Raw genomic sequence first — 230,686 nt, forward strand, 5'->3', positions numbered from 1 at the left:
GGTTTTGGACGAGCACAGCGATGGACAAATACCGGAATCTCAAGGGTTCTATTTAGGCTTCAATTTGGTGTTTTCGATCTTCCTTCTTGCCTATCCTTCGACATGGCAGTCTGCGACCGCCTGCTTAGGATGACAATCGACACGGCTGTCTTTCAACCTGTCATGGTGAGCCTGTCGAAATACATGACGCTAAGAACCTGCCTCACCGCAGCACATCGAAGCGCTTCATCAGGATGTCTTTATAGGTATGGCTCACCGGAAGTGCTCTTTCATCGCTTAAAATGACCTGATTGTCGGTCAGGTGAATTTGCCTGATCTCATTTAGATTGATAATGTAATTTCGATGGATTCTCAAGAAGTAATGCGCGGGCAACTTCTCTTCCATTTTCACCAAAGAAAGCTGAACTAAAAAGCTTCCTTCCCGGGCATTGATTTTACAGTACTTGCCATCCACCTCTACATACTCAATATTGGAAACGGGAATTTTGATCAGTGACTGTTTGTGCTTCACAAAGAGACTCTCCTCCATGAAAAGGGCATTCTCTTTGACACTCAGCCCCCCCGGTTGCACAGCAAATTTCTCTATGGCCAGCTCTATCGCATACTGTAGCTCCAGTGGATTAAAGGGCTTCAGCAGGTAACTATAAGGGGACACCAGTTTGGCTTGACTGAATGTCTCAAAATCGGCATGCTGAGTAAGGAAAATCAGTGGCCTGGCGGTATTCATGTTCTCCCCCATCCTTTCGGCAAACAGAATACCCTCCGGCTTTCCCTTCAAATAGATGTCCGCCACTATCAGATCTGGCTTCAGCGCATAAAAGAGGCCCAGGCCCTCCGTTAAATTATCGGCAATCCCACAAACAGTATACCCTCCCTTTTCCAGAAACAGCTTCAGTTCGTCGGCCTGATCGGCCTCATCTTCTATCACTAAAACTCTTAACTTTTCCATCTCTTATGCCTCCTTTGCCCGGGGTAATTTTAAAGTTACGATAGTTTTCTGCCCAACCTGACTTTCCACCTCAATGCTTCCCCCATTTCGTGAGACAAAAGCCCGGCAAAGGATCATTCCCAGCCCGGTCCCGGTGGTGCCGTCCGTGCCGGCCTGAATTTTCTCCTGACTGACTTCAAATAGTTGGCTCAGCACCTCCGGCCCCATCCCGCAGCCATTGTCCTCCAGCGCTATGATGACCTCATCTTCCTGCATGGCTGTGGAAATACTTACCCGCCCGCCCGGGGGCGTAAATTTGAGTGCGTTGTCCAAAAGGTTTCTCAACACAATCTTCATGCTCTGGATATCCACGGACACCACAGCGTCGGCTGAAAAATCAGTAACCAGCTCAATGCCCCGCTCCCGGAACATGGGCTCATAATCATACAATACCTGCCCGATCAATCGCCCGGCCACTATGGATTCCCGCACCAGGTGAACCTGATTGGTTTGGTCAAGTGACCACTGCAGGAGGTTGTTCAGTAAGTTCTGAGTGGCATTGAGTAGCGTTCCGTTTTCTGTGGCCAGCGCAAACAAAGTCTCTTTGTCCCTGGCACTGGCGGCTGCAGCCATTTTCTGCTGAGAGCGCTGCAGCGATCTCACAGGGGCTTTAAGGTCATGAGCTACGATGGAAAACAATCGGTTCTTAGCCGTGTCCATCTGCTCCAGCACCCGCTTCTGCGCTGCCATTTGCTTATTGGATCTGCTGACCATGCGGTAGCCAGCAGCCACCACACCGACAAGGATCAACAGCAGCACCGAAGCCAGCAAGTACGCTTTGATTTGCCATCGCTGCCTGGAGAGTTCCGCATTTTTCACCTGCTCCTGCTGCTCCAATATCGTGATTTCACGTTCTCTGATGCCAACTTCATAGGCTTTCTCCTTTTCGGCCATTTCCCATACTTTGTCACGACTCCAGAGGGTGGCCTGCACCTGTTCATACTCCTTGCGATAGCCAAGCGCTTTTTTCAGGTCTCCACGGTTCTCTTCCACTACCGCCATATTCAGGTAAGCATTTCGCAGTACTGCAGGATCCTGAGCAAGAAGCGCATAGTCCAGGCCTTTCTGAAAATACGGGATGGCCTGATCATCCAGGTACTGCTCATAGTACAAGTTGGCCATGTCCATATAGGAAATAGCCAGACCCAACGTATCGCTCATCTCCATTTCAATCCCGATACTTTTCTCAAAATAAAAGGCCGAGCTGTCAAACTTCTTCAGGTGCAAATAGGCAATTCCAAGGTTGTGGTAATAATCACCCCCATTGTTTTCCGAATACCGCTCCACCCAGGGTCTCAGGTAATGAATGGCGGTGGAAAAGGCTTCCTCTTCCAGCAACAAACTGGCCAGCACCGGCTCGATAGCAAAAGCTCCGTAATATGGAGGCCCCAGCTCATCCCTGAGGGTTAATGCCACTTTATACTCCTCAATGGCTCGTCTGATCAAAGATTTCTCATAGAAGATCTTTGCCCTCAGCAGGGACAGCAACAGGCACTTCTCACCTTTGCATTGATCATACTCCGGAACCAGAATCTCGTGAGCCTTGTCGAAATCTCCCGTCTGAAACAAGGCAGTTAGTTCCTCTACCTGATGGCAAGTGGATTCATCCTCACAGGACTCAGCCAAATAAGCCAGGGCTTTCCGATGAAGGCTTGTTGAAGACTCCTGATCAGTTGTGAACAAAAGCATCAAAAAAAACACAAGTGTAACCACTGTCCTGAGCTTAAGTGCCGGGATCCTTCACCGTGGTGACGGTGCCGCGAGAGGTCTCCGGATCGGTATCCACGAGCACCACGTCTTCTACACCCACCGGATGTTTGCTCTCATAGGTGAACCCAATTTGCCATAGAAAATAGCTTCCGGTTCCCTTTTGAGATTTATAGGTGATGGTGATCAACGTGCCCATCAGAGGTCCTTTGTTCAGCTGACGCTCTACCTCGGTGTGTTTGATCTGTTGTTCGTCATGAATGCCAATGGAGATCTTGTCTTCTACCAGCGTAGGCAGGTAGGCATTGATGTAAGCTTTCTTTCGGCCCCCTCCGATATCCTCAAAGTGGACCATTGCATTGTCGCAAAATGGGTAAAGGGGACCTGCAATCTTCTGATAATAAAGTTCTTTAGCTGTAGTGTTGGTTTTTTTCATGGTCAGGAGTTAGCTGTTAGTTGCGGAATTATACAACCCGGGGGCCGTTGGTTCTTATTCCGTGAATATAACATCTCATACCCATTCTCACCCCACTTGTGCCATTTTTTCTAAAGTGGATTTCCGCTAATCATACTTTAGGACTTACAATTCGACAGCAAGAGCAGTCGCGTTGCCATGGCGGACACTGAAAAGCCTTCAAAAGAGTAAGTAAAAAAACAATCTAACTGTAATATTATGCCAACGACAATTCCATACGATCCTTCACTGGTGTTGGGTAACATCGTGACACTGGAAAAGCTCACCAACATTGAGCAAATAAGCCAAGCCGAAGCACCTGTGAATGCGGCTGAGGATGAACTCAACTCACTCATCGCCATGAAGAGAAGTCTGGATATGACCATTCAGGACATGCTCAACATGAATATCGATGCAGATGAGCTGGTACAGGAGTCTGTAAAAGTAGGTCAGAGTATCCAGCAGTCTGCCATCAACTATGCCAAGATAAAACTGGCCGCTGAGCAAAAGATCCAGCCGCTGAGAGCTAAGATAGCGATGATCAACAGCAGCGTGGAAAGCCCGATGGACTACAATAAGTCCCAGATCAAAAAAATGCCACTGGCAGCGGATTCATTGAAGATGAACTGTCAGTATTTTGGGTTCGACAAAAACGAGCAGTCTTCCGATGCCCACGCCTCCACCATCGCCGGATTTGTCAGTGACTCCCTCAGCCTGTTTGGTGGGTATGAGTCGGGTACTGGCACTGTGAAGTCTTCGGTACAGCAGCAGGTTAGCAGTCAGCACCAAAACCACAGCATCGCCGGAACACTCGTGATCAGCATCAACTGTACACACAAAGATGCTTTGCTCCTGGCTCCATACATATTGGACATAGACAAGGCCATCAGGGTCTGGAATCAGGAATTCCCCAAGGATCAACTCAACGTCCTGAGTATTGCCAGCATCATCGAAACCATGATGACCAAGGACTCTCAGGGTGAAAACAAACTGCAGCTGCTCTCAGGCGCCACATTTGGGTCCTGCTTTGTAGGCATGGTGCATGTCCTCAATACCACGGAGACTGACTCCTCCCAGCGCATGTATTCCGTAGCTGAGTCCATTCAGGGCCAGTTTGAAGTTGGAGGCTGGTGGGCCCATGAGACCGGTGGTTTTGGGGTTGACAGTAGCTTTTCCAATGACGCCAAAAACCTGCTGAGCACCCAGAATGTAACCTCCCACTGCACACTCACCGTCATGGGTTCTATCCCCTCCATCAAGGCCAACTCGGTGGACATGTTCGTGAAGGAATTCAACATGAACGACGATCCCCTGAAAGGTGTGCAGACCCTGCAAGGTGCCACAACGGACGAAATGAACACCATCAGCTCCTCGGCTGAGGCCGCCCGTACCGGTCAGCAGATGATCGCCATGAAAAGCGCCGGGATCACAAGCGCACTCAGTGCATTAAGCGATTCTGATAAGAAGAGCAATCAGATCCTCGACACCAACTCCATGATGGATGCCATGCAGGACTACATCAATAAGTGTTTGGCCGGAAACATCGGGGTACCTATCAACTACTACCTGAAGCCCATCACCAAGAGTGAGCTGGCCGGTGCCTGGCTGAAGAAGTACCACCCCAGCAAAATGAATAACGCCCTGGGCAGTGGCGATGACAGTGGTGACAGCAGCAGCTCTTCCGGATCTGGTGCCGGTGACTCCTCGTCTGACGCTTCGTCATCTGCCTCATAAGCCTATCCATGGGAGGTGGAAAAGCATTTCCACCTCCTGATAGCACTCCACCAGGGAAGCCGAAAACTGGAAAATAGAGTAGGCTCTATCAATAATTCTAAAATCATGGCTTTACCACTCATAGCACCCACAGCAGAGCCTGTGGCTTCACAAGTACCTACAACGGCTCAGCGAACGCTGATTGCCGGAACAAGCATTATGATTGGCGGGGTGAGCACTCCCGGCTTCTTCTCATCCCTCCAGGAAGACCCAAACCTGGCCATTATCGGCGACCAGAACGTAGCCTATAATTGTATCTCATGGTCTCATGGAGTCACCAACGCCTGGAACAACCCACCTGCCAACCCTATTGCCTATTACCAGGCACTGGGTTTGAAGACTTGCACGGCAGGTGATGTCAATAAAAAAGTGGCCGTCTGGTTTGATGCAAATGGTGTGACCACCCATGCAGCGATACGGAAACTCGTGACCATAAACGGTCAAAAAGTGTACTCATGGACCTCCAAACTAGGCCAATCCTATTGCATTGCGCATTCTATTGACAGACTAAACGGGAACACCTATGGCAACCCGGCGATGTACTTCAAATAGCCTACAGGCCAATCAAACAACCAGGGTTGCCGAAAACTGGAAATAGAGTAGGCAAAAAACTAAACTAATCATATCATGCCAACTAAAAACTTAATCATTGACGGACATGGAGCGCAATTGACCTCCAGCTTCAATTTCCAACGGGCTCAGGGAAATGAATGCACCCTGTACTCCTACGTGAGAAATGGAATTCCAATTCCCGCTAATCAGTCTGACAACATCATTGCGAAGATTATTAGCGGAAATTTTAGTTCCGAAATAGCCACGCCAACTGCTTCCAGAATTGGAGGCACTCAGGTAGCAGACAGGGTGCTCCATGCCATCGGGGTAAACTCCGGAACACCTGAATGGGACAATGACGGATTGTTTCCCGGGGCCACCAAATCCACAATAGTGGTAAATGGAGTAAATGTGGATGAGCTTTCATCAGGCAACAACGTGTACGTTCGACTACCATTTGGCGCCACCCAAACGGTGAATCTATCAAGCCTTATCAGTCACTACAGCACAGGCCAGTATAATATTTTCTGGACCGTATGTAGATAACAGACAGAAAAATGCCAACCTCTATCCCTTACGACCATCCCTCACTGACGCTAGGCGCTGTGGTGGATACCCAGGTGCTCGATTCATTGGATCAGGTAGCCAGTCTGAATCAGGCCATTGATGCCGCTCAGGACAAAATGAACTCTCTGATCACCATGAAACGCAGTTTGTCCATGACACTCAATGAGCTGCTGGACATGAACGTTGACGTTTCAAACCTGAAGAGTGAAATGAAAGCGCTTGATCCACAGATCTCCCAGGCCGCAACGGGATACCTGAATACTCGCCTCAAAAATGAGGCGAGTATTCAGAAGGTGAGGGAACAGTTGGCAGAACTGAAACAAAACCACATAGAAAGTCCGGTAGACTTTCTCAAATCGAACATCACGCAACGACCGCTGGCTTATGAGTCCATGAAAATGGATGCCCAATACTTCTCTTTTGGGGGCAACCTGGAAGACGATACTTTATCCAATATTGAAACCTATGTGAAAGAAGCCAATAGCGAGCTGGGAAAGGGCGCCGGAGATTTGGCCAAACAAGCCACCGGCCAGATACAGCAGCAGCACCGAAATCACAGCATCTCCGGTACACTCATCATCACGGCCTGCTGCATGCATCGCAATGTATCCCTGATAGAGCCCATGGTGCTGGACCTGCAAAAGGCCATAACTATATGGAATACTACCGTGGGCAAGGGGGATCTCATTGATACCAGTAACCTGGCATCCATGCCACCCGGTAGTACAGCGCCGGCTTCCGGAAGTAAATCCGCAGGGCTGTCCATCATATCCGGGGCGGCCTATGGGTCAAGCTTCGTAGGGATGGTGCATATCCTCAACACGGATTCGGAAGGGCCGGCAGACGGCAAAATAGCCTCCCTGCAAGAGAAATTACAACTGGGCGGCTGGCTGGAAAACCTCACCGGTGGTTTTGGGGTGAATGAAAGTACCCTCAGCGAAGTGAAGAAAACACTGAGCACGCAGCAGGTGTCCTCGCATGTCAGCCTGATCGCGATGGGCGCCATTCCCAGCATTTCATCAAGCAAAATTGACATGGGGGTGAATAGAATCATGCAACCTGACCCGGAGGCCATCAATGCCGTATTGCAAGCCGCCAATAAAGAGGCCGACACGCCCACCGTTTCCACCGGGGCAGATGATGCGCGCCAGGGTAATCAGCTATTGTCCATCCAAAATGCCAAAATAAACACAGTGATGAAAGGGCTGGAGAAAATAGACCATGGCAGCAATCAGGTGATGGACATCAACTCACTCATGAACGCCTTTGATAATTACATCCAATCAATCACCAACGGAGCTACCATTGTGGGCTCGCCAGTACATTTTTACCTCAAGAACATCACGAAATCAGACCTGATCAAAATGTGGCAAAAAAGACATCTGGCAGAGAAAACCTCCGCGGCTGCTCCGCAAAATGATGACACCAATAACCCCTCTAACCCATAAAGCTTTGAAGCCATGAGCAAACCAACCAAACCAGTCATTGAATCAGGAGGGCCAATGAGCGACATTTTCAACGGCTCCATTGCCCTGACCGGGATTTGTCTTTTGATTCTGACCCTTTTTCAGGTCACCGACAAAAGCGCCCTCTATTGGGTGGATGAATGCTTTTACCTCACAGCAGCAGGCTACCTGCTCACCACGGTATCCGCCTATTTGTGCCTGAGAAAACCCGACCAGGACTACCTCAGGCCATTGACAGATCGGCTTTTCCTCTTTAGCCTGGGCAGCACGGTGCTCTCCATTGGGATCCTCATCTATGAATTTCAAGCGCATGCGTAAACTAACTGACCTGGAAAAATCGTGGGTAAAGAGCCTTTCAGAGCTACCCCCAAGCGCGAATCAACCGATAGCAGCCTGGTTAGAAACCGTTTTTTTTAAAGAGGCGGATGGCCGTGCCCTGATCATTCAGGCCAGTGAGGGCTTTGCCGTGCTCTTTTTGACCAATGAGCTGTTCAATGACGAAACCAAAAAAGCGGCGCAAGTCAGTCAGTTTTCTGAATTGGTCTCGTTTCTCCAATACCTGCACCGCGAGGGTTACCTCTCCATCAACCGGGGGAAGGCCACCCGTGACAAGTCTATGTTCTTTATTCAGGATGACTTCATTGACCCCAAAACACAGAACGGGCCGATTGTGCTAAATGCCAAAGGCGAGTACACTGATAATCCGCATAAAATCCTGGACACCAAAAAGAACACCATTTATCAGGGGGTGAGGTTCGATCATGACCAGTTTGATGCCGTCTTATCCACCTGTACGGGCTCAGTGCTCGTATCGGGCGCCATCCGCCAGCTCCTGGAAGATGACCAGGACGCTCCGCACAAAACCAGGGATTCGGGCACGGTCCATTGGAACGAGATCTCCGTCTGGGTAGCGATCCTGGCGGCCATCCTTTGCCTGTTTATCTACCTGCATTACCGGTCTACCCACCACATGCGGGCTCTCTCGCTGGTGGACTACAAGCAAGATCAGCTCAGCAGCAGGTTAGACTCAATGAATGGGCACCTGGAGCAGTTAGCCTCCCAACCGTATGCAGCGACCGTGCAGACCAAGCCAGCCACCCATCGTGGCATTGACATCTCCCGGTGGAATGGTGACATCCTGCAAGCGGTTGACCAGCAAGACCGGCTCTCTTTCGTGATCTGCAAAGCCACACAAGGGAAGTCCTATGTAGACCCGGATTTCCATACCAACTGGAAGTTGATCACGGAAAAAGGCCTGATCAGAGGAGCCTATCACTTTTATGATGCGTCTCAGGACCCCATGGATCAGGCGGAGCATTTTGCGAAAACCCTGGGTGAACTGACGAGTACTGACATAGGGCCCATCCTGGACATAGAGCCGGAGAGCATCCCCGCTGATTTTGAAGTGGACCCTTTACAGCTGCAGGTGGACCTCTACATTTTCCTGCGTCATGTGGAACGCCTGTCGGGCAGAAAACCCATTATCTACACAGACCCAAGCTTCGGTGACCAGTACCTCACCAATGATAAATTCGGGCAGTACGCCCTATGGGTAGCCGACTACACGGAGGCCGCTCAGCCCACCATTCCCAGGATATGGAGTGGAAAAGGGTACAAATTCTGGCAAAAATCTGCCAGCTATGACCTGGACTCCCACCCAACAGACCTGGACTTGTTTAAGGGAGAAAGGGCTGAGATTTATCGGGATTGAGATTTCTGGTGTGGTTTTGCCAAGTTATGGATTTGTTCTAAAATCCTAACACACTTAATGCAACACACTCAAGATTCCGGTATTCTTCGTGCCTCAGAAACCGGAATGACGTTCTTTTCCCGGCCCGTCATTCCGGTTTTGGACGAGCGCAGCGATGGACAAAGACCGGAATCTCAAGGGTTATCGTTAGGCTTTAATCTTATGTTTTCGATCTTCCTTATTGTCTATCCTTCGACACGGCGGTCAACGACCGCCTGCTCAGGATGACAAACGACATGGCAGTATGCAACTGCCTGGCCAGGGGGACCAATCGACACGGCAGTCCTTCAACCTGTCATGGTGAGCCCGTCGAACCATAAGGCAGGTGGATAGTTTTTCCCAGCAAACACACCTTAATTCGACCAAAAAACACTCTGAAAGCTACCCACCCAAGGAAGAGATTCCGGTATTCTTCGTGCCTCAGAAACCGGAATGACGTTCTTTTCCCGTCCCGTCATTCCGGTTTTGGACGAGCGCAGCGATGGACAAAGACCGGAATCTTTAGGGTTCTATTAGGCTTTAATCTCTTGGATTTCGATCTTCCTTCTTGTCTATCCTTCGACACGGCTGTCTGCGACCGCCTGCTCAGGATGACAAACGACACGGCAGTCTTTCAACCTGTCATGGTGAGCTTGTCGAATCCAACAGACAGGTGGTTAGTCTTTCTCATAAAACACTCCTTGATTCGGCCAGAACACACTCTGAAAGCTACCTATCAATGAACAGATTCCGGTATTCTTCGTGCCTCAGAAACCGGAATGACGTTCTTTTCCCGGCCCGTCATTCCGGTTTTGGACGAGCACAGCGATGGACAAAGACCGGAATCTTTAGGGGTTATCATTAGGCTTTAATCTGTTGGATTTCGATCTTCCTTCTTGTCTATCCTTCGACACGGCAGTCTGCGACCGCCTGCTCAGGATGACAAACGGCACGGCTGTCTTTCAACCTGTCATGGTGAGCTTGTCGAACCTATATGGTGAGCTTGTCGAATCCAACAGACAGGTGGATAGTCTTTATCATAAAACACTCCTTATTCGACCAAAACACACTCTGAAAGCCACCCATCCAATGAACAGATTCCGGTATTCTTCGTGCCTCAGAAACCGGAATGACATTCTTTTCCCGGCCCGTCATTCCGAATACGAAGTGTGATCTATGTAACAATCGTCCATTTCTATGTAATGATTTTACCTGCTCCTGCCCCGATCTTTATTCAAAATTAACATTCACGTTTCACAGCGTTCAATCACGCACAAAAACTGATCTATGAAAAATCTATTCAAGCCTATGATTACACTACTGCTGGCTTTAACCCTTTCAGGGGTGAGTTATGCCGCTAAAGAACCCGCAAAAAGCCCAATCCCCATTACTCATCCGATCTCCGCAGAAGAATCAAACCTTCTGCTACTCAGATTAGATGAAATCAAAGCAATGGATAAGGGTGAGATGAGCTCAATGGAAAAGAAAGCACTGCGAAAAGAAGTCAAATCTATTCAAGGGAGACTGGCCACTGGCGGAGTTTATGTTTCTGTTGGAGCACTTATCATCATCATTTTATTGCTTATCATCCTGCTGTAGATAAAAAATTGATGATATCGCAGGGTCCAAACAGATCCTGATAGCAAACAAAATTGTGGAGTTGAGAGACTCCTTTTTTTTGAAGAGATCAAATTACCTTTAATGGCAACCCTTAAAAATCTAAAAAGAAAAGACCTTCATTGTTTTTGAATCATAGAATACGTCCCAAATTCTGTGGTGATTCCTCGGTCATCAAAAGTGGATACGAGGACGTTTAGCTTATTTGATCCGCAAACAACAACTATCACAAACACTTATCAAATGAATACTTATATGAAAAAACAAATACTGCTTTTAATCATGACCCTATCCTTGTCATCTGTAGGCTTTGCACAGGATTATACCACCGGAATCGGTATTCGCGGCGGCTACTTTAATGGTCTCACCATCAAGCATTTCGTTGGTGATAAGGCCGCATTCGAAGGTATCCTCACCAGCAGGTGGAGGGGATTTCAGGTAACAGGACTATATGAGATCCATAACCAGGCTTTCCATACACCCAGACTCAACTGGTACTATGGCTTTGGAGCTCACATAGGATTCTGGGACGGAAACGAAACCAATTGGGGGAATCGTGGAGATACCTATACTGTGTTAGGAATAGATGGTATTTTGGGTATAGAATACAATTTTTCTGAAATACCAATCAATATTGGGATCGACTGGAAACCCAGCCTGAACCTGGTCGGTTATTCCGGGTTTTGGGGTGACGGGGGAGCCCTTTCCATCCGATATATTTTCTAAGCACAGCAAGGGCAAGCCAACTTTAGAGGCTTGCACTTGTTCTGGCGAATCTGTGAATGATGTAATAATACGAACGATAGATATAACAACCAGCTCAGATTATCTATCGACTTTTACTTGAATCATGACATCAATCTCATTTTTAAACAAACTCCAAAATGTCCAAAACAAAGGGTAAAGAAGGAAAGGCCAAGTCTGATAAGACTGCCCCGGCTAAGAATTTGATGGAAAAGCGTGCGGCCAAGGAAGCCAAGCGAGAAGCTAAGAAGAATTCCTAAAATCAACCATTTCCAGGCTGGTAATAAAGTGGGGCAGGTGTAACATCCTGCCCCTTTATCAATGCCCCTTTCCTGAGCGGATAGGGATAAAACCACACGAAGTGCCTCCCCTCTTATTAGGTCATCTACTTCCTCATATGTATGCCCCGAAGCAGCACCCCTGTCACCTCTCCACGCCTGTCGGACTTGCCCAAACCTACCCTGTCACCTCTAAGTCAGGGATGTGATAGATCAGAAGGCAGAAATGTCCCTGAAGATCGTTTAACCATAATTCTTAGCTTACCTTACAGGTTATGGATATTATACGAAGTTGGAGAGAGCAAAAAGTAATGCTAAAATGGAGGTATCCTATTCTGCAAGACCTGGACTTTGCCTTTGAAGAAGGAGAAAGAGAAAAAATGTGCTCAAAACTGGCCGAAAAACTCAATAAGACCCGATCTGAGTTGGAAGCGCTTTTTGCAGACCTGCAGCTGCATTAGTGCGGGGATGCCTGTATGGGGACCCCTGACAGTATGCTCCAAAACACCCCGTCCATTCCTGGTACGGGGTACTCACTATACGGTGGCCACAAAGCTGACCTTCACTAACTTAAACCTCAATTCTTTCCAATTTTCGCATTCTCATCGGTAGTCAAGGCTTCAAAACCAATGTTGACCCCCAGGCCCAGCCAGGTTTTTCCATCATAAATCCAGTCGGCAGACCGATCCTTAAGACCAAGCTTGTCCCACCCCACAAATGCGCCAATATTGATTTGTTCATTAGGCCAGTAAACTAATCCCAATGAGATGGTCAACGCCGAAGCAGTGCGATTTTCTGGTACGTCGCTATTGAGAGAATCAAGTGCTATACTGGTCAGCCCCAGACCTAGCGAACCATCCACCATAGAATGCTTTTCTTTCCTTGAACCTACCCCAAATACCAGATTGGCAGTAAGCGAAAGGCTGGACTCAAAGTCGAAAGGTTCACCCTTGCCACCTACTCCCCTCAGGCGAAATGGCACCGTATAGACTCCTACTTTGGCTCCTTTGTATCGGCTATAAAGCGGTCTGGTAATCTCTTTAAACTCCTTTTTCGACATCACCCAGGTGACCGGCGTGTTGTAGGTTTTATACAGACCTTGATCATTGAAATTAAGATAGCTGTAATAAACACTGTCATCACTCAAATGATCGATAATTACCTTATAACCCGAGGAAACATCATAAGAAGTCCGCTTATTGGTTGTATCCACATATTTTTGATCTGTATTTGCTGCTACTTTTGAAGCAGTAAACTGATACAACTGCCCCACCTGAAGTGATTCTTCAGTGGCTGACTGACCCGATACACCCAGGAATAAGGTCAGGAATGAAAGTGATAGTAAGTATCTCATAATGATGAAATTAAGTTCATTCGAATCTCATCATTCCCATAAGGATCCACAATCGCCATTAATGGGTATTTTAACCAACGGTACCGTCTCTCCCGTGACATTTTCATTCACGCCTTTCTGAAACCCAGCCTTTTTATTGACCGTATCAACGGCATTGATCAACTGTTTTCAAAAATGAACCAACCAACTACCCACCCGGGCCCGGCGCTCATACTCATAGACATCCAAAGTGCCTTCGACGACCTGGCCTACTGGGGCGGAGAGCGCAATCATCCCGAGGCTGAACAGCGGGCTTCCGAACTCCTGAATCTTTGGAGGGCCCAACGTTTTCCGATCTTTCACATTAAACACTGCTCCACCACACCGGGATCACCCCTGCACCCTTCGCACCCGGGCAATGCCATTCATCCGCTGGTGGCGCCCCTGCCAGGCGAAACCGTCATCGAAAAAAACGTCAACAGTGCTTTCATTGGCACTGACCTGAAAGCGCAATTGGATCAGGCCCACATCACGGAGCTGGTCATAGCAGGCCTCACCACAGACCACTGTGTATCCACCACCACCCGCATGGCTGGAAACCTGGGCTTTGAAACCTCGCTGGTGGATGATGCCACGGCTACTTTTTGCAAGCAAGGGAAAGACGGCCAGCTCTTTAGTGCGCAGCTCATCCACGACACGGCCATTGCGAGCCTGAGCGGAGAGTTTGCCCAAATAGTCACTACCCGGGACCTCCTGGAGCGATGGAAAGACCAGGAGGTATTAAGCTGATGGCCTGATGATGTTCGCCAGTCAATTTCCGGCTCAGACGACCATCTCCAGGTTGCGAAACCATCCTGCACCGGATGGCCAGGACCTGGCATGGCCGGATGTACTGGTGCAATCACGATACCGGGCCATTGAGAAATCCGTACCGGAAAGCTCCTTTGCCCTTTTCACCCTCCAATCTCCCGGAGAGGCCACCCTAAGGGTAGGCGGAAAGACACTCCAAATCTGCCACCAGACACTTTGCCTCGTCAACCCCTATCAGTCCTTCGAATACCGCATCGAAGCGAAGGAGGCCGTGGAAGTTCAGAACCTTCACCTGAGCCTGCACACCTATCAGCAACTGATGAGTCTGATGGCGCCCAACCAGGATCGGTTGCTGGAATCCCCGCATGAAAGCATGGAAACCCCCGAATGGTCGCATCACCTGTACTATATGGAAAACCCCCTGCGGGATCAGCTCAACCGATACAATCAACTGAATCCCGAGGATTTTCTGGTCGGCATAGGCGCACTGCTGCAAGACCTTTACCGGGAAAATGAGTATTCCTCCAGGCGTATCCCTTCACAGAAAAGATCCACTCAGAGAGAGCTTGCCCGGAGAGTGGCCATCGGACGCGACCTCATCTTCAGCCAGTATCACGACCCCCGGCTCACGCTGGACCGGATCTGTGCCGAGGTATTCATGTCCAAATTCCATTTCATTCGGATATTTAAGCAAGCCTATGGGCTCACACCCCATCAGCTCATCCGGCATATCAGGATCATCAAAGCGCAGGAATACCTGAAAGCCGGCAACATGACCCTGGAGCACATTGCCTACAAGGTGGGCCTGCAGGAACCCAATTCCCTCTACCCACTTCTGCGCAATGCCGGAGTTAATTAGCAATTTTGAATAGGTACCCCACTCCTCTTCGCGCCTAGCTTTGGCATAAAAAAAGCTTATGGAACTTCTACACATCAGAAACGCCACCCTCAAAATCAACTACGGAGGCCACACTTTCCTCATCGATCCTTACTTTGCGGAAGCCGGCTCACAACCTTCCTTTGCAGGAAAAGCCAGCAACCCCACGGTGCCACTCCCCATGAACACGGATGAGATTCTCATGGGGGTAGACTGTGTCCTGGTCTCCCACCTTCACCCGGACCATTTTGATGAAGCGGCACAGGCGACCATCCCCAGGAACCTGCCCATCTACTGTCAACCTGAAGACGTGGACACCATCCGAAGTGCGGGCTTTCTGGCGGTACATCCCCTGCAGGATCAGGTGCAACTAGGTGAGATCACCCTGACCAGAACACCGGGTCAGCACGGTACCGGGAGTATTCTCCCCCTGATGGGTGTGGTTTCCGGATTTGTGTTTCAACATCCGGGTGAAAGGACCGTCTACTGGTGTGGAGATACGGTCTGGTATGAAGGCGTGCAGCAAAACATCGACAGGTACCAACCTTCATTGATTGTCTGTCACGCGGGCGCTAACAAATTTTTCAAAGAACACAACGTATTCGGTCCGGCATACACCGGAGACAGTGATGTGCTCATCATGGATGTCGCGCAGGTATCCCGTCTTTGTGACTATGCTCCGGACAGCCAGGTGGTAGCCACCCATGTGGGAGCCCTGGATCACGAAACCGTCACGAGAGCGGAATTGAGGGCAGCACTGAAAAAAAGTGTGGACTCAGACCAACTATTTATCCCCGAAGATGGTCAGACTTTGGTATTTGATCAACCATTAAAAACATCTCAACCATGATTAAAAACAAACTGGGACAACTGGGACTGGAATTACCCAGCCCTTCAGTTCCGGGAGGGAATTACACCTCATTCCACATCAGAGGCCATATCGCCTATGTGGCCATTCAGTTTCCCATTCAGAGTGGCGAGTACCTTTTTCAGGGAAGATTGGGACAAGACCTTAACACCGAAGATGGGTACCAGGCCATGCAGCTATGTGCACTCAATGTGCTGGCGCAAATCAACAAGCACACCTCTCCCAATCAGTTGGAAGGGCTTAATCACATTGATGCCTACTACCAAAGCACTGAAAGCTGGGACGAAGCTCCGCTCATCGTCAACGGCGCTTCGGATCTGTTTGTGAATGTACTCGGCGACAAAGGCATCCATACGCGCTCCATCGTTGGGGTTCACACCCTTCCGAGGGGGTTCAGCGTGGGGCTTTCGGCATCACTGACCCTGCGCAAACCAGCTCGCGGCTGGGTGTGGCTTTAATCGTCCTGTTAGCGGAGGTGGTCCAAATCTTCCCGGGTGTCTATGTCGATTTCGCCTTTTTCCAGGTGCCGTAAGATCGGCCGGTCGGCATGGGCTGTAAGGATTTTTTTAGCTCCGGATTGATCACCGATGGACAACAGGTCCTGAAAGTAGCGCTTAGGGAAAATGGCCGGCACACCCTGTACACCCTGATATTCGGATGCCACGATGGACTGGCTGTTGTATGTAAAAAGATCCAGCAGCCCATTGAGGTGTGTGGTGGTCAGAAAAGGCTGGTCACAGACGGCTATCAATACCCCATCTAAGGTGGGCTGAGTTTCCAGCAGTCGGAGCATTCCAAATTTCAGGGAGTGACCCATCCCCTTTTCCCAGGCTTCATTGACACAGGTACTGGTGGCCAGGTGCTCAATGACGGGCAAATGTTCCTGGAACCGCGCGCCCAGCACCGTTAGGGTGTGATCCAGTCGCGAGCTGAGCAAGGTTTCCAGGGTGTGGCTGAGGAGGGGCTGATGGTTAAATTCTACCAGCTGCTTTGACTGTCCCAAACGGGAAGAAGACCCCGCAGCCAACAGCAAGCCACCGACTACCGGCTTATCCAATTTGCTGCTGATCATCCTCGGAGTGGAGATACACCTGCTTGAAGACCTGATCGTCTATGCCCTGTCGCTTATGAATAGGCCCCTTGTGGTACTTCAGAAATCCGCCAGATCGTCCGGCAAATTTCGCCAGCACTTCAGATAAAATGGACAGTGCAATCTCATCGGCAGTTTCGGCTCCAATATCCAACCCTATCGGACTATGAATCCTTTGATGGTCTTGTTCCGTGAGGTTGATTTTGGCTTCCGCCAGGGCTGCAAACAGTTTGTCAGCACGCTTCTTAGGGCCGAGGATGCCTATGTACGGAGCTTCAGATTTCACCACCTGCTTCAGCACTTCCAGGTCATAGTCATAATTATGTGACATCAGTACAATGGCCGTGTAGGGAGTCACCCGAATCTCCCGGGTCACGAAACCCCGTTGACAGGAAACCAACTGATCGGCCATCGGAAAGTGCACCGGCGCCAAATGGGCGATGCACTCATCACTGATGGTCACCCGCCAACCGAGGCCTTTCGCCAGGTTAACCACAGGCTGAGCATCGGCACCTGCTCCGAATATCAGCACTTCTATGGAGGGCTCTACCACCTCAAAGAGTACCTCTAAAGTGCCTCCAGCTACGGGATAAGTCCTGGTCTCCGATTTTCTGGATGTCAGGATCGCTGCCAAATCCGCTCCAATTTTGGCCGTAAGGGCATCTGAACAATAGTCAGCATTTAAACCCTCGTCATTCAAAAGCAACAGCCTTTCACCCGCAATGATTTTTGGATCATCCGAATGATAAACCAGCGCGGCCACCCCGATCTTACTGAGGGTCAATAACCCCCGAAGGTGATCGAGTGCATCCAACTCACCCGTGCCGGCTACAGGCTCCAGCAGCACATCCACCACGCCATTGCATCCCAGACCAATGCGCAATTCATTGTGATCATCATCCATGGTGTCATAGGTGACCAGCATGGGCTGCTGGCTCCGCATCACTTGTCTGGCTTTGCGCATGGCATCCCCCTCCAGGCACCCGCCGCTGATGCTTCCTACCCATTGTCCATTGTCGAGAATGAGCATTCTGGCACCCGGATTTCGGTAAGACGATCCCGACACCCGTACTACTGTGGCTAAAACCACTTTCCGGGCCGAAAAATCAATCTTATCGTAGGACTCAATGATGTTTTTAACTTCTTTCATATCAAATCATTTCCAATGAACGCTCCGTCTGCGCCGCAGTGCTAAAGGGCTGATTGTAATAACGCTGTTTGGTTGCCCGATACATGGCATTGGCCAGTGCCCCAATGGCGGGCGGCAGGGAGGGTTCGCCCAGACCTGTGGGGCTAATGTCGTTTTCCACAAAGAAGGTCTCTATTTCCAGAGGAGCTTCGGCATGTCGTATCAGGCGATAGTTATGAAAATTGCTCTGCTCTGGCGCACCGTTTACAAAGCTCAGCTCACTGTACATCGCATGCCCGATCCCGTCAATGATTCCACCTTCTATCTGGTTCAGTGCACCCTCCAGATTCACTACGATTCCGCAATCTACGGCGCACCACACTTTCTTGATTTTGATCTGATCTTCTACTTTGATCAGATCTATCACCTGAGCTACGTAAGAGTTGTGACAAAAGTAAGCCGCCACCCCCCTGGAAACACCAGGCATATCGGCTCCCCAGTTGGCCTTTTCCTTTACCAGCTTCAACACTCCGGCATAGCGCGCCGGTTCATAATCATTCTTTTCTCCCACAGGCGAGCTAATCGCCCGTTCGAACAGCTGCAAACGGAAGTCTATCGGGTCCTGGCCGGCAGCCTCGGCTACCTCATCCAAAAACGCCTGCTCAGCTCCGGCCGTGAAATTGGAATTGGGCGCACGCCATGCTCCGGTGGAGATATTGGAGGTGACTGCAGTACCCACTGCCCGGTAGTTGTCAACCGTCCCTGCCGGGAAACGATTCGCAAAAATGGGGTTACTGTCAATGCCCACCCCTTTTACTTCATAGGCCATCAGCTCATTCTCCGCATTCAGCCCAGCCTTGAAAGTCATCCTGTAAGCCGGGCGGTAAGTACCCTGTGAGATGTCATCTTCCCGGGTATAAACAAGCTTCACGGGAGCCTTCATGCGTTGAGAAATGGCCGCTGCTTCCAGTCCGAAGTGCCCGTATAGCCGGCGACCAAAGCCACCACCCATGCGGGTCATTTTCACCTCTATGTTTTCCAAAGGCATTCCCAGTAAACTCGAAATGGATTTTTCCATGTATTCGGGTGTTTGGATGGGACCTACCAATTCGGCTTTGTTTTCTGTCACATCCGCAAAGAAGTTCATGGGCTCCATGGTGTTGTGGGCCAGAAAAGGCGCTGTAAAAGTCCTTTCGATCACCTTAGCCGCCTTTGCAAAGGCCTGATCCGGCTGACCATCAATACGCCGAACGTCGGCTTCAGCAGTGTTTTCCAGCGCTCGTGCCAGTTGATCCTGATGATCTTCCGTATTCTCCAAGGGGGTCACCTGCTCCCACTCGGCCACAATGGCCTTCTTGGCTTTCATCACCTGCCAGGTAGAAGTGCCTACCACAGCAATCAGCTCAGGAAAAGCATTCGTGTCTGACCATTGGCGCTCCTCGGGAGCAGTGTTGATGGTGAACACATCCCTGATCCCGGGCATCGCTCGGGCCTTTTGATCATCCATTGATTTGAGCTTCATCCCAAACGCAGGAGGATGTACAATCATGGCAATGAGCATGCCCTCACGATGATAGTCCAGACCGAAAAGCGGCTGTCCGGTGATGATTTTCTTCGCATCTACATTGCGCACCCGGCTACCCACCAATTTGAAATCCGTGGGATTCTTGAGTTCGACTTCCGACGGTACAGGAATGGAAACGGCTGCACCTGCTACGGCACCATAGGTAGTGGACTTGCCACTGCGCTTGTGGGTAATCACACCCTTTTCTGTGGTGAGCTCGTTCACATCCACTTTCCATTCATTGGCTGCTGCTTCCATGAGCATCCTCCTGGCCGTGGCGCCTGCCATGCGCAGGGGTTCCCACCCGCGCCTGATGGACTGGCTGCCTCCGGCTAGCTGGCCCTGATAAAGATCGGTGTTGAGCTTGGCCTGCTCCACCACCACGTTTTTCCAGTCTACGTCCAGCTCCTCTGCCACGATCATCGGCATGGAGGTCTTTACGTTCTGACCAATTTCGGGATTGGGAGAGAATATGGTCACCAACCCGGTATCGCCAATTTTGATAAAGCCATTCATATCAAACCACTCCTCCGGAATGGCCAGGGCCGTTTCGGTTTTTGGCATGCATCCGGACAACCAGCTAAAACCCAGTACCATGCCGCCGCCTGCGGCAGCTGATACTTTCAGAAAAGACCTTCGATTGAATTGTGTTGTTATAAGTGTCATGGTAATGCCTTTAAAGATCAGTTGGTTTGCGCTGCTATTTTGATGGCCGCCTTGATTCGGGTGTAGGTACCACAGCGGCAGATGTTGCCATTCATGGCTGCATCAATTTCTTCGTCCGTAGGACTTGAGTTTTGACTCAGCAAGGCGGCAGCATTCATGATCTGACCAGCCTGACAATATCCGCACTGAGGGACATCCTTCTCTTCCCAGGCTAACTGGAGGGGGTGATCACCTTTTTCTGACAGTCCTTCAATGGTAGTAAGCGCTTTATCCCCTACTGAACTCACGGGGATTGAGCATGATCTCACCGCATATCCATCCATCAATACTGTGCAAGCACCACACTGTGCCATGCCACATCCGTATTTTGTACCTACCAGCCGCAGATGATCCCGGAGCACCCAGAGCACCGGGGTATCAGCATCTACCTCCACAGATTGACGACTGCCATTAATTTTCAGAACGTATGAAGCCATTGATATTAAGTTTGATTTTATAGAAAACTTTCCCTCCGGAATGCGCTCAAAATAAGCCACTCCAGTTGCAAAGGAATTTATAAATTTTTTGGCAGACTTCACTACACTGAACGACGGGATGTCGATGTAATACATTACTCAGTCCTCGTGTACTCGGTCAGCTCGGTGCTGGGCGCAATCACCGTGCGGTTGTCCCACAAATCAGGAGCATTGGAATACTCCTTTCTGAAAAGCACCACCGGAGGCTGTTTCACCAGGTTAAAATCGTTCGCTTTCAGGGGTTTCCGATCCAGAATGAGCAGTTCCCAATCACTGTGTATCTCAAAGGTAAGCGAAGCACTCAGCTTGATTTCATTCAGCTCTTTGTCGATCAGAAAGCGCTTTTGCTTTTTCATGATGGTAAAATCGCGCTCCAGCGAGGCTGTTTCATGCTGCTGTGCATGGATGTATTTCACAAAATACCCGTCTGACCCCTTCTCGAATATTACACGTCCTTTCTTGGAGTTCATAGAATGACCAAATCCCAGTAAGTGGAAGTTTTCGTTACGTTTACCCGGAGCATAAGCAAAGTCTAATTGCAGGATGGCAAAGGATTCTGTGGAGACATACAATGTTCCTTCAAACAAGCCTCTTTCGCGCGGAGCAAATGATAGTGCATAAACCAGTTCTCCGTTGAACACGGTTATTTCATTCACGTGATAATCATACCGATTGGTTTTGGTGATGAATTCCCAATTATCACTCTTCAGGCTGCCATAGTCTTTGAGGAGGAAGGACACCTCTTTACTGAGCTGGTGTGTGGATACCCTGTAGTGCAGTGAGTCTGCCTCAGCTTCCACCGCCGCTGAGTCGGGATGGGTATCGGCCTTCATGGCAAAAATTCCCGAGCGGAATTTATAATAGACCTCTTCGTTGCTTTTACTCTTTTCAATGTCCTCAAAAAATGCCCCCAGCTTCTTTTCAATAGTGGCGGTAAGGTCCTGCATCGCTCCTTCCTCCAAAGAAATAGCTTCCTCTGGCACCAGCTTATGCTCATCGCCGTGTTGATAAAAGGATACGATGGCATCCTGATACTCTGTGAATTCATCAGGCAGCATCTCTATAAACCCCTCCAGTGATTCCTTATCCATTCCTACAAAGTCTGAGTGCCTGACCCGGATCTGATTGCTTTCAGGAAAGGGTGTCCGCTCAAATTTGTGATAAAACATGCGGCGCACCTCTGACCGGTTGGGATGATTTACAGGGTAGTGCTCTCGCACCCTGGCGATGATGTCAAGACCCGTGAGTTGTCTGGAGTAAACTGTAATGGCATTCAGATTGATCTCGGCCTGTCGCAGATAAACCGGTGTGCTTTTTCTGAAATCCCGGGCCGCTAACTTCAGCGTCTCATACCCCATGTAGCTGAATAGCAGCGTGTCTGTGGGCAGAATGGATTCACTGCTCAAAACGAAATGCCCATCTGCATTAGAGATGGTTCCCAATTGGCTGCCCATCACTGCTATGCTGGCAAATGGAAGCGGCATGTGCGTTTCGGCATCCAACACCTGACCGGATATCACATTTCCCAGTGCCCTCACGGCAAAAACACACAGGATCAACCAAAGGCAATATCGCTTCATTGTGGCAGTAAACATAAGCAAGGCCCTCGTCAAATGGTGATCACCAATATGAAATGAATCGTCTGCTCATCGTAACCCTTCTTTACCATTACATTTTGCTTCATCATTGGTTTCTATTCAGGTAAATCTTTGCAGTAAAGTCCAAAAGGCCTGAGCAGTGCATCAATGTCTGCGTCCGTTAGCGCACTGTGATACTCTATCCTCAGCACATGGTCCACATCCTCCCTATCCACAGTCCATCGTTCAATAGACGGATGATGGTTTAAAACCCTGGCCACCAGTCGCTCTTTTTTCCTTGTACGGATGTTCGATTTAAGAATAAGGAGGTTCATGTTTTGTCCTTTTAGGTCTGTAAATCCTATTTCAGCTACCGGGCAGCCAAAAAATAATGGTCGCCATGAAAATGCCTCCGGCCATCAGGGCTGTCAGCAAAACGAGCCCCAACGTCATGGCTTTCCTGAAGATCGGTTTGCCCTTATCTTTCACCCTCAGGTAAAGCTCAAGGATCGCTATAGGAATAAGTGTATGCCCAAAAGCCAGAAAAATATCGAATGGCCCGTCAAATGCATCGGTATGCCCCGGCGCACCCTGATGGATAAGTATCCAGAGTCCGAAACCAACCCTGAAAAACCACACCCCGCTGACTGCCAGAAAAAGGCGGAGTGCCCAGCGGCGGTGTACATCGAGCCGGCGATTCATGGCAAAATACATAGTCATCACTGCACACACGATGATCATCAGCGCGTTGAGGGTATTGCCTGCACCCATAAATGGGCCAACGACAGCACCTCTTGCGAAAATGATATACAGCCCTGACAAGCTGATGATTATTGCCGTGACCACATACACCCGGCCATTCCACCGGTGAAATTGGCGCATGTTCTTCTGAATCCACGGCATCAACTGAATGGGGCCGCCCAAAGTGATCACCGCAGCGAGTAACAAATGAATACCCAGGGCCACATTGCCCATGGTATCCCCGCTGATGATTCCATGATAAAGCACCTCATTCCAGGCTGCAAAATCTCCCCGAATCGTGCTGCCTCCGTAGAAATACAGAATGTGAAAAACAAACATCAATTGGCCAGCTACGGCAGTGAAGAACCATGCTTTTGCTGATCCATTCAGTAGCCTTAGTGAGTGATCCTGTGCTGCCGGGGTTTTGGTGACGACACTCACAACCCCAGTTGCTTAAACCCCTCAAAAACGAAAAATGCCGGCCAAACAGAGGCCTTAAGCACCCCCAATACGCCCATCCAGAAGCCTGTGGCCTCCGAGACAAAATAAATAGCTGCCCCCACGAAGCCCAGCCCGTACAGGCAGCTGGGTGCTCCGTGACTTTTTTGTATTTTATGATTCATGGTACTCATGATGCGAATAGTTTTAGTGAATAAATATTGAAAATTATTGACCAGCATGCTGGTCTACTTTGCTGAACTCGTTTTATCAAACTCAATGATGTTGGCACTCACGGTGACGGTGCGCTTGTAAAAGAATGGTGGCACTCCACCCAGGTGTTCTTCCGTCACCATATTCACCAGTGCCCTGGAGCCCGTGCTCAGGTCTGCCTGGTCCATCATATTGGCGTAGGCATTGGCAAAGAGTTGTTTCTTCTTCATTCCTCCGAAAATCAGTACGTAAGACACGTCCGCACTACCTCGAACTTTGTCCACCACCCGGTAATTACCACTGGCCAGGTGGACCTGCGTGGCATTTTGATTCTGGTTGAGCATGAAGGCGTTGCTCGCTCCACAGGAGCTGAGGATCACCAAAAGAATTACCACAACGGAAAGATTCAATAACTTTTTCATAGTCGTTTATTTTAAAATTTGATTTGATGTTTATTGATTTAGTTTTCTTCCAATGCTGCATTCGCCAGTTCTTCGGAGAGTTTTAAACCCCGGCTGCTGACGGCTGACGTATTGAAAAAGCCGGTTACCGGAGTGTCTTCATCGCCCACCGAAAAGATGTTGGTGGAAGTATTCGCCAGAGGCATTGAAAACAACTCTGCAAAACCACCGGGTCTGGCAATCTGAAAGTAGAGGCCGTAGAGAAAATCAAAGGCCAGGTGATCCAGCGAATGAATCTCAACGGACAGAGAATCTCCCACCTCGTAGGGTGGCAGGAACTCATTGGTCTTATCAGGATGGGGATCGTATGGGTTCATAAAATCCCGGCGAAGCGGAATGATAAACTCCTGACCATCTACAGGCTGACCAGCGGAAAATCCCGCATCATAAGCCATATTGAGTTCTCCGGGATTGCCCAGAAAGACCCCGTTTCTCCATGCTTTGATCCAATAGGTATCCCCTGCTCCCGCAGGATCTGAAGCCACAAACTCCGCGGTGTAGTAATCCTGCTTCACGATCATATCCTTGGGATTATAATGGAAAATAATGGAGTCTATGGGTGGCACCCTGCCCATCTTCGAAAAGGCCTCAAACTCCTGACCATCCACAGTTACCGTCAGCCTATACTGATGCCCTACCTGACCGAACGGCTGATCTGTGGGGTACCAAAAGTATGATTCAGCTTCCTCCTGAAACTCGTAGGTTTCACCGGAATTCAGATCTTCGATCATTACATGTGCTCCCGGAACTTTTTTAGGTATGGATTGCTCAAAATAGGGCTGAGACCTGGTGATCCTTATTTTCTGAGGTTCCATTTTTTGATTGACCCATGCATCCACGACCAGGATTTCAGCCGGAGCGTTGAGCTTCGGGGTGATTTCGGTTTCGCAGGCAAAAGCGAAGACCGAGAGAAGAATTAGAAGTATATTTTTCATAATCATTTATGGTTTTATCAAAATTTGAAATTGTAAGAGATGGCAGGAATGAAAGTGCCAAGCATGGAAAACTGGTTGGCGGAAGTAGCAATAGGTGCCTCCGCCGATTGGCGCTCACGGCCCTGAGAAAAATAGATGCTAAATGGATTCTTTCGTGCATAGACATTGTACACCGAAACCACCAGATTATCCTCACCAGAACGGCCCTTCTTGCCCCGCCACACATTGTTGATGGTGACGGCCAGGTCCAGCCGGTGATAGGCCGGAATACGGAAGTTGTTACGCTTGTTGCCATCGATGTACGGAATCACATACTCCTGAATCATGATCCTGTCCGTAGGGAACGTGGTTGGCGTGCCTGAAACGAAACTGAAGTTTGCGGAGAATGATACTTTCTTACTCAAATCATAAAAAGCTGCCACTTTCAGGTTATGTCGCTGATCAAATTTGGTCGGATACCAGCTTCCCACCCGGTCTTTGCGGTAACCATAATTGATGCCATCCACCTTCAACTCCGACTTGCCAAGTGTGTAGCTCACCCAGCCTGTGAGCTTGCCGGTATTCTTTTTGGCATATAGCTCCAGCCCGTAAGCTCTGCCCCTGCCGGAGAGCAACTGTGATTCCAGAAACTCATTGATGAAAAGATCGGCCCCATCGATGTAGTCTATCTGGTTGCTACTCCACTTATAATAGACCTCTGCGGAGGTTTCATAGGCATTGGACTGAAAATTTCTGAAGTATCCAAGGGCTACCTGATCACCCTGCTGAGGCCGGGTATTATTGCTGGATGGCTGCCAGATATCTATGGGCGTAGCTGCCGTAGTATTCGAAATCAGGTGTATGTATTGGTTCATCCTGTTGTAGCTACCCTTGACGGAGGTCACTTTAGAAAGCTGGTACCTGAATGAAGCCCGGGGCTCGAGGTTACCAAATGATTGGATGCTTTCCCAATTTCCCTTTTCTTCCACAGCAATCAGGGGCTTTTCCATTCCTGGCAGGGTATCGCCATATTGATAAGCTGTACCGCCCATATAGTCAAATCTGCTGAAACGCAGTCCGTACTGCAGGGTCAGGCGATCCGTGAGCTGCTGGTCATTGCCCAAATAAAGTGAGGTCTCCAGGGCCTTGCGGTGATCCAGGCTGATGTCAGCAGTCACTCCATCACTCACGGTAATGGCATTGGCAGGCTCAAACAGATAAAGGATGCCTTCCCCCCCGAAAGTGATTTCATTCGATGCATTCACAAACCAGGTAAATTCCGGTTTGAAATTAAGGGTACTGATCTCTGATTTCCAGTCGTACTTATCCTGTTCGCTGTCTCCCAGCTGAAACCCATAGTCATAGTTGCTATAAAACGCTGTGATGTTTGAAAAAAGCTTGCGCCCATAGAGGTGATTCCATCGGACTGTGGCCGTCCGGTTTCCCCAGTCAAACCCCTGGAATTCATCCAAACGGAATACATCTCTGCCAAAGTACCCTGACAGGTAAACCCTGTTTTTCTCATTGATATTGAAGTTAGTCTTCGCCGTGAGGTCATAAAAATACAATCCGGTATCGTCCTCCAGGGCATCAGTAAAGGTTCTGGCCAGCACATCTGCATACGAACGCCGGGCAGCTATGATGAAAGAAGACTTATCCTTCTTGAGCGGCCCTTCTACTGCCAGGCGACTGAAAACAGTGCCGATACCACCAGTCACGTCATAGGTCTTGTTGTTGCCTTCCTTCATGCGAATATCCAGAATGGATGAAAGCCGACCTCCATATTTGGCGGGGATACCTCCCTTGTACAGCTTCACATCTTTGACTGCATCGGGATTGAATACTGAGAAAAAACCAAACATATGTGATGACTGATACACCGGAGCTTCATCCAGCAGCACCAGGTTTTGGCCCACGCTGCCTCCTCTTACATTGAATCCAGATGCTCCCTCGCCGACCGTACTCACTCCGGGAAGCAGCTGAATGCTTTTGATGACATCCACTTCTCCCGCAAATGCAGGCATCCTTTCTATGGATTTGATGTCCATGGTAGCGGTACTCATTTCAATGCTTTGGACATTTTCATCTACGGCCTCACCAGTCACAACGACAGCCTCCAGCTGTGCTTCACCAGCAAAGAGCTCCAGGTTCAGACGGAGATCCCCGGTCAGTGCTATCTCTTTGTGTATATCCGTATAGCCCATGTATCTGAAACTGACATGGTAGGTTCCTTTAGGTAATGTTAGAGCGTAGAATCCGTAGGCATTGGAAACCGTACCATTAGCAATTTCACTAACGTATGCAGTAGCGCCTATTAATGCCTCGCCATTGCTGGCATCTTTGATATAGCCGCTGACAGTATACTGTTGCTGAGCTGAGCCGATTACGCTACTGACAAGACATAGTAATCCCAGTATCGCCCTGAGTCGATTTTTTTTCATTTTGTTAATTGTTTAGAACGCACCGGGCAAACCCCTCCTGATCAGTAGTATGTATCCTACCGTGAAGCAAGCCCAGTGGCATGGTGGTGTTTAAATGGTTAGTTTACTTTTTTCCTTTTGTTATATGGTTTACTATTCAATCATTTTGAAAGTCTGATCTGGCTGTCCCCGGAAACCTCAAAAGAGGTGTAGTCGAATACGTTTTCCGTTCCTGAGAAGGTACTTCTACCTTCCAAAACAACCTCCAGGCTGTCAGAGTCAAAATCTGAGTAATCAATCAGAACAACGCCGGATGCGCTGATTTTTCGTAGGTTAGGTACTGTAATTTTCACCCTGATCGTGTCCTGAAATAACGTATCGCTTATGGCATTCACGCTGAATCGAAGGGTACCCTCTACATTCTCTAAAACAGATGCCCGAAAAGCAGAATCCTCTACGTCCAGTCGTACTTGAGGTTCTACACCCCACGCGACCCTTACCACCCAGTTGCCCGTAAATTCCAGCGCATCGAAATACCCTGTCTCAACTGTTCGATAAGGGCTTTTCGCCTGAATCTCTGCTACCACCATCATGGTCTGCTTTCGAAAAGCAATCAGGCTGATGATCAAGAGGATACTGAATATCCCGGCCACTGTCAGAAGTATTTTATTACTTGCTTTCATGTCTTTTATCTTTGAGTTTCAATCACTCATTTATTCAAACCCAGAGATCGCTCCGCGCGCTTTTTATAATCCTGGTAATACTCATGAATGTCTTCAAATGTCAATTGAAGCAGGTCCATGGCCTTAAAAAGTTCTGGCAACTCCTGGGTCACAAAATCGGACTTGCGTAATGCTTTGGTCTTTTCAAACCCATCGTCAGCCACAAAATAGCCGATGCCCCGCTTGTTATAAATGATGCCCTTTTCCTGTAAATAATTATAGGTTCTCATGACTGTATTGGGATTCACTTCGGTGTTTACCGCCATCTCACGTACAGAAGGTATCCGGTCACCGGCATTCCATTTAGCCAGTAGGATATTCTCACAAAACAAGTCTGCTATCTGTAGATATATCGCCTGATTGTCCTTGAAATCCATGCTACGCCTCCTGCTCCTTTAACCCCAGATAAGTAATCAACCAGCTCATGGGTGCCAACACCCACCAAAAGAGCCATTTGATAACAGCCCAGACGGGCTGATCTCCGATGACATCCACCAACTCACAGTGCATGCCCACACACTCATGCTCAGAAAGAAAAGGCTCCCGCAACATGAAGTAAACCATGGTACCACAGACCAATGCCAGCACAATGAGCACGCTCACCGTTTTCGGAAAAACATAGCCCCTGAAATGTGCAGCTCCCACCAGAAAGATTCCCTGAAGCACGAAATAGTACTTCATGGTAGTGATAGCAATTTCGCTCAGCGGGTCGAATGCATGAAAAGTAACCCGGCTGAACAGGAGTTGCCCGATATAATTGGCCACCCAGGTGTACACCGTGTAGGTAAGCGTAAATGCCACAATCCAAACAATTGACGTCAAAATCCACATGGAGAGAAATCGCTCAAAAGTAGAAACCGGAAGGTTCAGAAAGGTGTATCTCCTGAGGGTGCTGCCAAGATCACTATAGGCAAGGCTGCTCAAAATAAATCCACCCAATAGCAGGGCGTAAGTATAGCTTTCAGTATGATCGAATGATTTCAAATCCGGCTCAGTCACAATGCCGAGCAACATGCCCATAAAAAACAGCAGGCCAAAAGTGATCAAAAAGGTCATGAACACACCCTTTCTGCTCTTGAACAGCTCCAGCTTCAGCAGCAACCAAAATCTTGAAAAATCAAAAAAGTTCTTTGTCGTCATGGTATCAGTTCTGGAATATGGCACGAATTTTATCCTGGCTACTCACTACAGCGTTGAACAGAAGTTCCAGGTTCAAATGGCTCTCTTCCTCAAATCCCCGCTCCCGCACCACTATATGTCCCCCAAAATTGGATTCGCTGTAAATCAAGCCTTTTTCGTCAGGTGCATCAGACTGTCTGGTAAAAGTCAGCTTCTCCGCCACACTGACGTAATCCTGGAAGAAAACCACCTGGCCTTCATCCAGGATGATAATCGGATCAATGAGGTTTTCCATATCCCGCACCTGATGGGTGGATATAATGAAGGTGCGATCCTCATGGATGGCATTGGCCACGACTTTCCTAAACTGACTTTTTGAGGGAATGTCCAATCCATTAGTTGGTTCATCCAGAATCAGCAGTTTACAGTCAGTAGCCAGGCCAAAGGAGAGCAAAAACTTCTTCTTCTGACCATAAGACAACGCCGAGAGCTTCTGGTCACCTGCCAGCTTAAATTCAGACAGATACCCTGCAAACCTTTCGTGATCAAAACGCGGATAGAACGGGCTGTACATCCTCACAAACCGGTCAATCCGAATAGACGGCAGGTGGAACTCCTCCGCCACCAGATAGATTTCCTGTAAAAATTCAGGATACCGATCTTTGGGTTGCATACCCGCCACCTCAATTTGTCCGTGGGTTGGATACAGTAACCCGGCAATCATTTTAATCAAAGTGGACTTGCCAGCCCCGTTTTTGCCCAGTAATCCATAAATATTGCCCGGCGGCAACAGGAGGTTTATCTGCTCAAAAAGCGGCTTTTTCTTAGAATAACCAAATGAAAGTTGATCGATCTGTATCATAACTCTGCATGAATCTAGTGTACTATGTAACTAATACACTGCAACAGTAATGACAAACGGGAATAAAAACAAATGGTTCTGAAACTTTATTAATTTTTAGATAAAGGAGCCCCAGGCACCTGAAACGCTTATTTTCCCTCGGAAGCAGCTGCGCTGATCCTTTGTTTGATGAAGTAAGCCAATACCCCCAACAGTGCGAAAAGGAAGCCACCCAGGACCATTTGATACCCTGTGGATGCCAGTATCACACACCACATGGCAATGGCGATATACACCGGCCACGGGAAAAAAGGCATCTTGAAAGGAAAGGTTTTGCGTTTTTGCCGTAGCATGAGTAGCCCCACCGCCTGACCGATGAATTGCACCAGGATGCGCATGGCCAGAATGGCACTGATCACCTCACTCAATTTGAAGATGAGGCTGAATACAAAAGCAATCCCGCCTAAAAAAAGCACCGACACATAGGGGAAATTACCCTTCGGGTGCAGTTTGGCAAACGGTTTGAAAAAAGCCCCGTCAACCGCTGCGGCATAAGGGATGCGGCTGTACCCAAGTGTAGCGGAGAATACGGAGGAGAACGCCACAAGCAGAATGAGCACTGTCACGATTTTACCCGCCATAGGCCCCATCAGCTGTTCCATAAATAAGCTGATCACAAACTCACTCTCTTTGGCTATGTCCCATGGAATCACACTCACCACACTCACATTCATGAGCATGTACAGAATGAAAATGCCTCCAATGGAAAGAAACATACTCCTGGGGATGTTCCTGGTAGGGTTCACAATTTCCCCGCCCAGATGACAAACATTGTAGTAGCCCAGGTAACTGTACACACTCTTCACCGAGGCAAAACCTATAGAAGCGACAAAGGCATAATTGAAGTTGAGGTCTTTGTTGATATCTATCAAAGGTTGTAAAAAGTTTCCGTGAGCCACACCCCCACCGATGATCCAGAGGATAGTACCCAGCACAGCTACCCACAACACCACACTGATTTTGCCAATGACTTCAATCCTGCGGAAAAGCATAATCACAATGCAGATAACCAACCCTCCACTGACCACTTTGGAACCTACTGGCCCCAGAGGCATCAGGTAGGAAAAATAGGAGGCAAAACCGATGGCTGCTGACGCAATAACCAGTGGTGCCTGAATCATGGTTTGCCAAACAAACAGAAAGCTCATCAATCCTCCGGATTTGCTTTTTCCAAAGGTCTCTTTGAGAAAATTATAAGATCCCCCGGCCCTGGGATAGGCCGCTCCCAGCTCGCTCCACACCATGGCATCTATAAAAGACAGTGCTGCGCCCGCCATCCACGCATATAAGAAATAAGGGCCATTCATGAGGCTGATGACCATCGGAAGGGTAATAAACGGGCCAATACCCACCATATCGATCATATTGATGGCAGTGGCTTGCAGCAGACTCAGGCGCCTTTCCTGTACGGGTTCAGACATTTGTATTCTGTGAGAGGTTGATCATTCGATTAGCACTCGTACGAGTTGAATGCCCTATTTAATCAAATTATCCTTTAATAGGAAGTACTCCTACCTCACTTCAATGTCAGCGCCCACTATTTTCCGATTGACCAGACCATTTGTCAACCAGCCTACCCATGATTACTATTCTTTGATGACCCTGACCACAGATCGGCTATCCCGCTGCTCCACTACCACCAGGTATATCCCACTTTTCAGCGATGCCAAATGAAGGGTAGTCCCTTCACCAGTGCATCTTTCTTCCATCACAAGTCGCCCCTCCTGGCTGTAAACACTGGTATGTACTCCAAAGGTGCTGTCCTGATTTTTGAACCTGACCTTCAGAATGTCAGACGTAGGTGAAGGAAACACAGAAACCGTAGCGACCTCCGATCCCGCTGCCAATACACCTCTTATCACCACATCATCTATCACATGAAAAGTTTGTGTGGTAATGGCTCCGCATGCATTGGTAAAAGTGGCGGTAGCTGTACCCAATCCATTGAATGGAACTGTGCGCTCGGTTTCAGACCCGTCGGCGGCACCTGCCGTGCCATACCCACTCCAGCTCCAGGTACCTTCTTCATCCGTATCCACTCTAAAGGTGATGTTTCCACTGCCATCATCTACCCCGATTTTATTCGTTTCATACCAGTCGGCTGATTCACCTGGCCGTATGGAGGCCGTAATAGTGGCGGGTGTACATTCTGCAGCCCATCCATAGTCATTTTTGATATCCGGAAGTTCGTCCAGCGTAAGCACCAGGTGGCTCTGATAGGTGTTTCGCAGGTAGTTCTCATCCACTCCTGTGAGCCAGTCGGTGTGCCAGATCATCCACCACGACCACATGGCTCCTGTTCGGATACAATCTTCGGGATCTGGTGGGTTGCCTGTTTCATGAAAAGTCACCGGATAGCTATTGCCACCCACGGATTCCAGCACATCGTTGAACATGGTCAGGTGCGCATCGGTCGTATTGTCGTAGGTATCTGCCCCGGCAATATCCACATACTCATCCCCGGGAAACCAGGCGCCATTCGGATCACCAGTATAGCAGAGCACCCATATGAGGTTATTGAGTTCCCGCTCGTGCACCAGATAATCATACATGGTAATCCATAATCGTTTGAACTGTGCAGAGCCACCTTTGCTCCACCAGAACCAGTTACCATTCAGCTCGTGAAGCGGCCTCCAAAGCACTGGAACATTCGCATCCTCCAGCTTCTGCAACCAGTCTCCAATACGCTTCAGATCCCCCCAGAAATCTTCGTATTCCGGAGTGCCTTCTATGAAGCACTGATCAATGTCTATGGTCGCTTTGCTATTCTCATACCCTTCTCCTACGCCCGGTGCGCCCCAGTGCCACATCATGGTAGAAATACCTCCATCATTCCAATAATCGATGGCTCTTTGGTTCTCCAGGGAATTGGACGGCTCATTGATGTAGTCAAATCCTGCAATGGCTGGCTTCAGTCCTGTGGCATTTCGTACATAATCAATTTCATTGATCCCCCAGGGTGCCCACATCTGGCCAGACAACGTCTTCTTACCGAACATATCCTGTATGTACCGATAAAGGGCAACCGCCTCAGGGGAGGGATTGGGAGTGCTGAGTTCACCTGACACATCAAAACCAGTGAGATCCACCACGCGATTGAGTCGGGCAGATCCGTTTTTTTCAATCTGATTTCGCTGCACCTCTACCTCTGATACAGATAAATCTGGATGGTTCTGAGCAAAAGCCCCTGCGATCAGGATGAGAGACAGGAAGGTCAGTAGGTATTTCATGCTTCGGAGTTTAATGGTGAAAGTATATGGAACAGAACAATTTTTCCATTTTCCGAACCACCTTCCTGCCGTCAATAGACATTTGCGACACCATAAATACTCAAAGCATACTCACTCCCTAAGCTTATCAAATAAATTACCAGTTGATCGTCTGCCCAAGTTCATTCGGCGGGAGACAAGGACCATTCGCCGAGAAGCAGGCAATAAATTATCCCTGATTCATCAATTTTAATGAAGGTATTGGAAAAGAGCGGGAAGTCTGGGTCACTTATTGCAGGCAATCCCGATTACCTTAAAATGAATGAATCTTAAATAGAGTCAAATGCTACAGATTTCAACACAAACAAGTGCCGCCCGACTTCAGCTCGAACTGAGGTATCTACAAATGGAAATGTTAAAAAAGCGCCAGGAAGGACGGTTTGACGAAATAGAGAAATTGGAAACCAAAGTGGATAGGATCCATGGTGAACTCATACAGCTCAGAGAGCAATGGTAGCTGTTTTCCTTAACCCTGCAAGCGACTGGCAGCGGCAAGAAGAATGGTGTCTTCTATTTCCCGTGCGTCAAAAGGCTTGGTGAAGCACTTCAGAATCAGGTTTTCCTCCAGCGCCTGTTCAATGTCATCATCGTGGCCATATCCGGTGAGGATACAATAAAAGATCTTGCTGTAACGGGCTTTGGCGATCTTGATGAACTCCAGGCCATTCATCACGGGCATTCTCATGTCACTGATCACCACAATGATCTGATTGTGATGAACCTTCAGCTCATCCAACGCCTCCATGGGAGAAATGGAAGTAATCACCTCAAACTTTCTGTTAAAGTTGGCCTTGAAGACAAAGAGGTTATCTTTTTCATCATCTACATATAAGACTGTTATGTTTTTATGATCTGCCATCCTTATGTAAATCTAAGAATTTGGAAATGTGATTGTGAATTTTGACCCTTTTTTTAACACGGACTCCACTTCCACCTGTCCATTTAACTCTTTAATGAGGGTATAGGTTATAAACAGCCCCAGGCCTGTTCCGGCCCCGGGAGCCTTGGTGGTGAAAAACGGGTCGCCTATTCTGGAGAGGTTCTCCTCAGCAATCCCCTCGCCATCATCCTGAAAGCTCACTGTGATCCCGTGTGCATTCCGGGTCGTTTGAATCACTATTTTTCCCTGCTCCCGGATGGCCTGTTCGGCATTAACCAAAATATTCAGAAAGGCCTGATGTAACTTGCCCTCGTTGCCAATGACCACCAGTTCTTCAGATGCGTAGTCTTTTACTATTTCTACTTTATGCTTCAGGGTTGACATGAGCATCACCACGCAATGATCGATGATGTGATGAATCACACAACGTTCCTCCATACTCTTCACCTGTCGGCTAAAGTGAGTGAGGCTTTTCACGATTTCACTTGCTCTGTTTACCCCGTCATCGATGATTTCCAAAAACGGTGTTAGCAGATTTTCATCATATTCAGGATGCTCTCTCAGCTCCTGAATCAGCCCTGAGCAACCATTTTTAATAAAGTTCAGGGGGTTATTGATCTCATGGCCAATGCCCGCGGCCAGTATCCCCAATGAGGCCATTTTCTCAGACTGAACAAGCTGAGATTGTGTGGACTTCAGCTTACTGAGGGCTTGCTCTAATTCGCTGTTCCCTCTGAGCAAAGCCTCATTCTTCACCTTCAGTTCACGGGTTCTTTCAGCCACTACCTGCTCCAGATTTTCCATATAGCGCTCCAGCTGATACTCTACAAGCTTTCGCTCGGTAATGTCAAGTAGTACCCCTTCGATCAACCTCAGTTCGTCACCTTCATAGATTCCCTGCCCATACTCATCTACCCATACCCACTCTTCAGAATGCTTCTTTCTCAGTCGGTAAGTAATGTGGAAAGGCTCCTTATGCTCCAGTGCCTCATCCACCTTGGCAAAAATCTCTTCCTTGTCGTCCGGATGATACAAGGCTACAAAACTGATCTGGTTTTGAATGAATTCATCAGGGGTATACCCCGTCAGGTTCAGCACTTCCAGATTGAGGTATAGCATGCTATAGGTCTCATCATTTCTGCACAGGTACACCACCCCTGGAATATTGTTCGCTATGGCCCGGAACCGCTGATCACTCTCCCTCAGCCGGATTTCGGATTCCTTTAGGTCATTAATGTCTCTGGAAACCGTAATCAGGGAGCTTATCGCTCCCATGTCATTTTTGATAACCTCAGTATAAGTATCCAGCCAAATGTAGGTACCATTTTTATGTAGAAAACGATACTGAACGTGGTGAGGCTGAAGTCCTTTCAATGCCAGGTCATGGGATGTTCTCACCACATGGGCTATATCGTCCGGGTGAAAAAAAGCATAAGGATCTTTTCCTATCAATTCCTCAGGATGGTAACCCAGAAGTTTGTACACGGAAGGAGACACATACTTATAAGTGCCCCCCGGTTCGTGGGTACAGATCAGTTCACGGCTTACTTCCATGAGGTATCTCTTTCGAGCCGCGTTTTCTTCGAGTGTTAAATCTCCGCTTCCGGATTGAACTCCTCCTTTAGGGGGAAAGTCAGGTGCATCACTGCGCCCTATGCTCCTACCATCCATAAAAAATGGAACATTCTGCGGAACCAAAAAAACATCTCCCGTTCCGATCATTCGCCTCTCCCCGACAGTTCTAGCCGTCAAAAACTGGAGCGAATCAATGAAATGCTCAAATGATCGAAGCTCCTCTTTTTTTATTTCATAAATAACAAACGACTGATCTGGTTGATGATTAGATAGGAGATCAAAAACCCTGGCTAATGGCTGCAACTCAGCATTAATCAAAGAAATATTCATGTGGCCTGGTTGGTTTGGCTGATAAATTACCCATTAATTATCAAAAGGCACTTCCATTATGCCATGAGTTAAAGAAACTTCGACAACCAGTAACCAACTGTCTCTAAACGACACGAAAACACAGATGAATGGCCTAACCTTAAATTTCATATCAAGAGTAAAAAGGCTCAAAAACTAACAAAAAACCGCATCCATGAGGTAAAAAGCAACAAAGATAACCGCCGGTTCGCCTCAATTAATTACGATAAAATTTTGTAATATGCATATCAGACAACACTTTTTTGACCAGCAGGATATAAGTGGTGAACCGACGACTATGGATTTTTTTATGGTGGCTCATCTGTAGCCAGATAGCCTATGGTCAGATAGGAAATAAGGGTGTACCCGACATCCGCAATTTCACTTATGATCAATACCATGCCGGCGCTCAAAACTGGAGTATCCTCCAGGATGATCAGGGAAAAATGCTCTTCGGTAATAACTATGGCCTGCTGGAGTATAATGGCAATGACTGGAGCCTGATCACACAACCCACCAACAAGACTGTGGTGTGGTCTATCTACAAAGGAAGGGATAGCATTATCTATGTAGGCGCACAAAACGAATTTGGCTACCTCAAAACCAACAATGCCGGCCAGAAACGATACATATCCCTACTTCCCAAGGTACCGGAAGGCTCAAGGCAATTCAGTGACATCTGGTCCATTCTGGAGACATCCTCCGGCATTCACTTTCACGCAAGAGATGCCATTTATATCTATGATGATGATACCATCCAGGTTATAAACACCCCAATGATTGATGGGTTCTCAAAAATTGGTGATTCTATTTTGGTGCAGGATCGCTTGTTTAACATCTATGTAGTGAAGCCCGATGGACTCCGGAAGGTCATGAATGGAACAGACGTCCGGCATACCGTACTCAGAATTTTTGACAATCATCATGGAGGGCTGCACCTGGTAACCCAGCACCATGGCATTCTCACCTGCGAAAATGGTGAAATAGTACCTGAAAAACACATCAGTAGCTCTTTTATGCAAACACATAAAATACAATGTTTGTATAAGCTACGAAATGATTACCTGGCCGTAGGCACGGTGGGCGCCGGACTACTCATATTAGACGATGCCTTCAGGCCCATCCAATGGCTTAGCAAAAGCAATGGCCTGCAGAGCAACACCATTCTGGCCATTGGTTCGGATCACATCGGGAATTTGTGGGTGGCTACTGAGACGGGAATAGATTACGTACAAACCGCTATTCCGCTCTATAAGATTGCTGACAATTACGAGTTGGAGGGGACTGTTTCTTCTACGCTGATTCACAATGAACGACTTTATGTAGGCACCAATTCCGGAGTTTTCTACACGGCATGGAACGATCAGGAAAACCCGCTGGCCCCCACCCTGCAATTCAAACAGATCACCGGGCTGTCCGGTCAGGTGTGGAACCTCCACCAGATCGATGATCAGATTTACGTGTGTCAGCATGAAGGGCTGTACCGGATTGAGAATAACTCAGCGGTAAGGATTTTCGAAGCTACAGGGGTATGGAATCTTAAACCCATCCGGGAGAACACCCCGCAATACTATCTCCAGGGTGCCTATGACGGCATCCACTTGTTTGAACGCTCCGGTGGTGATTTGAAATACATCCGTAAAATAGAAGGGTTTAATGAAACCAGCAGAATCATAGAACTGGATGACAAAAATAACATCTGGATGGCCCATGGGTATAAGGGCATCTATAAGCTCCGGTTGGATCAGGAGATGAAACGCTTCACTGAAGTAAAGCTCTACAAAAAGGAACAGGGATTTCCCACCAGTCTTTTTGTCAATCTTTTTAAGGTAAGAAACAAGATTCTTTTTGGCACTGAGCGTGGTACCTACCAATATGACTATGCGCTGGACTCCATGGTAGCAGACCCGCTCTTCATGAGCATCCTGGGCAATACCCAACACATTCGCTTATTAAAGGAGGATGATGGGAATGTCTGGTACATCAAAGGCCAGGATATGCATGACGAAATGGGAATTATTGACTTTTACGACAATGAAAAGTATGAGATCACCAAAGCCCCCTTACAGCACTTGCAGGGCCGCTTCAATCCGGGATTTGAAAACATAAACATCCTCAGTAAGGATGCTGTGCTCTTTGGAACCAAAAATGGCATAGTTCTTTTCGATCGGACCGGGAACAGAAATTACACCAAACCCTACCTTGCCTCCATCACTGAAGTACGCTGTGTAGCCAATGATTCATTGCTTTACGGCCAGCTACCCATCGATCAGCAAAAACCCATTTCAGACCATGTTGGCACTGTAGTACTCCCATATGATCAAAACTCCATCCGTTTTTACTACTCCAGTGATTATTTCGAATCGCCCGATCAAACCACCTTCAACTACTATCTGGAAGGTTTTGACAAAAGCTGGTTTACCGGGGAGCATGAACTTTCAAAAACCTATACCAATCTCCCTCCGGGTGATTATACGTTTAGAGTCAAGGCCATCAATGTCTATGGGTTTGAAAGTAAGGAGGGTCATTATTCTTTCAAAATATTGCCTCCCTGGTACCTGACCCCCATAGCCAAAGTGGCGTATGTAGTCGTTCTTTTGCTGCTGGGAGCTGGCATGATGAAACTATACAGGATGAGGATTGAGAGTGCCCAAAAAAAGGAAAGACTGGCACAAATGGATGTACTCCAGAAAAATCGTGAAGAATATCACGCTGAAAAACTCCTCACCGAACAGGAACTCATCACGCTCAAAAATGAAAAGCTGGAGGCCGAAATCGCCATTTCAAGATCGAAAATGGACGTGCTGAATGCAGAAATGGCAGCATCCATCATGATGATTACTCAGAAAAACGGGGTGCTGATCAAAGTGCGCGAAGACCTGGAAAGCCTGCTCAAGAAGGCAAAAGACTCCAATAAAGAGCTGATTCAGCGGGTGATCAAACACATCAATCAGGACATAGACACCGATCTGGATTGGCGCCAGTTTAAAATTCACTTTGACAAAGTACATGAGGACTTTCTGGAGCGACTCAAGTGCCAGTATCCTGACATCACCCCAAAAGACCTTCAATTGGCCGCCTATCTCCGGCTGAACCTTTCCTCAAAGGAAATCGCATCGATGATGAACATCACAATCCGCAGCATTGAAGGCTGCAGATATCGGCTCAGAAAGCACCTCAACCTGAGCAGCGAGACCAACCTTAGTGAATTCATCCTCAAATTCTAAGGAACTAACATACCGGATTGTTCACTCAACCTCTTTGATCCAAGTAGGATTAATAAATCACAATAACCTGATAATCAGTAATTTAAATCTTTCAATAATCCGGGGTACGTAATTTTTGCGTAGTGTCTGGCATTTGTGTGAGTTTTTTGAGTGGTCGGTATTTTGGGATCAATCGAAAGTCCCGCTAAACTGCATTACCCTTAACCAAAACGTATCCCACAATGATGAAAACCCTACTCTCTCTTTTATCCAGGAGCAAAGCGTCAGCGCTCCTTATTCTGTACCCATATTTCTTAACACCCAGATCTGCTGTGGTTCTGGTTTGCATTGCCCGGCCAGTCAGTCGCATCAGACCTTAGCCTTTTGTAGCGGCGCACCTTATCCGGGTGTTGCCACAAACAGACCACCGCCAATGGTTAATTGAAATCGCTGCGAAAGTCGCAGCTGAGATCTAAAACCATTATCAACCAACCAAATTCAAACCTATGAAATCCAACTCAACCACATGGGGAGACCAACCCTCCCCACACCAATCCATTGCATGGAAACATGTGAAGCATGTACTTCTGCTCATCACCATGATGTCATTGTTAACCGTGAACGCCCAAAAAATAGTGGGCTACACACCATCCTGGCTTGGGAGCGCCAATGACATTGATTATGATCGCCTCACCCACATCAACTATGCCTTTGCCCTACCTACCGCCTCAGGAGGAATTCAGCCGATTGAAAACCCGGGTAAACTCCAGAGCCTTGTAAGTCAGGGACACGCCAAAGGTGTGAAAGTCCTCATAGCCATAGGTGGCTGGGACCTGGGTGACGGAGGGGGCAATGACAGCCGGTTTAATACCCTGGCAGCTTCAGCTTCCACCAGAAACAATTTCGTGAACAGTGTGCTCAGTGTCATCAGTCAGTACAACCTGGATGGCGCAGACATTGACTGGGAATTTCCGGAACCTGTCAACGGGGCACCTGATAACAATTTCACCCTCCTCATGGGCCAGCTGTCAACCGCTCTTCATAACCAGGGCAAACTACTAACCGCTGCAGTCAATGGATCAGCCTGGGCCGCAGATGGCATTGCTAGTCAGGTATTTGGGTATGTAGATTTTCTCAACATCATGGCTTATGATGGAGATGCCGGGGCAGGACACTCCCCATACAGCTATGCAGAGAGTGCCCTCAATTACTACAAAGACCGGGGCTTGCCCGCAGGAAAAGCCGTCATAGGTGTCCCTTTTTATGCCCGACCCAGCTGGAAAGGATACAACACCCTCATTGCAGAGGGGGCCGATCCCTACTCAGACTATTACAACGGGGACTATTACAATGGAATCAACACCATCAAGGCCAAAACAGCACTGGCTAAATCGCAGGGGGGCGGCATTATGATCTGGACCCTGGACCATGACGTATCAGGTCAGCTCTCCCTGCTCAAAGCCATCAAAGATGAAATGGGTACAACCACCGGAGGATCGGGGGTCGCCACCCTATTCCAGCACTGTGATTATGGAGGCTACTCCGCATCATTGAATGTGGGCAACTATACCCTTGGCCAACTACAGGCCCTGGGTGTGGCCAATGATGACATCTCTTCCCTGCAAGTGCAAAGTGGCTATCAGATCACTATGTATCAGCACGACAACTTCACCGGGAATGTGCTGGTAAAAACAACCAATGACAACTGCCTGGTCAATGAAGGCTTCAATGACGATATCAGCTCAGTGATCGTAGCTCAGGCTTCTTCCGGCTGGTCTGCCACCATAGAAGCAGAAAACTGGACCGTACAATCCGGCACGCAGACCGAAGCATGTTCAGAAGGAGGCCAGAATGTAGGCTGGATAGATACCAATGACTGGATGGTTTGGGACATTAACCCTCCGGTGAGCGGTGCTTATACGGTGGAATACAGAGTGGCCAGCCCCAATGGCAGCGGCATGATCCAACTTGAAAAAGCTGGTGGAAGTCCGGTTTACGGCACAAGGTCCGTTCCAAATACCGGAGGTTGGCAAAACTGGACCACCATATCACACACCATCAACCTCTCCGGAGGCCAGCAACAGATTGCCATCAAAGCCGCAGTTGGTGGCTGGAACATCAACTGGCTCAGGCTAACCAGCGCCAGCGGATCCCGAACCATACAGGAGAACCAAAAAGCTCAAATTGATCACCTGGACCTGAAGCTTTTCCCCAACCCCACTTCTGACTATCTGGAAGTGCAGGGATCAACAGAAATCGGGCACTTTACCATATATGATATCAATGGAAAAACCATTTCCAGCAATCATTACAACCTCTCAGAGGATCATACAAAAATTGATGTCAGACAATTGAAAGCAGGGGCCTACTTCATCGGCCACTCCAACTCCAAAAAGGTCTTGCGATTTATCAAACAATAAACCAATCACTATGAAAACCCTACACAACCAATCAATTAAGAACATCATGATGCTGGTCTTCGGGCTGTGCACCTCCACCCTTCTCCAGGGGCAAAGCTGGAACCTGGTCTGGTCAGATGAATTTACCAATGGTATCGGGCCCGACTGGGTCTTTGAGACCGGTACCGGATCCGGGGGCTGGGGCAACAATGAACTCCAGTATTACCGACAGGAGAATGCAACCGTTGAAAACGGGCAACTCGTCATCACGGCCAGGAATGAAAGTTTCGGCGGGATGAACTACACCTCTGCACGAATGAAAACACAGGGCAGGAAGTCATGGAAATATGGAAAAATTGAAGCGCGCATTGCCATGCCTTCTTTTCAGGGTGTTTGGCCCGCCTTCTGGATGCTTGGCGATAACATTACTTCAGTAGGCTGGCCAGCATGTGGTGAAATAGATGTGATGGAGCATGTAAATACTGAAGCAGCCACCCATGGAACCATCCACTGGCAGGACCACAATAACAACTACGCCAACTATAGCGGAAGCACCAGCACAAACGTAACTGCATACCACACCTACTCTGTGGAGTGGGATGCCAACGCCATCAAGTGGTTTCTGGATGGAAACTTATACCATGAAGCAAGCATTGCCGGTGGGGTAAATGGCACCTCAGAGTTTCAAAACAACTTCTTTATCCTCCTTAATATGGCCATTGGTGGAAACTGGCCCGGATTTAACGTGGACAATGGAGCACTTCCAGCCAAAATGTATGTGGACTATGTAAGAGTGTACCAAAGTGGCGGTGGTACCCCCAGCGGTGTGGTCACCCTCTTCCAGCACTGCGATTATGGTGGCTACTCTGCTTCCCTGAATCCTGGTAGTTACACCCTGGGACAATTACAGGCACTCGGCGTGGCCAATGATGACATCTCATCCATCCAGGTTCAGTCCGGGTATCAGTTAACCATGTATCAGCACGACAACTTCACTGGGAATGTGCTGGTAAAAACCTCCAACGACAACTGCCTGGTCAACGAAGGCTTCAATGACGATATCAGCTCAGTGATCGTAGCTCAGGCTTCTTCGGGCTGGTCTGCCTCCATAGAAGCAGAAAACTGGACCGTACAATCCGGCACGCAGACCGAAGCATGTTCAGAAGGAGGCCAGAATGTAGGCTGGATAGATACCAATGACTGGATGGTTTGGGACGTTAACCCTCCGGCGAGCGGTGCTTATACGGTGGAATACCGAGTGTCCAGCCCCAATGGCAGCGGCATGATCCAACTTGAAAAAGCTGGTGGAAGCCCGGTATATGGCACGAGATCCGTCCCAAATACAGGCGGCTGGCAAAACTGGACCACAGTGTCCCACACCATCAGTTTGAGTGGTGGGCAGCAACAGATCGCCATCAAGGCTCTGGTTGGTGGATGGAACATTAATTGGCTCAAAATCACCAGTGCTGGCGGTGGCAGAGTAGCCACAGAAACCGCTAAACCTGAACCTAATGAAAAAATTACCCTGAGTCTTTTTCCCAACCCCACTTCAAGCCTCCTGAATATCAGGGGACTTCAGGGATCGGGCAGCTATCAGATATATGATCTCAGCGGCAGGGTTGTGCTGCAAGGCTCCCTAAGTAATGAAGAAGGTCTCTCTGTTGTGGATGTAAGCGCTTTGAAAGCCGGCTCATACTTTCTGGTAGAGTCATTGAGTCACACCAAAATGAGATTCATTAAGAAGTAATCAATTCCAACCATGGGCCGGAGAATTCCGGCCCACACTTAACCATAAACCTTAAATGTCACAATCATGAAAACCAAATTTTACCAATCACACTGGATTATCAAATTCTTTGTCGCCACCACGGTGATGCTCCTGTGCAGCCTCTCCACCTGGTCACAAACGCTCCCATATCTTGTGGAAAATAATTCGGCCTATCCGGACAATCAGGTATTTGTTGCCATCGTAGGAATCACTGATGGCCATGTATGGGTAGATCCTGCCACTGGACAGGTTCATCCCATGAGTCAATCTGACAACACAGTGCAGGGGCCTGTGAACGGAGGAAACCAGGGTCCTGGGGGAGATGGTAAGTATGCCAATTGCTTTCGTCGGCTGAGCGAAATCCCCAACCACACCATCAACATCCCGAAAATTGCAGGTTGTAGGATTATGATTTCCTTCGAAAGCCAGCTTTTCCTCTATTTCTTTGGCCACTCAGGAAATCCCAGCGGCTACGCTGCCCCCAACCTGGCCAACCCTACTGACCCCAATCAGGGGATTAAATTTGAGCTGGTTGAACTGACCTTTAACGACTTTGGCCTTTGGTGCAACACTTCAAGAGTGGATTCTTACCAGTACCCTATGGGACTGGAAGTATGGGGCAATGGCTTTTACAAAAAAGTAGGTGAGCAGAAAACCCACGCACAGATCATTTCCCAATGGCAAAGTACCGCCCCCTCTGAGTTCCAGAGTCTTCTCAATGCTTCCGAAGGAACCATTCATTTCCCAACCAAGACAAGTACCTTTCCTACCAACTTCTTTCAATCCTACATAGACGCCATCTGGTCCAAATACTCCAGCCAGCAGCTTGTGTTCAACTCGGGACAGGCAGGTGTTTGGAGAGGTAGCGTGCAGGGAAACCAGTTCGTATTCACTCGTGATGGAGATGGCCAGGTAGCCACCATTCCGGGTAAACCGACCACTATTGAAGCTATGGAAGGCAGTGGGGTCATGGCCTCCGGGGCTCAATGGGACCTGGTGGTTCAGGCTCAATTTGTAGCGGCCATCACCCGGCACACGATAGACCTGAATGTGGGATCAGGCGTGCTACAGGACTTTGGCAATACCTCTTCGTACTACCAAACCTGGCCTTATAACTGGTATGCCAAATTCTGGCATCAAACCGACATTAGTGTGGATGGGCAAACCTATGCTTTTGCCTACGATGATGTATTTGATCAATCCGCTACCATACACACACCTAGTCCTACCAATATCAAGATTACCGTGGGGGGCTTCTACGGAACCACCGGTGGAGGTGGCGGAGTGGTCACCCTTTATCAGCACTGTGATTATGGTGGTTACTCTGCCTCCCTGAATGTGGGCAGTTACACCCTGGGTCAATTACAGGCCCTGGGAGTGGCCAATGATGACATCTCATCTTTACAACTGCAAAGTGGCTACCAGATTACCATGTACCAGCACGATAATTTTGGTGGAAATGTACTGGTGAAAACCGCCAGTGACAACTGCCTGGTCAACGAGGGTTTCAATGATGACATTAGCTCTGTGGTAGTAGCACAGGTCTCTTCGGGATGGTCTACAACCATAGAAGCAGAAAATACCGCTGTGCAGTCCGGCACCCAGACCGAAGCATGTTCTGAAGGGGGGCTTAATGTCGGGTGGATAGATGCCAATGACTGGATGGTTTGGGATGTAAACATCCCTTCCAATGGCCCATATACAGTAGAATATCGGGTATCCAGTCCCAACAGCAACGGCATGATACAGTTGGAAAATGCAGGGGGCAGTCCTGTATATGGTACCAGGTCTGTTCCCAACACTGGCGGCTGGCAAAACTGGACATCAGTATCACACACTGTGAGCCTTAGTGCCGGTCAGCAGCAGATCGCCATCAAAGCCATCACAGGGGGCTGGAACATTAATTGGCTGAAGATCACCAGCAGCGGAGGAGCCAGAACGGCTGCAGACGAGGCTGTCAAAACAGAGGTAAATGCTGAAGAAAAACTGATCGTATTCCCCAACCCGGTACAGGATCTGCTGAGCGTCAAAGTACCAGGAAACGAAATGATTCAAACAGCAGTGATTCATGACCTGTCCGGACGACAAATGATCCGATGGACTGAATACAAAGAAGGGCCCATGGATATTGCTCAATTGAAGGCAGGACATTACCTCCTGAGCATCAAAACAACCAAAGGGTCCTACACCACAAGAATCATTAAAAAGTAAAGGCTGAACCAAAACAAAAAAGCCACGAGTATAAACACTCGTGGCTTTTTTGTTTGTATTCAATATGTTTATCTCCTGATATCCTGAGCATAGGTCTGAGGCAAGATGCGACCCCAGTCTCCCACAATCCCGATAACTGACAAAGTACCAGAGGGCAATACTACTCCGCTAAAGTCTGCACCCGGATAGGTAGTCACTATGGCCCCGCTGCTGTCATTGGAGAGTGCCCAGCTTCCCTCGAAAGTACGGGTACCATTGGCTTGTGGAAAGAAAACGTGGTCTATTCTTACCTTTTTACCCTGATAAAGGCCACTGTGCAAATCTTCAAAGGTGATGGTTTCCGGTTGTACATACACCTTTTCAGCTATTTTAATCCCCACAAGATCATTCACATCCAGCATACCTTTTTGTCCATTGACCAAAGCGCCTGTGGCTCCTTTGAGATTTAGCTGTACATGATCGCCCAAGGACACCATCCGGTCCGATCCAAACCTCAGGAAGATTCCGGCCGTGCTATCCTGAATGTAGGCAACATTATCACCCTGAACATTAGTACCAGAAGTAATCACACCTTTGATGAAGTAATCGTCGCCCAGCCAGAACTGATCATTGTGTTCCTCAAACATCGCTCGCAGTTCAGCAATTGAATGAAGCTCGTTGGATAGAACATCATCCTCTTCTATTCTCACTGTGAGAAAGGAGTTAGTCCCCATTACCAGGTCATCATGGAGGTCAATAATTTTGAACAAAACCTCAAAAGTGCCGAGTTTCAGCCGATCATTGATGGAATGAAAAGAAAAAGAAACTGACTCCATTCCAGGAAGCACCTCCAAATCAATTTCACCCAAAACTGTCACAGGAGAAGTGGTGAAATGAGTGCCATAGGCACGCCCAGCAGTCGCCTCCAGGCTGACAGTTAAAGGAACAGTGTGTGCTACACTACCTTCAATGGTTAGTTCTATCAGATAGTCCTCTCCTTCGGTCAGGTGTATAAAGGAATCGGCGAAGTTAACCACAGCGACCTCAGGGTGATTAGGCTCTCCCGATACTGATTTCATCAGGTGCATAGTGGATACCGTCTCGGTACCTAGTTGGAACGCCTCGGATGGGTTTAGTAAAGTGAGATTTACGAGTCTTTCGGTAGTATCAAGGGTAGATAAGCGGTGAATGTTAACCTCATAAAATTGCTGGCCCTTTAGAATGCCAAGTTGAATAATTCCATCCATTGCAGACGGGGTGGTGGTATAATCCACTCCATATTGGGCGGTACCGCTAAGTTGAATGCTTACCTGGCCACTGGTGACAGGTGCCTGATCCAGTGAAATGCCCATAGACAGAGAATCACCAGCACTTTCGATAAAGAGATCTTTATCAACGAAATCAATTGATGTTTTTGAATCTGGTTCGAGACTTGGCTCGAATTCATTTTCATCAACACATCCTATGACCCCCATCCCCAGGACAAGAGTAAGGAAAGTAGAAATTTTTGAAAACATGATGTTTGAGTAATTGACCTTGTGCGCCTCCGGTCTTCGACCCCCTATCCCTGTTTCAGGTAAAAATGTATGGCCTGATGTGGGACTAAAAAAACTCTCGGTATTAATACCATGAGTGCCTGGGTGAAAAATGACTTATTCAGCGCACAGCATTCGACTTTACAAATCCTGTGCCAAATTATTTCACTTTGTTTTCCAAATCAGGCATTTGGGATCAAAGCATCCTTCGCAGGCTATATTGCAAGCCCATTAATTCATTGGTCAGTCGAAGCTCATCGCCGTAAAACCATATTTCCCATTGGGTCTGGTCATGCTCAAAAATAAGTTTTCGATGCCTCGTGTTGATCACCACCCTGCCCCTTTCCAATAATCCATTCTGGTCCTCCATGCTGTAATTTCCCTCCCTATCCAGTTGAAATGAGGCAGACACCTTCTCTACTTCTCCATTTTTTCTGATTTTGTACAAATGCCACTTACCAACCACCCGCTCCTCAAATTCCGCAAAATCCGGAATCACTTCTATTCTTTTAAACCTCAGCTGAGTACCCCGGTACCCGTCCTCCAGGCCTCTTAAAATGATGAACTCCTTGAAGTACTTTATTTTCCAGCGGGTATTAAACCACGATCTGTCCTCACTGCGAAACTTAATCACCGGTGCATCAAAATGATACATTCCTACCTGATCACCGGACACTCTGGAAACCGCAAAGCTGTTATTGGCATTAATCTCGATGAAGGTGGGATTGGCAGACCTGGGCACGGCATCTACTTCCAAATGCTCCAACTCCCACAAGCCTGACAGCTCGTTTTTAGTCACCTGCTGACAGGCCATGCCGCCCAGGAAGATGGGTATCCAAAGCAGACTCAGTGGCAATCTTTTCATAAATCGGATAAAGAGACGAAAAATTGAAATTAGTCAAAGATACCCGCCCAGGCAAAATCACGGGCCACTCACACAATTGTGGATAAGTTTTACTCGTTCTTTTAGGGGTAACAGCCGCAGATTTGTCTTAAATTTAATAGCCACTAAAATAACACCGCCGTTATGCAATTGACATCACAAAAGAATCTCATCGCTCTGCAATCAGAGCTGAATCAACTCCAAAGGGAAATGTTGAGGAAAAGACAGGAAGGAAAGCTGGATGACATAGAAACCCTGGAACAGAAGGTAGATAAGCTTCACACGGAGCTCATCTCATTGAAAACCATGATTTCAGATTAATTAGCCGAATAGGTTGACATACCTACTCGCTAACCCATTAGTGGGTTAACTCAGAAATATTAAACCCCGTGGCCATAACCACGGGGTTTTTTGGTTGGAATAGCTAGTACTTACTTGATAATGAGGTTTCTGGTCTCCGTGCCCAGTTCGGAAGTTACACCCAGAATGTACACGCCCTTTTTCAAATGTGATGGCAATACCACCTCTTCCTGACCACCTTTGGCCACAGCCGTGTAAACTGTTTTTCCAGACACATCCATTAGTGACAATTGAACCTCAGGACTTACCTGATGATCCCATCGTACTTTGAACTCCTGATTGGTCACCGGATTTGGGAATACAGATAAAGCAACTGGTTCTACAAGCTCCGAAGGCTGATCAGGTGCCTGTCTTGCGCCTGCTCCGGTTCCCCAGGTGAACTGCTCCCATCCCTGAATGGTAGTCCTGTCACAGATCATCGCTGACAGGCCATTCTCTGAGGATACATACAATCCATTGTTTCCTCGCAGGGAAATGGTGCCATTACCGTTGCTCACCCAGTCGAAGGCTTCCCAGGCCTGCACAGTGGTTCTGTCGCACATCATCCCCGATTGGCCATTCATAGAGGATACATACCTTCCATTACTACCACGCAGGGCGATTTTCGTTCCGCCTGCACTTACCACAGTAAATTGCTCCCAGCCCTGTACAGAATTTCGGTTGCAGTTCATTGGAGTAGCGCCATTCTCAGATGAGGCGTATTGTCCATTGGAACCTCTCAGCCAAATGGTTTGGCCCACCGGTGCTCCGGTCCCCCCTCCAGTGGATTGATATACCCGCACATAGTCCACCTTCACTGAGGCGGGAAGTGCTCCGTTGTTCACATTGTTACCAGGGAGGTTTCCTCCTACTGCAAGATTGAGCAAAATGAAGAAGTTCTCATGGAACTCACTGGTGCCATTCACTCCATTCTGAATATTGGCTGTATGATAAAGATTTCCGTCCACAAACCATTTGATGGCGTTAGCATCCCATTCGATTGAATAAACGTGGTAACCAGTGACACTGACCCCTGTATTGCCTCCATAATGAACGTATCCGTTGTTATTCCAGTGCATGGTGCCAAGTACAGTATTGCTGGTATTGGTCTGCTCCATGATGTCTATTTCACCACATGATGGCCAGCCAACAGAAGTAATGTTATCGCCGAGCATCCAGAAGGCGGGCCATGACCCCTGAAAAGCCGGGAGCTGCATTCTCGCCTCTATCTTACCATATTTCCATGACTTCCTGCCCTGCGTCTTCATTCGTGCTGAGGTGTAGTTCATCCCGCCAAAGCTTTCGTTCTTCGCCGTAATTACAAGTTCTCCATTTTGCACTGTGGCGTTTTGCTGGCGATAATACTGGAGCTCATTGTTGCCCCAGCCCCCGGATCCGGTACCGGTTTCAAAGACCCAGTCGGGCCCGATACCATTGGTAAACTCATCTGCCCAGACCAACTGCCAGTTCTGTGCATCGGCCGCCCACGCTACCAGCGTCATAAGGGCAACCATTAATAATTGTCTGATTTTTAACATAGTGATTGTTTAGTTGATGAATGATTAATTAGGTTGAGATAATAATTACTGAATCCTCAATAGAAATCGATTTCAATTATGAAAGACTCAATCCAAATATAAAATTCACCTTACTTTTTGCATTATTTTGAATTACACTTTAAATACACCTGACTATTCACACCCATTGAGTCCATTACTTCAGACAAATACAACTCACTGATTATCAATTATATAACATTCCCGTAATCCAAGCACCCTTGCAGGCATTGTTGACACCACCACTGGTAGAACGCCCCTCAATACACCTGTATGAACGACCATGAGACAAATTTCACCCCTGATCCGGATCATCGATTCTTTAGAATATTCCAGAATAGCGTAATTTGGAAATGGCATACAACAGAATTATTCTCATGACTTTAATGCGACAAGGAATTTTGATCGTCATTTGCACCCTGTATGCGGGCATGGCTAAAGGATTTCAGGAAGAACCATTCGCGCAGAAAACCCTGGTTCGTGGGGCACCGGAGATTATTCACTATGGGCTGGACGATTTCCATAGCGATCCCATGATGATGGCCATGTGCCAGGATTCATCCGGGGTGAAATACTTCGGAAATCAGGATGGTGCCCTCGTTTTCGATGGAGAAAACTGGCAGCGAATAGCGTTGCCTAATAAGTCTCTCGTGAAGGCCCTCCACTACGGCTCTGATCACAAGGTCTACCTGGGTGGTTTCAATGAGTTCGGCACCATCGAGCGGGATGGGTTTGGCCGGTACCATTATCACTCCATGGTCCACCTGGCTCCGGAAGATGACCTTGATCTTGATTTTGTCTATGACATCCATGAGGTACAGGGGCACGTCATTTTCCGAAGCGTATCCAAACTTATTGCCATTACAGGTCAGAAAGCTTTCACCATTCCTACCGGAGGCTTTTACACCTCTGAGGTAGTGAATGATCGGCTATACATGGCCAACTGGTCGGATGGCCTCAAGGTGTTCGATCTGCACACCATGAATTTCGAACTCCTTATCTCCAAGGAATCATATGAGTGGAATCCTATAGTGTCCATCACTGCCGGGAACTCGGCAGAAATGTTAAGCATCTTCACCAGAGATGGTCAGGTATATAGTTATCACCTTGAAAGCAAGGATTTTTCCCTTGCCAGAGTTCTTTTTGACCAAAAGTCTACTAATCAGGTAACCAGTGTGATAAGAACAAAGCAGGGGGATTACTACGTGGGCACCTTATCCAACCAGCTGATCATGCTCACAGCCAGTGGTGAAACAATACCCCTGGATAAGACCAGAATCAGTCTGCAGGATGAGTCAGTAAACAGTCTTTTCGAAAGCGATAACGGCAACTTATGGGTGCTCCTGGACAACGGAATTGATTGCATCAATCTGTCCTCTCCATCGTCCATTGTCTTTAACAAGGCTTCGGTATTCGATGTGAATATACATCATGTAACCATGTACATAGCCACCAATCAGGGCGTTTGGGCCTCAGTGAATCCACCAGGTACTGAGCCATTTATGCACATGGATTTTGAGCCGATTCCAGGATTGGAAGGACAGGCCTGGTCACTCCAGACTTTCGGGAGTCAACTGCTTTGCGGACATGAAAAAGGGCTGTTCGTCATCCGTGGTAACGATAGCCAGCAAATCCCCGGAACTGATGGAGTATGGAAAGTGATTCCAATTGCAGAAAAACCGGGGCAGTACCTGGTGTGTACCTACTACAACCTCCAACTCCTGACTGTCGATTCCGCAGGCAATTTCCGGATTCGAAACGTGGTTTCCGGGTTTTCCGAGTCCAGCAGGGATATCCTGCAGAGCGAGCCGGGTGTTTTCTGGGTATGTCATGGTTTCAAAGGGGTCTTCCGCATCAAAGTAGCCCCCGACTATCAGCGTGTCGTCAGTGTTCAGCATTTCGAGAAAGCCGGGCTCCCGGCGCCTTACAATGTCAACGTATTCTCCTGTAATGGTGAAGCCGTATTTTCAACCCAGGCTGGTATATACACCTTCAATGATTCGCTCAACTTATTCCAGCCTCATCCTTTGCTGAACAAGGTATTGGATCCCAAAAAGGAGACGAGAAAGCTTTTGGATACCAAACACAGGACCTGGTACATTCATAATGACGAGGTGGGCTTTTTCAATAAGGATGATCAGTTCACACTTCACAGTGAACCTTTTCTGCAAACCCGTGGTGCTTTCAATAAACAAATGGAAACCATTCTCCCGCTGATCAATGGTGTCCTGATCGGGACTAAAAAAGGACTCTTTGCATTTGATCTCACCCCAAAAACCGATTCCCTTACTTCTTATCCTGTGAGGATCAGCCAGCTCAGTTTCACCAAAGGCGATCAGCGCCTGCTTTTACCATTAGAGAACCCACTGGAACTTCAGGCCGCGCAAACGCAAAACCTCCGATTGGAATATGCGGTACCTCAAATGGACATGCTGAATGAAGTAAGGTATAGTTACCAACTCTCAAAAGCGGATCAGGGCTGGTCAGACTGGGAAGAAAAACCGTGGAAAGAGTACACGGCCCTCACACCCGGCACCTATGAATTTTCCGTACGGGCCCAAAGCAAACTCGGCGAATCATTTCTGGCGGCAAGCCGCACCCTTATTGTAAGGCCACCATGGCATCAAACAACACTCGCATTTTTAATCTATTCCATCATGGGACTCGCGCTCATCTTCCTCTGCGTCAAGGGCATTCTCAGGCTGATCGAACAGCAGAAGCGGCGAACCATACTTGAGGCTGAGAAGCAAAACAAAATACTCAGACTGGAACTGGACAGGATGCAGCTGGCACAGGAAAAAAATCAATTTGAAACTGCGAAATCTTCACTTGAGGGGGATTTGATACTGAAAACCAAGGAGCTCGTGAACTATGCCACTCTACTCTCCCGCAAGCAGGAGCTGATGATGGAGCTGCGGGAGGAGCTCGTCAGGCTTGAGGATACCACCAAAAATGAAAAAACCCGACGGGATCTTAAGGCACTCATTCGAAAAATAAAGTCCCGGCTCAACAACGACGATTACATCAAAGTATTTGAGGCTAATTTTGAGCGTGTACATCACCAGTTTTTTAGTGAGCTCCGGGAGCGATACCCCGATCTGAATAGCAAAGAACTCCGACTCTGTGCATTGGTGAAAATGAACCTGACCAACAAAGAAATTGCACCCATTATGAACATTTCCATAAGGGGGATAGAAACAGCCCGCTATCGCTTGCGCAAACGCCTGAGTATCCATGACGACATGGTGGAATTCCTCGAAAAACTTTCTCCTTAAGAGATCGTTGGACGAAAGAGGACTACATTCCTTATCAGTAACACAAACTTTCTATATTTGTGCGCTTATGAAGTTTCATCAATCCGTACTTATTGCGCTCTTACTGAGCATTCAGGCCTTAGGCCCTATTTCGGATTTGTGCTGTGAACTTCCCAAGCTTCCTAATCTCATCAATCATTTCTATGAGCATCAGGCGTTTGATAACGATTCCTTTCTTGAGTTTCTGGCAGAAGACTATTTCGCAGGCACAGGAGACGAGCAAGGACACCATGAGGATGATGGCCATGAAAACCTGCCCTTTCATGGCAACCACCATTGTGGGCATGCCTTCGTGTTTGTGACTCCCCTCCTGATCCAACAGTTAAAATCGCCCTCTTTTACCACAGTTTCCAATTTTTCCATCTATCAGGCTCCAACCTCCACAGCCTACCCCGACTCCCCCTTTCAACCACCCAAAGGTTGAAACACTATCATACTATTTAGAAGTTTGTTCGGTCACTCCAGACCAGAGGGATCATCGTATCTCCTCATCAGACTTCAGCTGAATCTTTTTAAGGGTTCAAAACACATGAAATATTCATAAGACTTAATTAATCATCATTACTTATGCTTGATCAAATCATTCGATTTTCAGTTCAAAATAAACTGATCATCGGCCTGTTTACTTTCGGGCTTGTCATCTGGGGTGGATATTCACTCCGGCAGCTGCCCATTGATGCAGTGCCCGATATTACCAATAATCAGGTGCAGGTGATCACCACCTCCCCCTCCTTATCAGCAGAAGAGGTGGAGCGACTGATCACCTTCCCTGTGGAGATCACGATGGCCACCATACCGGAAATTGAGGAAATTCGCTCTTTCTCACGATTCGGCTTATCTGTTGTCACTATCGTATTCAAAGAAAATGTGGATGTATACTGGGCACGACAGCAGGTCAACGAGCGCATGGCGGCAGTCGAGGCTCAAATTCCGGCTGGAGTGGGCAAACCCGGCATGGCTCCCATCACCACGGGCCTCGGCGAAATCTATCAATATGTGATAGATACAGAGCCCGGTTACGAGGATCAGTATGATGCCCGTGAACTTCGCAGCATTCAGGACTGGATTGTCCGTCGGCAGCTTCTCGGCACGCCCGGAGTGGCGGATGTCAGTAGTTTTGGGGGATACCTCAAACAATACGAAATAGCGGTAGATCCGGATCATCTCAAAGCGATGAATGTATCTATAGCCGAGGTATTTCGTGCCCTGGAGGCCAACAATGAAAACACCGGGGGTGCCTACATAGAAAAAGACCTTACCGCACTGTTCATTCGAAGCGAAGGCCTCATTGGCAATCTGGAGGACATCCGAAATATTGTGATTAAGAACAATCAGGATGGTATTCCCGTCCTGATTAAGAACGTTGGAAAAGTGCAGCTGGGCAGTGCCATTCGCTATGGAGCCACCACCAAAAACGGACAAGGCGAGGTTGTGAGCGCCATTGTCATGATGTTGAAAGGTGAAAACTCAGCTGAAGTCATTCACAACGTGAAATCCCGAATTGAAGAAATTCAAAAGACGCTCCCCGAAGGGGTGATTATTAAACCCTTCCTGGACAGAACCAAGCTGGTAGATAATGCCATAGGTACGGTGACCAAAAACCTGACCGAAGGGGCACTCATCGTAATCTTCGTATTGCTGCTCCTCCTGGGCAATTTGCGGGCTGGCCTCATCGTGGCGTCGGTCATTCCATTGGCACTTCTGTTCGCTTTTTCCATGATGAACCTATTTGGAGTTTCCGGCAACCTGATGAGCCTTGGCGCCATTGATTTTGGGCTGATCGTAGATGGTGCGGTGATCATCGTGGAAGCCACCATGCATCACCTTGGTCTGCTCAAGCTCGGCAGGAAACTCACCCAAACGGAGATGGATGAGGAGGTATACCAGTCAGCCAGTAAAATCCGAAACTCAGCAGCCTTCGGTGAAATTATCATTCTGATTGTTTACCTACCCATCCTGGCATTGGTAGGAACGGAAGGCAAAATGTTTGGTCCGATGGCACAGACAGTGAGTTTTGCCATACTCGGTGCCTTCATTCTCTCGCTCACCTATGTGCCAATGGCGTCAGCGATGTTTCTGAGCAAAAAAACTACCTACAAGGCCAATATCTCGGACAAAATCATGTCGTTTTTTTACAAACTCTACTCCCCCACCATCCAATGGGCGATGCACAAACGAATCCTCATACTAACGGTATCCGCTGCCCTTTTTGGAGGCTCATTGTGGTTGTTTTCAACCATGGGTGGGGAGTTTATCCCTACATTGGAAGAGGGTGACTTTGCCGTAGAAACCAGGGTGATTTCAGGGAGTTCACTCAAAAACACCATCAAGGCCACTACTCAGGCTGAGCAAATACTGCTCACCCAATTTCCCGAAATAGAGCAGGTAGTGTCTAAAATTGGTTCAGGTGAAATTCCTACCGATCCGATGCCTCCAGAGGCTGCAGACCTCATGATCATCCTCAAAGACCGAAGTGAATGGGTGTCTGCCTCCAGCAGAGAGGAACTTGCCAACAAAATGGCCGAGGCCCTTTCAGTCATCCCTGGCGTCACTTTTGGTTTTCAACAGCCCATACAGATGCGGTTCAACGAACTCATGACTGGGGTGCGGCAGGATGTGGCCATCAAAATATACGGCGAAGACCTGGAAAGCCTATCCCAGTATGCTGATCAGATTGGCCGGATTGTCTCAGGTGTAGACGGGGCTGTAGACTTGTACATAGAAGAAGTCACCGGAATCCCACAAATAGTCATCGACTATAAAAGAGATCAGCTGGCCAAATTTGGCCTTAATGTGCGGGAGGTCAATCAAACCATTCAGGCCGCATTTGCAGGATCATCCGCTGGCCTGGTTTACGAAGGTGAGAAACGTTTCGACCTGGTAGTAAGGCTGAGCAAAAGCAACAGAAGCAACCTGGAAGATGTACGCGGCCTCTACGTTGTGAGGCCAGACGGTCATCAGGTCCCCTTGTATCAGGTGGCGGATGTCTCTATTCAAGACGGGCCTTACCAGATCCAGCGTGATGATACCCGCAGGAGAATCATCGTGGCCTTTAACGTCAGAAACAGAGATGTGGAAAGCATCGTCACCGAAATTCAGAGAAAAATAGAATCCTCAGTCGTTCTGGCTCCCGGTTATGCCATCTCCTATGGTGGTCAGTTTGAAAACTTGGTGGAAGCCCGTCAGCGACTGGCTGTGGCGGTACCTCTGGCCCTGCTGCTTATCTTTGTCTTATTGTATTTCACCTTTGGGTCCGTGAAACAGGGCATACTGATCTTCACAGCCATTCCCCTTTCAGCCATTGGTGGGATTCTGGCCCTCTGGATCAGAGGCATGCCTTTTAGCATTTCAGCCGGAGTTGGCTTTATAGCGCTGTTTGGTGTAGCGGTGCTCAACGGCATTGTGCTGATCTCTGAGTTCAACCGACTAAAATCCAATGGTGTCTCTGATATTTTTGAGCGGATTTACAAGGGAACACAGGTTCGCCTTCGGCCGGTAATATTGACTGCTGCTGTTGCTTCTATGGGCTTTCTTCCGATGGCCCTGTCTCAGTCTGCCGGTGCTGAAGTGCAGAAGCCACTGGCCACGGTGGTTATTGGTGGGCTTATGACCGCCACCTTGCTCACGCTCGTAGTACTGCCGGTCCTGTACTATTATTTTGAGAAAAAAGTAAAACTACGCCCGGGGGCGCTGCTTCTTGGGTTGATGCTTGGGAGCATTTTCATACCGACAAATCCCGCCTTTGCCCAGGAGCCTCAGGTAATATACCTATCGGCAGATCAGGCCGTTACCCTTGCGATTCAAAATAACCCAGGTCTCAGGGCCATAGACTTGCAGACCGAACAGCAACGTGTGCTAAAAGGCGCAAGCTGGAGTATCCCGAAGACTGAGCTCTCCCTTACACACGGTCAGTACAATAGCGCTTACACTGATGACAACCAATTTAACATCAATCAGAGCCTGGCCTTTCCTACTGTGTATGCCAATCAACGTAAGTTGTCAAACGCCAGAATAGAAAGCCAGGAGCGACTTTACCTAGCTTCGGCAAATGAGCTGAAGCAGCAAGTGAAGGCCATCTGGTATGAATGGTGGTGGCAGGAAAGCAGGCGCCAATTACTTCTGCGTCAGGATAGTATCTTTCAGCGATTTGCTGCTTCGGCTACCCTTAGATATGAAACCGGCGAAAGTAACCTGTTGGAAAAGGCCACTGCAGCCTCCCAGGTAGCCGAAATCGCGGTAAGGCTTCAGCAGAGTGAGGCTGATATCGAAATCTTAAGGACCAAAATGAAAACCCTGCTGAACACGACGGAACCCATCGGTATCTCCATGGGGCCTGTCCGTTCACAGCAAAACTTTCATTTGCCGGAAGAACCCAGCATCGCGGAGAACCCCACTCTGGTATGGTACCAACAGCAAATTAAAGTGGCTGACAGGCAAAAATCACTGGAACAATCTCAACTGCTGCCAGACATCAGGCTGGGTTATTTCAATCAATCGCTCAATGGGCCTGGTCAGACCACGGCGGGAGATCCGGTGGTGTACTCCTACGGAGACCGGTTCACCGGATTTCAGGTGGGGCTGGCCATCCCGCTTTTCGGGGCGAGTGCCCAGGTATCCGAAATAAGAGCCGCCGAGCTGAAAAAGGAACAAACCAGTCTCCAGCTTGAGGCAATGACTAATCAACTTGAAGGCCAGCTTAGGTCCCTGATCCAGCAGTATGAAAAATCACTAACGAGCCTGAAGTATTATCAGGAAAATGCTCTTCCTCAGGCCGAGCTGATCCTGGAGCAATCCCAAAAGGGTTTTGCCAGTGGTGAAATCAACTATGTGGAGTATGTTCAGGGCTTAGACCGGGCCCTTTCTATTCAATTCAATTACCTGGACATTATTAATCAACATAACCAGACGCTCATAAGCATCGCTTACATCTCTGGTATTCTTTAAAAACTAAGTCATGAAAAATATAACATTCAATAATCTCATTTGCCTCGCGTGGGTAATTCTGATACCTCTGTTGACCTCTTGTTCTCAGCCAGAGGGTGAAAGCGAGAAGGAAGAACATACTGAGGGCACCAAGGTGGAGTTGACTCAGGCGCAGCAGGACCTGGCAGCCATCACAATCGGAAAAATAGAAAAGCGGACAATTGGAAGTGAGCTACGGGTAAGTGGCATCATCGACGTGCCCCCTCAAAGCAATATTTCCATTAACCTACCTTATGGTGGTTTTGTAAAGTATACCGAAATGTTACCCGGAACCCGGGTGAAAAAAGGTCAGTTCTTGGTGGCTATAGAAAACCCTCAGTTCATCCAGTTTCAGCAGGAATACCTGGAAGGACTGGCCAACCGTGAGTACCTCAAGGCAGATTTCGAGCGCCAGTCATCCTTGTATGATGAAAAAGTGGCTTCGGGAAAGAGCTTCCAGCAAGCCAAAAGTGCCTACCTGTCCAATGAAGCCAGGATCAAATCTATGGAAGCCCGACTGAAACTTATTGGGTTTGACCTGAGTCAAGTGCAGGCAGGAAACATCTCAGCGGGCGTGCGCATTTACTCTCCTGAGAGTGGATCCATCCGGGAAGTTTTCACCAATGTGGGCAAATACGTAGGTCCTCAGGATGCCATTATGAACATCACCAATTCGGAAGATCTTCACGTAGAACTCTCCGTCTTTGAAGATGATATTCCCATGGTAGCTAAGGGTCAGCGCATTCGTTTTTCGTTGGCCAATAGTCCCGACAACTGGCGCGAGGCGGAGGTGTTTCTCGTTGGCAGTGGGGTCAGAGAAGATCGTACGGTGACAGTACATGGACATTTAAAGGAAGAATCTGCCGATCTGCTACCGGGCATGTACGTTTCCGCCCGGATCGAAACTGGAAGTCATGCTGTATGGGCCGCGCCTGATGAATCCATCGTTCGCTTTGGGGGTAAGCACTTCGTGTTCGCTTTTCTGGAAAAGTCAACAGAGAATGACCAACCAATCTATGTCTATGATATGATCGAGGTAATCAAAGGAATCAGTGAAGACGGGTATACAGAAGTCGTCTCGTTAGCGGATTCTTCGCTGAACGTTAATACCATCAATCTTGTGACCCGTGGAGCCTTCACGCTGCTTGCCAAAAGCAAGAACAGCGAGGAAGAAGGTCACGGACACTAGTGGAAACCAGCCCGTCCATAACGAAAACAGGCCGCTCAAAAAGATTTTGAGCGGCCTGTTTTTATAATATCAACATTCACCTATACTGCCCGATTGACAAAACGTTCTCTCATCATAATGGGCAGTGTGAACCCCTGAAACAGAATAGAACACACCACCACTACGTAGGTCATCGTGATCAGAAGTTCCTTCCCCGGAAAGTTGTGCAGTGCCAGTATGAGTGCTATGGGCAATCCGCCCCGGAATGCACCCCATGTCATGACAGGAATGGTATTTTTATCGAAATGAAAATTGCCGGACATGATTTTCACTGGAATGAATATGCTTAGCCATCGCCCAAAAAGCACCACGTTTACCGCGATAAATCCCGCCGCGAAAAATTCCATGCGCCATTCCAAAACCAGCATTTCCAGACCCATCAATACAAAGAGCATTACGGCCATAGTCTGCTCCATCAGGTTCCAGAACTTGTAAACGTAGGATCCCACAATCTCCTCACCCTTTTTCACAGGATTGGCCCCACCCCTGCTGAGGTAGCCAATGAGCAGTCCCATAATAAGTGAAACCATTTTCGAATAAATACTGAAGAACCCTGAAATAAAGGACCCTACAAGCACCAGTGCAATGGTGATCAACACCTCAATATGCACATCATCATTATCTATAAATTTCAAAAGTCTGAAACCAATAAAGCCCATGAGAACGCCAATGGTGATTCCGCCCAGGATCTCCAGCAATAGTATTTGAGCAAAGGTGACAAACGTAATGTTCTGGTCTCCTGTAACGATCGCCACGTGGTAGAGCACAAAGGCCAAAACCACAGAAAAAGCACCGTTAAACAGAGACTCACCCTCAAGTTTAATCTCCAATATTTTGGGTAATGAAAATCTTTTGGTCGTGTTAGAGGAAGAGATAGGATCGGTGGAGGAAATCACAGCACCAAATACAAGGCTATACATATAGCTAATCTCAATGTTCACTCCATTAAGGATAAAGTACAATGTCGTACCAATTACAAGCGTTGAAATGATGGCACCAACGATGGATACCACTATGATTGGAAGCTTCTGGTCTCCCAATTTGTTGATGTCCATATTCAATCCGCCCGCAAACAGGATCACGCTGATCACCATCTGATTGAGAACATCGCGAAAATCAAAAGACTTTATTTCTGTAGCTATTTCCCACTCCGGAAACAAAATTTCAGTCATTAGAACAACTACCGACAGGATAAGGGTGAGGATCATCAACCCCAAAGACGAGGGCAGCTTCAGGTAAAGCGTGTTCAAAAAGATGAACAGACCTGAAACGAAAATGAGGAGGGCTATTAAATCGAATATGTGCATTTCACTAAATTTTTACAATTTTAACCTATAAACCCACAGCTGGCATTCAGAATATTCTTGTAAAGGAGACTCAGTAATAATACGCGCTATTCAGTAGTTTTAATACACTTATTTGATGAAAGGCGGCACATTAATAAGCTTCTTTTGCAACATTAGCACTTTTTTCATTCATAATCTGTATCAGGGCTCCTCCGCACGCTTCTTTCATACCATTGTGGCTCATCTATAAACCCCTTTCAGATGGTTTCTATTTCAAACAATCATGTCTTATATTGTCCTTTTTTCCTAACCCAACCAAACCAACCAACCCATGCTCACTCAATTAGATGAGGAACATAACCTGGAGGATATCCAAAGCAGAATTATCGAATTGGCCCTCATTATTTTCTCTTCCCTGGGTATCATTTCCCTTATATTGAATGTAATCAGATCCGTATACAAAAACATGACGGTGGTTCTCGCCATTCATGCCGCCGTGGTGATATTACTGGTCCTGCTCTTGCTCCTCCGCAATAAAGTCGGCCACAACCTCAAAGCCGGAGGCCTTCTGGCAGTACTTTATGTCGTCATCTCTGTGGGATTATATCAGCTTGGTTTTGTGGCTTCCGCCAAAGCCCTCATTGTGGTACTACCCGTGCTCACATCCTTTGTGCTTTCACATCAGAAGGCCATACTGGTATCGCTCCTCCTCCTGGTTACTTATGTCGTCTTTGGGAGCCTTTTCGTATCAGGAGTTTTCTCTGACATCACCCATCAAACCAACTATTCCACGCACGATGTAGTTTGGGTGATGGACGGAACAATCATCTTCCTCGCTGCTTTTACGCTTCTGTTTGGTAGTCAGATTTACAGAAAGGCCATTTTGCACAACTTCGCCGTGATTCGCAAACACAGCGCTGAACTAATTACCAAGGAGCAGAAATACAAAATGCTATTTGAAACCTCCAATGATGCCATTCTGCTATTTGAAGATGGGGTCTTTGTGGACTGCAATCAGAAAGCACTTGCTTTATTTGATTGTTCGGAGCAGGACATCATCGGTAAAACCCCGATAGACTTTAGTCCGGTCAGGCAACCGGACGGTCGGTTCTCAAAAGAAAAGGTACCTGAAATCATTGAAATGGCTTTAAAGGGAATTTCACAGTCCTTCGAATGGCTGCATTGCAAACTGAATGGGGAAACCTTTGAAGCCTCTATTAACCTTAGTCTGGTAGCGCTCCAGGAAGAGAACTATATCCAGGCGGTAATCAGAGACATTACAGATCAAAAAAATGCTGAGCGAAAAATAGTCGCCTACCAAAAAGGGCTCGAGGAGCTGGTACGCGCACGAACACGGGAGTTGGAAGCCGCCAACCAGGACTTTAAATGTGCCAACCAGGAACTCACAGCCCAGAAGGAAATACTCAGTGAAACGCTCTGCGAACTGAGGCGAACCCAGGAACATCTGGTGGAAACCGCCAAAATGGCCTCTATTGGTACCCTCACTGCCGGAGTGGGCCATGAAATCAATAACCCACTGAACTTCATAATGGGTGGCCTCCACAATTTGGAAAGCACCATCCGTCAGCCAGAAACATTCGAGGACAATAACGAGCTGTGTGCCGTCCAGGAAGAAGGCCTTCAAACCATTAAAGAGGGAATCGGGCGTATTCACGAAATCACAAAAAGCCTGGATCATTTCAATCGATCCAATCAAAAAAAATTGGGCCTTTGTAACCTTCATACCATTATCGACAACTGTTTACAGATACTCAACCATGAAATAAAGTACAAGGGTAAAGTGGTGAAAACCTATCATCACAAGGACATTCTCTTCGTAGGAAATGAAGGCCAGTTGCATCAGGTTTTTCTCAATATTATCAGCAATGCCATTCAATCATTTGACAGAAATGGCTTAATCACCATCACCACGAACATATTAACTGAACAGGACTTCATCGAGGTGGACATCTCCGATAATGGCACCGGAATTTCACCAACAGATCTGGACAAGGTTTTTGATCCGTTTTTCACTACAAAAGAGCCCGGTCTGGGGAAAGGCCTCGGTCTGTCTATGGCCCATCGCATCGTCCAGGAGCACAGCGGTCAAATCCACATTACTTCTACTGAAAAAGGCACACAGGTCGTCGTACAGCTACCCACAAAGTCGACTGTTTGAGAACCTGCATCTGAGAATGAACTATGATGGCTCAGATTGCTTCATATTTATGATCAAAGACTACCTTTGCGCCCATAAACTTCAACAATCCAACTACTTATGCGCGCAGAATCCGCTGCCCACATTACTCAGGAACAGATCGATCAGTGCATTACTGTGCTGGAGCGCCTATTGGACGATACCACGCAGCTTTTTGAACTCCCCGAAGATCAACGAATTGCACTTCTGAAAGCAGCGGGTGCGCTTACACGGCCAGACAGAGCGGAATTTGACAAGCGGAGAAAGGATGCCAAGAAGGCTGCCAAGAGAAAAATGGTGGAACGGGATAAGCACATCCGTAAAACCACGGGTATCCGCAGTGCCCGGGAGTCAGTGGTTTTTGAGGCGCCCAAGCTGATTTCCCTTACGGGAAAAGAAAATGAAGTAGCTCCCGAACTGGAATCACCCAGAAACTGCTATGTCTGCAAGGCTGTATACACCAGGGTGCACCATTTCTATGATGCCATGTGTCCGGAATGTGCAGACTTCAACTACGCCAAGCGCTTTCAGAGCGCCGACCTCACCGGACAGGTGGCCATTATCACAGGTTCCAGGCTAAAAATCGGATATCACATTACCCTGATGATGCTCAGGGCCGGAGCGACCGTGGTGGCCACCACCAGATTTCCGGTGGACTCTGCCCTTCGGTTTGCCAAAGAGAAAGATTTCAAGTCGTGGAGTCACCGGCTCAAAATCCATGGGCTGGATCTGAGACACATTCCCTCGGTGGAGATCTTCTGCAATTTTATAGAGCATCAGTATGACCGTCTGGACATCCTGATCAATAACGCGGCGCAAACCGTGAGAAGGCCTGCCGGCTTCTATAAGCACCTCATGGCCAATGAAGAAATGAATACGGATGAGCTCCCCTCGCTGACAAGAGGGCTCCTCTCCGACCATCACTATTGCCTTTCTGAGCTACGAGAACTGGCTCCCTCCAAAGTTAAAAACCAGAACCTGCCGGTAGCCTGGAACGCTCCTGAGCCAGGCATAGGCCTGCGGGCTTCTGCTAAGCTTTCACAGATTCCTTATAGTTTCGACAACTCACTGCAAACTCAGGAGGTATTCCCTGAGGGCAAGCTGGATGCGGACCTGCAGCAGGTAGACCTGCGCAAAACCAATAGCTGGCGATTGAAACTTGGCGAAATAGAAACTCCGGAAATGGTGGAAGTGCAACTGGTTAACGCTGTGGCGCCGTTTGTGCTTTGCAACAGGCTTTCGCGCTTGATGCGTCAAGAAAATACCGGTAAAAAGCACATTATCAACGTGTCAGCCATGGAGGGCAAATTCCATCGGTTTTATAAGGAAGATCGGCATCCGCACACCAATATGGCTAAGGCCGCTCTGAACATGATGACCCACACCTCAGCTTCGGATTTTGCCAAAGATGGCATCTATATGAATGCTGTGGATACTGGATGGGTCACCGATGAGGATCCTGCAGAGCTTTCGAAATTTAAAACAGAGGTGCATGACTTTCAGCCACCCCTAGACATAGTGGATGGCGCCGCCAGAGTGCTCGACCCACTATTTGACGGAATCAATACCGGTAAGCACTGGTGTGGGAAGTTTCTGAAAGACTACCGACCCATCGACTGGTAGATCATGCCCACCTGGACGCACTTCTATCTGATCAGGATTCAATTTCTGGGTCTCCACTACCATGGCTGGCAGAAGCAGCCCGAACTCCCAAGTATCCACGGGGCTATAGACGATACATTGAAGACCATTCTAAACAGCGCCCCCTTCAAAACGTTGGGCTGCTCACGTACAGATGCCAAAGTATCGGCTGAAGATTATGTTTTGGAGCTCTTTGTAAAGAATGCACTCATCCCGGAACAGCTGCTTCATCAACTCAATAAGCACCTGCCTTCGGACATCTCCGCCCGGGCAGTGGAGCCTGTGCACGAGGGATTCAACATCATCCAGAGCGCCAGAACCAAGGAATATCATTACTACTTTAGCTTTGGGAAAAAACCACATCCGTTTTCCTCGCCACTTATGCACCATATCAGGCAGGAACTGAACGTGCAAAGGATGAAATTGGCCGCCGGGAAATTTGAAGGCAACCACAACTTGAGACAGTATACCCAAAAACCTTCCGAAAAAACGGAACTTCAAAGAGAAATCCTGTCTGCTCAGATTGTGCACAACCAGTACCTGGTAGGCAATTTCATTCCTGTAAATTCATATGTATTTGTGGTCAAGGCAAGCGGTTTTTTGCGGTATCAGGTCCGGATGATGATGAGTGCACTTTTCGAAATCGGAAGAGGTGCCTGGAGTATCGAAGACTTAGTCAACTCGCTGAGTGGGAACACCATCTCCCGGGTGATGCATGTGGCGCCACCCGTCGGATTGGTACTTCATCAGGTAACACTGGATGCTTATAAGGATAAGGTTTGACTTACTTCTTCAGAGAGGCTTTAGTGAAAATGTAATCCGGAATTTCCGGGTTTATCTGAATACTCCGAACAATGAAGTCAGTACCTTCTCCATCTTTCAGTACGTCCTTGTAGTTCATCTTTTTAGGGTACCAGCGATCGCCTACCATTTCTACATGGGAGAGTGTAACACGTTTCAGTAGCTGTCCGCTTTTGGCATACATTTCTTCTTTCAGGGGTACAAACCTTTCCTGATCAATCCATAGTTTCTGCTGCTCATAGGTAGCATCATCCACCTTTGCCACCAAATCCAGAATCCACGCCTTTCTCCCCTCCAACACTTCCTCACCCACCACTTCAGCTTCATACATTTCCAGCAACTTGCGATCATCCATCATGTCTTCATAAGACAGGTCGGAGCCCATAACAGATTGCTTCAGCATATGACCGGAAAGCTGGATGGTGCGGTCGGTAGCTGGCGAATAAATCCACAGCCTATCTTCCATTTTGAGCATTTTGGTTCCCTTTTCCCTGTCAGGAGCCAGGTATTCAGTAAAGGATTGATCGTTTCCTTTGGAATACCCTTTAGACGTCACAGTCCGGCTGTTTCTCCGCCCGTAAATGACCATATCAGACTCCACGATCTGAGTGTCTGACGTCATATTATAATCCACCTTTTTTAGAATTTGATCAGCATCAGGACTGATCTGAAGCAACGAGCCACCGAGTATGAGTATTGAAAATATGAGTTTCATTTTTGTGTTTTTAATCGTTATCAAATGTTTGTCAAACTTCCAGTTCTTTGAAAAGCGTGGCTGTTTCTCTTTTGTAAATCCCAATGCCCGAGAGGGCGTTCCCCAAAACCATTGCAAACAAGCCCGGAATGAAGCCCAGGTAGAGTAAATCAGCAGTGAAAGAAGCCCGAAGCACTGAGGGCATCATCATGGTGCTATTGTCCAGCATGCCACTGATGTCTATCCCCACTACCTGTAAATAATACACCCCGCAAAGACCAATGACCGTACCAATGACCGATCCGATGGACCCGATTAAAACAGCCTCATAAATCAGGGTTCGGTAGATATGACCTTTTTCTTCACCCAGTGCGAGGCGAATTCCAAACTCCTGATATCGTCTTAAGCCACCCAGAAGACCAGTGTTCCACAGTACAATAGACATGGCGAAAACGAAAATCACTACAAACAAGGAGGAAAAAGAATCCACATAATCCAGAAAGCTTGAAAGATTATTTTGCGCCCTCAGGGGAAACATTTCCGGAGCAAATTCATCGGAATCATTGGCGTACTGACTATTGAAAACCGCACTCATCGCTATGGCTCGCTTATCATGATAGGCGCCACTTCTGAAATAACCCAGTACCTCTCCTGCCCCGTCTTCCATATCCAACATTCGCCGGGCATCTGAAATATCAATGATGATGGCTCCACGGTCCAAGGCGGACGTGCCAAATTTTACCGTCCCTGTAACTATGAAATTCTCGAAAGACATGCTACCATTCATCGTTGTTCCCATGTAAGTCACATCATCTCCGATCTGAATATTTAGCCTTTGGGCAAAATCGTAACCGACCAAAGTCTCTCCGGAATGGGCAGGTACGGTTCCTGTCACGATAGAGGATGAAATATTCATCCGCTCATTCTCCCCACTCTCTTTAGAATACAGCTCCAGGGCCATACCCGCGGCAGGCCCCTGACCTTTGGAGCCTCCGTTGCCATCAGGTACATCTATCAGCCCACCGAATTTGATCCTGTTGACCCATTGCATGTCAGGGAATTGCTTCTCCAGAGATTTGGTCAATTCGCCTATTCCCAGAAGTGCAAGATCATTGGGCAGCTGATCCTTGTTTTCAGCATAAGCCCGGGACATTATTTTCACATGCCCGGTTTCAAACCGGGCATTTTGATCGATCATGTCACCCATCACACCCCGCAGATACCCACTGAGCAAAATGGTCAAAGACACACCAATGGTGATAATAATAATGGGCAAAACGCTGCGGTTCTTATCCCCAAGAATTCCTTTTAATAGAAATTTTATCATTGCATTTTTCCTTTAAGTGCATCTACAGGGTTCATGGTGGCTATTTTCCTGGCCGGCAAGAAACTCACAATGGTGGCAGAAACCACCACCAGAACCATCGTACCGAAAATGAGCCCTGCTCCATAAACCGGAAATATTCTTGCCGCCATAATGACTCCTGAATTTTGAGAAGCAGTGGGCATGCCTATACCAGCCGTGGCCAGATAAATAAATATGGGAGTACCATAAACACAACCAACAGCAGTAGCCAGCAGGCTATACATGCTCCCTTCTATGGTGAACAACCAAACCACTCTCAGTCGAGTCATTCCCAGAGCGATGTATGTTCCTATCTCCCTTTGTCTTCTGAAAATGGAAAGCACCTGGGTGTCGAAAATAGCCAGGAGCGCAATGGCCAGGAGCAACAAGTACATAATGGACCCACTTACTTTTTTCATCTCTATGATATCACTCAGATCCTTCAAAAGATCCTTCTGTGATCTAAACTCCCATCCTTTCACATCAATCGAATTCCCGGGCGTCTCAGCTATGTAGAGTGTTGCGTGGTTTTCCAATCCGGTCATCTGCCAAAGCTCATGAATGGATATCCACATCTGACCATTATCTACAGCGGGAACATTGGTATCAAAAACATCAACCACCGTCACATTGCCCGCATCATATGTTCCATCCTTATCCCGCCAGCGAATAAGTACTTCATCTCCAGCTTCCAGATTGGCGGCCTCAGCCATCCGTTTGCCAATAATCACGGGAAGATTAGCACTGTGCTCGCTAAGGAGGTGGGTAGGTAATTCCAGAGTAGTCTGGCTCGGATCAATTCCTTTGAGGGTCACAGACAGCATCCGCCCTTCAGGATAGATGGAGGCCTGACGCATCAACACAGGAATCAAACCCTCGTTTTCGCCAGCGGGCAAAACACCGTGACCATCCTGGAGTGTAAAGGGATCATAGGGATCATACTGGCCATTCAAAAGCTGACCACCACCATACTCCCAGGCAATGCCGTCCCTTCGTGCCTGTTCATTCCAGCCGTCTATCATGCCATTGTAGAAGATGATCAACACAAAAGCAAAAGACAGGACGCTCACATTAAGCCAGGTCCTAAGCCCTGACCCCACCAAATTCTTATAGGCTAGTATGAAGGCTAATTTCATGACTTTGACATTTGGGTAGAAATGAGTTCATCTTGATCTATTCTGCCATCCTCCAGGTGGATCATTCGATCCAGGTAACTCATCACCTTTTCATCATGGGTAGAGAAAATGAAAGTTGTCCTCAACTCGTTATTCAAATCTTTCATTGTTTGAATAATGGCATGTGCATTTTTTGCATCCAGATTGGCAGTGGGCTCATCCGCCAGAACGATATCAGGTTTTTTCACCATTGCCCTGGCAATGGCCACCCGCTGGCCTTCCCCACCGGAAAGCTTCGACGGTTTTTTATCTGCTTTATCCTGAAGACCTACCCACTCAAGGGCTTGCATCACCGCCTGCTTCCGCTCAGACGATGTTTTGTTTTGCAGTAAAAGGGAGAATTCTACGTTTTCGTAGACGGTATAAACCGGCAACAAATTGTACACCTGAAAAATGAATCCAAGGTGAAGGTTCCTCAAAAGCGCTGATTCTTTGTGAGAAAGAGTAGAGATATTCTTTCCCATCACGATGGCTTTTCCATCAGACGGGCTATCCAGAGACCCAATGATATTGAGCAAGGTGGTTTTTCCAGAGCCGCTAGGCCCTACCAGACCCGCAAATTCTCCCTTTTGAAACTGAAGATTAATATCCTTTAATGCCGTAAACTCACCATCGCCCACAGGGAACCGTTTAGTGACGTTTTCAATTGATATGATCGTTTGTTCACTCATTTCATAATTGTTTAGTGATTGTAAACCAGCATCAGGCGAAGACCAGGTCCTGATGTCGCATTAACCAGGTTATTCTCTTGTATGCCCTGCTGCACCGGTGGACTATAGTAGGGCATGATGTAGCCCACCAGCTTATTGAATTGGTGTTCGTAATTGAAAAAGAAAGTAAAATCGGCGGTTGGCCAGTTGTAGTAAAATATGGTACTTAGGTGATCAAAAAAGCCGAGGGGATATGCCAGCGTAGCAGCTGTAATGTGCGACCTGTTGTCAAATCCGACTGCCTCCGAATCATACCCCATTATGAGGTGTTCGGCCACCACATTCAGTCCACTACCTATTCCGAATGTATAATCCGCTCCCACATTTAGCAGGGTTTGATTGGTCAGCGCTCCAAGATTTTCACGTTTGTGAATATGCGACACCTCAAACCAAAGGCCAATTCCGACATCCCACTTCCCGTCAAGTCCATAACGATCTTCCGGTACTTGCTCAAACTGTGGGGCATCCACCAACGTCCGTGAATCTGCCGTGCGATGATGGTAGGACAAAGCGATTTCCCCACGGGGTACCGGATATTGAAACCTACCTCCGTATTCCGGGTGTTTGGCATAGGTCTCCGAAGCGTCCAATCCTCTGGCCTTTTCGTTGCCATACAAACCCCACAGCCAGATATTGGCATTGTTGAGGAAATAGTACCTTCCCAAAAGCCCATATACTCCGTTGGTCAATTGAAGAGGATCCCGCGGATCGATCTGATTGAACCATTGCAGTGGGCGCAACAGGGTTGCCACCCCAAAGTCAATTTTTTGCAGCCCAGCGCGAACCTCAATTTGTTTACCCGTATACCGGCCCCACAGGCGATAAGGGCTGATGTTACCATTCCATGAGGCCGCGTCGAAAGGTTGGAAGAATACCGAACCGGCAATATTCACTGAAGCTTCAAACTCAAAAGCCTTCCCTGAATCCAATTCTACTCCATAATTGAGTTCAGGAATGTATCGCCCTCCCGAAAAAAGCGGAAGTTGGTTATCCGGACTGTAACTCCCAAAAGCGGAAGCCTGACCATCAAATTCTACCTTACGCTGTGCCTTTGCTACCTGCAACGCTAAAAGGCAAATGAAGCAAAAGAGCAATTTCCGTTTCATTCTGGCTGGTCTGAGGGGAATATCCCATAAAAGAAAAAGTTGGTGAGATCCATAATGGCATCATGCTTATCCTCATACATGGAAAGGAACTTCTCATCCATCATCTTGTCATTGAGACTATTGAGCATATAAAGGATAAACTCTAATTTGGTATCTCTGCTAATCCACCCATTTTGTTGTGCCATGAATAAATCATACATGATTTCGCTTAGCATCTCCTTCCTGCTCTCTTCAATATACGCACTCAAAACGGAATCAGTAGACTGATAAATCTCCTGGATAAACTCCTGACTGATGTCCACAGACTGCTGGTGCTTAAGGGCAATGACCTTTGCAATCTTCTCCCGAAAGGGAATCTCCAGTTTCATGACCGCTCGATAGGAGTCCATGCCCTCCTGAATAAATCTCTTCAGTACCTGAAATGCCAGGTCTTCTTTGTTTTCAAATGACCTGTAAAAAGTCATCTTACTTACACCAGCGCTTTTGCAAACCTCCTCAACGGAAATACGCCTGATCCCATATTTCCAGAACAGTGTCCTGCCTGCTTCCAATAGAAGCTCACGTCCATCCTTTTTCTTTGGTGCTGCCATTTACCATGTTACGTTCAGTGATAATATGTTACGATAATCGTAATAAAATGTTCAAATAGTAACTCATATACTTCCAACTAAAGAGACACCAATAGAGTCTTTGGATCTAAAAAACCTATGAAGACTCTACTTTACCTTTTAGCATTCGCTGTGTTGGGTTGTACTGATGATCAGGCAACTCAGGAAGACGATCAAGCCGGCTTAGATCGCTTATGGGCAGAAATACACACAATGGCAGAGAGCGTAGCCTGTACCGATGCTGAAGAGTGGGACTTCACCCCAGTGGGTTCCAAAGCATGTGGAGGGCCCGTTAAATACCTGGCTTATTCAGAGCGCATTGATACGGTTAAGTTTCTTTCCCTGGTCGACGAGCATCGCGATGCCCAGGAAGCCTTCAACATCAAATGGGGCGTCTATTCAGATTGCTCCACACCACAGGCACCTACTGGTGTCGTCTGTGAGGAAGGTGTGCCAGTCTTAATATACGGACAGTGATTTGCTAGAACCAGTTGTCCCTGAGCCAATCTGACATTCGTGCAGGCCAGTTTTTCAAAGTAATATATTCAGTTCTGTAGCCCATATTAAAAGCATGCCCACCTTTGGCATAAATGTGGGCCTCTACCGAATACCCGGCTTCAAAGTACAAATTCAAAAGCCTGAGTGACGGAGGAGCACAGCATTCATCATTGCGGGCCGCTACCACAAATAGTGGTGGCGGGGACGAAGGCAATTCCTCTGGCACTCCCAAAGGCCCCGGATACACCAGCATCTGAAAGTCGGGCCGCGACGACTCCTGATCAATCGGGTCAGTAGCATCCGTCTTGACATCCCCAGGTCTATACGAAACCATTGATACGAGCTCCCCTCCGGCCGAAAATCCAAGTAATCCCACTTTCTCAGCATTAATTCCCAACTGAGGTGCCTTATACCTCATCAATCTGACCGCTCGCTCCAGGTCTTGAGCTGCATGTCCCTCTATGCTGTAGAGTGAACCCTCCTCACGGGCCAGTCGATACTTTAATACAAAAACCGTGATCCCAAGTCGCTGAAGATACACAGCCGCATCATGACCTTCAGAGTTGAAGACCAGCGCCCTGTGCCCTCCACCTGGCACCACAATCACCCCTACTCCTGTGGCATTGTTCGAATCTGCCGGATAGATCGTTACACTGGGATTATGAATATTCTTAATCCACCAGTCCTCCGCTTCAGTTGGCTCATCCTTTAGGTGTTCAAAACCAGGAGCACCGGCTGACCATAGAGGCACTTCATATGGTGCGACCTGACCAAAAGCCAGAGAACCTCCCAATAACAAATAGAGCCAACAAACTACTTTCATATACTTTGAATTAAATACCAATGATGAATCTAACACCAATCCCTCCAACCTCCGCCGAAAGAAATGAGCCCTGCACAGGTGATACCCCTATCAGAAACATCCTGTAAGCATGGGGCCGGATTAATTGCCTAAATTTCATTTTTCAAAACCTATTTAACCCTTATGATGAAAACCTATTCGGCCCTGTGCATAGCGGTGAGCACCATGGTCATGGCCTGTACCCCATCACCAAAGTCTGAGGACTCAGAATCTACCAGGTCTCCTTCTTTTGAAACCACAGGCAGTATAGAAAGGCTCAGCCCGGAATTGGACCTTTTGATTCCTGTTGAAGCCAAAATTGAAGTATTGGCCAGCGGTTTCACATGGTCAGAGGGGCCGCTATGGCTAAAAGACCAGCATGCACTGATTTTTTCTGATGTTCCGGAAAACACCATCTATAAGTGGACAGAGCAGGACAGCATTTCGATCTATCTCAAGCCATCAGGCTATGACGGAGACCGTACGGATAAGCACGAACCAGGTGCCAATGGATTGGCCCTGGATAATGAAGGGAATCTGATACTTTGCCAGCATGGAAACCGGCAATTGGCTAAAATGGTAACCACGCTAAACACTCCAAAAAGTGCCTTTCAACCGGTTACCTCCACGTTCAATGGCAAGCGATACAACAGCCCCAATGATGTAGTCATCAGCAGTGATGGGGCCTATTACTTCACCGACCCTCCCTATGGACTTGATGAATGGGATGAAAAGGAGCTGGAACACAATGGGGTGTATAGGATGGGTCCTGACGGCCAGGTTTCCCTGTTAATCGATTCGCTCACCCGACCGAACGGCATTGCACTTTCACCGGATGAAAAGACGCTCTATGTGGCAGTTTCTGATCCTAAAATGGCTAAATACTATGCTTACGATCTTGATTCGAAAGGGAGTATCACCGATGGAAGGGTACTTTTAGATGTAACAGATATGGTAGGACCTGAACGGAAGGGATTGCCAGACGGCCTGAAGGTGGACAAATCAGGAAACTTGTTTGCCACAGGACCAGGCGGAGTATTGGTGATCAGCCCTGAAGGAAAGCATCTGGGCACCATTATGACCGGCCAGGCCACGGCCAACTGCAGCTTCAATGCTGACAAATCAATACTTTATATGACCGCCCACAGTCATCTAATGAGAATAACCCTCAAACCATAAATTTCTTACCGATGAAAAGCTATTATCTATTCTTATTGACCTTCATTCTTAGCGTGGGGCTGACGGCCCAGGACTACTCAAAGAAAGTGGATCCCCTGCCCATCGGCAGCCAGGCGCCTGATTTCTCGCTCCCTGCCACGGATGGCAACACCTATTCCCTTGCCGATTTCAAAAAGAAATATTTGGCCGTTGTATTCACCTGCAACCATTGCCCCACAGCTCAGGCTTATGAAAAGAAGTTGATCTCCATCGTAGATAAGTACAGCAAAAAAGGGGTTGATTTTGTGGCCATTTCACCTAATGACCCCAACGCCGTAAGCCTTTCCGAGCTGGGTTACAGTGACCTTTCGGATGATCTGGAAGACATGAAACTAAGGGTAAAGGAGATGAGCTACAACTTCACCTATCTATACGACGGTGCCTCGCAGCAGACGTCTCTCAAATATGGCCCGGCAGCCACACCGCATGTGTTTGTGTTTGATCAGGATAGGAAATTGGTCTACTCGGGCAGAATAGACGATACAGAAAACCCATACGTCACACCAAGAACTACAGATTTGATCAATACCCTTGATGAACTGTTGGCAGGTAAACAACCTACCACTCCTACTACCAAGACTTTCGGATGTTCGATCAAATGGGCCTGGAAAAACGATTGGCTGGCCAAAGAACGTGAGGGTTGGTCAAAAGAAGAAGTGACCATCCAGCCCATTTCTGTGCCCGAAGTATCTGATCTCGTAAAAAACACTTCTGATAAGCTCCGTTTGATCAATATCTGGGCCACGTGGTGTGGCCCTTGTGTGCAGGAGTTTCCTGATTTCGTAGACATCAACAGAATGTATCGTGGGAGAGACTTTGAGTTTGTGTCCATTAGTGGTGACAAGCTATCCAAACAGCAAAAAGCACTCGAGTTTTTGACCAAAAAAGAAGCATCCAATACCAATTATATCTATTCCGGGGAAAACATGTACGATCTCATAGAGGCCGTGGACCCCAACTGGCAGGGCGCGTTGCCTTATACCCTGCTCGTAGCTCCCGGAGGCAAAGTGATCTACAAAGTAGATGGCACAATTGACCCTTATGAACTCAAAAAAGCCATTGTCGGATACTTGGGGAGATTCTATGCTGACAACTAAGCCTGAAAACGCCTGGAAAGTGCGTGTCTGATACCCAGACACGTACTTTTTTAACCTTCAATCCAAAACTCTGGCTTCCTCTCTGGGATAATCTTTACATTTGGCAAAAAGTCGCTTCCTTGGGAAAAATATCGGCCATACTTTTACTCTGTGTACTAAGCATCCCCTTTATGGGTACCTACACATGGCTGAGGATTGAAAAATACCAGATAAAGAGGCAGATCAAACGGCAGCTCATCTCTCAAACAGACAGAAATGACCTGGTCTTGTTAAAAATAGCCCTGAAAGACTCCTCACTGCTCTCCTGGGAACACGCTAAAGAGTTTGAATACCAGCACGAAATGTACGATGTGGTGGAAAGATACCGACATGGGGACACCACCTACTACTGGTGCTGGTGGGACCATGAAGAGACTCAACTCAATCGACAACTACAGGCCCTTGTGAACAAGGCATTTGCCAATGACCCCAACCATCAGTCCAATCGAGAACGCGTAGAAAGTTTTACAAGTGGGCTTTTCTTTGTCCCATTTCCCATGTTCCAATTTCTCACCCCGGCCTCTGCCAGACAAAGACCGGCTTCTGAGAAGACACCACTGTATCGCCAGCAAAAGCCTCCCCTTCCTCCTCCTGAGCAAGCATAATCCTATTCATGAGGATTGTGCACAAGCATGATCCCACACTCCCATATGGAGTAAAATAGCTTTTTCAATCAAAAGAAATTAGAATGAAAAGATCAATCATGCTATGGTCTCTGCTGACCATGGCTTGTCTGGGTTATGCCCAGGTGGTTACCGTGCAAGACATGGAAACGGGCCAGCCTTTGGAATTGGTGACTGTGGTGAGCAACCAGCACAATGCCTTGCTCACGACCAACTCCCAGGGTCAGGTCAAAATCAATCCCTTTGCCCAGGCATCCCGGATCGACTTCCGGATGATGGGTTATAAAACCAGTAGCATGAGCTTTGATGAGCTCAAACAGGGCGGCTTTCTGGTGGAAATGACTGCCTCACAGGTTTCACTGGATCAGGTGGTGGTATCTGCCACCCGCTGGAGCCAGACAGGCCAGGAAGTACCGTCCAAAATTATCTCCATCACCCCGAAGGACATTGCTTTGCAAAATCCCCAAACTGCTGCGGACCTGTTGGGTGCATCGGGTGAGGTATTTATTCAAAAAAGTCAGCAGGGCGGCGGCAGTCCCATGATTCGCGGATTTTCTACCAACAGGCTTCTATACACCGTAGACGGCATCAGAATGAACACTGCCATCTTCAGGAGTGGAAATCTCCAAAACGTCATCTCCCTGGATCCATTGGCTACAGAGAGTGCAGAGGTGCTTTTCGGCCCGGGATCCATCATTTATGGCAGTGACGCCATCGGTGGAGTGATGGCGTTTCAAACGCTCACACCCCAATTTTCGCTGAATGAAAAGCCACTGATCACAGGAAAAGCGGTGACAAGATACGCCTCTGCCAACAGCGAAAAGACCGGTCATTTTGATGTCTCCATTGGCTGGAAAAAATGGGCTGCTGTCACCAGTATTTCCAGCTACCACTATGGCGACCTGCGAATGGGCAGCAATGGGCCGAAGGAGTACCTCAGGCCGTTCTATGTACAGCGACAAGACAGTCTGGACGTGGTGGTGACCAATCCTGATCCCAGGATTCAAAACCCCACGAGCTACGCGCAGATCAATATGATGCAGAAGATAAGGTTTAAGCCCAATGCCCGATGGGATTTTCAATATGGGTTGCACTACTCCGCCACCTCGGATTATGCCCGCTACGATCGGCATATTCGATATAAAGATGGCTTACCGCGGAGTGCCGAGTGGAACTATGGTCCGCAAATCTGGATGATGAATAGTTTTACGGCGACCAACAGCCGGGTAAATCCAATCTATGACCAAATGACACTCAGAGCAGCTCAACAGCATTTTGAGGAGAGCCGCATCGACAGGGATTTTAATGGAGACACCAGAGCTTCCCGGTTTGAAAAGGTCAATGCTTTTTCCGTCAACCTGGATTTCACAAAGGCCCCTGATGCTAAGTCAAACCTCTATTACGGATTGGAGCTGGTTACGAACGACGTGGATTCACATGGAACCGATGAGGACATCACCACCGGTGAGTCCGTCGCAGGCCCTGCCAGATACCCGGAGTCCAAATGGTCATCCTACGCCGCATATCTTACTTATCAGTATCACCTCTCCGGTCAGTGGATGCTCCAGGCTGGAGCCAGGTACAACTTATATGCGTTGCATGCTGATTTCAGTAATAACCTCCCGTTCTATCCATTTCCAGAATCTGAGGCCTCACTCACTGATGGAGCGCTTACCGGGAGTCTTGGCGTAGTGTATCATCCTGGCCAAACCTGGTCGGTAAGTGCCAATGCCTCCAGTGGATTCAGGTCACCCAATGTAGATGACCTGGGAAAAATCTTCGACTCAGAACCCGGGGCAGTGGTTGTTCCCAACACGGACCTTTCAGCTGAGTATGCCTACAATGCTGAAGTAGGTATCGCCAAAGTCTTTGATGAAACAGTGAAAGTGGACCTAACTGGTTATTATACCCTGTTGGAAAACGCCATGGTCAGACGTGATTTTACACTCAACGGACAGGACAGCATCCTGTATGATGGGGAGCTGAGCAAGGTGCAGGCCATCCAAAATGCTGCGGTTGCCAATGTACATGGAATCCAGGCCGGGATCGAAGTGAAATTGCCAGCAGGTTTTGGCTTTTCTACGCAATACAATTATCAACGCGGTGAAGAAGAGCTGGATGATGGCACCAAAAGCCCCTCCAGACACGCCGCGCCCTGGTTTGGAGTAACACGACTTACTTATGCCACAGATGGCTTAAGCATGCAATTGTATGCGATATACAATGGTGAGAGAAGCTCTGCAGATCTTCCCGAAGAGGAAAAAGGCAAGGCGTACCTCTATGCCACAGACAAAAACGGAGATCCTTATTCACCAGCCTGGTACACGCTCAATTTCAAGGCCATGTATCAGATCACAGATGCATTTACGGTGAGTGGAGGAATGGAAAACCTGACGGATCAGCGCTACAGGCCTTACAGCTCAGGCCTGGTAGCTCCGGGAAGGAATTTCATTCTGGCATTGAAGGCCAGGTTTTAAAATCAATCCGCGCCTTTGGCTCTGCCAAAGGTGCGGATATTTATCGATCCAGCCATGCCTTAAACTCAGCCACACGCTCTCTGGCCACTATCACCTGCTCTTCCTCAAATCCGGAAATCACAATCTCCAGGCGGGAATTGGTAAATGCAATAATGTCCTTGATGCAGCTCAGGTTGACAATGAATTTTCGACTGATCCGAAAGAACTGGTCTGCTCCCAGAAGCGATTCCACCTTGTCCAACGTATAGTCCACCAGAAACTTCCGGCCTTCTTTGGTAAACAAATAGGTCGCCTTATCATGACTGTAGATCAACTGAATATCTCTGGTCTCTACCGTTTTCAAATGCTCCCCCACTTTTACCACAAAACGCTCCTTCCCTTTCGGTTGTAATGCTTTCAGAAGACCATCAACCTGGTCATTCCCTTTATGGGCATGTTTTTCAAACTTTACAATCGCCTTTTCCAACTCTTCCGGGTCTATGGGTTTGAGCAGATAATCTACGCTGTTTGCCTTGAAAGCCTTCAGTGCATATTCGTCATAGGCCGTCGTGAAAATAATAGGTACATCCAGTTTGATCTGGTCAAAAATGTCGAACGAGTTTCCATCCGCCAGCTGAATGTCCATAAAGACAAGGTCTACACTCAGGGCCGGTAATGAGATCACCGCTGACTCCACTGAGTCGAGGGTAAGCACCCATTGAAAATCAGGTCTGGCGGCCAACACCAACTTCTTCAGCCGTTCTGAAGCCAGTTTTTCGTCTTCTAATATGATGTATTTCATTTGTTTAAGGTTCTTGATACCGGATATTCGCACCAATCCGATTACCCTGCTTTCATCTTCAATAAAGGCAATATCACTTCAAATGTCTTTTGATCATTGGTGATCTGTACCTCCCGGTCTGATAAGTAACCATAACGGGCCTTCAGGTTGCTGAGCCCTATGCCGGTAGAGTCTTTGGTGAGTTTCTCCTGCACATTGTTCCTCACTACCACCCTGTCATCCGAGACCATAATGTCTACATGCAAAGGCTTCGCTGCTGAAACTACGTTATGTTTAATGGCATTTTCCACCAACATCTGCAGGGCTAGCGGAGGCACCATTCCTTCGCCGTTTTTCTCAATGCTTAGATTAAAATTATCTCCAAATCTTATTTTCTGGAGGAAGCCATAGCTTGTCAGGAAATTCAGCTCCACGTCCAAAGGAACCATCTCCTGATCCTTTTGCTCCAGTACATACCTGTACACATCTGACATCTTTCGGATAAACTGGACAGCTTTATCCTGATCCTCGTACACGAGCTCACTGAGCACGTTGAGTGAGTTGAAAAGAAAATGCGGGTTGACCTGGTTTCTCAACGACTCATACTGCGACTTTAAGCGCTCATTTTTCAATTTTTCCACCTTATACAGCGCTTCTTTCCAGTTGATATAAAAGGCACGCCCATGGAAAAACATGCTGATGATCAATGTGATCAGGAGTGTGACATTAAAGTGGACAAACCTGATATTCCCTATTACCTCCAAAAGATCAGAATCACCAGTCCTCCATTTGAAGAGGACTATCACTGCCCCGAATGTCAATATGGTATACACTACCATGCAGATCATCCCCACGGTCACGCGGGTAATGGGTTTCTCTACCCAGGAGATTTTGGTATTGAGATAATCGACGATGTAACCGTTTCCCTTGCTCAGAGAAACCCATATAATCACCGACACAGTGACGTTGATGACCGTAAAACTGGCGGTGAGCAGGTTGAAACCCACACCCACCAACCCGATGATCACAATCTCCTTCAGTTCACGAATCAGTTTCTTTTTGGTTATTTTCATTGGTTGCAGTAAGCCAAACTGGCTTCAGCCATCTTCATTCCCCATGTGGGTAAGATGGTGGGTTCATCTGGTGTACCTCCAAATATATCGTAAGCACTCTGAATATACCCACAAGCCTTTTCGAAACCGCTGCCAAAAAACCGGGCCGTTCCAAACTCCATCTGCCCCATCAACAACTGAGCACGTGGGTTCTCAGCATCCATGGCCATGGCTTCACCAAAAAGTGCATAGATCGTTGGTGCTAACGTTTGTCCTCTGGTAGCAGGGTCAACAGTGAGTCGCATCATCTGCACAAAGCCTTCAAGAGCCACCACTTCTGAATTTTTATCAAGCTTTTTCGCCTGTTGTACCAGGACCAGCGCATCATTAAGCACTTTCTCCTTTGTATCAGTATCGGTCTCTTCTGCCCCATTGAGTGTCAGGCTGAGTGATTGGTAGTAGAGTGGCAACCACTCCCCGGTTTCCTTTCGGGCAATGCGCTCAAAATAATTAGCACAGGCAGTATAGGCCTCCTGAGTATCCGCAGCTTTGAGCAGGTCTTTTCCTTTGAATATTGCAGTTTCAAATTTGGACTGAGCAGTGGCACTTCCGGCCACCAGCACGAGGATCATGAATATTGTCTTCATCTTAGTTTAATTTAATGGTGTGAGTATTGTTGGAATCTGATATTTCTATGCGGGCATCACTGTAGGAAGCCGGACCAAACCGACTTGGAGCATTGTTCGAAAATGCATAGTCTTCGGTAGGGATCCCCATGAAATTGGTATCCAGTTCTCCATTTCCATTTTCATCATGGTAAATGGATATGGCGTACGCTCCGCTGGGAATGCCTTCAAAGGTCACACTGAGCGCTTCCAGGTTAGCAATTTCCTCGTGCACATCCTTAAAGCTCTCTTTCAGATACGCTCCTTCGCTGTTGAAAAGGGACACCCTTAGCAGGCCCTCCTGATGGGCAAAGTTTTTAACATGTAGTGTGAAATTAACCGGACTTTGTCCGAGAGATGGAAGCCCATAACTCAGGGCTAGTAATAGAATGATAGTTTTCATGGTTTTATAAGTTTTCAAGTTGATTATTAAATGCACCGATGGTAATAAAGCAGCCTACGAAAAGAAATCGTTTGGCCGGCAGGCGAATGGCCTCCGAAGCGTACTCACCTGTTTGACCAGGCTGATTCGCATAGTTGTAGCCGAAAATCTGATCACTCCCCAGCAGATTAGTTGCCGAAGCATACAATATCACTCTGGGGCTTGGCAGGTAGGCAATATTGAAGCTGAGATCATGATACCCCTCCGTTCGGCTTTCATTGAATCCATCCAGATTGGGGTTTTCATAAGGTCTGCCGGAGGTAAATGAATACGTGGCTCCCATTTGGCTTTTCAGCTGAGGAAAAAATCGCTTGATCACAAACGAGAAGTTGTGAGCAGACGTAAAACCGGGTTCAGTTTTTTCGGAATAGTCAAGGTATAACCGCTCACTCTTCATCCAGGAGTATGATACCCAATAGTCGATGTTCTCAATACCCCCGCGATCTCGCCAAAACACATCCAGACCATAGGCATATCCTTCACCATCGCTACTGAAAGTATCGGGATCATAAGGGTCGCGAAAGCGCACAAGGTTGTCGTAGTCCTTCAGGTAGGTCTCTACCCTGAATACCTTATTGTCCTTTATCCGCTGATAGTTCAGGATATAATGTGCCGCTTGCTGCTGATCCAACTCATCCGTCATTTTGAGATATTCTGAGCCCGGTGCCTGATAGAAAAGACCGGAGGCGAGGGAAACCTGAGCATGTTCATCCAGCTTATAAGCCATGGAAATCCTGGGAGAAAAGCGAAGTTCTTCCGGATGGCTCAGATGAAACAAGCGCCCTCCAAGCCTTACCACCAGATTTTGAGTCAGGTATTGATCCAGCTCCGCGAAAGCAGCAGTGTTGGTCTGATTATAGTTAAAACCGAACGCCACACTATCCGTGATGGTCTCTTTAAAATGCTGATAATAGAACTCTAAACCCGTATTGAGAATCGTTTGCGGTGCGAACTCATGTACATATTTAGCCTTCAGATGCTGATTAAATGTCGGACGAAGTATTTCGGTTTCATTGTAGTGGAGATGGTCCTCATTCCAGGCAGAGGAAACTCCTATGTATACATTGTCATTCGCTCCGGCAGGCAGTTCCAGGTTGGCACTTATAAAGCCGTTTTTGTTATCAACACCTATGGCATTTATACCGCTGGGATTCAGGATAGTCTCCTGCTCCAGCGACATACTTGAAGCGTTTCCCATCGCCAGGGCTTTCAGTTTCCCGCCATTCCGCAGGTTTTTCTTGTAGGCCACGTTTGTATTCCAGTCCACCACACCCTGTTTCCAGTCCACCCGCTGGTCGATCAGGTGGTTATAGGGATTCAGGTTGATGTAGCCAACTTTAGCGTATAACGACTGTTCTTCCCAGGCCTTAGTGACACCTGCCTCCAGTCCCAATGACATAATCGAGATATCCACCTTACTTACCGGATCCACATCCAGGGTGTTCAGGATCAGTGCCGATGAAAGGGCTTGTCCGTACTCGGCTGAGTAGCCGCCGGTGCTAAAAAAAGTTCCTTTGAAAAGGAATGGAGAAAACCTGCTGCGGGTTGGGATGTTATTAGCCGATGCACCATAGTAGTTGGAGGCTTCTACCCCATCCACATAGATTTTGGTTTCATCAGCCGTACCTCCCCGCACAAAAAGCCTTCCCGACTCACCCACCGTCTGAGTACCTGGGAGTGTGTTGAGCGCACCCGTGATGTCCGCCGTAGCTCCCGCTGTGGTGGCGATATCCAGGCTTTGAAGTACCACCACCTTCTTCTTGTCGCTGGCCTCAAAAGATCCCGCCGAAATCGTCACAGCGTCAATGGTGTTGAAGGCCTCTTTCAACTTCACTGAGAAATGATTATCCTGACCCACTATGAATGAAAGTTCCATCGGTTCGAAGCCTACAAAAGAAATCACCAGCACCTGCGCTCCCGATTCGTAGGTGTCGAAACTGAAACGCCCGTCAACGTCTGAGGTGGCGCCATCGTAGGTGTCTTTGAGATATACGTTCGCACCGATAAGCGGCTCCCCTTTCTGATCAGAGATCGTCCCGGTGATGGCGGCTTGCGCCAACACCATGGTCTGAGAAAAAATAGCCAGGTAGATTGTGATTAAATATTGCCTCATAACTTTCGATTTTTATATCCCGAAAGTGAGGGCTTTGAGCGGGTTCAGAAATTAAAGGTTTCCGAACTGTAGAAAATGCAGGATGAATTGTAAAGCCTTTGATCCGAATTTAAATCTGGCGAGATCGATGAAGTGTCGACTCAGACAGCCATAAAGCAAAACCCGGCCAGAAGATGAATATTCTTTGAAATTTATTATGCATGCATAACATTTTTTTATACCTTTGAGATAGTATGCATGCATAACATATTAACTCTAATAAAAAGAACATCACATAAGACCATGGAAGCAGTAGCACAAAAATCAGCAATCAAAGGTGGCGAGTTCATCATCCGGGAAACATCAGCAGACGAAATCTTCATCCCCGAGCATTTCTCTGAAGAGCAAAAAATGATGGCGGCAGCCACTCAGGACTTTATCGATCTGGAAATCACCCCCAATGTAGATCGAATAGACAGCATGGAACAAGGACTCATGCCCTCCCTGATGGAAAAGGCCGGGGAACTCGGACTGTTGGGTGTGGCAGTGCCTGAGGAATACGGCGGGCTGGGTATGAACTTCAATACCAGTATGCTGATGGCAGACATCATCGCAGCTTCAGGATCCTTTTCTACAGCCTACGGCGCGCACACCGGCATAGGCACCCTACCTATCCTGTACTATGGCACTGAGGAGCAAAAGCAAAAATACCTTCCCAAGTTGGCCTCAGGAGAATGGAAAGCCTGCTACTGCCTTACCGAGCCTGATGCCGGATCGGACGCCAACTCTGGTAAGACCAAAGCCAGGCTTTCTGATGATGGTAAAAACTACATCATCAACGGGCAAAAAATGTGGATCTCTAATGCTGGCTTTGCGGACCTTTTTATCGTATTTGCCAAAATAGATGATGACAAGAACCTTACCGCCTTCATAGTAGAAAAGAGTTTTGGTGGCATCACCATGAATGATGAAGAGCGTAAGCTGGGCATCAAGGGCTCCTCCACGAGACAGGTGTTTTTTAATGATTGCACTGTGCCTGTTGAAAACATGCTTTCTGAACGTGAAAATGGCTTTAAGATAGCCGTGAATGTACTGAACGTAGGCAGGATTAAATTGGGTGCAGGTGTAATCAATGGATGCAAAACCGTAGCCTCACAGGCCACCAATTATGCCAACGAACGAAAGCAGTTTGGTGTGTCCATCTCAAGCTTTGGTGCCATCAAAGCAAAATTGGCCACCATGGCAACCAAGACCTATGCCATAGAGTCGGCAGCTTACCGGGCTGGCCAAAACGTGGATGACCGGATAGAATCGCTGATCAATGAAGGCATGGATCCGAGCAAAGCAAAACTGAAAGCTTTAGAACAATTCTCTATCGAATGTGCCATCATCAAAATACACGGGTCGGAAGTATTGGACTACTGTGTAGACGAAGGCGTGCAAATCTATGGGGGAATGGGCTTCTCTGAAGAGGCACCCATGGCGCGGGCATACAGAGATGCCAGAATCACCCGAATCTACGAAGGTACCAACGAGATTAATCGCATGCTCCTGGTAGGTATGATGTTTAAACGAGCCATGAAGGGTGAACTGGATCTTTTAGGTCCAGCCATGGCGGTGGGGAAAGAACTCACTTCCGTTCCTTCTTTTGAATCTCCAGACATGAGTGCTCCTTTGGCAGAAGAAAAGGATGTACTCAAAAAGCTCAAAAAGGCCGCACTGATGGTGGCTGGAAAGGCAGCTGAGACTTTTGGTCCTACACTGAATGACGAACAGGAAGTGCTCATGCACATCGCAGATATGCTGATAGAAATTTATGCCGTGGAGTCAACTCTACTGAGAACGGAAAAACTCATGGGCATCTATGGAGACGAAGGTAGCCAGCTCTATCAGCAAATGGCCAAACTTTACATGCATGATGCCGTGCAGAAAATAAGAAATCATGGTGAAGAAGCTGTGGCTTGCTTTGCTGAAGGTGACGAACTCAAAGTTTTAATGATGGGGATGAAAAGATTCACAAAAATCAATTCTATCAATACGAGAGACTTAAGAAGGGCGGTCGCTGAAAAAATGATCTCAGAAAACAAGTTTCCTTACAGTCTTTACAAATAAAATTCTGTTCTACTTTTTTAAAACAAAAGCCGGTCCTGCCGGCTTTTTTATTTATCTGACTTTAAAGTTTACTTTGATTACCAGATCGCATAATTTTAACTGAAAATGGCGAGTATCGACATGGAATCCTTCAAGAAACTGACGACAAAAGAAAAAGCACTCTCCCTTAACCTGGATGATCGCATATATGGTACCATAGCCGAAATAGGTGGCGGCCAGGAAGTGGCGGACTACTTTTTCAAAGCCGGGGCTGCTTCTGGTACCATTGCCAAGACCATGTCGGCCTACGATATGACCTTCAGTGATGCCATCTATGGTAAAAGTGAGCGCTACGTATGTGAGGACAAACTCATGCGAATGCTCAACAGGGAGTACTCACTCCTCTCCCAGCGCCTGACCCAGCGAGCTAAAAGATCACATTTCTTTGCCTTTGCCAATACCGTAGAAACGATTAATTACAAAAGAACCAACGAGGGTCATGGTTGGATCGGGCTCCGCTTTCAAAAGCACCCCAATTCTGACCCCAATGACTGTGTGATCCATGTGATCCTGAAGGACAATGACCCCCTATGGCAGCAGCAAGTACTTGGAATGGTGGGCGTCAACCTCATCCACGCCTGCTACAACTATGCTGAACCAGAGGACATTCTTAATTCTCTGATTGACAATATTCACCACAGCCGTGTGGAAGTGGATATGTTTAAAATAGAAGGCCCGGATTTTCATCATGTTGACAACCGCCTGATGAGCCTTAAGTTGGTGAAAAACGGACTTACGCATGCAGCCATGTTTGACCCTAAAGGCAAGGTACTGCAACCATCAGCAGTTCTCTATAAGAAGAACATTTTTGTGCTGCGCGGCAGATTCAGACCTGTCACTCATGTGAATGTGGATATGATGCTCACTGGCATGCGGGCTTTTAGGAATGAAAGCGATGTAGAGATCAAAAACATCATGCCACTGGTGGAGCTCACCCTCAATGACCTCACCATGGAAGGCGAAGTGGACGAAACGGATTTTCTTGATCGTGTGGATCTGCTCTGCTCCCTTGGCCAGAATGTGTTGATTTCCAATTATCAGGAACACTATAAGTTGGCTTCTTACCTTTCTAAGTTCACCAGGCATAAAAAGCTCGGAATCGTGCTGGGCTACTACAACCTGCAGCGGATTTTCGACGAGTCCTATTATGAAAACCTCAAAGGTGGAATCCTGGAGTCTTTTGGAAGGTTATTCGGCAGCAATGTGAAACTCTATGTATATCCGGCCATTGAAGCTAACACCAAGGAAATCGTCACTTCTGAAAACTTCACGCCTGAAGTTCACCTGAAAAACCTATACCAATACCTAAAGGACAACGATCAGATCGAGGACGTGCAGGGAGCCAAAACCGAGAACCTCCACATTATTTCTGATGACGTACTGAGAATGATCGAAAATGGTGAAGTGGGCTGGGAAAAATTTGTTCCTAACAAAGTGTCAGATGCCATCAAAGACCACCATCTCTTCAACTTTCCGTATGAGGTACCTCTGGATGAGGAAGACCTCTAAAATCCCCGGGAAATGATTTTTCAAACCCGTCCATTGCTTTGGGCGCTTTTGTTATATTTGACGTTTAAATTTTCTTAAGCGCATGTCAAACAGAGGATCATTCTCCAATAAGTTGGGTTTCATTTTAGCAGCAGCCGGATCGGCTGTAGGATTGGGTAATATTTGGAGTTTTCCCTTTGAAGTGGGTGCTGGAGGTGGTGCTGCTTTTTTGATGGTCTACCTCTTCTTTTGTTTCATCCTGTGTTTCCCGGTGATGGTAACTGAAATTGCCATTGGAAGAAAAACCCAGCTGAATCCCGCCGGAGCATACGAAGCGCTCGGTTTTAAAAAGTGGCGAATTTTGGGCATTCTCGGCATTATCAGTGGGGTGGTGATTCTCTCCTTTTACAATGTGGTCGCTGGATGGGCTTTTGGCTATTTCATCGAGCTCCTCTCCGGACACTTTGAAATAGGGAGTCAGTTCTCCACCTTCATCAAGGATGTTTTCAAGGTGGGGCTCTATGCCATGGTGTTCATGTTTGTCACCGCCTTCATCGTTTCCAAAGGAGTATCTGGTGGCATCGAACGGGCCTCCAAAATATTAATGCCAACATTGATTACCATGATATTGGGTCTGGTATTCTATTCCCTTACTCTCGACCATGCCTTTGAAGGGATTAAATTCTACCTGGTACCGGACTTCTCCGAGCTGACACTGAGTGTTATGGGCAATGCCATGGGGCAAGCCTTTTTTTCTCTTTCACTGGGAATGGGCGCACTGATCACTTATGGCAGTTATGTAGGTAAAAATGATAACATTGTGACTTCAGCCGCCTTTATCACTTTAGCGGATGTTGGGATTGCGTTCATAGCCGGTCTGATGATGTTTCCTATGGTGGCGTATCTGACCAATGGTACCATGGAGGGAGCTGGCCAGGGTGCCGGGCTTATCTTCACAGTGTTGCCAGGTGCTTTCGAAAGCCTGGGTCCCCTACTTGGTGTGGTCATTGGTTCCCTCTTCTTCTTGTTACTCTCTTTTGCAGCGCTGACGTCCACAGTTTCTCTTCTGGAAGTGCCTGTGGCATATATTGTAGATGAGAAAGGAATCAAGAGAAGACGTGCGGTTTGGATCATGGCTACCATTATTTTTGTTTTGGGCATCCCATCACTCCTCTCCAATGGCTATTCTGGTTTTTTCACCAGCTTCATTACCTACGTAGGCGCCGAGAATGCTACCTCTTTTATGGATTTCGCCCAGAATGTGGCCAATGATACTTTCCTGCCCCTGGGTGGGTGTCTTATCTCCATCTTTGCAGCTTATGCCTGGAAGACGCAAAACCTTAATGCAGAAATCGCTTTGGGCTATCCCAACTACATGGGATCTTTCATTCAAAAATACCTCAACTTTGCAGTGACTATTTTGTGCCCTCTGGTTTTGGGAACGATGTTTTTGCTGACCCTCCTGCAGACTTTTTTCGGTGTGACGCTGTTTTAGTCCTTTCGGAAAACTCCGGGATCTTTGCCATCAAAATAGATCACATAGTCACCGCTGGGAAGGCTGCTAATATCAGCCTTAGAACCCTGACCAGATAAGATCAGATCTCCTCCGGCATCAAAGATCTCGTAGGTAGCAGTCCGGGATAAGTGCAGGGTATTGGTGGCATTATATGGCTTAAAAGTGACTGGCTCAGGGTAAAAATGAAAATCCACTTCCCTGGAAAGCAGGTAATCCCCCTTTGGGGTGATGTACCTGATTCTTAACTTATTGGCTCCTTCCTCAAGCAACGGACTGTAGCTGTACTCAGCTCCGCCAAACTCGCCTTTTGCAGGAATGGTATCTCCTTCTATCCAAATGCCCAATTGATATTTTTCCAAAGTGAATACACTTCCTGACTTCTCGCCACTTGTCTTCCAAACCAACGCTGTATCGGCGAACCCAACTTCCTTAAATGAGAAAGTGCTATGAAATTGAATGGCATCTGGATTCAAGATGGTGGGCTGGCAACCAGGGGAATGTTCGATCTTGATGGATAATGGCGAAAACTCATCTATTCCATTGAAATCGAGTTTGATGGCGCTCATCTTATAGTTTAGACCCAGTCTGGTTCCATTCACATAGATGGACGTCACACAGAATGACATGGATTCACGATCGTAGGGATTCTGAATGAACAAGGTCTTTCCCTGATAAACCCCCGTAATATGCAATTCGGCAGACTCCTGAAGGAAATGGTCTGTAAAAAAAAACAGTTCTAGTAAGAAGGCAATCTTCAGCAAATCGGCGGATTTGGGTTAAGTGATGAAGTTAAAAAAAATTGTCATCAGATTAAATGAACATCACCTTTAAATCCAATTTACGTTGATATATATGTTCCATTAATTTGAAGTTACCTGATTATATTTTAAATTATATGTAAACCCAAAAACACACCAACAATGTACTACCTCAAACGTTTCCCCCACCTGATATTGTTACTTCTGGTTATTGCATCATGCAGACCGGATAAGCCACCTGCCAATGAGGAGAAAGTTTCGTTTGAAGGCTCATGGAACCTGATCGCTTATATCCCCCACTCAGAGGGATTCACGGAGTGGAATAGCTATGGCGATAGTATTCTCTATCAGAAGCACCTGACCTCAGATCATTTCACATGGATTAAATATGATACCAAAAATGAATTACTGCTGGGTATGGGAGGTGGAAGCTACAGCATTAAAACCGGACAGTATGTGGAAAACATTGAGTTTTTTTTCCCACCCGGAAGCTCTGAGCTTGGTCAGGCCATTCCTTTCAACTTTGACCTGTCAGATGGTATCTGGTACCATACGGGGTATGCCAAAGAAATGGATATGGACATGGAAACCGGTGAGATAGTGGTCATAGACTCCAACAAAATAGAAGAAAAATGGATGAAAACTGATCTCCCTCCCAATACCAACACCAAGGTCCTGGGCACCTGGGAACTGACCTCATACCTCGATGCCAGTCAGAAAGAGTTTATGGAGTATCCTGAATTTATTGGCTACATTAAACTGATCACCCCCACGCATTTCACCTGGATTTATTTCGATAAGGATGCGGATGAAATTTACGCTTCGGGTTCGGGAAGCTACCGATATGAAAATGGAAAATACTCAGAAACCATTGATATGATCTACCCAACCAATAGTGGACAGATCGGTGAAACAGTCACCTTTAAGTCTGACATAGAAAACAGCAAATGGAAACATGCCGGATACCTCCCCAATATAATTATCGACAGTACCAACGGGGATATTGTTAAGGATTCAATATTAATTGATGAAGTTTGGGCCCTGCACTCGGATAAATCCATGTAATGAGGCTGAAAAATTAAAACTTATGGTTACCTTTTATCGTTAAAACGTATTCAACCCCAAGAGCCAGACTAAGAAGTACAATTTATTCACCGAATAATTAAACTTGATTGACAAGATTATCATGAAATTTATATGGTATAACCCCGATTTGGATGCTTATCAAAAAGGAACCATGGAGGACTATTCTCACTTAATAGGCTCAAGTGATAATGGTGACAGGTTTGATATCCTGTATGAATTTGCAGATTCATCAGATCGGCTGATTGATAAGATTTTAGGTTCTCTCAACATCGTGAGGAGTCAAAAAGTGACTACCAACTAAGTCGCTCCATTCAATTTATGTCTAATTGTATTTCCTATCCGGGTAAGTCTTATCTGCTTCTTCTTCTAATATTACTTTTCTCGTGCAGTCCCAAAGTCGTTGATTTTGTCAACTCCAGGTCCAACTTCAATAGCTACGGCAGCTACCTTGTCGTTAATTTCAAGGCCAATCAAACCGACATTTCCGAAGAGGGACGAAAAATTCTTTCTGAAATCGAACAAAACATTCACCTGGAAATGAACCGGCGATCTTACCGACCGCTCAATGCAAACCCAGACCTTGTTGTGCGGTATGAGCTCATTTCCAATCAGGCCATCAAGACCCAGCAAAACAACTACGGATACTCTCCATACTCCACCTTCCCCTCTCAGAATTATGTCACGGTAAGAGCGGTACTGGAATCAGCACTACTGATTGAAATCACCGACGTGAAGACCAAGAAACTGGTATGGCAGGCGAGTGTGGACATGGATAAATACACCAGAAAGAGCAAGCAGGAAGAAATCATCAAAGATGCTGTCACTAATCTCTTCGATACTTACCTTTACCGGGCAAACTCGAATGCTCCTGACGAATCTTTGATATCAGCTAAATGACAGACTTTGGTTTCCTCTCCCTACTACCACCCATCCTTGCCATTTTTCTCGCCATCAGAACCAAACAAGTCATTGTATCCCTCGTTTTCGGGCTACTGCTAGGCTATGTCATCATTTCCGGAGGCAATATTTTTGAAGGTATTCTGTCCACGGCGGACCATCTGGTACAGGTATTTGAAAGTGCAGGAAACACGCGAACAGTCCTCTTTACGTTACTGATAGGAGCCCTCATTCAGCTGATTCGCTACTCCGGGGGCATCAACGGTTTTGTTCGGAGAATTCAGCAATCAATTTTGAAAAGTAAAAACCCAAAATCAAAACTGCAAGTGGCTGCCGGACTCACAGGGTTTTTCATATTCATAGAATCAAACATCTCTATCCTAACCGTAGGCACGGTTTTTCAATCTCTTTTTGATAAGTTCAACATTTCCAGGCAAAAGCTGGCTTATCTGGCAGATAGCAGCTCGGCGCCTTCCTGCATCCTGTTTCCGCTGAATGCCTGGGGAGCCTACATCATAGGTTTGTTGTCGGTCTACGAGGGTGTGGCTCCATTCAAGACGCTCCTTTACTCCATACCCTTCAACTTCTACCCGATACTCACTCTGGCACTCGTGTTTTTCCTTGCTACTACTAACAAAAGCTACGGCCCGATGAGAAAGTTCGAGCAAGCCACCGCCGAAAATCCGGCTCAAGAGGAACCAATTGCCGATGGAAAAGCACGAAACATGCTGATTCCCCTGGGTGTCATGATTGCTTCTATGCCACTCTTTCTCATTTACACAGGCTGGTCAGGCGAGGTGTCTGGATCCTTTGGCGCGAAAACCTGGGATGCCATAGCCAATGCATCCGGCTCGGCTGCTGTATTATATGCCGTAATCTCAGCGGTCGTTTTTGCAGGAGTATTTTATGGCGCCCAAAAGAAAATTAATCTCGGAACCTTCATAGAAGAAAGCATGACGGGTATGAAGGAAATGTTCTCTATGGCCATTCTGATGGTTCTCGCTTTCGCTATCGGAACACTCTGTAAAGAACTTGGCACGGGGGTCTATGTGGCTTCCATCACCTCCTCATGGCTGTCACCGTCCCTTGCTCCGGCGATCATTTTCATCACAAGCTGTTTTATCGCATTCAGCACGGGTACCTCCTGGGGTACTTTTGCCATTATGATCTCTATTGCCGTACCATTGGCTCAGGCCATCGACCTGAATATTTACCTGGCTGTAGCTGCTGTGCTTGGTGGTGGTGTATTTGGTGATCACTGTTCGCCGATCTCAGACACCACGCTGATATCCTCTATGGCTTCCGGTTCAGACCATATCGATCATGTACGGACCCAGCTGCCCTATGCCCTGCTCACCGGGGGATTGTCCGTGATAATGTATCTGATTATTGGGTTTTGGGTTGCCTGATTACTCTGAGTAATAGGCTGGCGCCAGGTCCCGGGCGTTGTAGCTGTTTTTCATCGTTTCGCCGTATGCACCCGTCGAGCAGATCATCAGGATATCGCCGCGTTTGGTTTCGGGTAACAGAATAGCTTTTCCAAAAGTATCTGACGATTCACAAATAGGCCCCACCACATCATATTGTATGGTGCTCGGCGCTTCAGACAGACTTACAATCTTATGCCTGGCCTGATAGAGCGCAGGTCGCATCAGGTCTGTCATGCCTGCATCCAGTATCAGGAAGTTTGAATGATCGCTTTCCTTTAAGTACAGGGCTCTGGTCACCAGCGTCCCACATTGCCCTACTATGGACCGACCCAACTCAAAATGCACCTCCTGACCCGGGAGCAATTTCAAGTGCTCATGAAACACCCGAAAGTAGGCATCAAAATCAGGGATAGGATGCTCCTGAGGGTTTTCATAATCAATCCCGAGACCCCCACCCACATTTAGGTGCGGCAGTGAGAAACCAGCAGCCAGCAGTTCTTTCTGAAGGTGATTAACACGCTCACACAAATTCTTAAACCGATCCAGATCGGTAATCTGACTACCAATGTGGTAATGCAATCCAATGAAATGAATATTGGTCAGGGATCTGAGCAAATCCAAAGACTCCAGTAGTTGTTCACCAGAAATTCCGAATTTATTCCCTTTAGCACCCGTGGTGATATAGTGGTGGGTACCGGCATCTATTGCCGGGTTGATGCGAATGGATACATTGGCTCTTTTACCCTTCCTTCCTGCTATCTCATTGATCACTTCAAGCTCCTGAAGGGATTCAACATTGAAAGAGAAGATATTCTGATCAATCGCATACCCGATCTCCCTGTCCGTTTTACCCACACCGGCCAAAACAATTTCATCAGACTTAAATCCGTGTTCCAGACCTATTTTGACCTCATTGCCACTCACGCAATCTACACCCAGGCCTGCTTTTTTAATTCGCTCCAAAATGGGCATATTGTTATTGGCTTTCAGGGCATAGTGCACATGGTACCCGTACCTGTTGGCCGAAGAAAGGGCCTTTAGGGTAGCATCTAGTAGTTCGAGATCGTAATAATAGAATGGCGTTTCTCTCGCTGAGAAAAAAGAGCGCAGATTTTTCAAAGGTCTCTTGAGTTTATTTACAGTACTTTTTAAGGATAGCTTTGGCCTCAGGCACATCGAGGTTCACCGCTCTGCGTATGTCATCGCAAGCAGACTTGGACTGCTTCTTATGGATTTTGAGCGCTCCCCTGTATAGGTAGGCTTCTCCGTACTCTCCGTTGATATTAATGGCCAGCGTGTATGACTCCATCGCGCTGTCCACATATCCCAGCTGATGCTTTGCTCTGGCGACTAAAAAATGTCCCTGTGCTGAGTTTTCATTTAGTTCTAAGGCTTTGTCGGCAAAAATAACAGCCTTGTTATAAGCCTTTTTGGAGTAGTATAACTTTGAGAGGCTTAGGTTGGCATTCAGATTCTGATTGTCCAGGCTCAGTACCTGCAGAAAATCCTGCTCAGCCAGATCCAGCTGACCTATTTCCTCATAGGCCCGCCCCCTATTATACAAATGATTAATCGCTGAAGGATTGGTTTCTAATGCCCTGGTGTATTCTTCAATCGCCTGCTCGAACTCTCCCTTCCCATAAAGTTTATCACCTGTGCTGGAAGTCTCGCCACCGCAGCCCGACAGAAAAAAAGTGATCAACACAAACACCAAAAATCTCATAACACTTGTTTAGCAGGCAAATATAGAACCGACTATTGATAATCGGGCCCATATTTTATATTTCTGTAACCTGTAAGGTCACAATAAGCTTTGCCAAAAAACATTTCGGCTTCTATTCTGAGTGGTAAATGGTTAGTATCCGCTGATATCCAGGCCACAATCCCCTGTTCATTTGGGAAAATATCACTCGGAGGAACGAGAAAATTCACTTTGTATGCTTGCAAAAGGCCTACTTTGGAATCTATTTCTTCCTTTCCATTGAAGACGAGTTCAAAATTATAGAGTTCATCCTCATAGAAGGTTTTGATCCGTATGGTGTCCCCTTTTCGGTATTTCTCAAACTCCACGTTTCTCAGAAAGAGATAGGAGCTCATGAGGTCATAGACATCCCCATTGATCTCATACATGCGTTTGGGATTTCGCTTTTCCTTCCGTGGGTCGTAGCGCAAAACTTCTACCTTTCCCTGATCATGATCAAAGTAGGTTCGTTCTTCACGCATGTACTTTCCCTCCTCAATGTTTCGGTAGGCATGCATCGGGAGTAAATCTTCTTTCTTCACATAGGCTCCCCAGCGGTCATCTACATGGGTAAAAACCCCCAGAAACCCGGCAGTCTCCCCTTTAATTTCCACCTTATAACAGTCCTCATTCTTATAAGAATGAAAATTGTCGTCTATGTCCAAAGAAGCTTTGCCCACAGTAAACCAGCCATAGCTGAGTTTAAAATCAAGATGCTCTCCCGTCCTGAACTTGTAGTTAGCAGTAGGATCTTCATTTTCTGCAGGCTGTGCTCCCAGAAAATAACAAGAGAAAAGAATAAGAATGAATGAAAGCATAGAGTGAATCTGTTCGCTGAACATTACGATAACAACTTATGTGCCAGAAAAACGGTTATACGGACACGTTATTTTCTCTCAGTGCAGTATTGAGTGATGTTTTTTTATCAGTGCTTTCTTTTCTTTTGCCAATAATCAGGGCGCAGGGTACCTGATACTCTCCCGCCGCAAAAGTTTTGGGCATTGTTCCTGGAATGACTACAGATCTTTCCGGCACATACCCACGGTGTTCGACAGGCTCAGATCCTGTCACATCTATGATCTTAGAACTGGAAGTCAGAACCACATTGGCTCCCAAAACCGCTTCTTTCCCTATCCGAACTCCCTCTACCACAATACACCTGGAACCTATGAAAGCATTGTCTTCGATAATAACCGGAGCAGCCTGAACAGGCTCCAGAACACCGCCAATTCCAACGCCTCCACTCAGGTGTACGTTTTTGCCAATCTGCGCGCAACTTCCTACAGTAGCCCATGTATCCACCATGCTGCCCTCATCCACGTAAGCCCCTATGTTCACATAAGACGGCATCAGCACTGTATTCTTATTGATGAACGAACCATACCTGGCAATGGCATGCGGAACCACTCTCACCCCAAGCTGGTCATAGCCAGACTTAAGTTTGATCTTATCATGAAACTGAAAAGGCCCCACCTCTATCAACTGCATCTTCATCAACGGAAAATACAAAATCACGGCCTTCTTCATCCATTCATTTACCTGCCATTCTCCATTCTCCAGAGGCTCGGCTATCCGCCGCTTCCCCATGTCCAGATCATCTATTAAAGTCTTAATGGCCACAGACACTTCTTTGTTTGTGATCAGAGATCTGTCGTCCCATGCCGACTCTATGATTTCGCGTAATTCCTGCATATATCAGTCGCTGCTATTTAAAAATGTAAAACCAAGGAAGCAATATTAATCAGCTAAGTCAGATGCCAAAAACAATTTGAAATTTATTTTGCCAATTCGTGGAAACCCGCAGCAAATATTTTGCTTACCAGGGGTGCTCCAGTGTACAACTCTCTTTCCATGTGCTTGAAGGCACAAGCCTGAAGTAATCATTCAACTAAGTTCAAAGAGAAAATCAATCACCTACAGATAACAATTTGATTCATAATTAGTTAAATACGCACAAAAAATGTTAGTTAAAAATATTTTTAGATATGTCTAAAAATATTTTTACCTTTGATTCCATGAAACTAAGTCTTGCAGAAGAGAATTATCTGAAAGCGATCTACCATCTGTCCGATGGCGGAGATATGGGCGTTTCCACCAATGCCATCGCCGAGGAGCTGAGTACCAAACCCGCCTCTGTCAGCGATATGATTCGGAAACTTTCACAGAAAGATGTGGTGGATTATCAAAAATACAAGGGCGTTCAGATTTCAAAAAAGGGAAAACAAATGGCGCTGCAGGTGATCCGAAAGCACCGACTTTGGGAGGTATTCCTGGTAGAGAAACTGAGCTTTTCCTGGGATGAAGTGCATGAGGTAGCCGAGCAATTGGAACACATCAAGTCACCTATTCTTATCAGTAGATTAGACAAATTTCTGGGCTACCCTACCATGGATCCCCACGGTGATCCCATTCCCAATGAGCATGGTGAGATTAAAGAAAACCCGCAACTTCCGCTCGTTGAATTGGGGATAGGCAGCAAGGGAATTGTGGTGAAAGTACCTGATGGAGATCCCTCCCTTCTGCGTCACCTGGATAAAATTAAGATGCGCCTGGGCTCCATTATTCAGGTGAAAGATATTGTGGAATTTGACCAGTCGGTTCTGATTCTGATTGATCAATCATCGGAGGTATACATCTCTGGAGAAATTGCTAAAAACATCATGTTGGCTGTGAAATGAAAAACGATTTAACGAGATGACACCAAATCCCATATTAGCCCTGGCCCTCTTCTTCGCAGGTGTGACCCTGCTGTATCTGGGTTGGAAGTATCGGCTCTGGTCCAGAATATTTCACAACTCCGAGCGCGACAGAAAAACTGCCATGGAGGATGTGCTTAAACAGCTCTACCACGTAGAGTACAGCGGCAGAAAGGCCACACTGAATGCCATGGCCGGTGCGCTCAAGTTGTCTGATCGAAAACTGGTCGGTCTGATTGAAGACATGTCTGGTCTCAACCTTATACGCGCCCAGGCAGACACCATCTCCCTTACCCGGGTTGGCAAGGACTATGCCCTGCACATCATTCGGGTACACAGATTGTGGGAGAAGTATCTTTCAGAGCGTACGGGTATTGATAAGTCTGAATGGCACAACCGCGCCGAGCGGATGGAGCATACCATGACATCAGAAGAAGCTGAAGAGCTCTATCATGAGCTGGGGAGCCCCCGTTTCGATCCTCACGGGGATCCTATCCCCCTCAAAACGGGAGAGATCATCGAATCAAACGCCATACCCTTATCAGGTATTCGCGAGAACGCCCTGGTGAGAATCGTCCACATCGAAGATGAACCTGAAGCTATCTATGAACAAATCATCGACAAAAAGCTCCATATGGGTCAGCAGCTCAAAGTGACGAATATCGATGATCACCATGTCAGGTTCTTTTCAGAGGGTCAGACATATGAACTTTCTTCGATTGTAGCCAGTAACATAGGTGTAAGAAAATTAAGCGAAGAAGAGGTTTTTGAGTCCGGAAAAGTTCGCCTCTCCTCTCTTCGTCAGGGGGAAAAAGGGCAGGTAATTGGTATCTCTTCTGAGTGCAGAGGTGCCAATCGCCGTAGACTTCTGGACCTGGGGTTTATCAAGGGTACATCCATAGAGACAGGACTGGAAGGCCCTATGAAAGAACCCAAAGCATATCTCATTCGCAATACCCTGATTGCGCTGAGAAATGACCAGGCTGATTTGATTTTAATTGAAAAAACGACATGACACCAATGAATGACGTAGTGGACAAGGGATGTGAAACCTGTGCATTTTACAATGCAGCCCAACTCAAGAAATTGGGTATCAACGTGGACAATGCAGATTTCGTAGTAGCCCTGGCTGGAAATCCTAATACCGGGAAGAGCACCGTCTTTAACGCGCTCACGGGCCTGAGACAGCACACCGGAAACTGGGCGGGAAAAACCGTAACCCGGGCGGAAGGTGGCTTCCTGTACAATGACAAGCGATTTAAACTCATCGACCTTCCAGGCACCTATTCACTTCTATCCACCTCAGAAGATGAAGAAGTAGCCCGGAATTTCATCCTGTTTGGTCGACCGGATGTGACGGTCATCGTAGCGGATGCTGCCAGACTGGAAAGAAACCTCAACCTCGTGCTGCAGGTGTTGGAAATCACCGACAAGGCAGTATTATGCCTGAACCTGATGGACGAAGCAACCCGTCATGGAATCGAAATAGATGAGCGAACGCTCGCCAGAGATCTTGGAATCCCCGTGGTGGCTACCAGCGCCAGGTCCAATGCAGGTATCCCCGAATTGATACAAACCATCTATGAAGTGGCAGCGAATCAAATCACATGTAAACCTCATAGAATCAAAAGTTTACCTACAGAAGTAGACCAGGCCGTGGATGAGTTGAGTAGAAAAATACTCAAAACCTACCCTGATCTGCCCAATAGTCGATGGGTAGCCATGAGGCTGCTTGACGGAGACCAGCAGATATTGAACGCATTAAAAAACGGTGATTTTGTAAGCACTACCTGAAATGGAGAAGATAAAGAACGAAACGGATGAAATATTGACCTTTGCCTCCTCCCTCAGGTGGAAGATGGGCGAAGACTATCATGACAAGCTTACGGAGGGAATCTACTCAGATGCTGCCGCTATTACGAAAAGGGTAGAAATCAAGAAGAATGAAAAAGCCTCCTATCACTTCGACAGGATGCTCGACAAAGTATTGACCAGCCGTACTTTTGGATTTCCAATTATGGCGCTGATCCTGTCAGTGATCCTGTGGGTCACTATTCAGGGCGCCAACTACCCCTCCAGCATGCTCAACACCCTGCTGTTGGAGATGGTCTACCCCTTCCTGAAAGGTCTCTCTGCACAATTAGGGGTGGTTTGGTGGCTAGATGGTTTCCTTCTGGATGGTGTGTATATGGCGGTGGCCTGGGTGATCGCTGTGATGCTCCCGCCAATGGCCATCTTTTTTCCGCTGTTCACCTTGCTGGAGGACTTTGGCTATCTGCCCCGTGTCGCATTTAACCTGGATGGGTTATTTAAGAAATCGGGTGCTCATGGTAAGCAGGCGCTGACCATGAGTATGGGCTGGGGCTGCAACGCAGCAGGTGTAGTGGCGACCAGAATCATTGACAGCCCGAGAGAGCGGCTCATTGCCATTATTACCAACAATTTTTCACTCTGCAATGGACGCTGGCCCACACAGATCCTGATTGCGACCATCTTTATCGGGGTGTTGGTTCCCACCGGATGGTCAGGCCTTATCTCAAGTGCTGCGGTTATTGGAATCGCCTTTTTGGGCATTTTCTTTACATTCTTTACTTCATGGTTTCTTTCCCGCACCATGCTGAAAGGCGAAGTATCTACTTTCACGTTGGAGCTTCCCCCATATCGTCCGCCACGTTTTTGGAAGACCATCTATACTTCCCTTATTGACCGAACGATTATCGTCTTGTGGAGGGCCATCGTATTTGCTGCACCTGCGGGTGCCGTCATCTGGCTGATTTCCAACATCAGCATTTCGGAAGTCAGCTTAGCAGCCTATACCATTGACTTTCTGGATGAGTTTGGTCTTTTGATTGGCCTCAATGGAGTTATCCTTTTGGCATACGTGGTAGCCATCCCCGCTAATGAGATTGTAATTCCAACGATATTGATGCTTACTGTTTCACATTTTGGTATAGTGGATATGGGAGCTGGTGATGGAGTGATGTTTGAGCTGGACTCCACCACTGAAACAGCCCATATACTAAAAACCGGTGGGTGGACATTGCTTACCGGGATCAACCTGATGCTATTTAGCTTGCTACACAACCCCTGCAGCACCACTATTTATACCATTTACAGGGAAACAAAAAGCTGGAAGTGGACTTCAGTAGCGACTTTCTTACCTATCGTTTTCGGGCTGATTGTATGCTTTCTGGTTGCTCAGTTCTGGAGAATCTTATTTTGATCTTAGAAATAAGAAAGGCCTCATAAAGCCTTTCTTATTTCAATTCTCTAAGAATCATTCGAGGATGACTTTCTTGATCACCTGACCTTGTGCGTCTTCAATGATCAAGTAATAAACACCCCGGCCAAAATGGTTCAATTCAAGGCCTATTTCATTTCGACCCTCCCCATCAATCAGCATCAACACCTTACCAGAGATATCCAGCAGCTTCAGTGCCTGTATCGGCCAACTATTAATAATACTCACATGACCATCCAGAGAGGGGTTGGGATAAATGATCAACTCATGATCAGACTCAAGACCAAGCGGCCCAGCCTCTGCCTGATCAGTGATCTGTACAGAAACAATGGCTATATCCGAGCTCGTAAGATCACTTACCTGAACGATAAACGAAATGTTCCGATTGACCTCATAATCCAGCGCTGTAGTATCCCCAACTGAAAGGATTCCTGTTAATTCATCCAGAGTAAAGGTCTGCTCCGTATTGCCGGAAATGATCTCATAAGTGAGGCTATCCCCGTCCTCATCTGATGCTACCACTGTTCCGACCACCACACCGGAACGGGTATTTTCTTCAATTGTGAAACTCTGATCCAAAATCACTGGTTGATGATTTTCAGGCCTTTCATTCACATCAATCACCCTGATGACTACCATGGCAGTATCTGCCAAGGAACCATCCGAAACAGCTACCTCCAGATCAAACATGGAGGTGGTCTCAAAATCAAAATGACTGGAATCATTGATCAGTAATTGGCCCACTGAAGTTAATGTAAATGGCAGGCCTGAATTTCCCGACACAATGGAAAAAGTAAGTGCGTCATTATCAGGATCTGAAGCAACAACCTTCCCAATCTCGAAACCACTTGGACTGTTTTCCGACACAGAGAAGGCTTGATCTGGAATCACGGGACTGTGATTTTCATCCACATCTGTAAGATAGATGGTAATCAAAGCGGTATCTGATTCCACACCGTCACTCACTGTCATCACCAACTCAAAGAACGTATTGACTTCATAATCCAACTGTGAAGAATCATCAACCAAAAGCTGAGAAGAGCGCACTTCAAAAGCTGACAGATCACTATTCAGGATGGTAAACGTCAATGAATCATCCTCCGCATCTTCGGCTCTGAGCTCACCAACCTGAAAGCCTTTAGGGCTGTTTTCAGGAATTTCAAAAGTTTGATCAGCGAACGATGGTGGGGTATTTTCATGAGTATCCAGTACAGTCACAGTCACACTAAAGGTGGCTTGATCAAATTGGTCTGTAACGACAATATCAAAATAAAACACTCCCTGCTCTTCAAAATCAATTAACGAAGAGTCCTTTATTGTCAATTCACCATCAGGATCCACCTCAAAAGCAGCTGTCCCATTGTACAAATCCATTTCAAAAATCAGAGAATCCCCGTCTTCATCAGTGGCGGAAACATGCCCAACAACAGTACCTGCAGGGCTATGTTCGAACACCTCGAATGAATGATCCATCACCACAGGCAGATCATTCACATCCATCAGGTTAACAGTGATCGTAGCTGTATCGGCCAAAGCATAATCCCTGACAACAACCATCAAATCAAAAGAGCTTTGGTCTTCAAAATTCAATAGAGAAGAATCCCTGACGGTTAGCATACCCGTTGTGAAAACCTCAAATACAAGGTTGTCGTTGCCAATGAGCTCATATTCCAAGGAGTCATTATCTTCATCTTCCACAACCACATAGCCTACGACTTGGCCATAAGCACTATTTTCAGGGATTTCAAATACCTGAGGACTTAAAACCGGAGGATCATTCTCATCCATCACATCTATCCGCACCTGCGCTGTATCGGTGTATGTCCCATCAAATACCTCAACGTTCAGTTCAAATATCCAATTCAGCTCATAGTTGAACTGAGCCGGATCATGAACCAACAACCTTCCATCATCCTCCAATTCAAGGGCAAATGACTCGTTACCGGAAAAAATCCTATAAGTAAGCGTATCCCCGTCCTGATCTAAGGCCTCTAATGCGCCTATTAGATGTCCTCCAGGGCTATTTTCAGATACCGAAAATGTAACATCATCCAGCTGAGGAGGTGAATTGGAAGGAGGAATGCCGGATCCGCTCAAGGAGACTGTTATATCGGATTCGTTTGGATCATTACTCAATATTCTCAGGCTACCTGTGAGAGGAGCAACGGTGGTTGGTGTGTAAATTATGGTCAAAGTCCTCTCCTCATCCGGTGCCAGGACAAACTCACTGACCTCCACCGTGAAATCAGGGTGGTTGGAGGCAATAGACGACACCCTGAGTAAATCCGTTCCAAGATTAGAAATGGCAAGTGATTGCTCACCCGTTTGGCCCACTTCTACCTCTCCAAAGTTCAGAGCCGAACCAGACAACGTAATGTCTGGAATCCCAGCTACCTGTAGCGTTACTGGCACGGTAACCATAGGATTCACATAGTCATTGGAATTCACCTGAATACGTGCCTGGTGCAAGCCCACTGTCATTCCGGCAGCTGAAAAATCCACGGCCATATCAGTGAAACTGCCAGCAGCAATCGTGTCTTGCCTCTGCCCTATTGAAAGCCATTTGGGGCCCAGTTGGAGCATTTCGAGATAAGCGCTCATAATAGAAGTCATTGCATCGTTATCATAATAGTTGCTGGAAGCACCTGCAAAAAGTAAGTAATGAATGCTGTGCACATCTGACAACCCATTCACATCATGGTTGTCGCTGTTGGTATTGGTACTAAATTGATGAGTGGGTACCCCATTATCCTCTACTATGATCAAATGGTTCACTGAAGGATCTCCGGAATTATAGACTCGCTTCACAAACCCAAGAAAGGTTCTTCCATGTGTCTCCATTTCTATCACGGCCCCATCCACACTACCTGCTCCATCCGCACCGAGGTTACCGGTAATATAAAACCTGGTCACCTGCTCCAGGTTAGCTGCCAACACAAACAAACCGGGCTTTTTAAGGGTGAAATACTCTTTGGCGCCAAAGGCCTGATGACTTGAAATCAGGTCATTGGAATAAGGTATGTAAGCTCCCAAATTGGTAGAAAGATAGTTACCACCATCGTACATATCTCCGCCCCCATCACTGATCCCGATTCCTTCTACCCCTTCTGAAAAGTCATAGCGATTGGCTATCAAGTCCGTTATGGATCCATAGTTTTCATTGAGACTCTTTTTGAGGCTTACCAGATCCACTGAATCTGATGTTTGACTATTCTGAACCTGATGTCTGATGGCTTGCTCCCAGTTTTCAGATGGATCTGCAACTGATAGATCTTCCTTTGATACCTGAGCCCCGGCTCCTGTAAAAACAGGACTAGCCTTTATTCTCACTTGTTCTTCCTGCTCATTTAAAATTAAATTGACAATCAGGTCTGCTCCGCTGCCTGTATTGTCTATCCTCAGGTTTTGTGAAGCCTGTTCCCCTAAAATAAGGCTCTCGGAAATTGAATCAGGCGAAACAGAGATCACTGGAGGAAGAATACCCTCTCCGTATAGACTTACCTGTATCTCACCTTCGTCGGGATCATTGCTTAGCATCGTAAGTGTGGCGCTCACGATTCCGGGTGAACCCGGGTGATAATGGATGAAAACTTCCTTATCAACACCAGCAGCGATCACTACTTCTTCACTCGATGGGGAAAAATCTGCATGGTCGATGCTTAACGAAACAATCAGTTCATCCGCACCCACATTGGCCACAGTAACAGACCGAACAGCAGAATCCCCCACAAAAACCTGGTCAAAACCCAAAGCCTCTACTGATGGATCAATATCTGGCGCGGCAGTTACCTGAAGCGAAACCGGCACATTCACAATAGGCGTTGCCGGATCATTGGTCATGAAATTGATTTCTTTCTGATAAAGCTCCCCTCCCAGACCATACGCATCAAAGCTGAGCTCCAAAGTGGTACGCTCTCCTGCATCCAGAACACCCTGCGTTGGCCCTGCTTCCAACCAATCGTTCAGGCTGTAGTCGCTAACCCCCAACACCAGAGCATCCTGATGCCAGGGGTGCCAGTACAATTTTCTGTTGTCATAAGCCAGACTATAAGAACTGCCGTCATAAGACAGCTGGATGGTATCATTTAACTGCATTGCATCATCCGAAATAGAAAGGCCATATACTATGCTTTCACCATTAAAGGTGAGTGACCAAACCGTACCATTTGACCAAGCCAACTCCATCACCTCACTATATATCCCCTGATAACTGTTGAGTATAGTTCCATCAAAATCAACCACATAAAATGGCTCAAAATACTCAATGGCCTGAGTCAGAATAAAATGAGTTCCATTGAAGGTAATGGCCGGATAATCTGTGAATGGGGTTGAAAATGAACCAGAATAAACCCCATTGAAATCATAGGCACGAACCAGTCCATCATAACTTCCAATCCACAACAGACCTGCTGCATAGGTGATACCATAAGGGTCAGAGTGAAGCGGGAAGCTTTCAACTACTTCTCTGGTGTGCAAGCTGTATTTGTCCAGCTTTCCTTCACCATAATTTACGGTATATATTGTATCTCCCTTCACATAGATACCGGTTGAGTTTGAAGTGAAGTTTGGGAGTGTATCCAAAACCTCTTTATTTATGGACGCAAAGGATGATCCTTCACCTTCAAAGGATAATTCCGGCACCTCCGTCTGCGGAGATGGTGATCCGTAAAACCCAACAGGCGTGTGGGTAACGGTAGCCCCATCATTTATTTCAAGAGACCACTCCAACTCGCTACCGCCTGTGTTCTCCAGAGTTAAAATTTGGGTACTTTGCATACCCGTCAGCAAGGACTCTGACAAACTATCCTGATCCACTCCTACAATTGGTGGGTTCACCGCTCGTCCAAACAAGTGAACAATCAGTGATGCTTCATCGGGATCATTACTCAAGACACTCATCTGAACAGTGTCCAGTGCTGCCACCAAGGGGGAATAACTGACTTCCAAAGCTTGAGTCTTCATGGGCAACAGGTAGAAGGATGTGGTATCCACACCAAATGCCGCATGATCAAATGTCACATCAGAAACATGGAGCGTGTCAGTTCCTTCATTCATTATTTCCACAGTACGGGTAGCTGTACTTCCGACAAAGGTTTTTCCAAAATCCACAGCACTCATATCTGAATCAATATCAGGAATACCTGTCACAAACAGACCGACAGAAACACTTGCCACCGGAGACGCGGGATCATTACTCCGCACATCTATCTGACCTGAATAAAGTCCGCCATACAAACCTGTGGCATCCAACAATACCTCATAGTCTCTATACTCACCGGGAGGTATGGTATCAATCTCTGGCACCTCCAACCAGTTCTGTCCTGATATAGATAGTGCGTAAGACGTGATATTTCCTAACAATGGAGCTGAGTTAAAGCCACTCAACGCCAGGTACTCCACAGTCATTCCTGTGGCAATCACTTTACCTAATCCATAAGCGTACTCCACTGTAGTAGGTACAGTCGAATACTGGGTAGAGGTGATGATTGTCGCATCCTCAGGCAAGTCAGTGAGGTGAGTATGATTGGCCAGATTTCCCTCCAAAACGAGTGGTAGATGTTCTCCTATGGGATGATCCGGAGTGTTTAAAACATTGTAACTCTCACCGCTCCCGTACATCATATGAGCTCCTCCGACCAGATCCACATTGTTGCCATGGGTGGCCAGCTGATATTGAACTACCCCTCCATTTTCCACAAACTCCTCAAACCGCTCACGATTGCTACTTATATGTTCATAGTAATCATAGCTTTGGTCTCCGGTAGTGATAATCAAATCATAGGGTTCCAAATCATGACCACTCAAATACTGAGCGTAGACGGTCACGGCTGTAATACCGAAAATTTCTTGCAAGAAATGTCGCATATCCGTGCCCCATGCCGTCGAATTCTGGATGATAAGGACTCTTGCAGTGTCGGACAGGATGCTACCAAAGGATTGAGACACACTAGTGGAATCATGAGTAGTAGATGGTTCCGCTCCACTGTTATGCGCTAAAGTGTTTGTGATGGTCGGTGTCCATGTCCGGCTCTTGAATTCCACCACAAGATGGCTACCCCCATCGGTGTTATCGACTGTGAGTGTCTTTATGGCAGTCTCATCTGTGATCAGGTCCGCCCAGAGGCTGTCAGGATAAACCACCATAACAGGTGGGTTCACCCCGGTTCCTGCAAGCCAAACTAGCGTAGAGTCTCTATCCAGATCGTTGGAAGCTAGCAAGAGATTGCCTTCAAAAATGCCCGCTGTGTCTGGATTAAAATAAACAGTCAACTCATAAGAGTCTTCCGGAGCGATCAAAAGGTAAGTGGTATCTATGGCAAAAACAGAATCTGACAAGGATAAGGTTATTTCCAAATCATCGGTGCCTTCGTTGCTGATCATCAGGGACAGCGTATCCGAATACCCCGCATAAGTTTTAGCAAAAGGCAAACCATCCGTATTGACACTAAGCACTGGCGCTCCGGTCACGTCCATTACAACCGGGATACTCCACTCGCCACTGGCCGGATCATTGCTCAGGATGTTAATATTTGCCAGGTACTCACCTCCATAGAGACCTGTCGCAGTAAAAGACAAGGAGATTTCCTGTAGCTCCCCACCGGGAATAGTGTCCCCTTCTATTTCCATGGACAGCCAACCCCTTCTCCCTTTCGAACCAGCCACAGCATTCGCGATTAAACGAGCCGCATTGTCATCATAGTAATAGTAATCGTAACCAATATATACGACATCTCCCCAACCGACTTTTTTGTGTGCAACTGCAGCATATCCATTGTATGACACAATATTTGATGCTACAGAGTCTGTCAGAGCCATCAGGAATGTTGCATTTTGAGCATATACAGAAGTAGTTAGTCCCTCAGTGAGATAGTGCGTAGAGTCCTCCACTGTCAACATTTGAGAAGAGAGATCTGAGAAATACCCCATGTGCATGAGACCAGAAGCATCAAGAATTTTGAAGGCGGATGGATTTCCACAAAGTATGATAGTCCCCCCTCGCTCGGTAAAAGTTGTTAAAACCTCAGACCAGGAGGTGCCCAGGTTCTCAAAATAAGAATTAGAAGCATACTCCTGCTCAGGGATGAGAAAGACATCCACTGTATCCAACATCTCCCCTAACTCCGTGGCGGAAGTTGCTGTGGTACTGCTTAACCTGTAATCAGTAAAGTACTGAGAGATGGCATTCAAGGTATGGAAGTATTCCTGATCTATGTCCGCATAGCCAACCCACGACAGAATACTCACCTCCCCAGTCAGTGCTGACATGGTTTTCATCGCAATCGGACCGGATTTGGCAAAACCTTCATTGTATCCTGATCCATCAGATGGAGTCATTTGGATCAGGTGTTCATTCGCTTTAAAAAGCTCTGATTCTTCAAGTCGCAGGTTAACTTCAGATGTCCAGATCAAGTCGCTACCCCCGTCTGTATTGTCAATGGTCAGGGTCTGGACAGAGCTGTCACCTGTATAGAGTGCTTCATGCAGACTATCCGGATACACACTCATCATTGGCGGATTTACCCCTATTCCGGATAGACTTATGTGGATAGAGTCCTGATTGGGATCATTTGAAATCAACCAGAGTGATTGAACATAACTTTTGGCGGTGTCCGGCCTGAAGTATACCGGCAGGTCATAGGTATCTCTGGGCTCAATAGAAACCTGCAGGGTATCCGTAACGAATGTGCTGTCTGAAAAAGCGACATCAACAGTGAGTACATCGGTTCCATTATTCAGTATAGTCACTGAAAGCTCTTTTTCATACCCGACGTAGACACTTTCAAAGTGGAGTGAATCATTGACCACCTTCATTACAGGCACTCCGGTCACTTCCAGGTGTACGGGAATCGTCCGACTTTGTGTAGCAGGATCGTTGCTTTGCATGGCGATACCTGCCCGATACACCCCGCCATACAAATCCGTAGCATTCAGTTTGACTGGGATATCCTGAGATTCGCCAGCTCCAATGGTTCCTGCGTTTGTTTCCAATGAAAGCCAGGCATGCTGCCCTCTGGCTCCTGCTACAGCATTGGAAATCACCCTGGCGGCATTGTCATCATAGGCATAATAATCGTAACTGATATACACCACATCACCGCGCCCGATACGCTTGTGCGCCACAACCGCATCATCACTATAACTAATAAGGTTCGTGGCCAGTGAGTCAGAAATGGATGCAACGAAAGTGGCATTTTGACCTGAAAGATTACCCGTAACTCCTGTTGTTAGATAATGCGTGCTATCCTCCAACGTCAATGTTTTTCCGTAAGCGTTTATTGAATAAATCATGTACATCAGACCGGATGCATTCAAGATCTGACCTGATTCCTGGTCTCCACATAGAATAATCGTTCCGCCTCCTCTCACAAAAGATTCAAGCACCTCAGACCATGAAATTCCCAAATTCTCAAAATAAGAAACGCTACCTCCATCTTCCTGCTCAGGGATCAAAAAAACATCCACTGTATCCAACATATTACCCAGCTCCGCAGCTGAGGTGGTAATGGTGGTGCTTAGCTGATAGTCTGTATAGTACTGGGAGATGGCATTGAGGGTGTTCACAAACTCCTGATCCATGTCTGTAAAAGTGGTCCACGCCAAAATACGCTTAGTCCCTGAAAGGGCCTGCATGCTTTCCATGGGGATAGGGCCGACATTGGCCATCCCTTCATTATTACCTGATCCGTCAAACGGTTCAAGGGAAGCACGGTGCTCATTTGCTTTGTACAACTCCGTCTCCTCCAGATCAAAAAAGACACCCGACTCCCAGATCAGATCAGACCCTCCTTCCAGGTTGTCAAGGGTAAGTACGATTACAGTGCTGTCACCCGTAGACAGTGCCACCCCCAGGCTGTCCGGACTTATACCAAAGGCGGGCGCAGCGATTCCCTGCCCGGTCAGGTGTATATAGATAGAATCCTGATCCAAATCATTCGTAACCAATAGCACCTCTGAACTAAACGGGCCAACTGAGTCCGGATGGAAATAGACAGGCAAATTGAATCCGGCTGATGGTAATATGCTCAGACTAGAGGAATCAGCACTGAAGAACTCATCCTCAAAGTACAAATGAACCTCCAACGCATCAGTACCTGCGTTACTGATCACCAAATTCAAACTATCAGCATAGCCCACAAAGGCCTCCTCAAAAGATAAGGTATCAGGAGTTATCCTGACATCAGGAGCACCAGTTACAAAAAGGGATACCGGGATGTCGACTAATTGTCTTTCAGGGTCATTGGACGTTAGGGAGAGGTCGGTCTCATAATTCCCCCCATAAAGGCCTTCTGCATCCATTGTGATGAGGACATAGGCCGTATCTCCAGCAGCCACCACCCCCTCAGAAACGCTGGTATACAACCAATTAAATGCACCAATGTCTGCCTTCCCTTTTGGGTAACCCGTACGTTCCGGAACAGCCGCTATGCCCTCCATGCCCCGTTCAGAAGCAGACAGCAGAATTGGTGAATCAAAATCTGTTACTTTATCTGCAAACCAACAACCAGAGCTCCCTCCACTTGTCATCAACCCTGACATGAAATTGCCTTCCCGATTGCCTGCATACCTGGCACCTGCATCAAACACCCAGACAATAGAATCTCTGTCCATACTCCACGTGCCACCAGTGCCCTCGCTGGTTGCGAAAGTATGATCTTCTAAAAAATCAATAACCGCACCGCTTGCCCCTCCATTACAATTCCAATCATAGGTCAAAAGCCATTCTCCCAAAAAGTCATCTACCAGCCCAGTAGATAACTCATACTCCAGATCAGAAAATCCACTGTTATGAATGGCCAGCTGCCTTTCTGAGATATCTCCCGTATAAAGAGAATCCACCAGACTGTCTATGGAGAACACCAAAGTGGGTGGTTCGGCACCCAGACCCTTAGCAAAAATAGTCAGCGTATCAAGGTTGGTGAATACCGTAAAAAAGGCGGAAGTATCAAAGACATCAGTGGGCGTAAAGTAGAACTCAATGGTCTTCGAGGACAACTCACCGATAGAAAAAGCAGTATCGGAGACACTGAATACATCATTATTCACCTCAATATCACTAACCACAAAAAGTCCTGACCCCTGATTAGAAAAAGTCACTTCAGCAACCTCTCTGTAGCCAACAGGCACCTGCCCAAAACTTATTGAATCTGTCACTACAGGTAACGGCACCAATGAAGGCACCCCAACCGCATTCCATGCTTCCACCACCGCCAGATACTCTTCGCTTGATGAGCCAAACAAATCAATAGCAGCCTGCTCTGACCCTACCCGGGCGTCTGAATAGTCAGAAGTAGAGGTCAGGTAAACGGTAAGGTTACGGTAAGCAATTTGCTGGGCTGCCTCCAGCCCAATGCTCATCACATTGTAGTCATATCCATTATCATTGGTGCCAGCACCGCCCTCTACCAGCAAATAATACCAAAAATTCTGAACCCCACTATTATAATGGACCCCGCCATTGTCTCCTGAGCCTGTATACCAATTATCACCACGATAAGTGTCCGGTTGACCCTCCGCATTGGGATTACTCATGGACCTGATCATACTCACTCCATCAAAATAGATTTGGTCACCAAGGTTCCAGCTGGCTGTTTCGGGGAAGGTTTCAAACTCAATGGATTGGCCAAAAATATCACTGAATGACTCATTCAAAGCCCCTGACTCATAGGAATAGACCAGGCCAGCACTGTGCTGGGTCACCGCATGGGTAATCTCATGCCCAACAATGTCCATAGAAACCAGCGCAGAGGCTGTGGTGCCATTTCCATCCCCATAGGTCATTCTGGAGCCATCCCAAAAGGCATTGAAATACCCGGTAGAATAATGGACATAGGACCGAATGCGGGCCCCTGCATCATCATAGCTATCACGTCCAAAATTTTCTGAAAAATACCCGTAAGTGGCAGCCGCACCAAAATGTGCACTCACTCCTGCCTGACTGTTTGTCTGATCAAAATGGCTGTCAGGTTCCGAAAAAAGTGTTGCGCTCCCGTAGCTGGTACCATGCTTGAGGTCATAGGTATATATACCACCCCCAGTAGAATCATCCGACAGGTAATAGGTACCACCATCAAAATTCAGCAGGATAGGAACTACACCATCATAGAGCGACTGCCCTGTACCTTCTGCTCCAATGGTGTGAATTTTATTGTAAACATTAATAACCTCTCCTGAGTGGGCATCAATTTCCACGTTGTACCTTCCAAGCGGCTGCTGTGCATAGATGTCAAACTGATACACCAAATTGAGCGGTTGACCCTTGTCATACTTTCTCCTACTTAACACCAGCCTGGATTGGGGGTGAAAAGAAGCGTGTGCGTCTTTCGTTTCCTGCTTAAGAAATTGCTCATTCTCTTCACTTTCCCACATATAGACTTCTGCCTGCACTTGATCGAGGGCCAACTGCAAAGCGGCTTCCCTCGTGATGGATGGCTGCGTGTTCAATGAAATTTCTTTCAGGACACTTCCGTTTGCTGAAATGGCGTTCTGCCCTTTTGTATGTACAATATACTCGGCACCCAGTACCTCCAGTCCATCATAGGTCTGCGTATACCTCATGTGTACTTCTCCGTGCGGGTCAGTAGATTTTGATTTCAACTGAAGAGCAGACCGCTCAGGTAATTCCAGCATTTTCCTAAAAGCAGGCAGAGAATCCATCCTCATGCCTTTCTCAAAGCGGATAAACTGCGGTGACCCCTGCTTATCAAGAAGTACTTCTTTGGATTGGGAGACTTTTTGCCCGGCTTTGCTCCCTTCCAGAAGACGCTGACCGTAGGTAAGAGTAGCTGCGCACAGCAATAAAATTAATGCTGATGAGCGAATATGAGCGGCGGAACACAGATTCACAAACTTGGGAAGTTAGGTTGGTAATATATTTCGATAATAAATAATGGGTAAAATAAGGGCATCAGTTTGAATATAAAAGAAAAAGGATGCATTTCACCCGTAACGACCACCGTCACGTTCTATGCCTGCACCAAAATGAGAAAAGCCCTCCAACAAATGAAGAGCCTTTCCGTTCTAGCTGGTTCCTAATGAGAAGCCTGGGTGCCATGCCATATTCAATGCAAGAACAGGAAGCAACCCACACAACTCAATGCTAAAGTTTAAACCTATCTTCCATTTATACAATACCTAGTTTTAAGTAGTTCTGCCATGGTCTGACTAATTTTGGCGCATGAATATGAATGATACCATTATTGCCCTGGCTACCGCCCCTGGCGTGGGTGCCATTGGCGTGATCAGGGTCTCCGGACCAGCTACCATTGCCATCGTCAATAGTGTCTTTAAGGGTAAAAACCTCTCAGAAGTAGCCAGTCACACCATTCATCTGGGTACGATCAGGGACGAAGAGAAAATTGTGGATGAAGTACTCATTTCTATCTTCAGAGGTCCAAATTCATATACCAAAGAGGATGTAATCGAGATTTCGTGTCATGGCAGCCCTTATATCATTCAGCAACTCATACGTCTACTTTTGACCAAAGGCGCACGCCTGGCCAAAGCAGGTGAATTTACCCAACGTGCATTTATCCATGGACGCTTTGACCTGGCTCAGGCCGAGGCAGTGGCGGATCTTATTGCTTCTGAAAATGAATCCATGCATCAGGCGGCCATGAACCAAATGCGTGGTGGATTCTCACAAGAAATTGCAAAACTCAGAGAAGAGTTGGTGCATTTTGCCAGCATGATCGAGCTGGAGCTTGACTTTGGTGAGGAGGATGTGGAGTTTGCCAGCAGAGATGACTTGAAGAAACTCATTTACAGCCTGAAAGGCCTCATTACCAGACTTACGGAGAGCTTCACCCTGGGTAATGCCATCAAAAACGGTATTCCCACGGTGATTGCCGGAAAGCCCAATGCCGGTAAGTCCACCCTACTCAATGCTTTGCTGAATGAAGAGAAAGCCATCGTGTCAGATGTGCCCGGTACGACAAGGGATGTAATAGAGGATGTGATCAATGTGGACGGCATTGCTTTTCGTTTTACAGACACGGCTGGTATACGCACCACTGAAGATAAAGTGGAAGCCATCGGTGTAGAGCGTACCTATGCTAAAATGAAAGAGGCCTCCGTGATCATCTACCTGATCGACCTGATCAACGATACCACTGATGACATTGATAGACAACTGACCTACTTAAAGGAACTCAAAGTCCCCTATCTGCTGATTGGGAACAAAATGGACCAGGCTGATGCTAACCTGAGCGCTGTACTGGCGTCTGAAAATGCACTGATGATCTCAGCCAGCCAAAAAGAGAACCTCGAAAACCTCAAAGAGGCCTTAAAAACATTGGTGTCGCTGGATGATTTCAAGACCGGCAACACCATAGTGACCAACCTGAGGCATTACGAAAGCCTGATAGAAACCAACAAGGCCCTGGATCAGGTGATCGATGGCATTGACCAGCAGGTAACCAATGACTTTGTGGCCATGGACATTCGCAACTCCCTTTTTCACCTGGGGCAGATCACCGGAGAAATTACCACCGACGATCTATTGGAGAACATCTTCAGTAAGTTTTGTATCGGAAAGTAATGCCTATTCATCTCTATCAATCTCCGAAAGCAAAAAACACATTAGAGAATCGGTGTACCCGGCCTGATTGTACTCAAAAACAAGCTTGTAAAAATTCGACATCCAAGTTAGGGGATTAAGAAAGGTGAGGTTGTTACAGGAGCTTTGTATCATGTGGATTTTTTACAATATTTATTCAGGTGATTTGATTCCTTTTGCTCCTATGAAAAAGACACTTATCTGCATCACGCTTTCCTTCCTTTTCTGGACCAGCTCCTTTGCTCAAAAGGATGCAATCATTCAGAACGCAATAGACAGCATCAGAACCTCTTCAGACTACCCCGGCCTGGTGTTCACTTTCATTGATCGTGATAAAAACGTTCATGCGTTTGCCAGCGGCTGGGCTGATAAGGAACAAGGCATCCAAATGACCACTGCCCATAAGCTACATGGTGGAAGTACCGGAAAAACGGTGGTATATGCGGTAGTCATGCAACTTGTTGAAGAAGAAAAAATTTCTTTAGGTGATATGGTTTCCAAATATCTCGGAAAGCACAACTGGTACTCACGTGTAGCCAATGCAGATCAAATCACCATCAAAAATCTTCTTCAGCACACCTCCGGTATCGTCCGTTATGAGTTCAAAGAGGTTTTTTTAAAAGACCTGGTAAAGGATCCGGATAAAGTGTGGGAACCTGAGGAACTGCTTGCCTATGTACTCGATGATGAGCCTCCCTTTGAAGCAGGCAAAGGATTCACCTATTCGGACACGAATTACATTCTTTTGGGTATGATCATAGAGCAGGTCACCGGAAACACATTTTATAAGGAAGCCGACAAAAGGGTTTTGGCTCCCCTTGGGATCAAGAGCTTTATACCCACTAATACTAACCAAATTGATAACATGGCCCAGGGATATTATGAAGAAGGATCCGATTACGCCCTTGGCTTCAAAGCCCCCTTTTTGGTGGATGGAAAAGCACAAAACAACATACAATTTGAGTGGACAGGTGGAGGCTATGCCTATGAGAATGCGGACTATGCAAAACTATTGATGTCTATCTACGAAGGTGAGCTCTTTGAAATGGAGTCTCTGGGTAATGCTTTCTTCGACTTTGTAGAAGCAGAAGAAATTCGTGGGGAATACGGACTGGGGGTGATCCGGTACATATATCCTGAAACTGGTGAGTTAATCGGACACTCAGGCTTCTTCCCGGGCTACTACACCATGGGGTTTTATCATCCGGAAACCGGTCAGACCTTTACCATGCAGGTCAACTGCACCCAAATGCCACAGCTTAAGAATTTCAGAAATGATTACCTGAATTTAATCCAATTGATCATTGCTTACCCCTAGATTCCTAAGGTTTTCACACGAATCAATTAATCTCTCTAGAAACTGGGCTTTTGGTCATTTTGGACGAGACTAAAGCACACATAATAATATCAAACAGGAGGCAATTTGACATCCGGAAGACAGAAATTTCCAACTGTATGTTCCTTCGCTCAGTCGATCAATAAAAAACCTCCACCTCACGCACTAGAGTAACACCTCAGCGATCTGTACGAAAACAGGCTGCTGGTAAACCATGGGCATTTGTCAGGTTGGGTTCGGCGATATCACTCCACGCAAAGCGCACGGCTACAGGTTCCCTTACACCTTTTGACCAAACCTCTACCCGGCCATTTTTAATTACCGCTTTTGCAGGTGTCCACTTGCCATCTATTCCCTTGATTTCAAATTCCCTCAAATCATCACCTGTACTCTTAAGCCCTGCTCCATGATCGAACGATACGTATACCCTGGAGCCCCTGAACTCAAATCCACTATACACAGGCCCTGAAAAGGGAACGCTCATATCATAGGTTTTGGCCAGAGCCCAGGCCGACAGTCGTTCGCCAACCGCCCGCTTTCGCCTGGGGTGTATATGATTTAAGTCTCCAAGGTCATTGGTCACCACCATCCCTGTGCCTTCGATTTGCATACAGAGTGCCTGAGCCTCCCTAAGATGCGGCACGAGGTGGCGCTCATTCCAATATTTGAAAGGAGCGATCTCGGTAAAGTAGAAGGGCATAGTATCACCCCAATGCACCCTCCAGGCATCAATTAACTTATGGATTACCAAAGGATAAGTTTCTGGTCTAAGCCGGTTACTCTCACCCTGATACCAAATAACTCCCTTAATGGTGAAATGACGCAAGGGATAGATCATGGAATTATAGGCCCGCCCCGGCAACGATGGCCACCTGTTACCCTCTATCAAACCATCAAACGGTGAAGCGAGGGCAGCATCAGCCAGGACCGAGTCTTTCGGGATCCACACTTCTGCATTGGTGCCACCCCATGAACTGGCGATCATGCCCACTGGCACGTTTAGTTGTTTGTGGAGAGCCTCTCCAAAGACATAAGCCACAGCCGAAAAGTCCCGAACGTTATCCGAAGTACAAACCACCCATTGCCCTTGTAAATCAAGCTGCGGAGCATCCGCCGTACGCTTTTGAACCAAAAAAAGCCTTAGTTCAGGATAACTCGCCAAGGACAGCTCCTGACGGAAATTTTCGATACCGGGAAACCCACTATGAATCGAATCCATAGGCATCTCCATATTGGACTGGCCTGAAGCCAACCATACTTCTCCAATCAGCACATCCTTCAATTCGATCAACTCATGTCCCTCTATAAAGAGTGAATAAGCCCCTCCCGCATCTGGTGTGCTAATTTCCAACGACCAGGCTCCCTGCTCAGCAGAGGTTGTCACCGTATCCGCGCCCCAGGTACCCCACACCCGTATCTCCTCATTGCTCCTGCTAGTCCAGCCCCATATCTTTACCTCTTTGTTTTGTTGAAGCACCATATGATCTCCTAAAATAGCGGGAAGAGAAATACGGGCTTCGGCAGATTGAAGTAAGGGCAGAGCAAAAAGAATGATCAGAACAAAACGGATGGATTTATGCATAAAGGGGAAATTATGGGTGGCTATTTAAACTCAGTTCAATTTACCAAAAGGTTTCCATGTGTAAAGGCTCTCCGGTGATCCGGTAAATCAATACATCAGCACCTTGTTTGATAGCAGACCAACCTCTTCTGCTACTCGCTTTTTCAAAGAGATCTTTTACCTCTGACAACAGGTCCTCCTTATGACGGCTATATTGCAATAAGTGCAAAGATAGTTTCACCCGCTCCTGATCTTCGCTGCTCAAAGCCTCTATGAAGTATTGTACAGCGGATTCATCCCCATGGTCGTGCAGGATTCCTTCCAGATAAACCTGAACCGGAAGACAGGTATCGGTTCTGTAATCCCTGATCTGTTTGATCTGCTTCCAAGAAAGGTTTTTTTGCGCCTTGAGGCCGATAGCTGCCCAGTAACGAACCCAGGGATTTTGATGAGAGAGGTAAGCGAGCTGTTGCTGTACCGCATCATTGTCCTGTAAGCCACTTAAGGCAGCCACCTCCACAAGTAAAGACCAATTGATCGTGTCGGATTTTCGTAACTCATAAGGAGAAATGTGATCAGATAGCTTCTTCAAGTCCATCTCAGGAACCAGGTGAACATCCCGCTCGTCTACCATGTGTGCCAATAGAGCTGATCGCATCCTGATTACTCTTTCCGGATGCTGACTGACCAAATTGAACTGTTCATAGGGATCTTCTCTTAAGTTGAAAAGGGCTTCATAAGGCCTGGGTTGCAACATTTGGGCCTGAGCATCGTCCAACTGACCAGTATTGAAATCACGGTACATCTGCTGACTGATCTCTCCGTACATGATATAATGAATCCAACGCATAGGGTGAGAATACGGCATAAAAGACCTTATGTATATCCAGCTACCGTCTATCACCGCCCGATCCAAACTCGGAGAACCTTCAGCTCTGTCATTGGAAACGAAAAGATACGTTGGCTCAGAGGAAGTATCCACACCCATAAAAGCCCGCCCATCTAAATAATCTGGGATAGTCACCTCAGCCAGACTCAGGAGTGTTGGCGCCAAATCTACAAAACTGACCATTTGATCGGTGACCGTGCCAGCACCCCAGGGAGACAAATGTCCGTACATTTCGGGAACGGAAATAACAAATGGCACACGATATCCCTGCCCACTTCCGTTGGTTTTGATGCCAGGCATACCTTCGCCATGGTCGGCATAGAAAAACACAATGGTACTATCCGTGAGGCCATCGGCCTTCAGCCTATCCAGGACCATACCAATTTCATAATCGGCAAGGGAAACGCCATTATAGACCCTAGCCATCTGCTTGCGCATTTCCGGCGAGTCTTTATAGTATGGAGGCATTTCAAAGTCATCATCAGCTACCTTTAGGTGATCTGGTAACTGATCCAGCACTTGCTTCTGGTAGAGGTCGTATGGATTAGTCATAGTGCGCGACTGATGAGATGCCCCAAAATTGAACACAGAAAAAAATGGCTGTCCAGGCGCACGATTCCACCACCCGGCTGCATTGGAACTTTCATTCCATGATTCCCGGATCAATCTGTTGGCCGAAGAGGTATTATAGTCAGTCTTACTATTGTTGGAAGTGTAGTAGCCCGATTCTCGCAGCCATGCGGGGAACCCCCTGATCTGATCCGGTAAAGGTGCGGAACTGCGATGGTCTCCAGTGCCGGTTTTATACGTTTTCACACCAGTGATAATCGCACTTCTACTTGGAGAACAGACGGTCCCTGTACTGTAAGCATTCCTAAAGCGGACCCCTATGGATGCCAGGCTGTCAATATGTGGAGTATTCACTACCTCATTGCCATAACAGCCAATATACTCCGGGGAGGTATCTTCAATCACCACCCAAAGCATATTGGGTCGGCTCTGAGCCACAATGCTGTACTGCAACAACATGGTAACCACACACAGTATCCAGCGTTTCATTTTCATCCCTTATTTCATAAGTCTTTGAAGGTCCGAGAATTCCATTTGAGTCGCCGGAGCAAATGAATCACTATTCATATAATCAATCAAACTACTTCGCAGCTGCCGGGCAACAAGTCGATTTTCCAACTCCGTATCGAGATCGATGGACGAAAACATGAGTTTCCCCTTTCCGACCTGAGCTTCAAAAAGACTGCCCAGGTTTCGATTGGTCACAAAGTTATCAATCACCCTTACGATAGGATCCACCGGTAAGTCATCAAGTATGAGGGCTTTGGATTGTATGCAAAGATCCCACCATTGCCAGTTACTATGAAACTCTGTGGGGAAGTCAGCCAGTGCCGGATGCTCAGGGTTGCACAAAACGCCCATAGTGGCGGGTTGGTCAGGAAAATGCACCGGACTCCAAAACACGGGTACAAACCTGCCAGTGACGCCCTTCATCTCTTCAATGGCCGGATTGAGCAATACGGTTTCTCCTTTGGCAAGCCATTGCCTGGCTTCACTTACCGATCGGGTATAGCGTACCTTACCCTCTGCCCCACCGGAAGTCGGGTACACCCATATCGGCCATTGATTACGGTAGTCGGTACCACTAATGCTTACGGAGACTATGAACTTGGTCGCCCTGGTCACCTCAAGCTTGTGTTCGATTGCCCCGTACACCTTTTCATTGCCCACTTCTATCTGATCAACCTGAAAGGTTCCTTTGGCCAGTTCCTCCATTTCACTGCTAATGCTCCATTCCAGCTTTTTATTCATCATGGGACGATAGAAATTGGCTACCTGCACATCGGCCATGAAGGTCTCCCCAGAGGCAAATACCGCCTTGGGAAAGCGAATCAAAGGAACCACAGGCCCGCTAAACTGTGAAAATTCTGTGCTATCTATCATCCCTTTGGATTCCCAAAATGCATTGAGCAAACCAACCAACGCAGTACCCTGCCCAGGAAAGTCCTGCAGTTGCAAAAGTTGAAAACCATCGAAGCCCGGGGTTTTGAGGGCCCTTTCAATTTCCTCTTTATAAAGTAGAACAGCCAGCTCACCGGATGCCTGAGTAAAATCAGGAGCATACTCAAGTAAGCCGCGTTTCTCCAGATCATTGCGCACTGCTATGAAATTAAGCGGCTTTAATACTCCGGTATATTTTTCGATTTCGGAAAGATCGGGGTATACAGAGTACTGACCAATCTCATGCGAGATCACCGGCACTGTGAGGTGATCAATTTCGTTCCGGTAGTCTTTGTCAAAGTGAGGAGCCCTGGCATTAAAAATACCCTGCCCACGCACCCAACCTTTGTTGGTCCACTGGGTCACAAAATAGTCATCCTCAGGTTGAGGTTCGTCTCCCACACCCTTTTGAAACGAAAACGTGGTGGTCATATAAAGATGACGGTCGTCCCACTCTTTCATCCTGGCCACCAGATCATTGAGCCATAAGGTATCCCCCTCCAACTCATTACCTACTGAGAAAAAGGTAAATGACGGGTGGTTGCCATATTCCTTGATAAGGTCTCTTGCTTCGCTGTACAGGAATTGATTGGTTTTCTCGTCTGTCCCCACACTCAGGTTCCAAAGTGGAAGCTCCACCTGAAGATACATTCCGAGCTCATCTGCCACTTCAAACGCTGCTTTTGGTGGGCACCAAGAATGGAATCGCAGGTGATTCAAACCATAAGCCTTAGCGGTTTTGATCAGTCCAGACCACTCATCCCTGGTCATTGGCGGGCGACCCGTCAGTGGAAATATGACACACTCCAGGTTTCCCCTCATAAAAGCCCTCTGCCCATTAATGGCAAGAACCGCATTGTCGTTGGTTATATTCCTATACCCGAAGGTGACCTCTTTTGTGCTCGTACCAATAGTTACCTGACATTTATAGGTTACAGGATTAAATTCATCCCATTTTTCCAGATCTACCCCATCAAAAGTGACAGTAAGACCTTTACCGGAGAGCTGACCTTCCTTTTGCAAAATGGGTTCTCCATTATGAGTAATGGCAATATCAAAGTGCTCGTTCTCTGCCTCCGAAAGGCTTACCTTTACGGTTATCTGTTGTTGTACGGTATTGCTGTACACCTGCAGGTCTTCAATCATAGCCCCAACACTGGAGCGCAGTGAAAGCTCACCGAGCATTCCATTCCACTTGATCTGCGTATGGTTGGTATAGGCATGTGCCATGTCCTTGTCTTCAGGTGCAGGGTACTTACTCCCTGCGACATTGATACCGGGGTATTGGTTAGAGTTGTCTACCATTACCGTAAGGGTGTTTTCTCCTGGAGCCAGGTAACCTGTGAGATCATAACAATGCGGCGTAATGAGGCTTTCCTGAAAGCCTTCAACTTTCTGATCGTTTACCCAGACCTCTGACTTCCACAATACCCGCTCGAGTTTCAGTTGAATATTTTTATCTTCCCAGGAGGCTGGCACATTAACCACTCGCTGATACCAGGCCTTACCAGTGTAGCTGTGTGCTCTGGTCAGGTGAGACAATACATAATTATTGAGTTCTGGTTGCAATGTGTTAGGTATTCCTATCTGTGCTTCATCCAGAGTGCCTGGCAAAATGATTTTTTGACCTTGCAAGGAGTGTTTATACCATGCCTGGCCTTCTCCCAAATGATCAGGATCGAGTTTTACAGTCCACTCTCCAGACAGGTCTATGGTATTATCGGTTGGTACGGTACACCCAAGTAACCCTACCCAAATCAACACTGATGCTATTTGTAATGCGATTTTCATCATTATTTATCTATTAATCTTTTGTCGTGCTCCCCCACCAGTCTTCGTTTGGCTGGAAGTTATCCTCAAGTATTTTCAATCTGTTTTTTTCCAGTGAAGGCAATAGCTTCTCCCTCACATACGTTTGCCTGCGCTCCAGCGCCTCTGCACTATAAAATGGATTAGGCTCAGGCATTTTGGCCTGCTTGCCTTTCAGGTATTCAAAAAGCTCCTGCTCTAAGGCAATCACCATTTCTGGCTGATCAGGTGCCAGGTCATACTGCTCTCCGATATCATCCTCCAAATCATACAGCTCAGAGGTATTTGTCTCCCAATAGTATATAAGCTTGTAGCGACCTTTGCGAAGCATGGACACCGGATCACCACCTTGATTGCCATAATGAGGATAATGCCAAACAAGTGAGCGATCTTTTACTCCTGTATTTCTCAAAGCCGATTCGAGGTTTACACCATCCAATGGTTTCTGAGCAGGTATTTCCAAACCCGCCAGGGCACAAATTGTAGGGTAAAAATCCTGCCCTGAAACAGGATAATCAACTATAGCTGGTGCTACCCCGGGAACCTTGATCACATAAGGCACTCGAATACCACCTTCCCACTGATAACCCTTTCCGCCTCGTAAAGGACTATTCGTAGTGGAGTAAGCATCTCCTGAGGCCACACCCCCATTGTCAGATGTGAAGATCACCACGGTGTGCTCAAGCAAACCCTGACTTTCGAGTTCGTCTAAGACCAACCCAACGGCATCATCCATGTGCTGAATCAACCCGGCATAAATCGCATTGTCCTGAACCGTGCGGATGGGTAATCGTCGCTCCATTTGGAATCCGCTGGAATCCAATCCTACTTCTAGCGCCTTATTGCGATATTTCTCCCAATACTCACGGGTGGTCTGGATAGGCCCATGTACCGCATAGAAAGAAAGCATCGCAAAGAATGGCTCGCCTTTATTCGTACGGATAAATCCAGCCGTTTCCTGTGCTAGTCTCATACTCAGATTTTCACCCGGTGATCCATCTGTGAGGTTTGGATTATCATAAGGAGAAAAATAGCCGCCCTTCGGATTGCCATAATCCCAACCTCCAACATTGACATCAAACCCATGATCCTCAGGCCATGAGCCTTGAGATCCCAAATGCCACTTGCCTGCAAAGAATGTTTTATACCCTTTCATTTGAAATAATTCAGGCATGGTGATATCCGATGCTGGTAACTGATGCTGGTAGTCTGGTGGCAAAAGCTTAGTATATGGAACTCTTTCGCCCCATGCGTAACCAGTTTCAGCTCCGATCCAGTCGGTGACGCCATGCGAAATGGTGGTCTGACCAGTGAGTATGCTCGCCCGTGAAGGGCTGCAGACCTGAGCTGCAGCATATCCATTAGTAAAAATCACACCTTGGTTAGCTAACCTGTCAATATTGGGCGATTCGTAAAACTCAGATCCTGCAAAACTGAGATCATGAGCGCCAAGATCATCTGCCAGAATGAAAAGCACATTTAACTTTTTGGTCTCCTGCTGGCAACTCAGCAGAATCAAACACATGAGACTTATTCCTATTCTTATCATGCTTATAGGGATTTTTGGTACTGATCAGCTGCAATATTGCCCAAATGGTCTTTGGCTCCTACATGAGTAATATTAAGATCCAGCACTTTGGTAAAATACTCCCGACAGCCGCTGATGTTGCCCAAACCGAGTTCTGCCAGCCCGAGCAGATAATAGGCATCGATCTTGCTGCGCATTTGAATATCATCTTCGAATACGAGCAATAGAGGTAATGAAGTAGCGAAATAATCGATTTTGGCCTTTTGGGTTAGTTTTTCAGAAGCGTAAGTTCGCATGCTTTTCAATATTTCCATTGCCTCAGTCTCTTTACCCAGTTCAACCATAGATAGTGCTTTGTAATACGTGAGTTCTGAAAAGTCGCTAACCGCCATATCGATGAAATCCCCCTGCTCCTGAGCACTATCCATAAAGTGACGCACCGCCTCGCTTTCATTGCCTAAGGCACGATGAGCAATACCTTTCCAGTAGTTGATATGAGCAACAGCCTGTAGCGGGTGATACTTTTCGCCCAGATTATCCGGGGTGTCCAATGATTCATTGAACCAAACTAAGGCCTCTGTAGGATTGTCAGCTGCAAGGGCTTGTTGCCCCAGTTTCAAACAAGCATAGGTGTACTGTTTGAGTACCTGCCCTTCTCCTCCTTCCCATGGATGAAAAGTACGACCCTTTAAAAGATCCAGGGCTTTTCTAAACTGATTAGTGAAATTATATAGGGTGGCGAGTTCTACACTAAAATCGTCACGTTTCAACACGATCTCTCCGAGTTGGAGCAAAGCCAGAAGGCGTTCGCCAGGATCAGCATTGTTCTTTTTTCGAAGTTGATCATATTCAAATTGTATTCTTGCATCCTCAGGACCGATAGCCACAGCTTTTCGAAAGGACTCCAAAGCTAAATCTCCTTTTTGGCTGGCATTCCAATGCGCAATACCCAGATTTCTATACAAGGTTGCATACTGGCAACCGTACCCTGCAGCCTGCTCCCACACCGATATGGCATCCTGATGACGTTTGGCATTAAAGTAAAAATTACCCAAACCGTATGCAGCCAGAGTGCAGTCCGGTTGTCGGTTGATCACCCATTCCAACAAGCGGAGTTCTTCCAGTCTGGATGGGAAGAAGTAATCAAATGACTTATGGCAAACACTCGTGAGTAATACATCCCCTTTTGAGGGGTTTCCTGTCAGGGTATATAACCAGGAGAGCACAACCTCTGTCATACTGGAGACGCCCATTGGATTTGGCACTGCACAAGCAGGCTTGTCTGCACCGAGGTGCAACTCAATGAGGTCTATGGCTCGCTGATAAAAACCACATCCGGCATATTCGAAGGCAATATCCAACACGGTTTGCGCATCATTTCTGCAGGAGTCTAAGAAGTGTTCAAAGTTTCCGTTTAAGGTAGCCAATTCAAAATTGGCCCACTGATCCAATGGATCGATATCCAATAATGACTTCAATGTAGCTTCAGCATCGCCCTTTCGGTTCTGATCGTTGAAGATGGCTGCTTTCAGAATGACTGCACTATTATTTTGACTGTTAGTTACCAAAGCCGCGTCCAAATGCTCCAGGGCCGTTTCAAAATCCCTCTTTCTGGTATCCAGTTTAGCCAGCATGAAATAACTTTGAGATCTCCACTCATAGTTCCAGGTAGCTTTATAGAATGATTTGTACGCCAGATCAAACTGATCCAGATAATAGCAAGCCATGCCATGATAGTAATGTGCTTCACCGGTGGATGGATTCGGATGGTAGACCGTCAGGATCTCCATGGCCTTGGCTGCATTAGCCTGTGCCGCACTGAAAAGACCAGACTTGATCTGCACTTTGCTAAGTGAGATATGGGCCTTGTAATTTTTGGGGTCTCTCTTGATTGCCTCTTCCCAATAAGGCTCTGGATATCTGGTCGGATGCCGATAAAGCTCCAGGTGCTCCCCTATCAGCTCCAGTTCCAATGAGCTGGTGAGTTCCTCAGCCTGCTTAGGTTCAAATGCTTCATTGCGGTCCCGGGTTTTATCTACTTCCTGATGCTCATAGGAAATTAGCAACCGACCTGATTCATTATATACTGCAATAGAAAGTCTGTTTTCCTCTCCTGCTTCAAAGGGTTTACTGATCATCCAAGGCAGGTCAGGACTTGTTGTTATCGGGCTGATTTCCTCTTCCCGCTCACCTATTTTCAAAATCACTTTGAGGTTTGCCAGCTTACAGCTACTGGCTATGCCCAATTCAACTTTATTACCCTGTGTTGGCACCATGCGGACAGCTACTTCTTTGTTGGCATTTTGCACAGGTCCCAGCTTTTTGTAACTCCACCAGAATTGAGAAAAAGTTTTGGTCTCATAGGGTAGCAAATAGGTGAAATCCGGCTGATTGTCGGTATAAACTCCAGCCATCAGTTCGAAATATGGTCCTCCTACATCCGTCAGCTCTCTATCCCAAACCTTTCCAAACTCCTCACTTCCCCATGTCCACTGTTTCTTTCCAGGTGCGATATGCCTGTTGGCCACATGAATGAATCCTCCTTCTGTTTTGGAATCATACCCACCAAAAAAATCATACTTGGTATCGCAAACCATATAACTCGTTGGCACAGTGATATTTTCGTATTTACGAAGGTCATTTTTACCAGGACGCTGGTGATATGGGATGCCATAGTAATGGTTTTCCGCATACGGAAAGCTACTCATGGCACGCACTGCATGATCCGCAACATAATGAACATCCGGTGGGAAAAAGCTCTGATAACCCTCATGAACCTCTACTGCCACATTCGCCCACCAAAGAAAAGTTTGGGTCATTGGTGTCCGGTTAAAAAGACGCCCCCTTAGCTCTATCAGCGAACTCTCAGGACGCAGGCGTATCCCGTGCATGCCCTTGAGACGATACATGGGGTCGTATTCTGACATCCATACCGTGCGGGCGCCATCGGCCTCCTCTTCCACATGAATATCTGTGGGTAAATAAGTACCCGGGCGATGGTGCTGCGGCCAGTTGAACTCTACTCCACCACTGATCCAGGGTCCTGCCAGTCCAACAAGAGCTGGCTTGATCACTTCCTGCTTATAGAAAAAGTCATAGTTGTCATTGGCTTTATCCTGAGCCTCAAAGATGCGACCTCCAATTTCTGGCAACATGACCAACCGCACAAACTCATTTTCGAGCGTGGCCGCTTTATAGTCTATGTCAGTTTTGTGATCGTATACTTTATCTATGAAGGGCACGGGATAAACCTTCCCTGAAGAACCCTGATATACTCTTTTTTCAAAAAATACCGGATTGATCTCCGATTTTCCCAACTCATAGGTTGGAATTGATTTGTTGGAAATTGTGGCTTTGACCATAATTTGATATTTAATTCTATCTAATCGTTTTCAATTGCTTCTCTCACCTCATTTGAGGTATTGAATTGCTGTTCTATTTCTTCGAGGGTTTTACCCTTTGTTTCCGGCAACTTTGACCGGATAAATACAAATCCTGCCAGGCATATGAGGCTGTAAATCCAAAAAGTACCATATGCATTGAGTGTGGAATTCAGAATGGGAAAAGTGAAGGTCAGAACAAATGACGCAACCCATAACATGAGTGTGGATATTGACATGGCCAGGCCACGCACACGGTTTGGGAAGATCTCTGACAACACCACCCAGGTGACCGGAGCAAGAGACATGGCATAAACAGCTATGGCCATGACCACCAGGATCAGAATGGGCAAACCGGTCCAGCCCATGAAATAACTCAGTCCCAAAACAGAATAAATAAGCGCGAGACCAGCCGAACCAATCAACATAAGGCGCTTACGACCCCACCGGTCTATTGTCTGCATAGCTACCAGGGTGAATACCAGATTCACACTTCCTGTAATTACGATATTGAAGAGCATATCGCCCACACTGTACCCGGCACTACTAAAGATTTCCTCAGCATAGTTAAAGATCACATTGATGCCGCACCACTGCTGGAAAATGGCTAAAACAATGCCCAAAACCATTATAGGTTTAATTTTTGGTTTCCTGAGGTCACTCCAGTGTACTTTGCGATCATTCACTCCAAACGAACCCTTAATGCGCTCCAGTTCCACTCGGGCATAGTCAGCACCGCCTACTTTTTCCAGGACATCCCGAGCGGCTCCATGATTGCTCAGTTTCACTAAAAAACGAGGGCTTTTCGGCACGGCAAACATGAGCAGGAAAAATGCTCCGGCAGGTACCAGCTCAGCCCAAAACATCCATCTCCAGCCGATGGTCCCATTCCATGAGGCAAGCATCTCTGCATCCGTAGTACCAGCGGGTACCGGCTCTGCAATTAAATAGTTGGTGATTTGCGCAGCCAAAATACCAATAACAATGGTTAGCTGATTGATGGCCACGAACCTGCCTCTTAGCTCTGCGGGTGATACCTCTGCGATGTACATCGGTGAAAGTGTAGAGGCAAGTCCTATTCCTACTCCACCAATAAGCCGATAGATGATAAACCAGTTGAAATCATCGGTGTAGCCGCTACCGAAGGCTGAAAGTGTAAACAATAAGGCTGCCCCAATCAGTGGATTTTTTCGACCGTACTTGTCAGAGACTGTTCCAGAAAGCAAGGCGCCCATGATACAGCCCACCAATGCACTACTCATAGCCCAACCTTGTAACCCGGGAGAATTCTTTAGCTGAAAGAAGAGCTCATAAAAGGGTTTGGCTCCACCGATTACCACCCAGTCATAACCAAAAAGGAGGCCACCCATGGCTGATGTGAGTGCTAGTCCAAGCAGGTACGCAATATTGTACTTATTCTTTGTCATTCTGTCTCTGATTTATCTGAGGTTAATATGCTTTCGAGCTTACCTTTCAATTTACTGGCAACGATAGGATACCGCTCTGCCAGATTGTTGCTCTCGTACGGGTCGTTTTCCAAATCAAAAAGCTGAGCCGTTGGGTAAAAACCAGGGTCCACATATTTTTCCTTAATCCATTGTGGCACTTCTGCATTTTTAGGGGCGATATATTTCCATTTACCGTGGCGCAAGCCATAGGTATAAGACTCTTCCAGCAGGAAAGACCTTCCTTCATACTGCTCTCCAAGCCATACTGAAAGTAAATCCTGGCTGTCATCTCCATCAATCGCCTTTTGTCCCACCAACGCCGCCAAAGAAGCATACAGGTCCACCTGACTGATCAAAGCGCTACTCACACCTGGTTGCACACGTGCGGGCCAGCTTATAATGGTAGGAACCCGGGTACCACCTTCATAAACCGAATATTTGGTGCCCCTATAAAGCCCTGCTGGCCTGTGGCTTCCCACCAACTCACGTGCATAGTCCAAATAACCGTCATCGAGTATTGGGCCATTATCACTGGTAAAAAGTATGAGGGTGTTTTCCGTAAGTCCCAGAGAATCCAATGTACGGGTAATCTGGCCCACGCACCAGTCCATCTGTGCGATAACATCTCCTCTTGGACCCATGCTGCTTTTCTCCACAAACTGCACATTGGGCACTCTCGGCTGATGAATGTCATGCAATGAGAAATAGAGAAAAAACGGCTGCTTGGCATTTTTTTTCATAAACCGTTGCGCCTTTTCACTTAACACAAATGGAAATTGCTCATCTGTCCAAAGTGCTGACCTTCCGCCGCTCATGTAGCCGATCCGGCTATAGCCATTGATGATGCTGCCGAGGTGGTAAGATTCTGTATGCTGCTTGAGCAATTCAGGTTGCTGACTTCCGATGGGGTAGCCGTCCAACTCATATTGGTAACTCACAGTGACCGGATCTGAAGGGTCCAAACCAACAATCTGCTGATTTTCAAGGTATACGCAGGGTACACGGTCACCAGTAGAAGGAATCAGAAAACTATAATCAAAACCCACTTCCCGTGGTCCAGGAGTCACTTCTTTGTTCCAGTTGACATCACCATTCCCTAAGCCCAAATGCCACTTGCCCACCACGCCGGTGGTATAGCCAGCTTTCTGTAGCATTTTAGGGAGCGTCCCCTTATTCGTTTCGATAATCAAGGGAGCGTCTCCTTGCAGAATGCCGGCCTGCTGACGAAAAGCATATCTCCCTGTGAGCAAGGTGTACCTGGACGGAGTGCAGGTGGATGCCCCGCTGTGAGCATCTGTAAAATTGAGTCCCCGGGCAGCCAATGCATCTACATGAGGAGTTTTTACCCCTACAGCACCATTAATTCCAATGTCACCATAGCCCAAATCGTCGACATAGATGATCACAATATTTGGTTTCTGCTGGGCCATAGCCGAAGCACCGATTAGTGTGAAAACGATCAGGACAATCGTAACTTTTATCAGCCGGATCTTACTCATTTGTCAGGTTTTCTATGGTCATTAAGTTCACTTTTACTTCAGGTTGAAATGCGTCACTTGCCATGTACGCTATCAAGCTTTTCAGCATCTGCCGCGATGGAAGCTGATCAGAACCAAGGTTTTTGAGGTCTACGCTGCTTACCAACAACTTACCCTTGCCTACCTGCACCTCAAAGAGCAGGCCCAGGTCCCGGTTTTCAAACCAGTCATCTATGATTCGTACAATTGGTTTCAAATCAGGTGAGACTTTATCCAGGTCAATGGCTGATGCCCGGGACATAAGGTCCCACCACTGCCAATCGCTATGATAGCTGGTAGGAAACTCCCTGAGCGCCGGATGATCCGGGTTAGCCAATATTCCCAATGTATGTGGCTTTTGCCCGCTGGTATAAGCCGTGTTCCAGAAGATGCTCGAGAATCCAACTCCTATATCACCACCAGCCTGCTTTCCAAGGCTATTTTTCGGGAGGCTGTAAAGTACGCCCCCCCCCTTTCTCAATACTTTTCTAGCTTTTTTATCAAGCCAATTCGAGTGGTATATTTCATCGGAGATCTCCACTTCCGGGTAGACCCAAAAATCCCACTCGTTACTTATTTCTCCCATTTTTGCCTTTAGTGTCAGAATTTGCGGCTCCTGAATACTGGACAAATCCAATGTAATGCTACCCTGCTCCACTGCTGACTTTCGATTGAACGGTGTAATCAGAAAGCTGCCTGCGTCTAAGACAACATCCGCTGCAAGGATTGACCAGTGGACATTTCCTTTCAGGTTTTCCTGTCCGTAATGTGATATTTCCAGGGTGGCTTCCAGCACCTCGTCTGTGGTATATGTCCGTTTTGGTAATCGGGCTAACAACACCGTGGTATCACAGAATGATTTAAATTCATCACTTGTCACATAGCCTTTTGGTTGCCAAAATGCATTTACCACCCCTATGGGTGCCGTGCCCTGACCACTAAAATCCTGCAAACCCAAGAGCTGAAAACCAGCCATTTCCCTTGTTCGCATAGATTTTTCCATATCAGCTTTGTAGCATAGTACCTGAAGCTGGCCAGAGGCATCCAAATAGCTCGTGGCTAAGTGTCCTAACCCTTTTCGTCGCAGCTCTTCCTGGAAAATCTCAAAGTTGTTGGCTTTCAGCACTCCGGTGTACTCACTGATCTCTTCAAAGTCTGGATAAACACACCACTGCCCCATTTCATGACTGATGTATGGCATCTCTATGGACTCGATCAGTTCGTCATAATCATCCATAGTCTGCGGCGGCAGGCTATTAATACTACTGGACAGCCCGGCCCCCCAATGTTGCAACCTCGGACCTGCATGCAGGTAGAAATCCGCATTAGGCACAAACGGCCAACCCGCACCACCAGTATAAATCCTCGTGGGATCATATTCCTGAAAGTAACGAACATATTCGGTTAAGTAATCCTTTTGATTTTTACCTCCTGGTTCATTTCCATAAGCTATCAGGCATAGCGATGGATGGTGGCCATAGGTATCTAAAATATCCCTCGTTTCATCATATATATAGGCATCGATGGGGTTACCATCTCCAATTTTAGAAGTGATCGTATTGGCCCAGGCTGAAGCTTCTACCTGCAAATAGACGCCCATTTCATCAGCAGCATCAAAGGCCGCTTCCGGAGGGCACCACGAATGGTATCGGACATGATTTAACCCATAGGATTTGACTGTTTCAAAAATCGATTTCCAAGCTTCCACATGGGTGGGGGGATACCCCGTTTTTGGGAAAATGGCACAGTCCAGGGTTCCACGCAGGAATATAGGCCTATTATTCAGGGTAATCTGTCTCCCTTCAGTGTCAATTGTCCTCAGTCCAAAACGAACTTCCTTGTTGTGCACTTCACCGCCACTTTGTAGTTCGGCCCGAAGGGTATATAGATGGGGGGTAAATTCATCCCAATGGAAAAGTGGCACAGGAAGCTTCACATGATACGCAGAGTCTCCGGCAGGAAACTGAGTAGATATTACCCTTTCCCCCGAAGGATCAAAGACATCAAACAGTACCATACCGGATGGAGCAGCACCTGAAGTCTTCAAAGCAATAGTCAGATCATCAGAGTTGGGGATTGGGTATACTCCGATCTGCTGAATATGATAGTCCGGCAAAAACTCCAGATAAAGGGAGCCTACTAATCCATTCCAGTTGGTCTGGGTGTTATCTGATACACTATGTGCACTGTTGCCCACGTCTGTGGTGTCTAACCGGTTATCGATTCGAATGGTGATTACATGTTTGCCATCAGTCACCGGGGGAAGGTAAAACTCATGTGGAGTGGCCAGGGAGTTTTGGCTTCCTACTGATACTCCATCTATCCATACTGTGGTTTGCCAATGTGGACGTTCCAGAAATAGCCTGATTTGTTCATTGGTAGTTTCCGGCAAAGTGATCTCCCGCTGATACCAGGCGGCACCCAGGTAATGCTTCATTGGCTGTAGCCAAAAAGGTATTTTGATATTACCCGGCTGGCGATACTCAGTATACCTGGGAGCATTGTACCATGAGCTATCAAGGATCTCTCCCGTCCATGGTGTACTGACGGTTACATCGCGTCCATATCCGTTCTCAGTGAGGGAGCCAGGTAGGCTTATTTCATACCCATCAAAGGTTTGTTCGAACCATCTATCCTTCAAACCCAGATCCATCGAATCAACACGAACTTGCCATGTGCCGGACAAATCCAGTTTTTGCGAAAAACCTGTGGTAGTAAATAGCAGATAAAACAGCAGCAGGCCGATATGCAGTAGCTTATCCATTGTTAGTTACTTTCTATTTTCCCTGTGATGGTCACCACGGACCTCTTTGGGATTTCGATCTGTCCCTTTCGAATCTGCACATGTGCCAGGTTTCGGGTAGCGTCAGTGATGTATAGATCCTGTGCATCGAACTCATCACCCACTTCTATTTTCTGATCAAAGTCCTCATGGTTGTTGATTACTACCACCAAATCACTTTTGTCCAAATAGGCTGATACCTGCAAAGAGTCACCCTCACCTTGTAGTGAGGTACTCACCCTTACCATTCCGGGACGCACAAACCGAGAATAATTACCAAGAGCCCAGAGGAGCTTTGACTCCCGTACTTGCCCATTTTCCTTCATCCTGTCACGATTGAATAAATCAGAATTGTCATCGGTATCGAGGTAAATAAGTCCGTCTTTAAAATCAAAAGTGGTAAGTGCCGTCCACCACTGCCACCCCTGTGACTGGGCTATGGTGATATCTGAATGAATGACCCTGGCGACATACAAGGCAGTATTCATGCCCAGATCTCGCTCCTGGCCTGCCCCTATCTCCGGTGATTTCTCCAAAATACAAAACTCTGTTTGCAAGAAGCCCAGGCCAGGGTAGGCACTCATTTTCTCCTGCAGTCTTTTTCTGACCTGATACTGTGAGGACAAAGGCCAGGTGGTAAAGTAACTATGTCCTGTAATCATAGGGCTGACATGCGGCAGATCTGCCAGATAAAGTGGAGAACTAACATCGAAAAAATGATCGATCTGATCGCCACGAGCCTCATCGCCATGCTCTTCATATAAAAAGTCAAGCTTTCCGGCCTCCCCTAACAGGAGTTGTGTTTTCAGTCCGGATTGCTGCAGTTCCTGAGACAGGTATTTCGTAAATAGGAAAATATCCTCATTGGTAGCCGCCGTTCCTTCCTGATTGGCCTTAGACCAGTCCCACTGGGGCTCATTGAATGGACTCAGGTAATCGAATGAAATACCCTTTCCCTGATAATGCTTTAAAACCTCTACCAGGTAGCTGGCATAATCGTCCAACTTTCCTGGCTTCACATTGATTCTCGGGTCCTCTTTGATGGAATACCCCTTACCATTGATGGACATAGAAACAGGAGCAGCTATGGAAAAACCCAAAAACTTCTCTACTCCACGCTTTTGAGCGGCGTACAAGAACCATTCCTGACCAGCATTTTTTGTCCAGTCCCACGTACCATCGGCATTTAAGAAGCACTCCGATCTTCGCCATTCGTTTTTAATATCCGAACTATCACCCAATTCTGTGCTACCCGTACCTATGTAATACCTCCATACAGACAGTCCTATCCCCTTCGGGTTTCCCTTTTTGTCCAACTCTTTGCTGAACAAAAGGTCCGCTATGTATTCTCGTTTATCAATAGGCCAGTTTTTGCCTACAAACTGAGTTCTCCATGCATCTGAAGCACCAAACCCATCAATGGTCTGGAAAGTGGCCGCAGGATCAACCGAAAGTCGCTGTTGGGCGGTGGAATTGAAAGACAATACCACACCAATTGAAAACAATAAAACTGTTTTAAGTAAATCCATAAACTATTTGATTTTAGCAACCACTGTTACAATCGATTTGGGAGATACCGTAAGCTCTTCTGCTGGCTCCACTGCTGGCTCCATGTTTTTGGTATTTGTGGAGGTATAGGTCGTCACTTCGTTATTAATGAACTCAAAGTCTTCACCGTAATTTTCGAAACCGAATGTCTCTGCTTTATCCCCATAATTGATCAAAACCATGACCAACTCCTTGCTGTCCGGGGAGAGGTATGCCGAAGCCATTAGGTTTCTGGAAGCCTTGGCTTCAGTGGTATAGAGGTTGTTTTTAATGGCAATACGCTCATATCCGGGCCGAATAAATCTGCTAAAGTGACCTAATGTCCAAAGCTGTCGGGAAACGATAATCTCACCGGAAGAAGACGACCGGCTTTGCACATCGGATAACCAGACAATAAGACCAAAACGATTTCTATGATCACCCCAATCAGAGGCGCTACATGCTGTCCAAAAGTTCCAACCAGTAGCATTGGCCAATGTCACATCCCAATGTATGATTCGTGCGAGCCAGAGCATGTAGTCTATTTCCTTCAGACTATCCGGGTTTCTCCCCTCCTGATATGCCGTGCCTAGCAAACTATACTCCGTCTGCCAAAAATCCACTCCAAGTTGATTGGTCTTGCTAAGCAGAGCCTTTCTATTGTCAATGGCCGTTTCTACAGTTTGATTCGACCAATAACTATGACCAGCCACCAGGGGAGCCACAGTATTCATGTTACCCAGATACAGGTCGCTTGTGGGATTCCAAAAAACATTCACCTGATCTGATGTAGGTGCATGGTTGGCCACATAGCTGTGCAATACTGGCAAGTCACCAGCTTCCGGGAGCAACATCTTGGTTGGTTGGCCTTCTGCTTCAAACACCTCATGAATGGCCCGGGTCAGGTTAAAAGCTTCCTCATTGGAGCAGTAGCTACCCTCCTGCTTGGATTCTCCAACTTCCGCTTGCCATGCCCACTGTGGCTCATTGATAATACTCAGATAATCAATCGGTAAACCCGCCTCCCGGTGATAGTTGAGAAACGAATGAAGGTACCCTGCAAAGTCGTCATACTTATCTTCCTGGAGGTTTAAACCGGCAGTACCAGGGGTACAAAAAGTATAGCCGTTTTTGGTCATGAAGTACGGAGCTGAAGTAACCCAACCTGTGAAATAATCTACCCCGTACTCCCTGGCTTTTTTCATAAACCACCGCGTACCTACCTGATTATTTTCCCAATCATAAGAACCATCCGGCTGCAACGCACACTCAGTTTCCCTGAACCAACCGCTGGCCTGGAAACCACTATTTTCCATATTAGCACTGCCTGCACCCACATTGACTCGCCACATGGACAACCCAATTCCTTTTGGTTTTCCGCTGCTGTCAAATTCTTTACTGAAGAATAACTCCGCAATCATTTCCCGATCTTCGATCGGCCAGTTTTCTCCGAGGGTTTCAGATGACCAACCATCAGATGCACCAAAATGGTGCATCCTTTGGTATTTGGTATCAAGGTCTATGATCAGGCCTTTGCCAGAGTTATCACCCCCAAACTTAGGATCATTGGGATCAGTAAAGTCATCTTCACATGCAGTGAATGAAAACACCACAACAACGGCGATGAATAATGTTTTGAGATTCTTAAGTTGCATTTATACTCGTTAGTAATTCGGATTTTGCTCTATTCGCCCTTCACTAAGGACAATTTCACTGTGTGGTATCGGCCAAACGAGGTGCTTGTTCACATCGAAGGTTGAACCCTTGCTCTGCTTCTCCTTTAGGTTGCCCAGCTCATACTCATCCGTACTTTCCTGAGTATTGTATTTCACAAAAGATCCATTTGGCCCTAATACAGAGGCTATTCGTGGAACACCATTCACCTTTTGTCTGCGCAAATCATATAGTCTGTGCTGCTCAAGTGCCAGCTCCAGTCTTCGCTCCTTCCAGATGGCATCTCGCAGGGCTGTACCTGACAGAGACATATCTGTAGTAAGACTGACCCGATCTCTAATCATCTTCAGCTTAGCTACAGCCTCGCCTTCATCACCGGCAAAATACGACGCCTCGGCATAGATGAGTATTAGGTCTGCATAGCGCATCAAAATGTGATTGAGTGGCAGATTGCGGGGACTGTAAGGTGTCTCACGATAGGCTGTAGGAATGTAAAACTTACGATTGATACGTGCAGACTTATTCCTGGAGAGACCCGCGTCGAACTCGGTCACCTCAGGATCACCATACACCGGCTCTCCATGCTTTATAATGGTATTACGCAGGCGAATGTTATCACCCTCTGCCAGGTATGCCTGCTCCAGGTTGCTGGAAGGTACACACCAGCTCCAACCACCATCTTCACGAGAACCTGTGGTGACACCAAACACTCCGCCGATACTAAAAGTCGGATCAGATCTGAACTGTATTTCAAAAATGGACTCAACTCCGTTTGGATTGACCACACTCCACACATCATCGAAACTAGGCTCAAGCTGGTACTCACCAGAGGCGATCACCAAGGCTGCCATATCTGCGGCTTCCTGCCATTTTTCCTGAAAGAGATATGCCTTTGCCAAATACGATTGAGCGGCACCCTTAGTAGCTCGTCCCATATCGCCGGCAGCATACTCACTTTTGAGTGGCAGCAAATCAATGGCATCCGTGAGGTCCTGCTCGATGAGCGCCCACACTTCAGCCTCAGGCTTCCTGACGTATTCGCGAATTTCTGACTTTAGAAGCTCATCAAATGTGGTAATGATAGGCACTCCGCCAAAATTCTTCACCAGCTCAAAGTAAAAATGAGCTCTCAAAAATTTGGCTTCTCCCTGAAATCTTTTTTTGAGGTTTTCATCAAAATCGACATTATCCATTTCCTGTATGATCAGGTTACATCGGGTGATTCCACGAAACTGATAGTTCCAGAAATTCATGAAGTAAGAAGATCCTACGTCTACATTGTCAAAATGCGCAATGGTAAGGATATCCGGACGTGACTGCTCAGTATTTCCCGCCCAGCAGTCGTCCGTAGCCATGTCTGTAATCTGACGAAAGAAATTAATTTGCCACCAGTCATTTTCCATGACACCATCATAGGCGCCATTCACAAAGCTCTCCACAGATTCCTGACTGGAAAATATTTCTGTAAGTGTCGGTTTTGACCGTACAGGCTCTTCGAGAAAGTCTTCACAGGCACTGAAAAGTACCACTGAAAGTAGAATGAATATCTTTTTCATAATTGAATATTTTTTGTTGTTCACAAATGGCCTGAAATCACTCCAAGGCCATTTTACGTTCACTTTTAGAAGTTCAAATCAAGACCTAGCACAAAGGTTCTGTTCATTGGGTACCCACCGTAATCCATACCATATCCATTGATGATCCCTCCGGAAGTCACCTCCGGGTCAAACCCACTGTATTTGGTAATTGTCCAGAGGTTTTGTCCGGATACATATACCCTCATCTTCGTGTTTTTTACTGAGTTGATGGTATATCCTACCTGGAGGTTCTTCAATCGTGCATATGAACCATCCTCTACGAAATAGTCGGAAGAACGCTTGAAGTTTCCATTGGGATCATTCTCCGTGAGCCTTGGGATGGAAGCATCAAGGTTGGACTCACTCCAAACATCATTGAAGAGCCCTTTTCTTACATTGGTACTACCCGCACCTGAGGTTTGGAAGTACTTCATATAATTGTACACATCATTGCCAATAGAAGCATACCACTGCATAGTGAAATCAATGTTTTTGTAGGCCGCTGAGACATTTAACCCAGCATAGAAGTCAGGAAATGGATTACCAATGATTGTCAGGTCATCCTCATTGAGTTGACCATCATTGTTTTGATCAACAAACTTAAGGTCACCAGGCTGTGCACTTGGCTGAACCAAATCTCCATTATCACTGGAGTGGCTGTTGATTTCTGTTTGATTCTGGAAAATGCCATCGGTTTCATAACCGTAGAATAATCCAACAACTTCTCCGAGCTGGGTGATTTTCAGAAAGCTATTTCCAAGAACCTCCTGTTTTTGTGCCAGGAGTTGATCATTACCCGGAGCGAGAGCCTTTGCTCTACTTTCGTTGGTATTCACGGTAGCGAGTGCATTGATTTGCCAATCGCCTATCTGATTGTTGTATCCTACTGAGATATCCCAGCCTTTGGATTCAAAGCTTCCTACATTTTGCATAATGTTACTAGGACTTCCTGTGTACAGGGGAAGTGTAGTAGCGAAAAGTAAGTCCTTTGATTCCTTCACATACCGCTCTACGGATACAGTGACCTGATCCTTAAACAAACCCGCTTCAATACCTACATTGACATCCTGTACCGTCTCCCATTGCAGATTAGAGTTACCAAACTGAGTGATCTGATTGGTAATTACCCTGTCTTCATTTTCGCCAAAGACATAGCTGCCGTCTTCTACCAAAAATAAGAATGCAGAGGAGGGTATGTTTTGGTTTCCTACCTGTCCAAATCCGGCTTTGAGTTTAAGATTGGAGACAAAAGGCACATTGAAAAAGGACTCGCTGCTAATGTCCCATGCGGCGGATGTACTGAAGAAATTTGCCCATTGATTAGCCGTAGGAAATCTGGAGGACCCATCCCTACGGTACGATGCTGACACAAAGTACTTTTGATCGTAGTTGTACATCACCCGACCCAAATATGACATCAGGGAGTTGGCATCTTCGTTGCCATTGGCCTGGATAGATTCACCAGTCGTGGCATCCAGATACCTGAATTTTTCATCATTGAGGATGATGTCTGTACGACTTCCACGCAGGTAATTCTCCTGATAATATTCAGCCGTATATCCTACGGTGGCGTTCAACTTATGATCACCGAAGGACTTATTGAAAGTTGCGAGGTTATTCCAAACGTAGCTAAACGTATGATTAAACTGCGTAGCCACACTGCTTTGCTGGTTCTCTTCCAGATTGGGCTCGATCACAAACTGCGGATTGAAGACTTCATTGCGCGTTTGTCCAAAATTCAACCCTATGCGAGATGAAACTGAAAGGAAATCAGTGATGTCGTATTCCAGATTGGTATTCGAAAAGAATCCAAAGAATCTGGTTTCGTTAAACGAGCGGTTCACACTCCCCACCGGATTCCATACATAGTTGTTAGAGCGCGCATAAATGCTGAATTCATTGCGGCCATCACGCTCATCAACAGGAATGTATACAGGAGTCAAAGGATCTATTCTTAACGTACTCCAGAACTGATTGGGAGTGTTCTCCCAGTGCTCGTAGCGTGGGTTGAAATCTTGCTGCAGAAACAATTTATCCGTAATGGAATAGTCGATATTGACCCTACCGGTAATTCGCTCCCAGTAGCCTTTTTCAAGATGGGACTTAGACTTATGATACCCAATACTTGACAGGTAATTCAGTTTTGAGCTTCCTCCTGATAATTGCAGATTGTAATTCTCCACGCTGGCATTGTCCTTATATACTTCCTCCCACCAATCTGTAGACTCGTTGATTGTGCTCAGATCGTATGGTTCTGGTAATCCGTCACTAACGGCACGTGCGTTCATCACCCGGGCATACTCCTGCGCATCTGCCACTTGTGGTTTTTCCAGCCCTTTCAGACCATAGGAAGCACTAAATGAGAATTCGGGCTCTCCTGATTTACCCCTTTTTGTATTGATGATAATGACTCCATTTGATGCCCGCGTGCCATATATAGACGTGGCAGAAGCATCCTTCAAAATCTGAATATTATCAATGTCCGATGGGTTCAAAAAGTTAAGATTGGAGCCTTGTGGTAGTGCCACCCCATCCACAACAATCAACGGACTGGTATCGCGATTGGTGACTATACCACGAATCAAAATCTGTGGTGAAGCCCCAGGGCCCCCACCTCCACTGATTACCTGTACACCAGAGGCAAGTCCTTGCATGGTTTCTGAGACATTCCCTACCGTCATCTTGGTAAGATCCTCTCCCTTGACCGTACTGATTGATGAGGTAATTTCTTTCTTAGTAGCAGTACCATATCCGATCACCACCACCTCTTCAAGATCATGCACATCTTCAGTAAGGCTGATGTTCAAACTAGACTGGCCGGCTATAGCAATTCGCTCTGTTTTAAACCCAACCATAGAGACCACCACCACGGGGTTTTCTCCCTGCAAGGTAAATTTGAACTTGCCATCCATATCGGTAATGGTACCGTTGGTGGTTCCTTCCTCCAGGATAGTAACTCCCGGAAGCGACTCTCCTTCAGCTGACACTGTACCGCTCACCTGCTGCTGTGCCCACGCAGTGAGTGCCAGCATAAAAGTGAAGGCAGTTAATAGAGTATTTCTTATCATCTTCATCATTTTTTAGGGGTAAGACGTACATAATTTAGGTGAGTATCAAAGCTGAACTCATAGGTACCAAATGCATCTTCGGTAAAGGAATAATTACTTCCGCCGTTGCGCACACTGGCTTCTGGTTCAGTGCTATTGTCAAATCTCCAGAAGTCACTCCAGCCGTTCTCATTCGCTCCAAGTATGAAACCTCCTTCATTGTCTCTGGAGGGATCCTGATCGTAAAATTCCAACTCACCGTGAAACAAGTAAGGATTGTTTGCGTCCTTTGTCAACCTTTTACCACTGGCAAAGTGCCAGCACTGGGTCACAGATGGATCTGCATTTTGCTCGCAGGTACTGGCACCGTTTACCCGGATTCCTGTTCCCATCACCATCGTGTAGGCGTAAGCACTATCTACAGCCACATAGGTTTCGGCAGTGTAAGAAAGGTCCTCGAGATTGATGAGTATTTCATAGTAACCTACCTCAGTTAAAACGATAGGATCCACCGCTGCATCCACAGCAAGTTGGAGGGTATTCGCCTCTGAGCCTGCGCCAATGGTCAGTGGGGCAAATGAATCTTTGCTTGGAATGAATCTCACCGCTGTATTGGCGGTATGATTGTAGTATTTAGCCTGGAAGGCCTTTCCTTTCATGGCTTCATCTTCCACATCGCCAACCCTTACAGGAACTCCCATTAAGGCCGCCTGCAACTCAGCATCAGTATTAACATCAGCAAGATACATCTGCTCAAAAGGTGCTCTAACGATCAGCAGAATATGCTCAGTGGTAGTATTCCCACTCACATCCATTGCTGTAACTTCCAATTCATAATTGCCCTCCTTTAAGAAATTAAGGGCCTTTTTGTATTGATATGAAACAGAGTTGATGGCCACCTCATCGGAAAAGGCTTCATTTGAAATCGTCAGCGTAGTGATGTCTTCAGCATCTTCTATCTTAAGGTCCAATGTAACATCGCTTCCATCAATCATAAAAACTACTCCCTTTGCGGTGTTGTTGATAATTGTTGGCCCTTCAGTATCAAGTGAAAGTGATAAAGTAAGAGTATCACGAACTTCCACATTGTTGGCATTGGTTACCCACAACATCAACATGTATTGCCCACCTACCTTAGCCGAATCAGGAATGTTAAGCTTATAATCCAAAGTGTAGCTGGTTTCATTCCCTACCGCTATCGACTCGCTGATGGACCAGTTGTCCTGTACGATTGTTACCTCACTGATCCCTACCGGATCTGTAATGGTAGCCGATACTGTTGCTTCCCCGCCTGGAAGGCTGCGAGACACCGCGGCATCCACAATTCGCGCTTCTGAATCCGGGATTTCAAAACCCTCCTCCGCACAGCCGTACCCTAGCGCCAGAAAGAACAGGGCCAGAATACCATATATGTTATTTTTTTGTATCATCATTTTAAAGTTTAGTCAGTTAGCGTTATTTCTTAATCTGAATGCGATTCAGATGAGTGTCGAAAACAACCTGGTAAACACCGTACACATCCGCTGTAAAAGTGTAGTCGGTACCCCCGTTCGGAACGGCAATAGAAGTTTCCACCGCATCGAACCGCCAAAATGGACTCCACCCTGCATCATTTGAATTGAGAATAAATCCATTGCTACCACCATTCCCTTGATCTTTGAGAGTCATCTGACCTGTAAACCTGTATGGGTTGTCTGGGTCTTTAGTTAACCTTTTTCCTGATCCAAAATGCCAACACTGTTCTGTTGCAGGGTCAGCATTGCTTGCACAAGTGCTGGCTCCGCCTATCTCCACGCCAGTACCGACTACCTGCACAAAATCAAATGTGGCATCTGTAGGCTGGTAAGGGGTAGTGGTGTAAGTCATGGTGATAAGATTCATACTAATCTCATAATAGCCTTTTTCCTCCAACACTATGGCATCTATGGCACCATCTGTACTAATGGCCAATTCACCCGGGGTGGTGCTACCAAAAACAAACGGTTTAAAGGAGCTCTTTTGAGGAACAAATCGTACTTCTGTATTCGCTGCAGGGCTATAATATTTAATGGTAAAAACCTTACCCTCTTCTCCCTCAGTAGTACTGCTAAGCGCCGGAAGTGGCACTCCCATCACATCAGAGGTCAACGCCGACTCCTCAGCGATATCTGCCAGGTACATCGCCGGAAATGTCAAGGACTCTTCTACATTGACACTAATGGTTTTCGTACTGAGATTGCCAACAGCATCTGCCGCCGTAATCTGAAAAGTAACAACTCCTGCTACAGAAAAATCCAGATCTCTGGAAAAGGAATAGCTCTGGTCAGCTAACTCAATGGTCTCTAACAATCCACCCCCTACTACCTTGACATAGGCAATATTTGACGGATCGTTGACCTCAAACGCCAGCGTAAACTCACTATCCGGACCAGCTATGTAGGTACCTCCATCAGAAGGACTCGCTATAACGATCTGAGGCGCTTGATTATCAGCTGAGAGACTTACCTGAATGGTCTTAGTAGTAGACAGACCGGCTTGATTAGTTGCTGACAATCGAAATTCATGAACAGAATTGACCTCTGCCTCACCAGGAACATCAAATTCATAATGAAAATCATATTGCGTCGGTGTTTCCTTCAATTTGATCACCTTGTCCAGTGACCAATCCAGGTATTCTATTTCTACTGTAGCAATACCGGCAGGATCAGATATCAATCCACTTACTTGCAATCTCTGCCCAGGCAGACTAGTAACCACATCCTGAATGTTTAATACAGGCTCCGAAGAAACATCCGGGTTCTCTTCAGTGCATCCCTGAAAAAATAGCAGGGCAATGCACCAAACGATTAAAAAACTCTGGTTAAAATATGACATAGACTTTTAGTTTGATATAAACTCATTTAGGTGTTAGGTAATAAAAGTGACAGATACCGAATATCTAACAACTTGCCCGGGGTAAATTCATCATTTTGTTAGTTTTCGCTTCGTTAACGATTCCAAAATTATCATTTTCATAATTAAAGCAAATGGAGTTTTCTTGTAATAACATGGACAATATCCCAACTTTTAATATTAAAATATTGTACTATATTGAAGGTGTTAAACTGACATAACATGCAGAAAAACAAATCATTAAACCGAGGTTTTAAGGGCGAAAAAATTGTGGTAATTCCCCGAGGAATGCTCCATACTCAAACCAAACGAGCCCTAACCAACAACCTCTTCATTACAGATATCGGGTATTTTCCAAATGCCCTCTCGCATTACCGCAAACGTCCCAAAGGCTGCCCCGAATACATACTTATCTACTGCATCGACGGGAAAGGGGGCATCAAGGTGGACGGTAAATATTATGATCTGGTTCCCAATTGTTTTTACATCATTGAACGTGAAAAAACACACACTTACCATTCGAATAAAACACATCCATGGACAATCTATTGGGTACACTTCTATGGAGCCAGCGCTGACCACATATTTCGACGATTTACCGAACTCAATCACGGTAAGCCAGTATCTATCCCCTATCAGCAAAATAAAATAGCAGAGTTTGAGTACATTCTTGACATCTACAAGCTGGGATTTACAGAGCAGGTTTTTGAGTACTCCAGCATGCTCCTACACAAGCTATTGGGGTCGTTTATTTATTACTCGCTAAAATCCAACACCAAAACCGAGTCTTACAACGACGCGTTGGTAAACAGTATAACCGAATACCTCAATGACCGCATTTTTGAATCCATTAGAATCGACGATATCGAAAAGCGGTTCAACCGGTCATCTTCAACGCTGTTCACTCTTTTCAAAAATAAAACCGGATATTCCCTCATACATTTTTTTAACCTCATCAAAATACAAAAGGCCTGTGAGCTGATGAACCTCACAGACCTTTCCGTTAAAGAGATTGGTTACAAACTGGACTTTCAGGATCCCCTTTATTTTTCCCGTGTATTTAAAAAGTATATGGGTTCTTCTCCGTCAGTCTATCGCAAAAATCTCTAGGTAGTTTATCGGATCACTACCTTACGTACTTCGCTTCCAGCTGGTGTGACAATCTCTAACAAATACAATCCTTTGCTAAGGTTTGATAGAGAAATGTCCATATATTCCACATTCCGCTGATAAACAAGCTCTTGTCCGCTCACCGTAAGTAACCTCACGGACTCCAGCGGTTGACCTGAGGTCACATACAATCGATCCTGCGCCGGATTTGGATATACACTCACTGATGCCAGTGGTTCCTTCTCTGCGGCATACCTCGAACCCGAGACAGATTCAAAAACCCATTGATAATTACCATAACCAAGGTATTCCCATTGAATAACATCCGCACCGTTGATCAAGCTCGCACCCGTGACAGCCAGGGATTTGGAAGTAGCATGTTTAGGGGTAATCCTGTACAGTCCTGATCCCACAGAAGTGATTGAAAACTTCTGGTTCTCAGCCTCAAGGTCTGTGTATAGATCCACTACGGCTCCATTACCGGTAGAACCTCCATTAATGGTTATTACTTTTTGATTGTATACCGGACGAAATTGGTAGTATCCATCGAGTCCGGCTGTTACTTCAAACTTCAGGTTATCCTGATTCAAATACGACCACTGCTCTATAATGGCTCCATTTTCAGATGAAAACCCCGCCACAGACATGTACTTACCAGAATGATTCGCTTTGATCATATAGGTGCCGTCAGAAATGGTGGTACCTGGGCTCACAGACTCAAAAGACCAGTAAAAATTATCCGTATCTAAATCTGCCCACTGCACCACGTCGGCTCCATTGGTGGTACTTTCTCCCGATACAGCCAGATATTTACCACTATTTTTATTGACGATTTTGTAGTACCCTGAGCCCACTGGCACGGCAACAAATCGCTGATGATCCTTGCCCTCCTCAGTGAGCTGCTTCAGAGCGGCACCGTTTCCGGTTCCGGCACCATCAATACCAAGTGTCAGCTCATTATATCTGGGCTTTATCACATAGTCTAACCCGACTTTCTCCACAGTAAACTTGAGGTTATCCTGATCAACATAACTCCACTGTTCTATTACCGACCCACTGGTGGAAGTAGCCCCTGCCACAGAAAAGTACTTATCGCTGTGCTTGGCCTTAATCATATAGAGACCATCTGCTAATGGCGAAGGCTCTGAGGGTGTTGTCACACCAACTACAAAAGTGGTAATGCTGTAAGCAGGAGCAGTATAGCTCAGCGTACTACTTGTAATGGAAGTATTGCTCAGTGTGGCGGCATTCTCACTTGCAGATGTGCGAATGGTCTGTGCTGAACTCCCCACTGAAGTAAATCCGGAGAGATCACAGGAGATCGCATTAGAACTGGCCGTGTTGTTGATAGCCACCATCACAAGTTCTGTTTTGGCTGGATTCAACGCCGCCACCACATTATCGTCACCCGTGAAAATAATCTGGTAGCCCGCTTTAATGTACTTTGACATTTGCTTTCGTACGTAATACGACTTTTGTTTGGTGAGCGTTTGAGTAGTGGTATCCAGTGTATAAAAACCCCAACGATAGTCGGTACTCACCGCCTGCCAGTCCACCCATGCCGTGGTATGCATGCGATTGAGATCCAGCATGATTCGCTGAGCCATGACCAGATGATTTTCAATCCCTGTAGAACCAACGCCCAGTGGTCCGGATTCCGACTGCCAGAGCTTCAGCCCCCGACTGTGCGCTGCTTCAGATACGGCCGAACGCTTGCTCCCGGCATAGCTATGCGTATTGATTTGCAAAAGTTTATCAAACAGATTGTCTGTATGAAGGTAGTTCTGAAGGGTACTGGCTGTATAGTCTATGCTATACTCATCAGCTGCACTCACCCCACAGTACGCAAGCATTCCTTTGCTTTGGAGTTGGCTATACAGCTCTGCAATCACCTCACGCTGACGTTCCTGGCCTATTGCGCACCCTTCCTGACTACCACCAAAGGACCAATGATTGGATCCCGGCTCATTTAACCCGCTGACTGTACCGAAAGTGATCCCCAGTGAATCGTGATAGTACTTTACAATATCTGTAAGAAAATCAGCGTAATCATCCACCATCGCTGCACTCAAATTCTCCGCTCCTCCTACTCCACCAGCTGAGCAACCACTAACCGTCATCCAATATGGCGGAGTATAGGAAATAGCTTCAAGAATCGATCCGCTTCTCAACTGAAGCAGCTTTTGCAGAACTTTTCGCTGAGCTGCGTTGGCGGTCCAGGTATAACTACTGCCACTTGATGTCTTATAGCTGGTAATTTCGCCAGAGTCCCATCTAAAGTGATTAGCGTTGGTACCACTATGAACTGCAGGATCATCCCCTCCGTGAATGTTATACCTAAAAACATTCATATTCAATTCATCCGTGTCAGTAAGGTCTTCGCTTACCGCCTGAATGACAGAATCCGGCCAGGTACCTACAATATTTGCCCACCAGGACAACGAAGTACCCCAACCGTCTATGGTCTGATACCTTACATCAGGATTCACCTGGATGGATTGCCCGAAAACCGGCCCCATGCACAGGAGACAAATGGCTACAAAGTAAATTTTCTTCATCATTTTCATTTAGTTGTTGATTGAAAATGAAAGATTGAAAACATTAATGTGAATTAAATGGACTATTAATTATGAAATATGCAAAATACCACACCTTTGAGTTGCGTGAATTGAAATATTGCGAAACCATACGATGTATCGTCCTTAATCGGTTACATTATTAAATAACCTGTATCTCATGAACGACACTCATCTAAGTCAACAAAACACCGCCTTGCTACTGGCTGCCATCACCATCCTCTATAATCTGATAGAAGGAATTGTTTCTACCACGTTCGGAGCAGCGGATGAAACATTGGCACTCTTTGGTTTTGGGGTGGATAGTTTTGTCGAGGTTCTCTCTGGTATTGGCATTGCACACATGATTGTGAGAATGAAAAAACACCCCATCGAGCGTAGAGATCAATTTGAAATTACTGCACTCAAAATAACCGGCACTGCCTTCTACCTGCTGGTTGCGGGATTAGTTATTGGTGCCATCCTCTCTATCCTCTATCAGGCTAATCCGGAAACCACCATTGTTGGAATCATCATTTCCACCATCTCTATTCTTACCATGTACATTTTGTACCGGCAGAAATTAAAAGTTGGGCAGGCACTAAAGAGTGAGCCCATCATTTCAGATGCCAACTGTACCAAAACCTGCTTTTACCTTTCCTTCATATTACTGGGTTCCAGTGTTTTGTATGAATTTTTCAAAATCCCCTATGTAGATGCGCTGGGCAGCCTTGGAATTGCCTGGTATGCTTTCAAAGAAGGACAGGAAGCTTTTGAAAAGGCCAGAACCAGAACCTTAGGGTTCGCTGACCATTGCTGTGACTAGAAGTCCATTGGGTTTTGCGGCTTCATTGTCTTGTCTACCTCAAATACTTATCGTAATATTGCAATAACATAATCAAAAAAAGATGGGTGTAACAAAAACAGACCTTTTTTCAACCACACAGAATGAGATAGCCGTAGCGGCCAAGGCATTTGCCCACCCTGCTCGTGTAGCCATCATCCAGCATCTATTAAGCACCAATGCCTGTGTCAATGGGGATTTGGTACAGGAACTGGGCCTGGCTCAGGCAACCGTCAGTCAGCACCTGCGTGAACTGAAAGACATTGGCATTATCCAGGGAACCATTGAAGGTTCACGCATTAGCTACTGTATCAGCCCGGCACGGTGGGCGGAGATCAAAGGTCAGTTTAATGAAATATTCAACCAGTTTGAGACGCCTTCATCACAAGGTTGTTGTTAAAAAAATTGTTCCTTCATATCCTAATATTGCAATAACATATACTCCATGAAACTATCAGAAATCAAATCAGTGCTGTCAGAAATACAGGAGGTAAAATTTATCCTCCCCAATGGCGAGCCAGTTCCTGCTCACTTTCATGTGACCGAAGTAGGAAGTATTCAAAAGCACTTTATTGACTGTGGCGGAACGGTAAGAAAAGAATCGGTCATCAACTTTCAGTTGTTCACCGCTACTGATTATGACCATCGATTGGGTGCTCAAAAGCTTCGTTCTGTCATAGAACTCTCTGAAAAACATCTGAGGCTTGAAAACTTAGATGTTGAAGTAGAATACCAGAGGGAAACCATTGGCAAGTATGGTTTAGAACTCATAAATGGTGCTTTTCATTTGACCAATACTCAGACCGATTGTCTGGCTAAGGATAAGTGCGGAATTCCTCAGGAAAAACCGAAAATCAGGATGACCTCTCTACAATCACAGGAAAGCTCATGCACTCCGGGATCGGGGTGTTGTTAACAAACCTAAGTCACAAAATCATGCAAACACAAAACATCGAAATGCTTCCCATCCTCCAATCAACCATTGAAAAAGCAAGGGCGCTCACTATTTCACCAGAGCGAATCGCTGTACTCAAATCCCTGATCGAATACATTCAAACAAAAATCGATCAGGAGAAACCAGTTCACCTGAACTTTATCTGCACACACAATTCTCGCAGAAGTCAGTTTTCCCAGATCTGGGCACAGACCGCAGCAGACTATTTCGGCATTCCTGCGCATTGCTATTCCGGAGGTGTAGAGGTCACTGCCTTCAACGAACGTGCAGTAGCGTCCATCAAAAGAAGCGGTTTTGAAGTCTCCTCAAGGGGAGAAGACAACCCGACTTATTTCATTCTAAATTCAAAGAGCGGAGCGCCGGTAAGTGCCTTTTCAAAACTCTTTGATGACCCCATCAACAAAGCGGATCAATTTGCCGCTGTGATGACTTGCTCGCACGCCGATGAAAATTGTCCGTTTATACCGGGCACAGAAAAGAGAATCCCGGTGCGCTATGACGACCCCAAAGCATTTGATGGTACCACCGAGGAAGCTGCCCGGTATGACGAGCGATCCATGCAGATAGCCTCCGAGATGTTTTATGTATTCTCACAGATCAACAAATGAAAATCGCCTTCTTTTCAGACATACATGCCAACCTGCCTGCCTTAGATGCCTTTTTTCAGGATATTGACAAGGTGCAGCCCGATGCGCTTTATTGCCTGGGGGATTTGGTGGGCTACAATGTCTGGGCCAATGAAGTGGTGGAAGCGATAAGAAAGCGCCGCATACCTACCATCATGGGTAATCATGAGGAAGCTCTGCTCCTACCAACTGAGGAGAATGATCGATCTAACAGAGGAATCACCGGGAGGTTGCTCACGGCGGAAAACAAGCACTACTTAATGAACCTTCCCAGGCATCTCCAATTGGACTTTGAGACCAACGGGGAGCGTTTTCGTTTTTTGTTGGTTCATGGTAGCCCCAAAGCTGTCAATGACTATTTAGTAGAGGACTATCCTGAAAGTGAAATAACGGAAATGATGAACGCACATCAGGCGCAGGTTGTTTTGTGCGGTCACACCCACATCCCGTATCACAGAACGATCAAGACAGGAATTGACTACATGCATGTGGTCAATATTGGCTCTGTTGGAAGACCAAAAGATGGTGACTCCAGACTGTGCTACGCCCTTATTACCCTGGATGAAAACTTTTCAAAACACAATCCAAATGCGATTCGTGTGGAGTTCAGGCGAGTGAGTTATGAGATAGATACTGCTGTAAAAGCCATTGAAGAGAGTGAGTTCCCGGATGAATATGCTGACCTACTCATGCAAGCCAAATAGTTATAAAATCCTTAACACCATCATGTCAAACAACACAAAAAAACTTAGTTTCCTGGACCAGTACCTCACCCTTTGGATATTCCTTGCCATGGCCATTGGAGTAGGTATTGGCTATCTGTTTCCCTCCACATCCACTTTCATTGATTCATTTAGTAGTGGTAGTACCAATATTCCCATTGCCATAGGATTAATCCTGATGATGTATCCACCACTGGCTAAGGTGAATTACAAGTTGCTGCCACAAGTTTTCAAGAACGTAAAAGTCCTTTCCATTTCGCTATTGCTCAACTGGATCATTGGCCCTGTGCTGATGTTTGTTTTGGCTTTAACATTCTTACAGGATTATCCCGAATACATGGTTGGCCTCATTCTCATAGGACTTGCCCGTTGTATCGCTATGGTGCTGGTATGGAATGACTTAGCCGAAGGAAGCAGCGAGTATGGTGCAGGACTGGTAGCGCTGAACAGTATCTTTCAGGTGTTTGCTTACAGCTTTTATGCCTGGTTGTTTATTACGGTTTTACCCCCCTATTTTGGTTTTGATGGTGCCATTGTGGACATCTCCATTGCCACCATTGCAGAGAGTGTGGCCATCTACTTAGGCATTCCTTTTTTGATGGGAATACTCAGCAGAATGGTCCTGGTCAAAGCAAAAGGGGAAGACTGGTACAAAACCAAATTTATCCCCACCGTTTCGCCCATCACCCTGATTGCTTTGTTGTTTACCATCGTAGTGATGTTTTCCCTAAAAGGTGAACTGATTGTTCAGATCCCTATGGATGTCGTGAGAATCGCTATCCCGCTATTAATATATTTTGCCCTGATGTTCCTGATTGGTTTCTTTATCAGCAAAGCAATGGGTGCAGATTACGACAAAAATGCCTCCATAGCATTTACAGCGGCTGGTAACAATTTCGAATTGGCCATTGCGGTTGCCATTGCTGTTTTTGGTCTTAATTCGGGACAGGCATTTACAGGGGTTATAGGGCCATTGGTGGAGGTTCCGGCGTTGATTTTATTGGTGCGGGTGGCATTTTGGTTGCGGAAGAAGTATTACCCCGGGGATATTCTTTCGAGATGAAAAATTTGGGTTTGAAGTGAACAAATGCCGGAATCTCAGCAATGCCATAACAAAAGGATGAGATGCCGGTATTTCTTCGCTGCGAAAACCAGCCCGGAAACTGATTACCATCATTTTCCAATTTGATGTGAAAAAGATGTATTTTGTAGCAAGCAATGGATTCAAGGCTCATTGAATGACTCGCTCGGACACGGGCAGCTTACCCCCTAATGAAGCACAAATCTGGATGGCCAAACCCAATTATTACACCGCCCATTGGTAGTATTTGAAGGTCATCAAAGTCATTGAATCTATCTGTTGTGATTCAATACCCTGAATGACGTAGAAATGCTTCACCATTTAGGGAGATAAAATTGCAGACATGGGCAAATCAACCTTTTAGGACGTACATGAATATAACCATAGAAAATATCATCCTCATTGGGTCGGTACTATTGCTTATCAGTATCATCGCGGGAAAAACCAGTTACCGCTTTGGTATCCCCACATTGCTGCTGTTCCTCACCATAGGTATGCTAGCAGGATCAGATGGTATTGGGGGCATCTATTTTGACAATCCCCAGATCGCACAACTCATAGGAGTGGTTTCCCTTAATTTCATCTTGTTCTCGGGCGGTTTGGATACCAGTTGGCAATCTGTAAAGCCCATCCTAAAAGAAGGCATCGCTTTATCAACCGTGGGTGTTTTGTTAACTGCCCTTGGTTTGGGATATTTTGTCTACCTCATCACGGACTTTGGACTGTACGAGAGTCTACTTCTGGGTGCCATTGTCTCATCCACTGATGCTGCGGCCGTATTTTCTATTCTAAGAGGTAAAAACCTTGCCTTAAAAAAGAACCTCAGACCCACCCTGGAGCTGGAGAGCGGAAGTAACGACCCTATGGCTTACGTACTCACTATCGCCTTTCTTGCACTGGTACAGGAGCCTGATCAAAGCATATTATCAATCATCCCCTTGCTATTTCTGCAAATGACCATAGGTGGTGTAGCCGGGTTTCTCTTTGGTAGGCTGAGCAAAACAGTCATTAACAGAATCAAGCTGGATTACGAAGGGTTATATCCTGTACTCATGATTGCCCTGATGTTTATCACCTTTTCGGCAACAGATGCTATCGGTGGCAATGGCTTTCTTGCGATCTATATCTGCTCAGTCTACTTAGGTAATCAAAATCTGATTCATAAAAAGACCATTATGCGGATGTTTGATGGACTTGCCTGGTTGATGCAGATCGTGTTGTTCCTTACTTTAGGATTGTTGGTCTTCCCAAGCGAGATCATTCCTTTTGTGGGTATCGGCCTGTTGGTCTCCGTTTTCCTGATCCTGGTGGCTCGCCCATTGGCAGTTTTCATCTCGCTGATGCCGTTTAAAATGAGGCTGAAACGGAGGTTTTATATCTCCTGGGTGGGTTTGAGAGGTGCTGTACCCATAGTATTTGCCACATATCCTTTGCTCGCCGGAATAGACGAAGCGCATGCCATCTTCAACATTGTATTCTTCGTATCCATCACCTCTGTGATTGTACAGGGTACCACATTGTCCGTGGTGGCCAAATGGCTGCATGTTGGACTGCCGGAGAAAGCCAAGCCCCTTTCCCCAACGGATGAGTTGCTCATAGAGCATCCCAAAACCTTAATGAAAGAAATAGTGGTCAAAGAAAACTCCACCGCCGTTGGCTTGAAAATAGTGGACTTAATGTTTCCTAAGAATGCCATTATCGCCATGATAGAACGTGAAGGAGTCTATCTGACACCAAACGGCTCAACTGAGCTTATGGCCAATGATAAGTTGGTGGTGCTGACCGACAAAAAGGACGTACTGAATGAGGTGTATACTTCACTGAGAATGGACTCATGATCCCATGTAGCGAATAAATCTGACGGGAGGCTGGTCGATTAATCACCGCACATAGCCTTCAACCTCAGAGCCAATTCACACCTTAAAAACTATAAAATATTACAACCAACCGCGTATTTTAGCGGTTTAATCACTTTGACATTTAATCACTCGCACACCGTTGAGTAGTCTGAAGAAAACAAGTTTAATCACCTCCTTGATTGGCCATTTACCTGTTGGCTATTGGGCTGGCTTGTTCTGCTCAGGTTTACCTTTCCTTGCAGCAGCAAGGGGCTTCCAGACAATCAACCAGTAACTACTTATCCCATTGAAATGATGTGGAAATGATATGGGCCTGCATTCCATTGGAGCGATACATGTAGCTATACCGCAATGCCAGGGTTCGCAGCGAAGACTTGCGATCAAAGTGCTCTTTTAAGCCAATTCCCAGTGTGTAGGTTTCAAAGCTCGACAAGTCATAGTCCGAAGTGTAATATTTATCGGTCCGTTCGTGGGCTCCATAACCTTTGAAAAAGGGTGTCCCTTCCTGAACATAAAACCGAAAATGAGGTGCGAGGATAAACACCGGAGAGAGCTTAATACTTGTTTCGTTTTCGAGGGAAATGGCTCGTATTTCAAAACTATCCAGGTAGTAATTCATGGTATTCTTCAGAATAACGTTACCGCCCACAAATGAATGGAGTCTGAGTGCCATCCCTCCTTTCCAGCGCTGATAGGGTAATTGCTCCACCTTCAGGAAACCATCGGTAAAATAAACCCTATGAAAAGGTGTGGCCAGCAGGCCCTTCTGAAGGGTAAGATCCGCAAATAAACCCACCATGTTTTTGCGGTTAAGCACTTGTGTGTAGCCTCCCTTCAGAATGTAAGAATTTCGATTATGGGTATCATACCATTCTCTATTGCGATTTCGCAACTCAAAAGGGTAAACAAGCTCGGCAGGCCTGTAGTATTCGGAATGAAATAATCCCCACCTCAGGTCATCGTTGAACATTTGAAATTGCAGACTGTACTTCCTCATCCTGTCGGCACTTTCTTTGGTCACTCCAAGTTCGGTCTTCAGAGAGGAATAATCACTCTCCAGGGACAAACCCACTCCCCCGTCAACGGTCAGACCGGAATCTTTTAACTCGCGACCATAGGTCGTATAGAGATACCCGCGTCCGTCTAACCGCGAGGCAGAGGAAACAACGAAATCAATATTATCTGCGGAGGCCGAGGAAATAATATCCACCCCGGTCTGAAGCTGGAAGTAACGATTTTGCTTATCCTTCCTGATCCGAAGCGATGGCCCGTAAACGGTGAGTTTCTCGGTACCTATGCCGCCAGTCACTGCAGAATTATTACCATCCTGCAGGTAGTGATTGTAAACTACCTGTGTGGTGAAATGATCCACTTTAGGCCTGATGCTATCCGATGGGCTGTGTGCTTTTACTTCCTGCTCTACAAAGTCAACAACCAGTACCTGATCAGCCTTCTCCACATGCTCTATATTGCGTTTCTGACTCTGTGCTTTGAGTGTCAGTTGAACACTGACCAGGGTAGCCGCTAGCAATTCTTTTATCCTTATCATCCTTTATTCGTCAATTGCACCCACATCCACCACTTGATTTAGGGGCTCCGGCCGGGGTAGCACCCTCACGAATCGAATGAACATAATTGGAGAAGCTCTTACCACTATCAAAACTCATTTGCATTTCCGGGTCATCCACATATTGCCTTTCATAGGGCTTTAATGAAGCACAGGAAGACACCGTGGCAAGGACCACAAAAACACTAAGCAATCGCCTCATACTCAATATCTTTAGAGAAAGAAACCTCCTTCTGATCATCAATCATTATGCAGTGTGTCCGGGGCAGTTCATCGATAAATGCCATCCCATCTTCTACTCCCATCACATAAACCGCCGTGGCCAGCGCATCTGACAGTTCGGCACTGGGTGAAATCACCGTAACACTGGACACGCCTGATAAAGGTAATCCAGTGAAGGGATTAATGTTGTGCGAATAGCGCTTCCCATCATGGATAAAATACTGCTCAGCATCTCCGGAAGTAGCTACGGCCGCCTGATGGATAGGTATCTGAAAGAGCATTTTCTCCTGGTTTTCGGGATCAGGAATTCCCACACGCCAGGGGTTACCCCACTTATTAAACCCGAAGGCATTCAGGTCTCCGCTGGCATTGACAAATCCAGAGGTGACACCCATCGATTGCCACAGCGCTTTCACCCGATCGGACGCATAGCCCTTGCCTATGGCTGCAAAACTGATGCGCATATCCACGCTCTTCTGCACAGCATGGCTTGTATAATCCAAAGTCAGTCTCGAATATCCCACTTTCGTCAGGGCCTCTTCAATCAGCGTGCTGGAAGGAAACTCAAAGTCAGCCTTGCTAAACTGGTACAGTTGCTTGAGGGGGCTCACCGTGATATCAAATGCCCCGTGCGTCAATTGGCTGATTTTCTCCGACCGATCAATCAGGTGAAAACACTCCGCATCAATGGTAATGGGCGAATCAGAAGGATGATTGTTTATTTTACTTACCTCTGAATCAGGTAAGAATTCGGAAAGTAAACGCTCGATGCGAACAATTTCGGCAATGCCGACCTGCAGGATATGCATGGCCCTGTCCTCATCCTCGCTGATGACTCCCAGCGTGAAAGTACATCCCATTAATCGTTTGGTTACTTTCCATTCATTCACTTCAGTTGCTTTATGCCATGAGAAATCCTGCCGGCAAAAGCTGTGCTCGTTTCGTTATTGTAGTTTAATTCCAGGTACGCCTGATCGTGAGCTTCCACCAGTACAATAGTAGGATAAACACCCTGAAAATCATATCGCCTGGCAATGGAATCATTTTGCACCCTTTGGGTGGGTGTTTGCTTGTTCCTTTGAGGAAAATCCACCCGAACCAGCTCTATGGCATTGGTAGCCAAAAAGGCCTTGAATTCTGAATCAGATAAAACAGACTGCTCCAGCTTTCGGCAATTCAGGCACCAATCTGATCCCTCAAAAACAATGAGTTGGTACTTTTTACTTTCCCGTATACTGTGGTAAGATGTCATTAGCCCAAAGGCCAATGACATCCAAATAATTCTTACTAACATTAGCTATCCCAATCCTAATCATCACTACTGGCATCGATAAGTTTAAATATCCATGGGTCTTTAAGACCACTTGTCCTTCCACCGGAATTGGCTGATAGTTTTCGCTGGACGGTAAAATCATTCGGGAAATCACTGTCCGTCACGGTGGCCTCAAATTCACTTCCCGTGGCAGGGGTAAAAGTGATGATCATTGTTGTAGGATCATAGTCATAGGTACCCTCTCCCTCGGGCCATAGCGCATTAAACCCATCAGGCACATTTGTTATACTATATGCGTATAAAAGGTCTGATTCTGATTGTAAATCAAGCCTAAACTCCGTCCAATCTCCTTTCTCGGTGAGCCCAGCAGAAGGCTGAACCAGAGAGTTTTCTGTTTTCCAAAATCCTGTTACCTCGAAATCTGCATCAGCATCGGCCTCAGGACAACCTGTGCAAAAAATTAATGCGGTGATGACGATAACCAGAAGTGTTGCTTTTAGATTCTTCATTATGATCGATGTTTTGAATGCTTAAATAAATTATTTCTGGAGGATCACCCGGTGGGTAGTTTGAGTAGATCCGCTTAATATCCTGACGAGATAAATTCCCGGACGCTCACCCGATAGGTCGATTTTAGTCTCCTGAATCATGGCATTGATGTCCTGGAATAGCACCCTCCGCCCCATCATGTCATAAACCTCTATCTGATCTACTGCTCTCCCTTGAGTCTGGATAGTCACGAGACCCCTTGTAAACGATGGATAGATGGTGACAGTGTTGCTGGTTCCCTCTGCATCCAGGATCAGGAGACAACTTTCATTGTCAGACTGCCAGCCCAGGATGGGGTAGCCACCGTTGATGTTATCAAGATCCATGTCCCAGATTTCCTCTGAACCAATGCACTTAAAGTCCCAACCCGCATCTACGAAGGTGTATGGGTCCTTCATCTGAGCCGTGGTGAGACCCGTACCACCGGCACTCCCGGTCCGGCCGCTGGTCTCTGTATCCCAGAAGCAATTGGTAATAACAGCGCCTTCATTTCGGCCTACCAGGCCGCCCTCAGACAATGGCACACCCGGGCCGGTATTGGTGGCTCCTTTTACGAATCCTGTGGCATATGAATTCACAATACTTCCACCCCTGGTTTCTCCCACTAAACCTCCGGTATTTCTCGCATCAATCGTTTCTACAGAAACGGTTGAATAGGAATTAATGATCGTACCTGCTCCTCCATACATAAGCCCTACCAGCCCTCCAAGAGAGCGCGAGATATCCGCTTTCATCGCTCCTGTTGTGAAACAATTTTCTATTCTCGCTTTCTCATACATAATATTGGCCAGCCCGCCAGCGTTATCCGGATCTGACGTTAAACTAAGGTTCGTTAGTCCTAAATTTTTAACTTCACCATCCAGGTAATAAAAGAGGCCAGCCACATACGGCCATATATAAACCATCCCGTCAATGGTGTGGTAGCCACCATCATAACTACCTGTGAATTCTTCATGATAAAGAGCAATCCCGAACCCCGCGTTATAAAACTCGGCCCCCTCGGCAAACTCCGAAGCTTCAAACGAAATATTCTCCGTTTGCAGAAAATGCTTGCTGTAATCGAATGGCGAATTTGTCAGTGAATCCAGATCATATTTGTTACTTATCAGGTAAGGATCCGTTTCCGTTCCGGTTCCCCCACTGTAGCAATATTTCGCATTGACCACCACCTCTTTCAGGCTGTTACAATCAGCATTGACTGCCTCTACCCAAAAGTTTGTGGCCTTAGAAATCGTAGTAGTAAAGCTTGCCTCTGTTGATAATACATTGTCTTTGGTTTCGGTATCATACCAGGTAACCTCTCCGATAGTCGCTGTGGCTGTCAGCGTAAATTCGATTCCTCCACAGGCTGGATTCTCTGCGCCTGCTACTGTAATGACTGGGATTTCATTCACGATCACCTCCACCTCATCTTCTGCTGTACAGCCATCTTCGTTGGTGACCGTAAGTGTATAGGTGCCACTTGCTGTCACCGTAATAGACTGGGTGCTCTCCCCATTGCTCCAGCTATAGGAAGCAAATCCATCAGGTCCGTCTATGGTATACTCACCACAGGAAGGAGTGGGTGCAGCTAAGGTGAATTCAGGTTGTGTAAAGATGGTCACCTCAATTTCATCAGCTCCATCACAGACATTTTCTTTGCTCGAAACAACAGAATAAGTTCCTGAGGTGGTTACGTCTATGGTTTGTGTAGTAGCTCCGGTACTCCAGAGGTACGTGGTACCTGAGGTGCCCGCATCGAGCGTTACAGTTCCACCGCACTGTGAGACATCCTCACCCAATCTCACCTGAACAGCCTCAGGATTGTCCTGCCACTTCAAAATAGGAAACCCGCCTGTCACACAGCCATTGTCCATTTGCCACGTATCTGTGAAGTCCCATTCTGCACCAGTAAAAGTGCTTTGTAACCTCATCTCATCAGTAGTGATACCTAAAAGGGTAGACACCTCATCTCCTGATCCTACACCCGATTCCTGGCCACTACTCTTGGTATTCCAAAAGCAACCGGTGACTACACTTGAACCATCAATGCTGCCAATAAAACCACCTACTGACGAATTTCCACTAACCACTCCGGCAGCATAAGCATTGGAAAGAGTGGTAGAACTGGCAGATCCAATTAAGCCGCCAATTTCCGAGTTTCCATTAACCGTACACATGGAATATGAGTCCCTTATAGCGGATGTCATACTACCACCGCCAATCAAGCCACCCACATCAGTATCCCCATTGACTTCACCAGAGGCGTAAGAACTGGAGATATTAGCTACACCAGCTCCAACCAGGCCACCCACAAATTCCTTGCCGGTCACAGACAAATCTGACAGGCCGATATTCGATACTGAACCAGCTATGTAACCAAACATACCTATATTATTCTGGTCTGCTCTGGTGATTGTTAGTCCGTAAATCACATGGCCATCCCCATCGTATGAGCCATCAAATGCATGGTTAACCCTACCAATGGGACTAAATCCTTGTCCGTCGTAGTAAAAACTACCGTCTGCGCCGAAATCCGTAACTTCAAATGTGATGTCTGCGGTCTGGATAAAGTGGCTGCTCCAAAATGAGCTGTGATCACTAAGGTTCTTCAGGTCAGTTTTGTTTTCAATCTGGTAAGGATCTTGGCTGGTGCCCGTCCCGCCACTGAATGGACCTGTCATGGTAATATTTTCCTGTACCAGGCCTACCAATGCATTACCCGCTAAATCCTGAATGGTACCACCCCCTACCTCAATGGAAATATCACCTTGACCATCGGGTGTAATATCAGCTGTGTAAATAAGTGGATCATTAGATACCAGCAGGTTGGAGACCGCTCCGTTAGTTACAGCAATATCTGTCAGGTCAAAACCTGCTTCATCCGCTGCAAGGGCTTCGCTAAACTCAAACGACACTGAAAAAGGACTCAGGTCATAGTAGGATACCGAAGCTGGAGCTCCCGAAATGGTCACTGTAGGCGGATCAATGTCATAGAGAATTTCCAGCGAAATGGATGTATTACCATTGCCTGCCAGATCCATAGCTGCGTCTGCAGCGATGGCTATCGTAATAGTTCCATTGCCATCAGGAGAAACAGTGACCACATAGGCATCCCCAAATGAAGTCAGGTCGCCAGAGATCTCCGCATTGGTCAATACAATTTCTGAAACATCAAATCCGGTAACGGCCTCAGCTACTTCAGCTCCTGGCTCAACAAACGCTATTAAGATGGTGAAATCACCACTGACGGCCGTCGGAGCGTTGCCTGATTCATCAACAATGGCAACGCCGGGTGATACCAGGTCTATGGTGAGTTCCGTCTCAGTTTCATCGGTCCCTATATTTCCAGCTCCATCGGTGGCAGAAACACTTACCTCATAGGTATCATCCGCCAAATCAGGCGAAATGGTGCCTGCATCCAGCGTCCAGGTGGTGCCGTTGTTGGTAGCCGTGTAGGTATTACCACCTACAGTCACTTCGATGGTAGCACTGGCATCATCTATTGTTCCGGTCAGTTCCGGACTCACCACATTGGTGGTGAGTGCATCCACCGTCACCACAGGGGTGGTGGTATCTATGACCAATTCATTGGTCGTTGCGTCGGTGCCAGTATTCGTGGCTGCATCAGTAGCTGAAACACTTACCTCATAGGTATCATCGGCCAAATCTGGAGTGATCGTACCCGCTGCCAGCGTCCAGGTGGTGCCATTATTGGTGGCGGTGTAAGCACTGCCCCCTACAGTCACCTCTATTGCGGCAGTGGCATCGTCTATCGTTCCGGTTAGTTCGGGGCTCGCCACGTTGGTAGTTAGCGCATCAACAGTGACAATAGGTGCGGTCAGATCAACCGTTAATTCATCCGCAGTGTCATCGGTGCCTGCATTGGTGGCCATATCCGTGGCAGAAACACTCACATCGTATGTGCCCTCTGTCAGGTCCGGAGTGATGGTTCCGGCATCCAGCGTCCAGGTAGTGCCATTATTGGTGGCAGCATAGGCATTTCCTCCTACAGTCACCTCGATCAAAGCGCTTGCATCATCCACGGTCCCGGTCAGCTCAGGGCTCGCCACATTGGTGACCAGCGCATCAATGGTAACAGTCGGTACCGTCAAATCAACAATTAGCTCGTCAGAAGTATCGTCTGTACCCACGTTATTGGCCGGGTCAGTAGCCGAAACACTCACCTCATAAGTACCCTCTGTCAGGTCTGGAGTGATGGTTCCGGCATCCAGCGTCCAGGTAGCACCATTATTGGTGGCAGCATAGGCATTTCCTCCCACCGTCACCTCTATCGTGGCAGTGGCATCATCCACTGTACCTGTCAGCTCAGGGCTCGCCACGTTGGTGACCAGTAAATCCACAGTGACTACAGGAGGTGTTACATCATCTGGTGTAACTTCCAAATCATATTCACGCACAGGTGACCCGGAACCATTGGTTCCGAAGAGGTACATTTTGGACGCTCCGCCAAATGCCAATCCGGAAGGGCGTATATCATTAAAATCAAGCACGAGGGACTCCCCGGGCCCGGCGAAGGTGGCGGTGCTGATATCATATGCGGAAGAAAGAGAGTAGGTATAAACAGCTGATTGATTTGCTCCCATATCCAGGTGAACGGCATACATCATCAGACCATCCTGGCTAAATCTGAAGGATTCCGGAGACCCTGTTTCTACATTCACGCTGAATGTACTACCAACCGATGCAGTGGTAATGTCATGAGCCACGGACAAATTGTACTCGATCACCTGATCGTTGGTTTTGCCTATGATGAAGATCTTGGAACCGTCGCTGTTTAACTCTACGCCTGAGGTAAAATCCTCCTCTAAGGCAACACTAAACTTGCTGCGATTCTCCAAAACCGCCGTGGATACGTCGAAAGGAGTACTCAGACTAAAGGAATAGAGGCTGTCGGCCATGTCAAAAGTGTTGAGGTCAAAGTACGAACCCACCACAAAGAGCACTGAACCATCTGCCTTAAAGACCAGGTCCTGAGGCGTGATAGAATACTCGCTATTGCCCATCACAAAGGTCTTGGCTACATTCCGAACGGCTGTGGAGAGATCATAAGCCACACTCAGGTCGTAAGTATACACTACGTCCTCGGTGGCAAAGCTTGTACCACATAAAAACATGGCGGTACCATCACTATTCAGCGTTATCCCATTTGGGGAAGAAATATCAGTAAAGACATCCTTGGACTGAACAAAGGTGGCGCTCGCTATATCCTGACCCTCCGATGACGGATGGATGAACAGGAATAATAGCAGGAAGATTGTGGCACTTATCAAATTTGTGAACCACGGAGTTTTGCGGCGGGTAGTTGTCATAGAAAAATTGATTAGGCTATATAAAAACTATCTATAATCCAATTTTGAAAATTATGAGACATTAATACAAATAACTGGTGTGAATAACCGGTTTTTGTATGAGTTTGACACCCTGCCTACCCACAGATTATCGATTCATAAAAAGATCCATCACTTCCTGTTTGTGAGTCCTGGATAACGGAAGTTTGGTCTCTCCTACCAGAACATATTGGCCATTAACAGCCTCTATCTTGAGCATATTTGCCGCATAGGATCTGTGAATCCTGATGAAATTGGAATCATTAAGTTCTTCTAAAAAGCTCTCCAGTGAGTTTCTTACGATGTACTTCTTCCTGAGGGTGTAAACTTCAAGGTAATTGTTATCAGACATGATATAGTAAATCTCTCTGGTCTTCAGTTTCACGGTCAAATCCCCATCCTTGAAGACGATAGTCCCTTCACTTTTCTGGTTTCTGGCTATAATTATCTCTATGGTGGTGTACAGGTCACTTTTGATAAAAGGCTTGAGTAAATAGGCCGCTGGAGAGGTCTGTGCGGCTTTTTTAATGGTTTTGGGGTCTGAATAGGATGTGAGATAGATAAACGGGATTTCGTATTCAGATTGAATCACCTCAGCAATATCAATTCCGGTTTTTGTTCGTCCCAAATTGATATCAAGGATCACCAGGTCAATAGCTTCTGATTTTGCCAGGTAGTCAATCGCTGTATCATGATCTTTGGCGATTCCCACCACCGAATACTTTAAATCCAGCAGCATCTCCCTGGTCATTTCCGCTATCATCAGTTCGTCCTCTACGATCAGTATGTTAAAATCTTTTTTCATTTCGGAATTACTATGTTGAATGTGGTCATGCCATTATTGATGTATTGCATTTGGGCGTCCATCTGACTCAGCAATATATTGATCAGCTTAAAACCAAAACCAGGAGATGTTTTGAAGTCAAAACCTTCACCAAACCCCAGACCACTATCGGAGTAGGTCAATTCAAAATGCTCCGACACCTGCCTTAGCTGCACGAAGATACTCCCCTCCTCCCCATTTGGAAAGGCATATTTGAATGAGTTGGTGATCATTTCATTAAGTATCAACCCAAGAAATACAGACAGCTTCACATCTACTTTGAAGTCGCTCACTGCCAGTTTAATTTTAATATTGGACCTATCCTGATCAAACATACTCTCCAACTCAAAAAACAGTTCTTTCAAAAAAATGTCAAAATCAACCTCGGAAGCATCCTGCACATCATACAAATTTTGATGAACCAGGGCCATGGACTGAATTCGTGCCTGACATTCATCGAGAATCAGCCTCACCTCCGCATCATTGGAAGCCCTGGCACGGAGGTACAACAAACTCTTCAGGAAGGTCAGGTTGTTTTTTACGCGATGATGCACCTCCTGCATCAGGATTTCCTTTTGTTCCAGCTGCCTGATGACATTGAGCTTTTCCACCTCAAGTTCCGCCGTGCGTTCATCCACCAGCTTCTGCAATTTGATTTTGGCCCGTTTCGCCTTGCCCTCCCGGTACACTATATACCCGATAATCAAAGCAATGATGATCGCTACGTACATCAGCTTTGCCCAACTGGTCTGATACCAAAATGGGAGAATCGTAAAGGCTAAGTGCAGTTCCTCGCTTCTTCTACCCTCACCTTCTGCGTATACGATCAGTTGATAATTCCCATACGGCAGCTCCTTAAACGAAATCACATTTGAACTCGCATGATTCCAGTTGCCACTTTTAGTCCCGTGTTGCAGGCGGTAAACAAGCTCAGACTGTTGTCCCCAAAAGATTTTGTTGAACACAAAATTGACCACCTTCTCCTGTTCGATCTGCAAATCACCCTGGTTCACTTCCTCTTCCTCGGCCAGCACTCTGTTGAGGGTAAGCTTGGGTCTGGTCTTTTCACTTTTTAGATAATAGGGATCAAAAGTTTTCAAACTCGTACCTCCACCAATAAGGATTCGTCCCTTACGGTCCCTGGTGATCATCCGGTTGCCAATGAGCTTGAGTCCATTTTCCTTTCCGTAAAACTTGTACTCCAACTTCTGTTGGTTCCTTTCCATGAGTAGGAGGCCTGATGCGGTTATGGCCATGAACACGCCTTTCTCGGTCTCCAAAATCTCCAGAATGGGAGTGCTCTCCGTTTCTTTGATCTGATAGATGGTGCTGTTACCCTGTACATCCACCACCTGCACCTTTCCGCTGGTGCAGAACCATTTATTGCCGTCCTCATCCTGAAAAACACAGGAAATTTGATCAGCAAGCAAACCATTGGCTACATTGAGGTGTGCATACTGATCGCCTCTGATGGCAATCACTCCGTCATTGAGCGACACGGCATAGATCATCTTGTCCCTGGTTTGTAGCACATTGACGAATTTCAAGTCTTTTAAACCGGCACCTGTGCTGAAATTGTAAAACTGACCATCACGAAAGCCATACAGGCGGTTGGCAAAGTTCCAGCCCCATATTCTCCCCGTTTCATCCATTTTGATCGAGTAAATGGTGGAGTCCAGTTGCTGATCCTCTTTCATTCTATAAGCGGTGAAGACACCTTCATTCAGTAAGGTCAGCCCCAGGGTTTCACTCGAAATCCAAACACTGTCCCCTGTTACCGCTCCGCTTGTGCTGTACCTGTCACTATTCAGGTACTCCACATAGCCCGCCTCCGATTCAGAAAACAACCCGCCTCCATTCATGAAATACCAGGAATTGCCATAGTCGTCCAGTTCAATTTGGAAGATACCGTGGTTGCTAATCAATTTATCCGTTGGCCGAAATGCCAATTCATCAATCCTGGAAATGCCATTACCGGGGTCCGCTACCCATATGTTCTCGAAAGAATCTGCCATAAGGGTGAAGGAAGCCTGACCATTTAGCCCTTGTGGTACGCCCATAAAATCAATCTCCCCATTTTTCTTAATCAGGAAGACTCCTTCGGCATAGTCTGGAAACCACAGGCCCTGTTCGTTCTGAGCAAAAGAATAGATATGATGTCGCTTCCGGTCATTCAGTACCACATTGAACAGGGAGTCATTTCTATGCTTCATCAACATTCCCCTAAACTGGCCGATCCACAACTCACCATCTACCTCCAGCATACTTCTTGGAGAATTCTCCACGCCCTCCCTTTTATACATGAAAAGGCTGTCATGTTGAATATACCCAAACCCGGAGTTGCCAAAGGCCATCCACAGCCGACCATCATCGGTCCTGATGGCGCTGCTCACGTGGGGAGTTGGCAACTCATCCTTGTACTGATAAAACTGCCCATCCTTCAAAATGAAAAGTCCCTGATAAACGGTAAAAATGAAGAACTCACCGGTGGCCTGGTACTCACTAAAACCCTGCAGGTGTGTCGGTCCGAAATCAATGTTCGGAACATATATTTTCTGATCCTGTATGTAGCAAATATTATTATCTGTGGCCACCCAAAGTTTCCCATTGGCATCAAACCACAGGCTTCTGATGCCCGTCAGCGGAAAGGTGGCATTGCCCCGGTAAACGCTTAACTCCCGTCCATTAAAAACCAAAAGTCCTTCCGATGAGCCCAGATAGATGAGCCCGTCTTTGTCCTCAGCAATGACCCTTATCTCATTGGTCAATAAACCATGCCCCTGATCCAGGTACTTAATATTGGAATTGGAGAGATCCTTGAACACCATGCCACTTGGTATAGCCATCCTCTGGTTCAATGTCAACGGATGCTCTTCAAAGCTCAACCGGCCGATGCGCTCAGGCACCAGGCTGGTGACGAACTCAGGCCGCTCATCCAGATAGTGCTCCTGGATCACAGGCGGCTCTGCATCCGGTGGGTGATTTTTCACCTGGGCAGGAAACTGATCTGTATAGGCCTGTATGCCCTTTACCTCAGGCAGAGGTTTCCATTCATACCTGACCTGAGAATACCCGATGAAGGGAAGAATGACGCAGGCAACTACCATCAAACAAACCATATGGAAATGGCTTATCCCGAAACGGAAAGCCCCGGTAAAGCATGAAATAGACCTGGTTAGCAGCATGTACCCTCTAAAATAAGGCAATCGTGTAACGCCCAAAAGTCTATTTGGAATTTTTCAAAATTTGATTTGTGATCCGTAATCATATCCGTTAATAGCAACCCAATCACTCTGGTGGGCTTTCTAATCATTTGCCAAAAAATAAATCACTCGACATGTAGCTATTTAGCTTCACGTTTATATATTTGTAGCCAAATAGCTACATAAAATCCAAATCAACTGTCATGAAACTAAGAAGAGACCCTTTCCAGGCCATTGCAGACCCTACAAGACGGGCCATATTGGTGTTGCTTGCCACCCAAACAATGACCGCCGGAGCTATTGCCAATAATTTCGAGGTAGCCCGACCTACGATTTCAAAGCACATTCTGGTCCTCAATGAGTGTGAACTCATCACCTCCAACCAGCAGGGACGGGAAATTTACTATACACTCAAAGTGGAAAAAATGAAAGAGATAGATCAATGGCTTGAGCAATTCCGTGCAATCTGGAAAGACCGATTCGATCAACTGGACAACTTATTATCAACAATTAAAAAATAGAAACATGAAAAACGCCCTTCAGTTTGACTTCCTTGTAGACAAGGAAAAGAACACCATTACTGTCAAGAGAGAATTCGCTGCCAACCGCCAGTTGGTCTGGGACTGCTACACCAAAAGTGAGTTATTGAACCAGTGGTTTGCACCCAAACCATTTACCACCAAAACCAAATCCATGGACTTTAGCGAAGGAGGGCACTGGCACTATGCCATGGTGGACCCTGAGGGTACTGAGTACTGGGGATGGACAGAATACACCAGGATCAAACCCATTGATTATTACGACACGCTGGATGCGTTCAGCGACAGTGCCGGTAACCTGAATACCGACCTTCCCAAGGCCACGTGGCATGTTCACTTTTCAGATAAGGGTGAAAATGCTTTGGTCGAAACCACTGTCACCTACCAATCTCTGGCTGATCTGGAAGCCGTGATCAACATGGGAATGAAGGAAGGACTGACTTCTACCCTCGAAAGACTTGATGACTTACTGCAAAAACTAAACAAATAGAACCATGAAAAGTAAAGCTCAATCGATCGCCGTATCAGGCCTATGGATTCACACGGTTTGCGTATTCACTGTTTTGGCGCTCACCTCCTTCGTTTGCGCTGGTCAGAAAACACCTGTGGGCAAGTATGCTGAAATCAATGGCCTGAAAATGTACTATGAGGTGTCCGGACAAGGTGACCCGCTCATAGTGCTTCATGGTGCATACATGGACATTCCGTCCATGGGTTCCATTATTCCCAAGCTCGCCGAAACCCACAAGGTTTATGCCCTGGAATTTCAGGGACACGGCAGAACCGCAGATATCGATCGACCCATCACCTATCAAAACCTGGCGGATGATGTAGCAGCACTGATGGAAACTTTGGACATTGATAGCGCCGATGTGTTTGGCTATTCAATGGGTTCGGCTGCAGGGTTACAACTCGCCATCCGCCACCCGGAGAAGGTGAAAAAGCTGGTTGCTGCTTCGGTGGCTTACGATTTTAAGGGTTGGCAACCCGCCTTTCAGGAGTTTGTACCACAAATGACAGTGGAGATGTTTCTCTCTATGCCCCACTTTCAGGAAGCTCGTCAGCAATCTCAAGATCCAGATCGCTTTCCCGAAGTGATCCGTAAGCTGATTGCCCTTGAAAAAGAACCTATGGCGTGGGAGGAACAGGTTAAAAGCCTCAAAACACCGGTACTCATCATTTCAGGAGACGCTGACGTGGCTACCCTTGAGCATACCGTGGCATTGTTCAGGCACCTGGGCGGTGGTGTAATGGGTGACATGGGGGTGCCACTGCCAGCTTCACGTCTGGCCATCATGCCCGCAACGGCACATACGGCTGTCATCTCCCAGCCGGAGATGCTACATGCTTTTATTGAACCCTTTTTACTGGGTGCGGTCCCGAAAGGAATGTTCGAACAAACCGATTACTGAAGGCCTCCCCCAAAAAACTCAAACGAAGACCCTATGATGGGTTGATATTAAAGGGCATGATCGTCACAAGCTGGCCACTTGTGACGATCGGGGCTCCTACACCTCCACTTCAGCCATTTTATTGTACTTGTTGCGGTACGCTATGGGTGTGAGTCCGGTGATCTTCTTGAACATGCTGCGAAAGGCCTTGGTGTCTGTATAGCCCACACCAAACATCACTTCATTGATGTTTTTCCGGCTGTTTTCAAACTGCCGCTTGGCCGCTTCTATTTTCACCCGATGTATGTACTCCTGCACGGTGTTGTTGGTGGCGAGCTTAAACCTCCGCTCGAAGCTTCGCCTCCCCACCGCCAGCATACTGGCCAGGTCATCCACCAGTATCCGATCCGCAATGTTCTTTTCTATAAAATCCTGCGCCATTTTGACGACCTCATCCGTATGGTTCTTTTGTCCCTTGAACATGGAGAAAGCGGCCTGACTGTCACGGTCTATGTCTACCGCAAAATACTTGGAAGCCAGAATGGCCGTTTCCCGGTCGGTGTATTTCTCCAGTAAATGCAAAAGCAAACACCAGTAGGAATTGGCACCACCGCTGGAGTAGATCCGGTGCTCCTCCGTAATCACACTGCCGTCCATCACCTCCACCTCCGGAAACAGTTCGCGGAATTCATTCTGAAAACCCCAATGGGTAGAGCACTTCTTCCCATCCAGCAGGCCCGTGGACGCCAGGAGAAAAGCCCCTACACAAAGTGAAGCCACCTCCGCCCCTTTTTCATATTGCTCGCTGACCCAGGGTATTAAGGTTTTGTTTTTGGCAATGGCCGCCTGCATGTCCCCAAAAAGCGCCGGGATCAATACCAGGTCTGTCTGATCTATGTCCTTTATCAGGCGGTCGGTGTGGATGGAGTATCGGCCATCATTGAGTTTAATTTCCTTTTTGGCACCTACCAGCTCCACCTGAAACAAAGGCTCCTTACCTGATGCGGCTAAAAATTGATTGGCGGCAGAAAACAAATACTGCGGGTCAGCTATGGCCTGCATGACGGAGGACTCGGGTACAAGAATGCTTACTGTTTTCATCATTTCAGAAAATTAACACACTTAGGAAGCGAATAAATTAAAGTTAAAAGTATTTGTCGCAAAACACCCCGATGCTGTCATTTTCCTACAGCCTGAGTCTGTGCGATATGGTTCATCTTTGTCAAAACAAAACATTAAAACCATGACAACTGAAACAAGAACCATTACGATTCAGACCAGTATCAAAGCCGCGATAGAAAAGGTATGGCAGCTGTGGAGTAACCCCGCAGACATCACGAAGTGGAGTACCCCCGCGCCCGACTGGCACACTACAAAGGCCGAAAACGACCTGCGCTCCGGCGGAAAATTTCTTTCCCGAATGGAGGCCAAAGACGGCAGCTTCGGTTTCGACTTTAGCGGTGTATATGACCAGGTAAAAACCCACAAGCAAATGGACTACACCCTGGACGATGGCCGGAAGGTACAGATCACCTTTGCGGTACAGGGAAGCGAAACCACCATCACCCAAACCTTTGAGCCGGAAAATGAAAATCCCATAGAAATGCAAAGAGAAGGCTGGCAAGCCATTCTGAACAATTTCAAACAATACGCAGAGGCCCAAAAGGGGTAACACCTATTTCTGTACCCTCAATCATTCAAAATAGTTAAAGATCATGTCTACAAAAGTAATTTTCAACATGAGCATGTCTCTGGATGGCTACATCACGGGACTCAATGACGACTCCAGCCAACTGCACAATTGGTATTTTGGTGGAGATACGGAGCTGACAGGGACACCCTTCAAAGTCTCTAAGGACAGTGCCGATCTGCTGGGCAAAGCCATGGCCTCTGTGGGAGCGATGGTCACCGGGCGAAGAACATTCGACATTTCCGAAGCATGGGGCGGACAGCCACCACTTGGGGTGCATCATTTTGTAGTGACCCACCAGCCGGTAGCCGAATGGTCAAAAGCGGGCTCGCCTTTTACCTTCGTCACCACCGGAATTGCAGATGCCATCAGCCTGGCCAAAGTCAGGGCCGGATCAAAGGCCGTTTGTATTAGCTCAGCCAGCATACTACGGCAGGCACTGAAGGACGGGCTGGTGGATGAGATACATATAGACCTGGTGCATGTCCTCCTTGGTGAGGGAAAGCCCCTGTTTGCCCATACCACACAACCAAAACTGGAATGTTTCAGATCCGTGAGTGGAACCGGAGTTACACACCTGGCCTTTACGGTGATCAGGTAAGGCTGACCGGCACCAAACCTACTGTGATGCATAATATGAGAAGATGATGGCTGTGATTGTTACTTACCTGACTTTTAGTGGCAACTGCCGCCAGGCAATGACCTTTTACCAACAGTGCCTCGGGGGACAATTGAAGTTTCAAACGGTAGCGGAGTCTCCCCTGTCGGAAGAGATGTCCGAGCCCATGAAAGCGTGCATCGTGCATGCCACACTTTCCAATGGCGTCATGAAGCTAATGGGTTCAGACATAGTGCCTGAGTCGGGTCTGGTAAAGGGCAATTCGGTATCTCTCTCACTCACCTGCACCAGTACCGGAGAGCTCAAAAGGCTCTACCGAAAGCTGTCGTCAGGTGGTACTGCCAGTCATCCCCCTCAGGAAACGCACTGGGGTGCGCTGTTTGGCGAACTCACAGATAAGTTTGGCAACCACTGGCTCCTGAGCTGCGCCCATCGTGCGGGTTCGGCAGCCGTCAATCATCACTATGGCTAAAAACAAGGAGTCCGGACGTGAAATTCCAGCCGGACCTGGATGATCAACCCCTTTACACTAACATCAAACCATTTAAAACCATGAAAAATAAAATCCTGTTTATCCTATCCCTGCTGTGCGGACTGCTGTTCGTCAACGCAGGACTCAACAAAATCTTCGACTATATACCCGTGCCAGACGATATGCCTGAGCAGGCGGTGAAAATGTTTATGGCCATGATGGAAATCACCTGGCTGATGCCACTGTTAGCGGCCTTTGAGATCATCGGTGGAATATTGTTTATTGTACCCAGATTCAGGGCCTTCGGAGCCCTGATGCTCACGCCCATTATGGTGGGAATTTTAGCTCACCACTTCACGCTGAATATGGGCCTGCCAGTCCCACTGATCATGGCCGCTGTGCTGATTTGGGTGATCATCGAAAACCGGAAAAAATACCTACCTCTGGTAAGGAACCACATGAATAGCTAGGCAGAAAACACTAAAAAGACCAAAACCATGACCAACACCAAATCCATTTCCAAAGGCCGACGCTGGACGGCCCGAATCATGAGCGGAATCGTCCTCCTGTTTATGCTGATGGACAGCATCATGAAATTCATCCAACCTCCTGTGGTGGTAGAAACCACGGTGGCCCTTGGCTTTGCCGAGGATCAGATTTATATTCTGGGCATTCTTGGCCTGCTCTCCACCCTCCTGTATGCCTTGCCAAAAACCTCCATTCTGGGAGCGGTATTGCTCACCGGCTACTGGGGTGGCGTCATTGCCACACATCTGCGACTGGATAATCCATTGTTTTCTCACCTCTTGTTTCCGGTCTATCTGGCCATACTCGCCTGGGGTGGACTCTGGCTGGTCAATGAGCAACTACGGGCGTTGTTTCCCTTCCGTGCCACACGGGTAAAACCAGACTGATTTTCTCATTTTCTTCGGGGCAATAAGTGAGGTGGTTCATTAAATTAGTAATCATTAAACAACCAGCAAAATGGAATTCAACCCCAACAACCACATTGTCAAACGCTGCATTCAGGGCATGGCCATGGAAGACAAAGGCCAGCCCGAAGAAGCCCGCCAGGTATTTCTACTGGCCTGGAACGAAGCCACCAACGACTTTGAAAAGTTTATCGCTGCTCACTATGTATCCCGGCATCAGCAAAGTGTCACCGACAGGCTAAAATGGCTGGAAACAACCCTGAGCTATGCCCTGAAGGTCAATGACGACACGGTGGCGAGTGTCTTTCCCGCATTATATGCCAGCATTGGCCAGTGCTACGAAGAGCTGGCTAAGCCGGATCAGGCCAAAAGAAACCGTGAATTGGCAGCTTCATTTCAGGCAAAACCCTCAGACAAAGGGCCCTTTTATCACGGCACGAAAGCAGACCTGCAAATAGGCGACTTGCTGGTAGCCGGGAAACTGTCTAACTACAAGACGGATCTCAAAATGAATCACATCTATTTCACCGCCCTGGCGAATAACGCGGGCCTGGCCGCCGCCCTGGCCAATGGAGAGGGACACGAACGTGTTTACATCGTGGAGCCGACCGGGGGATTCGAAAACGACCCGAATGTGACCGATAAGAAATTTCCGGGCAACCCCACACGCTCCTATCGCACGGAGGCACCGCTGAAGATCGTGGGTGAGGTGACGAACTGGGCAAGGCAATCACCGGAGGGCATCCAAAAGTGGCGCGAAAAACTGGACCGAAACAAAGGAGAAATTATTAACTGAGCGGTGGCCAGGTGCTGAACCTGACCCGCCAAAACGAACAACGAGCATGAGAAAAATAGTATTGGACCTGGCAGTAACCCTCGATGGATTCATCGAAGGGCCCAACGGGGAAATCGATTGGTGCATCCTGGACGATGACATGGACTTTGAAGGGTTCCTGGCAGGCATCGACACCATATTCTATGGCAGAGTAAGCTATGATGCCTGGGGCAACTTTCAGCCCGATGCCCAAGCCAGCCCGGCAGAACAATCACTTTGGCGGGAAGTCCATTCGAAAGAAAAAATTGTGTTTTCCAGGCAGAGCAGTCCCGATGAGCGGGCCACGTACATCAGCTCCGACCTGACTGAAAAGGTAGCAGAAATCAAAAAGCAGGAAGGTAAAGACATCTGGCTCTATGGGGGCGCCGGCCTCATCACCACGTTTATCCGGTACGGACTCATAGACCGCTACAGACTCTCTGTACATCCCGTAGCGCTGGGAAGTGGAAAGCCCCTGTTCGAAGACCTGAAAGCACGGCTGGGGTTAAAACTACTCCAGACCAAAACCTTCCGGTCCGGGGTGGTACAGCTGATTTACGAGCCTGCATAGCACACCGTCCCTCATTTTTGGTCATCAAAACACCCATCCCATATGAAAACATTCAGGAACATTCTTCTCACCGCCCTGCTGGTGGGCACGCTGGACCTCACGGCCGCTATCATACAGTTTAAGCTAACCGGTGGAGACAATCCCCTGCAGATCCTGCGGTTTATTGCCAGCGGGGTCTTTGGCAGTGCCGCATTTGGTGGCGGCCTCTCCATGGTGGTCTGGGGCTTGCTCCTGCACTACTTCATCGCTACGGGCTGGACTGCAGCCTATTTCGTGATCTACCCCCTGCTCTCCCAGTCCTCCTATCCCCTCCTGCCGGGTATGGTCTATGGGGTAGTCATTTGGCTGTGTATGAACCTGGTGGTAGTTCCCCTCAGCCATACACCGCCCCTGCCACCGGACCTCCTGCAGAATGTCACGGGCATCCTGATCCTCATCCTGTTTGTAGGGTTGCCCATATCCATCATCTTCCATCGGTCACGGGTGGGGTGACCGGGTTTTGGTATCGCCTGCTTCTTAATTAGTAATGCCTGACAGGTTTTGGAACCTTATCAATTCAGTGTAATTGCTCCTAAATCAGACGCACGATCCGGTTTTGGGTAGCTCGTTCTATTTGTCCGACTCTGCTCATGACGATTCTTGTTTGAAAAATTTATCGTCGTTCCAATTCGCTGGGTTGTTTTCTATATAATCATTGATACGTTGGTATTCTGCATCGTCGCGAATGATATGGTCGTGATACCGCGATTGCCATTTGAAATCAGGGTTAATTATTTTCGAATTTTTGGTTACCCCGATTTTGTAACCACGAACAATAGATGCCAAATTTTGTGATTGGGGGCCAAATTTATTTAAGGATGGCGTTTGGAATTGTCGGGATGTGCGCTGTGGTAGAGACGCAAAATTTTGCGTCTCTACGGATTCCTGATTCAATACACCGGGTTTGTCAATGATAATAATCCCATGGATATGATTGGGCATGACCACAAATGCCCCTAATTGCACAAATGGAAAATGGTTTGGTATTTCATACCAACACGATTGTGCATGCACACCCATTTCTGATAAAATCATTTGATCGCTAGCGATTTCACCGAAAAAATGCACCCGACCATGGGTGCAGATGGTGATAAAATAGGCGGCATTGCTGCCATAATCCCACCATGGTGCGCGGGCTGATGCAATGCGGTATTTGTTGTTGAATGTTTCCACGCTCCATCAGTTCTAGTTTATCAATAAATGCATCGGTAACAACTTGCCCAAAGGGAACTGTATAGTTCAGATTTTTTGATTGCCATTGGCTGTATTAGATTCTATTGAATTGAAATCTAAAATAACCAATTGCTGCGATATCCAATGATAGTATTGAGGTAAACGGTCATATTCAACCGTTGCACGGCTATCTTGAAACCCTACACGGTTATCTTCAAACGCTACATGGTTGTCTTGAACGGCTGCACGGTCATCTTGAAACACTGCACAGCCATATTGAAACACTGCACGGTCATCTTAAACGGCTGCACAGCCATCTTCAACCGCTGCACGGTCATCTTGAACCGCTGCACGGTCATCTTGAACGGCTGCATGGTTGTCTTGAATCTCTGCACGGCTATTTGAAACACTGCACGGCTACCTTGAAACACTGCACGGTTATCTTGAACGGCTGCACAGCCCTCTTAAACCACTCCACAGCTTGCCTTTCTCCATCAAAAAAAATCACCGGGACGTTATTTTTAAACAACAGGTATTTAATATAACGTTTCCGTGTATTATTTTTCTTATCATTTTTTACTTTTTATCCATCCATAATCCAATTAACTACCATGACCAGAAATCAAATCAACCGCCTGGAAATGTACCAGGCCACCAACTCCTACCTGGACAGCAATGCCGCCGTATGGAGTGCCATTCCCATTATCAATACCTACAAAACGGCCTTCGTGCAGACGATCCAGGGCATACAGGAAACGAGCCAGAAGCAGGAGTCTGCCCAGGTCTACCTCAGCACTTCGCTCCGCCAGCTGAAGCACCAAATCGCGCAGAAGATGGACATCCTGGACGACACGCTGGAGGCCTATGCGGCAGATACGGAAAACAGCGAGCTCCTGGCCCGGGCCGCCAACTCAGCCTCCGACTATTTCCGCCTATCCAACGAGGACTTTGAGATCAAAACCAAAAATGTGATAGACCTGCTGGACAGCAACCTGGCGGCTATGGCTGACTATAACATGTCCGAGGCGCAGATCGAAGAGGTCAAAACGACCTTCGGGCTTTTTCAGTACATGCGCAGTACGCCCCGCTCCTACCGCATCCAGTCCCGCACGGCTACCGCCGACCTGGTGTCGCTCTTTGAAGAAGGCGACAAACATCTCTCCCGGCTCGATAATGTGCTGAAACGATTTAAGCGTTCCGCCCCCTCCTTCTACACGGGCTACACCGCCGCCCGCACCATCGTAAACCACTAAGCTGGTAGCCTCCTCCGTACCTGACAGGTTTTGAAACCTGTCAGGTATGACTAAGAGGGTAAGGTCTGCACACTCCTGATGGTTATGAGCGGTGGTATTTTTATTTATTCCATTCTGTAGGTGCTTGTCCATATTCCCCATGCTTTGTCTCACCCTTCGACGGGGCTCAGGCTGCAAAGCAACACGTGCCGTTTCTTAGTTTACTCGGTGCTTCCCTCATATAATTCCTTCACTCTTTCAAAATCAGTCCTTTCTCCAATTTCATAAAAGTACTCCAATTGCCATTTCTGAGTACTCTCGGCTTGTTTATTGCTAGTCGTGTCCCAACCTGGATAAACCCGGAATGCTCTTTTCCCCTCTTTCCCGGCAGTTGAAAGAATTCCTTTTTTAATCAACTCGGATTTCGGAAAAACAAACTGCCCAAATTGATTTTCAGTCCTTACATTCACAATGAAAAAGTCTATTTGATCAGTGTCCTCAAAAGGTTCAATTGGTCCATTTCCTTTTCGCTTCCAAAATGTTACGAATTGTCCTGCTTTTTTAGGGGTCGTTTTAGCGTTTCTGCTTACAATATTGCGTCCATTGAGTTGAAACTGGCAAGCATCATATTCTTTACTTTCCGGATCCAACCGTAAGTTGGAAACCTCAAGGGCATTCTTATCGTAAATTTCTGCTTTAATTTGTTTCAGGTTCTTATCCATACCTCTCAATTACCTTCGTTTTTGGACTTGTTCAGAAGCGATTCTTTCATAACATTAAACCACACATATGCCACGGTAAGCGCCCACCGGCTAACGCACGAAAATAGTGAATCTGCTGCGTCTTGCCAGAGGGCACTACCCATGGCAAATTAAACCCATTCCTTCAACCATATCCTAGCTATTTATAACTAAAGAGAGCGTTTCCACCCTTCAGAGATTACTTGTTTCATATTGAAAATTCGCGATAAGCATTCCCCGTGCTTTGTCTCACCCTTCGACGGGGCTCAGGCTGACAAAGCAAACGCGCCGTTTCTATACGGAGTAGATGGCCTCCACTCTTTGGTGTCCCTCCGTTTTGACTTATCTTGGTACCGAGCTGCTCTCCTGGGTAAAAGCCATTCGCCACACGAGCCCTTTTAACCTCAAAACCATACGTAACAAATGATTCATCCACACAACCATACCGACTCCCTTATCCTGAATGCTGGTGAAGGCAGAACTTATCATTGCGGGGGTATGACTGCCGTATTCAAAGCCGACGAGAACGAAACCAACGAAAAATACAGCATTTCGGAATGGTGGCTGGAGCCAAAAGCCGACGGACCCGGTCCCCACCTGCATGAGGAGAATGACGAGGTGTTTTATGTCCTGGAGGGAACGGTCTCCATCTTAATAGGACAGGAATGGGCGCAGGCGGAGAAAGGTGCTTTTGTGAGAATCCCTGCCAGGACCCTTCACGATTTCAAAAATGAGACAGAAGCGAAAGCCGGGATGCTCAACTTTTTCATTCCCGGAGGCTTTGAGCGAAACATGCCCGCCGTTGTTCGCTGGTTTGCAGAAAATCCTTAAACTGGTTGGTGTATAAAGGATACCTGACGGGTCATTGAAATATCCCTCGAATCTCGATCTCAACGTCTGGTTAAAAATCAGTCATCCCTTTTTTATGTGGTTTTTAAAAAAATATTAAGTCTCAGGCTGACAAAGCAAAACGTGCCGTTTCTATACGGAGTAGATGGTCAAAAGTCAGAAATTGCGGTACAGTTGTACTAAAGTGACAGATGGGCAGTAGCCACATGCATTTTACCGGCCTGTTACCTGTCGGCTATTTTAGCTAGTAGTTGATTAGGTTCGATGATCTCAGTTCCATCGAAAGGGTTTAGTTCCAACAAGTCCTGATCTCCCGTTACTAAAAAATTAGCCTTTGAAGCTCTGATTAATCCCAGCAAAAAGTTGTCTTTTGGATCTCTGCAAATCTTCGGATCCTCTATGACTTTATAGTCGGTTCCGATAAAGTCCATCAGTTTCAGTAGTTCCGTTACTTTCTCCTTGCTGAAATACTTTTGAAATTTCTTCCTTCGTGTTACTTCTGTCAATTCTGTTCGAAGTTGTTCGGAAAGTATGATTTCAATTCTCTGAGAAGTTAGAAGTTCTGTCAACTCACCAAGTTGATGGCCAATGAGGTAACTGATCCAAATATTGGTGTCGAATATGACCTTAGTTCGCTGTTCGCTTGTCATAAAGGTCTTGTCTGACTTGTTCAACCTCTGACGTTATCTCATTCATAGAAAGTTTGTCAGTTCGAAAAGCAGTCAATAGCTCAGTCAGTTTGGAGCCAATTGTTTCCTTCTCAAGTTCACGAGAAATCTTGATCTTCTGTTCATCTGGTAAGTTCCTGACCAGTTCGAGTATCTCAGAGAAAGAAAGGTTCATGTTCGCTTCCATAGGTTAAAGTTACGAAAAAGTAGCACTATCTGTTATCATGGTGCAGCTGACAGATATGGCACAGTGGCCTCCGAGCTTTGTTAATTGCGATAAAAGTAGCTTATCTGTCTGGCTTGGCCAAGGGGTGCATTCAAAGCCTGCTGGCAGGTATCAAACAAGCATTCGCCATGCAGATTATCCCCATAACCATCGGGACTCCCACGAGTAGAAGATAGAAGAAAGCACTACGGGTTCTTACCTGCCGGCACGGGCAGGGCGACAGATAAGCGGGATGTTTAGCAGGCACCTTGCAGATGGCTAATTAAGATCATTCGCAATATCGTCTTTTACCTGTTCGCCTTTTTACGTTTTGCCTTCAAATTTTTTAGTTGTTCAGCTAAATAAGCACGTTCCTCACTTAATGACATGTTCATGATGTCATGGCTAACCTGATCACGAATTTCTCTCATTCGTTCTACCATCGTTTGTGTGCTAGTTGCTGTCTTCATCTCTAAAAATTTCCTTCGGTGTTCGGATTTCAGTCATCTGATACCCTTCCCTAAAGTTAATGGAATTATTATCCTCTTATACGTTCAAGGTTCACAATATGCTTAAAGTTCCAGCTTGCAAGTACGTCGGCTTTGTAAATTGTAGCCAATGCAATATGCTGACAGTCCGCCATGCTTGTTCGTCCAACAACGTTCTCAGAAATGTACAATTCGGCTAGTTGTTTGGCTTCCTGGGTTAATTCGACTCTTTCAAAATTCTGCAACGATTCGTAGAGTTCTACTATGCGTTCAGGTGCATTATAAATTTCAAGTTCAAGGATTTCAGATACTAGAACTGTTATGCCTTGCGTGTTCAGGACATTAAAGAATTTTTTAGTTGGATCTTCAAATTCTGCGTCGAAATATCCTCCAAATACTGAAGTGTCGATGTAAACCCGTTTGATCATACACAAAGTTCGCTAATTGCAGAGAACTTGGCAAGTAGCAGGGTGACAGGTAACGCCACGCTCGTAGGAGTGCGCCCCGAGCTTAGCAGAAAGCACTAATCTAGCAGAAGTGCACCAGAAGCACAACGGTTTCCATGAAGCACAACGTTGCACAAGTAAATATCCAGAACCACAGATTTGTCTAAAAGCGATGAAGTTTCAGAAGGTGCTTCTGTGGGGCAAGTCCCGATGAAGCTGGAAAAGATGCAGTTTGGCACATAACCGATAGTGTCTGTTACCTATCGGCTTTTTTCCTATTCTCCTCGTTGCTGTTCCGATAGTACTCCTTCAACTGTTCGAAGGTCATATTCTCAGTATCTCTGTCAATCTTGTTTCGAATTTCACGCATCATTTGTACAGCGTCGAATTCCTTATCTGTTGTTGTCTTAGTCCTCATAGTTCACAATCTCTCTTGGTGTTCGAATCTCAACTGTTCTGTAACCCCTTTGCAGATTAACACCGTTGTATAGATGTATCTTGTTCAGGTTAACAATATGTTTGAAGTTCCAACTTGTTAAAATCTCAATTTCGTTCACAGTTGCTGTCGCAATGTGTCGGCAATCCGCCAGGCTTTTGACACCAACTATTTGGCTGTTAATATATTGTTTGGCCAATATTTCAACGTCCTCCGTTAACTCGACATAGACTTTGTGTTCAGTTGGAAAGTCGTCCAGAAAATTACGGATGAATTCAGGTGCATGTTTCAGTTCCTCAGTTAGGAGTTCGGATATGACTATCTGGAATTCGTGCTTCTTGACAGATTCAAAGAAAATTTTAGTCCAGAATTCGAATTCTTCGTCGAAATACCCTCCAACCACGGAAGTGTCGATATAGACCTTTTTAATCATTCCTTAAAGTTCGTCAAATGCGCAGGTCTTTGCAAGTAGCACCGCTGATAGGTAATAACCGGCTAATAACCACCAATGGCTGCCACCGCCTTCTAACACTACCAAATCTAGCGGTTTTTAAATCCTGAATAAACCATTGTCGGCTATGGAGACCCTCAAGCCGGGTAGGCTGTTACTTTTCCTTGATGAAAAGTAACCAAAAATCATGACAGAATGATCACTTCTAACCCTATCCGATCACTATCGGGGCCATCGCACGCACGGAATTCTGTCGGGCCGTCCCGCCTTTGCGCAGAGGTTTCAGGTTCATGCATGTTGAGCTTCGCGTTGAAAGAAAGCCTCTACAAGGAAGGCGCGTAACCCGCCAGCCGTGGCTCACTTGCTGGAGACAACTCCAGCAAGGGCAAAAGGTAAAATGCTGTGTAGCCCGAGCTTTTTAAATTCCGATAAAAGTATCTTGTCGAACCCGCATTTGCAGGGGCTCATGGCCTATGGGTTTTTAGCATTTGATGTGTGCTGGCCAATCTTCAATTTCCAACTATCAAAAGTGCTCCTATAATCAAAAGAATTATCCACCCTGGATGTTTCCCCTTGGTAGCAGTTAAGACTAAGATAGAACCTGCCATCATTGCATAAATCGTTAACTGAGTAATCCATCTTATAACTTCCGTATTAAGCTCATTTTGGGTTAGCGATATTTTCACAAGAATAGTCCCAAGACACCAACCAAAAATAGTTGCCAGGTGCCAAGTCGCCCAAATGATTCTTATATGTCTTTCTTTCAAGTCAGCACTATTCTTTGATGGAACGATGCTACCTGGATTCCTTTTACTGTTGAAAATCAGCAACTCGCCTAAAATTGAATGAACAATCCCCAATATGAAGCACAAAATTCCGGCGATGAGAAAGGAAATATTCATAGATCAATTTTTATAAGTTCGGTTTCTCAGCTTGCACACAACAGCCGGCTTAACAACACCAATTGCTGGTATCCGCCTTGTGACCCTATCAAATCTGCGGTTTTTAAATCCTGAATAAACCATTGTCGGCTATAGGGAAATTCAAGGCTTTCAAAACTCCAAATAAATAATCCGCTGTTTCCAAAATTTATTTTTTGTACTTACCTCATTTGCTATATGAAATAATCGGAACTTGAATTAAATTTATCAAAAAACACCAAACAATCTCCAAAAGAGAACCACCTAACCAAAGTCGTATGAAAGTTTGCGTACAAACAATTCAGCCTTTCGCCTTAACCCTTTTACTTTTGATCGGTTGCAAGAGCGAAGTAATAGTTAACTCTGACATTAAATATCAACCCGTTAAGAGTGTCTCGTTGAATCCTTATAAATCTGTTCAATTTCGAGATCCAACCAGCCAAAATCCGAATTTAACATTGGGAGTATCAATTGCTGGTGGAGGTTCTAGGGCTCAGTATTTTGGAATAGGAGTTCTTTTGGGCCTGGAAGAAATCAAGGATCCAAATAATTCAGAAAGTAACAGAAATTTCCTCTCAGAAATTGACTACCTCTCAACAGTATCTGGTGGTGGATTCGCAGCAGGCTACTATCTGACAATAAAGAAGAATGTTCTTTTCAAAAGTAGTCGTTTCAGTACTTTCAATGAATTCTGGCTTTCAAAAGCCAGGATAGACTCACTTCAGGAGTTTCTGGGTGCCAAATCTGATTTAAAGGAAGTATTAAATGCCAAGCGGTATGAGAAAAATAAGAAGAGTCTGAGTTTTCCTTCAAGGATTGACTGGGAACTTCTTCAATATTCAAAAATCGACTTACAAGGACAGTCGATTGATAGAATGTTTTTGAGTGATTTGTTCATTCCGGCTGGTAGTGATAAACCTCCGCTCTTTCCAATATTGGTAACTAATGGAACCATTTACAATAACCTAGAAAGGTTGCCATTTATGCCTCATATTATTGAAGACCTTCAGATTACCAGATCACTCATGCCCGAGCAACCATTATCAAGTGATAATACCGTTTCAAATGGTTATAACTTGCCCCTGACCTATGCCATTACAGCAAGCTCTGCATTTCCCGGTATTTTGCCACAAGTAAAATTTGGAATCAAAGAGAGTGCCAATAAAGTGATTAGAGTAATTGATGGTGGGGTAGTCGATAACCTGGGTTATACAACCTTGATAGAACTATTAAAAGAAGACAAAAATCCAAATCCAAACAAGAGAGCTCTCATCATCGATTGTTCAGCGGCAGGTCAATCCGACAGATTTAGTAATAACGAAATAATAAAAACTTTCCCCTTAGTTGAAGATGCATTACTTTTTACTGTTGACTCAAAATACATGTATCATCAACATGATATTCAAACCGAATTATTAAATAGTGATATCCCAAGAGAAAATTACTTTGTCATTGGAATATCAACACTGAGAACCGAATTGAATAATTTGGATGAGACCAAGTATCCAGACTTATCAGCTCGTAGAGCTAAACTCCGATCAGAAATAGGCTTAAAAGAATCCAATTCCCAGGCAAAGGCACGATGGGAGAATCTATTCTTCGAATTTGAAACCAGCATAATCAGCACCATCAAACCAAATGTAGATGGTCATATTTTAGCTACATCATATGATGACAATAACCTTCGCCCTATTGACCTATTGACAAATGAGGACTTTGAAAATATCACACCTTTGCAAACTCTTCTTCTTTACGAATTAGCGTCGCAAATAGAAACACGAATACAAATTTGGCGATTGGAGAAATCCATATTGACCCTAGCCGGAAGATATGCGGTTTTCTTAAAGAGAAAAGAAATCGAAAAGTTGTATCAACTTTGATTTTTGTACCTGACAAGTTTATGAAACCTGACAGGTATGACCAAGAGGTTAAGGTCTATACGCTCCTGATGGTTATGAGCGGTATTTTTATTTATTCAAGTCTGTTGGTGCTTGTCCACATTCCACTGCTTTGTCCCACCCTTCGACGGGCTCAGTCTGACAAGGCATTTCCCGGAGGCATGGAGCGAAACATCTCCGACATAAACTTTGTGAAAAACTCACTCATGGCATGACCTGGAGTCATGCCATGAGTGTAGTTCTCGCAATATAGAAGCGTAATGAGCACATCAGCCAGGCAACCCTTCCATGATCACACCGGTGGATGTGGTGGCAGACAGCCGAAGGGCCTTCAATTCTTTGTATTCGTCAGAGTCGTACCAGTTTTCTGCCATTTCAAAACCCGGAAACTGAATCATCACGAGGTAGCTGGGAGTTGCCGATCCCTCCAGTACACGTGTTTTACCACCCAGTACCAAGTACTTCCCCTGGTATTTTTCTACCACTTCACCCACTTTACTTTTGTAGGTAGCCAGATCCTCCGGACTTGTTACCGTGAGGTTGTCAAATAATATGTAAGCTGACATATGTTTGTTGTTTAATGATGTTTAGAAATTATTTTGATTCTATCGGTAAGGCAATGGGCCGCATTGGAGAGCCACTCGCTCCCTTGAGCTTCAGCGAAGCTGCGATGAATGCGAATTCATAAATTTCATCTTTGGCCAACTCCTCCAGGTACATCTGCTCCATGAACATCACACCCTTTTCGGCCAGAAGATAGGTGTGCACCGGCACCCAGTTGTCTTCACGCTCAGGCGGAAACGCCTCAAAACTTAGATTATCGGCTCCAAGAAGCATGATTCCTTCGTCCTCGATGAGCCACTTTACGGCATCAAGACTGATCCCCGGATAGTTGTCGAGGTAGTGATCGGCATCCTGATAAAACTCGGCCTGACCAGTGCGGATAACGACAACATCGCCGGGCTCCAGTTTAACACGCTGCTTTTTAAGTGCATCCTGAAGATCATTAGCGGTAATCCGATAGTTTTTTGGAAGGGTTCCCTTAGCTGCTTTTACATCAATCATCACCCCGCGTGCTATGATAGGAAGAATGGTCTCTGCTCCTGTTTTTTTCCAGCCCTTGTCTCCCAGGTGCTCCTCAGCAGCAAAGCCATTCCAGATTTTACCATTTAGCCCAAAATGATTGAGCGCATCAATGTGGGTGCCCATGTGGGTGTACATAGAAATGGCATCTCCCGTATAGCTCACCTTGCGGTTCATGGCTTCACCCAGCCCGTTTGGGTTGTCCACTACGGTACCGTGTGGGGTGTGGGTAAGCCAATACTGATAACCCGGATCACCCAGCGCATGGAAGCTGGGCATTCCTACAAAGTAGTCAACACTAAGGTCGTAAACCCTACCCGAATTGATTTGTGAAAGTACCCGGAGCGTGGATGCTTCGGTCATTAAGTTCAGGGTGCCGATTTCGTCTTGCGATCCCCAGGGACTGGTTCCAACTACCTCATTGCGCTGTGCTGTGACAGTCACGGCGAGGAGTAGTAACATAGAAAAGAATGTTGCTTTCATAGCTTTTAACTTTTTGGTTACAAAGTTTCAAACCAGCGAAAGCGAAAACATTAAGGTATCTTAAGAAAAGCCTTGGGTGCTCCTTTTTTTCCGAATGGCACTCAGGTGTTCAGGGGTAATGCCCAGATAAGAGGCGATCATGTACTGGGGAATCTGCTGCTCCATGTCTCGATACCGGTTGATGAACCGGGAGTAGCGCTGCTCTGCCGTCTCACTCATCGACAGGATCGTTCGTTCCTGCAGGGCGACATAGCCATTTTGTGTTTTAATGCGAAAGAATCGATCCATCATAGGTACCTCATCATATAGCTCATTGAGCCTGTCGCGATGGATCTGGTACATGGTGCTATCGGTGATGGCCTGTATGAAAAAGGTTGCCGGGTTTTTCGTCAGAAAGGCATAGAGGTCGTTGATCCACCACCCGGAGATGCCAAACTGGAGAATGTGGTCCTGCCCATCTTTCTCCACCGAGTAAACCTTCATGCATCCTTCTGAAACAAACCGCATGTGGTTGGAGGGCTCCCCTTTTTGCAGGAGGTGTTCTTTCTTCTTCAGGTGTCGGGGTTTAAATGCATCGCAGATCAATTCCACCTCCGGTTCAGTAAGTGGGACCAGTTCCCTGATGTTTTTAATGAGGGTGTTGAGCATATGGTTATTGCTGGGCTGCTTTATAGATCTGGCACAATGCCCACCCCTCCACATTTTCCTGCCGGCGGGAAGATCATCGTTTCCCTTGTTGTCAGATGCTTTATTTCGCAGCTAATTTGGAGTAAATGTCTAAACTAATAAATTGCCCATTTTTGATTTCACAGTCATGCATTGTGCCTTCCAAATGAAACTTCAGTTTTGCGAGGGCTTTCTTACAATTCACGTTTTCTGTCTCCACGAAACCCTCAATCCTGTGTAGCCCCATATGATCAAATGCATGGTTAAAGATAAGTGGTATTGCTTCGGTCATGAATCCTTTACCCCAATTTTCTGGCAACAACCAAAAACCAATTTCCGCTTTTCTATTTTCTTTACTCCACCCGTTTAATCCTCCGGCTCCCAGAAATCTCCCATCCTCTTTTGAACATACCGCCCACCACATTCCGGTTTCATTTTTCTCAAGGTCAGCAAACCAAATCATTTGCTCTTTGGTCGCCTCCAGGCTAGAGAAACTAATTCCATAATATTTGATAATATCAGGATGAGAGAGGCCCTTAAAGACATTTTCCAAATCCGAATCAACAAATTGCCTTAACCTCAATCTTTCAGACTCTAAAATTGGAAATTTTCTGCGCATCTGTGTTCGATTTCTAAGTACTTAAAGTGGTTAGTGTAAAATAGCAAGGGATTTGAAAAAAGTTGTTAGCTCAGTCATTTCGAGATTTCGCCCTGTTTATTTTCACACCTTTTAATGTCTATTATCTTTCATAAGCCTAAGGAACATTTTCACGGAAATAGACAGACCATTTATGCCAGAAGCATTATCCTCAACAAACATTTTCATGTGGTCAATATCTTCTTTTTCATAGAGGTTTCCATTAAAAAAAAGACGCTCTATAGAGGTTGTGTTTCTAATATCCTCCAGAGGATTTTTATCTAAAATAAGTAAATCAGCTATTTTATTTTCTGCTACAGTTCCATAAATCTCAGTAACGTTAAAGTATTCAGCAGGGGTGATTGTCGCACTTGCTAATGCTTCAGCGGGGGATAACCCTGCCTTAACCAGTTCTTCAAGCTCACGATGTAAGCTAATTCCAGGAAATGAATACGGGTCATACGAATCCGTTCCTGCCAATATTTTTACTCCTTTTTCATGTGCCAAACCTGTTAACTCTAATCCTTTAATATAAAAGTCTTCCAGGTACTGTTGGTTACCTTTGGCCTTTGCATACTCCTTCATTTCCGAAACATCATCTTTCCATATTAGCGATACCAAATAAGGTATATACCTAAGATTTTCATCGTCTAAAAATTCTTCATCATTGGTAAAGGCTTCATATTTTCGGGTAATATGAGTTGGACAGAAGTAGGTGTTATTTTTTACCATGGTATCTACGAGTGCATAGAATTTTTGGTAATCGAAACCGGCCAACATATCAATTGATGAAGGCCTGTCCTCTTGATCAATGTCTTCATCCGAATACATAGCCCTATAATATTCACGGTTTTTTTCCGCCAGCGGGTTAGCATGTTTTAAAAATAAATGGGCATGTTCAAAGCTCCGCTGTCCGGCATTTGAGGCATCAATAGGATTAATTGCATTCGGATAGTGCCCGGCAAAAACAACGCCCTGCTTCTTTGCTTCTTCTGCTAAGGGAAAATATCTATCGGGTAATATGCCTGAATAAATCTTAATAAAAGTCTGGCTATCTTTTGCCGTTCTGTTGACTAATTCTAAAACATTTTGTTCATCATAATTTGCACCTACTATTTCATCAGCAAAACCAATTAATCTTGGGCCTAATAGTTCTTCTGAGTCTATTTTCTTTCTCCATATAATCCGCTCTTTGTTAATATTAACAATGCCTTGCATATCCCTGATGCAGGTAACTCCATTTGCAATATGTAGTGGCATGATTACTTGTGGGGCGATCTGAAATGCGAGATGTGAATGCATGTCCCACAAGCCAGCCAAAGCATATTTTCCTCTGCCATCAACGATTTGACTATGGTCATCTTTTGAAGTAGAATCTCCTGTGGTAATTTTTACGATCCTGTCATTTTTGATATATACAAATTGATTGGTTATGATTGAATCGTTTGCGACATCTATAATATTGATGTTTGAAATGATATAGTCATTGGTATCTGCTTTTTGACTTAATGGCTCTGCAATAGGATAGATAAAGAGCACCAGAACAATACCTAGAATGCAGCCAATAACTATAAGTCCGGATTTAAATAATTTTAGGATTACTTTTTTCATTGAATTTCCTTTCATCTGGTCTATTTGCAAATAACCACCAGCCACAATTGAACACAGCCCTCAATTTTTGGTGACTTCTCATCAATGGAAAAGTCGCAGAAGGCATGATGCGCATGACTATACAATATGGCTATAGGCGGTCAATATTTTTGTTTCAAAATTTTCCTTTCTATCCCTACCTCTCTTTAAAATCCTTAATCACCCCATCCACAATCCACATGGCTATGGCATCACGGTTTTCCCAGTCGAGGATGCGCCGCTGGTCGCGGGTGTTTTTCAGATTGCCGATCTCCACATACACCGTGGGTGCTTTGGAGTATTTGATGATGTACAGGCTGTTTCGAGGCTCTATGGTGCCGGAGTACTTGCGGTTGGGCTGATAGCGCGCATACTTCTGTTTGAATGTCTGCTGCAGGTTTTGTGCCAGTCGCTGCCCATCCCGGCTCAGCTCATGGTAGTAAAAAAACACATCAATGTTTTCACTCTTGCTGCGGCTATCCACGTGGGTCTCTATGATCCGCTGATAGGGTTTCCCGGCATGTCGGTCATAGAGCTGGTTGACCACCTCCACCCGCTGTTTCAGGCGTGCGGAGTGGTTGCGGGGAATGCGTTTCGATGGGTAGGTCTCTTCGTCATGATCTACCTCCAGTAGCCGTGCATCCCGTATGCCGTCATTGGGATCGCGTGTGATCAGGTAGACCAGCGCGCCATTAGCGATCAGTTTGCGGGCCAGGCGCAGTGTCACATCATAGGCATATTCATCCTCTGCCAGAAGCTGCCCACCGTAGGACTCCACCGCCCCCGGGTCCGGTCCGCCATGCCCGGAGATGAGGTAAAAAACTGCACCCTCCAGCTGCCGGCTCTCTATGGAAACTGTGGCGTAGTCTGACCCGAAAATGCTGTAATACCGCTTTTCCAGCACTTCGGTGGCCTTCACGGTCTGCATATCCACACTGTCAGGCATCACCACTTCCTCATCAGCCTTTTCCACCTTTTCTTCAGGCTTGGGCAGCAGATAAATCCTGCCGATGAACAGGCCATTCTCAGAACTCAGGTTTTCCTTATTCAGTTCAATAAAAGGTGCGAGGTATTTCTTAGGCTCCAGGCCACTGTTTCGTAGGAGCGAATAGATCCCATCGCCCTGCACTGCCATCACCTTTTGGTGCTCCTGGGCATGGGTAAGGTAGCTGCCTGCCAGCAGCAAAAAAGTAATGAGTTGCTTCAGCAATGGATTTCTATGGATTAGGATCGCTGCGAAATTATAAAAGGAAAGATTGGATACCAGCCGTAGCCAAAAAGAATTGAATAAATAGTGCGGTTCATGGAAACTTGTGAGCAGATCACTCAAAAATAAGCCCCGTTCAAAATACTTTTTCCGCTTCTGCTGCCTACGTCCTTCACGTCCCCTATTTTTGCAGCATGTACATGGCGATTTGTGGAAATATTGGTTCAGGGAAGACGAGCCTGGCAGAGAAATTGGGACATCACTACGGCTGGGACGTGCTCTACGAAAGCGTAGATAACAACCCCTACCTGGCAGATTTCTACGAAAACATGGAGAAGTGGGCCTTCCACCTGCAAATTCACTTTCTGAACAGCCGGTTCTCCCAGATCAAAAGCATTCAGGACAAGAAGCAGTCGGCCATTCAGGACCGCACCATCTATGAAGATGCCTACATCTTTGCCATGAACCTGAAAAAATCGCAGCTGCTCAACGAAAGGGACTATGAAACCTACCTGGCCCTTTTTAACTCGATGATTGAGCACATACATGCCCCGGACCTCTTGATTTACCTGAAGGCGGACATCCCCCGGCTGGTAAGCCAGATCCAGAAGAGAGGCCGCGAATATGAGAGCGCCATCCGTCTGGATTACCTCAAAAACCTCAACGAACACTATGCGGAGTGGATCAACAACTATGACCAGGGCAACCTGCTGATCATAGATGTCAACCATTTGGATTTTGTGAATAAGCCGGAAGATTTTTCATTTATCGTGGAGCGAATAGATGCCGAGATCAACGGCCTCTTCAGCAATAAGAAGCTGGGATAAAAAGGGATCTGTCAACCTTTGTTAAACAGGTACATCCAGATCACGCGACCCATTCTGAAATTGAAGCCCCAAAGGAGCAACACCGTGAAAATGGCCAAGTACAGGATGTAATCAAGTGACACCCCGATTACCAGACAGACCAGCAGCACGGCGACCATTTCAGCAATGTTCAGCCCATAGCTGACATACATGGCCCCCATAAAATACCCTGGCTCTATTTCATACCGGTGGTGGCAGTGTGCACAGGTCTCATGCATCTGCGGCATTTTCATCAGCAGCACATTGCCCTTGGTCTCAAAGACCTCCCCTTTTCCACAAATCGGACATTTCTCCTGAAAAACTCCTTTCAGCCTGTTCTGCATTTCTTAAAAATAATTATGAGCAAAATTGATTCATTAATACAAATGATCAATTAAACTAAAGTTTCCAATATTTGTACAAAAGAGACATCTTCCTGATGATGAAAAAAATCAATGTGCTGGACCTGGCCGAATTTGAGCGCAGCGGAAACCCGCTCGACTTTTACTGCAACACCTTCAGCAGGCACTTGCAAGCGCACCATGGCGCCATCACCGCACCACATAAGCACAACTTCTTCCTCATCGTACTTTTCACCAGTGGCAGTGGCCTCCATGAAATTGACTTTGAGAAATACCGGGTGACTCCCGGGAGTGTCTTCTTCCTCGCACCCGGACAAACCCACTACTGGGAACTGTCAGACGACATTGACGGGCTCATCTTCTTCCACTCTCAGGAATTCTTCGACCTGTCCTTCACCGATCGCTCAGTCTATGATTTTCCTTTCTTCTACTCGCTGCTCAACTCCGCCACCCTGCAGCTGAATCCTCCGGACACCAAAAGAATGGCAGCTCTGTTCAATGAATTACTCACCGAATACAGTGGCAAAAACACTTTCATGACCACCCAGAAGCTTTCGTCCCTGCTGAGCCTTACTTACATCGAGCTTAGTCGTCTTTACCTGGCTCAGGGCCAAATGGAAGTATCCAAAACGGGCATCTACTCTGAGTACCTGCGAAAACTCGAAAAACTGATCGAAGAAAACTTCCGAACCCTCAAATCACCGGCTGCCTATGCGCAGCAACTTCACATCACCGTGCGGCATCTGAACAGGCTCACTCAGGAATCGCTGGGTAAATCCACCACCCAACTCATCACCGAGCGGGTACTCCTGGAAGCCAAGCGCATGCTGGTGCATGGCTCCACCTCACTCACCCATATAGCATATGACTTGGGCTATGAGGACTATGCCTACTTTTCACGGCTCTTTAAAAAATGGACCGGTCACACCCCCTCCTCTTTTGCACAGCAGTATCAGTCGGGCCGAACAAGAAATCTTCCACCTAATCCGTGATGAATAAAAGCCCTTACATCAGGTGGTCATAGTATCTTTGATCCATTGACGATCTAAACCTGCGGTACCCATCAGCACACCCATTCAAAATCATCGCTTCATCCTCGACATTCCGGTAGATCAAATCACCGATCGCACCCTCTATCAGCATGTGAGCATGGACACTTCAGAGACGATCTCCGGTGGCAACCTGTTTCCTGACAGTATTGCGCTGGATGAGGCCTTTTTCTCCATAGAGGCCAACAAAGCCACCTTTCCCGTGTCCGTGATCCAGCAGCGGGACCAGACGATCCTCTTTTGCGAATGCGCAACAAACAATGGTCACCTGTGCCTCCATCAGGCCAGAGCCCTCTCCGCGCTGAGCCGGCAGGAGGACCTGCAGCTCTTCTTCAACACCCAGCTGCGGCATGCCCGGCTCAAGCGCGTCGCTTATGACTATGGGCTGGAAAACGAACCCAACCTGGATGAGCACTTTAAGTTAGAGCTGTTTCAAAACCGTCTGGTGATCAATCCGGTGAATCCGGCACTCACAGCGGTCAAACACGAGCACCTCACGGAGCTCAGAAACAGCATCCTCAGCAATGAAACTCCATTGGTATCGGGTATCAATTCCGAGGTTGAAACGCAATTCATCGTCTTCAGACAACACAAATACTATAAGTATCTCCAGGCAGAGCTGTGCTCGGCACCTCATACCCAACAAGGAAAAATAAAGGCCCCCATCCACACCATCGACACTCAGGCAGCCATCTGGAACACCGCCGATTCAAGGGAAATAAAATTTCTGATGGGTATCGGACAGCTTAAAAACCGAACGGCGGAACGGCTGGGTGCACAGGACATTGCCGCCCTGCGTGCCGTGATCAAAAACCCAATGGGCTACCCCATCTACCAGACCTCCTCAGAAAGCCTCTCCCCCAAGTCGCTACTGCCGATCAAGGTGCGGCAGCTTCAGGAGGACATCATCCTCACCGTGAGCGAAAGCAAAGGCACTTATGAAATCTCCGCCTCGGTATCGGTCAATGGTGTCACTCATCAGATTGCCGAACTCTCGCTGAAGCTGCAATGCTTTCTGGTGATCGCAGATACCTGGTACTTCGTGGACAAGCTTCCGGTACTCTCCATCGTCCAGCTACTCAAACAGAAGTCGGGCCGGATGATTATCTACTCCGCTGCTTTCCGTGAGTTCAAAGCGCAGTTTCTGGACAAAGTAGCGGACAAGATTCACATCGAATACACTTTCATTGCGAAAGCTTCCCCGCGCCAGCTCGCAGCCAGTGAGTATGTATCCGACACAGAAAAGATCATCTACCTTTCCGATTTTGGCAGCCACGTGATGATCATGCCCGTGATGCGCTACAACGACGTGGAGATACCTGTCAGAACCAAGCGCCAGGTGTTTGGCAAAGACCAAAATGGTGGCGAGTTTCTCGTGGATCGCGACACCCAATCGGAAATAGCACTCACTGCCTTGCTCATCCGGCAGCACCCTGACTTTCCAGAGCAGCTGGAGAACGAACTGGATCACTTCTACCTGCACAAGCGCCAGTTTCTGAATGAAGACTGGTTTCTCCCTGCGTTTGAAGACTGGGGCAATGCCGGGATCACCGTGCTCGGGTTCAATGAGCTGGAAGGCAACAAGCTCAACCCCCACAAGCCCCGGATCGACATCAAAGTACTGAGCGGTCTCAACTGGTTCAACGCCACCGTCAGTGCGCGCTTTGGTCGTAAGAAAGCCGCTGTAAAAAAGATCCAGGTGGCCGTGAAAAACAAAAGCAAATACGTGCAACTGGACGATGGCACATTGGGCATCCTGCCTCAGGAGTGGATAGAGAAGTTTGCTGGCTATTTCACTGCCGGAGACCTGAACGACGAAGACATGATCAGCATCCCAAAAATCAACTTTTCAGACATTGAAGCACTGTTTGATGAAGAGATGCTGGACGAAACCACCAAAAATGACATCCGGCTGCTGAAGCAAAAAGTGGAAGACTTTACCAGCATACAACCTGTGCCAGTGCCCAAAGGATTAAAGGGCACCCTTCGGACCTATCAGCAGGAAGGATTAAACTGGCTCAACTTTCTGGATGAATACAACTTTGGCGGATGCCTGGCCGATGACATGGGTCTGGGTAAGTCCATACAGATTATCGCTTTTGCCCTCCTTCAAAAGGAAAAAGCACCTGACAGCACCAGCCTGCTGGTGGTACCCACCACCCTCATCTTCAACTGGCAGGCCGAAATCACCCAATTTGCACCCGGATTATCGGTGTATACCCTGCAGGGTGCTGACAGAATACGCGGCACGGAGGGGCTGCAGAAATTTGACCTCATCCTGATCTCCTACAACACGCTACTCACGGATGTCAGCTACCTCCGCAACTTCGAGTTCAACTACATCTTTCTGGATGAATCTCAGCAAATCAAAAACCCGGAATCTCAACGCTACAAGGCAGCCCGGCTGCTCCAGTCCCGTAACAAGGTGGTCATCACAGGCACACCGATAGAGAACAACACCTTCGACCTCTATAGTCAGTTTTCCTTTGCGTGTCCCGGCCTGTTTGGCAACAAGCGCCACTTCAAAGAGCTCTACTCCGTGCCGATAGACCGCTTCAAAGACAGCCAACGGACCAAAGAACTGCAGCAAAAGATCAGGCCTTTTCTCCTCAGAAGAACCAAACAGCAGGTAGCCAAAGAGCTACCTAAAAAGACCGAAATGATTCTCTATTGTCCTATGGAGACTGAACAGCGACAAACCTATGACGCCTACGAGAAGGAGTTTCGCGACTACATTTCAGTCACGGAGGCTGAGGAGCTGGAAAGAAATCCTATGCATGTGCTCAAGGGCCTCACCAAACTACGACAGATCTGCAACTCCACCAGGCTGCTGAAAAGTGACGAAGTGCTGGGCAGGAAAACCTCCTCCAAGATTGAAACACTCATGGAGCAAATTGAAAACAATGCGCCACACCATAAGATGCTCGTCTTCTCTCAGTTTGTCTCTATGCTGGAGCTGATCCAGGAAGAATTGGATACCAGAGGCATTGGTTATGCCCTCCTCACGGGGAGTACGCGCAATCGGGAAGCAGTGGTCAATTCCTTCCAGCAAGACGATGACATCCGGGTGTTTCTCATCAGCCTCAAGGCGGGAGGTACCGGCCTCAACCTGGTAGAAGCCAGCTATGTTTATCTGGTAGACCCCTGGTGGAACCCAGCCGTGGAAAATCAGGCCATCGACAGGGTGCACAGGATCGGACAAGAAAACAATGTGACAGCTATCCGGCTCATCTGCCCTGACACCATTGAGCAAAAAATCATACAGCTCCAGTCCACTAAAAAAGCACTCTCCGGTGAACTCATCACAGAAGACAGTGCATCGGCCAAGCTCCTGTCCAAAGCGGAACTGCTAAAACTGCTCTGACGTGAATATAAAATCATCATAATTTCGGGTCATTGCTAGGACAACCCGATTGCCTGACCCAATTTCGCAGAACGACTAAAACTATGCAATGAACCTCAAAACGCCCATCGGAAGATTAAGAGTACTGGCCATTCTGGAAGGTGTCAGCTTTCTGCTTTTTGCCGTCACCATGCCGCTGAAATACTGGCTTCAAATTCCCGAACCCAATCTATATGTAGGCATGACGCATGGCTGGCTGTTTATTTTTTACGTATTCTTTTGCATTCAGAACATCTTCATTCATAGCTGGAGCTTCAAAACTTCCTTACTTTCACTGGGTGCATCGCTGATCCCTTTTGGCACCTTTTACGCCGACTCCAGGATCTTCAAACCACAACAAAGGGCCTCAGGGACGCGCTAAAACTTACGTACGATCACCACCCCAATAACCACCAGCACGATACCCAATACGCGCATAGGGTTTATAGGCTGCTGCTGTGCTCCGAGGACACCCAAGTTGAGCACAAAATTCAAATCTCCTTCAGAATTAGATTTTATTTTGCATTCGTATCGTATCTAATTACCTAATTGCAGAATACCCAACCATACACAATTACATGAAATCAATTGCCTTTTTTCTCCTATTCATCTCTCTTCACGCTTCCGCTCAAATCGCCAAAGACTCCATAGCAGAAGACATGCTCATCTTCCAGCGAACCGTGGGCGGTTGGCCCAAACACATCCCCCTTCGGGGCAAAAAAGAAATCAAGGTGAATTATGAAAAACTGAACCTTACTGACCGTGAAAGACTGCTCATCAGGGCGGATTCTGGCCGGCTGGATGCTACCTATGACAATGGGGCCACCACAAAAGAGATTCGCTACCTGGTGCAGGCCTATCAGCGAACCAGAAACCCTGAGTATCTGGAAGCCGCCGAAAAAGGCATCGCCTATATCCTGGCTGGTCAATATCAGGACACAGGCGGATGGCCCCAGTTTTATCCGCTGCGCGGCGGATACCCCAATCACATTACCTACAATGACAACTCCATGGTGAATCTGCTGAACATCCTCAGAGACGTGGTGGATGGCAAAAACGGTTTTGAGGTGGTCAGTCCGAGCTTCAGGGAATCATCCCAAAAAGCCATTGCAAAAGGAATTGACTGTATGCTCAAAACCCAGATCGTAACCAATGGTAAGCTGACGGTCTGGTGCGCCCAGCATGATGAGCTGACCCTCCTGCCAGCCAAAGCCCGTGCCTATGAGCTCCCCTCCTACAGTGGACAGGAAAGTGTAGGAATTGTCAGGTTCCTGATGGGTGTAGAAAACCCGTCAGACAGTATCATGAACGCCATCCAAAGTGGGGTGCAATGGCTCGAGGATCATAAGATTGAGGGTTATACCATCGAATTTCAGAAAAACGATGGACAAGGCAGAGGGTATGACCGGGTACTGGTACCAAAGGATGGAGCAGTTACCTGGGCCAGATTCTATGACCTTGAAACCGAGCAGCCCTTTTTCTGTGGCAGAGACGGGGTGAAGAAAGCCAACATGACAGAGATAGAATACGAACGCCGGGTGGGCTATGGCTGGTATGGTGAATGGCCAAAAGACCTCCTGGAGAAAGACTGGCCGGAGTGGAAGGAGAAGAACCTTAAGTGACAGCATTCTGAAAGACCCAATTTCACTATTTTCCCGACTGATGAAAGGATCAATGAGGTTTTTTGCCCGATTTGTTTTTAATTTACGTACGCCCTAACTAATAAATTTTAGAGATTTCCCCAAATCTCTTTTCGCCGCGATTAACTGATTTATGTATTCAACCGAAACTAAAGAATCCGCCCTTATATCGGGTGATGTCATTCAAGACAGTCAGCTGGTAACCTTAAATGAGCATTTTGATGTGCGTGGATCATTCACAGAAGTGTTCCAGGACAACTGGAACTCTGTGATCAATCCTGTGCAATGGAGCATGGTGAAATCTGAAGAACAGGTATTGAGAGGCATGCATTACCACAGAAGACACGACGAGTACTTTTGTCTGGTACAGGGAAGTTGTTACCTCGGCCTTAAAGATTTACGTCCCGAGTCCTCATCTTACCTAAAATCCTCCCTCTATTATTTAACTGCTTCAGACCTTAAAGCATTGATCTTTCCAAGAGGGGTAGTTCATGGCTGGTATTTTATAGAGCCTTCGCTACACCTTCAGGCAGTTTCTGAGTCTTATGAGGGATATGGTGATGAAGACAATTTTGGCTGCAGGTGGGATGACCCTCAGCTCGGTATTCCATGGCCATTTGAATCGGCAATCATTTCGGAGAGAGCAAATGATTTTGGATCATTAGATGAACTACCACCTTTTTACAAAGAGCGTCTTTAGTTTTTGGATGATCCTGCCTGGTAAATGAGAAAGTGTTTTCCCTTTGATGATTATTGTTTCTGACGCCAATCTTTCACGTTCTTTCAGGAGGTTTAAGGTAGCCAATCTCTGAAAATCCTGAACCGCCTTATCGGATGTCATGAGGGGGTAGAATTTAGCCAGATCCCTGGCCCGGCGTTCGGCAGACCATCCCGGGTGGTCTCCCCGCTTAAAATAGAGGATCGTAGGGTCTTGCGTAGATGTAAGATTCAGACTCCGGTGTGCCATAAACTGCTTCCACATGTAGATGTCTGTTGGAAATGAGGAGGGCGTAACCCGCCAGCCATAAGGCAACTCTTTATAAAACTCCAAGGTGTGGCCTACCTGAGAAAAAAGATAGTACCCCTTAGTGGCAGGCGATGGCCCATCAGCATGGCTGTAATACCCAAAAAAAGGCTTGCGGGCAAACTCAATATCATGATTCTCCAAAACACTCAGGCTGGTATGAATGCAGAAATTATGCTCCTGCAAATGCGCGTACATCAGCTCAATGTGATTTGGCAGCATCAGGTCCCTATCCAGTAAATAGCAAACAATTTCCCCTCTGGCTTCCTCAGAAAGTGCCTGATGGCGATATGTTTCACCTCTTCGATCTCCTTTTGGGTGATCAAAAAACCGTATTCTATCGTCCTTCAGCATCAGGCCCTGAATCACAAGCCTCGTGGCTTCATCTACACCATCTCCAATAACGAAAATCTCAATTTCCTTTTCAGTTTGCTGGAGTATACTCCCTATCGAATAGGGTAAAACAGGAGCCCGTTCCTTGGTGGTGGGTAAAATGACTGTGGCTTTTACTTTCATTCGCATTCTATCCGACATGCAGATTCAATTTCAATGATATGATTGGTCAACCTAACACCCTCCTCCAAATCCGTAAATGGGGCGGGGCCACCTTCCAGATAATTCAAAAACGCGTTAAGTTCAATCCGAAGCGGAGGAGTATCGTCAAAGTAAATCCTTTCTGAACTTTCACTGGTTAATTCACTCTGATCATCACCGTGATACACCGCCACGTAATTTACCTGTTCATCCCGGAGGATTGCAACAGCCTTCGTTCCAAAAACACTGATTTCACGTACCTTATGCGGATATCTGTTGGATACTTCAAAATGATAATATGGCTCAGATCCCATCAGAGCTGTTAATCCCCTTATGATTCCATTGTGACGCTGGCATACCACTTGCTTCTTTTCAGGTATTGCTCCCAGGATAGACTCACAAATTGATAAGTCGTGTATGGCCAGGTTCCAAAGACTATCCGTGTCCTTTCGTGGGCTGGTCCAGTTGGCCCTGACAGACTTGACACCTTTGATGACGCCCAATTTACCGGACTGTGCCAGTTGGGCCAGCAGCTGTACTCCCGGGTGATACCTCCATATATGCATTACATAGACGTCTTGGAGATCAAGGTGTTGAATTACCTTAAGCTTTGCACTGGAATTGGTCAGAGGTTTTTCCATAAAAATGGGCAGCTCATAGGGCTTCAGCATTCCTAGCAATTCATGATGTGATGCTGTGGCTGAAGCTATGATCACTCCATCCAATGGCCGCTCTATCAACTGATGGAAGTCAGCATGGTAAGTTACCTGTTCATGTAGAAGTAAGCTATTGTCCACTTTTATTACTGGATCAAATACATGAACTTCGCTACAGAGCAGGATTAATTCTTCGAGAATTTTATGACCCCAAATACCACATCCAATTAATCCAATGGACAGATTTCGCATGAGCAAATATGATTAGTTGGAGCTCAATAATCTCAAATAAATTCAATAAAAACACGATGTTCATGCTGGGTGAGAAAGGATTCACCCTGCCCTTGAATCTGTTGACATTCCTCATTATGGCCCGCATGTTTGGGCCAGTGGACTTTGGACTGATGAGTTTTGGATTGAGTCTGGTGGCGATTTTTGCGCCATTTTCGAAGCTTGCCTATGAGACCATTATCACCAAATACCTCTCTTTAGGTTATCAGCAAAAATCAGTTCTTCGGGGTTCAGTCAGACTCAGACTTCTGGGAAGTTTCGTGGTGTTTTCATTACTTGCCTTCACCGTTTTTCTGTTCCTTGAAGACCAGGTACTTATCTCTTTCATTTTGGCTATGGGTGCTACCCTGTGGGTGGAAGCGCTCATGGTTCAGGATTCCCTTTTCCAATCTGTACTGAAATCGAAATACAACACCTATGCCCGATCCACAGGCATCGTCGTTGGGTCATTAATGAGAATTGGTGTGGCTTATTATCTGCAGGATATCTTTCTCATAGGTCTTTCCTTTATACTAGAGCGGCTGATTACACTCCTACTGATGCAGTATTTCGCCTCGAAACTCAATCAGGAAAGGACTGCCGATCTCGGAGCAACGGTAACAAGTCAAAAGATCTTTCTGGAGTCACTTCCGCTGATCATGACCAATATATTTGTGCTCGTTTCTTTCAAAGTGGATCAGATATTCATTGAATACATGATCGGACCAGCGGAGGTGGGCATCTATGCCAGTGCTGCCCGTTTCAGTGAGGTCTGGTACATCCTCCCTGTGATTGTCATGTCTACTTACTTTCCATTTATCGCAAAGAACATTTCTGAGAGGGTAAAAGTAGAAGGCGTCCTTTTGAAAATATCTCGATCTCTGATGTTTTTATCCATCGGTTTAATTTTCATCGTAAGTATCGGAGCTCATTTTCTCATCGAAAACACCTTAGGACCCGCATTCATTGAAGCGGCAGATGTATTGAAAATTCATATTATCACAAGTATATTCTTCTTTGCGGGGCACCCCATTAGCAAAGTTCTCATAGCGCGAAATAAAACCTGGATTAATTTTTCAGGTAAGCTGGTAGCAGCACTATTGAACATTGCACTGAACCTTATACTTATCCCAAACTGGGGAATACAAGGTGCTGCCTTTGCTACCTTAATCTCTTATGCTTTTGGCTACTATCTTTTCTATTTTTTCTACCAGGAAACACGATCTTTGGCCTGGAAAATCACAACGGAACCCCTGAGATCTATTTACAGTTGGTTTGGAAAACTCTTAAACGTGTCGAAATGATTACCCTCAGAAAAATAGGATTGGTTCTGTTTTTTGGCACACAAATGATCCTGATCATATTTGGGTATTTTTCGGACACCAAATACTTCTGTTGGGTTCCCTATGACCAAATATCTCTGTACAGCATCGAAGTAAAGGTGGACAATCGCTTTCTGAGCCGGGAAGAGATACAGGCCAGGTACAGACAACCCTCCACAGGGCGTGAAAACCGGAATATCGAAAATCTCATATCCATCATCCAACAATATGAAAGTACCTACGGAGCTGGTCAGTCGGCAAACGTAAAACTCACTTATCAAACCAACGGAAAAGAACTTAAGACATGGGAGTTAACACCTTAACCAATGCCGTTGGTGCAAGAGTTTTGGCTTTGGGGCTCTTTGGTTTTGGATTCGCGACAGAGCTTCTGAGAAGCGATCTCCCATTCCTCCCGTTTATAGGTTTCTTTGATACCATACCCATTGGGGCATTTAATTTATGTCTCGGCCTGCTTCTGATAATGTCTGCACTGGGAGTCCTATTTAACATTCGACTAAGAACAAGCAGCCTATTGCTGGGCTTAACCATTTTAGTGAGCATATTATCATGCAAACCGCTCTATAGCACGTCCATCACCCTCATTTCATGCCTGCTCATCCTTATCGGCTTAGGCCTCCACGGCTTTCTGCTTCGCTTGCAGCTGTCCATTGTATATTTTGGGGCAAGTGTGAACAAACTTGCAGACAATGACTGGTGGAATGGCGCCTACTTTGATTTTTTCGCAACAGACATTTTTCATCTACCCTTCTACGAAACGATTGGACAACTTTTCCCCGGGCACCTCACATTTGCCAAAATTCTTGGAGTCACCACTATTTTGATAGAACTGGCTCTGGCCATGCTTTTTCTAATACGCCGCTCCGGAAACGCCCCTATCCTACTGGGCATTCTGTTCCATGGCTTCATGCTGGTTTGGACAAAAGGCGAACTTTCAGTGATTTACTTCTATGTGATGTCCATTGCATACCTCCTGGTTTATATGAAAGAAAATGAGTCAAATAGAGGTCTTGCAAAAGTGTTTCTCACATGGAATTACCGCGAAAACAAAAAAATAAGGTTGACTTACGAACACGCAACTTACCTTTCTTATGCATTGTTCATAGGGATGACCAAATTGCCCAAAATTTACCGGATCGTGAATGTCCTTTATTCTGATCTATGAAACCTGTAGGTGGATCCAGATCAATTAAATCAGGTCTCCAACGATCAGTAAAAATGAAGATTAAATGAGCCACCACATTCCCATATCCAGGATCAAGCCAGACATACAGATAACAACCGCTCGCAGCGGGGGGCCAGGCGGACAGCACGTAAACAAAGTGGAAACGAAAGTAGTCCTCCGGTTCAATGTGATGGCGTCAACACACCTCACCGAGGATGAAAAAAATCGGATACGTGAGAAGATTGGCAGCCAGCTCACCAATGACGGATCGCTCATCATCACAGCCGATAGTCATAAGTCGCAGCTGAAAAACAAAGAAGTGGCCTTTAAGAAGCTGGACAGGATACTGACCAAGGCCTTCTTTGTTCCCAAAGCCAGAAAGAAAACTAAACCTTCCAAATCAGCCATCAACAAGCGTATTAAAGCCAAAAAGGAACACAGTGAAAAGAAAAAATGGCGTGGAAAGATTTAAAAACGGTCTCTACTTCTTCAAATTGCCGTTCTCCACATTTTCACGAAGGAGCGCTTCTGTATAAGCCCAGAGTGTATCGGACCCTTTGCGAATGCCCTGCACTTTTTCCAGCACCCGGTCAAGAGTCACGTCAAACTCCGTCCACGTCCCCCCCTGATTGGAAGCATTTTGCATGATCGGCTCCAGACGGTCCAAAGCCTTAGCAAATCGGGCCTCGCCGGTTTCTCCGGCTTCAAACTCCTCCCAGGTGGCAATAAAATCTCTCATCTGTTTCTCCGGGAGCAACCCGAAAATTCGTTTGGCTGCCGCTAACTCTGCCTCGGTGTTCACATGGTTTTGGGTGGTGTCATAGAGAAATGTATCTCCGGCATCAATCTCCACAATGTCATGAATGAGCAACATCTTCATCACTTTGAATAAATCCACCGGAGCACTGGCATGTTCTGCCAACACCATTGCCATCATGGCCAGATGCCAGCTGTGCTCAGCATCATTTTCATGTCTCTGACTGTTGAATAGTCTCGTTTTGCGCTGTATGTACTTCAGCTTGTCTATTTCCCTGATAAAAGTCAGCTGTTGTGTCAGTCTATCTACATTCATTGGATTCGCTCAATAGTTTTTACTTGTTTACTTTTAGGCTTCACAAAAGAACCTCAACTTTCCCTAATAGTAAAGGACATTTGTCCCATTGATGATATGATCCGGGAAAATCCAGCGCTACTTCGATACCTTTCTGAATTACATCTGGCCAACGGGCCGGTGACTGCCTCCGACTTCCCACCTAAAACTGAAATCATTGGTCAGGAGAAAAATGTGAAGGCAGCGTTTGTCATCACCTCTGGTATAGCCAAATGCTATCTTCATGAGAATAACGGCAGAATATTCGTTCAGGAGTTTTTCGGTCCTGGAGAACTCTTCGGGGAGGTAGAACTAATCCGGCAATCTTTAAGCTTTAGCTGCATAGAGGCGATCACCCATCTCTCTGCATTCAGGATTGGTCAGGATGATTTTCATGCCCTCTTACACGCTGATTCCCGGTTCAATACCCTCATCCTACAGTCGCTGGCCAACAAAGTACGCTACAAGGCGCTGCGACACGCCCACAACCAATCACATCCGGCAGCCGATAACCTGGTGCGGTTACAGCAGACCTTCCCTGACCTTTTTCATACCATTCCCAAGCAAGATCTCGCAGACTACCTGGGCATCACCCTTCGAAGCCTCAATCGGATTTTGAGAGGAACCGATCAGTAAAAATCATCACCTTTTACGCAAAACCCCTAATTTCGCGATTCATCTAATATGAACGAATTGCCTTTTGATCCCTATAAAATAGACCTGCCCATCACGGAGGTGATAGATGAAGTCAAATCCCATCTCTCGGCTGATAACACCCTGATTGTGAATGCGCCACCCGGAGCAGGTAAGAGTACGCTGCTACCACTAACACTGCTGCAGGAAGAATGGCTGAAAGGTCAGAAAATACTGATGCTGGAACCCAGAAGGCTGGCGGCAAGAACCATAGCCAGTCGCATGTCTGAACTCATTGGAGATCAGGTAGGCAAGACCGTTGGCTATCGGGTGAGGTTTGACAATAAGGTATCTGAGAAAACACGGATTGAAGTACTTACAGAGGGCATTCTGACCCGCATGATCCACTCGGACAACAGCCTGGAGGGTGTGGGGCTGGTGATCTTTGATGAATTTCATGAGCGCAGCATACATGCAGACGTTGCACTGGCGCTTTGTCGTGAAGCTCAGCAGGTTATCCGTCCTGACTTGAGGATTATGATTATGTCCGCCACATTGGACATGCCACAGCTCACCACGCTACTCAAGGCGCCATCTGTGGTGAGCAAAGGACGGCAATACCCTGTTGACATACAGTATGTTGGGGAGCAGGACCTTATGCTCCTACCAGAAATGACCGCCCGCACCATCATCAAAGCTACCAAAGAACACCCCGGAGACGTGCTGGCCTTTTTCCCCGGCGAGGGGGAAATCAGAAAATGTGAGGAGCTGCTCAGAAAAGAGTTAAAGGGATTTGCTTTGCACCCGCTTTATGGACAACTACCCCAAGGAAAGCAGTTTGCAGCCATCATGCCGGATCGATCAGGAAAGCGAAAGGTGGTGATGGCCACCTCCATTGCAGAAACCAGCCTTACGATTGAGGGTATCAAGATTGTGGTGGATACGGGGTTTGGTCGTACCTCCAAATTTGACCCTAAGTCCGGGCTCTCCAGACTGGAAACGGTACAGATCTCCAAAGACTCTGCCGACCAGCGGGCCGGACGGGCCGGCAGGCTTTCGGCCGGGGTTTGCTACCGCATGTGGTCCAAAGCCACACAAGCGAGACTCTCTGAACACCGAAATCCGGAGATCATGGAGGCCGATCTCGCAGCTCTCGTACTAGACATGGCGCAGTGGGGCATCGTGGATATCAACCAGCTCACCTGGCTCACTCCTCCTCCGAAAGGCGCACTGGCCCAGGCCAGCGAAACCCTTCATCAACTGAACGCACTGGAACATGGCCGGATCACGGCACATGGCAAAAAGATTCACCAACTGCCCTGTCATCCACGGATCGCACACATGCTACTGGAAGCCGAGGAGGCTGATATGCTGGAGCTGGCCACGGATGTGGCTGCCCTGCTGGAAGAACGTGATCCACTGGGGCGCGAAGCTGGTATCGACATCAACCTGAGGATAGAAACACTGCGCCGCTTCCGCGATGAAAATCGACTGGGTAAGAAGTTTGCCAGGATCGAAAAAGTAGCAGAATCATACCGCCGTATGTTTGATATCGAATCGGACAATGGCCCTGTAGATCCGTTCGAAACCGGCCTCATTCTATCCCATGCCTACCCCGAGAGAATCGCCTTTGCGCGTCCGGGAAACAATGCACAGTTTCAACTCTCCAACGGGAAATATGCCATGGCAGGACACAAAGATGACCTGGCACATGAACCGTGGTTGTCCATTGCCCATATGGATGCCCGCGATGGCATGGGCAAGATCTTCATGGCCTCACCCCTCAACCCGCGGGACCTGGCCCCACTGGTGAAAGAACGTGAAGTAATCACTTGGGACACCAAAAGAGGTGGGTTGATTGCCACCAAAGACCTGAGGATTGGCAGCATTATCCTTCAGTCCAGGCCACTCCCGGATCCGGATGAGTCACACCTGATTCAGGCCATCTCTGAAGCGCTCAAAAAAGAAGGCGGCCACCTGCTGGATTTCAACGAAAATGTGGAACAATGGCAAAACCGGGTATTGTCTTTGAGAAAGTGGAACCCACAAGGCAACTGGCCGGATGTGAGCACACCTACCCTGCTCATGACTAATGCGGAATGGCTGACGCCCTACCTGGATCAGGTGAAGAAACCTGACGACCTGAAAAAGATTGACCTGAAAAGTGTGTTGCATCACAGCCTGAATTGGGAACTACAGGAGCTCCTGTCTAAACTGGCACCCGAAAAGATAGAAGTCCCCAGTGGTTCATCTATCCCACTTCTGTATAGAGCAGATGGTGAGCCTCCCATACTGGCTGTTCGCCTTCAGGAGGTCTTTGGACTGGCTGATACCCCCAGGGTGAATGACGGTAGGAATGGTGTACTCATACACCTGCTTTCACCTGGTTATAAACCGGTACAAATCACCGCCGACCTACGTAGTTTTTGGGACAATGCCTATTTTGAAGTGAAAAAAGACCTGAAAAGAAGGTACCCTAAACACTCCTGGCCGGATGATCCATGGAATGCTGAAGCCGTGCGGGGCGTCAAGAGGAAAAATAGTTAGCTGTATTTCCTGGACCTAATCAGCTCCCCCTTTTGTGGTATTTTGAAAGATAATATTGATTCATTGGGCAAAAAGTAGTTACTTCATGCCCAGGAAACACCTCTATGCTTCAAGAATTACAAATCAGGAAACTGGAACACCTCTTCCGCATCATTGACTTTGATCACAATGGGCTCCTTCAAAAATCGGATTTTCAGAGTATTGCAGACAATGTAGCGATTTTCACTGGCATCATTGAAGACGATGATCACGACAACCTGCTACGTGAAGAAGGTAATATGATCTGGGGCTTTATCCAGGCCTATTTTCAGCAACCAAATCTGCAGAATATTGATGTCAAACAGTGGATTGAATTCATGGAGAATTTCTTTTTTGGGGCGGATGATGAGGTGTTAGACCAAAACATTACACTCATCATCAACCGATTACAGAATGTGTTTGATAAAAACAAAGACCAGCTCATCTCGCGGCTGGAGTTTATGAGCATTTTTGTATCCTTCAGGGTAGAGGTGCGCTTTGCTAACCAGTGCTTCAAGGCCATGGACCTCAACAGCGATGGATATATCAGCACCGATGAACTGGTACATGCCGCCATGAACTTCTTCAAGAGTAATGATCCTGATGCCCTTGGCAATCAACTATTCGGAGAGCTTGGCTCCTCCCACTTCCAAAGCGTAAAAGTTCAGTATTAACAAAAAAAGACCACCAATCTGGCGGTCTTTTTTCCTCGGTCAATTTTAAAGAAATATTTACTTTTTAATAGCTGGCAGCTTCGCCTTCACTTCTATTGAATACAGTCTGCCTGTGAATGGGGCCGCTGTAAATTCTCTGAATTCTGAATCGAATACGTTGGTCACCTGACCTGCCACCTGGAAGATATCATTGATTTTATATCCTAATCCCAGGTCTACATTTACAAATCCACCAAGCGGGCCATAGTTCCAGGTGTCTGTGCTTCGGGCATTCTCCCTGATCGGTGTACCTCTCCAGTTCAGATCCTGAGTTTTGGCTGCAATCTGAAAACTTGAAAAGTAGTCATACTCCTGCACCCATCTCATGTAGACATTCCCAAATAGCTTGTCGCCTCTAAAGTAAAGACCTGTTCCAAACTTATGCTTTGGAGCGTTTACCAGGATGTCCAGTTTGTTCACTACACCATCCTTGTTGAAGTCATTGTTTTCCAGGTCATCTTCATCCACACTATAGTCGAAATAGGAGTAGTTGAATGTCCAATTGATCTGATCATTGAGATAGACATTGGTACCAATATCAAACCCATAAGTATCCACTTGACCAAAGTTGACATAAGAGAGGACCAACCCACCATATGCTCCATAACCGCTCTGTACCTCACTCATAGGCGTATCTCCACGGTGGGTGGCTACTCCCACTACAGTGGCAGGAGACAGGAAGTCTTCGGAGATGTTATAGTAAGCGTTGGCATCCAAAAAGAATCGCTGCGGTACCAGTTCGCCTTTGTAGCCGATCTCAAAAGTCTGGATTTTCTCCACTGACTGTTTCTTTACCTTGCTACCGTCAGTCAGGGTGAATCCCTCTGCATTTCCAAGAATCAGTCCTGCGAACAAATCACCATACATGTTCAAAATAGTAGGTGTGGCTATGCCCTTTCCATAAGTAAGTCTAAAGGCGCCATTACCAGCACTGTATACCAGTCCCGCTTTAGGGATAAAGTTGAATCCATAAACTTCATGGTTATCTCCACGGAAAGCAGCTACCGCTTTGAAAGCCTCTGTAAACTGATAATCCAGCTGTCCATACACCCCTATCTGATTGATGATGATCGGGTCTTTTCCTCCATTGTCCAGCAAGTAGGTACCATTACTATTGGCATTATCCCTTTGCCACTGTGAGCCCACTACCACTTTGGCTTTGCCAAAAGTATCGTGATACTGCACCTCTGCATTCCATCTCTTGGAGTCATCAGCAAAGGTGGCTCCATTGCCCAGTGAGCTTGTATCAGCTTCGACTTCAGTAGCGCCATTGTCTATCGCATTGTAGTAATTTTTGGTACGTTGATCAATCGCATAAGTATCTTCAGTAGAGCTGGAAGTATTATATACCTGAGCAAAGAACTTATCAGAGACGTATCGCAGGTGGAAGTAGTTCATCTTCCAGTCTTTGATCTGGTTTCGTCCCACGTTGGTCGGAGAAAGGTAAGTACTGTTGCTTCCTCCCCAGCTGAAAATAAGATCTGAGTTATCAGTGACACTATAGTAAAGAGCTGCTTCTGCTCTTAAAAACTCTATGTCATTATCAAGTTTATACTCTTCATAACCTTCTTTCACGCCATCCGCATTTCTATCGATGTAGACTGAGTCCATAAATTCGAACTCTTCAGCCTTGGTGTACTCACCACTCACTTTGAAAGCCAACTTATCATTGAGAACCTGTGCGTGACGAACTCTGGCAGAGAGCATGCTCTGATTCCCTACACCAAGCGCCACAGTGGTACCTTGAGAAGATCTGGGATCTTTGGTAATGGTATGTACCAACCCATTGTGGGCATTTGGGCCATACAGCGCCGCATTTGGCCCCAAAATCACCTCTACCTGCTCAATATCTTCCTTGATTTGCGTGGTGAGCGGTCCCATAGGCAAGCCTGTAGCAATGAGGGTAGAGAATCGACCATCATTTACCTGAAGGTTCTTGGAGTTGAAGTTGCTATTAAAACCACGGATATTAATCCCCGTACCTACGACTCCCGCTCTCAGGTAGTCCACACCTTTCATCCTTGAGAGAAGCTCTCCAGGGTTAAAAGAAGGTAGCTCGTCAAGGCTCTTGCTGGAAATAATCTCTATGGTGGCTGGAGTCTGAGTGATCTTCTCTGGCTGACGAGATCCGGAAATTACCACCTGATCAAAAGAAAAAATGGACTCAGCCAGGCCAATGCTCCCCAGGTCAACATCTGCACCTGATACGTTCACTGAGCGAGTGAGTTCCTCGTAACCTACAAAGGATACTTTGATGGTATATGAGCCATCTGCTACTCCTGATATCTCGAACGAACCGTCGACATTGGTGGTCGCTCCTTTTGAGGTGCCACTCAATATAGCCGACGCCCCTATTAAGGCCTCTCCTGATTTCGCGTCGATCACTTTCCCGCTCACAACATTTTGGGCGAAAGACTCAAAGCACAAGAAGAAAAGACTTGCGATTAAGATGGTATAAGTTTTTTTCATTTTTTAAGTTTTTAGGTTGTTTGATTAAATCCTGTTCAATAAACATAGAAAAGCGCCCAACAAGAATGTGAATATCGCAATTATAAAAGGTGCGGACTTTTCAAATGAAAAATTCCGATAAGTGATTTAACATACTATATATCAGGAATATACGAGTTTAAAAATATGCCATGACTTTTATTATATCCAAAATGTCCCAAAACCTCTGTTTTTTATTTGATTTACCTCAGGTGAATATTTAACCGCGCTATTTGAGCAAGCTCTTTCAACACTGTGATAAAATTGGCTTATACCGTAATAGATGAATTTCAGACAGAAAGCCTGATCTGGACATTACGAAAATGCACGCGACTAAAAATACGGTGCTATCGGAGATTAGAATTGAAGGGATGAACCTCTACTGTTTCTGATAAAGTCGGGTTCTGGCCATGATGACCGTCCGGGGGATATACGACTCAAGTTCTGACAGTACCTGATTGAGAATAAAAGATTTATGTGGATTGGACACATGCTCCCGGGAGAAATCCACAATAGATTCTACCAGCTCCTTTGCTTCCAGGCGACCCACTTTGAGCAGGGCTATTTCATAATACCACCGGATAGTGGGCAGGTAGATGGATTTGCTCCTGTCGTCTTCATCTTTGGCAATGAGATTATAGCGTTTGAATACCTGTAAGATCTTATCGTACTTCTCCTGCTTGATCAACCCTTGGATGTACGCCGTGAAAAACGAGTACCATCGCTCCTTGAGAATCTCATCCTTATAGATTCTCAAAAAGCTATCGGCCAACATCTCTCCCCGCTGCGGTTGATTGTTGAGGTTGAGACATTTGATATAAAAGGATATAAAGCCAATCTTATGATAAAAATTGGAAGACTTCTGAACCTCTGAGAAGGACTCTTTCAGCAGATTCAGTGCTTCTTCTATTTTACCCCGCCGAATAAGAATAGAACTGAAGTTGCTCAGATACTGCACATGATCGGCATTCTTTTGTCGGATAGAGAGGTAGCCGTATTCCTCTGCCTGCTGCAATACATCAAACTTGGAGTGTAGCATCAGTCGGTTGGCGTAATAGTTATACAAGATCCTCCGGGTATAAAAAATACCCCTGGCCAGCAACTCGTCTAACCGGTCGTAGACCTCCCGGAGTTTTTCAAACTCCCGACTATTGAAATAGAGAAAGGTAAGCCTGACCACAGCCATGTACCGATTGAATCCATCCAGGTTTTCATTTTTGAAAAGTGAAAGCAGCCAGTCCTCCCACTGCCTGGAGTCTCCTTTTTTGAGGTTAAACTGTTCAATGATATCCACTGTAGCCTGATGCAGCTTTTGATTCACCTCCTTGGAATAATCATAATCAGCCTTATATCGCTCTACGAAATCATTGACCTCCTGATAGTCCTTGTGCCTAAGACGAATGAGCAGGTAATGCCGATAATTTTGTACCAGCTCATAGAATTTCATGAAGTTGTGAACGGGGTGCTCGTAATTTTTGATCCGCTTCAAAAGGACTTTCTCCTCCTCATGACTAATGGCATCCGTGATCACCTTGCGGTCCATGTCATTGACCCATTCGAAATAGCTGTCTACATCTATGCTATCCAGGCGCTTCTGAATCCAATCCATCAGACTGGAGTATTTGCGTTTGTCAATGCTGGTATTAAACGGCATCTTATTCTGCTGGCCGTGTGCGTTGGCACTCACACGCTTTAGGATTTCTTCCTTCTCCACATCTTCAAACTGCTGAATACTGGTGAGGTAATCCGCCTCGTGAGGAAGGATCTCAGCAGCAAAGGCCGTAAATTTCTTGAGTTTGGTCTTCAATAGGTAGTTGGCTAGTTGGTCAGAAAACTATCCACAATTTCGTTAATCTCGGCAGGTTTATCAAAAGATATGAAATGACCACAGGCTGGGATGAACTTCAGCACTGCATCAGGGATTTGTGATGTGCCTGATTCGGCCACCGATTTGGTAGTCAGGCCCGGATTCAGGTAGCGATTGGGAATGAGCGCATCCTCCTCCCCGTAAACCACCAATGTTTTCTGTCTGATCTCCCCTAACCGGTCCGCAATGGGCTGATCCAGCATGCCATGGACACCTCTGGCCACCGATTGGCAATAAGCCTCAAAGTCGCTAGCTTCCTTCATATTGATCCTGTCCTGAATCATAAACTCCACTGATTCGGGCATTTGATAGAAGTTCATGGCCCAACTGGCTCGGATTTGAGCCTCGGTAGCCTTCAGGAAAGTCTCCGTGACAGCTGTCGCTTTCAGAAGACTGGCATGCTCGTCAATGAATGTCTCGAAACCTGCCGGTGCCAAAAGAATGAGTTTTTCAAACTGATTTGGCAAATTAAGGACAGTAGATACCGCCACCTGTGCACCCATGCTATGTCCAACCAGCACCACATTTTTCAAACTCAGCGAGTCAATCAATTGACCTAGCACATGGGCATAATAACTCATATTGGCAGGATAATCACCTTTGGAGGATCGACCATACCCAGGCAGGTCGATGGCCACGCATCGGTATCTGCTTTGCAAATGATCTACCATGGGGTACCATGAAGGAATGTAGGTAGCCAGACCATGGATGAACAACAGGGTTTGGTCCCCTTGTCCTTCATCAATGTATGCAACTTCTGTCTCCGAGTTGATCGTCAGGTAATGCACGGGGTACTTGTAGGTAGCTATCATTTCGCTCACATTGGTGGGATTTTGCCCATGTGTCAAAAAAGGCAACATCACAGTAAAACAAATGGCTAATACTTCTCTAAACCGACACATATTGTTAAGCTAAATTTTTCCGATCAATTTTTCCGCTCCCATTTTTTGGCAACTCATCCAGTACCTCAAAGTACCGTGGCACCTTAAATTTGGCCAGGTGATTGGCACAATGTTCCCTGAGCAATGTCTCAGAAAATGAACACCCCTGCTTCATGGTCACAAAGGCCTTGCCCACTTCACCCCATTTGACATCCTTCACCCCTATAACTGCCGCTTCATCCACACCATATAGCCCTCTAAGTACCCGCTCTATCTCTGCCGGATATACATTCTCCCCACCCGAAATAAACATACACTTCTTCCGATCCACCACATACAGGTATCCATCACTATCCACCTTCACCAAATCACCAGTATGAAACCATCCGTCTACAATCGTCTTTTGAGTGGCTTCCTCATTTCTCCAGTAACCAGGAGTGACCATTGGCCCTTTCAGACAAAACTCTCCCACTTCATCTGGTCCGACTCTGCTGCCTTCCTCATCTACAATCTTATATTCAACATAGAAATTCGGCTTTCCAATAGAGCCGATTTTCAGCTCCGCATCGTCCTGATGCAAAGAAGTAAGATTTGGGCCCACCTCAGTCAGCCCGTAGCCCTGTCGGATCTTCACTCCTTTTCGATGCCAGGTATCGATCACCTCAAGCGGCAGGGCTTCCCCCCCCACTATAAAGTAACGCATGGCATCCAGACTCACCGATTTGAACTTCTCACTGTCAGCCATCATCTTGAGCATGGTAGGCACACCCATGAAAAGGTTCGATTTTTCCAGCTCCATTAATTCCAGCAGGAAATCCGGATCAAACTTATTCATAAGCCCTATGGTCGCTCCGCGGTGTAGCATAGGTGTCACCAGCACATTCCACCCTCCTGTGTGAAACGGAGGCATACAATTGATCGTAAGGTCAGCTGGAGTGATCTCCAGGCTTTGGCTGGTATTGAGGCTATTCCAGAGGAGCATCTTGTGAGAATAGATGGCCCCTTTCGGGAAACCCGTAGATCCAGAGGTATAGAGAATAAAAGCCGGATGATCCTCTACCAGCTCCACTGCTTCAAATTCATGGTGCGCCTGTTGTTGACTGGCGAGATCCTCCAGCCACAGCACTTTAATATCGGCCTTCAATGCAGCCACCACACCTTCAAACTTTCGTTCAGCAATCAAAAGCCTCGGCTCACTGTCCGAAATGAGATAATCAATTTCACTGGCTGAAAGTCGAAAATTAACCGGCACCAGTGTGATCCCGGTTTTTTGCGTCATTGAAAACAACATCACGTACTCAATGCTATGCTCCCCCAATACCATCAAGCGCTCACCTTTCAGCACTCCCATATCATGAGTAAAGTAATGAGCAAGCGCTTTAGCCTGATTGTTCAGCTCCTGATAGGTTAGGCTCCTGGCAGGTCGGTATTCTTTCACTGCCACCTTGTTGGGTGTGTATTCCGCCCATTTCGATGCCCAATCCTTTCTATACATGGCTTTGAGAAGGTTTTAGATAAAAATGCATCGACAAGCCAACAATCACCGAAACGATCAGAGCGGCCGTACTGGCAATGGCTGGATTGTTAACTGTCTCTTTCATATAGGGCAAAAAGCGACCGTAATACACTGTGAAATGAACCAGAAAGGCTACAACAGAAGATGTAAATACTGTTTTCAGTCTAACATTCTTTAGAAACATCCCAAAAAGCACCGGAACGAATGCCGATGAAAAGTAGGCATACACACCATTCTGAGCAAAAATCCCTACACTCAGGTTAGGCGATTTTAGTTGCTGATAGGACAACCCAAAGCTGATGATGGCCAAAAACACAATCATCAATTTATTCACCAAAATCTCTTGTTTGTCCCTCTTGGCAGGATCATATATTTTCCCAAAAAGGGGATTGAACAAGTCTCCCGTAAGTGTGGCACTCAGGGACTGAATAAGTCCCTCCAGTGTGGACAGCCCGGCCGAGATCAAACCCAATACTACCAATATGGTTACGTAGACAGAAAATTCACTCACCACATAAGCCGACACGATACCATCCATAGGGATGGGTACGCCATTGACTGTGAGATCAGGGAAATGAAATCTGGCAAAAAGACCTACAAATACTACTTGAAAAAACACCAGCAATACCAATATACCGACAACCAGGTACCTGTTCACATCCTTTTCATCCTTTAACAAAAGTGACTTGGTAATAATATGAGGCTGGCACACGATGGCAATTCCTATCACCGCCTGGCAAAATATGATTTCAAAAAAGTCTCTGAAAAGAAAGCTGTCAGGATTGGTCAGACTGGCATAGTGTGGCCCAATGGACTCCAGTTTTTTCATAAAGCCACCAAGCCCATCCTGAAAATATTCCATCCCGGAGAAGAGCAGTATCACTGCCACCACAAACATCAGCGTGGCTTGAATGGCATTGGTATATACCATTGAATTGGCTCCCCCAAACATCATATAACCAAATACGAACACAATCACGGATAGCAGTACGATGACCGGTTCAACATTGAGGGTACTGGAGAGTACCTGAGTCAACCCGACGCAAATAAGCACGATAAACGTGACCAGCAATAAAGAGATAAATGCAAAGAAGATGGCGTAGTTCTGGCTTTGATACATCTTGCCGATCCATTGGGCCATGGTTAATGCCTTCACATGACTGCCGGATTTTCTGAATTTCTTGGTCAGTAATATCAGAGAACAAAAAATGGCCAATGGCATCACAATACCGAAGGACAACACCCCACTTAAGCCATACAAAGCGATAAATCCGGGATTGATGATAAAGGTGGCCGCACTGGTCATAGACGCAGCCAGAGCCAGGCCCACTGCCAGGGGGGAAAAACTAATGCTGCCAATCGCATAATCGCTCATGCTCTTGATCTTCAATGCCCCCCTGATTACAAAAAAAAGGATGACGAGCATGTAAAGAATCACCACGATCCAGGTAGCAAAGATCTGTTCTGAAGAAGCCAGGTTATTCATTAATAGGTATTTGGGTTGGGTACAAGTTAATAACGAATGGCTGCCGCAGCGAATGCCAATCCACCTCCTGAGCCTATAAAAAGCAAAAGATCGCCTTTTTTCAGCTTCCCTTGCAAATAAGCATCATGCAGGGCCATAGGTATGCAGGCCGACCCGGTGTAGCCGTATTTATCCATGACCATATGGGCCTTGTCTCTGCTTACCCCCAGATTGTCCATGGTTTCATTGATGGAGTTAAAATTGAGCTGGGTGATGAAGTAGTGATCCACTTCATTAGGCACCACCCCTATTCGCTTACAGATATCCTCAGCCATCTCTGTCCACATTTTTGGATTCAGCTCTTTTGGGAATTTGTGTACGAACTTGAGTTGATGGTCATGATTTTTGAGGACCGTTTCTGTCACGGGCTGGTGAGTAGCTCCGGCATATATGCCCATCCAGCTATTGTATTGTCCTTCGGTTTTAAGGTCGCTGGCCAGAAATCCCTTTCCTTCCTCAGCACTGGCAGACATCACCACTGCTCCTGCACCATCGGCAAACAGGGTTACCGTTTTTTTATCATGCTTATTGAGGTACTTGCTCATGGCATATCCGCCTATGACCAGGATGTGCTGGTATCGCTCATCTGCAGCGATGTATTTGGCAGCCACATCCATGGCTGTTACAAACCCTGCACATGCGGTATTCAGGTCAAAAGTTCCGGCATTCTTCAATCCAAGCCGGTCCTGAATGACTGAAGCCGTGGATGGAGAGACGTACTCCGGGGTGTCTGTAGACAGTATCACCAGGTCAATGTCACCCGGCTCCAGGCCAGCCTCACCAATGGCCTGACGAGCCGCCGCCTCACAGAGGTCAGCCACAGACTCATCCTCAGTACACCACCTTCTGGTGGTAATGTTTACATTTTGTCTTAGCCAGGTGTCTACGTCCTCACCTAGCAGGTCGTTAAAATAGCTATTGGGGATCTCCTGTTCTGGGGCATAGGAGCCTATTCCGGTTATTGTTGCTTTTCTCATGAATCTGGTCTTATATAGTTACTGCTCCATCTACACTTAATACTGCTCCGCTTATAAATGAAGCATCCTCTGAGGCTAGAAAGGCATAGGCATTGGCTATGTCTTCTGGGGTACCTAACCTTGCAAGGGGTGTTTTACTCGTCATCATTTCTATTACTTTCTCAGGCATTGCTTTCACCATATCTGTAGCAATAAAACCAGGCGCCACGGCATTGACGGTAATGGAATACTTGCCCAGCTCCTTGGCGAGTGTCTTGGTCATGCCTATCACTCCTGACTTGGTAGCGGCATAGTTTGTCTGACCAAAATTGCCAAACAAACCCACCACAGACGAAGTATTGATAATGCGCCCATAGGCTTTTTCAATCATAAACGGGCTGACAGCTTTCACGCAATTGAATACGCCGGAAAGATTGATGCTTAGAACCTGGCTCCATTGCTCAAAGGTCATTTTGCGAATGGTGGCATCACGGGTGATTCCGGCATTGTTGATGAGGATGTCTATCTTCTCAAACTGTGCAATGACCTCCTGTGTGGCCGCCTCTGTTTCCTCAGGATCCGCTGTATTCACTTTGCGGAAAATCACCTGATGGCCATTGTCGTTCTGGGCTTGTGCCAACTCCTTCCCCGCAGCCTCATTCACATCCCAAATCACCACAATAGCGCCCTCCTGACAGTATTTTTCTACTGCCGCCCGGCCGATGCCTGCGGCTCCTCCTGTAATAATGGCTACTCTGTCCTTTAACTTGCTCATGTATATATTTTAGCGTTATTTAATGAATAGCTAATGACAATCTCATCATTCGCCCATTCCATTTAGAAATTTTTAAATTTGATTGGCTAAAAATACCATTTTGAAAATATGCGGTAAGACGGACTTTCATTAAATGTCTCTGGACTTTTGAATACATTGGACTCTCATCAACATTTATCACGCTGTGAATGAGATACTTAATGCTTAGTAAAGTAATCACGACTTTCAAAATACTCATTAAAAGCAGCCAGGATGCTCATTGTCACATTTTCAAAAGGTCACACCCATAAGTCAACGGTGCAATGAGCTATACAAAATACCTCCTCACTACTTGTCAAAGCCAAAAAAAAAGCCACATACAGATTCATTACTTTATTTTTGTATAAATAGTCATACCCCGATAATTCGCTCCAGAAGCACTATAATCTCCTAATTCCCTCCAATTTTGAATAAAAACGATCATGACTTTTACCACATCTGACCTTTGGGATATTCATGGTGATACATTAGCATGTGCTGCGCCGGTCTTTAATAACTATGGAATGGCTCAGTGCTTCCACGGCCAAATAGTTACGCTGAAACTGTTTGAAGATAACAGCCTGGTGCGGGAGCTATTGAAAACGAATGGTCAGGGAAAAGTGCTGATAGTAGATGGAGGTGGATCCACGAGATGCGCTCTGGTGGGAGATCAACTGGCTCAACTGGCTCTGGACAATCATTGGTCTGGTTTAATCATTTACGGCAGCATCCGGGACAGCACTCAGATAAGTCAAATGCCAATAGGAATAAAAGCACTTAATACCTGTCCGGTAAAAAGCATCAAAAGAAACGAAGGGCAGGTAGATATTTCACTGAATTTCGCCGGGGTGAATTTCATCCCCGGCCAGTATGTGTACAGCGATGCGGATGGAATTATCGTAAGTGAGTCGTCATTGTTGTAGCTCAAATTATTGTTTTGACAAAAAACATACGTTTCCAATAAAATAATTTAAAATTATCACGCTCCAATACTCGCAAAGTCGACAAGCTATTTCATGAGTCACAACTTGTGATCACTCAAAGTACATGAACATTTCGCTAAAAAAAGAAGCCCGCTCTTTTAGAAAGTCAACCTTCTGTTTTTTCAACAAATGATAATTTTCATGGGGATAAATTGAAAACTTGGTAAATCATCAACCAAAAATCAACCCATGAAAAAATTATTCCTTTCTCTCATGATGGGCATCTTCGTCTTGTCTGCCCAGTCACAACTCACTCAAGTATCCAATTTCGGGTCAAACCCGGGAAACCTGACTATGTACAGGTACACACCTGCGAATATGCCCGCAAACGCCCCTTTAGTTTTAGTGCTACACGGCTGCACGCAATCAGCCAGCACCTATGCTTCCGAAAGCGACTGGAACAACCTGGCCGATACCTACAAATTTCACCTGATCTACGCCGAACAAAAGAGCGGTAACAACTCCTCCAAATGTTTCAACTGGTTTGAAACAGGTGATATCAACCGCGGATCCGGTGAAGCAGCCTCCCTCAAAAACATGACAGACTACATGAAAAACAACTACTCAATTGATAACAGTCGGGTATTTGTTACGGGTTTTTCTGCCGGCGGGGCCATGACCACCGTGATGCTGGCTGCCTACCCGGATGTGTTTAGTGCCGGTGCCGTAATGTCTGGACTCCCTTACAAGGTAGCCACCAGCAGCAATTCAGCTTTTCAGGCCATGTATGGCAATGTCAACCAAACCCCAACTCAACTTGGAAACAGCGTAAGAAATGCCTCCAGTCACTCAGGCCCCTGGCCCACCGTTGGAGTGTTTCATGGTACCTCTGACTACACTGTGTACTACATGAATCAAAATGAGATCATGGAGCAGTGGACCAACGTGCACGGTACAGATCAAACGGCAGATGCACAAAATAGTGCTTTCCAGGGCAATAGTGTGGTAAGCAGAAAAGAATACAGAGACGGTTCAGGCAACCCTGTAGTGGTCACTTATAGCATGAGTGGCATGGGACACGCCATAGCCATCGATCCGGGCAGTGGAGAAACCCAGGGTGGCAACACAGGCTCATATGCCTCAGATGTCAATTTTTTCTCTTCTTACTGGTCTGTGGAGTTTTTTGGTATCACGGGAGCTCCTCCGGTGACCCTCTCTCCTCCCACCAACGTGACGGCCACAGCCGTTTCATCTTCTCAGATCAACCTCTCCTGGACTGACAATGAAACGACTGAAAGTGCGTATCTGGTCAAGCGTTCAAACTCTTCCGGTGGAACATACAGTACCATTGCTACGCTGGCTGCCAACAGCACCTCATACTCTAACGCTTCCCTTGCCGCCTCCACTACTTATTATTACAAGATCGTGGTACAGGATGCCGGCAGCAACACCGCCAGCAGTGGGGTTGTAAGTGCTACTACCTCATCCGGGGGATCTTCCAATCCGCCCGCAGCACCGTCAGCGCTTACCACCTCCAACATTACCGCCTCGAGTATTGGGCTTTCCTGGCAGGATAACTCATCCGATGAAAATAACTTTGTGGTAGAACGCTCAACCAACGGCTCTTCATATTCAGTGATAGCTACGCTGAGTGCCAATAGCACGAGCTATACCAATACAGGACTCAGCGCCTCAACCACGTATTTCTACAGAGTAAAAGCGCAGAACTCCCATGGCTCGTCTGCCTATACCTCAGCGGTAAGTGCCACCACCAGCGGAACTTCAACCATAGTGACCATAGAGCAGCTCACGGGAACCGGCATATTCACTTATGGAAATGCCCATAATATGGGGCAGTCCTTCACCGCTATTGCCAATGGTCAAATCGTTGAAATAGAAGCTAATCTGGTCTATGCTATCAGCGGATCTACTCTGAAAATTTTCAATGGAAACACGACAACCGGCACCCCTATTTACCAGCAATCGGGTGTCACCAAGGGCAGCGGATGGCAATCCATCACCTTGAGTCAGCCGGTATCTGTATCCAATAATTCGGTATATACATTCCAAATAACCAACGCTTCCATCAGGTATACATACTCCAGTGTGTACAGTGGAGGAAATCTGTGGTATGACAATATCTCATACTCCACTTTTGACGTTGGATTTATCGTTTCCATCAGTACAGGATCTTCCTCTCGTCAGGCGACTCAGGGTATGACAATGGAGTCTGGAAAAGTTGACTTCAGCGTCTTCCCCAACCCGGCCTCCGATTACCTCCGAGTAACTTCAGATGCAGGCGATCAGGCAGGTATCATGGAAATCTACTCCCTTTCCGGAAAGATGGTTTACCAAAAAGCCATTGTCGGTGAAATGGATGAGCGTATCTCCTTAGGGGACTGGACACCAGGAATTTATACCGTGGTACTACAGACCGGTCATCAACGTCAAACACAAAAATTAATCATTCACTAGAGATCACCTACCTCCTCTAGAGATCATTTATCCGGGGACAGCAGCAGGGCTGCTGTCCCCGGATTTATTAAGATATGACTCGCTCGATCACCATGGCAGAAGCACCACCCCCACCATTGCAAATACCCGCCACCCCTATGTGAGCATTCTTATCACTGAGGACAGAGCTGAGTGTGGTGAGGATTCTACTTCCCGAACACCCCAATGGGTGCCCCAAGGCCACTGCGCCACCAAAGACATTTACTTTACCTTCGTCCAGGTTAAGTAGTTCCATATTGGCCAGAGCCACAGCGGCAAAAGCCTCATTGATTTCATAATAGTCAACATAACTCTGGTCAATCCCTGCCATTTTCAAAGCGCTGGGGATGGCCAAAGAAGGCGATGTAGTAAACCAAAGAGGTTCTTGAGCTGCATCAGCATAACCAAGAATTTTCGCCTGAGCTTTCAAACCATACTCCTTCATCTTTCGCTTGCTAATCAACACTACTGCAGATGCACCATCATTAATGTTAGAGGCATTGGCTGCTGTGACGGTACCTTCTTTTGAAAACACAGGATTCAAAGAAGGGATCTTGTCAAACTTCACACTTCTGAACTCTTCATCTTCTGTGATAATCAATGGATTGCCCTTCCTTTGAGGAATCTCCACGGGAACAATTTCATGCTGAAATTTCCCCTCTTCTGTTGCTGACTCTGCCCTTTTATAAGACCTTATGGCGTATTCGTCCTGGGCTTCCCGGGTGATCTTCATCTCTTTGGCCGTATGATCTGCACAATTGCCCATGGCAAAATCGTGATACGCCTCCCACAGCCCATCGTGCTGTAGTCCATCTACAAGGGTTCCATGTCCATACTTGTAACCGAATCTGGCCCTGGGCACATAGTACGGTACATTGGACATACTCTCCATGCCTCCTGCCACCACCACATCAGCCTGCCCGAGGGCTATAGACTGAGCACCAAGCATAATGGCCTTAAGGCCCGATGAGCACACCTTATTGACTGTGGTGCATGGAATATTCGTTCCCAATCCGGCTTTTAGGGCCGCCTGTCTTGCAGGGGCCTGACCAAGGTTAGATGAAATCACATTTCCCATGAACACTTCCTGAACCTCCGAAGCCTCGAGGCCAGACTTTTTCAGTGCATCCTGTATAGCTATGGCCCCCAACTCCACGGCCGAAAGGCTGGATAATACACCTCCAAAACTACCAATAGGAGTCCTGGAAAGGGATAAAATATAAACTTCTTGCATTTTGGATTTTGGTTATTTCAGCCGAAAGCTAAATAACACAAGAAGGGAATTCTCCGCAAAGTGTTTTTTTAGGGGGTGGACTATTTAAGGCCTGCAACTACTTCACTCCCAATTTCCGAAAATCCAATTTCCGGGCTGATTGGGATCGTTGGACAGAAGAAATGTCTCAAAGGCATGCAGGAGCTCGTTTCGAGAGAGTCTGTCGTCCCTGTTGATATCCAGTTTGATAAAGGACTTAGCAGAGTATTTGATATCTATACCATATACCACAAACATGTCCACATATTCATCCGTAGAGATGTAGCCGTCGTGATTGTCATCAAATAAATCGAACAGAAAGCCTATGATAAATTCCTGAAATTCCTCCAACACGTCCTCATTTCCCTGCGCAATCACCTGTTCGGAAACAAACGTAACCCACTCATTTCGTGCAATCTTTTGGTTGTCCTTGTGAGGAATCTCCAACAGTAGGGCATGAAAAAACTTAGCTGATTTCTCCGCTAACCAGACATGCTTTGGTCCATTTGCCTCATAGCCAAGGCCTATTCTTATGCGCTCGGCAATCTCCGAAAAATCATCCGCATGAAGGAATCCATTTTTGTGAGAGTCTAGTAATCCAAAAAAATGAATTAACTTTTTCTCCTGAAACTCTGAAACCATCTACCCTAGTTATTTGTATAGACAATAATCTCAATTAAGAACGAGAATTTCTAACAATTTACCCAAAATTAACGGGCAGGCTGCCCTCTAAACCTGAATCATGAACTACAAGGACAAATATCTTCCCGTTGATCCCGACTTCATTGAGTTTTGCCATTCACAGGTAACCCTTCATACCTCTGGTAAAATCCACTTTTTCAATGATCAACACAAAGTTGATGATGTAAGAGGTCAGCTTTCGGCGCTAAACAAAACCATGGAAGGTTATTTTCTGGAAATGGACAATGGAGATTCCGTAAGATTAGACAAAGTCATTACACTAATGGGTAAACCAGGGCCAGGATATGAGGAGTATGACAGTTACGCCAATGCGTGTCTCACTTGTGAAGATTTAGGGCAGTTTTAACACAAAACTGCCCATTTAATTTAACTCGGTTTTACCAATCCGAAATGCTTACGAAATAGCTTAATAAGAAAGGTACCCAGACCTTCATATCTCCTGCTCGCCCTCTGGCTTATTTTGTTTGATCTACTTGTTTGCATAACCTATTCTGTTGTTTATAGTAAAACCAACGGAGAGATATATTCCCTTATTGTATCTTCACATGAAAAGCTAAAATCGTAAACTCATGGTCTATGACATGATTTCCTGCGGGCAGTTTGGTCAGCAGCTGTCAGAACTGGTAAATAACTCTTATGGCCATGTCGCCAAATGCATTTATAAAGAATCTCTTGTTCAGAAGGACCTCAACGGGAAAAATGCCATTGCAGGCTTTTACCAGTTTGATCATCTGGACTTATCAGAAATCAAATGGATTCATGCATTTGGGGCCGGGGTGGATGACTACCTGAAGCAACCTACCATTCAATCGGATGTCATACTCACCCGCACACTGGGATACATGGATAAACGCATAGGCGAGTATTGCCTTGCTTACATTCTCGAAGACCTTAAATCAGTGGTACCTACCCATGACAATCAGCGGTCGCACTTCTGGAAACGTACCAACCTGAATGTACTTTATAATAAAAAAGTATTAATTCTGGGCACAGGTTTTGTCGGGCAAGGCATTGCTTCCGCCCTTTACCCGTTGGTTGAAAAAATAGCTGGTATCAATGCTTCGGGAATTTCAAACCCGGCATTTCATCAAATCATTGCTATGAAAGACATTCATCGCTCCAAGCTTGAGCAATATGACATTGTCATCAGTGCACTCCCTCTTACTCCCACTACCACAAATTTTCTCAACAAGTCTTTCTTTGCTTTGCTTCATGATGCGCTCTTCATGAATGTGGGAAGAGGAAAATCGTTGGTGGAATCCGATCTCCTGTGGGCCTTGGAAAATGGTCATGTGCGAAAAGCAGTTTTGGATGTTTATCAAACTGAACCCGTTCCCGCCGATTCACCTTTCTGGGATCACAATGCAGTCATGATGACCCCTCATCATTCCGGTCTCACCACATTCGATGATGTTAAAAAGAGTTTCGAAGAAAGCGTGGATGCTTTGAAGAATGGGATAAGAAATCATCTTTTCGTCGACATTAGTAAGGGATATTAGTCATGGAATTCAACACCACCCTCAGTAAATTCTCTGGAACAGATGCGAGTGTATACGAGCTCCATCTTCCTGTGCCCAAGCCGATAGCCGAGCAATTTATCAGAGGTGAAAACCGGCGGGTTATTTGTGAAATCAACGAAACAACAAGCCTTCACAGTGGGCTGATGCCCCACAAGGATTATTGGTATATATTAATCAATCAGTCCGTCATCAAAAAACTTGGGTTGGAAGTTGGTCATTCGGTCTCCGTCAAATTAACTCAGGATGATTCAACCTACGGAATGGAAATGCCGGAGGAACTGATGGTTTTACTGGACCAGGACAGCCAAGGAAATGAGTACTTTCACCAACTAACACCAGGAAAACAACGAAACCTCATATACATAGTTAGCAAGGTTAAAAGCTCGGAGAGCAGGTTAAACAAAGCTTTGGCAATAGTGCATCACCTGAAAGATCAAAATGGAAAACTCGATTTTAAGCTATTAAATCAGGTCATAAAGGACTACAATAACCGTGGAAAACTCAATTGACAAGAACGAAATGAAATTCTCTTCCTACGCTGTTTTTACCGACAAGGTCAGTGGACTAAGTGGGAATACAAGTACGGTAGTGGTATTAGATCATCCCCTATCCGGACGTCAAATGCAGGATATCGCTTCCGATTTATGGCAGCCTGCAACCACCTTCTTATGGAAAGAAGGCAATCACTGGCACGTGAGGTGGTTTGCTCCTGATCAGGAAATCGGACTGTGCGGGCACGGGTCGATGGCTGCCGTGGCCTGCCTTCATGATAAAGGTATAACTGACTTTGATCTCCACTTCAATGGTGGGATTATATCAGGAGGTGTAGAAAACGATCGGTGCTACATTACCCTGGAAATCATCCCCGTTGTGGAGGAATTGAAGATTGAAGACTATCTACTGAAAGCACTCAAAATACCAATTCTGGGTCATTATCAAACGTCCAATAAAAACATCATACTCACGGACAATCAGGAGTCTGTAAAATCGATGCGTCCCAATTTTGAGATTTTGAGGAGTTCTCCAATATTCGGATACGCAGTAACGGCACCAGGGGATCATTGCGATTTTGTGAGCAGAACGCTGGTGCCTCACGTGCATCAACTCGAAGACCCGGCCACCGGTTCGTCACATGCAGCACTGGCTCCCTTCTGGGCCTCCAGACTCCATAAAACAGAGATGGAAGCCATCCAACTCAGCAAAAGAGGTGGTAAATTTTACTTAAAGATGCAGGGAACGACGGTACGGCTAAGTGGCGACCATGATAAACTCAATGCCGGCACAATTTATCTACGCTAAAAAAGAGGTTGAGACTTTCCTCTTATGGAATACTCTTTCAGTTCGCAACGGACTTTCCCTATTTTCATATCAGCCTCAATGACCAGCGGAATTCCCATACCATCTTTTTCAAGAACCCATACTACCACGGCTTTTTCTTTTGGGAAAGTTCGGGAAATTGGAAAAAGTCCATAAAACTTATGAACCTCCACCTTTTCTCCATCAAATTTGATTTTCTCCTTACCTCCATACTCCATCCCAAAATCGTACAACTTATCTTCCCAGTAAGTATTCAGTAGAATAGACTCTCCAGGCTTGAATCCAGACCATAGTTTACTTCGCAAGTACATATAAGTGCCATGTAAGTCGTAAGATTTATCATTGAGATCCACTGTGACTTCCTTTTTGGGGTACTCTTTCGTGTAATCCATCATTTTGACGTAAGTCTGCATCTTGTTATAGTCAAACGTATTCCACTGGTCAAACTTCCCCTTTCTTTCATCCAAATGTTTCTCAGAAACAATCGTCTTGTAGTTACTGGTATTCACATACCCCCAATATTCGTTCTGAACACCACCCAACCAACTAAAAAGACCAATGGTGTGCGCGTCTATATAGCTGTGATAAAAAGTCTGGTTATTTCGTACTATCAATGAATCTGCCAGGGACATGGTAGCCTCGCCCAGGGCAAACCATCCGTAGGAGATTTTAAAAGTGATTTGCTCTCCAAGGGGGAAATCAAGGTTGTTCTTGGGTTGAGAAACTACCGAGAGCGACACCAAAAGGGTAAAAATAATTAAGTTAAACTTTGTCATAGGATTTTGGGCTTATCCGAGATCAGTCAAAAACCAGGCCCAATTTATATAGGCTGATTGCCAAATCATCAATTACATAGTTTTATCTTCGATCTATGGACAAGAGTATTCTTTTGGAATTAACAACATATCGTATGCCTTTCGGTAAATACAAAGGTGTGGCCATTTGCAATCTTCCCGAGCGTTACTTAATTTGGTTCAGAACAAAAGGCTTTCCCGAAGGGAAGCTAGGAATGTTACTCAATACGATGTATGAAATAAGGCTCAACGGACTAGAATATCTGCTGAAAGGCCTGAAAGATTCTCCACATCACTCATGAGCTTATGAATATATTCTATCGAAAAGCTCTTTTATTACCGCCTCATAAGATCAATATTTGCTGAAAATTTCACTAATTGGGCTCTGAATCTCAAAATGGTGCGAATTTTGTTTAAGAAAATGTCAAAAACGGTATATGAAGCGAATCAGTATTGGTATTTTATCCCTAATGGTCTCCTGTCTGGCCATAGGACAGGAAAATGAACAAAACTCCCTTGGAGCTGAAATAGATAAACTCAGCTACGATTGGGATTTGGAAGCAGAGAATCTGAATAGTTATGACGGGCTTTCTAAATTCTGCGTGGACAAGGATTATCGAATAAGTGTTATTGAGCTTCTCAATGATATTCATCATTACGACTCAGTTTTATATGATCGGTTAACCAAAGCCTCCAGATTCAACAAAGACAAGGAAATAGAAAAAACTTTGAAAGAAATATCCAAGTTTGAGACAGGATACAGTTTGAAAGAGTTCATTCATTTTCTTCATGGAGAATGTACCACTCGCAGTGACATTGAGAAGCATTCAGCGGAATCGAAAAACGATATTGGATCTAACTCTTATGACGGCCAAGTCTATATAGTTGAAACTGAACTTAACAAATTCATCAAACACATTACAAAAAGAGTGGATCACATTCGAGACCACGTTCATCATTTACACATTAAATGAGTTTTCCTTTTTCTCGCGGAACTCGCTCCGAAATAACTTTGAACATACCAATAATAAAAAGGCCCGGGGTTTTCACCCCGGGCCTTTTAAGTCTTAATCCATTAAATTATTACCTCCTGATCATCACTCTTTGAGGTGCCCACTTCTCCTGATCGTTGAAGAAGTGAATCAGATAAATCCCGCTTGGCAATTCTTCCGAGGTAATTTCGATCTCCAGCTCTCCTGACTTCACAGCTCCTGTAATCACCTCTCTACCTACCTGATCGTACAGTATCCACTTCATGTCATTGATTGGAGCAATCTCAAACTGCACCTTGAACACCTTGTCCGCAGGGTTAGGATACACCGCGAAATTGTGAATATCCTCCAGTCTGTTATCCAGCCCTGTTAACACAGGAACCACTTTTCCAACACCGGCGTTCGTTTTCTCCGCAGCCTGTAGTATCAGCTTATTGAGTTCATTCGCAGTGGTACCACCCACATTATCAACCTGCACAAAAACCACAACACTCAATTCATTCACATCATACACGTTGGAGATGTCCCAGCTTACACTCACAGACTCTTCACCGTTAAAGAATACACTCTGACCGTCAGTAACTGCTCCTGAATAAGTCAATCCAGCAGAACTAGGAAGCATTTTTCTAAGCACATTGTAAAGTGGCTGACCGCCATTCGCAGCCATTACGTCAGGATCTGTAATCTGTTTTTCTATCACAGCAAACCTGAACGACACCTCACTCTTAGCAGGCAGGTCAATTTTTGAAACAAACGACGTGGTGATCACCAATTCATCGGACCCTCCGCCTATAGTAATCTCCCCTATCTCAAACAAAGCCCCTTCCAAAGCTCTGGCCTTGTAACTATTTAGGCTCCATCCCACAACATCGCTATCCTCTGCTGTCTTACCTGAAAGTAAACTTTCAGGGGTACTGTCCACACCATAAAAGTTAGATCGGGCACCTGGATCCGATTGATTTCTCTGGCTCACTTCATCCTCTTCTCCCTTAAAGTAATTAATCCAGATAGCATCACTACTAATCTCCGTATCAATACGGGTCTTAATCTCAGTGCTTACGGCCTGACTAGACGCCCCTAAGTCTGAAAATTGCTCGATCAGTATATACTTATCCTTATTGTATATTCTGAAATTATCAAAAGCAAAACCATGCAAGTCATTGTTACTGTTGTCCACTTTGTCACCTGCTGTGGAGCCCAATGCAATTCGGAACCTTACTTCAGCAAAGTTTGAAGGCAACTTGTGAGCAGAAAACTTCCATGCAGAATTGGTTGTCCATCCGTCAGATCTTGAATTGAAGTTTACCAACCCAGGAGCACCACTTAACTCCTCACTGTTGTACCACTCTAAACCAGAAGCAGAATTGGTAAGCCTGGTATAATCACCCAATAGAATCCATGTAAGACCATCATCTGTAGAATACTGAACCACGACACCATCCGTAAAGGTAAGTTCCCGTGCATGATCAAATCCAATCGTAGGCTGAGTCATAGCTGACAAATCATACGCGGGAGAGTAAACCCACGCGTCCTCATTGGAAGCATACGCCGTGTCCAATCCGGTTGCCCAATAATTAGTAGAATTAATTCCACTCTGATCGGTAGGATTGGCGTAATTCACACTCTCGGTACCCAATTCCCATACAGTATTGGAGCGAGTCCCAAAGCCATCCACCGTGGTGCTATCAGCATACCATCCAGCGGTACCATTTTCAAAATCATATGATACTTCATCCGTAACAGTGATTTTGTCCAAAACAGTAATCGACCGTGTAATAGAAGCCACACAACCCGATGTGGATTGATAGAACAAATTCAGCTCGTATGTACCCGCCTCTGAGAAAACCAAGCCCGCAACCCCTATTGAATCTCGGGTTTGAATCTGGATATCGTCATTGGTAACCGTTACCGTCTGGCTCAAAGCCGGAACAGAAAGTTCAATCAGTGCAATGTCATAGTTATTACTCTGCGTGGGATTGTTATCTCCAAAAACAAAGGTTGTCTCATTCCCCTCTGTAATCCCCAGCCATCTCATTTTCGGTTGTGGAGTGGTACCAATTTCCGTGGTAATAAAGGCTGTTTCAACACAACCAGTCAAGCCTGTTGGAGCATTATTATCAGTAACCTTTACTTCAAAGTAATTATCCCCGGCAGCCAGTCCGTCTGCACCAACAGATTTGGGATCAAATTCGATCCTTCTGGTCCTGACACCCACATCCGTTTGAGTAGAAGTTTCGATCTCAATTGCCTGAGCCGCAGTTCTACCCGCAGACCAAACAAACGAAGCCTGACTTACATCAAGGTTGTCCATGGTGACTTCCAGAATAATATTCTGTTCGTCACAGGCCTGAATCACATCTATTCTTTGATTGTTTGCCAGTGTAGACACTATAGGAACAGGTGCGACTGTTAGTGTAATGGCGGTTGGTTCACTGATACACCCTGCGAAAGACTCCCCAGCAATGATATTCGTAATTTGTCTTACATAAACAGTGGTATCACCAACAAACCCTTCGAGATTCACAGAGAATTGTCCTCCCAGCACCGGATTGGTCAAAGTCGTTTGCTGTACTTCTACATCATCTTCATTGTACCACTTAAACACGGTCTCACCTGCTGTGGTCTCTATTCCGGAATAGCTAATGATAGTCGAGGTACTGGTCACATCTCTGTTACACTGAGGAGCTGGAGTATTGGCTATTGGTGCATCCGGTACTGAATACAATGTGATGCTAAATTTAGTATAAGCACTTTCACATCCTTCGAATTCGTCAACTCCAGCAGCAATATCCTGCGTCTGACTTACTACAAACCTATAAACACCATCGGTGGCTCCAAGCAAACCAAGATTCGAAGCGGTTGCCACGGATGTTGCACCTGTTGGGGTTTCAGTAAATAATGGATTAAGTGCGTCATCAGGGAAGCCATCATTGTCACTATCCAGGTACCATCTAAAAGTAGAAGCAGTCTCCCCTGATACCTCAACATCATTGATGCCATCTCCCTCACAATACACCATGGTCGCATCCACAATAGACGGTGCCAGTGGTATGTCATAAACATGAACAGTAAGATAAGCCATATCCGAAACCTCAGATTCGCATCCGGGGAATGAAGAGCCATTCGGGGCGATATCATTGGTTTGAGCAATCAAGAAATAATAAGTACCCTCAATTGCATTGGTGAGCAAGAGTGATTGAGCTGTTACCTCAACCTGACCATCAGGATCTATACTACCACCGAAAAGAGAAGTTCTAGATGAAGAAATTGTACCAGCGGCATTCGAACTGTAGTAACCAAATGATGCGTTTGCATTACCAGTAATATCAAAACCTACACCTCCCAGGTCACCCTCGCAATAGCTCACCTCTAATTCCCTTACACCACTTTCATCAAATGCAATGGTACTTGGATCAGGAAATACAGTTACCAGAATTTTCATTGGATCACTTTCACAACCATAGAAGTCGGTTGATGAATTTTCATTCCTGGTTTGAGTAACCCAATAGGTATATGTGGAACTCACAGAATCGTCAAATACACCCTGGTCTTCCAGCTCACCCAACGTTATCAATCGACCGTTAAACGCTTCTGCATTAAGTGCGGCACCTGGTGCAGTTCCAGTACCATCATCCTGATACCAGGTATATTTTGAACCGGTGAGTCCTGGAGATTCCAACTGAATAAACTCCTCTTCTTCACCAAAACACAAGTAATAATTCAGCTCATTATCCACGGCCGAAGCTTGTCTGCTGGTGCTCCCTGCTCCACCCTTAAAGTTACTGTCTACAGGAGCATCAGGAATCTGGTAAACACTGATGATGAATTTACGCAGATCACTTTCACAACCGGTAAAAGGGTAAGGATCAGAACCCACTGCATTATCAAAGTCTGTTCTGGATATGTAGAATGTATCAGAAGTGGCAGCAACAGGATCATACCCCGTTGCACCCAGCAAGTCCAGTTCTGCGAGATTCAAATTATTGCTACCGTCCAAATCTGAAGGATCAAAAGTGGCCAGCGCCGTAGATGCATCACTATCGTAGATCGTGAAATAGGTTTCTGTCAAATCCTCATTATTCAGCCCGCTATTGATGACAATGGTTTCAAGACTGGCAGAACTACCACCAACTTCGCAGTATTCATAGAGATATCCAGAACTATTTACGTTGGCTCCCTCTCCCAGTAAATTAATACTTCCAAGATTCGTTTGATTGGTAGCGGTTGCCAAAATATTATCCACAATGGTAATTGGACTAGGAACAGCATAGATCTCAATCACAACCTTTCTCAATGGTGATTCACAACCTGAAAAAGAAGCAGTGTTTGCTCCGGAAATACCAACGTGAGAGAGCTCCGTAATCCAAAAATTAACGGTTGTTCTTGAGTTCGGAATGTTTCCTCCAAAGAATTCGTTCAAGACATTCAGATTAGTATCATTCGCACCTGTCAGGTTTGAAGTTCCTACTTCATTGTTCCCGTTCTCATCCAGGTACCATTTGAAGAATTCTGTGGAAACTCCTGTCGAGTTCACTACTACATCTTCAATTGTCTGACCACCACAGTATTCTATTATATACTCTCCTGTTCCGCTATCAAATGCCGAAATAGCATCCAAATCTGGGTTAGAAGCCAAATCAAGCATTGGTGCATCTGCAACAGACAACACCCTAAACTCAAAGCGCCCCGTATCAATAGTTGATGCTACTGTTTGTGGGTTCGAAATGTACACGATCTGATAATAACCAGGATCAACGCTAGTTGGATCAAACGTATTAACAACACCCAAAGAACCAGTTGCCGTAGAGTCTGCCAACAATTCATAAGGTGCCACTCCATCTGAGCTTGTGTAGAGCATATAGCCGTTAGTGATATACCCAGTAGAATCTACCCCTCCACTTCCAGTGTAAGTATAAATGCTTGCCTGAATCCTGAAATCACCATCATCAGCACAATAGAAATCATTGATTAGTTTCTGTCCTGTGACAGCATGATCAAACGATACTACCGGATTCGGATAGAGGTAAACCAAGGCTTCATCTTTTACAATCAAGGCACCATCCGATTCCTGACTGAGTACCGACACAAATTTAAGCGTGTCAACTTCGCGGCTCGGAATTCCGGCAATTGAATCCAATGCGGACGGATCAAATATCCAATCTCCATCAACTACAGAGGTTGGAATGTTAGCTGTTGGAGCACCCGGCACATAGGTGATTAATTTATTCACAATATTTCCATCTGCTTCACTTATTCCAACATCTCCATAGCCAGTCAACGAACTTCCATTTTCCACATAATAAACCTCAAGGAAATAAAAATCATCATCCGTACCATCAACCCCATTGATATCATATGTCGGATCAGAAACACCATCAGAACCATATAAGTAAATATCTCCCGAGCTCATCACTTGTTGAAACGATAACTCCTGTCTATTCAAATCAAACACATTTTCTGTTTGGTTGACCGTCATTATAAGCGCATTAAAAGTAGCGGTAACCCCATCGCTATTCTCCCATCGGTATTTTAGCGTATGTGCACCAGCACCAGCAGCTATAGGGGAAAACTTAACTGATGAATTCCCTCCAGGGTTATAGTTGAAATTCGTAAGACCGTTTCCTGAAATCAATAAATCATCCGTTGCCGGGTGACTAATTGTGAGTGTAGTTCCGGTTACATTACTCTCAGCAAAAGTGGTCACATTGGCACTATTGGTGATGTCATCAAGAAATGCTAAAGAGTACTTCACAGCAGGTCCCTCACTCGATGCTCCATTGACTGCTGTCTCGGTGATATAAAATGTAAACACCCCATTGTCATCAGCACCCACAAA

Annotated in this window: 186 protein-coding genes (1 of these 186 cut by a window edge); 88 read left to right on the plus strand and 98 right to left on the minus strand. The window is 46.5% G+C overall.

Annotated features, from left to right (window positions below; translation table 11 throughout):
* Nucleotides 1–202: 202 nt before the first annotated feature.
* The 3 genes from RIH33_RS11400 to RIH33_RS11410 are packed head-to-tail and all read right to left on the minus strand — an operon-like array spanning nucleotide 203 to nucleotide 3,131.
* Entirely contained in the window at nucleotides 203–949 is a 747-nt protein-coding gene (locus tag RIH33_RS11400; protein WP_406652913.1) for a LytR/AlgR family response regulator transcription factor, read from the minus strand.
* 3 nt (nucleotides 950–952) lie between these two features.
* On the minus strand, nucleotides 953–2,677 hold the full coding sequence (locus RIH33_RS11405; RefSeq protein ID WP_406652915.1) for an ATP-binding protein: 1,725 nt from the start codon (nucleotides 2,675–2,677) through the stop codon (nucleotides 953–955).
* A 34-nt stretch (nucleotides 2,678–2,711) separates the two neighbouring features.
* Nucleotides 2,712–3,131 carry a hypothetical protein gene (locus RIH33_RS11410; RefSeq protein ID WP_406652917.1) on the minus strand — a complete coding sequence of 140 codons (420 nt, stop codon included), beginning with the start codon at nucleotides 3,129–3,131 and terminating at the stop codon, nucleotides 2,712–2,714.
* Nucleotides 3,132–3,368: 237 nt separating this feature from the next.
* On the opposite strand from RIH33_RS11410, the gene RIH33_RS11415 reads away from it, so the two are divergent.
* From RIH33_RS11415 to RIH33_RS11455, 9 genes are all read left to right on the plus strand, one after another.
* Nucleotides 3,369–4,883, plus strand: a complete 1,515-nt coding sequence (locus RIH33_RS11415) for a hypothetical protein (RefSeq protein WP_406652919.1) — start codon at nucleotides 3,369–3,371, stop codon at nucleotides 4,881–4,883.
* 15 nt (nucleotides 4,884–4,898) lie between these two features.
* Complete coding sequence (locus tag RIH33_RS11420; protein WP_406652921.1) at nucleotides 4,899–5,474, plus strand: hypothetical protein; 576 nt, start codon at nucleotides 4,899–4,901, stop codon at nucleotides 5,472–5,474.
* A gap of 75 nt (nucleotides 5,475–5,549) precedes the next feature.
* Entirely contained in the window at nucleotides 5,550–6,020 is a 471-nt protein-coding gene (locus tag RIH33_RS11425) for a putative adhesin (protein WP_406652922.1), read from the plus strand.
* Nucleotides 6,021–6,031: 11 nt separating this feature from the next.
* Complete coding sequence (locus RIH33_RS11430) at nucleotides 6,032–7,489, plus strand: hypothetical protein (protein WP_406652924.1); 1,458 nt, start codon at nucleotides 6,032–6,034, stop codon at nucleotides 7,487–7,489.
* 12 nt (nucleotides 7,490–7,501) lie between these two features.
* On the plus strand, nucleotides 7,502–7,825 hold the full coding sequence (locus tag RIH33_RS11435) for a hypothetical protein (protein ID WP_406652926.1): 324 nt from the start codon (nucleotides 7,502–7,504) through the stop codon (nucleotides 7,823–7,825).
* On the plus strand, nucleotides 7,818–9,218 hold the full coding sequence (locus RIH33_RS11440; protein ID WP_406652928.1) for a GH25 family lysozyme: 1,401 nt from the start codon (nucleotides 7,818–7,820) through the stop codon (nucleotides 9,216–9,218). Before RIH33_RS11435 ends, RIH33_RS11440 begins: the two co-directional genes overlap by 8 nt.
* A gap of 1,305 nt (nucleotides 9,219–10,523) precedes the next feature.
* On the plus strand, nucleotides 10,524–10,835 hold the full coding sequence (locus tag RIH33_RS11445) for a hypothetical protein (RefSeq protein WP_406652929.1): 312 nt from the start codon (nucleotides 10,524–10,526) through the stop codon (nucleotides 10,833–10,835).
* A 273-nt stretch (nucleotides 10,836–11,108) separates the two neighbouring features.
* Nucleotides 11,109–11,579, plus strand: a complete 471-nt coding sequence (locus tag RIH33_RS11450; RefSeq protein ID WP_406652931.1) for a hypothetical protein — start codon at nucleotides 11,109–11,111, stop codon at nucleotides 11,577–11,579.
* Nucleotides 11,580–12,150: 571 nt separating this feature from the next.
* Nucleotides 12,151–12,336: a hypothetical protein gene (locus tag RIH33_RS11455; protein ID WP_406652932.1), complete on the plus strand. Its 186-nt coding sequence runs from the start codon at nucleotides 12,151–12,153 to the stop codon at nucleotides 12,334–12,336.
* A 116-nt stretch (nucleotides 12,337–12,452) separates the two neighbouring features.
* On the opposite strand, the gene RIH33_RS11460 is transcribed toward RIH33_RS11455, so the two are convergent.
* Nucleotides 12,453–13,229 (minus strand): hypothetical protein, encoded by a 777-nt coding sequence (locus RIH33_RS11460; protein ID WP_406652933.1) that lies wholly within the window; start codon nucleotides 13,227–13,229, stop codon nucleotides 12,453–12,455.
* A 174-nt stretch (nucleotides 13,230–13,403) separates the two neighbouring features.
* Between RIH33_RS11460 and RIH33_RS11465 the strand changes: the two genes are divergently transcribed.
* Genes RIH33_RS11465 through RIH33_RS11480 form a run of 4 tightly spaced genes read left to right on the plus strand, consistent with a single transcriptional unit; the run spans nucleotide 13,404 to nucleotide 16,221 of the window.
* The gene (locus RIH33_RS11465; RefSeq protein ID WP_406652934.1) at nucleotides 13,404–13,997 is read left to right on the plus strand and encodes a cysteine hydrolase family protein; all 594 of its coding nucleotides are present in this window, start codon (nucleotides 13,404–13,406) and stop codon (nucleotides 13,995–13,997) included.
* 7 nt (nucleotides 13,998–14,004) lie between these two features.
* Nucleotides 14,005–14,877, plus strand: a complete 873-nt coding sequence (locus tag RIH33_RS11470) for a helix-turn-helix transcriptional regulator (protein WP_406652935.1) — start codon at nucleotides 14,005–14,007, stop codon at nucleotides 14,875–14,877.
* A gap of 58 nt (nucleotides 14,878–14,935) precedes the next feature.
* Complete coding sequence (locus tag RIH33_RS11475; protein ID WP_406652936.1) at nucleotides 14,936–15,745, plus strand: MBL fold metallo-hydrolase; 810 nt, start codon at nucleotides 14,936–14,938, stop codon at nucleotides 15,743–15,745.
* Nucleotides 15,742–16,221: a RidA family protein gene (locus RIH33_RS11480; RefSeq protein ID WP_406652938.1), complete on the plus strand. Its 480-nt coding sequence runs from the start codon at nucleotides 15,742–15,744 to the stop codon at nucleotides 16,219–16,221. The genes RIH33_RS11475 and RIH33_RS11480 overlap by 4 nt, the downstream gene beginning before the upstream one ends.
* 8 nt (nucleotides 16,222–16,229) lie before the next feature.
* Here the strand turns inward: RIH33_RS11480 and RIH33_RS11485 are convergent, their stop codons facing one another.
* The 17 genes from RIH33_RS11485 to RIH33_RS11565 form a co-directional block, all read right to left on the minus strand.
* A complete protein-coding gene (locus RIH33_RS11485; protein ID WP_406652939.1) occupies nucleotides 16,230–16,835 on the minus strand; it encodes an NTP transferase domain-containing protein in 606 nt (201 codons plus the stop codon).
* On the minus strand, nucleotides 16,813–18,003 hold the full coding sequence (locus RIH33_RS11490) for an XdhC family protein (RefSeq protein ID WP_406652941.1): 1,191 nt from the start codon (nucleotides 18,001–18,003) through the stop codon (nucleotides 16,813–16,815). The genes RIH33_RS11485 and RIH33_RS11490 overlap by 23 nt, the downstream gene beginning before the upstream one ends.
* Before the next feature lies 1 nt (nucleotide 18,004).
* Nucleotides 18,005–20,212, minus strand: coding sequence for a molybdopterin cofactor-binding domain-containing protein (locus tag RIH33_RS11495; RefSeq protein ID WP_406652942.1), 2,208 nt, complete (start codon nucleotides 20,210–20,212; stop codon nucleotides 18,005–18,007).
* Nucleotides 20,213–20,229: 17 nt separating this feature from the next.
* Nucleotides 20,230–20,688: a (2Fe-2S)-binding protein gene (locus tag RIH33_RS11500; protein ID WP_406652944.1), complete on the minus strand. Its 459-nt coding sequence runs from the start codon at nucleotides 20,686–20,688 to the stop codon at nucleotides 20,230–20,232.
* Between the two features lie 134 nt (nucleotides 20,689–20,822).
* Nucleotides 20,823–22,307, minus strand: a complete 1,485-nt coding sequence (locus tag RIH33_RS11505; RefSeq protein ID WP_406652945.1) for a carboxypeptidase-like regulatory domain-containing protein — start codon at nucleotides 22,305–22,307, stop codon at nucleotides 20,823–20,825.
* A gap of 113 nt (nucleotides 22,308–22,420) precedes the next feature.
* Nucleotides 22,421–22,639, minus strand: coding sequence for a hypothetical protein (locus tag RIH33_RS11510; protein ID WP_406652946.1), 219 nt, complete (start codon nucleotides 22,637–22,639; stop codon nucleotides 22,421–22,423).
* Between the two features lie 31 nt (nucleotides 22,640–22,670).
* Entirely contained in the window at nucleotides 22,671–23,486 is an 816-nt protein-coding gene (locus RIH33_RS11515) for a DUF2306 domain-containing protein (RefSeq protein WP_406652948.1), read from the minus strand.
* Nucleotides 23,483–23,677 carry a hypothetical protein gene (locus RIH33_RS11520; protein WP_406652949.1) on the minus strand — a complete coding sequence of 65 codons (195 nt, stop codon included), beginning with the start codon at nucleotides 23,675–23,677 and terminating at the stop codon, nucleotides 23,483–23,485. The genes RIH33_RS11515 and RIH33_RS11520 overlap by 4 nt, the downstream gene beginning before the upstream one ends.
* A 54-nt stretch (nucleotides 23,678–23,731) precedes the next feature.
* Nucleotides 23,732–24,118 carry a DUF6567 family protein gene (locus RIH33_RS11525; protein ID WP_406652951.1) on the minus strand — a complete coding sequence of 129 codons (387 nt, stop codon included), beginning with the start codon at nucleotides 24,116–24,118 and terminating at the stop codon, nucleotides 23,732–23,734.
* Between the two features lie 38 nt (nucleotides 24,119–24,156).
* Entirely contained in the window at nucleotides 24,157–25,092 is a 936-nt protein-coding gene (locus tag RIH33_RS11530) for a DUF4249 domain-containing protein (RefSeq protein WP_406652952.1), read from the minus strand.
* 17 nt (nucleotides 25,093–25,109) lie between these two features.
* Complete coding sequence (locus RIH33_RS11535; protein ID WP_406652954.1) at nucleotides 25,110–27,512, minus strand: TonB-dependent receptor; 2,403 nt, start codon at nucleotides 27,510–27,512, stop codon at nucleotides 25,110–25,112.
* A gap of 140 nt (nucleotides 27,513–27,652) precedes the next feature.
* A complete protein-coding gene (locus tag RIH33_RS11540) occupies nucleotides 27,653–28,174 on the minus strand; it encodes a GIN domain-containing protein (protein ID WP_406652956.1) in 522 nt (173 codons plus the stop codon).
* Between the two features lie 26 nt (nucleotides 28,175–28,200).
* A complete protein-coding gene (locus tag RIH33_RS11545) occupies nucleotides 28,201–28,590 on the minus strand; it encodes a GntR family transcriptional regulator (protein WP_406652957.1) in 390 nt (129 codons plus the stop codon).
* Nucleotide 28,591: 1 nt separating this feature from the next.
* Entirely contained in the window at nucleotides 28,592–29,353 is a 762-nt protein-coding gene (locus tag RIH33_RS11550; protein WP_406652959.1) for a hypothetical protein, read from the minus strand.
* Nucleotides 29,354–29,357: 4 nt separating this feature from the next.
* Nucleotides 29,358–30,194, minus strand: a complete 837-nt coding sequence (locus RIH33_RS11555; protein WP_406652961.1) for an ATP-binding cassette domain-containing protein — start codon at nucleotides 30,192–30,194, stop codon at nucleotides 29,358–29,360.
* A 128-nt stretch (nucleotides 30,195–30,322) separates the two neighbouring features.
* Nucleotides 30,323–31,654, minus strand: coding sequence for an APC family permease (locus tag RIH33_RS11560; RefSeq protein WP_406652963.1), 1,332 nt, complete (start codon nucleotides 31,652–31,654; stop codon nucleotides 30,323–30,325).
* Between the two features lie 165 nt (nucleotides 31,655–31,819).
* A complete protein-coding gene (locus RIH33_RS11565; protein WP_406652965.1) occupies nucleotides 31,820–33,463 on the minus strand; it encodes a glycosyl hydrolase in 1,644 nt (547 codons plus the stop codon).
* Between the two features lie 322 nt (nucleotides 33,464–33,785).
* On the opposite strand from RIH33_RS11565, the gene RIH33_RS11570 reads away from it, so the two are divergent.
* Nucleotides 33,786–33,959: a hypothetical protein gene (locus RIH33_RS11570; protein WP_406652967.1), complete on the plus strand. Its 174-nt coding sequence runs from the start codon at nucleotides 33,786–33,788 to the stop codon at nucleotides 33,957–33,959.
* Between the two features lie 9 nt (nucleotides 33,960–33,968).
* Here RIH33_RS11570 and RIH33_RS11575 read toward each other — a convergent pair whose 3' ends face one another.
* Both RIH33_RS11575 and RIH33_RS11580 read right to left on the minus strand, forming a co-directional pair.
* Entirely contained in the window at nucleotides 33,969–34,361 is a 393-nt protein-coding gene (locus RIH33_RS11575) for a response regulator (RefSeq protein WP_406652969.1), read from the minus strand.
* Between the two features lie 12 nt (nucleotides 34,362–34,373).
* Complete coding sequence (locus RIH33_RS11580) at nucleotides 34,374–36,287, minus strand: PAS domain-containing protein (protein ID WP_406652970.1); 1,914 nt, start codon at nucleotides 36,285–36,287, stop codon at nucleotides 34,374–34,376.
* A gap of 302 nt (nucleotides 36,288–36,589) precedes the next feature.
* On the opposite strand from RIH33_RS11580, the gene RIH33_RS11585 reads away from it, so the two are divergent.
* From RIH33_RS11585 to RIH33_RS11600, 4 genes are all read left to right on the plus strand, one after another.
* Nucleotides 36,590–39,532, plus strand: coding sequence for a triple tyrosine motif-containing protein (locus RIH33_RS11585; protein ID WP_406652971.1), 2,943 nt, complete (start codon nucleotides 36,590–36,592; stop codon nucleotides 39,530–39,532).
* A 485-nt stretch (nucleotides 39,533–40,017) separates the two neighbouring features.
* Nucleotides 40,018–41,931 (plus strand): glycosyl hydrolase family 18 protein, encoded by a 1,914-nt coding sequence (locus tag RIH33_RS11590; RefSeq protein WP_406652972.1) that lies wholly within the window; start codon nucleotides 40,018–40,020, stop codon nucleotides 41,929–41,931.
* A 10-nt stretch (nucleotides 41,932–41,941) separates the two neighbouring features.
* A complete protein-coding gene (locus tag RIH33_RS11595; RefSeq protein WP_406652973.1) occupies nucleotides 41,942–43,657 on the plus strand; it encodes a carbohydrate-binding protein in 1,716 nt (571 codons plus the stop codon).
* Between the two features lie 66 nt (nucleotides 43,658–43,723).
* A complete protein-coding gene (locus RIH33_RS11600; protein ID WP_406652974.1) occupies nucleotides 43,724–45,889 on the plus strand; it encodes a beta-1,3-glucanase family protein in 2,166 nt (721 codons plus the stop codon).
* Nucleotides 45,890–45,957: 68 nt separating this feature from the next.
* Here RIH33_RS11600 and RIH33_RS11605 read toward each other — a convergent pair whose 3' ends face one another.
* Complete coding sequence (locus tag RIH33_RS11605) at nucleotides 45,958–47,385, minus strand: DUF5689 domain-containing protein (RefSeq protein ID WP_406652976.1); 1,428 nt, start codon at nucleotides 47,383–47,385, stop codon at nucleotides 45,958–45,960.
* A 214-nt stretch (nucleotides 47,386–47,599) separates the two neighbouring features.
* On the minus strand, nucleotides 47,600–48,268 hold the full coding sequence (locus tag RIH33_RS11610) for a hypothetical protein (protein WP_406652978.1): 669 nt from the start codon (nucleotides 48,266–48,268) through the stop codon (nucleotides 47,600–47,602).
* Nucleotides 48,269–48,430: 162 nt separating this feature from the next.
* On the opposite strand from RIH33_RS11610, the gene RIH33_RS11615 reads away from it, so the two are divergent.
* The gene (locus tag RIH33_RS11615; RefSeq protein WP_406652979.1) at nucleotides 48,431–48,607 is read left to right on the plus strand and encodes a hypothetical protein; all 177 of its coding nucleotides are present in this window, start codon (nucleotides 48,431–48,433) and stop codon (nucleotides 48,605–48,607) included.
* Nucleotides 48,608–48,717: 110 nt separating this feature from the next.
* On the opposite strand, the gene RIH33_RS11620 is transcribed toward RIH33_RS11615, so the two are convergent.
* Nucleotides 48,718–50,163: a family 16 glycosylhydrolase gene (locus RIH33_RS11620; protein ID WP_406652981.1), complete on the minus strand. Its 1,446-nt coding sequence runs from the start codon at nucleotides 50,161–50,163 to the stop codon at nucleotides 48,718–48,720.
* 404 nt (nucleotides 50,164–50,567) lie between these two features.
* Between RIH33_RS11620 and RIH33_RS11625 the strand changes: the two genes are divergently transcribed.
* The 4 genes from RIH33_RS11625 (at nucleotide 50,568) to RIH33_RS11640 (ending at nucleotide 59,646) form a co-directional block, all read left to right on the plus strand.
* Nucleotides 50,568–53,456: a hypothetical protein gene (locus RIH33_RS11625; RefSeq protein ID WP_406652982.1), complete on the plus strand. Its 2,889-nt coding sequence runs from the start codon at nucleotides 50,568–50,570 to the stop codon at nucleotides 53,454–53,456.
* A 67-nt stretch (nucleotides 53,457–53,523) separates the two neighbouring features.
* On the plus strand, nucleotides 53,524–53,919 hold the full coding sequence (locus RIH33_RS11630; protein WP_406652983.1) for a hypothetical protein: 396 nt from the start codon (nucleotides 53,524–53,526) through the stop codon (nucleotides 53,917–53,919).
* Between the two features lie 143 nt (nucleotides 53,920–54,062).
* Nucleotides 54,063–58,439: a CusA/CzcA family heavy metal efflux RND transporter gene (locus RIH33_RS11635; protein WP_406652984.1), complete on the plus strand. Its 4,377-nt coding sequence runs from the start codon at nucleotides 54,063–54,065 to the stop codon at nucleotides 58,437–58,439.
* A 10-nt stretch (nucleotides 58,440–58,449) separates the two neighbouring features.
* Nucleotides 58,450–59,646, plus strand: coding sequence for an efflux RND transporter periplasmic adaptor subunit (locus tag RIH33_RS11640; RefSeq protein ID WP_406652985.1), 1,197 nt, complete (start codon nucleotides 58,450–58,452; stop codon nucleotides 59,644–59,646).
* Between the two features lie 80 nt (nucleotides 59,647–59,726).
* Here the strand turns inward: RIH33_RS11640 and RIH33_RS11645 are convergent, their stop codons facing one another.
* A complete protein-coding gene (locus tag RIH33_RS11645) occupies nucleotides 59,727–60,992 on the minus strand; it encodes a cation:proton antiporter (RefSeq protein ID WP_406652986.1) in 1,266 nt (421 codons plus the stop codon).
* 310 nt (nucleotides 60,993–61,302) lie between these two features.
* Here RIH33_RS11645 and RIH33_RS11650 point away from each other — a divergent pair, with 310 nt between their 5' ends.
* The 3 genes from RIH33_RS11650 (at nucleotide 61,303) to RIH33_RS11660 (ending at nucleotide 65,592) form a co-directional block, all read left to right on the plus strand.
* A complete protein-coding gene (locus RIH33_RS11650; RefSeq protein WP_406652988.1) occupies nucleotides 61,303–63,150 on the plus strand; it encodes an ATP-binding protein in 1,848 nt (615 codons plus the stop codon).
* Nucleotides 63,151–63,249: 99 nt separating this feature from the next.
* Entirely contained in the window at nucleotides 63,250–64,791 is a 1,542-nt protein-coding gene (locus RIH33_RS11655) for an SDR family NAD(P)-dependent oxidoreductase (RefSeq protein WP_406652989.1), read from the plus strand.
* A gap of 3 nt (nucleotides 64,792–64,794) precedes the next feature.
* The gene (locus tag RIH33_RS11660) at nucleotides 64,795–65,592 is read left to right on the plus strand and encodes a tRNA pseudouridine synthase A (RefSeq protein ID WP_406652991.1); all 798 of its coding nucleotides are present in this window, start codon (nucleotides 64,795–64,797) and stop codon (nucleotides 65,590–65,592) included.
* 1 nt (nucleotide 65,593) lies between these two features.
* On the opposite strand, the gene RIH33_RS11665 is transcribed toward RIH33_RS11660, so the two are convergent.
* Genes RIH33_RS11665 through RIH33_RS11690 form a run of 6 tightly spaced genes read right to left on the minus strand, consistent with a single transcriptional unit; the run spans nucleotide 65,594 to nucleotide 71,230 of the window.
* Nucleotides 65,594–66,325, minus strand: a complete 732-nt coding sequence (locus RIH33_RS11665; RefSeq protein WP_406652992.1) for an outer membrane lipoprotein-sorting protein — start codon at nucleotides 66,323–66,325, stop codon at nucleotides 65,594–65,596.
* A 31-nt stretch (nucleotides 66,326–66,356) separates the two neighbouring features.
* Nucleotides 66,357–67,631 (minus strand): ABC transporter permease, encoded by a 1,275-nt coding sequence (locus tag RIH33_RS11670; RefSeq protein ID WP_406652994.1) that lies wholly within the window; start codon nucleotides 67,629–67,631, stop codon nucleotides 66,357–66,359.
* The gene (locus RIH33_RS11675; protein ID WP_406652996.1) at nucleotides 67,628–68,785 is read right to left on the minus strand and encodes an ABC transporter permease; all 1,158 of its coding nucleotides are present in this window, start codon (nucleotides 68,783–68,785) and stop codon (nucleotides 67,628–67,630) included. The genes RIH33_RS11670 and RIH33_RS11675 overlap by 4 nt, the downstream gene beginning before the upstream one ends.
* Complete coding sequence (locus RIH33_RS11680; RefSeq protein WP_406652998.1) at nucleotides 68,782–69,495, minus strand: ABC transporter ATP-binding protein; 714 nt, start codon at nucleotides 69,493–69,495, stop codon at nucleotides 68,782–68,784. Before RIH33_RS11680 ends, RIH33_RS11675 begins: the two co-directional genes overlap by 4 nt.
* A gap of 11 nt (nucleotides 69,496–69,506) precedes the next feature.
* The gene (locus RIH33_RS11685) at nucleotides 69,507–70,640 is read right to left on the minus strand and encodes a hypothetical protein (protein ID WP_406653000.1); all 1,134 of its coding nucleotides are present in this window, start codon (nucleotides 70,638–70,640) and stop codon (nucleotides 69,507–69,509) included.
* Nucleotides 70,637–71,230: a TetR/AcrR family transcriptional regulator gene (locus RIH33_RS11690; RefSeq protein WP_406653002.1), complete on the minus strand. Its 594-nt coding sequence runs from the start codon at nucleotides 71,228–71,230 to the stop codon at nucleotides 70,637–70,639. Before RIH33_RS11690 ends, RIH33_RS11685 begins: the two co-directional genes overlap by 4 nt.
* 117 nt (nucleotides 71,231–71,347) lie before the next feature.
* Here RIH33_RS11690 and RIH33_RS11695 point away from each other — a divergent pair, with 117 nt between their 5' ends.
* Nucleotides 71,348–71,725, plus strand: coding sequence for a hypothetical protein (locus RIH33_RS11695; protein ID WP_406653003.1), 378 nt, complete (start codon nucleotides 71,348–71,350; stop codon nucleotides 71,723–71,725).
* 4 nt (nucleotides 71,726–71,729) lie between these two features.
* Here the strand turns inward: RIH33_RS11695 and RIH33_RS11700 are convergent, their stop codons facing one another.
* Nucleotides 71,730–72,569, minus strand: coding sequence for an alpha/beta hydrolase (locus RIH33_RS11700; RefSeq protein ID WP_406653004.1), 840 nt, complete (start codon nucleotides 72,567–72,569; stop codon nucleotides 71,730–71,732).
* A gap of 162 nt (nucleotides 72,570–72,731) precedes the next feature.
* Here RIH33_RS11700 and RIH33_RS11705 point away from each other — a divergent pair, with 162 nt between their 5' ends.
* The 4 genes from RIH33_RS11705 to RIH33_RS11720 all read left to right on the plus strand — a co-directional run bounded on the left by RIH33_RS11705 (nucleotide 72,732) and on the right by RIH33_RS11720 (nucleotide 78,041).
* Nucleotides 72,732–73,766 carry an SMP-30/gluconolactonase/LRE family protein gene (locus RIH33_RS11705; RefSeq protein WP_406653005.1) on the plus strand — a complete coding sequence of 345 codons (1,035 nt, stop codon included), beginning with the start codon at nucleotides 72,732–72,734 and terminating at the stop codon, nucleotides 73,764–73,766.
* 11 nt (nucleotides 73,767–73,777) lie between these two features.
* Nucleotides 73,778–74,902: a redoxin domain-containing protein gene (locus RIH33_RS11710; protein WP_406653007.1), complete on the plus strand. Its 1,125-nt coding sequence runs from the start codon at nucleotides 73,778–73,780 to the stop codon at nucleotides 74,900–74,902.
* 170 nt (nucleotides 74,903–75,072) lie between these two features.
* Entirely contained in the window at nucleotides 75,073–75,546 is a 474-nt protein-coding gene (locus RIH33_RS11715) for a hypothetical protein (protein WP_406653008.1), read from the plus strand.
* Nucleotides 75,547–75,629: 83 nt separating this feature from the next.
* Complete coding sequence (locus RIH33_RS11720; RefSeq protein WP_406653009.1) at nucleotides 75,630–78,041, plus strand: TonB-dependent receptor domain-containing protein; 2,412 nt, start codon at nucleotides 75,630–75,632, stop codon at nucleotides 78,039–78,041.
* Between the two features lie 40 nt (nucleotides 78,042–78,081).
* On the opposite strand, the gene RIH33_RS11725 is transcribed toward RIH33_RS11720, so the two are convergent.
* Genes RIH33_RS11725 through RIH33_RS11745 form a run of 5 tightly spaced genes read right to left on the minus strand, consistent with a single transcriptional unit; the run spans nucleotide 78,082 to nucleotide 83,073 of the window.
* Complete coding sequence (locus tag RIH33_RS11725) at nucleotides 78,082–78,822, minus strand: LytR/AlgR family response regulator transcription factor (protein WP_406653010.1); 741 nt, start codon at nucleotides 78,820–78,822, stop codon at nucleotides 78,082–78,084.
* 41 nt (nucleotides 78,823–78,863) lie between these two features.
* Complete coding sequence (locus RIH33_RS11730) at nucleotides 78,864–79,874, minus strand: sensor histidine kinase (protein ID WP_406653012.1); 1,011 nt, start codon at nucleotides 79,872–79,874, stop codon at nucleotides 78,864–78,866.
* On the minus strand, nucleotides 79,871–80,500 hold the full coding sequence (locus tag RIH33_RS11735) for a hypothetical protein (RefSeq protein WP_406653013.1): 630 nt from the start codon (nucleotides 80,498–80,500) through the stop codon (nucleotides 79,871–79,873). The genes RIH33_RS11730 and RIH33_RS11735 overlap by 4 nt, the downstream gene beginning before the upstream one ends.
* 1 nt (nucleotide 80,501) lies before the next feature.
* Nucleotides 80,502–80,921: a DUF2141 domain-containing protein gene (locus RIH33_RS11740; protein ID WP_406653014.1), complete on the minus strand. Its 420-nt coding sequence runs from the start codon at nucleotides 80,919–80,921 to the stop codon at nucleotides 80,502–80,504.
* 4 nt (nucleotides 80,922–80,925) lie between these two features.
* Nucleotides 80,926–83,073 (minus strand): TonB-dependent receptor, encoded by a 2,148-nt coding sequence (locus RIH33_RS11745; protein ID WP_406653016.1) that lies wholly within the window; start codon nucleotides 83,071–83,073, stop codon nucleotides 80,926–80,928.
* Between the two features lie 282 nt (nucleotides 83,074–83,355).
* Between RIH33_RS11745 and RIH33_RS11750 the strand changes: the two genes are divergently transcribed.
* The 3 genes from RIH33_RS11750 (at nucleotide 83,356) to RIH33_RS11760 (ending at nucleotide 88,186) form a co-directional block, all read left to right on the plus strand.
* A complete protein-coding gene (locus tag RIH33_RS11750; protein WP_406653018.1) occupies nucleotides 83,356–85,164 on the plus strand; it encodes an acyl-CoA dehydrogenase family protein in 1,809 nt (602 codons plus the stop codon).
* A 105-nt stretch (nucleotides 85,165–85,269) separates the two neighbouring features.
* Nucleotides 85,270–86,712: a TonB-dependent receptor gene (locus tag RIH33_RS11755; protein ID WP_406653019.1), complete on the plus strand. Its 1,443-nt coding sequence runs from the start codon at nucleotides 85,270–85,272 to the stop codon at nucleotides 86,710–86,712.
* An 82-nt stretch (nucleotides 86,713–86,794) separates the two neighbouring features.
* The gene (locus tag RIH33_RS11760) at nucleotides 86,795–88,186 is read left to right on the plus strand and encodes a sodium-dependent transporter (RefSeq protein WP_406653021.1); all 1,392 of its coding nucleotides are present in this window, start codon (nucleotides 86,795–86,797) and stop codon (nucleotides 88,184–88,186) included.
* On the opposite strand, the gene RIH33_RS11765 is transcribed toward RIH33_RS11760, so the two are convergent.
* The gene (locus tag RIH33_RS11765; RefSeq protein ID WP_406653024.1) at nucleotides 88,183–88,968 is read right to left on the minus strand and encodes a hypothetical protein; all 786 of its coding nucleotides are present in this window, start codon (nucleotides 88,966–88,968) and stop codon (nucleotides 88,183–88,185) included. The two genes, RIH33_RS11760 and RIH33_RS11765, sit on opposite strands and share 4 nt — an antisense overlap.
* A 159-nt stretch (nucleotides 88,969–89,127) precedes the next feature.
* On the opposite strand from RIH33_RS11765, the gene RIH33_RS11770 reads away from it, so the two are divergent.
* The 4 genes from RIH33_RS11770 to RIH33_RS11785 all read left to right on the plus strand — a co-directional run bounded on the left by RIH33_RS11770 (nucleotide 89,128) and on the right by RIH33_RS11785 (nucleotide 92,357).
* Entirely contained in the window at nucleotides 89,128–90,030 is a 903-nt protein-coding gene (locus tag RIH33_RS11770; RefSeq protein WP_406653026.1) for a hypothetical protein, read from the plus strand.
* Between the two features lie 121 nt (nucleotides 90,031–90,151).
* Entirely contained in the window at nucleotides 90,152–90,352 is a 201-nt protein-coding gene (locus RIH33_RS11775; RefSeq protein ID WP_406653028.1) for a hypothetical protein, read from the plus strand.
* A 17-nt stretch (nucleotides 90,353–90,369) separates the two neighbouring features.
* Nucleotides 90,370–90,948, plus strand: a complete 579-nt coding sequence (locus tag RIH33_RS11780) for a DUF4136 domain-containing protein (RefSeq protein ID WP_406653030.1) — start codon at nucleotides 90,370–90,372, stop codon at nucleotides 90,946–90,948.
* A complete protein-coding gene (locus RIH33_RS11785; protein ID WP_406653031.1) occupies nucleotides 90,945–92,357 on the plus strand; it encodes a Na+/H+ antiporter NhaC family protein in 1,413 nt (470 codons plus the stop codon). The genes RIH33_RS11780 and RIH33_RS11785 overlap by 4 nt, the downstream gene beginning before the upstream one ends.
* Here the strand turns inward: RIH33_RS11785 and lysA are convergent, their stop codons facing one another.
* From lysA to RIH33_RS11805, 4 genes are read right to left on the minus strand one after another with little or no spacing between them, the layout of a single operon-like run.
* Complete coding sequence (gene lysA / locus RIH33_RS11790) at nucleotides 92,358–93,497, minus strand: diaminopimelate decarboxylase (RefSeq protein WP_406653032.1); 1,140 nt, start codon at nucleotides 93,495–93,497, stop codon at nucleotides 92,358–92,360.
* Nucleotides 93,498–93,510: 13 nt separating this feature from the next.
* Nucleotides 93,511–94,101 (minus strand): tetratricopeptide repeat protein, encoded by a 591-nt coding sequence (locus RIH33_RS11795; RefSeq protein WP_406653034.1) that lies wholly within the window; start codon nucleotides 94,099–94,101, stop codon nucleotides 93,511–93,513.
* A gap of 32 nt (nucleotides 94,102–94,133) precedes the next feature.
* Complete coding sequence (locus RIH33_RS11800; protein ID WP_406653035.1) at nucleotides 94,134–94,937, minus strand: DUF3108 domain-containing protein; 804 nt, start codon at nucleotides 94,935–94,937, stop codon at nucleotides 94,134–94,136.
* A gap of 55 nt (nucleotides 94,938–94,992) precedes the next feature.
* On the minus strand, nucleotides 94,993–95,811 hold the full coding sequence (locus RIH33_RS11805) for a 2,3,4,5-tetrahydropyridine-2,6-dicarboxylate N-succinyltransferase (protein WP_406653037.1): 819 nt from the start codon (nucleotides 95,809–95,811) through the stop codon (nucleotides 94,993–94,995).
* Between the two features lie 293 nt (nucleotides 95,812–96,104).
* Between RIH33_RS11805 and RIH33_RS11810 the strand changes: the two genes are divergently transcribed.
* The 4 genes from RIH33_RS11810 to RIH33_RS11825 are packed head-to-tail and all read left to right on the plus strand — an operon-like array spanning nucleotide 96,105 to nucleotide 100,038.
* Complete coding sequence (locus tag RIH33_RS11810; protein WP_406653038.1) at nucleotides 96,105–96,797, plus strand: metal-dependent transcriptional regulator; 693 nt, start codon at nucleotides 96,105–96,107, stop codon at nucleotides 96,795–96,797.
* Nucleotides 96,798–96,813: 16 nt separating this feature from the next.
* Nucleotides 96,814–97,830: a DtxR family transcriptional regulator gene (locus RIH33_RS11815; RefSeq protein WP_406653040.1), complete on the plus strand. Its 1,017-nt coding sequence runs from the start codon at nucleotides 96,814–96,816 to the stop codon at nucleotides 97,828–97,830.
* Nucleotides 97,827–98,609, plus strand: coding sequence for a FeoB small GTPase domain-containing protein (locus RIH33_RS11820; protein ID WP_406653042.1), 783 nt, complete (start codon nucleotides 97,827–97,829; stop codon nucleotides 98,607–98,609). Before RIH33_RS11815 ends, RIH33_RS11820 begins: the two co-directional genes overlap by 4 nt.
* 1 nt (nucleotide 98,610) lies before the next feature.
* Entirely contained in the window at nucleotides 98,611–100,038 is a 1,428-nt protein-coding gene (locus tag RIH33_RS11825) for a nucleoside recognition domain-containing protein (RefSeq protein WP_406653044.1), read from the plus strand.
* 54 nt (nucleotides 100,039–100,092) lie between these two features.
* On the opposite strand, the gene RIH33_RS11830 is transcribed toward RIH33_RS11825, so the two are convergent.
* Nucleotides 100,093–111,900 (minus strand): choice-of-anchor D domain-containing protein, encoded by an 11,808-nt coding sequence (locus RIH33_RS11830; protein ID WP_406653046.1) that lies wholly within the window; start codon nucleotides 111,898–111,900, stop codon nucleotides 100,093–100,095.
* Between the two features lie 331 nt (nucleotides 111,901–112,231).
* Between RIH33_RS11830 and mnmE the strand changes: the two genes are divergently transcribed.
* Nucleotides 112,232–113,593 carry a tRNA uridine-5-carboxymethylaminomethyl(34) synthesis GTPase MnmE gene (gene mnmE / locus RIH33_RS11835; RefSeq protein ID WP_406653048.1) on the plus strand — a complete coding sequence of 454 codons (1,362 nt, stop codon included), beginning with the start codon at nucleotides 112,232–112,234 and terminating at the stop codon, nucleotides 113,591–113,593.
* Between the two features lie 202 nt (nucleotides 113,594–113,795).
* Nucleotides 113,796–114,929, plus strand: a complete 1,134-nt coding sequence (locus RIH33_RS11840) for a serine hydrolase domain-containing protein (protein ID WP_406653050.1) — start codon at nucleotides 113,796–113,798, stop codon at nucleotides 114,927–114,929.
* A gap of 196 nt (nucleotides 114,930–115,125) precedes the next feature.
* Here RIH33_RS11840 and RIH33_RS11845 read toward each other — a convergent pair whose 3' ends face one another.
* From RIH33_RS11845 to RIH33_RS11910, 14 genes are all read right to left on the minus strand, one after another.
* The gene (locus tag RIH33_RS11845; protein WP_406653052.1) at nucleotides 115,126–116,529 is read right to left on the minus strand and encodes a sialate O-acetylesterase; all 1,404 of its coding nucleotides are present in this window, start codon (nucleotides 116,527–116,529) and stop codon (nucleotides 115,126–115,128) included.
* 40 nt (nucleotides 116,530–116,569) lie between these two features.
* A complete protein-coding gene (locus RIH33_RS11850) occupies nucleotides 116,570–118,456 on the minus strand; it encodes a sulfatase-like hydrolase/transferase (RefSeq protein WP_406653053.1) in 1,887 nt (628 codons plus the stop codon).
* Nucleotides 118,457–118,465: 9 nt separating this feature from the next.
* Nucleotides 118,466–121,201, minus strand: a complete 2,736-nt coding sequence (locus RIH33_RS11855; protein WP_406653054.1) for a sugar-binding domain-containing protein — start codon at nucleotides 121,199–121,201, stop codon at nucleotides 118,466–118,468.
* 10 nt (nucleotides 121,202–121,211) lie between these two features.
* Entirely contained in the window at nucleotides 121,212–122,765 is a 1,554-nt protein-coding gene (locus RIH33_RS11860) for a sulfatase (protein ID WP_406653055.1), read from the minus strand.
* A gap of 2 nt (nucleotides 122,766–122,767) precedes the next feature.
* Nucleotides 122,768–126,106, minus strand: a complete 3,339-nt coding sequence (locus RIH33_RS11865; protein ID WP_406653057.1) for a DUF5107 domain-containing protein — start codon at nucleotides 126,104–126,106, stop codon at nucleotides 122,768–122,770.
* A 20-nt stretch (nucleotides 126,107–126,126) separates the two neighbouring features.
* Nucleotides 126,127–127,551 (minus strand): sugar porter family MFS transporter, encoded by a 1,425-nt coding sequence (locus RIH33_RS11870; RefSeq protein WP_406653060.1) that lies wholly within the window; start codon nucleotides 127,549–127,551, stop codon nucleotides 126,127–126,129.
* Nucleotides 127,548–129,071, minus strand: a complete 1,524-nt coding sequence (locus RIH33_RS11875; RefSeq protein WP_406653062.1) for an arylsulfatase — start codon at nucleotides 129,069–129,071, stop codon at nucleotides 127,548–127,550. Before RIH33_RS11875 ends, RIH33_RS11870 begins: the two co-directional genes overlap by 4 nt.
* On the minus strand, nucleotides 129,064–131,853 hold the full coding sequence (locus RIH33_RS11880; RefSeq protein WP_406653064.1) for a sugar-binding domain-containing protein: 2,790 nt from the start codon (nucleotides 131,851–131,853) through the stop codon (nucleotides 129,064–129,066). Before RIH33_RS11880 ends, RIH33_RS11875 begins: the two co-directional genes overlap by 8 nt.
* Nucleotides 131,854–131,855: 2 nt before the next feature.
* Nucleotides 131,856–133,400: a glycoside hydrolase gene (locus tag RIH33_RS11885; protein ID WP_406653065.1), complete on the minus strand. Its 1,545-nt coding sequence runs from the start codon at nucleotides 133,398–133,400 to the stop codon at nucleotides 131,856–131,858.
* Between the two features lie 3 nt (nucleotides 133,401–133,403).
* A complete protein-coding gene (locus tag RIH33_RS11890) occupies nucleotides 133,404–135,053 on the minus strand; it encodes a glycoside hydrolase (protein WP_406653067.1) in 1,650 nt (549 codons plus the stop codon).
* A 9-nt stretch (nucleotides 135,054–135,062) separates the two neighbouring features.
* Nucleotides 135,063–136,628 carry a RagB/SusD family nutrient uptake outer membrane protein gene (locus RIH33_RS11895; protein WP_406653069.1) on the minus strand — a complete coding sequence of 522 codons (1,566 nt, stop codon included), beginning with the start codon at nucleotides 136,626–136,628 and terminating at the stop codon, nucleotides 135,063–135,065.
* A gap of 65 nt (nucleotides 136,629–136,693) precedes the next feature.
* The gene (locus RIH33_RS11900) at nucleotides 136,694–139,717 is read right to left on the minus strand and encodes a SusC/RagA family TonB-linked outer membrane protein (protein ID WP_406653071.1); all 3,024 of its coding nucleotides are present in this window, start codon (nucleotides 139,715–139,717) and stop codon (nucleotides 136,694–136,696) included.
* A 5-nt stretch (nucleotides 139,718–139,722) separates the two neighbouring features.
* Nucleotides 139,723–141,129 carry a hypothetical protein gene (locus RIH33_RS11905; RefSeq protein ID WP_406653073.1) on the minus strand — a complete coding sequence of 469 codons (1,407 nt, stop codon included), beginning with the start codon at nucleotides 141,127–141,129 and terminating at the stop codon, nucleotides 139,723–139,725.
* 22 nt (nucleotides 141,130–141,151) lie between these two features.
* Nucleotides 141,152–142,549, minus strand: a complete 1,398-nt coding sequence (locus tag RIH33_RS11910) for a hypothetical protein (RefSeq protein ID WP_406653075.1) — start codon at nucleotides 142,547–142,549, stop codon at nucleotides 141,152–141,154.
* 306 nt (nucleotides 142,550–142,855) lie between these two features.
* Between RIH33_RS11910 and RIH33_RS11915 the strand changes: the two genes are divergently transcribed.
* Entirely contained in the window at nucleotides 142,856–143,677 is an 822-nt protein-coding gene (locus RIH33_RS11915; RefSeq protein WP_406653077.1) for an AraC family transcriptional regulator, read from the plus strand.
* Nucleotides 143,678–143,682: 5 nt separating this feature from the next.
* On the opposite strand, the gene RIH33_RS11920 is transcribed toward RIH33_RS11915, so the two are convergent.
* On the minus strand, nucleotides 143,683–146,238 hold the full coding sequence (locus RIH33_RS11920) for an RICIN domain-containing protein (protein ID WP_406653078.1): 2,556 nt from the start codon (nucleotides 146,236–146,238) through the stop codon (nucleotides 143,683–143,685).
* A 175-nt stretch (nucleotides 146,239–146,413) separates the two neighbouring features.
* Between RIH33_RS11920 and RIH33_RS11925 the strand changes: the two genes are divergently transcribed.
* The 7 genes from RIH33_RS11925 to RIH33_RS11955 all read left to right on the plus strand — a co-directional run bounded on the left by RIH33_RS11925 (nucleotide 146,414) and on the right by RIH33_RS11955 (nucleotide 152,298).
* Nucleotides 146,414–147,058 (plus strand): cation transporter, encoded by a 645-nt coding sequence (locus RIH33_RS11925; protein WP_406653079.1) that lies wholly within the window; start codon nucleotides 146,414–146,416, stop codon nucleotides 147,056–147,058.
* A gap of 82 nt (nucleotides 147,059–147,140) precedes the next feature.
* Nucleotides 147,141–147,476, plus strand: a complete 336-nt coding sequence (locus tag RIH33_RS11930; protein WP_406653080.1) for an ArsR/SmtB family transcription factor — start codon at nucleotides 147,141–147,143, stop codon at nucleotides 147,474–147,476.
* A gap of 45 nt (nucleotides 147,477–147,521) precedes the next feature.
* Nucleotides 147,522–147,992, plus strand: coding sequence for a DUF6428 family protein (locus RIH33_RS11935; protein ID WP_406653082.1), 471 nt, complete (start codon nucleotides 147,522–147,524; stop codon nucleotides 147,990–147,992).
* Nucleotides 147,993–148,012: 20 nt separating this feature from the next.
* Nucleotides 148,013–148,639 carry a protein-tyrosine-phosphatase gene (locus RIH33_RS11940; RefSeq protein ID WP_406653084.1) on the plus strand — a complete coding sequence of 209 codons (627 nt, stop codon included), beginning with the start codon at nucleotides 148,013–148,015 and terminating at the stop codon, nucleotides 148,637–148,639.
* A complete protein-coding gene (locus RIH33_RS11945; protein ID WP_406653085.1) occupies nucleotides 148,636–149,361 on the plus strand; it encodes a metallophosphoesterase family protein in 726 nt (241 codons plus the stop codon). Before RIH33_RS11940 ends, RIH33_RS11945 begins: the two co-directional genes overlap by 4 nt.
* 22 nt (nucleotides 149,362–149,383) lie before the next feature.
* On the plus strand, nucleotides 149,384–150,442 hold the full coding sequence (arsB, locus tag RIH33_RS11950) for an ACR3 family arsenite efflux transporter (protein WP_406653087.1): 1,059 nt from the start codon (nucleotides 149,384–149,386) through the stop codon (nucleotides 150,440–150,442).
* A 389-nt stretch (nucleotides 150,443–150,831) separates the two neighbouring features.
* Nucleotides 150,832–152,298, plus strand: coding sequence for a potassium/proton antiporter (locus RIH33_RS11955; protein ID WP_406653089.1), 1,467 nt, complete (start codon nucleotides 150,832–150,834; stop codon nucleotides 152,296–152,298).
* A gap of 295 nt (nucleotides 152,299–152,593) precedes the next feature.
* Here the strand turns inward: RIH33_RS11955 and RIH33_RS11960 are convergent, their stop codons facing one another.
* The 8 genes from RIH33_RS11960 to RIH33_RS11995 form a co-directional block, all read right to left on the minus strand.
* Nucleotides 152,594–153,868, minus strand: coding sequence for a DUF3570 domain-containing protein (locus RIH33_RS11960; RefSeq protein WP_406653091.1), 1,275 nt, complete (start codon nucleotides 153,866–153,868; stop codon nucleotides 152,594–152,596).
* Nucleotides 153,869–153,878: 10 nt separating this feature from the next.
* Entirely contained in the window at nucleotides 153,879–154,088 is a 210-nt protein-coding gene (locus RIH33_RS11965) for a DUF4266 domain-containing protein (RefSeq protein ID WP_406653093.1), read from the minus strand.
* The gene (locus tag RIH33_RS11970; protein ID WP_406653095.1) at nucleotides 154,072–154,968 is read right to left on the minus strand and encodes an FAD:protein FMN transferase; all 897 of its coding nucleotides are present in this window, start codon (nucleotides 154,966–154,968) and stop codon (nucleotides 154,072–154,074) included. The genes RIH33_RS11965 and RIH33_RS11970 overlap by 17 nt, the downstream gene beginning before the upstream one ends.
* A gap of 26 nt (nucleotides 154,969–154,994) precedes the next feature.
* Nucleotides 154,995–155,402, minus strand: a complete 408-nt coding sequence (locus tag RIH33_RS11975) for a thioredoxin family protein (RefSeq protein ID WP_406653097.1) — start codon at nucleotides 155,400–155,402, stop codon at nucleotides 154,995–154,997.
* Between the two features lie 14 nt (nucleotides 155,403–155,416).
* The gene (locus tag RIH33_RS11980; protein ID WP_406653098.1) at nucleotides 155,417–155,890 is read right to left on the minus strand and encodes a hypothetical protein; all 474 of its coding nucleotides are present in this window, start codon (nucleotides 155,888–155,890) and stop codon (nucleotides 155,417–155,419) included.
* A 30-nt stretch (nucleotides 155,891–155,920) separates the two neighbouring features.
* Nucleotides 155,921–161,242, minus strand: a complete 5,322-nt coding sequence (locus tag RIH33_RS11985) for an Ig-like domain-containing protein (protein ID WP_406653100.1) — start codon at nucleotides 161,240–161,242, stop codon at nucleotides 155,921–155,923.
* A gap of 127 nt (nucleotides 161,243–161,369) precedes the next feature.
* Nucleotides 161,370–162,065: a LytR/AlgR family response regulator transcription factor gene (locus RIH33_RS11990; protein ID WP_406653101.1), complete on the minus strand. Its 696-nt coding sequence runs from the start codon at nucleotides 162,063–162,065 to the stop codon at nucleotides 161,370–161,372.
* Nucleotides 162,062–165,190 (minus strand): sensor histidine kinase, encoded by a 3,129-nt coding sequence (locus RIH33_RS11995; RefSeq protein WP_406653102.1) that lies wholly within the window; start codon nucleotides 165,188–165,190, stop codon nucleotides 162,062–162,064. The genes RIH33_RS11990 and RIH33_RS11995 overlap by 4 nt, the downstream gene beginning before the upstream one ends.
* Nucleotides 165,191–165,489: 299 nt before the next feature.
* Between RIH33_RS11995 and RIH33_RS12000 the strand changes: the two genes are divergently transcribed.
* Genes RIH33_RS12000 through RIH33_RS12010 form a run of 3 tightly spaced genes read left to right on the plus strand, consistent with a single transcriptional unit; the run spans nucleotide 165,490 to nucleotide 167,237 of the window.
* Nucleotides 165,490–165,807 (plus strand): metalloregulator ArsR/SmtB family transcription factor, encoded by a 318-nt coding sequence (locus tag RIH33_RS12000; RefSeq protein ID WP_406653103.1) that lies wholly within the window; start codon nucleotides 165,490–165,492, stop codon nucleotides 165,805–165,807.
* 4 nt (nucleotides 165,808–165,811) lie between these two features.
* Nucleotides 165,812–166,315 (plus strand): SRPBCC domain-containing protein, encoded by a 504-nt coding sequence (locus tag RIH33_RS12005; protein WP_406653104.1) that lies wholly within the window; start codon nucleotides 165,812–165,814, stop codon nucleotides 166,313–166,315.
* A 4-nt stretch (nucleotides 166,316–166,319) separates the two neighbouring features.
* Nucleotides 166,320–167,237 carry an alpha/beta fold hydrolase gene (locus RIH33_RS12010; protein ID WP_406653105.1) on the plus strand — a complete coding sequence of 306 codons (918 nt, stop codon included), beginning with the start codon at nucleotides 166,320–166,322 and terminating at the stop codon, nucleotides 167,235–167,237.
* A 96-nt stretch (nucleotides 167,238–167,333) separates the two neighbouring features.
* On the opposite strand, the gene RIH33_RS12015 is transcribed toward RIH33_RS12010, so the two are convergent.
* Nucleotides 167,334–168,317 carry a GlxA family transcriptional regulator gene (locus RIH33_RS12015; RefSeq protein WP_406653196.1) on the minus strand — a complete coding sequence of 328 codons (984 nt, stop codon included), beginning with the start codon at nucleotides 168,315–168,317 and terminating at the stop codon, nucleotides 167,334–167,336.
* 142 nt (nucleotides 168,318–168,459) lie between these two features.
* On the opposite strand from RIH33_RS12015, the gene RIH33_RS12020 reads away from it, so the two are divergent.
* From RIH33_RS12020 to RIH33_RS12055, 8 genes are all read left to right on the plus strand, one after another.
* Entirely contained in the window at nucleotides 168,460–168,888 is a 429-nt protein-coding gene (locus RIH33_RS12020) for an SRPBCC family protein (protein ID WP_406653107.1), read from the plus strand.
* Between the two features lie 43 nt (nucleotides 168,889–168,931).
* Nucleotides 168,932–169,507, plus strand: coding sequence for a dihydrofolate reductase family protein (locus tag RIH33_RS12025; protein WP_406653109.1), 576 nt, complete (start codon nucleotides 168,932–168,934; stop codon nucleotides 169,505–169,507).
* A 43-nt stretch (nucleotides 169,508–169,550) separates the two neighbouring features.
* The gene (locus RIH33_RS12030; RefSeq protein WP_406653111.1) at nucleotides 169,551–169,997 is read left to right on the plus strand and encodes a VOC family protein; all 447 of its coding nucleotides are present in this window, start codon (nucleotides 169,551–169,553) and stop codon (nucleotides 169,995–169,997) included.
* A gap of 80 nt (nucleotides 169,998–170,077) precedes the next feature.
* Nucleotides 170,078–170,467 carry a DoxX family protein gene (locus RIH33_RS12035; protein WP_406653112.1) on the plus strand — a complete coding sequence of 130 codons (390 nt, stop codon included), beginning with the start codon at nucleotides 170,078–170,080 and terminating at the stop codon, nucleotides 170,465–170,467.
* 27 nt (nucleotides 170,468–170,494) lie between these two features.
* Nucleotides 170,495–170,911 (plus strand): DoxX family protein, encoded by a 417-nt coding sequence (locus RIH33_RS12040; RefSeq protein WP_406653114.1) that lies wholly within the window; start codon nucleotides 170,495–170,497, stop codon nucleotides 170,909–170,911.
* A 400-nt stretch (nucleotides 170,912–171,311) separates the two neighbouring features.
* A complete protein-coding gene (arr, locus tag RIH33_RS12045; RefSeq protein WP_406653198.1) occupies nucleotides 171,312–171,725 on the plus strand; it encodes an NAD(+)--rifampin ADP-ribosyltransferase in 414 nt (137 codons plus the stop codon).
* Nucleotides 171,726–171,771: 46 nt separating this feature from the next.
* Nucleotides 171,772–172,314, plus strand: a complete 543-nt coding sequence (locus tag RIH33_RS12050; RefSeq protein ID WP_406653116.1) for a dihydrofolate reductase family protein — start codon at nucleotides 171,772–171,774, stop codon at nucleotides 172,312–172,314.
* Between the two features lie 42 nt (nucleotides 172,315–172,356).
* Nucleotides 172,357–172,806 (plus strand): DUF1440 domain-containing protein, encoded by a 450-nt coding sequence (locus RIH33_RS12055; RefSeq protein ID WP_406653118.1) that lies wholly within the window; start codon nucleotides 172,357–172,359, stop codon nucleotides 172,804–172,806.
* 135 nt (nucleotides 172,807–172,941) lie between these two features.
* Here the strand turns inward: RIH33_RS12055 and RIH33_RS12060 are convergent, their stop codons facing one another.
* Nucleotides 172,942–173,526 carry a transposase gene (locus tag RIH33_RS12060; RefSeq protein ID WP_406653119.1) on the minus strand — a complete coding sequence of 195 codons (585 nt, stop codon included), beginning with the start codon at nucleotides 173,524–173,526 and terminating at the stop codon, nucleotides 172,942–172,944.
* Between the two features lie 611 nt (nucleotides 173,527–174,137).
* Here RIH33_RS12060 and RIH33_RS12065 point away from each other — a divergent pair.
* Nucleotides 174,138–174,779, plus strand: a complete 642-nt coding sequence (locus tag RIH33_RS12065) for a hypothetical protein (RefSeq protein WP_406653121.1) — start codon at nucleotides 174,138–174,140, stop codon at nucleotides 174,777–174,779.
* A 200-nt stretch (nucleotides 174,780–174,979) separates the two neighbouring features.
* Here RIH33_RS12065 and RIH33_RS12070 read toward each other — a convergent pair whose 3' ends face one another.
* Entirely contained in the window at nucleotides 174,980–175,480 is a 501-nt protein-coding gene (locus RIH33_RS12070) for a MepB family protein (protein WP_406653122.1), read from the minus strand.
* Between the two features lie 441 nt (nucleotides 175,481–175,921).
* Here RIH33_RS12070 and RIH33_RS12075 point away from each other — a divergent pair, with 441 nt between their 5' ends.
* On the plus strand, nucleotides 175,922–176,329 hold the full coding sequence (locus tag RIH33_RS12075) for a cupin domain-containing protein (protein WP_406653124.1): 408 nt from the start codon (nucleotides 175,922–175,924) through the stop codon (nucleotides 176,327–176,329).
* Between the two features lie 242 nt (nucleotides 176,330–176,571).
* Here RIH33_RS12075 and RIH33_RS12080 read toward each other — a convergent pair whose 3' ends face one another.
* The 6 genes from RIH33_RS12080 to RIH33_RS12105 all read right to left on the minus strand — a co-directional run bounded on the left by RIH33_RS12080 (nucleotide 176,572) and on the right by RIH33_RS12105 (nucleotide 179,943).
* The gene (locus RIH33_RS12080; RefSeq protein WP_406653126.1) at nucleotides 176,572–176,997 is read right to left on the minus strand and encodes a putative toxin-antitoxin system toxin component, PIN family; all 426 of its coding nucleotides are present in this window, start codon (nucleotides 176,995–176,997) and stop codon (nucleotides 176,572–176,574) included.
* Nucleotides 176,975–177,202 (minus strand): type II toxin-antitoxin system VapB15 family antitoxin, encoded by a 228-nt coding sequence (gene vap15, locus RIH33_RS12085; protein ID WP_406653127.1) that lies wholly within the window; start codon nucleotides 177,200–177,202, stop codon nucleotides 176,975–176,977. Before vap15 ends, RIH33_RS12080 begins: the two co-directional genes overlap by 23 nt.
* A gap of 556 nt (nucleotides 177,203–177,758) precedes the next feature.
* Nucleotides 177,759–178,136 (minus strand): PIN domain-containing protein, encoded by a 378-nt coding sequence (locus tag RIH33_RS12090; protein ID WP_406653128.1) that lies wholly within the window; start codon nucleotides 178,134–178,136, stop codon nucleotides 177,759–177,761.
* 274 nt (nucleotides 178,137–178,410) lie between these two features.
* Nucleotides 178,411–178,572: a hypothetical protein gene (locus RIH33_RS12095; RefSeq protein WP_406653129.1), complete on the minus strand. Its 162-nt coding sequence runs from the start codon at nucleotides 178,570–178,572 to the stop codon at nucleotides 178,411–178,413.
* Complete coding sequence (locus tag RIH33_RS12100; protein WP_406653130.1) at nucleotides 178,562–179,023, minus strand: hypothetical protein; 462 nt, start codon at nucleotides 179,021–179,023, stop codon at nucleotides 178,562–178,564. The genes RIH33_RS12095 and RIH33_RS12100 overlap by 11 nt, the downstream gene beginning before the upstream one ends.
* 527 nt (nucleotides 179,024–179,550) lie before the next feature.
* Entirely contained in the window at nucleotides 179,551–179,943 is a 393-nt protein-coding gene (locus RIH33_RS12105) for a hypothetical protein (RefSeq protein WP_406653131.1), read from the minus strand.
* A 296-nt stretch (nucleotides 179,944–180,239) separates the two neighbouring features.
* On the opposite strand from RIH33_RS12105, the gene RIH33_RS12110 reads away from it, so the two are divergent.
* Together RIH33_RS12110 and RIH33_RS12115 are read left to right on the plus strand one after the other, a co-directional pair.
* Complete coding sequence (locus tag RIH33_RS12110; RefSeq protein WP_406653133.1) at nucleotides 180,240–181,841, plus strand: patatin-like phospholipase family protein; 1,602 nt, start codon at nucleotides 180,240–180,242, stop codon at nucleotides 181,839–181,841.
* Nucleotides 181,842–181,861: 20 nt separating this feature from the next.
* Nucleotides 181,862–182,074 (plus strand): hypothetical protein, encoded by a 213-nt coding sequence (locus RIH33_RS12115; protein WP_406653134.1) that lies wholly within the window; start codon nucleotides 181,862–181,864, stop codon nucleotides 182,072–182,074.
* 54 nt (nucleotides 182,075–182,128) lie between these two features.
* On the opposite strand, the gene RIH33_RS12120 is transcribed toward RIH33_RS12115, so the two are convergent.
* The 6 genes from RIH33_RS12120 to RIH33_RS12145 all read right to left on the minus strand — a co-directional run bounded on the left by RIH33_RS12120 (nucleotide 182,129) and on the right by RIH33_RS12145 (nucleotide 187,567).
* The gene (locus RIH33_RS12120; RefSeq protein WP_406653136.1) at nucleotides 182,129–182,425 is read right to left on the minus strand and encodes a DUF1330 domain-containing protein; all 297 of its coding nucleotides are present in this window, start codon (nucleotides 182,423–182,425) and stop codon (nucleotides 182,129–182,131) included.
* Nucleotides 182,426–182,453: 28 nt separating this feature from the next.
* A complete protein-coding gene (locus RIH33_RS12125) occupies nucleotides 182,454–183,425 on the minus strand; it encodes a cyclase family protein (protein ID WP_406653137.1) in 972 nt (323 codons plus the stop codon).
* A gap of 60 nt (nucleotides 183,426–183,485) precedes the next feature.
* Nucleotides 183,486–184,073: a Crp/Fnr family transcriptional regulator gene (locus RIH33_RS12130; RefSeq protein ID WP_406653139.1), complete on the minus strand. Its 588-nt coding sequence runs from the start codon at nucleotides 184,071–184,073 to the stop codon at nucleotides 183,486–183,488.
* A gap of 100 nt (nucleotides 184,074–184,173) precedes the next feature.
* Nucleotides 184,174–184,710 (minus strand): GNAT family N-acetyltransferase, encoded by a 537-nt coding sequence (locus tag RIH33_RS12135; protein WP_406653140.1) that lies wholly within the window; start codon nucleotides 184,708–184,710, stop codon nucleotides 184,174–184,176.
* A gap of 111 nt (nucleotides 184,711–184,821) precedes the next feature.
* Nucleotides 184,822–186,339: an amidohydrolase family protein gene (locus RIH33_RS12140; protein WP_406653141.1), complete on the minus strand. Its 1,518-nt coding sequence runs from the start codon at nucleotides 186,337–186,339 to the stop codon at nucleotides 184,822–184,824.
* A gap of 175 nt (nucleotides 186,340–186,514) precedes the next feature.
* Nucleotides 186,515–187,567 (minus strand): N-acetylmuramoyl-L-alanine amidase, encoded by a 1,053-nt coding sequence (locus tag RIH33_RS12145; protein ID WP_406653142.1) that lies wholly within the window; start codon nucleotides 187,565–187,567, stop codon nucleotides 186,515–186,517.
* Between the two features lie 191 nt (nucleotides 187,568–187,758).
* Here RIH33_RS12145 and RIH33_RS12150 point away from each other — a divergent pair, with 191 nt between their 5' ends.
* A complete protein-coding gene (locus tag RIH33_RS12150) occupies nucleotides 187,759–188,391 on the plus strand; it encodes a deoxynucleoside kinase (protein ID WP_406653144.1) in 633 nt (210 codons plus the stop codon).
* Nucleotides 188,392–188,402: 11 nt separating this feature from the next.
* Here the strand turns inward: RIH33_RS12150 and RIH33_RS12155 are convergent, their stop codons facing one another.
* Complete coding sequence (locus RIH33_RS12155; RefSeq protein ID WP_406653146.1) at nucleotides 188,403–188,753, minus strand: DUF983 domain-containing protein; 351 nt, start codon at nucleotides 188,751–188,753, stop codon at nucleotides 188,403–188,405.
* 71 nt (nucleotides 188,754–188,824) lie between these two features.
* Between RIH33_RS12155 and RIH33_RS12160 the strand changes: the two genes are divergently transcribed.
* The 5 genes from RIH33_RS12160 (at nucleotide 188,825) to RIH33_RS12180 (ending at nucleotide 195,542) form a co-directional block, all read left to right on the plus strand.
* On the plus strand, nucleotides 188,825–189,763 hold the full coding sequence (locus tag RIH33_RS12160) for a helix-turn-helix domain-containing protein (protein ID WP_406653148.1): 939 nt from the start codon (nucleotides 188,825–188,827) through the stop codon (nucleotides 189,761–189,763).
* A 157-nt stretch (nucleotides 189,764–189,920) separates the two neighbouring features.
* Nucleotides 189,921–193,184, plus strand: a complete 3,264-nt coding sequence (locus RIH33_RS12165) for a DEAD/DEAH box helicase (protein WP_406653150.1) — start codon at nucleotides 189,921–189,923, stop codon at nucleotides 193,182–193,184.
* Between the two features lie 88 nt (nucleotides 193,185–193,272).
* On the plus strand, nucleotides 193,273–193,584 hold the full coding sequence (locus RIH33_RS12170) for a DUF3817 domain-containing protein (protein WP_406653151.1): 312 nt from the start codon (nucleotides 193,273–193,275) through the stop codon (nucleotides 193,582–193,584).
* A gap of 196 nt (nucleotides 193,585–193,780) precedes the next feature.
* Nucleotides 193,781–194,824, plus strand: a complete 1,044-nt coding sequence (pelA, locus tag RIH33_RS12175; RefSeq protein ID WP_406653152.1) for a pectate lyase — start codon at nucleotides 193,781–193,783, stop codon at nucleotides 194,822–194,824.
* Nucleotides 194,825–194,975: 151 nt separating this feature from the next.
* Entirely contained in the window at nucleotides 194,976–195,542 is a 567-nt protein-coding gene (locus RIH33_RS12180) for a dTDP-4-dehydrorhamnose 3,5-epimerase family protein (RefSeq protein ID WP_406653153.1), read from the plus strand.
* On the opposite strand, the gene RIH33_RS12185 is transcribed toward RIH33_RS12180, so the two are convergent.
* Both RIH33_RS12185 and RIH33_RS12190 read right to left on the minus strand, forming a co-directional pair.
* Entirely contained in the window at nucleotides 195,513–196,400 is an 888-nt protein-coding gene (locus RIH33_RS12185; RefSeq protein WP_406653155.1) for a glycosyltransferase family 2 protein, read from the minus strand. The two genes, RIH33_RS12180 and RIH33_RS12185, sit on opposite strands and share 30 nt — an antisense overlap.
* On the minus strand, nucleotides 196,379–197,308 hold the full coding sequence (locus tag RIH33_RS12190; RefSeq protein WP_406653157.1) for a Gfo/Idh/MocA family protein: 930 nt from the start codon (nucleotides 197,306–197,308) through the stop codon (nucleotides 196,379–196,381). Before RIH33_RS12190 ends, RIH33_RS12185 begins: the two co-directional genes overlap by 22 nt.
* 56 nt (nucleotides 197,309–197,364) lie before the next feature.
* Here RIH33_RS12190 and RIH33_RS12195 point away from each other — a divergent pair, with 56 nt between their 5' ends.
* From RIH33_RS12195 to arfB, 4 genes are all read left to right on the plus strand, one after another.
* Nucleotides 197,365–198,630, plus strand: a complete 1,266-nt coding sequence (locus RIH33_RS12195) for a flippase (protein WP_406653159.1) — start codon at nucleotides 197,365–197,367, stop codon at nucleotides 198,628–198,630.
* Entirely contained in the window at nucleotides 198,627–198,971 is a 345-nt protein-coding gene (locus tag RIH33_RS12200) for a hypothetical protein (RefSeq protein WP_406653160.1), read from the plus strand. The genes RIH33_RS12195 and RIH33_RS12200 overlap by 4 nt, the downstream gene beginning before the upstream one ends.
* The gene (locus tag RIH33_RS12205) at nucleotides 198,953–199,831 is read left to right on the plus strand and encodes a hypothetical protein (protein ID WP_406658710.1); all 879 of its coding nucleotides are present in this window, start codon (nucleotides 198,953–198,955) and stop codon (nucleotides 199,829–199,831) included. Before RIH33_RS12200 ends, RIH33_RS12205 begins: the two co-directional genes overlap by 19 nt.
* A 64-nt stretch (nucleotides 199,832–199,895) precedes the next feature.
* Nucleotides 199,896–200,303: an alternative ribosome rescue aminoacyl-tRNA hydrolase ArfB gene (arfB, locus tag RIH33_RS12210; RefSeq protein ID WP_406653162.1), complete on the plus strand. Its 408-nt coding sequence runs from the start codon at nucleotides 199,896–199,898 to the stop codon at nucleotides 200,301–200,303.
* Nucleotides 200,304–200,312: 9 nt separating this feature from the next.
* Here the strand turns inward: arfB and RIH33_RS12215 are convergent, their stop codons facing one another.
* The gene (locus RIH33_RS12215; RefSeq protein WP_406653164.1) at nucleotides 200,313–200,903 is read right to left on the minus strand and encodes an HD family hydrolase; all 591 of its coding nucleotides are present in this window, start codon (nucleotides 200,901–200,903) and stop codon (nucleotides 200,313–200,315) included.
* 96 nt (nucleotides 200,904–200,999) lie between these two features.
* Here RIH33_RS12215 and RIH33_RS12220 point away from each other — a divergent pair, with 96 nt between their 5' ends.
* The 3 genes from RIH33_RS12220 (at nucleotide 201,000) to RIH33_RS12230 (ending at nucleotide 204,793) form a co-directional block, all read left to right on the plus strand.
* The gene (locus RIH33_RS12220; protein ID WP_406653166.1) at nucleotides 201,000–201,557 is read left to right on the plus strand and encodes a Crp/Fnr family transcriptional regulator; all 558 of its coding nucleotides are present in this window, start codon (nucleotides 201,000–201,002) and stop codon (nucleotides 201,555–201,557) included.
* 48 nt (nucleotides 201,558–201,605) lie between these two features.
* Nucleotides 201,606–204,101: an ATP-dependent helicase HrpB gene (gene hrpB / locus RIH33_RS12225; RefSeq protein WP_406653168.1), complete on the plus strand. Its 2,496-nt coding sequence runs from the start codon at nucleotides 201,606–201,608 to the stop codon at nucleotides 204,099–204,101.
* A gap of 104 nt (nucleotides 204,102–204,205) precedes the next feature.
* A complete protein-coding gene (locus tag RIH33_RS12230) occupies nucleotides 204,206–204,793 on the plus strand; it encodes an EF-hand domain-containing protein (RefSeq protein WP_406653170.1) in 588 nt (195 codons plus the stop codon).
* Nucleotides 204,794–204,850: 57 nt separating this feature from the next.
* On the opposite strand, the gene RIH33_RS12235 is transcribed toward RIH33_RS12230, so the two are convergent.
* The 7 genes from RIH33_RS12235 to fabG all read right to left on the minus strand — a co-directional run bounded on the left by RIH33_RS12235 (nucleotide 204,851) and on the right by fabG (nucleotide 214,839).
* Nucleotides 204,851–207,301, minus strand: coding sequence for a TonB-dependent receptor (locus RIH33_RS12235; RefSeq protein ID WP_406653171.1), 2,451 nt, complete (start codon nucleotides 207,299–207,301; stop codon nucleotides 204,851–204,853).
* Nucleotides 207,302–207,698: 397 nt separating this feature from the next.
* Nucleotides 207,699–209,126, minus strand: coding sequence for a hypothetical protein (locus RIH33_RS12240; RefSeq protein WP_406653173.1), 1,428 nt, complete (start codon nucleotides 209,124–209,126; stop codon nucleotides 207,699–207,701).
* Nucleotides 209,127–209,137: 11 nt separating this feature from the next.
* On the minus strand, nucleotides 209,138–209,998 hold the full coding sequence (locus tag RIH33_RS12245; protein ID WP_406653199.1) for an alpha/beta fold hydrolase: 861 nt from the start codon (nucleotides 209,996–209,998) through the stop codon (nucleotides 209,138–209,140).
* Nucleotides 209,999–210,092: 94 nt separating this feature from the next.
* Nucleotides 210,093–211,562, minus strand: coding sequence for a class I adenylate-forming enzyme family protein (locus RIH33_RS12250; protein WP_406653174.1), 1,470 nt, complete (start codon nucleotides 211,560–211,562; stop codon nucleotides 210,093–210,095).
* Nucleotides 211,555–213,069 (minus strand): sodium/pantothenate symporter, encoded by a 1,515-nt coding sequence (locus tag RIH33_RS12255; protein WP_406653176.1) that lies wholly within the window; start codon nucleotides 213,067–213,069, stop codon nucleotides 211,555–211,557. The genes RIH33_RS12250 and RIH33_RS12255 overlap by 8 nt, the downstream gene beginning before the upstream one ends.
* Before the next feature lie 26 nt (nucleotides 213,070–213,095).
* On the minus strand, nucleotides 213,096–214,085 hold the full coding sequence (locus RIH33_RS12260) for a 3-oxoacyl-ACP synthase III family protein (protein WP_406653177.1): 990 nt from the start codon (nucleotides 214,083–214,085) through the stop codon (nucleotides 213,096–213,098).
* 10 nt (nucleotides 214,086–214,095) lie between these two features.
* Nucleotides 214,096–214,839 carry a 3-oxoacyl-ACP reductase FabG gene (gene fabG / locus RIH33_RS12265; RefSeq protein ID WP_406653178.1) on the minus strand — a complete coding sequence of 248 codons (744 nt, stop codon included), beginning with the start codon at nucleotides 214,837–214,839 and terminating at the stop codon, nucleotides 214,096–214,098.
* A 461-nt stretch (nucleotides 214,840–215,300) separates the two neighbouring features.
* Between fabG and rraA the strand changes: the two genes are divergently transcribed.
* Both rraA and RIH33_RS12275 read left to right on the plus strand, forming a co-directional pair.
* Nucleotides 215,301–215,780, plus strand: a complete 480-nt coding sequence (rraA, locus tag RIH33_RS12270) for a ribonuclease E activity regulator RraA (protein ID WP_406653179.1) — start codon at nucleotides 215,301–215,303, stop codon at nucleotides 215,778–215,780.
* Nucleotides 215,781–216,029: 249 nt separating this feature from the next.
* The gene (locus RIH33_RS12275) at nucleotides 216,030–218,255 is read left to right on the plus strand and encodes a PHB depolymerase family esterase (RefSeq protein ID WP_406653180.1); all 2,226 of its coding nucleotides are present in this window, start codon (nucleotides 216,030–216,032) and stop codon (nucleotides 218,253–218,255) included.
* A 67-nt stretch (nucleotides 218,256–218,322) separates the two neighbouring features.
* Here the strand turns inward: RIH33_RS12275 and RIH33_RS12280 are convergent, their stop codons facing one another.
* Together RIH33_RS12280 and RIH33_RS12285 are read right to left on the minus strand one after the other, a co-directional pair.
* Nucleotides 218,323–219,507 carry an acetyl-CoA C-acyltransferase gene (locus tag RIH33_RS12280; RefSeq protein WP_406653181.1) on the minus strand — a complete coding sequence of 395 codons (1,185 nt, stop codon included), beginning with the start codon at nucleotides 219,505–219,507 and terminating at the stop codon, nucleotides 218,323–218,325.
* Between the two features lie 102 nt (nucleotides 219,508–219,609).
* Nucleotides 219,610–220,167, minus strand: coding sequence for an EF-hand domain-containing protein (locus RIH33_RS12285; protein ID WP_406653182.1), 558 nt, complete (start codon nucleotides 220,165–220,167; stop codon nucleotides 219,610–219,612).
* A gap of 100 nt (nucleotides 220,168–220,267) precedes the next feature.
* Between RIH33_RS12285 and RIH33_RS12290 the strand changes: the two genes are divergently transcribed.
* The 4 genes from RIH33_RS12290 to RIH33_RS12305 all read left to right on the plus strand — a co-directional run bounded on the left by RIH33_RS12290 (nucleotide 220,268) and on the right by RIH33_RS12305 (nucleotide 223,046).
* Nucleotides 220,268–220,573: a hypothetical protein gene (locus RIH33_RS12290; protein WP_406653184.1), complete on the plus strand. Its 306-nt coding sequence runs from the start codon at nucleotides 220,268–220,270 to the stop codon at nucleotides 220,571–220,573.
* 223 nt (nucleotides 220,574–220,796) lie between these two features.
* Entirely contained in the window at nucleotides 220,797–221,726 is a 930-nt protein-coding gene (locus RIH33_RS12295) for an NAD(P)-dependent oxidoreductase (RefSeq protein WP_406653185.1), read from the plus strand.
* 2 nt (nucleotides 221,727–221,728) lie between these two features.
* Entirely contained in the window at nucleotides 221,729–222,256 is a 528-nt protein-coding gene (locus RIH33_RS12300) for a YdeI/OmpD-associated family protein (RefSeq protein WP_406653187.1), read from the plus strand.
* A complete protein-coding gene (locus RIH33_RS12305; RefSeq protein WP_406653189.1) occupies nucleotides 222,240–223,046 on the plus strand; it encodes a PhzF family phenazine biosynthesis protein in 807 nt (268 codons plus the stop codon). Before RIH33_RS12300 ends, RIH33_RS12305 begins: the two co-directional genes overlap by 17 nt.
* On the opposite strand, the gene RIH33_RS12310 is transcribed toward RIH33_RS12305, so the two are convergent.
* Nucleotides 223,043–223,840 (minus strand): DUF3108 domain-containing protein, encoded by a 798-nt coding sequence (locus RIH33_RS12310; RefSeq protein ID WP_406653190.1) that lies wholly within the window; start codon nucleotides 223,838–223,840, stop codon nucleotides 223,043–223,045. The two genes, RIH33_RS12305 and RIH33_RS12310, sit on opposite strands and share 4 nt — an antisense overlap.
* Nucleotides 223,841–223,935: 95 nt before the next feature.
* Between RIH33_RS12310 and RIH33_RS12315 the strand changes: the two genes are divergently transcribed.
* Together RIH33_RS12315 and RIH33_RS12320 are read left to right on the plus strand one after the other, a co-directional pair.
* Nucleotides 223,936–224,160 (plus strand): DUF3820 family protein, encoded by a 225-nt coding sequence (locus tag RIH33_RS12315; protein WP_406653191.1) that lies wholly within the window; start codon nucleotides 223,936–223,938, stop codon nucleotides 224,158–224,160.
* 135 nt (nucleotides 224,161–224,295) lie between these two features.
* Nucleotides 224,296–224,832: a hypothetical protein gene (locus tag RIH33_RS12320; protein WP_406653193.1), complete on the plus strand. Its 537-nt coding sequence runs from the start codon at nucleotides 224,296–224,298 to the stop codon at nucleotides 224,830–224,832.
* 109 nt (nucleotides 224,833–224,941) lie between these two features.
* Here the strand turns inward: RIH33_RS12320 and RIH33_RS12325 are convergent, their stop codons facing one another.
* Nucleotides 224,942–230,686, minus strand: the 3' portion of a protein-coding gene (locus tag RIH33_RS12325) for a T9SS type A sorting domain-containing protein (protein WP_406653194.1). 1,011 nt of this gene lie beyond the right edge of the window; 5,745 of the gene's 6,756 nt are visible here — the last part of the coding sequence; its start codon lies off the right edge, out of view; its stop codon occupies nucleotides 224,942–224,944.

The sequence above is a fragment of the Marinoscillum sp. genome (assembly GCF_040222955.1).
Taxonomy (GTDB): domain Bacteria; phylum Bacteroidota; class Bacteroidia; order Cytophagales; family Cyclobacteriaceae; genus Marinoscillum.

Excerpts from the sequence above, each read along its gene's own strand:
- RIH33_RS11400 (WP_406652913.1), bottom strand. The coding sequence starts at position 949 with ATGGAAAAGTTAAGAGTTTTAGTGATAGAAGATGAGGCCGATCAGGCC.
- RIH33_RS11405 (WP_406652915.1), bottom strand. The coding sequence starts at position 2,677 with ATGCTTTTGTTCACAACTGATCAGGAGTCTTCAACAAGCCTTCATCGG.
- RIH33_RS11410 (WP_406652917.1), bottom strand. The coding sequence starts at position 3,131 with ATGAAAAAAACCAACACTACAGCTAAAGAACTTTATTATCAGAAGATT.
- RIH33_RS11415 (WP_406652919.1), top strand. The coding sequence starts at position 3,369 with ATGCCAACGACAATTCCATACGATCCTTCACTGGTGTTGGGTAACATC.
- RIH33_RS11425 (WP_406652922.1), top strand. The coding sequence starts at position 5,550 with ATGCCAACTAAAAACTTAATCATTGACGGACATGGAGCGCAATTGACC.
- RIH33_RS11430 (WP_406652924.1), top strand. The coding sequence starts at position 6,032 with ATGCCAACCTCTATCCCTTACGACCATCCCTCACTGACGCTAGGCGCT.
- RIH33_RS11435 (WP_406652926.1), top strand. The coding sequence starts at position 7,502 with ATGAGCAAACCAACCAAACCAGTCATTGAATCAGGAGGGCCAATGAGC.
- RIH33_RS11440 (WP_406652928.1), top strand. The coding sequence starts at position 7,818 with ATGCGTAAACTAACTGACCTGGAAAAATCGTGGGTAAAGAGCCTTTCA.
- RIH33_RS11445 (WP_406652929.1), top strand. The coding sequence starts at position 10,524 with ATGAAAAATCTATTCAAGCCTATGATTACACTACTGCTGGCTTTAACC.
- RIH33_RS11450 (WP_406652931.1), top strand. The coding sequence starts at position 11,109 with ATGAAAAAACAAATACTGCTTTTAATCATGACCCTATCCTTGTCATCT.
- RIH33_RS11455 (WP_406652932.1), top strand. The coding sequence starts at position 12,151 with ATGGATATTATACGAAGTTGGAGAGAGCAAAAAGTAATGCTAAAATGG.
- RIH33_RS11460 (WP_406652933.1), bottom strand. The coding sequence starts at position 13,229 with ATGAGATACTTACTATCACTTTCATTCCTGACCTTATTCCTGGGTGTA.
- RIH33_RS11465 (WP_406652934.1), top strand. The coding sequence starts at position 13,404 with ATGAACCAACCAACTACCCACCCGGGCCCGGCGCTCATACTCATAGAC.
- RIH33_RS11470 (WP_406652935.1), top strand. The coding sequence starts at position 14,005 with ATGATGTTCGCCAGTCAATTTCCGGCTCAGACGACCATCTCCAGGTTG.
- RIH33_RS11475 (WP_406652936.1), top strand. The coding sequence starts at position 14,936 with ATGGAACTTCTACACATCAGAAACGCCACCCTCAAAATCAACTACGGA.
- RIH33_RS11480 (WP_406652938.1), top strand. The coding sequence starts at position 15,742 with ATGATTAAAAACAAACTGGGACAACTGGGACTGGAATTACCCAGCCCT.
- RIH33_RS11485 (WP_406652939.1), bottom strand. The coding sequence starts at position 16,835 with ATGATCAGCAGCAAATTGGATAAGCCGGTAGTCGGTGGCTTGCTGTTG.
- RIH33_RS11490 (WP_406652941.1), bottom strand. The coding sequence starts at position 18,003 with ATGAAAGAAGTTAAAAACATCATTGAGTCCTACGATAAGATTGATTTT.
- RIH33_RS11495 (WP_406652942.1), bottom strand. The coding sequence starts at position 20,212 with ATGACACTTATAACAACACAATTCAATCGAAGGTCTTTTCTGAAAGTA.
- RIH33_RS11500 (WP_406652944.1), bottom strand. The coding sequence starts at position 20,688 with ATGGCTTCATACGTTCTGAAAATTAATGGCAGTCGTCAATCTGTGGAG.
- RIH33_RS11505 (WP_406652945.1), bottom strand. The coding sequence starts at position 22,307 with ATGAAGCGATATTGCCTTTGGTTGATCCTGTGTGTTTTTGCCGTGAGG.
- RIH33_RS11510 (WP_406652946.1), bottom strand. The coding sequence starts at position 22,639 with ATGAACCTCCTTATTCTTAAATCGAACATCCGTACAAGGAAAAAAGAG.
- RIH33_RS11520 (WP_406652949.1), bottom strand. The coding sequence starts at position 23,677 with ATGAGTACCATGAATCATAAAATACAAAAAAGTCACGGAGCACCCAGC.
- RIH33_RS11525 (WP_406652951.1), bottom strand. The coding sequence starts at position 24,118 with ATGAAAAAGTTATTGAATCTTTCCGTTGTGGTAATTCTTTTGGTGATC.
- RIH33_RS11530 (WP_406652952.1), bottom strand. The coding sequence starts at position 25,092 with ATGAAAAATATACTTCTAATTCTTCTCTCGGTCTTCGCTTTTGCCTGC.
- RIH33_RS11535 (WP_406652954.1), bottom strand. The coding sequence starts at position 27,512 with ATGAAAAAAAATCGACTCAGGGCGATACTGGGATTACTATGTCTTGTC.
- RIH33_RS11540 (WP_406652956.1), bottom strand. The coding sequence starts at position 28,174 with ATGAAAGCAAGTAATAAAATACTTCTGACAGTGGCCGGGATATTCAGT.
- RIH33_RS11545 (WP_406652957.1), bottom strand. The coding sequence starts at position 28,590 with ATGGATTTCAAGGACAATCAGGCGATATATCTACAGATAGCAGACTTG.
- RIH33_RS11550 (WP_406652959.1), bottom strand. The coding sequence starts at position 29,353 with ATGACGACAAAGAACTTTTTTGATTTTTCAAGATTTTGGTTGCTGCTG.
- RIH33_RS11555 (WP_406652961.1), bottom strand. The coding sequence starts at position 30,194 with ATGATACAGATCGATCAACTTTCATTTGGTTATTCTAAGAAAAAGCCG.
- RIH33_RS11560 (WP_406652963.1), bottom strand. The coding sequence starts at position 31,654 with ATGTCTGAACCCGTACAGGAAAGGCGCCTGAGTCTGCTGCAAGCCACT.
- RIH33_RS11565 (WP_406652965.1), bottom strand. The coding sequence starts at position 33,463 with ATGAAATACCTACTGACCTTCCTGTCTCTCATCCTGATCGCAGGGGCT.
- RIH33_RS11570 (WP_406652967.1), top strand. The coding sequence starts at position 33,786 with ATGCTACAGATTTCAACACAAACAAGTGCCGCCCGACTTCAGCTCGAA.
- RIH33_RS11575 (WP_406652969.1), bottom strand. The coding sequence starts at position 34,361 with ATGGCAGATCATAAAAACATAACAGTCTTATATGTAGATGATGAAAAA.
- RIH33_RS11580 (WP_406652970.1), bottom strand. The coding sequence starts at position 36,287 with ATGAATATTTCTTTGATTAATGCTGAGTTGCAGCCATTAGCCAGGGTT.
- RIH33_RS11590 (WP_406652972.1), top strand. The coding sequence starts at position 40,018 with ATGAAATCCAACTCAACCACATGGGGAGACCAACCCTCCCCACACCAA.
- RIH33_RS11595 (WP_406652973.1), top strand. The coding sequence starts at position 41,942 with ATGAAAACCCTACACAACCAATCAATTAAGAACATCATGATGCTGGTC.
- RIH33_RS11600 (WP_406652974.1), top strand. The coding sequence starts at position 43,724 with ATGAAAACCAAATTTTACCAATCACACTGGATTATCAAATTCTTTGTC.
- RIH33_RS11605 (WP_406652976.1), bottom strand. The coding sequence starts at position 47,385 with ATGTTTTCAAAAATTTCTACTTTCCTTACTCTTGTCCTGGGGATGGGG.
- RIH33_RS11610 (WP_406652978.1), bottom strand. The coding sequence starts at position 48,268 with ATGAAAAGATTGCCACTGAGTCTGCTTTGGATACCCATCTTCCTGGGC.
- RIH33_RS11615 (WP_406652979.1), top strand. The coding sequence starts at position 48,431 with ATGCAATTGACATCACAAAAGAATCTCATCGCTCTGCAATCAGAGCTG.
- RIH33_RS11620 (WP_406652981.1), bottom strand. The coding sequence starts at position 50,163 with ATGTTAAAAATCAGACAATTATTAATGGTTGCCCTTATGACGCTGGTA.
- RIH33_RS11625 (WP_406652982.1), top strand. The coding sequence starts at position 50,568 with ATGCGACAAGGAATTTTGATCGTCATTTGCACCCTGTATGCGGGCATG.
- RIH33_RS11630 (WP_406652983.1), top strand. The coding sequence starts at position 53,524 with ATGAAGTTTCATCAATCCGTACTTATTGCGCTCTTACTGAGCATTCAG.
- RIH33_RS11635 (WP_406652984.1), top strand. The coding sequence starts at position 54,063 with ATGCTTGATCAAATCATTCGATTTTCAGTTCAAAATAAACTGATCATC.
- RIH33_RS11640 (WP_406652985.1), top strand. The coding sequence starts at position 58,450 with ATGAAAAATATAACATTCAATAATCTCATTTGCCTCGCGTGGGTAATT.
- RIH33_RS11645 (WP_406652986.1), bottom strand. The coding sequence starts at position 60,992 with ATGCACATATTCGATTTAATAGCCCTCCTCATTTTCGTTTCAGGTCTG.
- RIH33_RS11650 (WP_406652988.1), top strand. The coding sequence starts at position 61,303 with ATGCTCACTCAATTAGATGAGGAACATAACCTGGAGGATATCCAAAGC.
- RIH33_RS11655 (WP_406652989.1), top strand. The coding sequence starts at position 63,250 with ATGCGCGCAGAATCCGCTGCCCACATTACTCAGGAACAGATCGATCAG.
- RIH33_RS11660 (WP_406652991.1), top strand. The coding sequence starts at position 64,795 with ATGCCCACCTGGACGCACTTCTATCTGATCAGGATTCAATTTCTGGGT.
- RIH33_RS11665 (WP_406652992.1), bottom strand. The coding sequence starts at position 66,325 with ATGAAACTCATATTTTCAATACTCATACTCGGTGGCTCGTTGCTTCAG.
- RIH33_RS11670 (WP_406652994.1), bottom strand. The coding sequence starts at position 67,631 with ATGATAAAATTTCTATTAAAAGGAATTCTTGGGGATAAGAACCGCAGC.
- RIH33_RS11675 (WP_406652996.1), bottom strand. The coding sequence starts at position 68,785 with ATGAAATTAGCCTTCATACTAGCCTATAAGAATTTGGTGGGGTCAGGG.
- RIH33_RS11680 (WP_406652998.1), bottom strand. The coding sequence starts at position 69,495 with ATGAGTGAACAAACGATCATATCAATTGAAAACGTCACTAAACGGTTC.
- RIH33_RS11685 (WP_406653000.1), bottom strand. The coding sequence starts at position 70,640 with ATGAAACGGAAATTGCTCTTTTGCTTCATTTGCCTTTTAGCGTTGCAG.
- RIH33_RS11690 (WP_406653002.1), bottom strand. The coding sequence starts at position 71,230 with ATGGCAGCACCAAAGAAAAAGGATGGACGTGAGCTTCTATTGGAAGCA.
- RIH33_RS11695 (WP_406653003.1), top strand. The coding sequence starts at position 71,348 with ATGAAGACTCTACTTTACCTTTTAGCATTCGCTGTGTTGGGTTGTACT.
- RIH33_RS11700 (WP_406653004.1), bottom strand. The coding sequence starts at position 72,569 with ATGAAAGTAGTTTGTTGGCTCTATTTGTTATTGGGAGGTTCTCTGGCT.
- RIH33_RS11705 (WP_406653005.1), top strand. The coding sequence starts at position 72,732 with ATGATGAAAACCTATTCGGCCCTGTGCATAGCGGTGAGCACCATGGTC.
- RIH33_RS11710 (WP_406653007.1), top strand. The coding sequence starts at position 73,778 with ATGAAAAGCTATTATCTATTCTTATTGACCTTCATTCTTAGCGTGGGG.
- RIH33_RS11715 (WP_406653008.1), top strand. The coding sequence starts at position 75,073 with ATGGGTACCTACACATGGCTGAGGATTGAAAAATACCAGATAAAGAGG.
- RIH33_RS11720 (WP_406653009.1), top strand. The coding sequence starts at position 75,630 with ATGAAAAGATCAATCATGCTATGGTCTCTGCTGACCATGGCTTGTCTG.
- RIH33_RS11725 (WP_406653010.1), bottom strand. The coding sequence starts at position 78,822 with ATGAAATACATCATATTAGAAGACGAAAAACTGGCTTCAGAACGGCTG.
- RIH33_RS11730 (WP_406653012.1), bottom strand. The coding sequence starts at position 79,874 with ATGAAAATAACCAAAAAGAAACTGATTCGTGAACTGAAGGAGATTGTG.
- RIH33_RS11735 (WP_406653013.1), bottom strand. The coding sequence starts at position 80,500 with ATGAAGACAATATTCATGATCCTCGTGCTGGTGGCCGGAAGTGCCACT.
- RIH33_RS11740 (WP_406653014.1), bottom strand. The coding sequence starts at position 80,921 with ATGAAAACTATCATTCTATTACTAGCCCTGAGTTATGGGCTTCCATCT.
- RIH33_RS11745 (WP_406653016.1), bottom strand. The coding sequence starts at position 83,073 with ATGAGGCAATATTTAATCACAATCTACCTGGCTATTTTTTCTCAGACC.
- RIH33_RS11750 (WP_406653018.1), top strand. The coding sequence starts at position 83,356 with ATGGAAGCAGTAGCACAAAAATCAGCAATCAAAGGTGGCGAGTTCATC.
- RIH33_RS11755 (WP_406653019.1), top strand. The coding sequence starts at position 85,270 with ATGGCGAGTATCGACATGGAATCCTTCAAGAAACTGACGACAAAAGAA.
- RIH33_RS11760 (WP_406653021.1), top strand. The coding sequence starts at position 86,795 with ATGTCAAACAGAGGATCATTCTCCAATAAGTTGGGTTTCATTTTAGCA.
- RIH33_RS11770 (WP_406653026.1), top strand. The coding sequence starts at position 89,128 with ATGTACTACCTCAAACGTTTCCCCCACCTGATATTGTTACTTCTGGTT.
- RIH33_RS11775 (WP_406653028.1), top strand. The coding sequence starts at position 90,152 with ATGAAATTTATATGGTATAACCCCGATTTGGATGCTTATCAAAAAGGA.
- RIH33_RS11780 (WP_406653030.1), top strand. The coding sequence starts at position 90,370 with ATGTCTAATTGTATTTCCTATCCGGGTAAGTCTTATCTGCTTCTTCTT.
- RIH33_RS11785 (WP_406653031.1), top strand. The coding sequence starts at position 90,945 with ATGACAGACTTTGGTTTCCTCTCCCTACTACCACCCATCCTTGCCATT.
- RIH33_RS11795 (WP_406653034.1), bottom strand. The coding sequence starts at position 94,101 with ATGAGATTTTTGGTGTTTGTGTTGATCACTTTTTTTCTGTCGGGCTGC.
- RIH33_RS11800 (WP_406653035.1), bottom strand. The coding sequence starts at position 94,937 with ATGCTTTCATTCATTCTTATTCTTTTCTCTTGTTATTTTCTGGGAGCA.
- RIH33_RS11805 (WP_406653037.1), bottom strand. The coding sequence starts at position 95,811 with ATGCAGGAATTACGCGAAATCATAGAGTCGGCATGGGACGACAGATCT.
- RIH33_RS11810 (WP_406653038.1), top strand. The coding sequence starts at position 96,105 with ATGTCTAAAAATATTTTTACCTTTGATTCCATGAAACTAAGTCTTGCA.
- RIH33_RS11815 (WP_406653040.1), top strand. The coding sequence starts at position 96,814 with ATGACACCAAATCCCATATTAGCCCTGGCCCTCTTCTTCGCAGGTGTG.
- RIH33_RS11820 (WP_406653042.1), top strand. The coding sequence starts at position 97,827 with ATGACACCAATGAATGACGTAGTGGACAAGGGATGTGAAACCTGTGCA.
- RIH33_RS11825 (WP_406653044.1), top strand. The coding sequence starts at position 98,611 with ATGGAGAAGATAAAGAACGAAACGGATGAAATATTGACCTTTGCCTCC.
- mnmE (WP_406653048.1), top strand. The coding sequence starts at position 112,232 with ATGAATATGAATGATACCATTATTGCCCTGGCTACCGCCCCTGGCGTG.
- RIH33_RS11840 (WP_406653050.1), top strand. The coding sequence starts at position 113,796 with ATGAAAAAGACACTTATCTGCATCACGCTTTCCTTCCTTTTCTGGACC.
- RIH33_RS11845 (WP_406653052.1), bottom strand. The coding sequence starts at position 116,529 with ATGCATAAATCCATCCGTTTTGTTCTGATCATTCTTTTTGCTCTGCCC.
- RIH33_RS11850 (WP_406653053.1), bottom strand. The coding sequence starts at position 118,456 with ATGAAACGCTGGATACTGTGTGTGGTTACCATGTTGTTGCAGTACAGC.
- RIH33_RS11855 (WP_406653054.1), bottom strand. The coding sequence starts at position 121,201 with ATGATGAAAATCGCATTACAAATAGCATCAGTGTTGATTTGGGTAGGG.
- RIH33_RS11860 (WP_406653055.1), bottom strand. The coding sequence starts at position 122,765 with ATGATAAGAATAGGAATAAGTCTCATGTGTTTGATTCTGCTGAGTTGC.
- RIH33_RS11865 (WP_406653057.1), bottom strand. The coding sequence starts at position 126,106 with ATGGTCAAAGCCACAATTTCCAACAAATCAATTCCAACCTATGAGTTG.
- RIH33_RS11870 (WP_406653060.1), bottom strand. The coding sequence starts at position 127,551 with ATGACAAAGAATAAGTACAATATTGCGTACCTGCTTGGACTAGCACTC.
- RIH33_RS11875 (WP_406653062.1), bottom strand. The coding sequence starts at position 129,071 with ATGAGTAAGATCCGGCTGATAAAAGTTACGATTGTCCTGATCGTTTTC.
- RIH33_RS11880 (WP_406653064.1), bottom strand. The coding sequence starts at position 131,853 with ATGGATAAGCTACTGCATATCGGCCTGCTGCTGTTTTATCTGCTATTT.
- RIH33_RS11885 (WP_406653065.1), bottom strand. The coding sequence starts at position 133,400 with ATGGATTTACTTAAAACAGTTTTATTGTTTTCAATTGGTGTGGTATTG.
- RIH33_RS11890 (WP_406653067.1), bottom strand. The coding sequence starts at position 135,053 with ATGCAACTTAAGAATCTCAAAACATTATTCATCGCCGTTGTTGTGGTG.
- RIH33_RS11895 (WP_406653069.1), bottom strand. The coding sequence starts at position 136,628 with ATGAAAAAGATATTCATTCTACTTTCAGTGGTACTTTTCAGTGCCTGT.
- RIH33_RS11900 (WP_406653071.1), bottom strand. The coding sequence starts at position 139,717 with ATGATAAGAAATACTCTATTAACTGCCTTCACTTTTATGCTGGCACTC.
- RIH33_RS11905 (WP_406653073.1), bottom strand. The coding sequence starts at position 141,129 with ATGATGATACAAAAAAATAACATATATGGTATTCTGGCCCTGTTCTTT.
- RIH33_RS11910 (WP_406653075.1), bottom strand. The coding sequence starts at position 142,549 with ATGTCATATTTTAACCAGAGTTTTTTAATCGTTTGGTGCATTGCCCTG.
- RIH33_RS11915 (WP_406653077.1), top strand. The coding sequence starts at position 142,856 with ATGCTCCATACTCAAACCAAACGAGCCCTAACCAACAACCTCTTCATT.
- RIH33_RS11920 (WP_406653078.1), bottom strand. The coding sequence starts at position 146,238 with ATGATGAAGAAAATTTACTTTGTAGCCATTTGTCTCCTGTGCATGGGG.
- RIH33_RS11925 (WP_406653079.1), top strand. The coding sequence starts at position 146,414 with ATGAACGACACTCATCTAAGTCAACAAAACACCGCCTTGCTACTGGCT.
- RIH33_RS11930 (WP_406653080.1), top strand. The coding sequence starts at position 147,141 with ATGGGTGTAACAAAAACAGACCTTTTTTCAACCACACAGAATGAGATA.
- RIH33_RS11935 (WP_406653082.1), top strand. The coding sequence starts at position 147,522 with ATGAAACTATCAGAAATCAAATCAGTGCTGTCAGAAATACAGGAGGTA.
- RIH33_RS11940 (WP_406653084.1), top strand. The coding sequence starts at position 148,013 with ATGCAAACACAAAACATCGAAATGCTTCCCATCCTCCAATCAACCATT.
- RIH33_RS11945 (WP_406653085.1), top strand. The coding sequence starts at position 148,636 with ATGAAAATCGCCTTCTTTTCAGACATACATGCCAACCTGCCTGCCTTA.
- arsB (WP_406653087.1), top strand. The coding sequence starts at position 149,384 with ATGTCAAACAACACAAAAAAACTTAGTTTCCTGGACCAGTACCTCACC.
- RIH33_RS11955 (WP_406653089.1), top strand. The coding sequence starts at position 150,832 with ATGAATATAACCATAGAAAATATCATCCTCATTGGGTCGGTACTATTG.
- RIH33_RS11960 (WP_406653091.1), bottom strand. The coding sequence starts at position 153,868 with ATGATAAGGATAAAAGAATTGCTAGCGGCTACCCTGGTCAGTGTTCAA.
- RIH33_RS11965 (WP_406653093.1), bottom strand. The coding sequence starts at position 154,088 with ATGAGGCGATTGCTTAGTGTTTTTGTGGTCCTTGCCACGGTGTCTTCC.
- RIH33_RS11970 (WP_406653095.1), bottom strand. The coding sequence starts at position 154,968 with ATGGGATGTACTTTCACGCTGGGAGTCATCAGCGAGGATGAGGACAGG.
- RIH33_RS11975 (WP_406653097.1), bottom strand. The coding sequence starts at position 155,402 with ATGTTAGTAAGAATTATTTGGATGTCATTGGCCTTTGGGCTAATGACA.
- RIH33_RS11980 (WP_406653098.1), bottom strand. The coding sequence starts at position 155,890 with ATGAAGAATCTAAAAGCAACACTTCTGGTTATCGTCATCACCGCATTA.
- RIH33_RS11985 (WP_406653100.1), bottom strand. The coding sequence starts at position 161,242 with ATGACAACTACCCGCCGCAAAACTCCGTGGTTCACAAATTTGATAAGT.
- RIH33_RS11990 (WP_406653101.1), bottom strand. The coding sequence starts at position 162,065 with ATGAAAAAAGATTTTAACATACTGATCGTAGAGGACGAACTGATGATA.
- RIH33_RS11995 (WP_406653102.1), bottom strand. The coding sequence starts at position 165,190 with ATGGTAGTTGCCTGCGTCATTCTTCCCTTCATCGGGTATTCTCAGGTC.
- RIH33_RS12000 (WP_406653103.1), top strand. The coding sequence starts at position 165,490 with ATGAAACTAAGAAGAGACCCTTTCCAGGCCATTGCAGACCCTACAAGA.
- RIH33_RS12005 (WP_406653104.1), top strand. The coding sequence starts at position 165,812 with ATGAAAAACGCCCTTCAGTTTGACTTCCTTGTAGACAAGGAAAAGAAC.
- RIH33_RS12010 (WP_406653105.1), top strand. The coding sequence starts at position 166,320 with ATGAAAAGTAAAGCTCAATCGATCGCCGTATCAGGCCTATGGATTCAC.
- RIH33_RS12015 (WP_406653196.1), bottom strand. The coding sequence starts at position 168,317 with ATGAAAACAGTAAGCATTCTTGTACCCGAGTCCTCCGTCATGCAGGCC.
- RIH33_RS12020 (WP_406653107.1), top strand. The coding sequence starts at position 168,460 with ATGACAACTGAAACAAGAACCATTACGATTCAGACCAGTATCAAAGCC.
- RIH33_RS12025 (WP_406653109.1), top strand. The coding sequence starts at position 168,932 with ATGTCTACAAAAGTAATTTTCAACATGAGCATGTCTCTGGATGGCTAC.
- RIH33_RS12030 (WP_406653111.1), top strand. The coding sequence starts at position 169,551 with ATGATGGCTGTGATTGTTACTTACCTGACTTTTAGTGGCAACTGCCGC.
- RIH33_RS12035 (WP_406653112.1), top strand. The coding sequence starts at position 170,078 with ATGAAAAATAAAATCCTGTTTATCCTATCCCTGCTGTGCGGACTGCTG.
- RIH33_RS12040 (WP_406653114.1), top strand. The coding sequence starts at position 170,495 with ATGACCAACACCAAATCCATTTCCAAAGGCCGACGCTGGACGGCCCGA.
- RIH33_RS12050 (WP_406653116.1), top strand. The coding sequence starts at position 171,772 with ATGAGAAAAATAGTATTGGACCTGGCAGTAACCCTCGATGGATTCATC.
- RIH33_RS12055 (WP_406653118.1), top strand. The coding sequence starts at position 172,357 with ATGAAAACATTCAGGAACATTCTTCTCACCGCCCTGCTGGTGGGCACG.
- RIH33_RS12065 (WP_406653121.1), top strand. The coding sequence starts at position 174,138 with ATGACCAGAAATCAAATCAACCGCCTGGAAATGTACCAGGCCACCAAC.
- RIH33_RS12070 (WP_406653122.1), bottom strand. The coding sequence starts at position 175,480 with ATGGATAAGAACCTGAAACAAATTAAAGCAGAAATTTACGATAAGAAT.
- RIH33_RS12075 (WP_406653124.1), top strand. The coding sequence starts at position 175,922 with ATGATTCATCCACACAACCATACCGACTCCCTTATCCTGAATGCTGGT.
- RIH33_RS12080 (WP_406653126.1), bottom strand. The coding sequence starts at position 176,997 with ATGACAAGCGAACAGCGAACTAAGGTCATATTCGACACCAATATTTGG.
- vap15 (WP_406653127.1), bottom strand. The coding sequence starts at position 177,202 with ATGGAAGCGAACATGAACCTTTCTTTCTCTGAGATACTCGAACTGGTC.
- RIH33_RS12090 (WP_406653128.1), bottom strand. The coding sequence starts at position 178,136 with ATGATCAAACGGGTTTACATCGACACTTCAGTATTTGGAGGATATTTC.
- RIH33_RS12095 (WP_406653129.1), bottom strand. The coding sequence starts at position 178,572 with ATGAGGACTAAGACAACAACAGATAAGGAATTCGACGCTGTACAAATG.
- RIH33_RS12100 (WP_406653130.1), bottom strand. The coding sequence starts at position 179,023 with ATGATTAAAAAGGTCTATATCGACACTTCCGTGGTTGGAGGGTATTTC.
- RIH33_RS12105 (WP_406653131.1), bottom strand. The coding sequence starts at position 179,943 with ATGAATATTTCCTTTCTCATCGCCGGAATTTTGTGCTTCATATTGGGG.
- RIH33_RS12110 (WP_406653133.1), top strand. The coding sequence starts at position 180,240 with ATGAAAGTTTGCGTACAAACAATTCAGCCTTTCGCCTTAACCCTTTTA.
- RIH33_RS12115 (WP_406653134.1), top strand. The coding sequence starts at position 181,862 with ATGAAACCTGACAGGTATGACCAAGAGGTTAAGGTCTATACGCTCCTG.
- RIH33_RS12120 (WP_406653136.1), bottom strand. The coding sequence starts at position 182,425 with ATGTCAGCTTACATATTATTTGACAACCTCACGGTAACAAGTCCGGAG.
- RIH33_RS12125 (WP_406653137.1), bottom strand. The coding sequence starts at position 183,425 with ATGAAAGCAACATTCTTTTCTATGTTACTACTCCTCGCCGTGACTGTC.
- RIH33_RS12130 (WP_406653139.1), bottom strand. The coding sequence starts at position 184,073 with ATGCTCAACACCCTCATTAAAAACATCAGGGAACTGGTCCCACTTACT.
- RIH33_RS12135 (WP_406653140.1), bottom strand. The coding sequence starts at position 184,710 with ATGCGCAGAAAATTTCCAATTTTAGAGTCTGAAAGATTGAGGTTAAGG.
- RIH33_RS12140 (WP_406653141.1), bottom strand. The coding sequence starts at position 186,339 with ATGAAAAAAGTAATCCTAAAATTATTTAAATCCGGACTTATAGTTATT.
- RIH33_RS12150 (WP_406653144.1), top strand. The coding sequence starts at position 187,759 with ATGTACATGGCGATTTGTGGAAATATTGGTTCAGGGAAGACGAGCCTG.
- RIH33_RS12155 (WP_406653146.1), bottom strand. The coding sequence starts at position 188,753 with ATGCAGAACAGGCTGAAAGGAGTTTTTCAGGAGAAATGTCCGATTTGT.
- RIH33_RS12165 (WP_406653150.1), top strand. The coding sequence starts at position 189,921 with ATGGACACTTCAGAGACGATCTCCGGTGGCAACCTGTTTCCTGACAGT.
- RIH33_RS12170 (WP_406653151.1), top strand. The coding sequence starts at position 193,273 with ATGAACCTCAAAACGCCCATCGGAAGATTAAGAGTACTGGCCATTCTG.
- pelA (WP_406653152.1), top strand. The coding sequence starts at position 193,781 with ATGAAATCAATTGCCTTTTTTCTCCTATTCATCTCTCTTCACGCTTCC.
- RIH33_RS12180 (WP_406653153.1), top strand. The coding sequence starts at position 194,976 with ATGTATTCAACCGAAACTAAAGAATCCGCCCTTATATCGGGTGATGTC.
- RIH33_RS12185 (WP_406653155.1), bottom strand. The coding sequence starts at position 196,400 with ATGTCGGATAGAATGCGAATGAAAGTAAAAGCCACAGTCATTTTACCC.
- RIH33_RS12190 (WP_406653157.1), bottom strand. The coding sequence starts at position 197,308 with ATGCGAAATCTGTCCATTGGATTAATTGGATGTGGTATTTGGGGTCAT.
- RIH33_RS12195 (WP_406653159.1), top strand. The coding sequence starts at position 197,365 with ATGTTCATGCTGGGTGAGAAAGGATTCACCCTGCCCTTGAATCTGTTG.
- RIH33_RS12200 (WP_406653160.1), top strand. The coding sequence starts at position 198,627 with ATGATTACCCTCAGAAAAATAGGATTGGTTCTGTTTTTTGGCACACAA.
- RIH33_RS12205 (WP_406658710.1), top strand. The coding sequence starts at position 198,953 with ATGGGAGTTAACACCTTAACCAATGCCGTTGGTGCAAGAGTTTTGGCT.
- arfB (WP_406653162.1), top strand. The coding sequence starts at position 199,896 with ATGAGCCACCACATTCCCATATCCAGGATCAAGCCAGACATACAGATA.
- RIH33_RS12215 (WP_406653164.1), bottom strand. The coding sequence starts at position 200,903 with ATGAATGTAGATAGACTGACACAACAGCTGACTTTTATCAGGGAAATA.
- RIH33_RS12220 (WP_406653166.1), top strand. The coding sequence starts at position 201,000 with ATGATCCGGGAAAATCCAGCGCTACTTCGATACCTTTCTGAATTACAT.
- hrpB (WP_406653168.1), top strand. The coding sequence starts at position 201,606 with ATGAACGAATTGCCTTTTGATCCCTATAAAATAGACCTGCCCATCACG.
- RIH33_RS12230 (WP_406653170.1), top strand. The coding sequence starts at position 204,206 with ATGCTTCAAGAATTACAAATCAGGAAACTGGAACACCTCTTCCGCATC.
- RIH33_RS12235 (WP_406653171.1), bottom strand. The coding sequence starts at position 207,301 with ATGAAAAAAACTTATACCATCTTAATCGCAAGTCTTTTCTTCTTGTGC.
- RIH33_RS12245 (WP_406653199.1), bottom strand. The coding sequence starts at position 209,998 with ATGATAGCTACCTACAAGTACCCCGTGCATTACCTGACGATCAACTCG.
- RIH33_RS12250 (WP_406653174.1), bottom strand. The coding sequence starts at position 211,562 with ATGTATAGAAAGGATTGGGCATCGAAATGGGCGGAATACACACCCAAC.
- RIH33_RS12255 (WP_406653176.1), bottom strand. The coding sequence starts at position 213,069 with ATGAATAACCTGGCTTCTTCAGAACAGATCTTTGCTACCTGGATCGTG.
- RIH33_RS12260 (WP_406653177.1), bottom strand. The coding sequence starts at position 214,085 with ATGAGAAAAGCAACAATAACCGGAATAGGCTCCTATGCCCCAGAACAG.
- fabG (WP_406653178.1), bottom strand. The coding sequence starts at position 214,839 with ATGAGCAAGTTAAAGGACAGAGTAGCCATTATTACAGGAGGAGCCGCA.
- rraA (WP_406653179.1), top strand. The coding sequence starts at position 215,301 with ATGACTTTTACCACATCTGACCTTTGGGATATTCATGGTGATACATTA.
- RIH33_RS12275 (WP_406653180.1), top strand. The coding sequence starts at position 216,030 with ATGAAAAAATTATTCCTTTCTCTCATGATGGGCATCTTCGTCTTGTCT.
- RIH33_RS12280 (WP_406653181.1), bottom strand. The coding sequence starts at position 219,507 with ATGCAAGAAGTTTATATTTTATCCCTTTCCAGGACTCCTATTGGTAGT.
- RIH33_RS12285 (WP_406653182.1), bottom strand. The coding sequence starts at position 220,167 with ATGGTTTCAGAGTTTCAGGAGAAAAAGTTAATTCATTTTTTTGGATTA.
- RIH33_RS12290 (WP_406653184.1), top strand. The coding sequence starts at position 220,268 with ATGAACTACAAGGACAAATATCTTCCCGTTGATCCCGACTTCATTGAG.
- RIH33_RS12295 (WP_406653185.1), top strand. The coding sequence starts at position 220,797 with ATGGTCTATGACATGATTTCCTGCGGGCAGTTTGGTCAGCAGCTGTCA.
- RIH33_RS12300 (WP_406653187.1), top strand. The coding sequence starts at position 221,729 with ATGGAATTCAACACCACCCTCAGTAAATTCTCTGGAACAGATGCGAGT.
- RIH33_RS12310 (WP_406653190.1), bottom strand. The coding sequence starts at position 223,840 with ATGACAAAGTTTAACTTAATTATTTTTACCCTTTTGGTGTCGCTCTCG.
- RIH33_RS12315 (WP_406653191.1), top strand. The coding sequence starts at position 223,936 with ATGGACAAGAGTATTCTTTTGGAATTAACAACATATCGTATGCCTTTC.
- RIH33_RS12320 (WP_406653193.1), top strand. The coding sequence starts at position 224,296 with ATGAAGCGAATCAGTATTGGTATTTTATCCCTAATGGTCTCCTGTCTG.